The organism is Aequorivita marina (genome assembly GCF_031631895.2).
GTDB lineage: Bacteria > Bacteroidota > Bacteroidia > Flavobacteriales > Flavobacteriaceae > Aequorivita > Aequorivita marina.
This window is the reverse complement of the sequence record NZ_JAVMBW020000014.1, coordinates 1-185,754: the sequence shown is the minus strand read 5'-3', so window position 1 is coordinate 185,754 and position 185,754 is coordinate 1. Positions and strand designations below refer to the sequence as shown.

Here is a 185,754-nt window from a genome sequence, read left to right as displayed (position 1 = left end):
CGATAAATCTTTAATTACAAAACAATGCCGTCTCGTAATACTATGGGGCATTAATCCAAGTTTCCCTGGGCTATTCCCCTGTACAAGGCAGATTCCATACGCGTTACTCACCCGTGCGCCGGTCTCAATAAAGGCAAGCCTCTATCTACCCCTCGACTTGCATGTGTTAAGCCTGCCGCTAGCGTTCATCCTGAGCCAGGATCAAACTCTTCATCGTATAATCTTAAATAATATTGCGACCATACATCGATAAAGAGCCTAACTCTCAAAAAAATCCTCAGGAAATCTTACTTAGTTTAGTTTCTTTGTTGATTAACTCTCTTTCGAAAAATTAATCTACGCTGTCAATTTCAATATCTCAATGAACTTTTCCCTATTATATAAGGAATCAATTTGTCGGTGTAACGGAGTCGAACCGCTGTACTGTGCCTCTCACCTGTTGTTTTTAAGAGCGTGCTTATCGCTAAGCGGGTGCAAATATAACACTCTTTTTTAAACCTGCAATACTTTTTTGAAAATAATTTAAAAAAGTTTTTTGGAGAACGTTCGCTGCTATATTTAAGTGAAAAATTTACTTCCTAGTAGCGGGGTGCAAACATAAGACCCTTTTCTGAATCTCGCAATGCTTTTTTAATATTTTTTCTAAAGTTTTTAAAGAGCGTTTCGCTTTGTAATTCAGCGCTGGGCTGTTGTCCTAAGCGGGTGCAAATATAGAACGCTTTTCAATACCCACAAACTATTTTAAACGTTTTTTTAAAGTATTTTTTCCAAGACAACGCAAGTGACTGAAAACTCAGCGCTTATGAGTAAAGAAAAAAAACAAAAACTCCCGGTCATCTGCTCCACGCCAAAAAAAACAACCGTATTTCAACTAAAAGTGATAGTATAGCATAAGAAGCAATCCATAAAAGAAAAAAGAACGCCCAATAAAGATACAATGTTCACAGGTTTTACGCAACCGCCTGATACATTAGTTGTTAACAGTCTTTTTCTTCCAACTTGCCTTTAAGTCTAAAAAATCAATTGAAAAGGCAGGGCGTTGCCTATCTAGCCTTCCCGCTTGAAAAGACCGCTCTAAAATATCTTCTATAAGGTAATCTTCTTTTACTTCAAAAGGCCTATACTCCTCTTTTAAGGATATTTCAAAAAAACTCGCAGTAGTGTTATACCAAAATGCCCGCCAGCCCGTACGCAATTCTTTTACCAGATTAAAAGCAGTGCGGCCAGTTTGTCTGTGAATTAGCTTTACTAAAATTTGACCTTCGGTATGCGTTAGTTTTTTTAAACGTTCAGAGAATTCGCCTTCAATATACTTTTGCACCCGTTTGGTATATTTTCTCTTATCGCTACGCTTCTCTACCGTTTTTAATCGTTCCGTCATTGTAGTAAGACGTTCAGAAGCAAGTTTGGCATACGGATATACTTTACGGGTCTTTCTTCTAAGTATAAGATAACGCCTACGGTCCTTTGCTGAACTAAACTTTAACCGATCTAACAGAATCACTTCCTCCAGGTCAATAGTTTCACGAGCAACAGTGTCTCCCGCAATAATATAGTACATTACTTCAGAAGAGTCTTTCTTCTTCTTTAAGAACTCCGAATCAGTTTGTCCATATCCGGATTGCAAACCTAAAAATAACAAGCCTATATATATAGGTATAAAAAATTTCATTTAAACGGTTTAATAATTATGCTTCACTTCATCTAAAAACGTACCAAAATTAAGCAAATTGCCTTGCTATCCTTAATAAGAAATTGCTAATTTTACCATTCACAATTATTTCAGCATAAAAAGAAACTATGAGCACTTCAATATTAAATGACAAATCACTTAAATTTTTAGAGCAATACCTAAACAATGCCGCACCTACTGGTTATGAATGGGACGGGCAGAAACTGTGGATGGAATATTTAAAGCCGTATGTAGATGAGTTTATTACCGATACCTATGGTTCTGCTGTAGGAGTAATAAACCCCGAAGCAAAATTTAAGGTGGTTATTGAAGGCCATGCCGACGAAATTTCGTGGTATGTAAATTATATAAGTGATGATGGGTTGCTTTATGTAGTTAGAAATGGAGGAAGCGATCATCAAATTGCACCTTCAAAAATTGTTAACATCCACACCAAGAACGGTATTATAAAAGGAGTTTTTGGGTGGCCTGCAATTCATACGCGCAATAAGTCTAAGGAAGAAGCGCCAAAACCAGACAATATATTTATAGACGTAGGCGCCAAAGACAAGGAAGAGGTAGCGGAAATGGGAATCCATATTGGATGCGTAATAACGTACCCCGACCAGTTTCATATTCTTAATGAAAACAAGCTTGTATGCCGAGCGTTAGACAATAGAATGGGTGGGTTTATGATTGCCGAAGTGGCTAGGTTACTTCATGAAAATAAAAAATCGCTTCCTTTTGGAATTTATATTACCAATTCGGTACAGGAGGAAATTGGGCTGCGCGGCGCACAGATGATTGCCGAACGTATTAAACCAAACGTTGCAATAGTAACAGATGTTACGCACGACACCACTACCCCAATGATTAATAAAAAGAAAGAGGGGCAAGCTGAAATTGGCGCTGGCCCTGTGATTGCCTATGCTCCTGCTGTGCAGCAAAAACTAAGAGATTTAATAGTTGACACGGCCGAAAAGAAAGAAATTCCGTTTCAGCGTGCAGCACTTTCTCGTGCCACAGGAACCGATACGGACGCTTTTGCCTATAGTAATGAAGGAGTAGCAAGCGCATTGATCTCTCTTCCGCTTCGTTATATGCACACTACAGTTGAAATGGTGCATCGTGATGATGTTGAAAACGTAATTAAACTTATTTACGAAACCTTGTTAAATATAAAAGATGGCGAAACCTTCAGTTATTTTGATTAAGAAATAACGCAACCTATTGCCCTTTATTTAAGTTTTCAAAATAAAGCTTTGCGCGCTTAATTACCTTCGGGGCCAAAATAATTGTTGCGGTCATGGTTGGTATTGCCATCATTGCAAAAAATGTATCTATTAAATTAATCATCATACTCAGAGAGGTTGTGGCCCCTACTAAAATGCTAATTATATAAAAGTAGTTATAGATACCTTTATTTTTTGCACCAAAGAGGAAAGACATACACTTGCTACCATAATATGAGTAGGAGAAAAGCGACGAAATACTAAACACAGAAATACATGCCAACAAGGCGTATTTTCCGACGTAGGGGATGCTTTCTTCAAAAGCCGAAGCCGTTAAACTTACACCGTTAGCTTCACTGCTTTGCCAAACCCCAGTCACCAAAATGGCCAAGGCGGTTAGCGTACAGATTACGAGTGTGTCTATAGCTGGCCCCAACATGGCTACCAATCCTTCGCGAATAGGCTCATTGGTTTTTGCTGCACCATGGGCCATTGGAGCCGTACCTATCCCCGCTTCATTTGAAAAGGCTCCACGACGGATTCCTAATAAAATAATCCCGCCAATAACGCCCCCTAGAAAAGCATCGCCTTTATAAAAGTTTGCTGAAAAAGCATCGGTAAAGATTAGCCCCAAGTATTTTGGCACTACATCTATATGTATTCCTAAAATAGTCAACACTAAAACAAAATAAAGCACCACCATTCCCGGCACCAATTTAGAAGCGGTTTTACTAATTCGCGATAAGCCACCTAAAATCACAATGGCAGTTATTGCCGCTAATACCAAGCCGATAATTAAATCGGTAGTAAACCCATTGTAAAGACCGGCCGGTTTTAAAAGAATGTCATTAATGGCTTGCGTTAATTGGTTTACATTAAATACAGGTAAGGCCCCTACCAAGCCGGCAACACTAAAAACCACAGCTAATGGAATCCAACGTTTTCCTAGGCCTTCAACAATAAAATACATGGGACCGCCTTGAATATTCCCTTCGCTATCTTTCCCTCTATACAGTATCGCTAAGGTTGCAGTAAAAAACTTAGTAGACATACCAATTACAGCGCTTACCCACATCCAGAACACAGCTCCGGGCCCACCAATAGCAATTGCAACTGCAACTCCAGCTATGTTTCCCATACCTACAGTTGCAGACAGGGCCGTGGTCAAGGCCTGGAAATGAGTAATCTCGCCGGCATCATCTTCGCTGTCATATTTTCCGCGTAACACGGCAACAGCATGCCCTAGATATCGAAATGGCAAAAACCGAATTCGTATTAAAAGGTATAGCCCCCCGCCAACCAAGAGTATTAGTAACGGTAAACCCCATGCCATGGAAGCTATTTCAGCTATAAATTGATCTATATTTTTCAGCATACATGTCAAATTTTCGTCTAATGTATGATAAAAATTTTTATAATTAATGGGGAAATTGTTACTTGCAGTACAGCATGAAGAAAAACCTAAGCCTTTTCCTACTAATTTTACCAGTACTTGTATTTGGGCAGTCAAGAACTGATTGGAAAAAACGCGCTTTTGTCTTTACGCCTGAAGTTCTCCTCGGAAAAACAATGGAGGCCAATGACGGGTTCCCAAATACTGAGCTTCAAAAACAGCTCATTCTAAACTTTGGCAGAAACCATTCTGAAAATCCGCAACAATGGGCCCAACAGTTAAAAGGACCAAAAACAGGCTTATCATTTGGCGTTACTGATTTCGGAAATTTAGACAGCTTGGGAGTTGCGTTTACTGTAGCTCCTTTTATTGAATTTAGAGCATTTGGAATAGACCGTTTTAAAATACTCGCAAGCATGGGTGCGTCGTATTTTTCGAAAAAATTCCACCCAGATACAAATCCACAAAACAGAGCCGTAACCACTGATGTAACTTGGGCTTTTAGAATGTACTTCTATTATCAGCTTTTTTCCACAAAACAAATAGATTGGCGGGCAGGACTTGGATATTCGCATCATTCTAACGGACATACACGTTTGTTAAACCAAGGATATAATTCGTTTTTGGTTAGCCTTTCAGCAGATATTAAACACATTTTAAAACAACCGGAAAACAAAAAACTAGCTATTCCAATAAAGCACCAGAGCACAGTTTACAATTATCTGGCTGTACGTACTGGGCTCGGTCAAAACGTATTTGCCTTAGCCTTTAACGACAAACGAAATGTTTACACTCTTGCTGCGGAATACGGGCGTGTTTATAATAACACCTTTAAAGTTGGCGTTGGATTTTACTACCGCTTTTACCAGCATTATTACGATTATATTGACGGCAACGAATCTTTGGTACAACCGGGAAGAGAGTTTGACTATTTTAGAAGCAACCCTGTGTATTACGCCAGCAACCTAGGAATAAGCCTACACGGCGAAATATTTTTAAACCACGTGGGCATTGACCTTCAATTGGGGTATAATTTTCACAAGCCTGCCTATAAAATGGATTATCGCATTAATGAAGGTTGGAAAGACCCTCCACGCGAAATCTCAAAAGCGTGGAAGCTAGGAGTTCTCGATTCAAAGTTTAAAAAGAAATATCGGATCTCTTCCCGTTTAGGCCTAAAATACTACCTTATTGGAATGGAAAAAGCTCCAAAAAACAATCTATATGTTGGAGCTCATTTAAATGCAAATTTAGGCCAAGCAGACTTTACAGAGTTAAGCCTTGGTTATGTGCATAACTTTAACTTTCGCGAAAGAAAAGCAGTGCCTTAGTTCTTCGGCAATTTAGACAACCGAACTGGCAAACTGCAAGTACTCGGCGCTCATAATAGACGCATTAATTATTTTCCTGAAGATATTCTAACACGTTATTTTCAATACGTTCTTGAATATTCTGAACGTCTGCTTTTACAAACTTTTCGCCTGTAATATTTTCATAAAGTTCAATATATCTTTTGGAAACACTTTCAATATAATCAGCACTCATTTCAGGCACCGCTTGCCCTTCTAAACCTTGAAATCCGTTTTCAATAAGCCATTGCCGAACAAACTCCTTAGATAGTTGTTTTTGTGGTTCGTTTTTAGATTGTCTTTCAGTATAGCCTTCAGCATAAAAGTATCGCGATGAATCTGGGGTGTGAATTTCATCAATCAGAACAATCTTTCCATCCTTGGTCTTTCCGAACTCATACTTGGTATCAACCAATATCAAGCCTCTTTTTGCTGCAATTTCACTCCCAAACTGAAAGAGCTTTCGTGTATAATCTTCAAGCTGTAGGTAGTCTGCTTCAGCAACGATTCCTTTTTTTAAAATTTCTTCTCTAGATATATCCTCATCATGATCCCCCATTTCCGCCTTGGTAGCTGGAGTAATTATAGGCTCTGGAAATTTGTCGTTTTCCTTCATTCCCTCAGGCATAGCGACGCCACATAAGGTTCTTATACCAGCTTTATATTCTCTGGCCGCATGACCGCTCATATAACCTCGAATTACCATTTCAACTTTAAAAGGAGTACAAGCTTCGCCTATGGCAACATTTGGGTCTGGCGCGGCAGTCAACCAATTGGGAACTAAATGCTCCGTATCTCGCATCATTTTGGTTGCAATCTGGTTTAATATCTGACCTTTATATGGAATTCCTTTCGGCATGACCACATCAAAAGCACTTAACCTATCTGTGGCAATCATTAAAAGCTGGTCATTCTCCAAGGTGTAAACCTCACGGACTTTTCCGTGATAGACACTTTTTTGGCCTGGAAAATGAAAATTCGTTGAAGTTAAAGTGTTACTCATGATGCTATATGTTTTTTAATACGGGGTTTAATCTACATTTTCAATTTTTCTATATGCAGCAATTACTTTTTTAACCAATCGATGACGGATTACATCTTTGTCGTCTAAATAAATCATTCCAACGCCTTTTACATCTTTCAACACCAACAAAGCTTCTTTTAATCCAGACGTTACACGGCGTGGTAAGTCAATTTGCCCAGGGTCGCCAGTAATCATAAACTTGGCATTTTTCCCCATTCTGGTTAAAAACATCTTCATTTGTGCGTGGGTCGTGTTTTGAGACTCATCTAAAATAACAAAAGCATTGTCTAGTGTACGACCGCGCATAAAAGCCAAGGGCGCAATTTGAATTACACCAGACTCTATATGTGAAGCCAGTTTTTCTGCAGGAATCATATCGCGCAAGGCATCGTACAAGGGCTGCATATACGGGTCTAACTTTTCCTTAAGATCGCCTGGAAGAAAACCTAAGTTCTCTCCTGCCTCAACCGCGGGGCGCGTTAAAATAATTCGTTTTACCTCTTTATCCTTTAAGGCTTTAACCGCCAAGGCAACGCCGGTATATGTTTTTCCCGTTCCCGCTGGGCCAACGGCAAAAACCATATCATTGTCTGCCATTAGTGCCACCAGTTTGCGCTGATTTGCGGTTTGTGCTTTAATAGGTTTTCCACTTACCCCGTGGATAATTGTACCGCCACTCCCCGCCGGAGCCTCATAATCCTCTTTGGTACGACTCATTAAAACACGTTCAATAACATTCTCGTCAAGTTTGTTAAATTTCATAAACTGCTCTAGGAGCATATTGATACGCCGGTCAAACTCTTCTAAAATTTCCTCATCGCCATAGGCTTTTATTTTATTGCCACGTGCCACAATTTTAAGTTTAGGAAAATAGGTTTTAAGCAAATCAATATTGGCATTTTCGAGGCCAAAAAAATCTCTTGGGCTTATGTCTGTGAGTTCGATTATAAGTTCGTTCAAAAGCAGTGTGTTTTTATCAGAATTAAACTTTGCGAAATTCAATATTGGGTTACTAGTTTCGTTAAACATCCAAAGTAGGCATGTTATTCACTCCCTATTAAATAACCGCAAAAACATTTAAAGTCTATTATTTATTTTATTCAACAAAAATAGTTTTGCTACTCACAAAAGTAACTTATTTTTGTGGTACTTGATTTAAGAAAACATCAACAATTATTTATGGCTATAATCACGTTTACGACTGACTTTGGAGAAAAGGATCACTTTGTTGGTGCAGTAAAAGGAGCTATTTACACCGAAATGATTGATGCAAAGGTTGTTGACATCTCTCATAACGTCTCACCATTCCATCTTCATGAAGCGGCATACATCATCCAAAACGCGTATAGTAGTTTCCCTAAAGGAAGCATCCATGTAATTGGTGTTGATTCTGAATTGAATATAGAAAACAGACATATTGCAGTTTTTATGGATGGTCATTATTTTATTTGTGCAGACAACGGAATTATTTCGATGCTCACTTCGGAAATACGACCAGAAAAAATTGTAGAAATCAACATTCACGATAGGTTTGTGAGCAATTTTCCGGTTTTGGATGTTTTTGTAAAAGTTGCCAGCCATATAGCACGAGGCGGAACGCTAGACGTGATTGGTAAAAATATAACAGAAATAAAACAGTTGACTGGAATACGGCCAGTAATTAGCAATAAAGGATATAAAATAGGTGGAAATGTTATTTATATTGACAATTATGGCAATGTAATCAGTAATATTACCAAAAAATTGTTTGAGGAAGTTGGTAAAGGCAGAAAATTTGAAATCAATGCCAGAACGGCAAAATTTGATAAGATATACGCCCATTATAGCGAGGCCATTAATTTTGATCTTCCTCCAGAACGCAGGGAAGAAGATGGCAAGAAACTAGCCCTATGGAACTCCTCCAACTATTTGGAGTTGGCTGTTTACAAAAGTAGTTCAAAAACCATTGGTAGCGCTTCCTCCTTGCATGGCTTAGATTACAGAGATGCAATAGTAGTGAGCTTTATGGATTAAGCTAGCTATATGTATAACAGACTGAATGAAGTTGTTATAATCCAAACACACCAAATAAAGCAATTGTATTTTGACAAGCTCAACAACCTAAAATAGTAAATATGTTTACACGAATCGTAAAAATGGAGTTTCAAGAAGAAAACATCCCTACATTTTTAGACAACTTTGAGGCTGTAAAGAATAAGATACGCAACTTTCCAGGTTGTACTTTTTTGGAGCTTTATCAAGATAAAAACAATAAAGCAATCTTTTTTACCTACAGCCGTTGGAATGAGGAAACAGATCTTGAAAACTACCGACATAGCGATTTGTTTAAAAAAGTATGGAGTCAAACCAAACCGCTTTTTAAAGAGAAAGCCGCGGCGTGGAGTGTAGATACGCTCGTGAGTTTGTAGTTTATAGAAAATAAGAACCAAGGCGTCTAGGCGCCTTTGCCAGAGATGAAAAATAAATGCTAGCAATAATAAAACGCGAAATCAACTCCTTTTTTTCAAGTACCATTGGGTATTTGGTAATCGCGGTGTTTTTAGTAATCAACGGTTTATTTCTTTGGGTCTTTAATGGAAATTACAACATTTTAGATTCCGGATTTGCCGATCTTGCCCCATTCTTTGAGCTGGCACCTTGGGTATTACTGTTCTTGATTCCCGCAGTATGTATGCGCGCCTTTAGTGACGAAATGAAAATGGGCACCTTAGAGCTCTTGCTTACCAAACCAATTACCTTGTTAAAGATAGTGCTTGGAAAGTATTTTGGCGCAGTTACTTTAATTGTTATTGCCTTGATCCCAACACTGCTTTACGTTTATAGTATTTCTGAATTAGGTAACCCACCAAACAATTATGACTTGGGCAGCACCATTGGATCGTATATTGGGTTGCTGTTTTTGGTATTTGCCTATACTTCCATCGGGATATTTTCGTCTACCCTTTCAGAAAATCAGATCGTGGCATTTATAATTGCGGTTTTTTTATGTTTTGCGCTGTACTATGGTTTTGATGGCTTTTCGTCATCGGCATTTAATATTTCAGAATTAGGGATGAAAGCACACTTTGATAGTGTAGCACGTGGGGTTTTGGACACGCGCGATTTAATCTATTTTTTCAGTATTACGGTATTCTTTATCGCTTTAACGGTTTTAAAATTGAAGCAAAAATGAAAAAGACTTCAACTAAAAACAATATTGGGTTCGCAGTACTGCTTATCATTGGCTTAGTGCTGCTGAACTTTTTAGGCAGTTACTTTTACGAGCGTTTTGATCTAACCCAAGACAAACGTTTTACCCTTTCAGAAGAAACCAAGGAAATTATCGCTCCTATAAACTCTCCCTTACTTGTAGATGTATTTTTAGAAGGTGAATTTCCGGCTGAATTCAGAAGACTTCAAAGTGAGACTGAACAACTGTTAGACGAGTTTTCAGCCTATAACGGCAACATCAAGTTTAAGTTTATCAATCCCACTGAAAAAGGTTCGGAACAGTTTCAGCCACAATTTGAAAAATTTGGATTAACCCCAGCCCAGGTATCGGTTACCGAAAGCGGCAAACAGAGTACCGAACTTGTTTATCCTTGGGCGCTTGCCCATCACAATGGTAAATCTGTAAAAATACCTTTGCTTAAAAATCAACTGGGCGCCACTTCAGAAGAAAGAGTAAACAGCTCCTTACAAAACTTACAATATGCATTTGCCGATGGATTTAAAAAGCTAGCAACGGAAAAATCTAAAAAAGTAGCCGTTCTAAAGGGAAATGGCGAATATGACGACCGGTATATAGCCGATTTTTTTGCAACCCTAAGAGATTATTATTTTATTGCACCTTTTACGCTAGATTCAGTTGCCTCTACACCTGAAAAAACCCTACGCGCTTTAAACACCTTTGATTTAATAGTGGTAGCACAGCCCACAGTGGCTTTTAGCGATGCCGAAAAATATATACTAGACCAATACCTTATGAATGGCGGGAAAGCCTTATGGCTACTGGACGCCACCCAAATGCAAGCCGATCCTACAACAGGCGAGACCTTTGCTTTTGGCAGGGATTTAAACCTAAATGACTTTTTCTTTAGGTACGGTATTCGAATAAACCCGAATTTGGTAAAAGATGTATATGCTGCCCCGATTGTTTTGGCAAGTGGTGAAGAAAATGAATCGCAATACAACAAATACCCCTGGTTTTTCAGTCCGCTTAGCAGTAGCGCCAACAATCACCCTATTGTAACCAATATTGAGGCCGTTAAGTTTGATTATGCCAGTGCCATAGACACGCTTCCAAACAAAATAAATAAGACGATTTTACTTTCCACCTCTCCTATTTCAAAAATTGTTGGCCTTCCAATTCCTATTGATTATAATGAAGAAATCCCCAAGAATCTTCAGGTAGTTAACGAAGGGCCAAACCCGAAGGAGTTCAACGCTGGTGAGATTCCGCTGGCCGTACTGCTGGAAGGTCAATTTACCTCAGTTTTTAAAAACCGCGTAAAACCGGTGAAACTGCAAGGAGCACTAAAAAATATTGACGAAGGAAAAGCCTCAAAAATGGTTGTAATTAGCGATGGCGATGTGATTAAAAACCAAATGCAGGGCAACCGACCCTTAGAGCTCGGGTTTGATAAAACAACCAATTCCTTTTATGGAAACAAGGAATTTCTGCTGAATACCGTCAATTACCTCCTTGACGACAGCGGACTTATAAACATTAGAACACGACAAATTGCGGTACCATTTTTAGATCAACAGAAAACCGCCGATCAACGCACAAAGTGGCAAGCACTTAACCTACTGTTACCCTTGGGCTTACTTTTAGTTTTTGGAATTGGCTTTAACTACTATCGAAGACGTAAATACACCCGCTAAATGTTAATAAGTTTGTTTTATCAAACACATCAATTGAAATATATTTGTACTTAGACTACACTATATAACCTTAGCTGGTTATTTTATTTAGATGTGGTTCGGCAGGCTCACCAAGCTTCGTTTTTTATAATTAATTGTAAAGCCAGGCTGATTGAAAAAAGCTATATAGAAATGCTCTTTATCTTAAATAAATTGGTTGTAAAAAGAATGAATAATATAAGCTCATTAAACTTCATTTTTGTTGCCTAAATTTACTGAAGAGTAATATTAAGAATTATTTCATAAAAAATATACATAATGAAATTCATCGTATCTAGTTCGTATTTATTAAAACAACTACAAGTATTGGGTGGTATTATCAACAATAATAATACCCTACCAATTTTGGATAACTTCCTTTTTGATTTAGACAATAACACGCTTAGGGTTTCGGCTTCCGACCTGGAAACTACCGTTTCGTCAAAATTAGAGGTAGAAAGCAGTGAAAAAGGAATGATCTGTGTACCCGCCAAGCTTTTGCTTGAAACATTAAAAACCTTTCCAGAACAGCCCTTAACCTTTACCATTGAAGACAACAACACCATAGAGATTAGCTCCAACCACGGTAAGTATGCCTTGGCCTATGCTAGTGGCGAAGAATTTCCGAATGCCGTTGAGTTAAAAGACCCCTCCTCTACCATTGTACAGGGCGATGTGCTCGCGACTGCCATCAGTAAAACAATTTTTGCTTCCGGAAATGACGATTTAAGGCCGGTAATGAGTGGTGTTTTCTTTCAGTTTTCAACAGACAATTTGGTTTTTGTTGCAACGGATGCCCATAAGTTGGTGAAATACACTCGTGATGATATTAGCGCTTCACAAACGGCTGAATTCATTATGCCGAAAAAACCGCTGAACCTTCTAAAGAGTATCCTTATTGGTAGCGAAGAAGATGTAATTATTGAGTATAACGAAAGTAATGCTAAGTTCATTTTTGAAAATACCGAGATGGTATGCCGCCTGATTGACGGGAAGTACCCAAATTACGAAGCGGTTATTCCCAAGGAAAATCCAAACAGATTGACGATAGACCGCAACCAGTTTTTGAATTCGGTGCGTAGGGTTTCTATTTTCTCTAGCAAGACTACCCACCAAATTCGATTAAAAATTGCTGGTGCCGAATTAAATATCTCTGCTGAAGATGTAGATTACAGCAACAAGGCCGAAGAGCGTTTAACTTGTGATTACCAAGGCGATGATATGCAAATTGGGTTTAACAGCCGTTTCCTTACCGAAATGCTTAACAACCTTACCAGCGATCACGTTTCCTTAGAAATGAGCCTCCCCAATAGGGCTGGAATTCTTACTCCAGTTGATGGGCTTGATGAGGGCGAAGCAGTTACTATGCTTGTTATGCCTGTGATGCTTAACAACTAACTTTGGTGCATTTTAATTCACTTTTAGTGTATAAAATCACTCGGTTACCGTATTTTAAGATGATTGTTTTAGAGCTAAGTGAGTGACACATTTTTATACCCTTTGGTGTTTAAAAATACTCGGGTATCCTGTTATAGCGTTTTTATTTATAATTGAAAATCATTAGTGTCCGATTAAAAGAGTGAGAAAATTTGTTGAGTCACAGATACTAGGCAATTAGAATATTTTTTATTTAATGACAGCATGCTATTATACTTAGCATCAAAATTTATCAATTAAAAAGTATGTTTAATCAATTTTATCTAGTTTTCAATCTATTAAAAAGCAAGTCTTACGTCTTATGTATTTAAGTGCAGGGGTCTTATATCTTAGTCGGACACGACTAATTGAGAATAAAAATTTTGGATGGCTTAGTTAGAATGTCGATTTAAAAGAGTTTGTCTATAATTTTCAATAAGCATTAGAGGCTGCCTTAAAGATAATCGGTTTGTTATTATAAACACGCTTAAAGCCTCAATACAGTTTTAAATAAAACTACAGGCAAGTAATTTGTTTTATATTAATGGCATACCCAATTTGTACCATTATAAAAAACAGGGCATATTGTAGTACCCTGACCAATAACAGGTTCTAAATATTGTGGACTTACTGCGTCGGTTACATACGCCATAGCACCTGTGACTCCGGCCGGTAAGTCGGCCACTTTATAGCCCCGAGTTTTCATCATTCCGTTTACTTCAAGGTCGACTTTTGGGTTATCTGTGCCTATTCCTACGAACCCATTATTTTTTATAACCATACGTTGAGCAAGCGAGGTTGTTCCATCCTGAGATGTGCGAAAAGAAATTCTACCCGGCATATCATCTGGCCCAGTAGAATTTGGTACTCCATCAATCCCCATTGATATAGAAGCTGCACTAATATAGTTGGTGCCATCATAGCCTTTTGCCTGAATACTAAAAAGGTTAGACGTTTGTCTATTTGAAACCGCTAAAGGATTCGCCATGGTACCGGCAGCAGAATGAATGTGAAATATTGAAACCCCATTAACTCCATATATGTAGGTATCTATATCAGCATCAAGTCCGTGTATTTCGAGATTTTGGGTAGGATGTTCTGTTCCTATACCTACTTTTCCATTATCTGTAACAACCATTTCTGTCCCAACCGGACGTAATGTAGTGCCATCACTAAGTGTGCCGAGCTCTATTCGGTTTTCTGCGCTATTATTTATCCAAGCATCGTCTGTTTGGTCTCCAGCAATTGCATTACCCACTTTTATCCATTTAGCTCCAGTATTATAGTAAAAACCTTCGCTTACTGCTGTAACTCCAGATCCGTTTGTAGCTGTATTATATACTGTCATACCCATTACGTGAGCAGAAAGCGGTGCAAAAGAAGTAGTTGAAGTTAATGCTACGCGAGGCATTAGTAAGCCTTTGTTGTTAGAGAATAACTCTAGCAATGCATCTCCATCGGGATCTGTGGTGCCAATACCTACTTGGGCATAGCACGCTGCAGTAGAAAAGAAGGTAAATATAAATACCACTGTTTTTAAAATAAGCTTAGACTTTTTCATCATTACTAAATTGTAAAAATTTCTATTAAAGCTAATTGAGTGGAGAGCAATTATAAATTTACAAAAATCTGAAAATATATCCAAAAAATTCATCTTAAAACCCTATACATAAGTGATCTAACCATGCTATATCTAACAGCTATAGATTACTAAACACCCATCATTTTGATGGACTTTTATATCTTCAGAATATTGATGACAATTTGTTTTTTATGCGATGTATCAGTAGTCAATAATCCTTAAAACTAAAAGTCATGAAAAAAATTTATCTTCTATTCCTTATTTTTCTATTAAGCTACTTTTCGATACAAGCTCAAACTATAGATGTAGTAACCGGTATTAGCACTCCTTCCAGATTGTTAATTAATGGCAATGATTTATATTTCTCAACAACTTCTGAAGTTTTTAAAATTGACATTACCCAAACTTCGCCTACCCCTACTTCTGTGGTCTCTGGTTTAAATGCCGCAACGGGAATGGCCATGGCAGGTAATACACTTTATATTGCAGAGTTTAATGCGGGAAGAATTTCAAAAATTGATATAAGCGATCCAACTCCAAGTCTAGAAACGGTTATTTCTGGTCTTAATACCCCAAACGGATTGTACCTTTCAGGAAATACAATGTATTATTCTGACAATAACAGCAACATTGTTGAAAAGTTTGATGTAACAGATCTAAATCCAACCACGACATTAGTTGCTACTTCTGCGGTTAACTTTAGTCCTTCGGGTTTAGCATTACATGAGAGTATTTTATATATGGCGCAAAGTCAATCAAACAGAGTCTCCAAAGTTGATGTTGATAGTGGTGTAACCCAGCCAACAGACGTAGTTGTGGGCGTGAATAGGCCGCTCGGAATTCGCCTTAATGGTAACAATCTTATTATTGCTGAATATATTGGTAATAAAATTTCAATGAAGGACCTTACCAACAGCGCCAATACCGCCATAGATCTTGTAACTGGGGTTAATCAACCCACCGATATTGAAATTTCGGGAAGTACCCTGTTTATTTTGGAAAAGGGAGCCAACAAAATATCTAAAGTTGAGAATATTTTAGGTTTAGATACTAGGTACCAGAGAAACCATTTTAAGCTATATCCAAATCCTGCCCATAATTTTATTCAAATTGCCAACCTACAAACTCCTACTTTTTACGAAATATATACCATTGTAGGCGCCAAGGTTACAACGGGCACAATCGATCCTAATGAAAGGGTAAATATTGAGCGTCTGGCAGCAGGGGTTTATATTTTAAAAATGAAAAACGGTCATGTAGTAAAATTTGTAAAAGAATAACTCTAGTGAGGCACATTCTGCATAGTTGAAAGTACTAACTCTGATTCCATTTACCGTAATTGTAAATTTCAGAAAAGTCATGTTTAAGTACTTAATGTCAAGGTCGTTTTAAAGAAATTATATAACAACTGTGATTGTTTTTACAGTTGGCTCTAGTTTATTCTAGCGTTGATTTTTATGTTCTATTTAAAAACACAAGGGTTTCAAGTTGATCTGAATGGAGAAAATCTGGTTATTCCCTTTAGGGATAGGGTAAAAATAATCGGATTTTCGGTGTTTTGTCTTTACCCCGCCCCTAAAGGGTGAAAAAATACCGAAAATTTCAAATATCCAACATAATAGCTGTTTTAAACTAGAGCCTTACAGTTTTAAAACAGAGCACATCCATGCATGAGATTAATAGCTTTTAAGCTCCCTAAACCTTTAAAAACAACAAAACCCCTTTAAAAAAGGGGGTTGTTGTTTTTAAACTCTTGAATACGAATATCCTGAAATTAGCATCATAGTTCTGAAGCTATACCTACTAATTTTCGGACTATTTGTTGTTGCCCTATATTCTATCAGGAATTAACTCTTCCTCTTCAGGCTCATAAAGGTAGCGCTCTTTACTGTCATCCAGTTCATCCATCCATTCGGTATGGTGTTCGGAAGCCATAGTGCCTGTAACAACACTTTGGTATGTTTTATCGCGATAGGTTAATATATTCTCATCTTTATCATCTAACCAAGATTTAAACATCTCTCCTACTTTATCTACATCAAAGTTTGGGTAATCAGAAAGCTCTAACAAGTCTTTGATATATGCTGATTGAAAATCTACATTATCAAATCCTGTTTCTAATTTGTCATTTTTCTCTAGCCATTTATTCATATCAATTCTTCTCTCCGCTTTTTCTGGAAGTTTATAACGCCCAATCATATAATCGCGTGCAACCCAAGCCTGGGCATCAAACATATTAAAAGTATAATATTGATCCTGCATTCCTAAATAGATCAATTGTGGAAGGTCATTAAAGAATATTCCTTTATACAGATCGTCTGGATAGAGGTTGTTTTTAGTTTTCAGTCGCAATTCGTCTGGTAAGAACGGAAATTTGTGTTGATATCCGGTACACATAATAACGGCGTCATACGCCTCGGTTGTGCCATCTTTAAAGAAAGCTGTGTCGCCTTCAAAGTGAGTAACCAATGGCATTTCTTTTATTCCTTCTGGCCAAGGTACCCCAATCGGGTTCGTTCTATAGCTTAATGTAACAGATTTTGCGCCGTGTTTATGGCATTGAACCCCAATATCTTCTGCGGAATAACTGCTTCCTATAAGCAATAAATTTTGATCTTTAAATTGATCTGCACCTCTAAAGTCATGGGCGTGCATCACGTTGCCCGGAAAGTTCTCAATTCCTTTAAAGTAAGGCATATTCGGCGTAGAGAAATGTCCTGAAGCTACAATCAAGTAATCAAATTCTTCCGAATAGGTTTTATCAATTTTTAAATCGTCAAGTACAAGTGTAAACTTTTTAGTTTCTTCGTTATAACTTACCCACCGTGCAGTAGTGTCAAAACGAATGTAATCACGAGCTTTACTTTTTTTGATCCTTCCTTGTATATAATCAAATAATACTGGTCTTGGCGGATACGAAGAAATGGGCTTTTTAAAGTGTTCATCAAACGAGTAATCCGAAAATTCTAAACACTCTTTCGGACCGTTAGACCACAAATATTTATACATACTTCCGTGAATAGGTTCACCATATTTTCCTACTCCTGTTCTCCAGGAATAGTTCCACATACCGCCCCAATTGCTTTGCTTTTCAAAACAAATAATTTCTGGAATATCCTCACCTTGGTTTTGAAGCGCTTCAAATGCTCTAAGTTGCGCTAGCCCACTTGGGCCGGCTCCAATAATTCCTATCCGTTTTTTGTTCATACGTTTATCATTCATATATTAAATAAAGTTGTAGCGAGCACATCCTTAAAAAGCAGGTGCTCAATGTTAATATTCTATTGTGAAGACACTGCGAATGGCAGTAAGATAAGCCTAAAAGAAAGGCTTTAGGTTAGAATCAATACGCTGCGAAAAAGCTACTGAGAAACCAACACGATTTTTTTTAAAACACAATGACGCGAAGATATCATTTTTTAATAGCTTTCGCAAGTATCAAAAACGCAAAGTACTGATTAAAAGTACGCTGCATTATTGTATTAAATTTGATTAATTGTTCAATTCAATTTTTATGGCCTTATCGGCTGTTAATTCAAACTGGCAATCCTCAAAAGTAGGTTTGGAGAATTTTGGCTTAAAGTTATTTGAAAACGCATATGGCTCTTTAGGAATTCCCAAGAAATTTCGATCACATTCTCCATTTCCATTTTTATCATGGTATAACGAAACAGCATAATTTCCCGAGGGCAAATCTTTAATAACGATGGTTTCGGAACTTCCACTTACTTCGCGGGAAACACCAACATGAGCCTGCCCTTCTTCCATAAAGCGTTCGCCGTTATTGAAAAGCCCAACCTCAAGGGTGCCCTGATGGCTTTCTATGTTATGGATTGTAATGGTTAACGTATGTTTTTCGGTCTGTACGGTGGCAAAAAACAGTGTGAGGTATATTAATAAAGTGGTCATTTTAGTTTAAATAAAAGTTAGTTAATTTTTATACTAAATTAGCATTAAGTCATTAAAACATAATTACATAGCCTTGCATTTGATACGTAGGGATATCAATTAACGCAGATAAGGTAAGTTTGGTGTATTGATTCATATCTACATTTGGATCTATATTTTTTTTCGCGGCAGCTTGCCCACATAAATGGATTGATGCTCCATAAGCTGTCAATTTTTTCAGCAATTCTAAATTGGGGTTGCTCACCCCCATTTTCTCCCGATGTGCTTCTTCAGTTAAAGTTACAGGTGTAGCCGCACCACTAATAACACCTACCAGCTGAATATTCTTCTTGGGCACACCTCCACTTTCCAACAAATTGATAGTACGTGCCATTTTCCATAGTGCAACATTTACGCCTTCTCTTTCCTTTGCAGTGGTAATATGAAACAAGAGCTTGTACTCCATTGTTGGATCTGGTTTTACAGCCACGTCTTCATATTCTACAATTCTTCCATAACCTTCAATTGTTGGAGTCTTCCAATTTTGCGCGTTCATACTTAGAGCTAAAAAAAGTAAAAATATTGATGTTACTATCGTATTCTTCATACTACAAATTTATTGTTATTCTCCAAAAAACTGCTTTTTCATTTCTGCGTCGTTCTCTTTGTGCGCATTAAGCGGTTCAGATTGTTTTAAAAGATAATATTTTATAGGTTTTTTAAAAAGAGAGGCACCAAACTTCTCCAAACCAGAAACTTTTTCACGCTCCATTCTAAAGTAATCTTCCAAGCTATGTTTTCTAAAATGAACAATACGTTCCAATTCATCTCCATCTTTATAGAAACCACAGTGAAAGTTCTTTTCGGCAAAAGCTTTTTCTGGAAAACTCAAGTTGCCAAGACCATAGATTCCAAATGAGCGTTCTAAAAACTTTTCATAACTAATTCTACAATCCGCTCCTCCCCCCAGATTAAATATTCGTTTAGACAATTGCTCTCGTTTTTTCAAGGCATTTACGAAAGCTCTTGCCGTATCTTGGGGCGTTGCTATTTCTAAGGAGGTATCTAAAGGTTGATGGAACATTAATTTAGACATTTTGTGCCCCCCCATAATAGCAGCTAGCCTAAAAATTGACCAATCCAATTTACTTTTTTGAAGAATGTTCTCCGCTGCAATTTTAGTAACTGCATACTCATCTCCAGGGCTAGGCTCCAACGGATCGCTAACTGTAATATAGGGATCCTCAAGCCTGTCGCCATAAACAGAAATGGAAGAACTATAAACAAAAAAACAATTAGGCGAGTGTTTCTCTAGCAAACGCACTAAGGCTTTGGTTCCTTCAACATTTACTTGCTTAGCAAGCTTTGGATTGTCATCGGCAGTTGGCGGAATAATAGCCGCCAAATGAATAACATAGTCTTGGGGATGAGCTATCTTTTTAAGGTCGTTGGGCAGTGTTATATCACCATAAATTAGATTGACTTTATCCTTGTAAGCGTTCAGTTTCTTAGACGAAACCTTTGTTTCCTTATCAAAAACCGTAACATCTAAATTTGGAGTCGCTATCAATTGTTTTAAAACTTGAAAACCCACGGTTCCCGAAGCCCCTGTTAATAATACCGATTTTGATTTAGGTTTCATTTTTTATAATTAAGCTGGAAATATGGGAGAAAACTTTATCTCGCTATTCTAAATTAAACATGGTTTAAAACCCTGATTTTGCCAAATAACGAAAATGATGATTTTACATTATTCCCTATAAAACTAATGAAAGTTTACAAAAGCGCATTCTATTTATTTCAGTCAAAATACACTGCTTCAAAAACTGCCAAGGGTGCGTCCTTACCAACGCTCAAAGACAATTCGTCTTCATTAACGGTGTAGTTGTCCACGAGTTCAAAAACTTTTAGAAAATCACGATCGTTAATATCAACATCAGGGCAGGCCATCATAGTGGAGGCCATATTTGAAAAAAGAATTCTATTTCCAGTTTCTAAAGTGTAGGAACCCATTAATGCATTGCAACCAGCAAACCCAGCTACTCGATTCTCTTCAGGCTTTAATGTAAAATAAATTTCCTTTTCCTGATTTTCAAGCATTTTTACTTCCTTACCTTCTAAGGTTTTCAATTTCCAGTATTTGTTTACAATTGGTTCGCTATTTACTACGCGTTTAAAAACGGCCAATGGCGCTCTTTTTCCAATGTTTAGTTCCAGCTTATCGCCTGTTATCCGGTAATTGTCAGCAAGATTAAACACTTTTAAAAACTTAGATTCATTAAAAGTGCCATCTGGACAGGCCATTTTTGTAGCCCCTAAGGCAGAGAAGTCAATTTGGTTACCAGCCTTAAGCGTGTAGGTGCCAAAAAAATTGTTACAGCCGGCATATCCGGAAATTCGGTTTTCACTTTCATTTAGGGTAAAGCCAATTTCCCGCTCATTATCCTGAGACGATAAAATATCTTTGCCTTCCAGCGTTTCTAATTTCCAATAAGATTCAGTTATTCCCAAATCGGAAGTTGTGTCATCCATAGTAGTTGTATTTTGAGTGGGCCCACAACTGTAGAGTGATAAAGCTGCAATGGCAATTGTAAAAAGTTGAATTTTCATGATAAATTAATTTTTAGGTTTGGTTTATTTTTAAACATTCTTCAATCTAAAGCTTTAAAATCATAAATAAGCCTATAAAAAAGCTAAATAAAAGTGAAGACTTTAGACAGACTTTCTTTTTTAGGGTTGAATAATCATAAAGCGAGCCAAAACACAATAAGACTTACCAAAAATAAAATTTTAAGACAGTTTTATGCTTTTCTAAAGAACAAATGGGTGAAAAGAATACATGCCGACAGCGTAAGCCCCAAGACTGAAACCCCTGTCCATTGATATGTTTCCCAAGCGAGGGCTCCTAAGGTGGTTCCAAGCGCACCACCTATAAAAAAGGAAACCATATAGACGGTATTAATTCTGTTTCTTCCCTCAGGATTTTTTGAAAAAATAATATTCTGATTGGTTATGTGAAGGGCTTGTAACCCAAGGTCAACCAAAATTACTCCTACAATCAAGCCAAAAATTGAATTGCTTGATACCAGAAAAATAATCCAAGAAACAATCAATAACAATGCAGAAAACAACAATAATTGATTTTTATTGATTTTGTCGTTCAACTTTCCTACTACAGTTGCCCCTAGGGCACCCGCAATTCCTAATAAGCCAAATAGGCCGGTAATTGTGCTTCCGTAGCCAAAGTTATCTTCCATTAGAAAAACCAAAGTGGTCCAGAATGCGCTTAAGCCCGCAAAAGCCAGTGCTCCACGTAACGAAGCCACCCGAAGCTCTGGTTCGGTCTTAAAGTAATGCAAAATAGACTTTAACAAACTACCATAACTACCCGGAAAGTGCGGATTTAAAGGTGGCAGTTTTGCACGAAGAATCAAAAACAGAAATACCATTAATCCCGCGGCGCTATAATACATTACACGCCACCCAAACTGTTCTCCTACAAAACCACTAATTACCCGGCTACCCAAAATACCAATTAATAAACCGCTCATTACGATACCAATTGCACGACCACGACCTTTATTATCGCTCAATTGTGCTGCCATGGGTACAAATAGTTGCGGCACTGCAGATGTAAAACCAATAAAAAAACTACTTACAATAAGTAGCAAAAGTGAATTTGACAAAGCAGCAGCCACTAAGGAAAATATCATCAACAGAAAATCTACCTGTAAGATTTTATGATTTGAAACCTTATCGCCCAGCGGAATAATAAAAAGCAAACCAAAAGCATAGCCTAACTGGGTACTGAGCGCCACATTGCTTACGGCAGCTTCAGAAACTCCAAAGTTTACTGCTATTTGATGGAGCAATGGCTGATTGTAATATAAATTAGCAACTATCAGGCCTGCTGATATGCTCATTAAATATAAAGTAGAGTTGGTAAGTTTTTGGGTCATTAAAATCTATTGTAGTACCTGTGTTAAAAAAACCTATGTTCTATCAGGTTCATTATCCTTAACCTGATGATCCTTAATTCGTTTGTTTTCTCTTTCTACATATTCCTCATGCTCCATATTGGCAACATAATTATTTTTACGGGCATACAGACTTTTAATTCCTTCTGCTTTTCCATAAATGGTGACCACATCTCCTGGCAATAGTTTAAAGTCGCCATTGGGCGAACCAAAATAATCTTCATCTTTTCTATCTATTCCAAGAACGGTAATGCCTTCTTTTCTTAAACCAAGTTCTTTAAGTGATTTATTAGAAACCCAATCATCGGCATCTATCTTTCGTTCGCTTATTCGGTAGTCGTCCTTTAAATGAAGTACTGCCGCAAAATCCTGGATATTCAAATCGGTATATTTTTCCAACATTTTGCTTATAATATTAGAGAGTCCTCTATCAACCCATTTGCTTTTTATGGCCCAGTAAACAACTGCCATTCCTATCAAAACTATTCCCAGACCATACAGTTTAGACTTCAACGTGTCTGGAAGCACAAAAGTTAAGATAAGCGAAGACATAACGGTTACAATCCCGGCATTACCCACAAGCATGAGAATATAGATGATCTTACGACGCAGTGGATGGCTCATTATTTTTTCCGATTCGGATGTAGTAAACCCGGCACCAGTATAGGCAGAACGTGCCTGAAACCTTGCGCTTTGCGTAGAAAGCCCCGTATGGACCAATGCAATAGTTGCAATTTTAGTAATCAAGGCGGAAAGTGAAACCACTAAAAATAAAGTTACTGCTGCGATCATAACGTATCAAATTTTAGATGAACTAGCCTTAAAACGCTAAGCTGTATAACTGAGGTTTTATACTCCAGATTTTATTACAGAAAAACACTCAAAACATTCCGAAAACAGGTGTCTTTTTGTGCTTTACTCCCAATTTCTTTTATCGTAAACCAATTTTACAATTTTCTTAAAGCTATCCTTATGAATCTTGTAATCGGCCTTACTTAGCAGATCTTTCATATCGGCGTTTAAGGATTTTACCAAGCCATCAAATTTTTGCTTTCTTTGAGCATCGGTATATCCATATTTTTTTAGACCCAATCGTGACATTTTATAAGTGTAGTAGTTTAGAAGCGAAAGGTAATTGTCTCTGCCTTCTTGATTTAAGCTCATTTGCAACAATTGCTCGTAATGCCAAAGTTGAAGATAATCCTTGTCTTGTGAAGAGAAAATAATTTCAGTTTCATAGGCGTATTCGTCATCTGCCTTTTCCTGTGCTATGCTGCTTAAACTGAAGCAAAAAACAATACTCAATAGTAATACGTATTTCATAATTTCGTTTATTTTTAATGAATTATTGATGGTTTTTAATTTGGCATCGACGGTAAAAGCTATTCAGTTGGTACCTATCACGCTAAAAAGCGAAGATAAAAATACTGTTTTGATATGAAAGCCTGCGTAAAGTTTTATTAATTCTATCTCAAAGTTTTAATCAATACGTTTTCTGAATAAAGAAAGGCTACCAAAACCGGTAGCCCTTCTTTCAATTAAAAATTATTGAAGTTTTAGTTTTGTACGCATCCTCTACGTCATCAATCAAAGCTTCTATTTAAAATTAGGAAAATTAGTTTCTCCTATGATTCAGTTTTTATTTTAATGGCTTCCCGTCTTGATCTAGGGAACCAGCCTGAATTATAACTAGTTTATCCATATTAATGTATTTTTTAATGGCCGCATTAACTTCTTCTAAAGTTACAGCTTCCAACATTGCAGGATATTCGTAAATATAATTGGGCTGCTCCCCACGTTGCACAACTGCCAAAATGTTGCTCGCCATACCTCGGGTGGTGGATAGACCTATTTTAAAGCTTCCAATCAAACTCGATTTTTTGTCCTTCAATTCAGCAGCTGTAATACCTTTATTCAACCATTTTTTAAGTTCTACCAATGTCGCCTCTTTCCCAGTTTCAAACAACTCAGGGTTAAAAGATGCATTTATGTACCAATAGCCATCAGCAAACGTATAACCATTCTGACGGGTATAAATTCCGTAGGTCAATCCAGCCTCGTCACGCACGGTAAGCATTAATCTTCCGGAGAATCCACCGCCTAAAACGCTATTGCCTATATAAAAAGGAAGGTAATCTGCATTGCTGCGTCGCATTCCAGTGTATTGGCCAATAAATAATTCGGCACTTGGTTTTTCAGGGATGGTCACAACTTTTGTAAGCGCAGTACTCTTTTTTACATCATAGGTTTTTGGAGTTCTTTTTACACCGCCTTTCCAGTTATTAAAGTTTTTTTCCAAAGATTTATAAACAGTTTTTGCATCTACATCGCCAACGGCAACAAGAGTCATATCTGCAGGTCCGAAATATTTTTTATGAAAAGCTTTTAAATCTTCCAACTTCGCATCTTCAATATTTTTAATAGATTCCTCAATTGAAGGGGAATAATTTGGATGTCCTTTTGGGTAGAGTTGTTGTGTTAAAGCAATATTCCCTTGGGTTCCAGGATCTGAAAGTCCGGGTTGCATATTCCCAATAAACTGTTGCTTTAACAAATCAAATTCCTTTTCATCAAAAAGAGGATGGCGCAGTTCTTCTGCCAACAGCGCTAATACTGTATCTACATCTTTTGAAAGCGACTTAAAGCTCAGTTTTACATTATCGTTATCTGAACTTACATAAATATTTACACCCAAGTTTTCCAATTTTTGGGAAAACTGGAACTTATCATTTTTGGTAGTTCCCTTGCTCAACATAGCCGTGGTAAGGGTTGGGACCATATCGTTGTTATTTCCATCAAAATAAGCGCCAATCGGGAAGCTCCCGGCTACTGTTACAAAACCTTTAGCACCAGTTTTCTTTATGATAACATCAATACCTGCCACGGTTTTTCTGATAAAATCTTCATTGCTTGAAGTTTCTGTTGTTGTTTTAAGCGTTTTTTCTGAAGAAGTTTTCGCTTCTTTAAGACTATCTGGAAACATTTCTGGATTTCTGTAGAAGTATTTTCCTTCTGTTTCCATTGTCCGTTTCGCTTCACCTGCTTCTGCTTCCGTATTAGCTCCGGCTTTCTTCGGAATAAAATATCCCGTTGTACTTTGGTCTGCAACTAAATATTTGTTTGCCACTCGGGCTACGTCAGCTGCAGTAACCTTTGCTAGTTTTTTACTTTCGTTGATATACTCGGTCCAATCACCACCAGCAATATATTCGGTCAACTCTGAAGCGATACTTCCAGACCCATCTCTTCCCAAAATAGTTTGGGCGTTTAGGTTTGCAATAATTCTATCAATATCGCGCTGTGGAATACCTTCCTTTTTAACCCTTTCAATAGTTTTTAAAAGCTTGGCATTCATTTCGTCCGAATCATTCTTGGGGTCAAAGCCCAAGCTTACTGAAAACAAACCGTGTTCAGCAAATTGCGAAGCAGAAGCAAACGCATAAAAAGCTAGACCGCCATCTACAAACTCCTTGCTAAGTACTGAAGATGGTCCGCTGCCCAAAGCATCTGCCAATATCACCAAGGCAGGTAGGTCTTCGTGCAACGTACCCGGTATTTTATAAGCCACAGTATTTACGCTAGTTTCTCCAGCTTTACGTACTATAATTTTTCTTGCGCCATATTGAGGCGGTTCTTCGGTGTAAGGTTCTGGAATGGTATGTGTTGCTTTAGATACTTTTCCGAAGTACGTATCTACCAATTTAAAAAGCTTATCCTTTTGAAAGTCGCCAACTACGGTTAACCAAGCATTATTTGGCCAGTAATACGTGTCATAAAAATCTCGTAATACTTGCATGGGCATGTTTTCAATATCAGAACGCCACCCAATAGTAGAGTGATGGTAGCCGTGAGCCATATAAGCAGTTGCCCAAATTTCTTTTGAAAGCACAGAATTTGGGTTGTTCTCTCCCCGTTCAAACTCGTTTCGCACCACGGTCATTTCCGCCTCTTTATCTTCTTTCAACAGAAGAAGATTGCGCATTCTGTCCGCTTCAATTTCTATAGCAAGCTCAATTTTATCGCTAGGGATAGTCTCGTAATAGTTGGTACGGTCGTTCCAGGTAGTTGCGTTCATTTGCGCCCCATAACGCGTTAATTCGGTATCGATGGAAGTTCCTTTCTTTTTATTAAACTTATCGGTTCCCTTAAACATTAAGTGCTCTAAAAGGTGTGTAGAGCCAGTGTTTCCGGATACTTCGTGTTTTGAGCCTACGTTGTAAACCATTTGGACGTTTACCACTGGGGCAGCGTTGTCCTGTACCAAAAGTATTTTAAGTCCGTTGGGGGTATATTGATACTCTTCAACGCCTTCCAGCACTTTTACTTTTTCAAATTTAGAATTTGTGGTTTGGGCGATTGCCGATTGCTGAACAACTAACAATAAAGCCAGAAGGAACAGGGATTTTAAGGAAAATATGTGTTTCATAGTTTTTATTTTTCTGATTTAGGGGTTTAGATGGGTAAGTGTTTGATTTAAACAAGTAAGGATTTTCACCTTCAAAAAAAAGAAGGTACATGTCAAATACATCGGGTTACGCTGGGTTAGTAAGCTTGTTTTAAAATTGGTTAAGAAAAAGGGTCAAATCAAAATAATCATTGACCCTAATTTCCGCAATTCCGGATGAAAACAAATCAAAGCATACTCCCGGAAAAACTACTAACCAACTAAAAAAACAAAAATCTAAATATCCAGTGAATTAAACAGTTCCTTTAATCTTGGCTCTGACGGGCGTGGTGCGTCATAGCTCACAATGTTTCCCTCAGGATCAAGAAGGATAAACCGTGGAATACCTTGTATGTAATAATCTTGAATAAATTGCGAGTTAATTTCGTTGTGGGCCAATAACTGGGTACCCATCAATTCTTTATCAACAATCATTTTTCGCCATTTGTCCTCGTCCTTTTTACGATCTATAGAAAGGCCGATAAAGTGAATGTTTTTGTCTGCGTATTCTTTTTCTATTTCAATCATATACGGCATTTCGTAAATGCACGGAACACACCATGTGGCCCAAACATCTATATACACATATTTACCCTTGTAATCTGAAAGTGAATTTGTTCCGCCTTCATAGTTTAGGTAATCGGTAAATTGCGGTGACGCCATTCCCGGACTCAAAGCAGCATTGATTTCCAATTGTTGTTGATGTTGCTGTTGAATGCTCTTTTCAAAATTGGCAATGTTTTCTTTTTCTGAAGCTATAAAAGCAACGTTATATCCTGAATTTTCAGCTTCAAGCTTTTCAAGCAAATCTTTTGAATAAGCCGAAGTTTTTTCGTTAAATGCTGCGTCCTCAAGACCGAGGTATTCTTTGTAATTGGCCCCCATTAATTCGGTTCTTTTTTTGCTTTTGTACCTCAAGAATTTATTTTCTTCTGAACCATTTCCCTCAAAGGCAATGGTTTTAGCAATTTTATTGCTATCAAAGTTTACCTCTAGATCCATATTATTGGCTACGTAAAGGTTGAAAACATTGTTGTAGACCGCATTGTAATAGGCAGGCTCCTTCAGTTTTAAGGTATCGCGGAACGATCCATTTTCAGCAACATCTATCATGACGGTTTCTGAACTAACTGGATCAAAAAGACGAAGATCTGTATTTTCCGTAGGGTTCGTAATTTTTCCGTGTATTACTGCATAGTCCTTTGGCGGTTGTTCCTGCTTACAGGCTGCAAAAAGGCAAATTATTGAAATTAAAAGTATATTTTTCATTCGAATGTATTTTATGTGTTTTAACTCCTAACAGGCAAGATTGCAATATGCCCGGCATTGATGCCTGCTAGATGTAAAAAAATTTTAATATCCTGGGTTTTGAACCAGTTCGTTGTTACCAATCAATACTTGAGAAGGCATTGGCAGTACAAATTTGCTTTCGTTGTTTAAGGTTGGTTTTATGGATGATGCATCTAAATTTCCAAGCACATCATAGCGTACAAGGTCAAAAAGTGGTTCGCCGTTTTCAAAGGAAAGTTCCAATAATTTTTCTTGGCGAACGTCTTCCAATAAAGTAGCCACATCTGTAAATTCCTTTAACTCCACCCCTGCTCTTTCTCGAATAGTATTTAGGCTTTGCAAAGCAACGTTTGTATCGCCACCTGCTCGAGCTACTGCTTCTGCATGTACCAGAAACATTTCGGAAAGACGCAAATGATACATGGTATTGCCCTGTGAACTTGCATTGTCAGCAAACGGGTACTTACCATTTGCGTTTACGCCTTGTGTTATTTCGGAATACGCAAAACTAAAACGAGGATCGTAATCTGAGCCCTCACCAATTAGGCTACCATCATTATCCGCACCAACTTGGGCATCGGCCAACGCGCGAAAATACTCGCTGTACGTAGTCCGGCTAACCAAATTCATATTACTTCCACCTTCGGCGCCTGGACCAGCGAAGGGCGCAAAAATAACTTCAGCAGAGTTAAATCTATTTGCAAATACATCGGCATAAACCATTTCCAGCGCATAACCTTCGCCGTTATTTATTACTTCTTGGGCAAGGGTAGCCGCTTCAGCATACTTGCCTTCGTACAGTTTAACCTTTGCCAATAAAGCTTTGGCAGCTAGGCTTCCACTGTAAAAATGCTCGATAAAAACTGGTCCGTTTTCGGCGGCATATTCTAGATCGGCTTCAATTAGATTGTACGTTTCTTGAACCGAACTACGGGGAGTTGACTCCAAATCGGTTGCGAATGAAGTGCGTAGTACAACCCCGTAGCTGGAGCTTGCATCATAATATTGTCCAAAATAGCGCAATAGATTAAAGTAAGCAAAAGCTCTTTGAAATTTGGCCTCAGAAATCATTCCAGCTTTACGCTCTTCTGAAATTCCCAAAGCTTTTCCTGCTTCCAACTCCTCAATTAAAAAATTAGCAGAGTTGATGATTTTGTAATGCCCATTATAAAGATTGGTCAAAAATCTATTTTCTACAGGTACCTCATTGGTGTTAAAACCACTATCTCCACTAAGAAAAGTACTTACACCTTCATCGCCATAAGCGGCCAAATGAAGTGGAAAGAAACTAACATCAAAAGCGCGTCCTAAATCGTAAATACCGTTAAGCACCAATTGAGCTGAGGCTTCATCACGAACCGTATTTTCAACAGTTAGTTGATTTATAGGTTCTATATCGTCAATACTGCAACTTGAAATAGTAACTGCAATAGCTAAGATTAAAAGTTTTTTAAGTGTGTTTATATATTTTTTCATCTTTTCGTTTTTTTAGAATTGAACTTGGATACCAAGTGAGAATGATTTTGACAATGGATAAGGATCTTCCGCAGAGGTTTGATCTGTAATAGCACCTCTATCTGAAAGACTTTCAGGATCAACTCCCGGCCATTTAGTCCAAGTAACCAAGTTACTAGCAGTAAGCATTAGTCTTGCGCTGTCAAAACCTATCCGTTCCATTAATTGGGAATCAAAATTATAGGCTAACTGTAAGCTCTTCAGTCTTAGGTAAGAAGTGTCAAACAGATATTTATCTGAAACACGACTGCTACCCGAAGGGTCTGTGTAAAGTGCACGTGCATATTTTGCATCTGTGTTTTCGGGAGTCCAAGTGTTTAGTGCGTATTCGCTATACTTGTTTTCTCCAAGGCTGTTAAAAGTTCCAAAAGCAACGCCATCCCAAATGGTCTCTGCACCAACTGAATACTGTAGCAATGCCGAAAGACTAAAGGCTTTGTATCTAAATGTGTTTGAAATACCACCGAAATAATCAGGTTGTATGTTTCCGATAATTGTTCTATCGTCTGAAGTTATTTCACCGTCGCCATTAATGTCTTCATACATATAATCGCCTGCTCCTGTTGACATTCTGTCGTAAATTCCGTCGGGCGCATTTTGGTTTAGCACATCTATTTCGGATTGATCCTGGAAAATTTTAACCACTTTATAACCTTTAATGGTTCCTACTGGTTCGCCTTCTACAAAATAATCTAATAAGAAAGGATCTATAGACGCTCCTTTTAGTTTATCTAGTTTGTTTCTGTTGAAAGCCCAATTTACATTAGCACTCCAGGTAAAGTCATCAGTTCTAACAATATCACCTCCTATGCTAACCTCAACTCCTTTGTTTGAAACATCTAAGAAGTTAGAAAAGTAATTGCTGGGGCCCAATTCCAAAGGAAACGGTGTACGCACTAATGCATCTTTTGTCTTTCTGCTGTAAGCATCTACACTTCCACGCAGTCTTGAATTAAAGAAAGCAAAGTCCAGACCAAGGTTAATTTCTTCAGTGGTTTCCCAACCAATATTTACATTTGGAAAGTTATCAGATGGGATAACCGCTGAACCTCCATTATAAATATCGCTGGTATTAGTTTGAAAAAACTGTAGGTAAGCAAAGTCTGAAACGTTTGTAGAACCTACACGGCCCAAACTAACACGTAGCTTAAGGTTGTTGATCTTTTCTGAAGCAACAAAATCTTCATTGGCAATATTCCATCCTGCTGAAACTGAAGGGAAATAGGCGCGCTTATTGCCTGGTCCAAATTTAGACGAAGTATCCGTTCTAAAGTTGATGGTGGCACTATATCTGTTTTTAAAGTTATAGGTCAACCTTGAAAAGATCGAGTTTAAGCCCGTTTCTAAACGTCTGCTACTGTACCCAAGTACCGATTCGGCAGAAGATGCATTTATTAAAACTTCATCATCTGGAAAACCAACGTACAAATGGCTTTTATTATTAAAGTTTGTTCTATCCCAAGCTAAACCAGCAAGAATATTGAAATGATGGCTAGAAATATCAAAATCATAATTTGCAGTAAGGTTTGTAGTAATATTAGAAACCAAACCATCAGATTCACTTAAATATGAATCATTCGGGAATATTACAAAATCGGTCTGTGTAATTTTTGGGGTAAAAATACTTGTAGTGTTATAGAAAACAGCTGCATTAACGTCTGCCTTAACTTTTAAGTTTTTAATCGGTTCAATCTCCACATAAGAGTTACCAATAAGGTTATACGACTTCTTATTGTTTTTGTTTTGAAGTCGCATCAATGGGTTAGGCTCAAAGGTTTCAAAAGGGTAGCTGTAGTCCGACTGTCCTAGAAGTCTTCCCAGTTCATCATAAACAGGTAGGTCTGGACGGGCACGGGCAATAGAGGTATTCACATTATACTGGCTTAAGCCTGAATCTTCTCCAGAATTAGCTTCAGTGTGGCTCACATTAACCGACCCTCCTACTTTAATATAATCGTTTACGTCATTATCTAAAGACATGCTTAAGTTATACTGCTTCAATTTATCTTTTACCACAAGTCCTTCTTGGTCTATTGCCGACAGGCTTAAGGAGTAATTCGATTTATTTCCACCACCGTTAATACTGAAGTTGGCTTGCTTTGTAACGGCAGGGTCTCTAAAGACAACATCGTTCCAATCTGTATCTGCATTTCCGAAGTAATCATCGCGAAGGCCATCATAGCTTACTAAAAATGTATCAAAATCTAAGTCTACGTTTGCTATATTGGCAAGGTCAAAGGAGAAAAAAGGATCTAACTGCCCTGCATTCATCGCGTTTACGGAGTTTTTCATTAATTGGTCATAAAAACCTTTGTACTGTTTGGCATTTAATACATTTAAAGTGTTTATAGGCTCCGCAATAGAGGTTGAAGTAGAAAATGAGATGGTTGGTTTTTGACCACGCTCACCACGTTTTGTAGTAATAAGGATAACGCCATTAGCTCCTCTTGACCCATAAATAGAAGTTGCTGCTGCATCTTTTAGAATATCGAAGCTTTCAATATCATTTGGGTTAAGCGTTAATAGTGGATTGGCACCGCCAATTGCATCCAGATTAAAAGGAACGCCATCAATAACGTATAAAGGTTGGTTAAGGCCATACGAGGAAAGAGGCGAAGTAATACCACGGATGTTTAAACGCACAGGAGATCCAGGACGGCCGCTGCCTTGAGATACTTGAACCCCTTGAACCAAGCCACCCAAAGCGCGATCAAAACCAATATTTCCAATAGAAGATTGTACAACACTCTCTGTATCTACAGATGAAACAGCCCCTGAAACGTCTTCCCGTTTTTGTTCGCCATAACCAATTAGAACCACCTCGTCCAGTTGACTAAAATCTTCTTCCATCACAAGGTTGATGATTGCATTGTTGTTTACTTCCAGACGTTCGGTTTTATAACCTAGTGAAGAAAACACCAAGACATTTTCACTTTCTGCCAAGGTTATTTCATACTCCCCATCAAAATTAGTTACGGTTCCTTTCTGGGTTCCTTCAATAAGAACGGTAACACCCGCCAACGGCATTCCTGTTCTATCGGTGATTGTTCCAGTTACAGGTTGCTGTGGTGCTTGGTTCCGAAACGGCAACAGATTTTTTCCTACAGGTTTCACCACTCTTTTTAAAACAATCTGATTTCCTAAAATTTGATACGAAATATCACTGTTGGTAAAAAGGTTTTGGAGAACCTCAATTACAGGTATATCTTTTGCGGAAAAAACCATTCGTTTACTAACGTCAATTTCTTTGCTGTTGTAGAAAAAGTGAAAGTCCGTTTGATCTTCAATAATCTGAAAAACTTGCGTAAGTGGCGCTCCTTCTGCAAGAACAGACACATTATTGTTCTGTCCGTAGCTTGTAGAGGCCGTCATTTGAAAAAGACTAATGAGCAATAACGCAAATGTTAGTTTCATCTTTAAATGATTGGTGTTGAAAATGTACAATAGTACACTCTTGATTGGTTCATTTTTCATAATTTTACATCGATTTTACTTTGTTGGTAATAAGGTTGAATCATTCTATTTTAAAAGGGAAGGTGTTGGCGCATCTTCCTTTTTTCGTTTAATATGTATTACTTTTTAGGTCTGTTGATTATTACAGTTCCATCTTTTATTTCATAATCAAAATTCTTATAGGATTGAAAAGTGCTTAAAACTTCTTCTATGGTTTCGTTGGTAAAAGTTGCGGTAACATTTATAGTTGCTAATTCGGTATAATTATTTTTAATTTCAAGATTAAATTTGCGCTCCAGCTTATTTACTATTACAGCAAACGCATCGTCAACAAAAACTAACTCCCCTTGGGTCCAAGCTATATATTTAGCAACCTTAACAGGCTCAACCTGCAGGCCACCATCTTTAATAAATACTTTTTCGTTTGGGCTTACTATTTTACGATCACCAGCTGAAGCATTATCATGAGCAGCTATCTTTCCTTCAACCAAAACGGCATAGGTTTTTTGATCTTCGGTATAAGAGGTCACGTTAAATTGGGTTCCGAGCACCTCAATGTCCATATCTTTAGCGCTTACGGTAAACGGATGTGCAGGATCTTTGGCTACTTCAAAGTATGCTTCCCCATTTAAAAAGACTTTTCGGTCAGTCTCAGATATGAAGTTAACAGGGAACTTCAATTTTGAACCCGCATTTAAAACCACTTTTGTGCCATCAGAAAGCAGCAACTTAAAGGTTTTACCATAAGGAACCGATAAGGTGTTGTACTTTAAAGTATGCGAAGCCGAATTATCGGTATAGATTAGTTCATCGTGTTTTTGCTGCGAGATACTGCTGCCATCTGCATTAACAATAACGGTTTCCGTAGTTTCATCAACCGTACGGATGCTTCCATCATCTAATTGCAATGTAATTTGGGGAGCGGCCGTTACAGTATTCTTTTGAGGGGAGTTAAAATAAATACCGTATCCAATAATTGCCACTCCCGCAAATACAGCTGCATATTTTAGCCAATTGGGGATAAGTTTTCTTACAGGGGTTTCTGTCTTTTCTTTAGTTTCAATATTTTCTGTCATCACCTTATTATAAGCCGCATCTGAATCTACAGTTGCTGAAAGTTTGTTGAGGCGATGGTTAATTTTTACATACTCCTTAAATGTCTTTTGGTTTTCAGGAGTTTGCAACCATTCTATAAGCTGGAGCTCTTCCGCTTCTGAAATGGTTTCGTTCAAATATTTAATAATTAGGGTTTTCAAATCTGTTTTTTCTCTTTTATACCCCTATGATGCAGGAAAAATGATTTACCCTTAAGTTTTTTTTAAGTAATTTTAATATTCCTAACTTCGAACCCCAAAATTCAGGGACAAAACAATGGACGACGACCATTTAATAGCCGAAATAAAACAAGGAAGTGAACCCGCGTTCAAAGCTTTGTTTGAAAAATACTACAGGCCGCTTTGCACCTATCTCAGAAGCTATACCCCAGATTTTGATTCGGCTGAAGAGATTGCACAACAAACCTTTGTTAAGTTTTGGAATAAACGCGAGGAGATAGAGGTGCATACTTCGGTGAAAAGTTATCTTTATAAAATGGGCTATCACTCCTTTTTAAAGACCATTCGAAAAAAAAACAAACGCAGTAGTCTGCTTGAAGAGTTAAAATACAAAGCACTTGAACAGGAGGAACAACAGCCCGAAAACCAACTGCATGAAGCTACCGAACGCCTAAAGAAAATTATTAAAACCTTACCGCCACGTTGTCGTGAAGTCCTTCAACTTAAAATGCAAGGCTATAAATACCAAGAAATCGCAGACCATTTAAACATTTCAATAAAAACGGTAGAGGCTCAAATGCGAATTGCCTTTAACAAGATTCGCGACGATTTTAAGGACGGTTTAATTCTATGGTTAATCCTTAACAAGTAATAGTTAAATTTAAGCTTCACTCTAGATCTTTTTTCACCCTTGAAGGTTAATTCGGTTATCCAGCATACTTTTACAGCCCCATTAAAACGTTAAAAGAAGATTACAGAAAAGTGACATTTATCATGTTATAGTTTTTATGACAAAACTAATTTTGGACAGAATTGATAAAGTCCATGCACACAGATCTCGTTTCAAAATACAACGTTCCCGGCCCACGTTATACAAGCTACCCTACAGTTCCCTATTGGAATGATGCCGATTTTACACTCAAACAATGGAAAACAAACCTTGCAACAAGTTTTTCTGAAAGCAATTCTTCTGAAGGGATAAGCCTTTACATTCATCTTCCCTTTTGCGAAAGTCTCTGTACTTTTTGCGGCTGCAACAAGCGGATTACAAAAAACCATAAGGTTGAAACTCCCTATCTAGATTCTATTTTAAAAGAATGGCAGCTATACTTTCAGATGTTTAATGAGCGTCCTATTATTAAAGAGCTCCATTTGGGCGGAGGTACGCCAACATTTTTTTCTGCAGAAAACTTAAAAATTTTAATTAAAGGGATTTTTCGCGAGGCAACAATGGCAGAAAACCCTTCATTTAGCTTTGAAGGCCACCCTAATAATACAACTGAAGATCACTTGCAGGTGCTTTATCAATGCGGCTTTACACGTGTAAGCTACGGTGTTCAGGATTATAACCCTAAAGTTCAAATGGCAATTCATAGAATCCAGCCTTTTGAAAACGTGAAACGCGCTACAGAAGGCGCTCGAAACATTGGATATACCTCGGTAGGACATGATATTATTTTCGGACTTCCTTTTCAAACGAAAGCACACGTGCTCCATTCAATTGAAAAAACCAAAGAGCTAATGCCAGACCGAATAGCCTTTTACAGCTATGCTCACGTTCCATGGATTAAAGGAAACGGCCAACGCGGTTTTAAAGATGAAGACTTACCGAGTGCTTCGGAAAAAAGAGAAATGTACGAGGCAGGAAAACACAAATTGAAAGAAGCCGGGTATATAGAAATTGGGATGGACCACTTTGCTCTTAAAACCGATAGCCTATACCAAGCTGTTATAGAAAATAAGCTCCATAGAAATTTTATGGGTTATACCGAAAGCAAAACTCAATTAATGATTGGCCTGGGGGTTTCGGCCATTGGTGATAGCTGGTACAGTTTTGGACAAAATGTAAAAAACGTTGAAGAATACCAAAGTATGGTAGAACAAGGCTTGTTGCCCATTCATAAAGGACATCTTTTAAACAAAAAAGAGTTGCTTATACGCAAGCACATCCTCAACATAATGTGCCATCTAGAAACCTCTTGGAACGATCGGGCTATGCAGTTTGAAGAATTACCCTCAACATTAAAAAAGTTACGTGAAATGCAGGAAGACGGCTTGGTAACTATTAAAGCCAACGGCCTTCAAATTACAACAAAAGGTCGCCCCTATGTTCGCAATGTATGTATGGCATTCGACCTCCTCCTACAACGTAAGCAACCAGACACGCAACTGTTTTCAATGACAGTGTAACTTTCTGAAAAAAATCTATCTAAATCGCTATTTAATGACATTCGTCATTTTTAGCAGCGAATTATATTCTGACCTTTGTGTCATAAATAAAAGTATAGGACCAATGAGCAGCTTCCGAAGTATTTTAATAATCATTGCCTTTTTAGGTATAAACAAAGTGTATTCACAGTTTACTGTAGATGCCCAATTAAGACCGCGTTTTGAATATCGGCACGGGTATAAAACGCTTTTTCCAAATAATACCGAACCAGCAGCCTTTGTCTCGCAGCGAACACGTTTAAATTTTAGGTATAAAACTGAAAATCTTGAAGTGTATTTGAGTCCGCAGGACGTTCGGGTATGGGGAGATGTTCCACAGTTAAATGCATCTGATAAAAATGGCATTTCACTTCACCAAGCTTGGGCTGAAATTGTATTGGTCCCGGAACTTTCCTTAAAGGTAGGTCGCCAAGAAATAATTTATGACGATCAACGTTTTTTAGGAAACGTAGGCTGGGCACAGCAAGGGAGAAGTCACGATGCCGCTGTTATAAAGTATGAACCCAAGACCATAAAACTACACCTTGGTGGTGCTTTTAATCAAGATGGCGAGTCTTTAGCAGGGAATATTCTCACCACTAACACTTATAAAAGCTTACAGTATTTATGGTTGCATAAGGACTGGAACCAATTTAGCGCAAGCTTTCTCTTTCTGAATAATGGCTTACAATATATTGATGAAGATGCATTAAAGAATGAAACCCGCTACAGCCAAACGGCAGGTATGCATTTAAACGCTGAAGCAGACAGGTTTAACTTTAATGCCAATCTTTACTATCAGTTTGGAAAAGATATTTCAAACAATTCACTTAATGCTTATCTTTTCTCATTGGAAGCCTTATATTCGGCGTCAGAAAATCTAAGCCTTGGTTTAGGTGGTGAACTGCAGAGTGGTAATAAATACGGAGCCCCTTCTAACGGAGAAAACAAGGCTTTTAATCCGCTTTATGGAACAAACCATAAGTTTAACGGATACATGGATTACTTTTATGTAGGCAATCATTTTAACAATGTAGGCCTGATGGATTTACACGGAAACATAAAATATTCCTTAACCCAAAAGGCAAATATAAACCTTGGTGTACATCAATTTTTTGCTGCAGAGACTATACGTGAAGTGGATTCGAAGGATTTGGGCTTTGAATTGGATTTTGTAACTTCGTTGCAAATAAACGATTTTGTTGATGTTAAAGCAGGTTATTCCCAGTTTTTCGCTTCAGAAGCCACTGAAATTTTAAAAAATAACTTTGATGGCAATTCCAACAACTGGGCTTGGGTGATGCTCAATATAGATCCCGTAATTTTTACTTGGCAAAAACCAAAACCTAAAATAGATAAAGAAATCATTTAAAACCAAACCAATGTAGGCTTTTCAAAAACGCATTAGCAAACAAATAAGGCTTACATCATTTTTTAAAAACCAAATACCTTATCAACATGAAATTAACTATCAAAAAGAATTTAATTACAAAAACGCTACTTGGCCTAGGTACCGTAGCGTTACTATCGGGTTGTGTTAACGACCAGTCAGACAAAACCTATGAAAAAGCAGAGGAAATTCCGGTAACCCAGGAAATGGTAGCCGAACTTACATCGCCTCCATTTGTTCCTACTCCGGTTGGAAAACGAAAGGCTAAAAAACTAATTGTCGATCTTGAAATCCAGGAACGCGAAGGTGAAATGGTAAGCGGGGTAGAATATGTGTACTGGACCTTTGGAGGAACCGTTCCCGGGAGCTTTATTAGAACTCGAGTTGGTGATGAATTAGAGTTTCATCTCAAAAACCACCCAGACAATAAGCTTCCGCACAACATTGACTTACATGCTGTAAATGGCCCAGGTGGTGGAGCAGAATCTTCATTTGTTGCGCCAGGTCATGAAAAAGTGTTTTCATTTAAAACACTTAGCCCAGGACTATACGTGTACCACTGTGCAACGGCACCTGTAGGAATGCACATTGCCAACGGCATGTATGGCCTTATTTTGGTAGAGCCAGAAGGAGGTCTAGAGCCTGTTGACAAAGAATACTACATCATGCAAGGTGATTTTTACACCGAAGGAGACTACGGAGATCGCGGGATGCAAGCATTTGACATGCAGAAAGCCATAGACGAAAACCCAGACTATGTTGTGTTTAACGGCCACGTTGGCGCTATGACGGGTGACAATGCTATTACAGCTAAAGTAGGCGAAACCGTACGTTTGTTTGTAGGAAACGGAGGACCGAATTTGGTGTCATCCTTCCACGTAATTGGAGAAATCTTTGACAGAGTTCATGTTGAAGGTGGAGACCTCATAAACGACAACGTACAAACAACACTCATCCCAGCTGGAGGTGCTGCCATTGTTGAATTCAAGGTTGATGTTCCCGGAACTTTTATTCTCGTAGACCACTCTATATTTAGAGCCTTTAATAAAGGGGCGCTGGCTATGCTTAATGTGGAAGGTGAAGAAAATGAAACTGTTTTTGCTGGAGAAATACACGAAGGTATTTACCTTCCTGAAGGTAGTGTAATCCAGTCTATGCCAAGCTTAAATAGAAAAAAGCCAAAAGAAGAAGTTAAAGCCTTAAGCTTTGAAGAAAAAATGAAGTTTGGTAAAGACAAATATATGGCCACTTGTGTTGCTTGTCACCAAGGAAACGGACAGGGAATTCCAGGTGCCTTCCCTCCACTTGCAGAATCAGATTATTTAAATGCCGATGTTGATCGTGCTATTGACGTTGTATTACACGGTTTAACTGGTGAAATTACAGTAAATGGCGAAAAATACAACAGCGTAATGACCGCACAGGCACTTAGTGACGAAGAAGTATCAAACGTACTTACTTACGTTTATAACAGCTGGGGCAACTCCAAAAAAGAAGTTACTCCACAAATGGTGGAAGCCGTTAGAAACAGATAAAGAAATTGTTTAGATTGAAATTATATAGCACCGTTTTTTTCCTGAGCCTTACATTATTCTGTAAAGTAACCGCACAGCATGATACTATGGCATTGGTGAAAGGCGGTGTTTATTTACCCTTATACGGTACCGAAGATCAAGAAGTAGAAGTCAACTCTTTTATGATGGATGTACTTCCTGTAACCAATGCAGATTATTTAAAATTTGTTCAGGAATACCCAAAATGGAAAAAGAGCAATGTAAAAAGTTTGTTTGCAGATAAGAGTTATCTGGCAAAATGGACCAATGACACTACATTTACGGGTCTGCCAAATGCTCCAGTGAATAATATTTCTTGGTTTGCCGCAAAAAAATATTGCGAATGCCAAGGTAAGCGCTTGCCAACCATGGACGAATGGGAGTTTGCTGCAATGGCAAATGAAGACGTACCAGATGCACGTAAAATTGAATCGTATAACCAATATATTTTAAATTGGTATGAAACCCCACGAACCTATAACAAACCCGTGGGTGAAACCTTTAAAAACTATTGGGGCATTTACGACCTTCACGGATTGGTTTGGGAATGGACCCAAGACTTTAACACAGTACTTATATCTGGAGAGTCTAGAAAAGATGTTGATAAAGATGCCAACCTTTTCTGTGGAAGCGCAGCAATAGGCGCCTCAGATTTAATGAATTATGCAGCTTTTATGCGTTTCGCCTTTCGCGGTAGTATGGAAGCTAGATTTAGCTCACAAAACTTAGGTTTCAGATGTGCTAAAGATGCAGAAAAATAAGAATTGATATGAAAAATAAACTCAAATATGTTTTTGCAGTAATGGCAATGCTTGCTATTTCGTGTAATGATGCTTCAAAAAAAGATTCAGATAGTGAAACCGCAGCTGCCAGTAAAACAGAAAAAACCGAAACTGCAGCCATCTCGGATATGTCAATATACAATCTCCCCTCCCATTGGACAACCCAAGACGGTGATGAGATTGAACTCAAGGATCTACAGGGAAAGGTTTTGGCAATGGTTATGATTTACACCTCGTGCCAAGCTGCCTGCCCTCGATTAGTTGCCGATATGCGGAACATTGAAAAACAGATTCCAAAAGACAAAATGGACGATGTTCAATTTGTTTTTGTAAGTATAGACCCTAAAACAGATACCCCAAAACGCTTAACCGAGTTTGCAAAAGAAAACGACATGGAAGATGACCAATGGCTTTTTCTACGCGGAACAGAAGAAGATACACGTGAATTTGCCGCAGTATTGGCGGTTAACTACAAGAAAATTTCGCCCATGGACTTCTCTCACTCAAATATTATAAGTGTTTTTGACCAAGGTGGCGAATTAGCCCATCAACAAGAAGGCCTTGGTGTAAACAATAAGGAAACCGTTCAGGCTATTATAGATCTGGCTCAGTAAAAGGAAAAGACTAACTAAAAAAGAAGTATAGTAAGGAAACTCCTTGCTATACTTCTTTTTTCATTAAAACCTATCCTCTTTTCTACGCGTTATCCATTTTCTTGCTGTGTTCCTTCTTCTTTCGATTTTAACCATTCTTCATATAAAGAATATTTGCTACAATAATAGAAAAGCATACCAGGACAGAAATTAATGTGCTAACAACGCAACTGGTAAAATTGATCTATGAAATAGGTTTAAAATGTTCGCAGCCTAGAAACTTTATACATTATCAGAATCGGCAGAGGTAATGTCTTCATCTTTCTTTTTCTTGGTTCCGCCCAGTACAAAGGCAAGCACAATAGCAGTTAGCGCTACACACAGTACTGCAAAGAAAATAATAATTGCAGTCCCCATACCCCAATTTGCAAGTGGTAAAATTAAATTTGTCATGTTCTAATAATTTTAATGGTTATTGATTGATTCATTTTCTAAAACCATTGGAGCGCAATTTGCATTTGCGTCCACGGTTTCTGTTACAGGTTTTGGTGATATATATGGAATGCCTAGCCCCAAACCTCTAACAATAAACAGGCAACCTATAATAACTACAAATACCGGAATAGCACGACGAATACGCTGACGTACTTGTGCATTTAAGAAATTCCCCAGATATATGGCCGATGTCATCAAAGGGATGGTACCAATGCCAAACAAAGCCATATACAAGCTACCCTGTATTGCATTGCCGGAAGCAACAGCCCCAAAAACCGCCATATAAACCAAACCACATGGAAGAAAACCATTTAAAAAACCAATGGTCAAAAACGTATCGGGGGTTTTCTTTTTAAGCTCCTTCCCTAGTGCCGACTTCACTCTTGAAATAATTTTGAAAAGTGGTTTTGAAAAATTATACTTGTTGAATGTTTTCTGCGGAATAAATATTACCAACAACATTAAAACGCCAATGGCAATGGAAAGCTGTTGTTGGTAACCAAATAGGTTTAAGCTTTTACCAACCAATCCAAATGCCAAGCCGATAATACTATACGCCATAATACGACCAAAGTGATAGAGAAATATCTGTCCAATCTTTTTTAGGTTGTTACTTCTATCTACCGGCAACATAAATGCAATAGGTCCGCACATTCCCACACAGTGAAAACTACCTAATAATCCAAATATGAGAGCGGTTAAAAGCATTTCAGGTTTACGTATTAAAATTCAAGTTCCGTGTTCGTTTACTATCTAGCAACATTCCAGCATTTAGGAATTCCTAACACATTTCTACTCTATCTTTAAATAAAGGAAGTTAATAAACAATTTTATCTTTAAACAAGTAGTCCTCACCTTTATAGCTCCATTGCACGATTGTATTCCAACGGCCGGCTAGCATCTGTTCGTCTGGTATTAATAAATTTGCGCTGGAGAGTTTAAGTGGAAGTTTAAAATCTAGCTTTTTATTTGATGGCCTGTAAAGAAACACAGTACCTTCAACTTTGGAGTAGTCAATATTATCTGGAAATGTCAACATCCATCCCGATTCCATCTTTTTACCAGAAATATTACTTGTTAATGTATTGGCATTTGTTTCAGCATCGATTTCTTTCTGAAACACCATTTCCTTTTTATAATAATCCTCCGTAACCAAGTCGAAATCATATTTCTTATCAGTGCTTATACGTATAACAAAATACAATATGAAGGCTATAAAAAGTGCCAACCAAATTGCCAGTCCTGTACCCCAATTAAATTTCATTGTATTGTCTATTAACTATTTTTATAATTCTGTTTCGCTATTACTTCTACTTAAAAGCTTGTCGTTGGCGAAATACATCGACAAGCTATAAATTTCATTTTTTAAGGATTATTTTTTGTTTCACTTTAGGCTAATCGAAACCTAATTATAGCTACGCGGCCCTAAAAAGGTAACGCTCGTTGTTTCAATTAAATTTTTACCACTATACACTTCAATTACGGCGCGATTTTTATCGCCACTTAAAGCAGAGTTATTTATTTCGATAAAAAAGGTACCTTCAAACATATCCTGTGCAGGAACAGTTATTTCGCCTTGCTTAACGGTATGGATAGTCCCCTTAGGCGATTTAAGCTTAAAGCGTATATCCTCAATATCTCGGGTGGTTTTATTAAGAAGTTTAAAGGTAAACACGTTACTAATTATATTACCTTCCTTATGTTCGTAAAGCTGCCCAGGAAGCCTTAAAACATTTGCCTCTACATCGCTTCTTAAAAACAATAGACCGCTCAACACCCCAATTAAAATTACCAATACCGCGGTATAGCCTTTCAGCCTCGGTGTAAATTTAAAAGGAGCTTTCTTTTCAATGTTTTCTTCACTGGCATACCGGATCAATCCTTTCGGAAGGTTTACCGCCTCCATCATAGCATCACAAGCATCTATACAGGCTGTACAGTTAATGCATTCCAACTGGGTTCCGTTGCGAATATCAATTCCCGTGGGGCAAACGTGAACACACTGAAAACAGTCAATACAGTCACCTTTTCCTGAAGCCTCACGGTCTTCATTCTTTTTAAATTTTGCTCTTCCTACTTCTTTTTCTCCACGTTTGTGGTCATAGGCAACTACAATAGATTTATTGTCTAACAACACTCCTTGCAACCGTCCATAAGGGCAGGCAATGATACATACCTGTTCCCGAAACCAAGCAAAAACAAAGTAGAAGACGCCTGTAAAAATAAGTAAAGAAATAAGCGTACTAATATGCTCCAAGGGGCCTTCAAAAACATATTGTATCAACCGATCACTTCCTATAAAATAGGCGAGAAAAATATTGGCTATTAAAAACGAAATAATAAAAAAGATAGACCATTTTAAGGCTCGTTTCTTAATTTTTGCCGCATTCCATGGTGCTTTGTCCAAACGTATTTGCGCGCCCCTATCGCCATCAATCCAATATTCAATTCTTCGGAAAACCATTTCCATAAAAATTGTTTGCGGACATATCCATCCACAAAAAATTCTACCAAAAGCAGCGGTAAAGAAAAGTATAAAAACAACCCCAATCACCATCATTATCACGAACAGGTAAAAATCCTGCGGCCAAAAAGGGAAACCAAAGATGTTAAACCGGCGCTCCAGTACGTTAAACAGCAAAAACTGATTTCCGTTTATTTTTACAAAAGGAGCAATAAAGAGAAACGCAAGCAGTATATAGCTTACGTATTTTCTGTATTTATACAATTTACCTGAGGGCTTCTTAGGATAGACCCAAGCTCTTTTACCTTCTTCGTTTATGGTACCAATACTATCTCTAAACCTTTCGTTTTCTGGAGTATCCACTTTTTTTACTTTTAAGGATTAGGTTGGAAACTCAAACTTAAGTTTGAGTTTCCAATCATAATTAAAGTTATAGTTCTGCCGTTGCGTCTTCTTCGGTCCACAGGTCGCCCTCTGGCTCTTTACCATCAGCTGTTTCATTTCCGTGCAAGCTCATAACATAACTGGCCACTTGTGCCATTTCATTAGGTTTAAGTTCAGACTTCCAGGCAACCATACCTTTCCCGGCACGACCTCCTTCGCTAATGGTGTGGTATATATTTTTAATACCACCGCCCAAAATCCAATAATCATCTGTTAGGTTTGGCCCAATTCCACCACCTCCGTCAGCTTTGTGACAAGCCACACAATTGGCAGTGTATATAGCTTCACCAGCTGCAAGGTCTGCTGCATCGGTCATTAGCTCAACACTTTCTGCATCAATTAAATCTTTATTGTTCTTCTTAAATTCTGCAATATCTACCTTAGCTTGTGCCACTTCGGTTTCGTATTCATTTATTTGATTAGGTCCATCAAATACTTCATAATACACCAAATAGCCTGCTGCAAATACTATTGTAACATAGAATAGATACTTCCACCACGGCGGAAGGTTATTGTCTAATTCGCGAATACCATCATAATTATGATCCAATACAATCTCCTGCTCTTTTGCTACAGGTTTGGAATCAAGCATTTGATAGTACTTCTTCTTAAACCATCCAAAACGACTTTCATTACGTTGCTCCTCCGCAGCTACATAACGCGATTGTGCTTCTGGATCTAAACTGGCAAACAAAATTCGTTGTAGGGTTGCTGCTATTACTTCAAAAGCAATTGCAAGAAAAAAGACCATTCCTAAGACTGCCCATATAATTGGGTATTTGATTATTGCCAAGGTTTCTCCGGAATCTACAATGTATTCCATTAGAAAAAAGGCAAGAATCATAAAGCCGATGACTCTTAAATATGAGGCTGTGGTTTTCATAGTATTTCGTCGTTTTGATGGTTAGTATCGTCTTCCAATGGAATGTTGCTCACTTCGGCAATATGACTCTTCTTTGCCGTGATTACCCAGTAAAAAAGGGCCACAAAAAAGATGAAAAATATTAAAAGTGAAATCATTGGATATATTTGAACATTATCGATGTTCTCAAGGTTTCCTTTTATAAACTTCAGCATAATTAATTGTTTTGGGCCGAAGCATTATCGGCATTCTCTATTTTAATATCAGTTCCCAGTCGTTGTAGGTAAGCGATTACCGCTACAATTTCACGGTTTCTCATTTCTACAAAATCCTCTCCGTTGTCTTCGGCATATTTTTTATCGGCCTCATAGGTAGTTACAAAGTCGGGATCGCTGTATAGGTTCTTTTCTATTTCGGTTCCTTGTTCGTCCATCCATTGTTGTGCTCTTTCAATTTCAGCATCGGTATAAGGAACACCAATATTTGAAAGTGCGCGCATTTTACTTTCGGTATCAGACTTGTCCAATTCTGAAGTAATCAGCCATTTATAAGAAGGCATTATAGATCCGGAAGATGTACTTTGTGGGTCGTACATGTGGTTAAAGTGCCAGTTGTCTGAGTACTTTCCACCCACGCGGTGTAAGTCTGGACCGGTACGTTTACTTCCCCAAAGGAATGGGTGGTCGTAAACGAATTCACCAGATTTAGAATACTCTCCATAACGCTCTACTTCACTTCTAAACGGCCGTACCATTTGGGTATGGCAGTTTACACATCCTTCACGAATGTATATATCGCGTCCCTCCAACTCCAAAGGCGTATAGGGTTTTACTGTAGAGATTTTAGGCACATAATCGTCAACCATAAGCGAAGGAATAATCTGAACCATCCCTCCAATTAGGATTGCAATTGTAGCATAAATCGTTAATTTAACAGGACGACGCTCCAACCAAGTGTGCCAGCCTTCGCCTGAAGTCTGTCTTTTTGTAACTGGGGTAAGTGGTGCAGCTTCGGCTAATTCATCTGTAACTTTGCTACCCTTTCTTGCCGTCATAACCATATTATAAAGCAAGATAAAGGCTCCTGCAATATAAAGGCTTCCACCAATTGCACGCATCCAATACATTGGCATAATCTGAGTTACCGTCTCTAAGAAGTTTCCATAGGTAAGCGTTCCATCTGGGTTAAACTGGTTCCACATAGAAGCCTGCATAAATCCGGCAACATACATAGGCAAGGCATACATTATAATACCCAGCGTACCTATCCAGAAGTGTGCGTTGGCTAAAGGTATGGAGTACAGCTTGGTTTTAAATAAGCGTGGTACCAACCAATAGATCATACCAAAGGCCAAGAAACCGTTCCAAGCTAGGGCACCAACGTGAACGTGGGCAATAATCCAATCGCTAAAGTGGGCAATTGCATTTACGTTTTTAAGTGAAAGCATGGGGCCTTCAAAAGTTGCCATCCCGTAACCCGTAATGGCTACAACCATAAATTTTAAAACCGGATCTACTCGTACTTTATCCCAGGCGCCTCGCAAGGTCAACAGCCCGTTAATCATACCACCCCAAGATGGAGCCAAAAGCATTACAGAAAAGGCAACCCCAAGGTTTTGGGCCCATTCTGGAAGTGCGGTATATAGCAAGTGGTGCGGACCAGCCCAGATATAAATAAATATCAAGGACCAGAAGTGAACAATTGAAAGTCGGTAAGAATACACCGGTCTATTTGCTGCTTTTGGTACAAAATAATACATTAACCCAAGGAAAGGCGTAGTAAGGAAAAACGCAACCGCATTATGCCCATACCACCATTGTACAAGCGCATCTTGCACGCCAGCGTACATTGAATAACTCTTTAGGGCGGTTACAGGAATTGCCATACTATTTACAATATGCAAAACTGCAACAGTTACCCATGTTCCTAAATAGAACCATAGTGCAACGTACAGGTGACGTTGACGGCGTTTAACCATAGTCATAATCAAGTTGATACCAAAAGCCACCCAAATAACTGCAATGGCAATATCTATGGGCCATTCCAATTCGGCATATTCTTTTGAAGTGGTATAACCTAACGGTAACGTAATGGCTGCTGCACCAATAATTGCTTGCCATCCCCAAAAGTTAAGGTTACTTAAAAAATCGCTCCACATTCTCGCTTTCAACAAACGTTGACTAGAATAGTAAACTCCTGCAAAAATAGCGTTCCCAACAAAGGCAAAAATCACGGCATTGGTATGTAAAGGTCGCAAACGACCAAAACTAAGCCATGAAATGCCATCCGTCATATTAGGGAACATAAACATATAGGCCAGCAGTAAGCCCACACTCATACCTATAAGCCCCCAAAAAATGGTGGCATAGACAAATTTTTTGACAATCTGATTGTCGTAATAAAACTGTTCTGTTTGCATAATGGTAATTGGATTATTTATCTGGATTGGTTATTAGTTTTTATGGTCTGAAGTTTCAGGTTTTGAAGTTTCATTTTTTGTCTGCGAATCGTCTTTTACCAGTTCATCTTCAAATAACATTCGCACCGATGGCGTATAGGTATCGTCATACTGTCCCTTTTTTACTGAAAAAACAAATAGCGTAAAAAAGATGATCGCTACGAATAGACTGAGTGCCAGAAGCATGTAAATTATAGTCATACCTGAATTTTATTTCTCAAAAATATTATTGCAAAGATCATAAAAGTATGATATTTATCAATATTCCTTATTTATATTCATTCTTAATTTCTTCCCTATATATTGGGTTGCAAGGGTTGTAAAAACAACAATACTAATAGAGCTTAAGGGCATTAATATAGCAGCTACAACAGGACGTAAATGCCCAGTAACCGCAAACGATATTCCTATTAAATTATAAAACAACGATAATAAAAATGCCCACTTTATTATGCGTACACCACGCTGTGAAAAATTTAAGTAATCTGAAATTTTCTCAAACTTAGATGCGTCAAGAATACCATCACAGGCTGGGGAAAATACATTGGTATTTTCTGAAATTACAAAGCCAACGTCGCTCTGTTTTAATGCTCCCGCATCATTAAGCCCATCGCCAATCATCAATACGCGCTTTCCTTGCTGTTGAAGGTTTTTTATAAAATTTAACTTGTCATCAGGCTTTTGATTAAAGTGTAATTTTACATCTTTTGGAAGCATCCCCTCTAGCCTTTCACGCTCCCCCTCATTATCTCCAGAAAGCACAATTACTTCCTTATCGCGTTCTAATTCTTTAAAAATATCGGCCACACCCGCTCTGTATTCACTGTTAAAAACATAGCAGCCTTTATAAACTTTATTGGTACTAATATGAACAGTAGTTTTGTTCTTAACTTCAGCTACAGCAGCTTCAGAACCAACGAATTCGTATGATCCAACTTTAATGGAATTATCGTTATACGTTGCCGAAATCCCTCTACCTACTTCTTCTTCAAACTCATCTAAAGTCTGAATTTCATTTTTCTCGAGAATACTGTATAGCGAACGGCTCAACGGGTGGCTAGAAGCTCTAAGCGTATTGGTAAGCAATTGTTTTTCTTCTGAAGAAAGCGCTACGCCTTCGTATGTAATCAGATTTTTCGTATTGGTGGTTAGGGTTCCTGTTTTATCGAAAACGACGGTATCCAATTTCGCCATTTGTTCAATTACCGAAGCTTCTTTTAGGTATAAATTCTCCCTTCCGAAGATACGCAACACATTACCCAAGGTAAACGGTGCTGCCAGGGCAATGGCGCAAGGACAAGCAACAATGAGTACCGCCGTAAACACATTAAAAGCTTTTGAAGGATCTACCACCAACCAAAAAACAGTAGCTATAAATGCGATGGAAAGCAGGGTTACGGTAAACCGCTTACTAATACTATCGGTCAAGGATTCAAAAACACCCGATTGATCCTTGCTAAAAACATCATTACTCCACAGCTGAGTTAAATAACTCTGCGACACGGGTTTTAGCACCTCTACTTCAATAATTCCTGCTTGTTGTTTTCCTCCGGCAAAAAGTTTATCGCCGCTTTGTTTTGAAATAGGCTCCGCTTCACCCGTAACAAAACTATAATCTACCAATGCATTTCCTTTAATCAGAATTGCATCAACTGGGAGGATTTCGTTGTTCCGAATAATTAACCGGTCTCCTTTTTCAACTTGATAAACCTCAGCTTGTTCCTCAAGGGTTTTTCCTTCAGAATTTTTAAAAAGTCGCGTAACAGCAATTGGAAAGTACGATTTATAATCTCTCTCAAACGAAAGGTAGCTATAGGTTTTCTGCTGAAAGAACTTGCCTAGAAGCAAAAAGAAAACGAGCCCCGTTAGGCTATCAAAAAACCCAGTGCCCAGATCCATAACAATATCTATGGTACTGCGTATAAAAAGAACGGCGACCCCCAATGCTATTGGCACGTCTATATTTAAGATTTTAGAACGAAGTCCTTTATAGGCCGAAGTAAAATATCCGCTTGCCGAATAAAAAACAACGGGTAGTGAAAATGCAAACATCAGCCAGCGGAAAAAAGGCTTAAACTGATCCAGCCAAAATTCGGAATGTTCAAAGTATTCGGGAAACGATAGAAACATCACATTCCCAAAAGCAAAACCGGCAATTCCTAATTTATAGACCAAGCTACGGTCAATATTTTTATCTTTTTTATCTGAATCTTCAAGTGAAATATAGGGTTCGTAACCAATTCGGCTTAAAAGAACAACCAAATTTTTTAAGGAGATTTCTTCAGAAGAAAAAGAAATTCTGATGGTTTTTTCAGGGAAGTTAACCTGCGATGATTTTACCGCGGGGTTTAGCTTGTTTAAATTCTCGAGTATCCAAATACAGCTACTGCAATGGATTGAAGGAATTACGAACGAAACAATCTGCATATTGCCGTCGTCAAATTCCAACAGTTTTTCAACTATAGCTTCATTCTCCAGAAAATCGTACTTCCCTGCTATTTCTTGTGGTGAAATACCTGGCGATTTTTCAAGATCGTAATAATAGCTTAAATCGCTATCGTGCAGAATGTCGTAAACCGTTTTGCAGCCGTGGCAACAAAATGATTTTTCATCATGCTTAATTTCTACATCTAAACACGCATCGCCACAATGGAAACAATTTACCATCAATTAAAAAAATTTGCTCATTATTTCTGGTGCAAATATTGCAAAACCTGCTTCATTTATCAATGACAATTATCAGCAGTTAATTTCAATTTAAACACTAAGCATCATATAAATTTAAAAAGCTTAGGCAGAAAGATATATACTTTTTACGTGTTTAAAAAATAAAATTCCTATTGCAATGGGGAAAAAGCAGCTTAAACAAGCAAGATAGAGGTAGTAGTCTTTAAAAAAAGGAAGCCCTAACCAAAGCGCCATAGGCTTATAGAAAATAAGAAGCTCGGTAGTAACAAATGCAAACAGGAAAATCCAGAGAAAGCTATTTGGAATCTTAATGAGTTTAAAATAATGTAAGACTGCCAGCATGGTTGTTACAACCACACCAAGGAATACTAGGTGCAAATAACCTATTACGAAATCTTTTAGTTGAAAAGCCAAGCTGGCCATATAAGGAAATGCGGAGTGAAGTTGCATAAAGAGTTTTACAATTAGTAAAACGCCTGCTATTTTTAAAAGGAAAAACGCTCGCGGTGCAAAACTCTGCCTTAGTTGGTAAAAATTTCCCTTCAAAATACAGTAAAGTTCATAAAAAGCAAGAATTTGGGCTATGGCTCCAATTAAACCAAGGACATAGAAAATTTTCGGCGGAACAAACCACAGTGCCGAAAGAAAGAACGTAAAGATGAGCCCAAAATTAAAAAGCAGGAAAAAGGATTTAAATTTTTCGCGATTAAAGCGTATACCTTTTTCTTCAAGAATATAAAAGAGGATTCCCAGGAATGCCAAGATAAACCAGGCGTTGTACTGAAAATGCAGGTAAAAATATATGGAAGTCTTGTACCAAATAGACTCTGGCCCCAAGGTTGCCATTACCCCGCCTATTGCCCACGGACCAATACTGGAAAGCAAAAGATACCACAAAGATGTTTTTACAAGCTTCCATGAAAGGCGTTCTTTAAAGTGCGCAGGAATATATTTCATGGCGAACCAAGCAAACCAATACGAAGCAAATAAAAATAGGGTTGAGAATATAATGGAGTAAAGCGCGTATCCCTGGAAAGGAAACGTAAAGATCATCCCAAGAATAGAGATATTGGTGACCAGAAAAATACGTTTATAGAGTCTTGGTTTTTGTGCTTCGGCAAGAAAAACTTTATAGATCAGACTTGTCAAACCTAAATAAATCCATCCTAAAAGGGCGGTATGCGAATGTGCATGAAGTAAAAACTTATAATTGATAGGCAAATCGGTTACCAAGTAAAACCGAAGTAAAATACCCATCAATGCCACAACCAAAAAGTAGGCTAAGGCAATACCAATATGTTTTTTTAAATTAACCAAGCTGCAAAATTACAAAAAAACAGTTCGGAGATTGACTGCAAACATTCAAAGTTGTCAATCTTCCAAACTGTTCTAAAAACCAATCAAATTAAAATCTAGATTTGGGGCTAGTAAACTCGTACTGGGTTTACTTATGCCAATTAGACATTAACATCTAATCAGTAACTTTCTTTAATTCCTTTTCCAGTTTTAATGCTTTAGGGAAAAGAATATTATTTTCTAAGTGGATATGGTGGTGAAGATCTTGTTCAAACTCATCTAACTTGGCATAAAAAGCGCGGTAGGTGTTGCAAGCCCCTTGTGGCGGAGTGTAATTGCTACTTAGTTCGGCAATTTTTCGCATAATTTCACCGGCTTCTTCATGCTCGTCCTCCATCATGGTAATAGGGTTTTCAACACTTCCAAAATGAATTGGTGGTACTTCGGTGCCTTCACGTTCGGCCTTTACCAATTTTTTAATAAATGGGAAGAGAATCAATTCCTCTTTCTTTTGGTGTGCTGCCATTGCTTGAACTACTTGTGTTACCAAAGCTTCAATTTCGGCAAGTTCGGTGTAATGATGTCCGTGTACGTGATTTACACGTTTTGAATACTGCAAAAGCAAGGGGCTGTTTTCCTCTACATATTGATGATGTACATTTATAATATGGTCAGTTAGAAAATCTAGCTTCCAGCTATTGTAATTGGAAGCACGATCTGGCACGGTATCCAGGTTTACCAATTCCTGTTCTAAGGCTGTAGGATCTACTTTTGCTTTTTCACAAGCCTTTGCAATACTAATCCCTCCACCACAGCAAAAGTCTATGCCGTGTTTCTTGAATATATGTGCGGCCTTTATGTTTTCGGTAACCACATCGGCTACGGTACGTTCTTGAAGTGTTGTCATGATATCTATAGTTTTATAGTTTATTAATTATTTTGTCTTGCAAATTACAGCAGAATAACCGACTTATTTTATGACTTAAATCATAATAATGACATTTTTGTCAGAAATTAAATTTTAAAACTCTAATAATCTATGACTATGTGTTTTAAAGTATCATGCTGTTACAAATAAAGCTTATTATTTATAGCTTCTATTCCCAAAAAGGATCCTCATAATCCGGAGTTTTTTCTAGATCACTATGGATCTCTTCAATTTTCTCTAATTGGGCTTGTGTAGCTACTTTTTGTATTTCGTTAAAAAGCACCCGTTCCTCAAAACGGATATGGGCGTCGAGCTCCTCCTCCAACCGATGCAAGGATTTTTCGGGGTCTTTTGTATTGTGAAACAAGCGTTTTATACGGCGATGCTCCTTTAATGCGCGTTCAACCAGTTCATCGCCCTCTTTCATTATAGGGAAAACATATTTTTCCTCATCCCTGAAATGAGGTTTTATTTCGTTTTCATAAAACCATTTTGCGTACTCCTGCATACGTCCTATTTCAATTTCTTTCTGAAAACCTTTGCGGAGTTTCCAACTAAACAATAATCCAAAATGATGTTGCCTGCTTAGGGGTTTTAAGGCTTCATGCCGTTTTATTGGTTTTTTCTTTTCCATAAATTTAAGAGGTTTCTTTATATTTTATGCGTTTGCCACCACATTTTGGGCAGCGTTCTACGATTCGCTTTTTGTTTTTAAATCCGTCAACATGCTCTACCATAAACTTACCAACTTTTACATATTTATCTTTATGGTTTTTAACGTCTATTTCCTTGTCCTTGCGCATCAATCGGGTTTTATCGTCGTATTCCTGATATCCCCAGCAAAACGGACAGTTTTTTTCTCCAGACTCCTCACTAATTTCTGCTAAGGGTTCTTCTTTCGGCTTCTTCCGAAAAAATGCGAGAAAACGTTGAATATAGCCCATTTATATAGATTTAAAAAATGATTCTTTTTTTAAAAGACCTGAGGTTTTAGATAATAGATTTTGAGACTTCTATTGCCTACCCTCTCAAGTCGCAAATTATTCAGGAGCTTTTGGATTGAGCGGTCTAAGGGTCATTTCGCTTATCAACATATTGTCTGGCGTTTTAAGAACATGTATTATGGTTGAAGCAATATCTTCTGCCTGCAACATATTTCCGTGTGCTTGTATTCCAGAACTTTTAAAAAAACCGGTATCAATAGAACCTGGATTTAAACAAGTAACTTTAATATTATCGCCTCTTAACTCTTTAAAAAGCGATTCACTAAAACCACTTATTCCGAATTTTGTGGCCGAATAGGCTGCACCTTCAGCGCGCGTTGTAATCCCTAGAATAGAACCAATATTTAGAATATGCGTGCTCGCTTCTTTCAACTTCATAAGCTTTACAACTTCTGAAGTAATACAATACATGCCATTTAAATTAACATTGATCATTTTATACCATGCTTCGGAAGGCATTTCGTCAATTTTCCCGAAGGAACCTGCACCCGCACTATTCACCAATATATCAGGAATCGCTTGCTCTGAAAAAGTTTCCTTTAACCATTCTTTTACGACCTTAGCTTCTGTAATATCCAACTTAACCGGAATAAAATCACGTCCGATACGCTTTTGAATTTCCTGAAGCTTATTTTCGTTCCGGGCAAGTCCGTAAACTTTAACACCAGCTTCTGCCAAGGCATTAGAAATTGCAGCTCCCAGACCACTGCTGGCTCCAGTTACTATCGCTATTTTTTTATGTAATTCCATATTAATGCGCTTCTTCTAAAAATTCATTATAAAACAACTATTTCATTTATTCCAAATTCATAATTACCCAGGTTTATAGCTCCCCGGTTCTTTCCGAAAACCAATAGCCAAACGATTCCAACCATTTATAGCAACAATTGCCATAGTGAGTGCTAAGTGCTCTTTTTCACTAAAATGTTTCTGAACCTCGTTATAAAGTGAATCGTCCATATCATTTTCAGAAATTAAGGTCATTGCTTCCGTCCATGCTAAGGCAGCACGTTCTCGTTCTGAATAAAAGGAGGTTTCCCGCCAAGCCGATAATGTGTACAAGCGTTGTTCGGTTTCTCCAGCCTTGCGTGCATCTTTGGCATGCATGTCTATACAATACGCACAGCCGTTAATTTGTGAGGCGCGGAGTTTTACCAGTTCATATAGACTTATTTCAAGCCCTGATTCTACTACATATTTTTCCAGCTCCAACATTCCTTTTATGGCGTTGGGGTCAGTTTTGTTATAATCCAATCTTCTTTTAGACATAATGTGTTTTTTTAGACCATGAACATCAAGGTTTTTTAAAACTCCTCTTTTACAATTCTATCAGTAGGCACATTCAAATTTGCCAATTGCTTTTCAACGGCATCCATCATCGGTGGTGGGCCGCATAAGTAAAAATAGCTTCCTGAATGGTCGGTGTGCGATTTTATAAAATCTTCTGAAATTTGTCCGTAGTCGTATTCTTCTGTTTTTTCGTCTGAAAGAATATTGATAAAGTTATCTCCCAGCATTTCAGTAAATTCACCTTTAAGAATAATATCGGCCTTAGTTTTATTGGCAAAAACCAATTTGTTTATTCCTAGATTGCCTTTTTCGTTTAAATCGCGAAGTATAGATATAAAAGGCGTTACTCCTGCTCCACCGGCTATAAAAACACCATCGCCCTTATATTCAATAGCTCCAAAAATATCATTAACAATTAACCCATCGCCTGCTTTTAAACTAAGCAGTTCGTTGGTTACTCCTTTTCGATCAGGGTAAGCTTTAATTGTAAATTCAAGATGGTCGTCTTTTGGCAGGCACGTAAATGTAAACGGTCTTCCTTGGTTTTGCCATCCTTTTTTATCGATGAAAATTTCAGTGGCCTGACCAGGCGTAAAATCGGCATCAAAGGGTTTTTCGGTAACAATCTGCAATACGTCGTGGGTAATATGCTGGATTGATTTAATTTTAACGGGTTCATTTTTCATAATACTATAGTTTAATTTATTAAGCTCTAGTTTATTCTAGCATTGATTTCAATGTTCCATTTAAAAATACAACGCCCTGAAGTCCATCCGACTGGAGAAAATCCGATTATTCGCTTTAGGGATTAGGTAAAAATAATCGGATTTTCGGTATATTGGTTTTACCCCTCTCTAAAGGGTGAAAAAATACCGGAAATTTCAAATATCCAACATAATAGTTGTTTTAAACTAGAGCTATTTATTACTAAATATCATTCATTGCGCCGCCGTTAATTAAAAACAGAGAAGTTTCTACTTACTGTGCTTTTCCATTTCTTCCATAGCAAGGGTGGCGTGGGCATAAGCAGCTCCGGCACGCATTTCTGAAGCTACCCAAATAGCTTCCATTATTTCTTCCTTGCTGGCACCTTTACGCATAGCTTGTGGGGTGTGAGCCTTAATGCAGTATGGGCATTGGGTTACATGAGCTACGGCAACTGCAATGAGTTGTTTTGTTTTTTCGTCTAACGCGCCGGCTTGAAATACCGTCTTGCTAAAATTTCGCCACGCTTCAATATTTTGTGGCGCCAATGCGGCCTTTTTCTCAGCTAATTCGCGGGTTGTCTTTGGAAACATACTTGTATCTGCCATAATTTATTTATTAAAGTTATTTATATCTACACAGAATTCGCGTTAAAGCCGTCATAACTTTATAATACAACTTCAACTTCAATTGCTATTAAATTTGAAACTGCATTTATACGTAATCCTGTTTTTATTTATATTCTTTCAAATTATATTTTCGGTTGCTCAAAACTCACTTTAGAAAAATGATTTATACAGGTCAGGACTCCAATACATTATTAGGTAGAACAGTCCAAAACCGAAAAACATAATTACCAATGCCCACACCCACGCCGGAATTGCTTTTGGCGTTTCAGAACCTTTTATAACGAAAAAATCGCTAGTTTCACTTCCATAGGCATTGATAATCAAAGGCACTTGGGTATCAACCGTTTCGTTTTCTTTTAGCCCTACTACCGAAATAGCTGGGCCGTTGCGCACCACAAAAGGAACTTCACGAACACCCTCAATTCCGCTGGACGATTTGGCTACAATTTTTAAGGTGTGTTTCCCATCGGGAATTTTAGTAGTATCTAATGTAATCTTAACCGGTGGTGCAAAAGATGCAAACGGCTTTGGATCTTCATCTAAAAATACTTTTATGACTCTATTATCTTCCATAATTTAAAATCCTTCATTTTTAACGATATTCTTAATGTGGTCTGGATTACTCTCTTTTGGTTTTATCAAGTACTTAAGGCTTAAAAACAAGGTTGCAACCACAATTATAATTCCCAACCAAATAATTATATAGTCTAACATTCCTGAAGGGCCCGCTCCGTGAGTTATATTTTCAAAGCCACTGGGTTGGTTCTTTTTACACACATCGCAAGCCCAGCTCAGTTGATTTCCTAATAAAAACAAGACCGCAAAAACAGATATTATCTTTTTCATTTTTATTGATTTAGTTCGTTTAAAACGAATTCTCTAATTTTCTTAACATCTTCTTCCTTTACCGGAGGAGCGTCATTGCCCCAACTGCTACGTTCGTGGGTGGTTATTGCTGCAATTTCGGCATCAGTTAACAGGTCGCCAAAGGCTTGCATTACACCATAATCTGGCCGAGCATCGTAGCCCTGAAGCACAATTTTTATTAGCATTTCAGGATCTTCATCATTTACAATTTTACTACCTGCCAAAGGAGGAAATGCACCCGCTATACCTTTACCGTTATCTTGGTGACAAGCGGCACAGGTTTGTTTATACAGATTGGCACCATCTAGACCGCCACCACCAGATTTATCACCACTCATTCCCTCTTCTTGAACTTTACGTAAAGCAGGAATAAAATCGCTTACGTTTCCGCCAGGTAATTCGGTTTGTTTTAAAGATTTTAAATAATCTACTAACAACAAAGCTTCCTTTGAAGCAACTACTTTGGTTCCTGGTTTGTCAAAAAATTCCTTGGGAACGGTAATGGTTTTATCGTCTTTTCCTACGTTTACACTATCTACTTCCCTAAATAACCACGGGTAAGAAGGCATCACAGACTCTGACACTACTGCCCTTGGATTGTACAAATGCAACAGGTGCCAGTCTTCACTTGGCTGACGTTTACCAATATTGGTTAAATCTGGCCCGGTACGCTCACTTCCTAACAACGAAGGCGATTGTCGCCAAACATCTAAGCGTTGTTTACTAAAATAATAATCTGATGGAATGGAGGGTCTATCGCCCCACATATTATCCATTTCTATATTTCTAACCTGTTGGGTATGGCAAGCCATACAGTTTTCAGATACATAGATTTGCAGGCCTTCTTTTTCATTTGCCGATAAGGCTTTTTGATCTGGAATGGGTTCAGTTTCCTGCATTTGAAATGCGGGAAGTATTGCTATAATTATACTCAGTGCTATAAACACAACTCCTGCGGTGAGCACTAAATTTTTATGTTCTTTATGAAAATTGAGCATTTTTAATAATATTAAACTGTTATTTCCTCTACTTCTTTTGACTTAACTTCGGTTTCCACTTTGCGATAGTTTTTAATCATATAATAAAAATTATATACAAAAACCAGGTGCGAAAGGAACATCAGCGAACCTCCAATGGCACGCCATACCCAGTAGGGTTTCATTAGGATTACCGATTCAATAAAAGCATTGCCGTCAATCCAGCTAAGCCCTTTATATGTTCCTCCTGCCATAAGCGAAACCATGTAGGCAAATAGCCCAATGAATGCGAGCCAAAAATGTGCGCCCACCAAAACCTGCGGTGGTTCCTTTCCGGTAAGCTTTGGCAATATGGCATAAATAGATGCCCATAAAAAGAAGGCGATAATTCCATACATTGTCATATGGCTATGCGCCACGTTAAAATCGGTAAAGTGCCAAACAAAATTGGTAAATCGAAATGCCTGTACACTTCCTTGCATAGACCCAACAAAGTAAAATATGGTTCCTACCAAAAAGAAAGGCAAGACATAACTTTTTGTAATATGGCTCCAGCTTCCGCGCATGGTCATTAAAAAGTTTGTAGTTCCCGCAATTACTGGAATGGCCATACCGGCACTAAATACAATCGCCACTGTTTGTAGCCACCATGGTAGTGGACTAAAAACAAAGTGATGGGTACCTATCATGGTATAAAACAACATCTGCGTCCAGAAAGCAAGTACCCCCAAAGAATACGAATAAATGGGTTTGTTTAAAGATGAAGGCAAGTAGTAATAAACCAGCCCTAGGGTAAAGGTCATAAACCACATTCCCACACCTTGGTGCATATAGTATCCTTGGATTACGGTTTCTCCGAGTCCATTTTGATAAAATGGCAAATAACCAATAACGGCCAAGACAATAGTCCAGATTAGCGCTGCAAGAATAAACCAGTTTGAAATATAGATTTCTGAAATTTTCCGTTTTGCCACGGTTTTATAGAAGTTGATAAGCGTGATAATTAAGGCAGCAGCGAAAAGCATCATAATTGGCCAGATATATTCACGGTACTCCCCTCCTCCATTATTGATACCTGCCATTAGCGACAAACTCCCAAAAAGGACGGTAGCATTAATAAGGAACCAGCCATACCATCCCATTTTATAACTGTGTATGGTGGTGTTTGAGGTTCGGGCAATAACAAAATATGCCAGCCCGATCATTGCGAGCGAGGACCAGCCCCAGAACACCATATTGGTATGAACCGGTCTTAACCTCCCAAAAGAAAGCCAAGATTGGTGATCCATTTCTGGCCATACAAACTTCATCCCTAAGTATTGCCCAATAAAGGTTCCCAATACCAACCAAAAAGCTGCGGCTCCAATATAGTAGATAACCAATTTTTTTAAGGCTTCAGGTGTTTCTAAGCTGAGTGATGTTTTCTTCTTCTCATCAAAAAAGGCGTTGCTTGGCTTATTGTCTATATGATGGATCAGGCCTTTTTCATCTACCGCTTCATTTTCACCTCCCAATTCATCGCCAGACAACTTGTATTTAAGTGCAGCTTTCCTTTTTTCGAGGATTGCGTCGATATCACCTTCATCCATTCCGATAATCTCATCATCGAAAGCCATTTTATTTTTGTCGTGTTGTTTCTTTTTCAGCGTATCTATATAGGCGTTTAATTTCACCAGAAGAATAATTACCGCAACAACCATTACAATGGCAATTAACACGAAGGTGCCAATAATTCCAGGGCTTGACAACCAGTTTTCTGTTGAAATACTCCCCTTATTCTGTGCTGACGCAAGCTGTGGCAGTATTCCCAGGATCAATAAAATGAACCAATTCACTTTTCTCATTTGTATTAAATATTTGATTTTTATCAGTTTAAATTTTAATTTTTCTATTTCTGACAAAAGTGTCAGAATTAATTTAAAAAAATTTTATCGCTTTAAAAACGACATTCCAACATCTAATCCATTAGCCAATTCATAGAGGCTAGTGTTTTCCAACATCACTCTAAGGTTGTTTCTAATATCTACAAATTTAGAATGCATAGGGCAAGGTTTTGATGCATCGCAAGAATCAAAGCCCATTGCACAGCCTGTGTAAATAGAATCTCCATCAATAGCGGAAACAATATTGCTCAATCTAATTTTTTCCGCAGCACCTTGTGGAATTTCAAAGCCACCATTGGGGCCCTTAAGCGATGTCAAAATATTTTCCTTCGCCAGTTTGTGCAAGATCTTAGCAGTAAATGCTTCAGGCGAATTTACATTGGAAGCAATCTCCTTTAAACTAACGCGAATACCCAACGCAGATTGCGATGCGATATACACCGAAGCCTTAATTCCATATTGGCACGCTTTTGAAAACATGGGGTCGTTAATTTTTTACAAAGGTATATAAAAAACCTATTTCTGATACAGCTGTCAGAAATAAATTTCAACACTTTGGTTATAGATTGAATGGCAATATTTTACAGCTTCAAAAATGTCTCGCCATTTCGAAGTTTATCGGCTAATTGTAGTACTGTAGTGTTTTCACACATATTTTTAAGCCCTTCACGTACGTCTTGAAATTGATCGTGAACCGGACAAGGATGATCTGAAGAACATTCGGGCAAGCCCAAACTACAACCTTTAAAGATTGCATCTCCATCAATACACGCAACAATATCAGCTAGTGTCAGCGAGGAATTTTTTTCTATATAAAAGCCTCCGTTAGGCCCTTTTTTAGATAAAATTATTCCTGCCCTTGCTAATTGTTGACATATTTTAGCCGTAAAAGGTTCAGGGGAATCAACGGCCTTGGCAATTGCTGTAATATTTGGTCGTTTATCCGCTTCGGATTGTTCCGCAATAAATAACACCGACCGGATTCCGTATTCGCAAGCTTTTGAGAACATAGTATTGGTTTTTTGTAAATTTAAATAATTCCCATTACTTAAAGGATAAAAAAACCTTAAAGTCTATCCGTAGGCACACTACATCATTATTCCAAATTTATATGTTTTACAATCATTAGTGTCCGATTAAAAGAGTGAGAAAATTTGTTGGGTCAAAGATAATAGGCAATTAGAATATTTTTATTTAATGACAGCATGCTATTATACTTAACATCAAAATTTATCGATTAAAAAGTATGTTTAATCAATTTTATCTAGTTTTCAATCTATTAAAAAGCAAGTCTTACGTCTTATGTCTTTTAGCGCAGCGGTCTTATGTCTTAGTCGGACAAGACTATTTTACAATCAATCCTGTCCTAAATATTTAACCTGTTCATTTTTTCCATTGATGAAAAAACGAACCAAAAAAATCTAGACTTACGAAATTTTCTCTAAATTTTTTGTTCGTCCCCTAAATTTTAGGAACTCGCCTTTAAGTCCAGTACTCTGATGACTATCTTTGTTGGCTCAAACAGCCTAAAATTTTACGGGAACTTCACTTCAAATTTTACGATAAATTTTCGATAGGCCAAAAAACAGGAATTCTCAATTACAGCCCCCTAAGCTTCATATTATCTCTAAAGCCCCATTAAACAAGGGCTTTCAATGGTTACCTTATGAACGTTTAGGACGCTATTGTTTTACAATTATAATTAATGAAACCGCTTTTTTGCTTCCCGTTCCAATGCTTCGCGATGATCTGGATGTGCAATTGAAATAAGGGCTTTTGCGCGTTGTTCCAATCCTTTTCCAAATAGGTTCACAACGCCATATTCCGTAACCACATAATGAACATGGGCTCTCGTGGTAGTAACGCTTGCGCCCTCTTTTAAAAATGGTGTAATTTTAGAAATGCCTTTATTGGTAACAGACGGCATAGCGATAATTGGCTTCCCTCCTTCTGATAGTGAGGCCCCACGAATAAAATCCATCTGCCCTCCTACCCCAGAATATTGATACATACCAATACTATCTGCACATATCTGACCCGTTAAATCTATTTCAATAGCGCTGTTGATAGCTGTAACTTTAGGGTTTCTTCTAATAATAGCAGTATCGTTGGTGTAAGCCGCTTCCTTGAAATGAATATTGGGATTATCGTCTATAAAGTCGTATAGTTTTTTTGTTCCCATAGCAAAGCAGGTAACAATCTTACCGGTTTTCATTTCTTTTTCCTCACCGGTTATAATTCCTTTTTCTACCAGAGGAAGAATTCCATCACTAAACATTTCAGTATGAATGCCTAGTCTTTTATGGTGTTGTAGGTTGTGAAGCACCGCATTTGGAATATTGCCAATACCCATTTGCAAGGTTGCGCCATCTTCTACCAAACTGGCAACGTTTTTACCAATTACCGCTTCAATTTCTGAAGGTTCGCCAATAGTAGATGCAAAGATTGGCGTGTTTATTTCCACTCCAAAATCGATGCTATTGATATGAATGATTCCGTCGCCATGAGTTCTTGGAACATTTGGGTTAATTAAGGCTATTACATGTTTTGCCGTTTGAATGGCGGGTAAAGTAACATCTACCGAAAGCCCCAAAGAGCAATACCCGTGCTTATCTGGCGGTGAAACCTGAATAAAGGCAACGTCTAATGGCAGAATATTCCTTCTGAAGAGCCAATGAATTTCGCTTAAGAATACTGGAATATAATCGCCGTGAATGGAATCTACCCCTTTGCGTACGTTTTGCCCCACAAAACAACTGGCCAAATGAAATGCCTGGTTATAGGGCGCTTCCAAAAACTTTGCATCCCCATGGGTGTGAATTTGGACAATTTCAACATTCTTAAGATCTTGATACCGCTGGCACAATGTATCTATCAATAAATTTGGAGTCATCGCTGCGCCTTGAAAAAATACGCGGTTATTAGATTTTACTATGGATACAGCCTCTTGGGCAGATACTATTTTCATAAGCTTCCCTTTTTCCGGCTAAGCGGAACACCCTGGGTGGATATTTAGTTAATTTATGCAAAGTTTAAGAATCCAGCTATCTTGAAAAATGATATTGGTCAGATTTTTTAAATAAATTGACAGTTTTTAAAAAGATAATCTAACCAACGACCACAGAGTTACAAGCCCAATAAACGTATTGTGCCTGAAATTAGGTGTTAAGCCTAAAATCCTCGCGATTCCCTTTAAACAGAATTCCTTTTAGTAAATTCTCGTGGTTCATTTTTATGCCTTAACCGCTATGGCTTCCAAAAGATCATTTACAATAGAAACGCCTTTATCAGTATTATACCACATTTGAAGAGATTGTTTAAAAGCATCGTCAATAACTCCGTGTTCTTCCTTATAATCCGTCACTAATTTTGTAGCGGCTTTGGAGCGCGGCCCAAAAGTGTGAAGTACATTCATAGCCTCATCCAGCACAACTACGATTGGAATAGACTGCGAGCCATTGGTTAAAAATTGATCCATAAGCTCTGGATTTTCATCGCGAAGCACAATCTTTAAATCTACTTTATCAGAAAGTTGGGCAATCTTATTTAAAAATGGAAGTGTCTGTGCCGCATCGCCACACCAAGGTTCGCTAATTACAAGCCAAGTTTGTTTATCTGAAATATTTTTAAAAGCCGTTACAGCTTCTTCAGCTATTTTAGCCGTTTTATCTAATCTTTTGGTGCGACTCAGGTTCAATTTTGTATAATCTACCTTCATCTCGGTTTGCTCTCCAGTAGTTCTTCCTTCTTCCACCAATTGTTTAAAAAGCAGGTTGTACTGTTCGTAATCCATTGCTTTTTTAACTGAATTTTCAATCAAAGTTTTCATAGTTTTTCTTTTATATTTTTAGAATGGTAATCTTCGTTATAATATCCGCCGTAATTTTCTTTCCTCTTCAGCGATTGTTCTATTATTAAATGCGAAACATTAATCATATTCCGAAGCTGGCATAAAGCGGTGTTCAACTTGTGCTTTTTATATAACATCTCGGTTTCCGAATATAGCTTTTCAAGTTGAAGCGCGGCTTTCTTTACATCTCTATTATTGCGAACAATACCCGCAAAATTTCGCATTAAGTGTTGCAATTCTTCTGTTTTCTGCGGAAGAACTTTAGCGCAACTTAACACAAGTGTACCGGCATCATCCCATTTCGCAATTGGAATAGTCGGATGCAAAGATAGATTCTTACTGATGTATTTAAAAATTCGATCTGCAAAAACCAAAGCTTCCAGCAACGAGTTTGATGCCAACCGGTTAGCCCCATGCAAACCTGTACAAGAACATTCACCACAAGCAAAAAGATTCTGAATTGTTGTTTTTCCGTTAACATCTACAACTATACCACCACACAAATAATGCGCTGCCGGTACAACCGGAATCCATTCTTTTTCTAAGTTTATCTTATTCAACAAACAAGTAGCATATATATTGGGAAAATGACTCTTGAACTCATCAATGTCAATATGGGTACAATCCAAATAAACACAGTCTTCTCCAGAATTTTTAATCTCAGAATCAATTGCGCGAGAAACGATATCTCGTGATGCCAATTCGCCACGCTGGTCAAAATTAAATACAAATCTTTCGCCTTTTTTATTCCGAAGAAAGGCTCCAAAACCACGAACGGCCTCAGAGATTAAAAAAGAAGATCCTTTTTTTCCATCGTAAAGCACTGTTGGGTGGAACTGAATAAACTCCATATTCTCAATTCGCGCTTTTGCTCGATACGCCATTGCAATGCCGTCGCCCGTGGCCACTGCCGGGTTGGTGGTATGCCCATACACTTGCCCCACGCCACCGGAAGCCAAGGTTGTAGAATTGGCTTTAACTGTATAAACACTACCTGAAATCTGATCTAAAACGTAGGCACCGTAGCATGTAGCATTTTCCGATTTTAGATTTGGAGCGTGATGTTCTGTTATCAAATCTATCGCAAAATGATGGACGAGGAGCGTAATATTTGGCAGTTGTTCGGTGCGTTTTAATAATGCACGCTCAATTTCGTTGCCAGTGGCATCTTTATGGTGAATTACCCTGCATTTAGAATGTCCTCCTTCCCTACCCAAGGTAAGTTTTCCATCTGCATTGGTATCAAAATTGGCACCCCATTCCATTAATTCTCGTAAACAAAACGGCCCTTCTTTAACAACCATTTTTACGACTGCTCTATTGCAGAGTCCATCCCCAGCAACAATTGTATCTTCTATATGTTTTTGAAATGAATCTTCTTCTCTATCAAAAACCGCGGCCACGCCACCTTGGGCATATTTAGTATTAGATTCAGACTGGTTCGCCTTAGTAACCACGGTAATTTTTTTCTTTGGAAATTTTTCTGCCAGTTTTACTGCCAATGTTAATCCTGCCGCTCCAGAACCAATAATCAAAAAATTGGTTTTTATCATTTTTTTGATAGTTCGAGCATTCGTTCAATAGGAAGAATTGCATTTTTACGTACTGCTTCAGAAACTTCTATTTGTGGGGTTTCATTTAACAAACAATCATATAACTTTTGTAGGGTATTCATTTTCATAAAGGCACATTCACTACAGGCACAGGTATTATCCTCTTCCGCTGGTGCCGCAATCAATACAGTCTCTGGCACTTCTTGTTGCATTTTATGCAGAATTCCAGCTTCAGTGGCAACTATAAATTTTTCGGAAGGATTTTTCTTCACATAATCAATCATTCCTGCTGTTGAACCTACGTAGCTTGCAGTATCCAAAACATGGCTTTCACTCTCTGGATGTGCAATAATTTTAGATTTTGGATGTTCCTTGTAAAGTTTCAATAGCTTATCTATTGAAAAGGCTTCGTGAACAATACACGCACCGTCCCAAAGCAGCATTTTTCTTCCAGTTGTTTTTTCAATATACCTTCCTAAATTCTTATCAGGTGCAAAAATAATTGGGACATCTTTCGGAATAGAATTTACAATTTTTTCAGCATTTGAAGAAGTGCAAATAATATCACTTAGCGCTTTTACTTCCGCAGAACAGTTTACATAAGTAATTACCACATGGTCTGGGTGTGCTTCAACTAATTTCCTAAAAGCATCTGGCGGACAAGAATCTGCCAAGGAACAGCCTGCCAGCATATCTGGCAACAGCACTTTTTTATTTGGGTTCAATATTTTGGCTGTTTCTGCCATAAAATGCACCCCGGCGAATACTATTACTTCGGCATCTGTCTCTGCAGCTTTTTGTGAAAGCCCTAAACTGTCTCCAACATAATCCGCTACTTCCTGTATTTCGGGCACCTGATAATAATGCGCGAGGATAACTGCGTTTTTTTGATTTTTTAGTTCAATTATTTTTTGATGTAAATCCATCGTATTTATGATTTAATTTTTTGAAGAAATAATTTAAAAATGGGGAAGGCAACAACCAAAAGCGAAGCAAAAACCCCAATACCGAAAATGAAGAATGAAACATAGTATGGAACGAGTGAGTGCTGCATTTCAGAAAACGAAATATCTTTAGCCGCATACATCCAATAACTCTTTTTCCCACCTGCGATAAACAGCGAAAGACAAAAAGCAAATAGCGAAATATTAAAGAAAATAAGTCCGCGTTTAATCCATTTTCTATCCGTTTCAAAATCTGGATAAAGACGATGCGCAATAAAAAACAAAGCCGAAAACAGAATGGTAGTGTTAATGCCTATAGTGGTTCCCATGGAATGCGCTACGGTAATATGAGTGCCGTGGGTATAGTAGTTTATCGCTGGAATTGAAAACAGCAAAGCGATAATTATATTGATGAAAATCCACAAGTCAGTTGAAAGTAAAAAGCGATATGCCATAGGATGGTTTTCCTTTTCAACGTTTAAAACGGAGCGTTTCCAATTGTAAATAATGGAAGCTAGCACAATCCATTCGGTCATACTTATACCATAAGCTACGTACCGAATCCAAGGTTGCGTAGGCACCAAATAAGTGTGGTGTGCCCATCCAAACATCAAATTTGTTAACCCGAGGAAATAAAAGAAAAACGCCATTTTATTTGTAGCTACATGAGTGTCTTTCTTTATTTTGGACATCAGGTAAATTGAGATACCATAGACCAACATATTCCAGGACCCCGTAAAGGAACCTGTTGATTTCCATTGTACTGAAAAGTCTTTAATAAAGTCTAATCTAAAAAAATCAAACAGCCAAAAATGGGCTTCCATTAAATGATAGCTCATAAAGACTATTCCTGTGCCCCACATCCAGTAATATACCGGCCAAGCTTTTATGTTTTTGTAGAGGGTTTTAAAGTAGTTTATACCAAAGAGCAACCACCCCAACAAAATAGGAATCATTAAAACAGGATAGAACGCAAAATACTCTCTGCCCTTGGTATAATCAAAAGCGAAGGAAAAATAAATAGCAATCCCCGTAAGGAGGAAGGTTATAAAATGTAATTTCACCATCAGCGGTGAAAACACCTTAAATTTTTCAATGTATGTTAAGAAAAAATAGATGCTTCCCGTTGCAGAAAGTACAATCCATGAAACCACTGAAGTAACATGGAAAGGACGCAGTTTTGAAAATGGTATTATTTCTTTTAGAAACTCGGGCATTAGGTATTGAAACGAGGCAGTCATTCCGAAGAACATTCCTAAAAACAAGGCCGTTAATGCTAAAAGGAGAAAATAGATAGGGGCTTTACTTTTCATTTTTATATTTTATTTTCACCCAACCTGTTGCTTGAATTTCAGCATCAAAATTTGGGTATATTCCTGTTTCGTCCACCTGTTTTAGATATTGGACTAAAGCAACTTTTTCAGCTTCGGTAAAATTAAACTGAGGCATACTTTTTACGCCGCTGTTTAGAAAAGCCTTTATATATAATGGTCCTTTTCCCTTTTCGGAATAGATATTGGTAAGGTCTGGCCCCAAATAACCGCCCAAACCGTATAATTGATGACAGGACCAACAACGATTGCTTTGAAACAACTGCTGCCCTTTCACTGCTACCGGCGATAGCTTTTCTACAGCAATGTAGCTCTCGGTGTTGTAAACGATATAATTGTAAATACCAAAAAGGAATACTAAAATGGTGATTGTTAAAATGTAGGGTCTTGGTTTTATAGACATTTTGAGGGACTAAATTCGTGTAAAATAATTAACCAAATTTGCTTGTAATTTGACAGTTACTAAATAAAAGGATAAAAATACCTTATTATACAATATGAGCCAAATTTCTATCCTCATCATTTCTCAGAATATGATTTTTATCATATTGCCTCTCCGAAACAAGCTTTACTTTTATAGCCAATTTTCTTCTATTATGGTCAACAAACAACTGCTTCAACCTAAAAACATCGTCGTAATTGGTGCTTCTAACGACATTAAAAAACCCGGCGGCAATATGCTCAAAAACATTCTTACCGGTGGTTTTAAGGGTGAACTATACGTTGTCAATCCAAAAGAGGAGAAAGTACAGGGTATTACAAGTTATGCTTCGGTTGAAGAAATACCGGAAACCGAGCTTGCCATTCTTGCCATTGCCGCTAAACATTGTCCGGCGGTCATTAAAACATTGGCAACAGAGAAAAACACAAAAGCTTTTATTATCATTTCCGCTGGTTTCGGCGAAGGTGACGAACAGGGAAAACAATGGGAAGCTGAAATTACAGAAACGGTCAACAGTGTAAATGCTTGCCTAATTGGGCCAAATTGTATAGGTGTTATCACGGAACATTACAAGGGCGTTTTTACAGCACCGGTACCGCCTTTCAACCCAAATGGATGCGATTTAATTTCAGGTTCGGGCGCAACGGCTGTTTTTATTATGGAAGCTGGAATGCCCTTGGGCGTTTCTTTTGCTAATATTTTTTCCACGGGAAATGCAGCACAAACCAGTGTTGAGGATATTTTGGAATATATGGACAAACATTTTGATCCAAAGACCGATCCTTTAGTAAAACTGCTTTATTTGGAAACCGTTTCCAATCCTAAAAAACTACTAAAGCACGCATCATCCCTGATCAAAAAAGGAGCCAAGATCGCCGCCATTAAAGCCGGAAGCACTGCAGCAGGTAGTCGCGCCGCCACCTCGCACACGGGTGCCATAGCAAGTAGCGATATGACGGTGCGCGCATTGTTCCATAAAGCTGGCATCGTGTATTGCAGCAGCCGCGAACAGTTATTAAGTGTAGCTTCCATTTTTAACTATCGAAAATTAAGAGGGAAAAATATCGCTATCATAACCCATGCTGGAGGATCAGCCGTGATGCTTGCTGATCAGCTTTCCAAGGGCGGACTAAAAGTGCCGGAAATTTCTGGGCCAGATGCAGAAAAATTAAAGTCCTTTCTCTATCCAGGATCTTCTGTTGCCAACCCAATAGATTTTTTAGCTACCGGAACTGCAGAGCAATTGGGCATCATCATTGATTATTGCGAACATAAGTTTGAAAATATCGATGCCATGGTGGTGGTTTTTGGAAGCGCAGGCCTGTTTAATGTTGAAAATGTTTACAACGTATTAAGTGTAAAGTTGGAAATATGCGACAAACCCATTTTTCCCGTGCTACCGTCGGTGGTCAATGCGCATAATGAAATCATGTCCTTCTTACAAAAAGGGCATATCCATTTTCCAGATGAAGTAGTTTTGGGAAAAGCTTTGGCACAAGTTTACAATACCCCCGAGCCCCAATCAGATAAAATTTCCTTGCCAAAAATTGATGTCGAAGAAGTTAGAAATGTAATTGATTCCGTTTCCGAAGGATATCTATCACCAGAACAAACTACCCAATTATTGGATGCAGCAGGAATTCCGCGGATTTATGAAATTGTAGAAAATTCTAGAGAGAAACTGCTAAATGCTATGGGAAACATGGATTATCCCGTAGTAATGAAGGTTGTGGGGCCGCTTCACAAATCGGATGCGCAGGGCGTAGTTTTAAATATCGCCAATAAAGATGAAGCTGCCGAAACTTTTGACCAACTAATGGAAATTGATTCTGCCACCGCTGTAATGGTGCAGCCTCAAATAACAGGATTGGAATTATTTGTAGGTGTTTTAAAAGAGCCCGGTTTTAACCATACCATTCTCTGTGGCTTGGGAGGTATTTTTATAGAAGTGCTTAACGACGTATCTGCCAGACTAAGTCCGATCTCTAAAACTGAAGCCGAAAAAATGCTGCGCTCGCTTCGTGGGTATAAACTTATTCAAGGCACCAGAGGAAAAAAAGGAGCAAATGAAGCCATCTTTGTAGAAATAATTCAACGTCTTTCTGCTTTAGTGGAAGTTGCTCCCGAAATTATAGAAATGGATATCAATCCGTTGATTGGCACTCAACGCGCAATTACCGCAGTAGATGCGCGAATTAAGGTAGCGAAGCACATTTAAAGCTTTTAAAATCCCTATAAAGTTAATGACTGTTTAACGAAAATTCTGTCATTTTTAGATTTTGCAACTAACTTATCTTTAAACGACTTAATATATTTAGCCCATAAATGTCCCTTTGAGTCCTTTAGCAGAAAATAAAAACCACTGTCTCAAATTTTCACCTGATGATTTTAAAATTAATTCACCATGTTTTCCAACATTAGGAGTTAAAATAACGGTTGCATGTCCGTTTGGTAATGGAAACTTTGCTTTAATGCAAGTTGTTCCATTTGGAATTGTACTAGTTTCATAAACACCTGAATAAACATCTTGTTTCGTTTCTTTAAATGTTCTTAACCAAATTGTTCGTTTTACTTTTTTCGTTTTAGGATCTAGTAATTGGACAATTTCACTTTTTAATGCTTTAACGTCTTTTACATTTTCGACCATTACAATATCAGCTAAGGAAACACTTTGATTTTTGGAATGCTCACTCGTTTTTCCTAAATATTTTTGAGTGGCTTCATTAAACAGATAGCCCCCATCGATATCATCAGGAAGAAAAGTGGGTTCGTCTAAAGTCACCCATTTGGTATGCGCTACTTTAGAAACTTCAGCTAAAATCTGTGCGCCGGAATTTCCTCCGCCAACAATAAGCACATTTTTATCTTTCAACGTATCGGAATTGCTACAATTAACGGAATGAATTTGTGTTCCTGAAAAGAGCCTAGCGTTGGGGTACTAGGGAATAAATGGTTTTTTTGCGGTGCCTGTTGCACTTACTAAGGTTTTGGAATAAAAATTACCTTTATTCGTTTTTGTTTTAAAAAGTCCATTTTCTTTCTCTGCTTCAAAAACCTCAACTGGTCTTTGAATAGGAAAGTCATAACGATTTTCATAAGCCGATAAATATTGGATGAATTCCGTTTTTGTAGGATATTCTTCCTTACTTTTAGGCATCGCCCAACCCGACAAGGAACTATATTGGCTAGGTGAAAATAGTTTTAGACTATCCCAGGTTTCCAACCAAGCGCCTCCAGCTTCTTTATGATTATCTAAAATCAGATATTCTAACGAACTTCTTCTTAAAAAATAGGCAACGGACAAACCTGCTTGTCCGCCACCGATTATTATAACGTGCTATACTTTCATTCGGCTTTAATTTTTACATTAAAACATTAAATAGGTAGCCGGTCAGGATCATTCTGACATTTTACTGAGAAACCACTTTCAATCCAATTATTGAGCAAATTAAAGTGGTTAGAAAAAGTAATCGAAGAAAAGTAGCGGGTTCTTTGAATATAAAAATCCCGATTAAAACAGAACCTACGGCTCCAATTCCCGTCCACACAGTATAAGCCGTAGCGATGGGTAAACTTTGCGTGGCCTTTATTAGAAGCCCCATACTAATTAACAAGGTAGCCAAAAAACCGCCATACCATAAGTACATTTCATTTCCTGTCGCTTCTTTGGCTTTACCTAAACAAAAAGCAAAAGCCACTTCAAATAGACCTGCAATAACTAAAATAATCCAATTCATATCAATTTGTTTTTTGCAAAGGTCAAGAACAACTCCGCAAATAAATTTAACAAATGATAAAAAGCGAAATTTTATTTTACAGCTGCTCTTATTCTACTTAAACTGACTTGCGTTATCCCTAAATAAGAAGCAATATGGCCAAGTTGCACCCGTTGAATTAACTCAGGATTTTCATTTAAAAGTTGATTATATCGCTCTTTGGCAGTTCTAAATTGCCGAGAGATAAAGCGCTCTTCTGTTTTAATCAATTCCTGCTCTGCAAATTTTCGAGCCCAGTTGGCAATATGAATATCTTCTATAAACAAATTTTGAAGTTTTTCTGCTTTTAACTCATATAGTTGCGAGTCTTCCAGCAGCTCTACGTTTTCATAACCGCTTTTATTTTCAACATAACTTCTCATTGATACAAGTGCGCTGCCTTCTTTACAAAATAGAAAGGTTATTTCATTTTCTGTTGTATGGGTATAAATTCGGGCAATCCCTTTTTTTATAAAGTAAATATTCCGTTCCAATTTATCGGCTTTCAATAATAAATGTCCTTTGGAAAACGCTACTTCTGTAATATGCTGTTTGAGTAATTCTCTTGAAGTTTCGGGAAGCGGATATATATTGTCGAGGATTTGATCTATTTTCATTGACTATTGTATTTGTCTATCACGACCCATAATGGATTTGTAGATAAGTTATGTTATAAAAATAGGCTGATTTTTTGAATAATACTGAATGATGATTTGTTTTCCTTACAATTCTCAATACTACCCTCAATAAATAATAGTTAGCAAGCTTTAAATAAAAACCCTATTTTACTGTTGTCTGCTCGAAAACACCAACCAGTTTACACAAGCAAGAATACAGGTGTTGGCAATGCCTAAATACACAATAGGCCAGCTAAAACCAAACCAATAAATTACAGGAATCCAGTAGGTGAAAATGCTCCAAATGGAAGACATACATATGGGACATTGGATTATCGATTTTCTTAAGTATTTATTGACTTTGTAACGCGTGTATTCTTTGTGAAACTGCACGCCTGAACTGCTAAGAGTTATTATAATTTTTGGATCAACACGTTTTATACGTTCGTTTAACAAATTTATAAAAGCTACAAAATGACTATCGTTTCTTGTAATTAAAATTTCTTTATCCGAAGTCTTAAATTCGAACTCGGGAAGTTGTACGCTTAATTTTTCAATAAGCGCTTTAAAATACTCCCCTTTAAAAACCACAACTTCTTGGCGCGATTTCATTATCATCTTTTTAAATGGAAACAAAATCATTTCACTGTCATAATCCTTTCCGTTGGGCATTTTTTCTGTTTCGCCTTTTGCCGAAATCCAAACCCCAATCATAAATAAAGACTCTAGAAAAATGTATCCTAAAGCTGCTAAAACTGAATAAAAATAAAAACTTGCTTCCATAATTCTAATAATTTATACGGCAAATTTCAGTATAACATCAGTGTTAGGAAATGGACAAATACGAAAAGGAATGGTATTTTTAGGAAACGGACTTTCTAAATTCTGAAGGGGATTGCTTTGTATGTTTTTTGAAATACTTTACAAAGTAAGAGGGATCGTCAAAACCTAAACGATAGCCAATTTGATTCACGTTTAAATCGGAATACAATAATAAACGCTGTGCCTCTAAAACAATGCGTTCTTTTATCATTTGCGAAGGCGTTTTATTTAATTGTTGATTGGTAAGGTCAGATAGCGTTCTGGATGAGATAGAAAGCAATTTAGCATATTCGGAAACGGTAAAGCCTTTGATGTAATTCTCATCAATTAGGTTGATAAACTTAACCAGCTGTATTTTTTTCTCGTCAAACACAACCGCTGTGTTTTCTTCTGTCTGTTCACAGGCTTGTTTTACGCGTTGTATTTGGATGAGAAAAGCTTTAAGATAGGACTTTAATAATTCTTCTTTTCCAAATTCATCTGGATTGCTAAACTCTCTTTTTATCTGGGTAATATATTCATCAAATATATTGGCTGTTGGTTTTTTTAGGGCGCAAAGTGGTTGTAGATATGGGTTGTTGAACAGATTAGATTTCAAGAAAAAATCAATTTCGTTATCATTTTGAACAATGAAATTTTCATTGAAATGTAACAAAACTCCTTGATAATCTGTGTTGTGATCAAAATAATGGACTTGGTTTTTAGCTACGAATAAAATGGTATTGTCAATAACATCGTGCGCTTCAAAATCTATAAAATGTTTTCCGTTACCTTGTTTAAACCAAATGATTTGAAAGTAGCTATGAATATGTGGTTTGGTGGTGTGCCCTTCGTGTTTACTAATGAATTCGTTTAAATCGTGTATGGCTAATTGAGGCATATCGGGTTGATGCCTATTTAGGTGGTATTCAACTATTTTTATGATCTGATTTTTTATTATTCATTCAATATGGTTTGCTCTGCTAATACTACCAACGTGAATTTTGATACTTAGCCGAAAGATATGAGCATTAAAGTTAGCAAATAACACCAAGATGAAATTCCTCGGGGACTTTACTAAGAGAACTAGCAGTAACCATAAATGATTCACGTTATAGGTGCTGGATTTGATTCAGAAACTGTTTTGAATGATGTCAATTATTTTTTTAAGCCAGCGCAGCATCTGGCTCCTTGTTCAAAGGCCAAATCGTTGGCCTTTTCTCGCGGCCCTGTCGTTAAAATTTTTGACCATAGCTACGGCTATGCTAAAAAATTTTGCCTAAAACTGTATCAAAAATAGCTCATAAAAATTCTAATCACACATTTCAAAACGGTCTCTTATTTAGAAGTGAATTTATTCAAAAATAAAAATGATTTTTTTGATTATCGTTCTGTATTTGTGCTATGTGTTTTAATCTCTTCAGCGGTCGCCCGAGCGGTTTTTCCCACGCCATAAATTGTGGCAGAAGCAAAGCCCGTCCAATTACCATAACCGACCAGCCAAAGATTTGGTTCTTTAATAGAACGTGTATTTTGGGTTTGAATTCGATTGTTCTCAATAATATGCAAGGATTCCAAATGTTGGATATTGGCCTTAAAACCCGTGCACCAGATTACGGCATCGAAAGTTTCTTTTTCTCCATTTGGCCAAATCACACCATTTTCATAAAACGAATCAAAGGGTCGTACTGCATTGTAAATATCCCTTTTCAAACCATCTTTCACACTATTGACCTGCACGATATCGCTCAATGAAATTTCTCTGTTGTAGGCTTCAGTTTCACCTTTAAAATAACTTGCATTGGCTTGTTGAAATAAATAACGCCCATCTATTTCTTTGGGTAAGAACTGCGGTGGGTTTTTTGTAACCCATTTTGTTTCGGCTACTTTAGAAACTTCCGATAGTATTTGAGCACCCGAATTGCCACCGCCCACTACAAGGACTTTTTTCCCTTCAAAATCCTTTGAATTACGATAGTCCACCGAGTGTAATTGTCCTCCCTGATAATCCTTACGATTTGGATAATTGGGTATAAAGGGGCTCTTGGCGGTCCCTGTAGCACTCACCAAAGTTTTGGTGTAAAAATCGCCTTGATTGGTTTTAATTTTAAAGCGGTCTTTTTCTTTTTCTACTCGGTGTACTTTGGTCTTCCTTTGGATAGGAAAATCATAACGTTCTTGGTAGGCTTTGAGGTAATCAATAAATTCATTTTTAGTAGGATATTCTTCCTTGCTTTTTGGCATCTGCCAACCCGACAAGGAACTATATTGGCTAGGTGAAAATAGTTTTAGACTATCCCAGGTTTCCAACCAAGCGCCTCCAGCTTCTTTATGATTATCTAAAATCAGATATTCTAACGAACTTCTTCTTAAAAAATAGGCAACGGACAAACCTGCTTGTCCGCCACCGATTATTATAACGTCATATACTTTCATTCGATTTTTTTACATTATTAAATTAAATAGGTAACCTGACATTATCATTCCTGTTCCAATGGTCACAAAGAATGCAATAATCAGTTTTTTCTTCATTACCTTTTTTAGCAAAAGAGCTTCTGGTAGTGACAACCCGATCGATGCCATCATAAACGCAATAGCGGTTCCAAGAGGAACACCTTTGTCAACAAGTGTTTCAATAACCGGCAATACGCCAACGGCATCAATATATAAAGGAATACCTAACAGAACGGATATTGGGACTGCCAATGGATTGTTTGCTGAAATATATTGTTCAAAAAACGATTGAGGAACATAACCGTGAATAAAGGAGCCTATTCCAATTCCGATAAAAATATATGGAATCAACTTTTTTAAGGTTTGAATAGCTTCTGTATGGATTGCCGGAAATCTCAAGGCCAAAGAACGCTTATCCTTAATTTGCTCCGAATTGTTTTTGTCTAGTTTTTTCAGCCAATCTGCCACATACTTTTCCATTTTTAATTTTTCCAGAACAATCCCTCCGATTACACCGAGCAAAATTCCTGAAATAATGTAGATTACAGTAACTTTCCATCCATAGGCTACCCAAAAAAGCACAATCGCAATTTCATTAACCAAAGGGGAGGTTATTAAAAAAGATAGAGCTATTCCCAATGGAATTCTTGCCTGCATCATTCCCACAAATAAAGGAATAGAAGAACACGAACAAAACGGGGTCACTGCTCCCAACGCGGAAGCTAAAAAATTACCAAAGCCCGATTTTTTATTCCGGTCCAAATAATCCCGGATTTTTTCCATGGGCAGGTAGCTTTGCAGAATTCCCATTATATAGGTCACCAACATGACTAAAACAGAAATCAAAATAAAGGTGGTAATGAAATAATGCAGGGCTGAAGCAAACAGCCCTGATTTGTCTAAATCTAAAAGTTGATAGATAATTAAATCTGCAAACTTTGAGAGCCAAGTTTCTAAAGTTTCCATCTTTAGGCCGTTTTAATGATTGCTAAGATATCATCGTCAGACTTTAGTTTTTTAAAGTCATAAATCTTGTCATTGACCACTAGGGAAGGGAAACTCATTGTACCGTAAGCCATCGTATCTTGCATATCAGATAGTTCTTCAATATGCAATTCAAGGTCATTGTCTTTTGCAATGTTTTCTAATTGCTTTTTGATTGGTGAGCCGTCTGAACAGCAAGAAGATTGTAAAATTTTAATTTCAGTACTCATAATAAGTGTTTTTTTAATTAAACGTTTACTATGAAGTCTGAAAAAGGCCTGAGAAGACACAAGTTTTACGAACTATTTTTTAATTAATTATGTATAAAACCATAACTCACTATGATTCAGTACTTTCGTTAAGTTCTTTTTCAACAGATTTTAGAGGGCTACAGTTATCTTTAATCGTACAGCCAATAAAATCCCCCTTCTTATCGTATTCGATTTGGCAACATTCCACAAATAGTTTTTGAAGTTTTTCGCGACCGCGTTGAATACGCATTTTTGTGGCAGAAAGTCCGAGGTTAAGTATGTCGGCTATTTCTTTTTGGGCTACATTTTCAATATTACTTAGCATCAAGGGGCGTGAATACTTTTGAGGAAGTAATTCTATCATCGGAATTACAAAATCAGTCGCTAATATTTTTGGAAGACTTTGACTTTTTATAGCGTCCTCTTTCCATTCCTCATCAAAGTTATACTCCAAATTATGTGTTTTGTAGTAATCGGCTATCGTGTGCCGGGTCACCTGAAACAGCCAAGCTTTGACATTATTAATTTCCCTTTCTTTTTTGTGAGATTCGACCAATTTAACCATTACTTCTTGCACGATATCCTCGGCAACAGTTATATCACCTGTCTTTTTAACAATATAGCCTTTAAGATAATCGTAAAACTCTTGTACGACCTCGTTAATGTTACAGCATTCTTTTTTCATTGAGTTGTGTTGTTTTAGCTCTACTACGTGTTTATGATTTCGTTGCGTGTTTAAGTATTAAAGTTTGCAAATAAATCACAGGTATAAAGTCTGCTTCCCTATATCTATCTGGATTGGTAAGCAGGCTTGAACTAGGCATTAATCATAGAACAGGATGTTGCCATTTTATATTTTATTTTGCCTCTTATAATGATGCTGTGTTATTTGGTTTAAATAGGTTTTTGTTTCAATGAGTTCAAAAGTCAATTCATTTGGTAATTCAGTAAATAAAGAAGCTCCACCACCCAATACAACCGGAATTGTGGTGAGTATCATTTCATCAATTAAGTCCTCTTTTAAGAAATTTCTTATCGTGGTTCCACCGTCAATGTAAAGTCTTTTAAATCCTTTTTCGTGAATTTGATCTAAAATCTCAGTCAAAGTTCCTTTAACCAAAAATGCTTTTCCTTGATGACTTTCAGGAATTTCTTGCAGTGTATTACTCAACACAAAAACTGGTTTGACATATGGCCAATCCACATCAAACCCAAGTACAGTTTCAAATGTTGTTCGGCCCATAACCAAAGCGTCTATTCTGCTGGTGAAATCCACATATCCCATATCGTCATTATCGGGATTTGGAATGGAATGCAACCAATCAATTCCGCCCTTTTTGTCCGCAATATAGCCGTCTATACTTGTTGCGATAAATACGCTATTTTTTATATTCATTGTTTTTTTGTTTTTAGAGTTTCAGCTTTGTCATAATATTTTTTCTTTAACCAAAAGGAAACGCGGACTAAAAAGATGAGCACCGGGACTTCAACTAATGGCCCCACTACTCCTGCAAACGCCTGCCCTGAATTCAGTCCGAAAACGGCAATCGCTACGGCAATCGCCAATTCAAAGTTATTTCCTGCTGCGGTAAATGAAACGGCTGCATTTTCCTTATACGATGCGCCCATTGCTTTGGTAAAGAAGAAACTGATAATGAACATTGCACTGAAATAAATAATCAATGGAACAGCGATGATTAGAACATCCATCGGAATTTCAACAATTAATTCGCCTTTAAGCGAAAACATAATGACAATGGTAAATAATAGCGCAATTAGCGTTAAGGGTGAAATGGCCGGAATAAATTTATTGGTGTACCAATCTTCTCCTTTTAGCCTTACCAAAATTACCCGACTTAAAATTCCCATTAAAAACGGAAGACCTAAATAAATAGCTACACTCTCTGCCACCGTTCCAATTGAGATATCTATCCCGATAGCTATCGGGACTCCTTCAAACCCAAAATACGGAGGAAGAACGGTGATAAAAATCCAGGCGTAGAAGCTATAGGCAAATACCTGAAAAATACTGTTTAATGCCACCAAACCTGCTCCGTATTCGCTATCGCCTTCGGCCAGATCGTTCCAAACCAACACCATCGCGATACAACGCGCTAATCCGATTAAAATAACGCCTACCATATATTCCGGATAATCCTGCAAAAAAGTAATTGCCAAAATAAACATTAAAACGGGAGCTATTATCCAGTTTAAAATGAGCGAAATAGAAAGGATTTTTGTGTTTTTGAAAACTTTAGGCAAGAGTGCGTAATTCACTTTTGCCAGTGGTGGATACATCATTAAAATCAAACCAATTGCAATCGGAATGTTGGTTGTTCCGCTACTAAACGAATTGATTATATTGGGAAAAGATGGGAAAAAATATCCTATACCTACGCCTAAAAGCATAGCGATGAATATCCATAACGTGAGATAAGAGTTGAGAAAACTTAGCTTTTTAGAAGCCATATTATGATGATTTTATTTGAGAGAAAATGTAAAGTAGTTCGGTGGCAATTTGCAGACTTCTTTCCTGATATTTTGTAGCCTGTTGTGGCGTATTATCGAATACTTTTGGATCTTCATAAGTGATTGGAATCCGCTTTTCGGCACCGGGAACAAAGGGACAAGCTTCATTTGCGGCATCGCAAGTCATCACGGCTGCAAATTCTGATTTTGGATTGAAGTCAGCGTCCAAGGTCTTTGAAAATCCAATAATTGGATGCGCATTTTCAGCATATTTAATACTATACACAGGATTTTCGTTATTGGAAATCCTGTGTATCTGAAAACCTGAATTTTTCAAAGTGTCCACAACCATCGGAAAAAGGGCTGTACTTTCTGTGCCACCGGAATAGCAAAACACGTTTCTAATCTGAAAATAACTGGCCATTGTTTGCGCCCAAACTTGCGACAAATGACTTCTTCGCGAATTGTGGGTGCAGATAAAGTTGATATTAACTGCTTGATTCTTTGAAACTTTTTGCTGAATAAAATCCGTTAAGGGCTTTAAAACAGCTTTACGTTCCTCCGAAATCATTGCTGGCTTTAAGTTTTGAATACTTTTTTCAATTTCTGAGAAGATCTTTACTTGTTTTGATTTCATTTCTCTGAGGTTCTTATTTAGCAGCAACCGCCACCTGGGGTACAAGCAGATCCATCTTGTGTTTCAATTGCAGTTAATTGTGGTTTTAGTTTTTCTTCTGGAGCCTGATTGCTATCGAGGCCACATTGCTCTTTTGCCAAACAATCGGTCTCTTTATTGGTTAGAAGAAAGTGCTGCCCGTCAAAGTCCAATCCGAATTTTCCAATAGTATTTCCTTGGTATTCCACTTCAATTTCTAAATCGCCAATGCCCAAGGTTTTTTCTGAAAGTTCAATGATATGTAGTAATTTCTCTGGATGTAAGCGGTGATCGTAATCATCGGCATTCCAAAGCTGAAAATTCACGACTTCTTCCTGGCGAACTGTGCCTCCGCAGTCTATAAAGTGCTTGGTGATTTTGCCAACTTCTGTGACGTGAAAGTGGTTAGGAACCAATTCGCCATTGGGTAATTGAAAAGCGATATTGTCCAGTTGATTTAATTTGTTTTTAACTTCTGATAGTTTCATATCTATATTTATTTATTGCGATTATACGATTGATTAGTTAAAATTTTTTTAGCAGCAGTCTGCTTTAGGAATGTCTTGGTCTAAGAATTGGTGCATCATTTTTTTCATTTTAGCCCAGTTTTCGGGGTCTATGCAGTAGCAAACTTTAACACCTTCCACGGCTCCTTGAATAAGTCCTACTGATTTCAATTCTTTTAAATGCTGGGAAATGGTAGGTTGAGCGAGTCCAATTTCCTCAGATAAATCGCCGCAATAGCAAGCGTCTATTTCAAATAACCTTTGAAGAATAGCCACTCTCGCCGGATGTCCGAAGACTTTAGCGAATAAAGCGATGTCGTTTTGTTGTTCTGTGTACATAATTGTAATCTATTAATTACTTCATTGCAATATTACGATGAACGATTGAGATAGGAAAATATTTCTTGAATATTTCCTAATTTCACCTTCTTTTACATAAGTATCAATGCATTCCAAATCGAGCTCAATGTAAATTCCATTTCTTCCAATTACCCATTCCAAACCAGATGGTCAGTATTATTTAGATTAATACTTGTTGAGGTGTAGAAGTTTGCTCTGTGTTGAGTAGCTTTCAAAGCGCTTTATGTTTTATCGTTATAGGTTTCTCCTTTGTTTAGTTTTAACACCTTTAAGCCTACTGCCATTAGTACGATAGATATCGGAAGAATGAGTAAATTCCAGTCTAAGTGATCGATGTTCACGAAAACCACTTCTAGAAATTTTACAAATAGTATAATAACAATCACTTCGCCCAATACATTTTTTAAATGACCTATGTTTGGTGTCTGAATCCAATTGAGCACCCCATTATTTTTAGTGCTTGTTTTATTGGAAATAAACAGTGTAAAGATGCCATGTGCAAAAATAAAAAGTATTAATGCAATCAAGAATGTGTCTAAAGATTTAATAAGGTAGGTTATACCAATATCTACTGTATGCAGGTGTTCTTTTCCTTTTGGAATATAACCTAAAAAGAAAACTCTAAATGCATTAAGTGTTTTTAAAGCGCCTACAATAAACAGTAATAATGAACCTAAAAGAGAAAATAAAATGGCAATCCAACTGATATACCTAAAGGCGTAAAATGGTTTTTTCATAGAAAATAAGGATTAATTTGAATTCACTAGTTTGTATTTTAAAGACGAAAACCCCGAAAAATTCGGGGTTTTCATTATACACTTAATTAATAAGGTTTACCTTAAAAGAATCCCATCGGCTTTTTGTCGTAAGAGATCAACATGTTTTTTACAACACGGTAATGATCTAAAGCCATTTTATGGTTTTCACGACCAAATCCAGATTCTTTAACACCACCAAATGGAGCGTGAGCAGGGTAGGTGTTGTATTGGTTCACCCAAACTCTACCGGCTTGAATAGCACGAGGCACTTGGAATAATTCGTGAGCGTCACGAGACCAAACTCCTGCACCTAAACCGTAAGGTGTATCGTTAGCGATTGCAATAGCTTCTTCAGTAGAACTGAATGTTGTTAAAGCTACCACCGGGCCAAAAATTTCTTCCTGGAAGACACGCATATTATTCTTTCCTTTTAATACGGTAGGTTGTACGTAGTATCCTTCAGAAAGTTCACCTTCGTAGTTTCCAGCGTCACCACCAGCTAATACTTCAGCACCTTCTTCTTTACCAATATTAATATAGTTAAGGATTTTTTCGAATTGTGGTTTAGAGACTTGAGATCCAATCATCGTTTCAGGATCTAATGGGTTTCCTGTTTTGACTTCTTTTAGACGCTCTTTCATCTTTTCAATAAAACCATCAGCGATATCTTCGTGAACTAGGATACGTGTTGGCGCTGTACAAATTTCACCTTGATTAAGCGCAAACATTAACGCGCCTTCGATAGCTTTGCTATAGAATTCATCGTCTTGATCGGCTACTGATGGGAAGAAAATGTTTGGTGATTTTCCACCTAATTCCATTGTTACAGGAATAATGTTTTCTGCTGCGTTATGTAAAACTTTACGTCCAGTTTCCGTAGAACCTGTAAATGAAAGTTTTGCAATTCGCTTAGATGTTGCTAAAGCTGCACCTGCTTCTGCACCAAAACCAGTTACGATGTTTAAAACACCAGCTGGCAATACATCACCAATAAGTTCCATTAACGCCATAACGCTAGTCGGCGTTTGTTCAGCTGGTTTTACAACCGCTGTACATCCTGCTGCTAAAGCTGGAGCAATTTTCCAAGCTAACATTAACATTGGGAAGTTCCAAGGAATAATTTCACCAACAACGCCAACAGGTTCGTTTAATACGATGCTAACGGTGTCTTTATCGTGTTCTGAAATACTGCCTTCATCTGCGCGAATAACACCTGCGAAATAACGGAAGTGATCAATACAGTAAGGAATGTCTGCTGCACGAGCTTCACGAATAGGTTTTCCATTATCAATGGTTTCTAAAGTTGCCAAGTACTCGAAATTATCTTCCATTACTTGAGCAATCTTTAGTAACGCATTACTTCGTTCTGTTGCAGACGACGTGCTCCAAGATGGAAAGGCTTCGTGTGCTGCGTCTAAAGCAAGATCAATATCTTCTTGAGATGAACGTGCTGCTTTAGTAAATACTTTACCGTCTACTGGAGATACGTTGTCGAAATACTCACCTTTAACCGGTGCTAAGAATTTACCGCCAATAAAATTCCCGTATCTTTCTTTAAATACAGGTTTTGTTACATTTGCCATAATTATATTTTTTATTTTTTTAATTATTTAGATGTAATCTCTAAGAATTGCTTCTTATTAATTACACTGCAAATTTACGGCGGCTGTTCGCTTTTTAAGTTATTGATTTAGTTCAATGACTTATGAAAAACGTTCAATGTGTGTTTTGTGAAATAAAATTGACTCTTATAAACACTTAAATTACTGATTTTTAAGTGTTTATAAAATTAATAATTTCCTCTAAATATCTGTTGGACTAATTCCGAACTTATTTTTAAAGGCTATACTAAAGTTGGAAAGGTTGTTATAGCCAATATCTAAATAAATATCAGAGGCTTTTAATTCGCCACCTTGTAGTAACTCTTTCGCTTTTTTTAGGCGTTTGTCTTGTAGCCATTTTCCAGGAGGTTCATTATATTCATTTGTGAAATGACGTTTAAAAGTTGACAAACTCATATTGCAGAGAAAGGCAATTTCTTCTAACCTTAAGTTTGAATACACGTTGCTTTCTACTACATTTTTAAAAGGAGACACTTCTTTAACTATTAAGGAATGTAAGTAATATTCAAATTTATCACCATATTTTTTTAGTAGATACAGCATTATTTCTTCAAACTTTAAAAGCAATAAAGCGTCACTGTAATTATGATTAGTGTAAGTATCAGCAGACAAAGAGTTTAAAAATGCGGCGATATAAGCGTCGTTTTCTATGATGAAATAGGGCACTTCCTCTTGGTTAGGTTTTACGCTGTTTGTGTATTTGCTTAAAAATTCGGTGAGTTTTTTTTCTGAAAAAAAGAAAAGTTTACAGTAATAAATCGCTTCGGTATCTAATAATTCTGTCCATAACCAGTTTCCTTTTTTTAGCAATAAAGATTGATCTTTATGAACCGCTACAGATGTTCCAGCAAAATGTACCTGCTTCTTGCCAATTTGTAAGAAGCTAAACATATTCATACCTAAATTGACTTTACTTTTAACAACATCATTTGTCATTTTAAAATCATAAATGAACAAATCGGGATTGCTTTGCGCGTCATTAATGTAAATTTCAGGTATGTTTTCTATTGGCATCTCGATTGGTTTTTATTTCTGATATGCTTAAGCCAAATATACCGAAGTTTTGGTTTTTTCTGCTAAGAAAAGAATAAATAAATCTCAGCTCCTCCTTGTGCTGAATAGGAATTTTATTAGCGCAGTATTTTAATATACAGCCGATTTAGAAAAGAAATTCATAACTAAAACTCCGGCAATGATTAGAGAAATTCCGATTATTGCAGGGATATCCAAAGATTGTTTAAATATCACAACGGAAATTACTGCGGTTAGAACAATTCCTAAACCTCCCCAAATGGCATAGGCCACACCCAGGTTAATCGTTTTTAAGGCTTGTGAAAAGAAGTAAAAAGAAGCAATATAAGCCACGATTGTAATTGTGGTAGGTATTAATTTTGAAAACCCGTTCGATGCTTTTAAAAAACTAGAACCTACCACTTCAAATACAATTGCAAACGCCAAAAATAAATACTTCATTGTTCTTTTTTTGATGCAAAGAAATAACAAAAAAGTGACGGTTTTAATTATAATTGAAACTGTCACTTTTTCACGTTAGTCCTTTATCGTCCCGCGTAATTTAAACACCCATTAAGCATCTTGCATGGTGTCTGAAATAACTATTTCTCGCAATAAAACAGCCTGAGGGAGTTGCAACATTTGGGCCTCCTTTCAGAATAGGAACTAAAAGTGAGATTATATCGCTTACTTTATCTCCGAATTAAGAGTGATACAACTAGCTTTTATCAATTGGATTATTTCACAAACTCTATCGCACCAATCCGCTTTTACCATCCTTCCAGGAATAAATTATTTTATTTACCCAATTCTGAAACCTATTTGGCGATTGAAGATGAGTTCAATTGCATGTTTTTGCTACTGTCCTTTATATATGCTGAAGGATGATTGTGGCGGTAACTTCAAATATACTAATGGATTTAAAGATTGTAGTGACTGTAAATTACCACATTTAATATTAGGAATTAACCAAAATGTATACATTATCTACCAAAATGTTTAACTAACATGCACATTTTCTGTTGTTTATTTGTATCGTGATAATTTGTTAAAAGAAAAGCAATAATAATTAACAAAAAATAGAATTATTAGTACTAAAAATCAATTTGGAAAAAAAGGTTGGACTCCGGAAAGGTTAGGAGACTTAAGCGGAAAAACATATGTTATAACCGGAACCACCAGCGGTACAGGATTTGAAGCAGCACGTATATTGCTGTCGAAAGGCGCAAAAGTGGTGATGCTAAATCGTAACCTGAAAAAATCAGAAGGCACCACCGCAGTTTTGAAACAAGAGCTTGGTAATGACATAGATGTAACTGCTATTAAAATGGATTTAGCAGAGCAAGATTCTGTGAAAAAAGCCGCAAAAGAGGTCCTTAACTCTGTTACACAAATAGACGCACTACTTTGTAATGCAGCAATTGGTCAAACACCAAAACGTGGCTTAACAAAAGAAGGATGGGAAATGCAAATGGGGGTAAATTACTTCGGGCATTTTACCCTACAAGGTTTATTGTTTCCTCTGATTGAAAAATCAAAAGGTCGTATTGTATCGGTTGGAAGTATGGGGTATGACATGGGAATTAAAGCCATTAAGTTTGATGACTTAAATTGGGAAAAAGACTATACCCCAAATGATGCATACAGTCAAAGTAAATTGGCTCAAATCATGTCTATGTACGAATTAAATGAAAGGTTGAAAGCAGCCGAAAAAACAGATGTAAAAGCATACGCCTGCCATCCAGGTTCCTCAAGAACCTCATTAATGTCAACCAATGCAAGCTTTATAACGAAATTGATGTTTGGCATTATGAAATTAACGCCATTAACACAACCTGCCGAGAATGGTGCTTATCCTGAATTGATGTGTGCAACAGAGCCAAACCTTGATCAAAGTGGATTTTACGGTCCTACAGGAAGAAATAACTGGGTTGGTCCGGTTGGCCCTCAAGAAATTAAGCCACATGCCAAAGACAAAGCTGCGATGAAAAAATTGTGGGAGTTATCAGAGCAAGAAACCGGCGTTAAGTGGAATTTCTAATTATAAGATCAAGACAAAAAGAGATTATTAATACTTAAAAGTTGCAGTGTGATAGTATTATCAACTGATTCCATCACACTGCGACATAATATTAATTTTAATTTAGAAAATTATGAAAGATTTTAAAAATAAAGTAGTAGTTATTACCGGTGGAGCAACCGGAATTGGTAAAGCAATGGCCGATAAATTCGGAGCTGAAGGGGCAACAGTAATTCTTACTGCCAGAAGAGAAAACAGACTTCAAGAAGCGGTGCAGGATTTGAAGGAAAAAGGAGTAAAAGCCCGTTATAAGGTTTGTGATGTATCGAAACTTGAGGATGTTAAGGCATTAGCGGATTATGCATGGAAAGAATTTGGTCATGTAGATGTTTTGGTAAGCAATGCGGGGATTCCTGGTAGTCCAGGATCCATTGTAGATTTATCTGAAAATGATTTTAAACAAGTTTATGACGTCAATGTATTTGGCTTACTTAACTGTGTTTGGGCTTTTGGAAAACGAATGGTGGAGCAAAAAACACCTGCAATGATATTAGTTGTCAATTCTGAAACTGGTCTTTATACCGTAGGTCCATATATGAGTACTTATATGTCTTCAAAATTTGCTTCCAAAGCAATTGCCTTAAGCTTAAGACAAGAAATGCCAGAGCAGATTCAGGTCGGATGTATTTTCCCTGGCCTCGTTCAGTCGGAACTTGGAGGAAGTAAGGCTATGACACAGGCAGGTATGACAGGTGATGAATTTATTGATATCATTTGGCCACAAATTGAAAATGGCGACTTTTATATCGTTTCTCATCCTTGGGGAAAAGATTATTGTAAAGAAGAAGCAGAAGAAATCACAAAAGCCTTTGAAAAATATGCCCCACATTTTGAAGGTGATCAAAAATATGATTCAAGATGGCTTGCTAGCCAGATGTAATAGTATTAGTAATTCGGATGGAATAAAAAGGCAATAAACTATTTAAAAATATTTAATAAAATTAAGATGAAGGTAAAAAAAAATATGCTTCACAAAGATTTACAATCTTATTACCGCAGTATAAATGCATTACGTTTAATTTTTGAAAATAAATGGTTGTTAAAACCTTTCAATGCCATTACCGCATTGATAACCAATGGAAAAAATGTAAAAGACCTTGATTGCTCTGAAGTATATGTACTTAGTAGTGATGGTAAAACAAAAATTAGAGCTAGAATCTACAAACCTAAAAGTCAGCAAGAAAAATTACCAATCATGTTATACATTCATGGAGGAGGCTACATCTCTGGCACCCCTGAAATGGCTGCAGGTGAAATAAAAAAATTTATTCAGAAAAGACCTTGTGTAGTTATTTCTCCTGATTATCGATTAGCGCTCAAAGCACCATACCCAGCAGCATTCAACGATTGTTATGATACCATGTTGTGGGCAAAAAATAATGCAGACCAACTAGGTATTAACAACGATAAATTCATCATTGCTGGGCACAGTGCAGGTGGTGGACTCACTGCTGCGGTAACCCTAAAAGCAAGAGACACAAAAGACGTAAATATTGCGTTTCAAATGCCTATTTATCCAATGATAGATGATACTCAGCCAACTGATAAGTCTCGTGAAATCTATAATCTTACTTGGGATAATACTACAAATACATTTGGTTGGAAACAATATTTGAGAGGCATCAAAGCCCAAGGCAAGGAAGTACCCGCTTATGCTGCTCCTGCCAGAAATAAGGATTATTTAAACTTTCCGCCTACCATATCATTTGTCGGAACTCTTGAACCATTCTATAAAGAAACAGAACAATACATCAACGCATTGAAAAATGCTGATATTGACGTAAAATTTAAAATCTTCGAAGATTGCTTCCATGGGTTTGAAGCTGTAGCCAGTAAAACATCAATTGGTCAAGAAGGGCAGAAGTTTACATATGATAGTTATGCGGAGTTCTATGACAAGTATGTTTCCTTGTAAGGATTTAAACCCAATAATATGATATATCTTAATTCTATAAAAAAAATAAGCACACTGGCAATTTTATTTTTAACATTGTCCGCTTATTCTCAATCAAGAAACTGGACTACCGAAACCTCTAAAGACGGAAAATCAACGGTAAAGTATGAGTTGGTTAAGGAAAAGAAACGAACCCACTTCTTTTATATTGCAGAAACCACGGCTAAAATAACTTTAGATGAATTGGATGTCTATCTTTCAAATACAGCCAATCATAAAAACTATATTGAGGGCACAAGAGTAACAGAAGAATTTGAAAGAATATCAGATAACGAATGGCTGTCCTATTATTATTTTGATGCTCCTTGGCCTTTGTCCAATAGCGATTTGGTTATAAAATTTAACCGCACCAAACAAGGCAACAAACTTATATTTACCGCTACCGCTTTTTCTAGTGATTATAAGAAAACAAAAACCAAAAGAATGACCAATTATAAAGTGATTTATGAATTTGAAAAAATAGATGATACCACCACTAAAATCACTTACAATGCAGACTATATTCCCGCTGGTAGGATTCCTAAATTTTTGATAAAATATTGGTTTCCAGAAGGACCAGCAGGTATTGTAACCAACATAGGATTAAGAAAATAATTATTATTAATTGACAAGACATACTACATAAAGTGCTGTAAACCTACATAAGAATGAATGCATCTCTATTCATTCTTACCAAAGAAAAATAATAATTTAAATACACACAAAAAATGACAAATAGTAAAAAAATAGATTACAAACTCGAACACTTCTACCCGGACTTTGACCGACAAAAATTCTTTGATTTATTAACCGATTATAAGGCTTGGACTAATTCTGAGCTCTTACCTGATATACAAATAATAAAGCCCGGAAAAGATTATCCTCTGGGACTAGGGGCTGTACGGTTGGTATTAAGCGAAGAAATGAGAATCGAAGAAGAGATTGTTGGTTTTAGATCGCCAGAGTATTTCAGTTATGCGTCTCGTAATGGTGTTATGCCTGTGAATGATTTTCTTGGGAAAATATTTATTGAAGAAAAAGATGGTGGAGTGCTTATAAAATATGAAGGTAGCTTTAAACCTAAGAACACTGATACTGGTTCTTCTTTTACAGAAATATTTAAATCAGCTCAAAAATCCGCATTTGAAAATTTAGGTAAAACTTATAAGACTTATTATAAAATTTAAATAAAAAAGAAATTATGAATTATAGAACATTAGGAAAATCAGGGTTAAAAGTAAGTCCACTTTGTCTGGGAACCATGACATTTGGAGAAGATTGGGGCATCGGTTCCAGTCCACAAGAAGCTGAAAAAATATTGAATCATTATATGGAAGCCGGAGGCAATTTTTTGGATTCTGCCAATGTATATAATAATGGTCATTCAGAAAAAATAATAGGCGATTTGGTGGGAAAACATTCCTCGAAGCGCAGCGAAATGGTCATTGGAACTAAATTTTCTTCCAACGGACACGCAGGAAACCCAAATGGTGGCGGAACTGGTACAAAATCAATGTTGGAAAACTTGCATCAGTCTTTACGTAGGTTACAAACAGATTATCTTGATATTTATTGGGTGCACGCCTGGGATTGGCACACTCCCTATGAAGAAGTAATGCGTTCGTTGGAAAATGTGGTGGCAAGTGGAAAAGTTCGTTACTTGGGTATCAGTAATACACCAGCATGGAAGATTGCACAATCGCAAATGTATGCACATCTAAAAGGTTGGTCTCCTTTTGTGGGACTTCAAATCGAATATTCTTTGTTAGAACGTTCTGTGGAAGATGAGTTAGTACCGATGGCTTTAGAAATGGGCTTGGGGATTACTGCTTATTCGCCTTTATCTGGTGGCTTATTAAGCGGAAAATACAATCGTGAAAATCAAGGTAAAGATCAAAAAGGAAGAATTGCTGCAATGGGCGATGTAAACCTAAGCGAAAAACAGCTTCAAATTCTTGATCAGCTAAAGGAAATTTCTGAAAATCATAACACAACTATTGCAGCAACTGCCATAGCTTGGCTAATAAGTAAACCTGGCATAAGTGCCCCCATTATCGGAGCTAGAAAATTGGAACACCTCAAAGGTAATCTGGAGGCACTGAAAATAAAACTTAGTGCGGATGAAATAACTTCGCTCGATGCACTAACTGTACCACAACCCACATTTATCACCAAACATAGTGGTGCTACACAATCTTTTGTTCACGGAGGTATTGAAATCAATGGTGTAAAACCCGATGCTTTACCTGCTCATATGCAAATGCAGTATAATAATTATTAATATTTTTGGTAAATAAAATCTTTAAAAGCATCAGATATGGACATATTAAAAACAGCAACAGATTGGGCAAAAGCAGAACTTGTTTCAACCCCATTTTTCATCCTATTCGGAGTCATATTTATGGCAGCGAGTTTAGGATTTTGGCAATTAGGTAAAACGGAAATAGCCAAAGCTTACATCATCCCTACATTAGTAGCAGGTTCATTACTTATTATCATTGGGCTTGGGTTATTTTTCACCAATAAAGCTAGAGTTACACAATTTGAAACAGCTTACAATACAGATGCTTCAGCTTTTGTAGCATCGGAACTTGAACGTACCGAAGCGACTCTAAAAGAATACAAAAACGTTGTTTTCACAGCTGTTCCCTTAATCATAATAGCTTGTGCACTAGGTATTATGTTTCTAAACACACCTATATGGAGGGCTAGTTTTATTACAGCTATTGCCATGTTGGTGGTCATATTGTTAATAGACGGCACAGCATCAGCCAGAGTAGATGCATATAACAAGCAATTGTTGTCTGTAGAAAAAAAATAAGGGGAAAGATGAAATTCGAAAATCAATTTGGTGCTAAACCAACAAAAGAAGATCAACTTCGATATGCGCAATCGGAAAATTGGAAAAATGGTAAGTTTCAAAATTTTAAACCTACCAAGGTACTTGAAAATTTTTGGGACATTGGTCCAATTCTCTACCAACAACTAACCAATAGAGAAAAACGAGAGCCAAAAGCTCCACTCCCAATCATTCCATTCAATAAAGAATCATTTTTAGCACCTAGCGAAGAAACAAAGATTATTTGGTATGGCCATTCTGTAGTACTAATGAATATGATGGGGAAAACTATTTTAATAGACCCAATGCTAGGGTCTAATGCTGCCCCTATTTCACCCAAACCTGTTAAACGGTTTTCGGATAATAGCCTAGAGTTGATTGATGATTTTCCTGATCTAGATATTGTTCTCATGAGCCATGACCATTATGACCATTTAGATTATGATAGTATTCAAAAATTAATACCTAAAACAAAACAGTTTTTTGTTGCATTAGGTGTAAAAAGGCATTTAGTAAAGTGGGGAGTATCAGAAGATAAAATACAAGAATTTGATTGGTGGGATAGTCAAAATATTGAAGGTATTGATATCACATTCACTCCCACCCAGCATATGTCTGGTAGAGGACTAACTGATCGTTGCAAATCACTTTGGGGTGGATGGGTATTCAAATCAAGAAAAGATAATATTTGGTTTAGTGGCGATGGAGGATATGGCACACATTTCAAAGAGATTGGAGAAAAATTAGGGCCTTTCGATTTCGCTTTCATGGAATGCGGGCAATACAATGAAAAATGGCCAGCTATTCATTCCCTTCCTTTTCAAAGTATTCAGGCCTTGAAAGATGCGAAAGCAAATAAGGGAATGCCAGTTCATTGGGCAGGGTTCTCATTAGCCATGCATTCCTGGACAGAACCTGCAAAGGAATTCACTAAATTTGCGAAAGAAGAAAATTTAGAAATTTCTTTACCAAAACTCGGTCAACTTTTTACGATTGAAGAAGACTTATCCGATAATAAGTGGTGGATATAAACCTTCTTAATTTAAAACCCTTAACAAATATTTGAAATACAAAAACTAGAAAAATCGAACATGCAACATTTTAAAACATTATCATCTTATCTAGATTATTTAGAACTACCTAGACCAGAGCATCCTATGTTGAGTGTTTTCAACTCAAAAGGCGAAGGTTATCTACCTTGTCCGAGAGAAAGTTCGCCACCTATTACCAACGATTGCTATTCCATTAGCTTAAAGAAGTTTGTAAAAGGTGACTTAAACTACGGACGAACAAAATATGATTTTACTAATGGAGCTCTAATTTTCATAGCACCAAAACAATTATTACAATGGGATAACAGCGTAGTTTTTGAACAAAAAGGCTTTTCAATAAATTTCCACGAAGATTTTTTGAAAGGTACAGAATTAGCCCAACAAATAAAGAAATATGGTTTCTTTTCCTATTCAGTAAATGAAGCATTGCACCTTTCACCAAAGGAAGAAAAGCAAATAGAATCGATAGTTGAAAATATTGAAATAGAATATCATAACAACCAAGATGAGTTTAGCAAAGAAATTATCATTTCTCAATTAAGTACGCTTTTTAAGTATGCCAATAGATTTTATGAAAGACAGTTTTTGAATAGAAAAGAATTATCAAATAACTTGTTGGAGCGATTTAATCTACAATTGTCTGAATATTTTGAATTAGGACTACTACAAGAAAAGGGTATTCCAAACATAGAACAAATAGCCAATAAAATGTCAGTTTCTCAACGCTATTTAAGTGATACACTTAAAAAAGAAACAGGAAAAACGACTACCGAACATTTGCAATTGTATTTAATTGACGAAGCAAAAAGCATTCTTTTGGAGCCTCATAAAAGCGTTTCGGAAGTAGCTTATGAATTAGGTTTTGAATATCCACAATATTTCTCGCGCTTGTTTAAAAAGAAGGTTGGAATAAGTCCAAAAGAGTATATTGAGAATGCAGCATTGAATTAAGCTTTTTCAGTTAATTACAAATCTAAAAAGAATGAAATTTTTACCCTACATAATTTTAGCTTTCAAAAAACTGGAACCTACCACTTCAAATACAATTGCCAGCGCCAAAAATAAATACTTCATTATTCTTTTTTTTGATGTAAAGAAAAGAAATAATATAACATATGATATCCAACATTAATTGCTAAGACAGCAAAAAGTCTTTCAATAAGTTCACTTTCTCGAGTAAAAACAAATAGGGATACTTAAAATCAAGTTCAAGTATCCGGTTAATTTGTGATGTTTTTTCAATTCAGATTTGACGAGTTTGCAAAGATGTACTAAGCTCTCGGAAAGCCTATATTAGCAATGTTTTATATACATTGTACTTGGTTTTTTTCTATAATTGCTCCACTAGTTTCCTGGCAGTAACAGTGTCATATATAATTTTTAGTTTACTAATCTTGCTTTGATTATCGAATTCAATAATGTCTACGACATCAAATTCCACTTTTTTATTGTTCTTTAAAGTCCAATTAAAGGTAAAATAAAGGGCTAAAGTGTTTGAGTCATTTTCTTCAAAAATTCCTTTTAAAGTCAGTTCAGAATTTGAAGTGTCGCTATTCAATTCCGGATAAAATTCATCTGCTTTTTTTATTCCGTATAGCGGTGAATCAACTATTCCATTTTGATTGAATAATGCAACTATTTGTTCAACATTTCCGTTTCCAAGGTGCGTTATATATTGCCTTGCTACTTCTTTTTTATTCATCATTTTATCCATTTTTTAATTTTCAGAGTTCGTTTCTTAGCTTAGGTATGCTTCAACAGTAACTCCATATTTTTCGACTTTAATTTTGTCGTTTTTTTTGTATTTCCAATGATTCTTTTGCCCATCTAATAAACGCATCAGCATCTTCTACTATGTGAGCTGGAACGTTATAAAATGAAAGTACTGTTGCATTATTTTTAAAAGGCTTTAATGGAACCGAACCAGATTCAATAAACTTAGCCTTATTGGTTTCATCTACTTTTAGATAAACAACATCATTGGCGATCATAGAAAAAGCTAGATCATCCTGATAAAGTGCAGCACCGCCAAACATCCTCTTTACTTGTACATTGCCCCAACCCGATAGTTGGTCGAGAACAAACTGTGTAAAATCATTTGAAACAGCCATTTCTATTTGTTTTTTGCATAAAGTTTTGACGCTATCCAAGCTCCAATAATCATCTCAGCCCAAGCGATAGGAAATATAATAGCAGCTGTACTCCACGCTCCCAAACCTGTATTTACATTGGCAATCCAAAAAACACCAATTGTGGCTAAAGCTGTCGTTGTACCTGAAATAATTATTGACTTTAAGTTATTCCCAAATGCAACTGAACAAAGCCAAAATATAAATACTAAAACTGCAGACAGCAAAGTATCCCATAACCCCCATATCAAGGCATTACTCAATTCCATAGCGCCAATTGGGATTCTGCCCGCAAAGAATTCTTCCATCAACGGGAAGGCAACAAAAATGGCTCTTGCTATTTCAGCAATATGTATCCAAATGCTTGTTATTAAAGTGATAATAACAAATTGTTTCAAATTAAAAACGTTATTTCCCATTGTAATTCTATCTTTAAATTTAATGCAAAGATGGATCAAATGGAAAAAAATAATCGTTGATATTTGCTAAGAAATAGATTTAATTGCACTTAATAATGAGCTTGGTGTGGTTTTGTGAACTTTCACCTCTGAACAATCATTAAAGCATTTAAATGCTTCTAGCTCTTTTGTAAAAGCAGCTTTAAAAGCCTCATTAAAAGAAAAATTTTCTTCAAAAAATAAATGATTGATATGAAGTGTTGCCGTCTTTTTATCGACCTTGCAATCCATTCTGGCCACTAATTTACCATCCCAGAGAATGGGTAATGAAAAGTAGCCGTATTTACGTTTTGCTGCGGGAGTATAACATTCAATTTTGTATTCAAAATTAAACAAGTGCTGCATACGTTTACGCTGAATCAATAAATTATCAAAAGGAGATAGAATTTTTAATTGACGATTAATAGGCTTGCTCAACAAGTCCAAAGTATCAGGAAAGGCATAATAGATTTGTCCGTTAACATTTACTTCAAGTAATTCATTGTTTGCATACATTTTCTTTAATTCTGAAGTAACACGTTTTTTGGTGTTTTTAAGTAAATAGGCGATTTCACTTGCTTGACCAATACCATTAGCGCTTAGATAGCTTCTGATTAAAAACCGGATATATTCTTGCTGAGTAGGGCATTTAGTATCAATGTTTTCTGGTAAAACGCGTTCCGTAAGGTCATATACTTTATGAAAATTCTTACGACTCGAAATCATCAAATCTCCTTGCATAAACAAATTTTCTAATGCTTGTTTTGCAGGTTTACTTTCCCATTCTCTAACTTTAGCCGTATGTGCAAAATCCTTTGCCATTAAAGGACCTTCGTTTTCTATGCGTTTTAGTATGGTATCCATTAGTTTAACATCTTTCTGATACCAATGGCTTTGTTCGTTTTTTAGAATAGCTACTTTACGGGGAAGCGAATACCTATAATCGCGCATGGGTAGATATGCAGCAGCATGCGACCAATATTCAAAAATCTGTTTAGATTTAATTAATGCATCAATATGAGACAGTTCGTATTCAGGATTTCTATTCCATAACGTATGATGATGGGCACGTTGAATAACAGCAATGGTATCTATTTGCACATAGCCAAGATGCTCAATACTAACCAACGTCTTATTTATCGCAGTTCCGTTGACTATATTAGGCAAAACACGTTGAGAAAGCAGTATTAGCTTTTGTGCTTCAATTGGGGAAAGTATTTCTTTCATATTGCATCACGTATTTCTTTTCGAATACGACTTAAATGTTCCGCTGAAACACCAATAAAAGATACAATTTGATGTTGCGGAACTCTCGAAATAATTTGTTTGTTATTTTTTAGAAGGTCTAAATATCTTTCCTTTGGCGTTTTTATGATCAAAGATTGCCGTTGTTCTTCTACTTTTATAAAATTTGTTTTAAACAATTGAAAAGTCATTCTGTGAAAACCAATAATTTCTGAATTCAAAAACTCTAGAGCCTCCATTGTCATCTCTATTGTTTTAATAGGACTTAGCGCTTTTATAGTTATTTGAGAAGGTTTATTTTGTAAATAATTCGCGTAATCGTAACTATGATCATTTTCAAAATAAAAATTGGTAGTAAATTCTTTTCCATCTTTAATATAAAACCCCCTTGCACAACCTTTTAGAATTATCTTAACAACATTAGATGTATCTCCTTTTTCTAACAAGAAATCGTTTTTTGCATAGTCAACCCTCTCAAAACCAGAAACAAATAGTTCTGCATCTTCTACAAGCATTCCCAATGATTTAACAAGATGCTTTACGTAATTATGCATTGTAATATGTGGTTTTTTTGATGAAAGATTCGGGTCTCGTATATGAGCATAGCGGATTTGATCTGCTAACAATACAGAAAGCAAGATACTTAATTAAAAACAAAAAGGGTTTAGGTTAGTGCCTAAAACCTTTTTGTATATACGGTGTCAGCAACTGCTATTTCCTATTCAATTTGTAAATCTATTTCAAATAAACAAGCGGGTGCATTTTGGTAATGTTCGGGTAAGGTATCTGTGTTTTTTAAATCGAACATTCCTAAAAAATTAAATCCTGCGTTTTTGTAATGTTCAATTAATTTTACATTATTCCCCAAGGTATCTAATCGAACAAATTGCTTGCCGATTGATTTTGCGTAAGCTTTACTCCAGTCAACTATTTTCGAAACAAAATCACGCCCTCTAAAATTAGGGTTAGTGGCAATTCTATGAATGTAAATGGCGCTATCTTTATTTTTCTCTTCCCATATTTGTTCGTCCTGAAAAGCGATGGCCCAAATACACGTAATTTCGCCATCGATAATCAGTTTCCATTGTCTGTTTTCGTTAATTTCGGTTTCTACCAGCGATCTTTTAAAATCGGGCCAAACGACGACTTTCTTTTTTTTTTTTGATAATCTGATGCTATTTTATAAAGTCTGAATATCTCATCGATGTCGTTTATGGTGCAGTTTCTAATGTCCAATTTGTTTTTTATTTGAAGTGTTTATTTTTGATGCTTCCCAACCAATAATGGCCGTTTTTCGAGTCGTTCCCCACATATAACCACCAAATAGTCCTGTAGATTGAATAACGCGATGGCAAGGAATTAAAAAGGCGATAGGGTTTTTTCCGATTGCAGATCCCACTGCTCTTGAAGCATTTGGTTTTTGGATGGTTTTAGCAATAGTTCCGTAAGTGGCTAAATTTCCGGTCGGAATTTTTAAAAGGGCTTCCCAAACTTTTAGTTGAAAATCTGTGCCTTTTAAGTGCAGTTTAACGTCCTCAATTGCCGTTGCTTTTTTATTAAAAATTTTCAAGGCGTTTTCTTGAAAATCATCTTTATCTTCTTTTAGTTGAGCGTTTGGATATGCAGACTGTAAGTCGTTTAAAGCATCATTTTTTGTTTGGTCAAAAAAGGATAAATAGCAAACCCCTTTCGTGGTCGAAGCTATTATTAGGTTTCCAAAGTCGCTTGTGGCATAACTATAGTTTATCTTTAAATTTTTGCCACCATTTTTGTATTCTGCTGGCGACATTCCTTCAATTTTTACAAATAAGTCGTGCAGTCTGCTCGTGCTAGAAAAACCAGTTTCAAAAGCGGTATCAAATAGTGAGTTTTCCTTTTGAAGTTTGTTTTTAGCATATTGAAGACTGGTAAATTGAAGAAATTTTTTAGGCGTTGTTCCTGCCCAATCTGCAAAAAGCCTTTGAAAATGATATTTACTTAAATTTACCTTTTCAGCCAATTCATCAAGGTTTGGTTGCGTTTTAAAATTGTCTTTTATGAACTCTATTGCTTTGGCAATTCGGTAATAATTCTGCTGATTTTGTTCGTTCATTTTCTTTTAATAGTGGGAACAAATATCGGCACTATTTACAGTTTAAAAAATCTGTTTCTTGCTATATTATAAAATTAGAAGTTATTTTATTTACTTGTGATTAGCGCATTTGTATGTGGTTATTTGCGTGGTAAAGCATCTAATTTAGTAAACAAAAATTTATTAGAGAACAATCCAAAGGATCTTTCCAAATAAGCACTTGCCAAACCAATTATTGATGTAGGTTTTAACTATGAAAACGCCAATTCCACTAACGGAATTTGGCGCAAAACCCTTCTTTTGGTGATTTTACAGGAATTCAGTTAGGCGTTTTTCTGTAAATATGCCCATCCTATTTCGGAAACTAAACCATAAAGAAATAAATAGCTCAAAAAGTCAAATGACTTAGAATTCATTTGCGAATCGGTTAAGTAATAGTTGAAATACACCGCTTTTGCAAGATTTTCATAAGATTTACAAATGTTGCGAGCGTCTATCTCTTCTTTATAAACACCTTCACATTTTCCCTTTTCAATGTTTTGAATGACAAATGGCTTTAAAATTTCATCTACATAAGATAAAGCCTTGAAAAGGTTTGAATTGTGGTTTGATTTTAATTCTCTGCCAAACCGTGGGGAAATACGACGCGCCAATCCGTTGATGAGCTCAAAAAAGTTCTGCAATTCCTGTATGGCGGGATCATTTTTTATCTGAATTTTATCAATACTTTTTTTAATTTGAAATGCTTTCATTTTAATCACTTCAAACAAGAGGTTGTCCTTACTTTGAAAATGTTTATAAATCGTTTTTTTTGACACACCACATTTATTGGCGATATCATCCATACTGATATTCTTAATTCCAAAGCTGAAAAACAATTCTCTGGCTACCTCTAAAATGTGATTTTTGCTATGCAAAATAGAACAGACTTATTTAATTTGACCTATAGCTTTTTTATAATTCGCCTGACTTATTTGTTGCGTTGCCTTGGCATCAATAACTTCTGAATAAGCTTTCTGCCATAATACTTGTGCTTCCAAAACATCCTTCCCAATCACGGTACCAGCATCAAAACGGTCTTGATTCAACTTTAAGTTTTCATCTGCTTGTGCTAATGATTTTTCAGAAATTTCAACCCTTTTTATGGCTTGTTGCAATTCTAAATACGCGTTTTCAACTTGAATAAGAATTAACTCTTGGGTGTCTTCCAATTCCAATTGTTTTGCTTCGGTTTTAAACTCTTGTTCTTTTACTTTCTGTTTTCTTCCTCCCCAATCAAAGACAGGAATGTTAACGCTTAACACGCCGTAATACGACGTAAAGTCATTGCTGGCATCTGTAAAATTGATCTCTTTTCCAGTGGCATACAATCCGCTAACATTAAAAGCAACCGTAGGTTTTCTATCAGCTTCTAAAACTTTTGCCTGCAATTTTTCTATCTCTACGGCGTCTTTAAGCATTTTAATTTCTGGACGTTGTGTTAAAGCTTCATTTATTGCAGCTTTTTCTGAAAGTATTTCACTATTTTCTATGGTATCATTTATCTCAAAACTGGTATCCGAAAAACCTATTAATTGTGCCATTTTCAGCTTTAAAATCGCTAATCCATCTTTGGCTTTCAGTAAATCCAATTCAGCCTGATTGAGTTGCACTTGTACTTGAAGCACGTCATTTTTGTAGATAAGTCCAGCATCAAATGAATTAGTTAAATCTTTCAATAGCTCTGTTAACAGGTCTTTGTATTTATTGGCTAAATCTACTTTAGCAGTGACATTAATGATTTGCCAATAGGTGGTTTCAACGTCTAACAATACTTCGGCTTCGGTTAATTCCTTTTGAGTGGTATGTAAATCTACAGCTGTAGTGCTTATTTTTTTTGCAGCATTTATTTTTCCACCAGCATAAATAACTTGTGTAACACCTAAAGAGGCGACGCCTTGATTTTCTGGCAGCAAGGCATTTATTGGATCGCCTAAGTGAATCCCCATAGCGCTCGCATCGACAAAAGGTTTATCTGATGCATACACGGAAGCTTTGGCCGCTTTTGCTGCTTCTATATTTTGCGAGGCGCGTTGTGTTTTTTTGTTGTTCGTTTTAGCTAAGTTTTTGGCTTGTTCCAAGCTTAATATTTGGTCTTGAGCTTGTAATCCTTGAAATGAAATAATCAATAGAAAAGCAAAAGACAGTATATATTTATATGTTTTCATTATTTAGTTTTTAAAATATACTATAGGGACTACCACTTCACCTTTAGTGGGGAAATTTGCTATCAATCAGGGAAGCAGTAGCCTATAGTTTTTATTATTTAAATCGTTTTTTTAATTTGTGATTTAGGATGGTCAGTTTTCTACTGGTTCTACTCCGTTTACGTTTATAAAGAATAGGCTCACCTGAATGCGTATGTTCAATTTCGGTTCCCGGTTTTACATATCTGGCATACAAGACTGGAACCATAAACAAGGTGAAAACCATAGACACAATCAACCCAACAAACAAGACGCTTCCTAAAGGTGCCCAAAGTGGCGATTTTCCTATAATCATTGGAACAACTCCAACAGCAGCGGCAATTGAGGTTAAGAATACTGGACGCATACGTCGTTTTCCAGACGCACGAGCTGCTTCCTTTATGGTGTATCCATGAACCGACACCAATTCGTCAGCATAATCCACAATGATAATCCCATTTCTAACCACAATACCTATTAGGCTTATAATGCCCATAAACGCCGTAAAACCAAGCGGATTACCCGTTAACTTAAGCCCTAAAAAAGCGCCTAAAAGACTCAAAGGGAAGGTGGCTAATACCACCAATACTTTGGTGAAATTTTTAAACTGAAACATTAGCACCAAGAAGATTAATATTAAGCTCACACTTAATGACATCATCATACCTGGCGCGGTTTCGTTTGTGCTTTCATATTCTCCGCCGTAATTGATGCTGATGCCATCTGGCAATTCCAGTTCGGCAATTTTGGGCATAATGGCATTCTGAACCGCTGCAGCTTTCAAGCCCATTTGCGTTTCGGAAAGTACCGTCAAGGTTCTGAGCCCGTTTCGGTGTGTAATGGTTCCTGTGTGCCATTCTGGAGTGATGGATGCCACTTCCCTTAAAGGTACTTTTGTTCCAAAAATGGTAGAAATATTAAGCGCTCCTAAATCGTCAATATTCTTTCGATTATTGGCATCATAACGTAATACGATATCTACCGCTGTATCTCCTTCATATAAAGTAGAAACAGGAAAGCCTTTTAATCCAGCTCCCAGGGTTTGCGACACCATAGCATTGGTAACGCCAAGTCTGTTTGCCTTATCATCTTTTAAATTGATATTGACACCATAATAATCATCTTGATACGAGGTTCTCACCCAGTTGGTTCCTTCCGTATCATTTAGAATAGCTTGTACCTGTTCTGCAACTTGCTTTTGCTTGCTTAAGTCTTCACCTACAATACGAACTTCAATTGGTGCAGGCGTTTCCTTCATCGACAATTGCCGAATACGTATGTATCCGTCTGGAATAAAACCTTCAAACTTTTCGAGATAGGCATCAGCTAATTCTTGAGTTGCTTCTTTTCCGGTAGTGGTTATAAATATCTGCGCAAAGTTCTTACGCGGAAACTCGGGCGCATAGGTCGAATGAAATCGAGGCGAACTGGTGCCAACAAAACTGGCTACTTCTATGACCTGTTCATCTTCTTTAATTTCAGATTCGATACGACTCACAACGTCAGCCGTTTGCTCTAAACTGCCGCCATTTGGCAACCAAACTTCAATATTAAATTGGTTTCGTTCGGCTGTAGGGAATAGTTCTTGTTCTAAACCTGAAGCTATTACGAACGCCAATCCTACTGAAGCCAATCCAACTAACAATGTTGTTTTTGGGTATTTAAAACAACGATCCAGCAAATCATTAAATACCGACTGAATTCTGTCTAACAAGGATTTCTTTTTTTGCTGCTTGCTTTCCTTTTCTTTATTCTTTAATCCCTTTTTAATAAACACATAACACATATAAGGGGTTACTAATACCGCCACAAATAATGATGTAAATAGAGCGACCGCTACTGCTATAGGTAAGGCTTGGATAAATTCTTTAGCGATACCATTTAAGAAAAATGCCAATGGTAAAAAGGCAAAAACAATAGCCATAGTCGCTGTGAAAATAGGGATCATTAATTGCGTTGCACTTTGCCAAGCCGCTGTCCAGGGATCTATGTCTTCATCTAGTTTTTCGATATAATTATCTACCACAACAATGGCATTGTCCACCACCATTCCGAGTACAATAATCAAGGCGGCAAGGGTTACTTGGTGGATTTCGATGCCGAGGATATTTAATATTCCAAAAGTGATGACAATAGATATAGGGCAAGCCACAGCCGATACAATCGCGACTCTAAAGGGTAGAAGTATAAGAACCACAACAATCACTACTGAAATTGCAATGATAAACTCTAACATAAAGTGGCTAATACTTTCTTTTACCACAGTAGGTTGATCCACAATAGTGTTAATAGAAACGTCTTGCGGTAACTGTTTTTCTATAAGCGCAATTTTTTCGGTAAGTTGTTCGCCAAACTGAACAATATTATTGCCAGGTTGCATTTCTACGGTAAGCATCATCACTTGGTTGTCGTCTACTTTAATGAAGCTTGAGGTTTCTTCATAACGACGCTCAATGGTAGCGACATCTTTTAAACGCACCACTTTCCCGTCTGGGCTGCTATAAATAATTTGATTTCCTAAATCGGTTTCATTTTTATATTGATTTTTTGCAAAAACAGATACCTCGGTATTTTCTAATGTAATTCCGCCGGAATATCCTGTGGAATTCTGCATCTGGATAACTTGAGCAATGGTGGAAAAATCAAAACCATATTGTTTTATTTTTTCATCTAATACCGTAACATAAATTTGTTGTTTTTGTCCACCGTAACGTTTTATTTTAGAGGTTTCATTAATTGTTTTTAAGCCGTTTTCCAATACATCTAGATACGATTCTAATTCTGCATAACTACGACCGGGCGCCGATACGGTAATCATTTGTGCCACTACATCACCAAAATCACTATTTACTACAGGTCCGATAATTCCCTGCGGTAGGGTGAATTCTTGTCTGAAAGAAGTATTTAAACCGTGCTGAAGGCTTGCCCAAAAACGATCGGTGTCCTTAACATTTTCATTTAATTCGGCGGTTATCACGACCTGCCCTTCTTTGGTTTCTGAAATGGTCTTTTCTTTTCTAATTTCTTCAAAACCAAATAAATACTGTTCTAATTTATTAGTTAACTACTGTTCTACTTGTAACTCATCTGCTCCAGGAAATGCGGCGATAATCAAACCTTTGCGCACTGTAACCTGTGGATCTTCACTACGTGGCATCGTTGTTAATGCATAGACACCGAGTAGCATTAATAGCGAAGTCAACACAATGGTTACCTGGCGGTATTTCATTGCGGCTTCTATAAAATTTATTTTCACTTTCTTCATTTTAAAATGCTGTTTTAGTTAGATCTTGTCGTGATCGTTTGACCATCTTTTAGGGTTCTTTGACCTGCAATTACAATCGTATCTTTTTCAGATAAACCATCAAGCACAACCACTTCATTGGCATTAAACCCGCCGATGGATACTCTCTTTTTAATCGCTTTATCACCATCTATCACAAACACATAAACAATATTATTGGCATCCCTCACAATAGCTTCAGCCGGTATTGAGATGATATTTAGATCGTTATTAGTTTCAATTTTGATGTCGCTAATCATTCCTGGAAGTAGTTTGTTTTCAGCATTATCCAATCTTACTTTTACGTTGAAGGTTCTTGTCAAAGCATCAGCACTTGGATTTACAATCGCTACTTCGCCTTCAAAAACTTCCCCCATAGAGGCGATTTCAACTTTTGCAGGTGTGCCAATTTTTAGCTTAGAAATTTCTGACTCTGTAATCGCGGCATGGGCATATACTTGATCGGTTTTCATTATCGTAAAGGCAGGAACACCTGGGGCTGCAGTGGCTCCAACTTCGGTCTGTTTTGCCGTGATAATTCCTGAGAAGGGTGCCGAGAGCTTGGTGTCTGAAAGATTTTTAACGGCTAAATCTTTATTGGCATTAGCTTGAGCTACTGCCACTTTAACAGCAATAAAATCTCGTTCTGGTAAACTACCTTTTTGGTATAAACCATTTAACCTATTAAAATTATCGTTGGCTTGCTCTAAACCTGCATTGGCAATATCGAATGCACTTTTGTATGTGGTGGCTTCAATTCTTGCTAATAATTGTCCTTTTTGAACTTTTTGACCTTCTTGGACCAAAACACTTGAAACTCTCCCCGGAATAGAAAAACCTAAAGACACTGTATTATCAGCTTCTATGGTTCCGCTATAGTTTAAGACTTCTTTTGTAGCTGTTTTTTTGATTTCTTTTACCGTAACTTCTGGTATAACTTCAATTTTTGTATTCGTTTTTTTCTCTGAACAACTTGCTAATAAAAAGACAAGCACCATTGCAGCAATTAAATGTTTCATAGACTTTCTTGTTTGTGTAATTTTTGATGTAGTTATTTTTACACTGCAAAATTGCTTCTAATGCAAGGATTAGAAAAGGTCTATAAAACGAAGAAATTGGTCTAAAACCGTTATTTTATATTTAAAAATAACTGAAGAAGAGTATAAGCGCTTAAGGAGTAACACATTAGATAATGAGCTGCTCTTTAAAAATAGTCAATACTGGTTTTGTGTAATATGCTGATTTAGCGTGCTTTTCTGAAAGCTTTAGGAGAGAATCCTGTATGTTTTTTGAAGAATTTACCGAAAAAGGACTGATCACTGAATTTTAATTGTTCAGCTATTTCAGCAATACTTAAAGCTGGTGTGTTTAGTAATATTTTAGCTTCTAAAATAATTGCTTCGTCAATTAATTGATTGGCTGTTTTACCAGAAACTTCCTTTAATACTTTAGATAAATACCCTGGAGTTATGCTTAGTACGTCTGCATAAAACTGAACGGTTCGTTCATTGATAAGGTTTTCTTCTAAAAGATCTAAAAAACGAACCATTATAGCTTCTTGACGTGTTAAACTGGCTTCTAAATCAGGAAATGCTTTTTTGTAGATGGATGCATAATGATATAACAATAACTTAAAGGAAGACTGGACCAATTCTTCTCTATATGGTAGTTTTTCTAACGAAAATTTTATGCTGCGTTCTAATATTTTTGCCAAAGAAACGGCAGACTCTCTTTCTTCTTCAGATAATTTTATTTTAGGAATGTTATTACCCGAAAAAAATTCGAAAGCATCGTAATCTTCTTTTTTAAATCCATTTTGAAGAATAAAATCGATCGTAAAACTAATAGAAATGATGCTTAATTTAGGGCTCATATCAAGAATTTGAGCTAAAGCTTGCGGTTTTACAATGATCACTTCATTTTTTGAAACTGTATGTGGAATTAAATTAAGCTGAAAGGTTAAACTGCCTGATAATATGAGTATTAAGGAGTAACTATTATTTCTAAAAGGGTATTTTACGGGTATGGTATCAAATTTATTATGCGAAATATGAACGTGCAATCCATCACCTTGGTCGGAGTCTCCAAGAATTTCAATAATTTCACTAATGGTGTGGTTCTTTATGAAGGAGTTTTTCAAAAGGAAATTATTTATTTAAATTCAAAGATAATATTTAAATTCTTGAATTCGTTCGTTGCATTGTTCATTTGATAGTGTTTTTTTTGATGTAAAGAAATATCAAAAAAGTGACGGTTTTAATTATAATTAAAATCGTCACTTTTTCACGTTAGTCCTTTATCGTCCCGCGTAATTAAAACACCCATTAAGCATCTTGCATTGTATCTGAAATAACTATTTCTCGCAATAAAACAGCCTGAGGAAGTTGATAGGTGAACTTTATGGTATTAGCCACATCTGCAGCCGTAATATTTATAGCCCCAACAGTTTCTTTCCATTCATTATACCCATCAATAATAGACTTGTCAGTTGTGTGATCTAACAACTCAGTTTTAACCGCTCCAGGTTCTATAGAAATAACTCTTACGTTATAAGGCGATAACTCCAAGCGTGCTGTTTGTGTTAATCCTCTAACGCCATATTTACTAGCAGCATAGGCGGCGTGATTTCCGAATGGTTGTATGCCAGCCATAGAGGAAACGTTAATAATGGTTCCTCTTTTTCGGTCTTTCATTTTCTGCATTACAGCAGCCATTCCGTTCATAACGCCAAGAATATTAACGTCTAGCATCTTTTTCCATTCCGCTGGATCTTGGGTTGTAATATCTCCCAATAGCATTACTCCGGCGTTGTTCACTAGCAAATCGGTATCGCCATAGATTGCCTCCGCTTCAGCAATAACTTTTTCAAAATCGGCTTTATTAGTAACGTCCAATTTGCGGCATAAAGTATTAGGCAAGTTTAAGGCTTCCATTTTTTCAACCCTTCTGGCTAAAAGCAAAAGCGGATAGCCATCTTTAGAAAATGCTTTAGCCATTTCCAGTCCAAATCCAGAACTTGCACCTGTAATGACAATCAGTTTTTTAGTTTCCATATCTTATTTTTGCTATAACAAATATTAATGATAATTTTGATTTTTGAATCTAAATTCACTTACTGTAAATTCATTGCAAAGGTATGATGCAAGATTGCGTCATCAAAATACTATGTTTTTATGTTTGTCATAATTTACACTTATAATGGAAGAACGTCTTTTAAAATTTTTTGTAGCTGTTTATGAAGAGAAAAATCTAACCAGAGCTGCCGAAAAATGCTTTGTGTCGCAACCTAACATTTCTAACGGAATAAAGCAGTTAGAAGAAAAAATGGGTAGAAATCTATTTGATAGGCATAAAAGAGGTGTGGAAATGACGAACGAAGCACACTATTTATATCCTATTGCAAAACGATTATTGGGCGAATTGAAAGACTTACCCGAACTATTTTTGAAGAGAGAAATAGCAAACGAAATTACCATTGGTGTTGCAGATAGTTTGCCTCAAGAATATAAGTTACAGTTTTTTAAAACCGCAACAGAACTAAATTCTTCTGTTTTATGGAACGTCAACGCTATAGGGCGAGAAAATGAGGTGAATTTATTGGTAAGAGAATGGAAAGATGAGGAAGATTTGTTTTTACCTATTTGGAAGGAAAATTATGTATTGTGCATCCCAAATGGGCATCCATTATTGCAAAAAGATGAAATTGATTTAGTTGAAGATTTAAAGAGTGTCAATTTTATACATTGTCCGCCTTGTGAAGCCCATAAGCAATGTATTTCCATTTTAAATTTTGCCAATCAAACCTTAAACACTGTGGGAAATTGCTCAACTAAAACAGAAACATTAAGCCTCTTAATGGCCGGACTTGGTTTAACTTTTTTACCTGAATACTTTATTGATGGTTGGTATGGCTTTGAAACTAGACCTTATAAAGGGCCTTTGTATTATCGAGAAGTTGGACTTGCTTATTCACGAAACAGTTTACAAAATCCTGCAATTTCAAAAATGGTGAATCACTTTTCAAAAAATGAACTGAAGGGAAATAAGTTTAGTGACCTTGGGTCTTATTCTAAACCTCATTTATACTAACGCACTTCTTACAATTTTTCTTGATAATTCTTCTAGTTTATGTGAAGTTCCCTTCTCTTACTGCATTTGATTTTCTTTTTTAAAATCTTCTGCTGTAAGGTCTGTATTAAATTTAATATCAGTCCAATTCACATACACCCAAGGTTGATCTGTTACCTCAGCATCCCAAGTAGATTTTTTATACTGTCGTTTTGCAGGAATTAAAATACCATCAACATTCTTGTACTCTAATTGCATTAAAAAGGGCGTTTCCATAACACCAAAATCTGCTACTGTAAATAAAAACTGATCTACTATAGCTGTTTTCTTATTGATATAAAGCTGGTAAATATCTGTGGGTTTATCGTCTTTAGATTCAAATGAGATTTTCACAATATCATATTCCTGATCCGCTATGGTTTTTTCACCAAGATGCTCATAGTTTACACCGGGATCCATTAATTTTTGCATCATTGTAAACCAGTAAAAGTTTGTGGGACGATTAAAAGCGACTGCTTTTAAAAGTGCAGGATCGGTTAAAATTTTTCCATTTTGTTTTAGCCAGAATTCATTTCCGTCATAACCTTGTTCTATCACACCATCTAACTGTGGTAAAGTTTTTTCGTGTGTGTTATACTTTCCATAAGATAGCTCGCCATCAAAAATATACCTTTCGTTAGAAATGTCTTTTTTATCATCTGGTGTTTGATACGTGTAGGTATAGCTCACGTTTCTCTTATTGGCAAGCGTTTCGTAATCTCCCACTTTCTGCACCATATTATACACCAACTCGTGACCTTTGTTTTGAAATTTTTGCGCAAGTGAATCTTTTGCTTTTTCTGTTTCTTTTGATTCTGTTTTGTTCGTGTTGTTACAAGACAGAAACAAGCAACTTAAAAAGAGAATAGCGGTATATTTAAATAGCGTAGTTGAGTTCATATTTTTTATTTTGTATAATTTTGATTCTAAGGTTGTGGGTTGCTTGCGAATGTTGTTTTTAGTACATGATTGTATTCAAAACACCGCTATCTCAGTATAAATGCAATAGCGTACGTTTTAGCATCGGTGCGTGAATTAAAGGTTTCCTAACATTAGTGTCCGATTAAAAGAGTGAGAAAATTTGTTGAGTCACAGATAATAGGCAATTAGAATATTTTTTATTTAATGACAGCATGCTATTATACTTAGCATCAAAATTTATGTTTAATCAATTTTATCTAGTTTTCAATCTATTAAAAAGCAAATCTTACGTCTTACGTCTTTCAGCGCAGCGGTCTTATATCTTAGTCGGACACGACTAGTTTCCTAACTAAAAATAAGGTGGAAAAGTAAGTTTTTCTCATTAAATAATAGTACGCTTTAAGAGTATTTTAAAAGAATAAGATTTACCTAACTTCAAGCTATTACAATCCTAGTCGTAATTGGTAGATCGTAAGTATTAAAGTGAAGCGGTGGTTACTGAGCTTGCCAAAGTACCTTAGGTCTTTGTTAGACACCAACGATTAAAATCACCTCTTGAACTATGAACCTTACGAAAATAAACCAAGCCGCCCCTCTCTGTGACAAAAGGCATAAAGAACGAGCAATGTTTTTTTAAGCATCTGCCGCTCCTATCAAAACCCCAAGCATTTCAATGGCAGCATCACTAATTCTTGTTCCTGGACCATAGACGGCAACCGCACCGGCATCAAAAAGATACTGGTAATCCTGATGCGGTATTACACCGCCCACAATAACCATTATATCTTCGCGCCCATACTTTTTTAAGGCTTCTATTACTTGTGGCACCAAGGTTTTATGCCCTGCGGCAAGGGAGGAAACCCCAAGTATATGCACGTCGTTTTCAACGGCTTGTTTGGCTGCCTCTTCTGGGGTTTGGAATAGTGGCCCTATATCTACATCAAAACCTACATCGGCATATCCCGTAGCTACTACTTTTGCGCCTCGATCATGACCATCCTGCCCCATTTTTGCAATCATAATACGCGGACGGCGACCTTCCAATTCTGCAAACTGGTCTGCCATCGCTCTTGCCTTCTCAAAACTATCGTCTTTCTTTATTTCTTTACTATACACGCCGCTAAATGATCTAATTTCTGCTTTATACCTTCCAAATTCTTTTTCCATTGCTGAAGAAATCTCGCCAAGACTAGCCCTTTGACGAGCAGCTTCAACGGCTAAAGCTAATAAATTTCCCTGACCTGTCTTTGCGGATTCTGTAATTGCTGCTAATGCTTTATTTACCTTTTCTGTGTTTCGCTCAGCCTTTATTCGGTTTAATCGTTCAATTTGTGAAGTACGTACCTTTTTATTATCCACATCTAAAATCTGCAAGGGATCTTCTTTTTCGCGACGGTATTTATTCACGCCCACAATCACATCCTGATCGCTGTCTATACGTGCCTGCTTTCGTGCAGATGCTTCCTCAATACGGAGTTTCGGAATACCAGCTTCTATGGCTTTCGTCATTCCGCCAAGTTCTTCCACTTCTTCTATCAAAGCCCAAGCCTTGTTTGCAATTTCATTGGTTAGGCTTTCTACATAATAACTGCCTGCCCAAGGGTCAACGGTTTTTGTTATTTGGGTTTCGGTCTGTAGAAAAATTTGGGTGTTTCTTGCTATTCGTGCAGAGAAATCTGTAGGCAGTGCAATGGCCTCATCCAACGCATTGGTATGCAAAGATTGGGTGCCGCCAAAAGCAGCTGCTGCCGCCTCAACAGTCGTTCTAGCAACGTTGTTAAACGGATCTTGCTCCGTAAGACTCCAACCACTGGTCTGGCAGTGCGTACGCAATGAAAGCGATTTTTTGTTTTTTGGGTTGAATTGCTTTACAATTTTAGCCCAAAGCATTCGAGCGGCACGCAATTTTGCGATTTCCATAAAGTGGTTCAATCCAATTGCCCAGAAAAAAGACAATCGCGGGGCAAAGGTGTCAATATCCATACCTGCATCAATTCCGGTACGGATGTATTCCAGTCCATCTGCCAAGGTATAAGCAAGCTCAATATCTGCAGTGGCACCAGCCTCTTGCATGTGATAGCCCGAAATAGAAATGCTGTTAAACTTAGGCATATTTTTAGAAGTGTATTCAAAAATATCACTGATAATCTTCATGGAAGGTGTGGGCGGATAGATATACGTATTCCGAACCATAAACTCCTTTAGAATATCGTTTTGGATAGTTCCGGCCAAGTCTTTTGGCAGTACGCCCTGTTCTTCTGCAGCAACAATGTAAAACGCCATAATAGGAAGTACGGCACCATTCATTGTCATAGAAACACTCATCTTGTCCAACGGAATTTGATCAAAGAGAATCTTCATATCCTCAACGCTATCAATAGCTACACCAGCCTTACCCACATCTCCTTCTACACGTTCATGGTCACTGTCATATCCACGATGTGTAGCAAGATCAAAGGCAACCGAAAGTCCTTTTTGACCCGCAGCCAGATTCCTTCGGTAAAAAGCATTGCTATCTTCTGCCGTTGAAAACCCAGCGTATTGCCTAATGGTCCACGGTCTTCTAACATACATAGTTGAGTAAGGCCCGCGAAGGTTTGGCGCAATTCCGGCAACGAAGTTTAGATGTTTAAGCTCAGCAATGTCTTCTTTGCTGTAACGCTCTTTAATATCAATCTTTTCGGCTGTTGAATATGTTTCTGGTTTCTGGCTTCTGGCTTCTGATTGTGAATGTTTAGATACATCCGTCTTCGGTCTTCCGCCATCTGTCCTTTTCAAACTAATATGTTGTAAATCTTTTCTACTCATTGCTCAATCTTTCTTGTTCAACTTTTTCGGCAATTCTTCTTTCAACAATTGGCGGAAGGATGGTTTTAATAGGATTGTTTTTAACGAAAGGAAAAAGCTCCAAATCGTCTTTCATCCGGTCATTTTTATTGGGGTGGTAATTGGTTCCCAATAACTTCAGTTCGCCTTCATCAAAAAGCTCTTGTTCTTTTTCGGCACTTTCCTTTATTTTTTTCTGAATAACTCCTGCTTTTAACTGCTGAAGAAATCCGCCATTCTTCTCAATATCCTTAAAAATTGTCAAAGCTTTTTCTGCCAATTGATCGGTCAAGCTTTCAATATAATACGTGCCATCAGCAGGGTTACTAACGGTATTAAAGTAACTCTCGTGCTTTAAAATAAGTAATTGATTTCGTGAAATACGTTCCCCAAATTCATTGCTTTTATGATAAATGGCATCATACGGCTGATTAAAAACGGCATCTGCTCCACCTAAAACAGCGCTCATACACTCGGTTGTACTACGAAGTAAGTTAATATTATAGTCATAAAGCGTTTTATTCCGCTTGGAGGGCGTAGCAACAACATGGCAGGTTTCCTGTACTCCATATTCGTTCGCTAAGACTGCGTAAAGATTTCTAAGGGCACGGATTTTGGCAATTTCAAAAAAGTAGTTTGGCCCTGTAGTGATATTAAACGTTAGCTTAAATAAATGCTTTCCTCCTTTAGTAAAATAATGCAAATATTCATTGGTATGCGCCATGGCATAAGCCAATTGCTGAACAATATTAGCTCCCGCATTTTGATAAAGCCCAACATCAACACCTACTATGTTTTCCTGTGTGTTTTTATGAAATATTGAATCTAGAATTTCATGATCTTTTTCTAAATTGTAAAACCAGTTTCCGGTACGGGCAAGGTTTCCTAGTATATCAATATTGTAATAGACTACTGCTTTTTCGGTGGAAAGAAACTGAATGAGTTCTGTGTAAAATTTTTCAGAAAGAAACTCTAGGTTGAAGTAAATTACAGCAGAATCAAAAGGAAAATTTTTAAAGACAGTTTGTATATCAAACTCCTTTTTTGCAGCGAAAACAATTGATTCTGCGCCTCTTTTTAAGGCATCTATTGCAAGGTTATTCGCTATTTTTTCATCATCAATAAATATTCTTTGCGCAATTTTCCAAGATTCTGGTTGCCCGGGAATGGGTTGGAAATCTTCGTTAAAATTGTCTTGGTGGTAAAAAGGCTTTACGTGTACGCCTTCTGGACTCTGCCAAACCAAAGTTTCGTTGTAGTCTGCTCCCTTTAGGTCATACTGTATTTTCTGTTTCCACTCTTTTGCGGAAACTTCATCAAAATCTTCAAACCCACCAAAAGGCTGGGCAGGTGTAAATTTACTCATCGTTTTTCTTCTTTTTTGATGCTGTCATTGGTTTCAATAATATAAATTTCTTCATTTTCCTTCTTCAAGTAATATTTTTCACGGGCAAATTTCTCCATTTCGGCCGGATCGTCCATTTTTTTTATAAAAGCCTTGTCTTGTTCAATCTCGTTTTGATAAAATTCTGCATTTTTTTCCAAGGCATCTATTTCCGTGTCCAATTCGTTATGAATTAGATAGGAGTTGGCGTCAAAAAAAACCATCCAAACCACAAATAAAATAGCAATAAGCATGTATTTATTGCCTATGATCTTGATCCATCGGTTCTCTTTTAATTTCGAAAATTTCACAATTCTGTATAGCTAATTTTTTGGTGAATAATGGTTCTAATAACATCAACGGCTACGGTATTGTATTTATTGGTAGGAATAATAATGTCTGCAAACTCCTTGGTAGGCTCAATAAATTGTTGGTGCATTGGTTTTAAGGTGGTCTGGTATCTACTTAAAACTTCATCCAGATCGCGGCCTCTACTTGCAATATCGCGTTTCAATCTTCGTATTAATCGTTCGTCACTATCTGCGTGTACAAATATCTTGATATCAAACAACTTACGAAGGTCCGGATTTGTTAAAATCAAAATTCCTTCAACAATAATTACTTTCCGCGGAAATGTGGGCAGGGTTTCGCCCGTTCTATTGTGTTCAACAAATGAATATACCGGCTGCATAAAAGAGTTTCCGTTTCGCAGTTCCTGCAAATGGCTTACCAACAAATCGAAGTCGATTGCCTTTGGGTGGTCAAAGTTTATCTTTTTACGGTCTTCAATAGACAAATGGCTTGTATCGTGGTAATAAGAATCCTGCGAAATAATACAGACTTCATCTGCAGGTAACTCCTTTACAATTTGATCTACCACAGTAGTTTTGCCGCTTCCTGTACCGCCGGCAATGCCAATTATAAGCATAGTTTTAATATTTCTACAAAGGTAGGGAAAAGGATTTAAGGTTCAAGAAACAAAATTTAAGATTTATTGAGTGGATTGTTTATGCACCTTGCCTCTAGAGGGAATGGGTTTATTATTTGTGGTTTGTTGTTTATGAATACTGAATCACTGACCACTGACTTACTGACCACTGACTTACTGCCCACTGCCTTACTGACCACTGCCTTACTGACTACTGCCTTACTGACCACTGACCACTGACCACTGACCACTGCCAACAATCGGGATTCTTTAACCTAGCAATCGTGATTCCAATTGCAATTTCTTTACTATTTTTGATTTCCGTAATATTTTCAAATGAACGAAACAATTCTACTCCATCCCTCCTATTTTCCATCTATTGAGCAAATGGCGGCTATTGCACAAGCCAAAAAAGTAGTTTTTGAAATAGCGGATAATTACCAAAAACAAACCTATAGAAATCGTGCATATATAGCCCATAGCAATGGAAAGCTACTTTTAAACATCCCTGTAAAGCACGACAAAAAAGGCAAGCGTCAAAAAACTAAGGAGGTACTTGTAGAAAATGCCTTTCCGTGGCAAGACCTCCATTGGAAAAGCCTGCAAAGCGCCTATCGAACATCACCTTTTTTTGAATACTACGAAGACGATTTAAAACCTTTATTTACAGAAAGCGTCGCCGAATTGATGGATCATAACTTAAAAATAAACGAGGTTTTATGTGAATTAATAGGAATTGAGGTTGAAATCTTTAAAACCAGCACTTATGAATTTACACCGAAAATAAAAGATTTCCGTTTTTTGATAGATGCAAAACGAAAATCTTTATTTAAACCAGCGCAATACACCCAAGTTCATCAAGCGAATCATCCTTTTTTGCCAAACCTTAGTGTTTTGGACTTGCTGTTTAATGAAGGACCGAATGCTTTAACTTATCTAGAAGAATCTCCTCTTCCCTTCGAGCATCTCCGCAGAGGAGAGAAACAGTAAGAACTCTGGCTCACAAGAATTGCCCCACTGGAGGTTAGGCGACTACCACCCCACCCTTGCCAGTATAGCCCTATGGTCAGAAAAAGTCTTATTTATAGTTTCAAAATTGAGGAAATCTAAGCCTTTAGAAGCAAGAATATAATCAATTCGCATGGGGAAACCGTCAAAGTCAAACGTAGTTCCCAAGCCATTTCCACGTTCCCGAAAAGCATCCTGCATATCATTTTTTAACATGCGGTAACTATATGAAAATGGGGTGTTATTAAAATCGCCGCAAACGATAATTGGATGATTTGTATTGCTCTGATGTTTTAAAATAGTGTTTATCTGATTTTGCTGCTTTTCAAAAACAGAAGAAATTTGATTCTTTAATTTTTCATTGTCAACTTCTTGTAAGTAAGTAACTCTTGGCGAAATCCCCATAGACTGTAAGTGTACATTATACACCCGAATAGTATCCTCTCCTTTAACGACGTCTGCATAAAGTGTATTATTGCTAGATTCTGTAAAATCAAATCCACCAGTATTTATCAAAGGATATTTTGAAAAGTAAGCGTACCCCACTTCTGCTCGTGGCCTTCCATAGTGGATATATTTATACGGATAAGCCGATAAATCAATTTTATTAAACCTGTAGTATTCCTGAATACAAAGTACATCTGGATCATGTTTCTTAAGTATTTCAGACATTATCTCGATTCCCTTAATTTTAAGGTCTGAATTCTTCTCATAGCCATTAAAGATGCGAACATTATACGAAAGAACACTAAGTGTATTTTTATACTGTGATGCATCTCCTTCCTCAGACACTTCATAAAAAACATTAAAATAGAAATAGGAAACAAAAAGTACGATAAACGATAGAAAAAACCTCGCTCGTAGTTGGATAGCCCAATAAAGTGCAAAAATAATATTGAGGATGATAATTAGCGGCACAAAAAGACTCAACAAAGAAAGTGTGGGAAAGCTTTTCGGTGGTAAATACGGTAGAATAAAGGAAACCAATAAAAGAAAGGCGACAAGTAAATTACCCCAATAGATTAACGTATTGAAAAATCTTTTCATCGGTGTTAGTCGTCTTTCCCAGCTTTAAACAAATAGTCTTTTTCGGCTTTGGTAAGGCTTTCATAGCCGCTCTTGCTAATTTTGTCTAGAATACCATCCACCTTTTTCTGATGATCAGATTTTGATGTCTGGGTCTTAGTTTTTTGTTTGGTCTTTGGCTGTTTTGTACGATGCACGGTTTTGAAGGGTTTCTTGGCTCGGGGTTTAAAAAGGTTGGCGATCCAATCCATAAAATTCTCAAACCACTTTCCAATATCATTTCCTTTTGCCAATTGTACGGCATAAACATATCCAAAAGCAGCCCCACCCACATGAGCCAATAAGCCACCGGCATTACCCGATGAAGGAATGCGAATAAGATCCATAAGAAAAAGGAAAACCGCAATATGCCATAGTTTAATGGTAAAAGTAAAAATACGCACTTCGGTATTGGGTGTGTAGGTAGCCACAAAAATCATAATTGCTGTCACTGCCCCAGAAGCTCCTATTAAATACCCTCTACTTTGAGCAAATACAGGAAAGAGGTTATAGGCTAAAACAAATAGCAAGCCCCCAAACAATGCTCCCAAAAGATAGATGGTAAGCAATCGTTTTCCAGTAAATAGGTTTAAAGCAAACTGCCCAAACCAGTATAACCAGATCATGTTAAACAAAATATGAAAGAAGCCAAAATGAAGAAAGCCATAGGAGATTAAGGTCCACGGTCTAAATACCAGCGTGCTAATATCGTCTTGCAACACAAACCATCGGGTAAAGTATTGCGGACTTATACTCATAAAAAAAGACCCTAAACTAACAATCAAAAACACAGCTGCATTGATAACAATGAGCTTTATCAGTATATTGGCTGTTTTATATTTATATAAAAGGTTACTTGCTGTCATAACTAATTCCACCGATGACTATCAAAACTATTTTTTTTCCAGTACCAGGCCATAATAAAGCCAAACAATGCCCCACCAATATGCGCCCAATGTGCAATTCCGGTTGGAGTTCCAGTAATTCCAAAGATTAAATCTAAGACTATAATTCCTGGAATAAAGTACTTCGCCTTAATTGGTATTGGCAGGAAGATAAGCATAAGCTCTATATTTGGGAACATAATACCAAAAGCCACCAATATTCCATATACCGCCCCAGAGGCTCCAAGTGCCACCCCGTTATACGATTGAGCCATAGAGGTTATCTGCTCCATAGGCACCGTATCTAGAACGGCTTGGGTTCCACCATTCCCTCCAGATAGATAGCTCATTAACTGGGCTTCGCTCCATCCGCCTGCCAACAAGGAGTCCATAACACTATGAATATGGAAGTAATTTACCGCAGTATGCACAACCGCTGCACCAAGTCCTGCCGAGAAGTAAAAGAAGAGAAACTTATTCCTGCCCCAACGCATTTCTAACGGCGAGCCAAAGGCCCAAAGTGCGTACATATTAAAAAGGATATGAAATATTGAGGAAGGATCATGCATAAACATATGCGTGATAGGCTGCCAAAATTGAAAACTAGGATTCTCAAAGTAATAGAGTGCAAACAGTTTGATTGATATATCTCCAATTAAAAATGACCCTATATAAAAGATCACGTTAATAATTAAAAGAAATTTTACTGTATCGGTTATTTTTCCCATAATATTCCCTGCCCCTTGATTATCGCTCAGGATAATCCTTAACAGTTATTTTTTCACCCTAAAGGCTTGGTTCTACATAAATTTTTTATCAAAATCGGTGGCATCAACCGTGGTAAAAATAGGCTTGTTGTTTGCACTTACATTTGGCTCCTTACATGCAAACAATTGATTGATTAGGTGCTCGCGTTCTTCCTTATTTAAGGAAGCTCCTGTTTTTATAGCCATACTAGCCGCCATTGATTTTGCCAACATATCGTTTTGACTGAACCCGCTATCGGGCACTTCTTCTTTAATATCGCGCACCAATTGCTCCAACAAATTTACAACATGGCGTTCCATAATCAAGGTAGGGATACCACTAATCTCAATTGTTTCATCTTTCATTTCTGAAAAAACAAAACCTGTATGCTCCAATTGCTCCCTGATTTTCTGCAGTACCGCTACATCAGGCCTAGAAAAATTCAATTCTAATGGAAACAACAACTGTTGGCTAACCGCTTCTTTTACGGTAATATTTTTTAAAAACTCTTCATAAAGAATGCGTTGGTGCGCCAAATTTTGATGCACAATCATCATCCCGTTCTTCAACGGACATACAATGTATTTATTTTGAAGCTGAAACGTTACCTGTTCAGGTTCAAGATCGCTATTTTCAAATAGACTTCCCGTTACCTGCTCGCTTTCAAACTCAATAGCTTCTATTCCTGACACCGCAACGTCTTCATTTTTAGCACCCACATAAAGCGACTCCCAAGATGAAGCTTGCTCTCTTTTAAAAGGAAAATTAACCTTAGCTTGTTTCGGCTTTTCCTGAAAAGGGTTAAAGTCTTTATCTACATCAATAGAAGGCGCGGTAGGCGTTTTTTTACTGTAATCATAAGGTGTATCAAAACCTTTATCATGGTCAAAGTCTAGTACTGGCGCAATATTGAATTGCCCTAAGCTGTGTTTTACCGTTGCGCGAAGCATGGCATAAATGGAGTGCTCGTCATCAAATTTCACCTCCGTTTTTGTAGGATGAATGTTTATATCTATTGAATGCGGATCTACGTCTAAAAACAAAAAATAGCCCGGATGAACGCCATTCTTCATCAGACCTTCAAATGCCGATGATACGGCATGGTGCAAATAAGAGCTTTTTACAAAACGGTTATTTACAAAAAAGAACTGCTCGCCCCTACTCTTTTTTCCAAATTTAGGTTTTAGCACAAAGCCTTCAATCTTTAAAATTTCGGTTTCTTCTTGAACGGGAACCAGTTTTTCATTGGTCTTGCTACCAAAGATGTTTACTATGCGTTGCCGCGAATTTGAGGTTGGTAAGTTAAATACATCATTTCCGTTGTGAAGCATCTGAAAGGCAACACTTGGATGCGCCAAAGCTACGCGATGAAACTCATCAATAATATGCCGAGTTTCCACGGAATTGCTCTTTAAGAAATTTCGCCGCGCCGGAATATTATAAAAAAGGTTTTTAACCGAAATAGTTGTCCCCTTTGGAACAACGGCCGGATCTTGCGAAATAACCTTGCTGCCTTCAATTGTGAGGTGGGTTCCTATTTCAGAGTCTTCTGTTCGTGTTTTCAACTCCACATGGGCAATTGCGGCGATAGAAGCCAAGGCCTCGCCACGAAAACCTTTGGTATGAAGGTTAAAAAGATCTTCGGCAGCCTTAATTTTTGAAGTTGCATGACGTTCAAAACTTAGCCGTGCATCGGTAATGCTCATACCACCGCCGTTATCGGTTACTTGAACCAAGGTTTTACCCGCATCTTTTATAACCAAGGTTATGGTAGTTGCTTTTGCATCAATAGCGTTTTCTAGCAGTTCCTTCACTACAGAAGCAGGGCGTTGTACAACCTCCCCTGCTGCAATCTGGTTTGCAACGTGATCCGGTAATAACTGAATAATATCTGACATTAAAGTTTATGCGTAGAAAATAGATAAATCGAATTCGATAATAAATAGGAAAAGTAGCACCAAGATAGCAACTATAATAATAATTCTTCGGTTGGCGTTTTTATCTGAAGAATGCCGCAAGTCTGCCCATGCGGTTTTAAATTTTCCCTTTAAACCTTTGTTTTCACCAACTGTAGTACGGAAACGGTCAAATTTATGCTCCATAGAATATGGACTGCCTTCTCCGTCAAACTCATAGTGACGTGGTTTATAGTTAAATTTCTTGTTTTTTCTTTTGCCTATTAATCCCATAATTGTTGTGCCTCAAAGTTACTGAAAATACTGTGTTTTCTAAAGTATTTCAGAAGCTTGTTTTGAACAATTACCATACCACTGTCTTACTCAATCTCCTCTAAAGGAAATTGACTGACTCATTAAAGTAACTAAAAAAATCATTAGTGTCCGACAAAGATGTACGACCGCTTCGCTAAATGACTAACGACATACGACTAGAATTGTAAAGCCTTGATAATTATGTTAATTCCGTTATACATATTTTTAAAATGTTTATCCTTTATTGGAATCTCAATAGCAAGGTGTTATATTTTAATGATATTCTAAAAGCTTACTATTGTTGAAACAAGTGGTTTTTTAATTATTTTAATCGGACACTACTATAAAAAAATGAAATTATTTCTAAAGCACTTCCTTTTCGGAGGAACTTAAAGCCCCATTAAAACTTAGAATCTTTCCTAAGCTGAGCCATTTTTATGGCAGCTATGGCCGCTTCGGTACCTTTGTTACCGTGCTTACCACCGCTACGCTCTATAGATTGCTGCATGTTATTATCTGTAAGCACACAGAAAATAACAGGAATATCACCTTGAACATTAAGGTCTTTTATACCCTGTGCTACAGCTTCACAAACATAATCAAAGTGCTTTGTTTCCCCTTGAATAACATTTCCTATGGCTATAACAGCATCCAGCATATCGTAGCTTTTTGCCATATGTTTACAGCCGTAAATAAGCTCATAGCTCCCCGGAACGTTCCAACGAACAATGTTTTCATTAATAGCGCCACAATCCTTTAAAGCATCAAAAGCGCCTTGAAACATGCCTTCAGTAATCTCGTGATTCCACTCTGAAACAACAATCCCAAACCGAAAATCTTTCGCGTTTGGGATTGTGTTTTTATCGTAAGCCGATAAATCTGTATTTTTTGTAGCCATTTATTTTTTCATTGCTTCCGCGCGACCGGTATAGATTTCGGCTTTGGCGGCTTCGGCTGATTTTGGATAATCATCCGCTATTTTTTTGAAATGTGATAATGCCTTGTCGGTATTTTTTAAAGACATGGCAGCTATTCCAGCTTTTAAAAGGAAGCGTGGCGTAGTAAAGTCGTTCGTACGCATTTTTGCAGCTTCTTCATAATACTTTAAAGCATCTTCATTTTGGCCCAATTGCATAAATGCATCGCCAATTGCTCCTTTTGCCAAAGGCGCTAGCATATCGTCATCGCTCTTAAACTTATCGAGCTGCGCAACGGCCTCTTTGTATTTATTAGTATTTAAATAAGCCATACCCGCATAGTAATGTGCAAGATTTGCCGCATTGGTTCCGCTGTAGTTATTCATGATGTCAAGGAAACCGTATTTCCCCTCACCACCTTGTAAGGACAAGTTGTAGAGTGAGTCTTTTGCAGGAGCTGTCAGTGCTTGCTCCCAATAGTTCTGAGCTTGAAACATCTCGTTCATCGCTTCAGCCTCTTTTGGTTGCTGAACAAATTTCTGATATAGGAAATACCCTAGAACACATACAGCTACAACCCCGATAACCCCAAGAATTAACTTTTGGTTTTTCTCTATCCATGCTTCAGTTTTAGACGCGCCTTCATCTAGCGTGTTAAATACTTCTGCCGTTGTACTGTCATCTTCAAACTGCTGATCCTTTTCAGCCTTAGTTTTGGGTTTGCCTCCGCGTTTTTTATACGTTGCCATAGTTATTGGTTATAGTGGCGCAAAATTAAAATTTTTAATGGAATTTAAAAGGATTCTAATTTCTTATTTTTTATTAATTTCAAAAGCATGCATTTTTCACCTTAAGTCCTTTAGGTTATATAGGTTGTGAAAATTTGAAATCCTTAAAAAACTAGAAAATAGACAAAATGACGTAAGACTTAGGACGAAATCACTACAAACCTCTTATTTTTACAACTTTTTACAACACTTTTTGAATTGAAATTTTAGTCTTCCGTGAAAAGTCTAAAAGTCACACGTCTAATTATAATATGATTTTACAAAAATTATCGGTACTCAACTACAAAAACTTTGAAGCATCAACCTTTGAGTTTGATCCTAAAATAAATTGCTTTGTAGGAAACAATGGCGTAGGAAAAACCAATGTGCTTGATGCCATTTACCACCTTTCTTTCGGGAAAAGTTATTTTAACCCTATTACGGTTCAGAATATTAAACACGAAGAAGATTTTTTTGTGGTGGAAGGTATTTATGAGAAGGCAGATTCTTCAGAAAAAATTGTAGTTAGCGCCAAAAGAGGTCAGAAAAAAATTATAAAACGAAACGGAAAGGCATACGATAAATTTAGCGACCATATTGGCTTTCTACCTTTGGTAATAATTTCGCCAGCAGACCGCGACTTGATAATTGAAGGCAGCAGTACGCGAAGAAAATTTGTTGACGGAGTTATTTCGCAGCGCGATTCGGAATACCTCCACACCTTACTTAAGTACAATAAAGTGCTGGCACAACGAAACTCATTGTTAAAGTATTTTGCGGCCAACAACACCTTTAACCAAGATACCATTGATATTTATAACGAACAGCTACATGCCTTCGGAACGCTTATCTTTGGGAAAAGAATGGCTTTTCTGGAGGAATTTCTTCCTATTTTTATAAACCGATACAAATCCATTAGTAGCGGGGAAGAAGACATCAACCTAGTGTACCAAAGCCAGTTGAAGGAAAACGACTTATTGACATTACTTCAGCAAAACATCAATAAAGATAAAATTACCCAGTACACCAATTTCGGAATCCATAAAGACGATTTGGTTTTTGAAATTGACGGCCACCCCATCAAGAAGTTCGGCTCGCAGGGGCAACAGAAATCGTATCTTATTGCTTTAAAGCTGGCGCAGTTCGACTTTATAAAAAACCATTCAAAGACGAACCCAATCTTGTTATTGGATGATATTTTTGATAAATTGGATGAAAAGCGAGTTGAGCATTTAATCAGCTTAGTAGATAACGAAAATTTCGGACAGCTTTTTATTAGCGATACCCATGCAGAACGAACAGAGGAAGTTATAAAGAAAGTACATCAAACCTATAAAATGTTTCCATTAACTCCGTAAAACCAGGTTAGGCAGATTACTGTAAAGCACCAAATAATGCAGACAACACAAAACCCAATAAACAAATGAAATACAAAATCATAATTTTACTGCTCAGCATTTTTTTCGTTTCCTGTGAAAAACCAGATCCAAAAGCGCAAAAAGAAAACCTCAACGGCTATTGGGAAATAAAAACCGTAACCATGCCCAATGGCGACAAGAAAAATTTTGATGTTAACACCCTAATAGATTATATAGAAGTTAAAGGCGACAGTGGCACACGCACCAAAGTTGCTCCAAAATTTGACGGCACGTTCAGAACCAATGGCACTTCAGAAAACTTCACCTTAAAAATTGAAGATGACAGCCTTCGAGTGTATTACAAAACCCCCTTAGACCAATGGAAAGAAACGGTAATTAAGGCCAAAGACAGCACTTTGGTTGTAAAAAACAGGGATGACAAAATATACACCTACACCAAATTCAAAAAGTTTGATTTTGGAGAATAAAATGATTGTAGGTTACAAAGAAAAAAACCAACTAAAGCTTTTAAAAAAATGGCAAAACGACACGCAGAAAACATTTCACTTGGCGATGCTTTAAAAGAGTTTATCGGCAAAAATAAGCTTGAAAAAGGCCTAGACAAGGTAAACGCGAAAGAAGCTTGGGTAGCCGTTATGGGGCATGCTATAGTAAAATATACCTCCGATGTAAAACTAGACCGCGAAACATTGTACGTTCAGCTGTCGTCTTCGGTTTTACGGGAAGAACTCAGTTACGGGAAAGAGAAAATAGTAAAATTGCTCAACGAAGAAATCGGGAAGGAATTGATCAAGAAGTTGATTTTTAGGTAATGAGCCTAGCTTATCATCTCTACAAATTTAACAAAACATCGAAAATTGATTAAAAAACTGATAACAATATTTCTAATTATAATCACATTCAATGGATTTTCTCAAAATAGAATTGAACTAATCTCATCAGATTGCAGCCAAGAAAATGGTTTTACGATGTTTAAATTAGGTAGAGCAAATCCGAAAATTCTGACAACACAAGTGTTTGAAAACAAAAATGACTATTGGGGTGGACACAAAAAAATAATCTATAATCAATCAGACAGCTTAAAGATTGAGTATTCGAATATTTTCGGACAACGAATTGATACAATTTTCACCAATGCCAAGCACCTAGAAAAAATCTCAGTTTGTGTAAATAAATTTTCAGATTATCCAAAAAACTCATTGATAAAAAAAGCGATTGACAAAAATAAAAAATGGACCCTCATCTCTTCTTGGGGACATTCCGTTTTTGAAAGTGATAAGTTGGTGTTTAATCCCGGAAACGGTTATTTACGATACAAGTATTATAAAAACAACAAAAGAATAAGTAAAGGTAAAATTCAAATAAATAAACAAAATCTAGAAAGAATACATTTATTTGAAAAGAAAATGAGACTGGTTAACAATCCAAATGGTGATTGTAACTCATCCCATAGTTTTGAAATAAGAATCGGGGACGAGAAAATTAAAATCTTGGATTATGGTTGTGTCGGATTTTCTAGCAATCAATTATTAGAAGATTTAAAGATAGCGGAATAAAAAACTCGTAACCCCTAAAACTGGCTGGTATAAAACCAAAAACGCCCTCCAAACTGGAAGGCGTTTTTAAGTTTAATGTTAACTAGCGAACGACACCGCTCTGGGTGGTCGTTAATCTAGAACGTATCGCGACCGGCAAAATGAAAAGCACCTTCAATAGCTGCGTTTTCATCGCTATCACTTCCATGAACAGCATTTTCACCAATTGAAGCTGCATATAATTTACGAATAGTACCATCTGCAGCATCTGCTGGGTTGGTAGCACCAATTAAGGTACGGAAGTCCTCAACGGCATTGTCTTTTTCAAGAATTGCTGCAACGATTGGACCGCGCGTCATATACTCCACCAATTCGCCGTAAAATGGGCGTTCACTGTGCACTGCATAAAATTCTTTTGCGTCTGCAGTTGTCATTTGGGTAAGTTTCATCGCTACGATTCTAAATCCGGAAGCGTTAATTTTTTCAAGAATGGCGCCGATGTGTCCTTTTTCAACCGCATCTGGCTTTAACATAGTAAATGTTCTGTCTGTTCTCATTGTGTGTATTAAAATTTCGGCAAAAATAGGTATTATAATTTCAAAAGTCAAAAGTTATCTTTTCAATTATAGTAGTGTCCAATTAAAATATAGTCGTGTCCGACTATTTCATTTATAAAAAAGCTGAATGACGCTACACGGAAAGATCTAGAGTTTATTTGGGACTGTGAAAACGTAAATACCAATACACGAAAAGATTATTTGTGGATTGGTGGTCAGAACTGACAAAATTAATCGAACCTTTTTTACAATCTGAGTCTCGCCCCTTTGGGGGTTAGGGCGCTTTTGTTGTATATTCGCGCCCTATGAACAAAGAAACTACTGAAATTGTCCGCAACCTACTCGCATCACCCCAAAAAGTGGTAATTGTAGGTCATAAAAACCCAGATGGCGATGCCGTAGGTTCGTGCTTAGGGCTCTCTTTTTTTCTAAAAAGTTTAGGTCATGATGCAAGCGTATTAATGCCAAATGATTTTCCAGATTTTTTAAAATGGATGCCCGGCGTTGATGATATTGTTATCTATGAAAAAGAGACCGAGAAAAGCAAAGCAATCATTGACAAGGCCGCACTTATTTTTACGCTAGATTTTAATAGTTTGGATCGTGTTGGTGCGCTTGGAGAGATATTAGAAGCTTCAAAAGCAAAGTTTGTGATGATAGATCATCATCAACAGCCAGCAGATTATGCCGAAGCAACTTATAGCGATGTAAAAATGAGCTCCACCTGCGAAATGGTCTATCATTTTATGGATGCCTTGGGCGAAGCAGAAAAACTAACTAAAGAAATAGCCATAAACCTTTACACAGGGATAATGACAGATACCGGCTCGTTCCGTTTTTCATCTTCCTCCCCTACCACGCATAGAGTTGCTGCAAAACTGATAGAGGCTGGAGCAGACAACGCCACTATTAATCAAAATGTGCACGACAACAATAGCCCCGAGCGCATGAAATTGCTGGGTGTAGCGCTCAACAACCTTACCATTCTCCCTGAATTTCATACGGCTTACATAACCTTAACCCAAAAAGAGTTGGATGAGAACAACTTTAAAAAAGGCGACACCGAAGGTTTTGTAAACTATGCGCTTTCAGTAAAAGGAGTGGCTTTCGCTTTAATTTTTATTGAAAACAAACAGGAAAGCATCGTGAAAATTTCATTGAGAAGTAAAGGCGATTTTTCTGTCAATCATTTTGCACGTACCCATTACAGCGGCGGAGGCCATAATAATGCTGCCGGCGGAAAAAGTTCACAGTCCCTTAACAAAACAATAAACGAATTTATTAGTATCTTGCCACAGTATAAAGATGAACTCGCACATGCTTAGTAAGCTGTTTTATATTTTACTCTTTTCAGTCCTAATCGCTTCCTGCAAAAGCCCGGAGGCCAGACAACCAGTGCAAAGTAACTCTGGAACTTTTTTTAAAGAATCTGCAGATAGAAACAAGAAAATCTATGACCAAGAAAAAAGTTATATCGAAAAGATAATCGCAAAAGATTCCGCACATCAATATATTACCTCAGAAAATGGGTTTTGGTATTTTTACAACAAAAAAGATACCGCTACCATCGAGACGCCAGATTTGGGGGATATGGTAAAATTTACCTACAACATAAAAACCCTTAACGGCAATGTAATTCTTTCAGAGAAAGAGAATGGATTACAGCAGTATAAAGTAGACCAGAGCAATCAGGATCTTATCTCCGGAATTCGTGAAGGCATTAAACTTATGAAGGAAGGCGAAACAGTGACCTTCCTCTTTCCTTCCTATAAAGCCTATGGTTATTATGGGATTGAAGAAAAACTCGGCACCAATATTCCGGTGCAGAGCACAATCACGTTACATTCAATAGAATCAAACTAAATTAATTAAACTAAAGATGAAAAAACTAACAGTTTTATTTTTATTTCTCACCCTTGCATTCGCATCTTGTCAGGAAAAATATCCAGACTTAAAAGAAGATGGTGTTTATGCCGAATTTATTACCAATAAAGGAACTTTTGTAGCCAAATTAAAAAATGAAAGTGCCCCACTTACAGTTTCAAATTTTGTGGCATTGGCAGAAGGAACCAACGGAATGGTAGATTCCATATACAAAGGGAAACGTTTTTATGACGGCCTCAGCTTTCACCGCGTAATCAAGGATTTTATGATTCAAGGTGGCGATCCAAAAGGTGATGGTACCGGAAGCCCAGGGTATGCGTTTCCAGATGAAATATCAGACAGCATCCGCTTTGACCAGAAAGGACTTTTAGCTATGGCAAATTCGGGACCTGGTACTAACGGAAGCCAGTTTTTTGTAACTTTAAAAGAGACACCATGGTTAAATGGCCGCCACACTATTTTTGGCGAGATTGTTAAAGGACAAGAAGTGGTTGACAGCATTGGCGTTATTGAAACTAACAAACCAGGAGACAAGCCAATCGAGCCTGTTATTATGGAGCGCGTTAATATCATTAATAAAGGCGATGTTAAGGTTCCTTACTTTACGGAAGAGATGAAGAAGCTTGAAAAGGAAAAGAAAGAAAAAGAAGAGCGAATTAAGAAAGTAGCAGCCGCTCAAGCTCAAGAGCTTAAAGCCCTAAAAGCTAAAGCCGATTCACTTTCGTCTGGAGTGAAGATTTATTTTAATGAAAAAGGAGATGGCGCTCAACCCAAGGAAGGCGATAAAATTTTAATGAACTATGCAGGCTACCTTACTGATGGTAAGTTATTTGATTCAAACATTCTAGAGAATGCTGAAAAGTTTGAAATGGTTGATGATATGCGTAAAGCGGCAGGACAATATGTTCCTGTGCCAACAGATTATAGCAAAGACGCCCAATTAATCCCAGGGTTTCGCGAAGGCCTACTTAATATGAAGGTTGGCGACAAAGCTACTGTCTTTATCCCAGCTCATTTGGCATACGGAAAAAGAGGAATTCCTGGAGTTATCCCGGCAGATTCCGATTTGATTTTCCAACTTGAATTGGTGGAGATCGTTGAATAATTTCATTATTTATTAAATACAAAAAGAGGAACCAGTTTTAAAATTGGTTCCTCTTTTTTATTTAGATTCAGGACTGAAGGGAGTCAAAAAACAAGACTAAAGAGAGTAAGAACAGTTTCTTCTTTAAGTAGAACAGTATCAGTAAAACGAATCTGTCCTGTTTCTTGCAACGCAGCGGTCTTGATTCCTGGTTCTAATTTACTTCTTCGGAATACTCTTCAATATCTCCATAACGAAATCCCAGTATTTTTTAGCTGAAGAAATGCTTGCGCGTTCATCGGGAGAATGCGCTCCTCTAATGGTTGGACCAAATGAAATCATATCCATTTCTGGGTAATTCTGACCTAAAATACCACATTCCAAGCCTGCGTGACAAGCGGCAACCTCAGCCTTTTCGCCATTCATTTCTTGATATAAACTATCTAAGACTTTTAAAATATCACTATCCATATTTGGTGCCCAACCGGGATAATCGCCGTCAAGGTTTACGTCATAGCCTGCAAGTTCAAAAACAGAAGTAAGTGCATTTGCAAGTACATTTTTAGAAGATTCAACCGAGCTACGGGTTAAGCATTCAACCTTAATCTTGCCATCAGCAACAGCAACCTTCGCGATATTATTAGAGGTTTCAACTAAATCTTCAATATCTGGGCTCATTCGGTAAACCCCGTTATGTGCAGCATTCATTGCTTTTAAAAATAAATTCTGATCACTTTCAGACATAACTTTCGAAAATGCTTCATCAGCTTTTTCTGCAGTAATTGAAAGGTTTGGCTCTAAGGATTTATATTCCGAAGCAATTGCGTTTTTAATTTTATCCAATTCCTCTTGAAATTTTTCTTCCGAAGAAACCATAACTTGAGCTACACTTTCCCTAGGAATAGCATTACGAAGACTTCCACCTTCAAGCCGTGCCAATTGCATAGCATCTTTTGTAGCGAAAAGAACGCGGTTCATCAATTTATTGGCATTCCCCAAGCCTTTAATGATGTCCATCCCGCTGTGGCCGCCCTTAAGGCCTTTAACTTTTAAGGTGTAAGCCGTAGCATTTTGTGGAGCATCCACTCCGCTGTAAGTTCCCGTAGCGGTAACATCTACACCTCCTGCACAGCCAATGCCTATTTCGTCATCTTCTTCGGTATCTAGATTTAGAAGAATATCGCCTTTTAACAAACCACCTTTTAGCCCTTTAGCACCCGTCATTCCCGTTTCTTCATCAATGGTAAAAAGTGCTTCAATTGCCGGATGTACAATTTTATCGCTTTCAAGAATCGCCATGATTGTGGCAACTCCAAGTCCGTTATCTGCTCCTAGCGTAGTTCCTTTTGCGCGAACCCAATCGCCATCAACATACATATCAATTCCTTGTTTGTCAAAATCGAAATCGGTATCGTTGTTTTTTTGATGCACCATATCTAAATGGCTTTGGAGCACGATCATTTTTCGATCTTCCATTCCCTTCGATGCAGGTTTGCGAATAATCACATTACCAACCTCATCTTCCATTGTTTCTAGGTCTAGGCTTTTTCCAAAGTCTTTCATAAAAGCAATTACACGCTCCTCCTTTTTTGAAGGACGTGGCACTGCGTTTAAATCTGCAAATTTGTTCCAAAGGGCCTTGGGCTCCAGGTTTCTTATTTCTTCGTTCATAGTTTATTTGTAATTTATAGTGAAAAAAAAGGGTCACCACGAATGCACGAATAATTTTGTTTACGCTTTAGTATTTCTGCGAAATACTATTGGACACAATTAATAGAGAAACATTTGTATATTCGTAATAATCTTTCTGAACTTTACTTTCAAATAAACCCAAAAGAAATACATTCGTGTATTCGTGGTTATACTACTACAGATCATACTCAGAAAAATACATTCGTGTATTCGTGGCTACACTTTCCACAAAATTAACTTTTTTCATCCGCTATAAAAATTATGTAGAGAAAGAATTACTTTGTAAGTTTGATTTATGCAAAGACGAACCGCGCTTATTCTTGCGCTACTGCTTCCCGTACAAGTAATTTTATTGCAAGTTCTGAAAAACTTTCCAGAATTTGTGGAGAAGTATTACAGTTTGGGAATTTACCCCATGCTTTCAAAAGTATCCCGTTACCTGTTTGGGTGGGTACCATTTTCGGTAGGCGATCTATTTTATTTATTGATTGCCCTAGTCGCTATCCGGTGGGTTTACAAGAATTTTTACCGACTTCGTTTTGAGCCCTTTCGCGTAGCTGTAGATATTTTCGCTGCAGTTTCAGTAGTTTATTTTATGTTCCACCTACTTTGGGCTTTTAATTATTACCGAGTTCCACTGCATCAATCGCTCAAGCTGAAAAGTGATTATTCGTATGACGAATTACTTTCTACAACCAACCGGTTTATAGAAAAAAGTAATGCTATGCACCGCAAATTAGGCTATGCAGACTCCATAAAAATTGATTTGCCTTATAGCCAGAAGGAAGTCTTTAAACGGAGCCTAAATGGTTATAAAAACCTTGAAAAAGAATATCCACAACTGGCTTATTCCCCCAGAAGCATTAAAAAAAGCGGTTGGAGTTTAGGGCTTACTTATATGGGGTATAGCGGTTATCTCAATCCATTTTCAGGGGAAGCACAGGTTAACAACCTTATCAAAACCTATAAGTTTCCAGTTGTTGCCTGTCATGAAGAAGCGCATCAAATAGGGTTTGCTGCAGAAAATGAAGCTAATTTTATTGCAACAATGGCAACGCTTCACAATGATGATTTATACATTCAATACGCTGGATACATTTTCACCCTTCGTTATTTAATAAATGAAGTTGCCCGAAACAATGAAGCCGAATACTACAGCCTCTTAAAGAAAATAAATCCCGGAATCTTAGCCAGTTATAAAGAAATGCGTGATTTCTGGAAAAGTTATGAAAACCCATTCGAGACTTTTTCAAAGGTCTTTTGGGATAATTTCTTAAAAGCGAACAACCAACGTGACGGAATAATGAGCTATAATTATATGGTGGCACTGGTGGTTAATTATTTTGAGGATAAACCGCTTTGAAAATGAAATTGATTCCGATAGCTATCGGAACGAAATTGAAATCAAATGCGAAATCGAAATCGAAAGCCATCGGAACGAAAACGAAATCGAAAAACTCGAACAACAACTACCCGCCAGCCGCTAAATAACCAGTTACTTTTTTATCAGTTTCTTTACAACTGTATTTCCTTCCGAAGAAATTTTCACTATTCTGAAAAAGAAAACTTTAGCATTCCCTATATATCATTTAATTTTTTTCAGTATTCTTGTACTGCAAAAACTGCCTACTTTATGAAAAGGAAACATATAACTCAGATAATCCTTGTTATGGGGATTCTGCTGCTTTTTCAGTCGTGTGAACTAAAGGTTATGGACGATCGCCGCGTATTGATAAAAGGTAGCGTAGTAGATAGTTCTAATAATCCAATCGCTAATATCTCAGTTAGGTCTATGGCATCTGGTGAAATACTGGGCGAAACATATAGCCATACCAACGGATCGTTTCAATTTACTTCACTAGAGGCCGAAAATAACTACGGAGTATCTATTTTAGTGAATATGAACCCTAATAATAATTATAACGAAGGCAATATTTACGACCGTACAGAAGACTCTATTTATTCAGCAAAAAAATTTTACAGCAATAGCAGCAAGCGTAATGCCACCACCTACAATTTGGGAAAAATACAACTCAATAAGACAGCACGATTAGATGTGTTTTTTAATAATGTCGCAGGAGACAATAACAGCGTGGCTTATAAATTTGAATACGTAAAAGCAATTTGCGACATAAACTTGGATAATAATAACACCGAAGATTGTTATTATAACGCAAACTATTATCAGCAACTCGATATAAACACTTTAAACTTTCAAACAAATTTATATAGTCAATTGGGCACAACAGTAATCCTTAAATACATTTTAAACAATGAGCCCGAGCAAGTAATTGAAATACCGCTTACAAACACAGAAAATAACTATGTTTTTGAATTTTAGACTCCTCATTACGGCGCTCTTAATCTCAACTATTGTGAGTGCTCAAGAAACCCAAGACACAGAAGAACAGAAAACCAAAACCCAAGAAGAATCTCAGGCGCCCGGAAAAAATGTTGGTAGTATCGCTCTTGGTCCATATTTTCCAATAGCATTTGGTGATAATTTTGCGAATAACGGAATGGATTTAAAAATGGGAGCAAGATTTTCATTTAAAGTAAATGCATATCAAGGCTTCTATATTGGTCCGTATTTCAGTTTTTTTAATGGTAGCGTAAACACCCCCCAACTTTTGGGTAATTACACTGAAACCACAAATACTGTAATTGGAGGAATGATTGGCTATGAAAAGCACATAAACAAGTTTGATATAAACCTCGGCATTGGTGTTGGCGCTTCCACCTATATTAATGACGGACGGTTTATTAACTTTAGAGATACAGCAACGACCGTTTGGATTAATCCAGAAGTCAGTTATCGACTAACAACCTATTTAGGCCTTTACTTTGCACCAGAACTACGACATGATTTTATGAATATTGACACCCCTCCAGAAATACAAGATATGTTTAAGGGCGTAAACTACTTTAATATTAGCTTCGGGCTTCGTATTAATTTGGGGACGGCTTATAAGTATTTCTAAAGTATCTTTGTAGCATGCACAAAATCATCACCAGCCTTCAAAACCAGCTGATAAAACAAATTGTTCAGCTTCAGGAAAAATCTCGCGAACGTAGAAAATCCGGACTTTTTATTATCGAAGGCCAACGAGAAATTTCACTAGCACTACAAGGTGGATATGCATTGAAAACGCTTCTTTTTTGTTCCGAAATTATTTCCGAAGAAGAGTTTATTACGCTAAAAGAGTCAACTAACAGCGAAGTAGAATTCATTGAAATCTCTACTGAAATCTATCAAAAACTGGCTTATAGAAGTACTACGGAAGGCGTAATTGCAATTGCAATTTCAAAGAAGTTAGACATTTCAACCTTCCAACTACCCACAACCAACACCCCACTAATCTTAATCGCTGAAGCCCCCGAAAAACCTGGGAATATTGGTGCGCTTCTACGTACGGCAGACGCGGCAAACGTAGATGCTGTAATAATTGCCAATGCGAAGACAGATTTATACAACCCAAATATCATCCGCAGTAGCGTGGGATGTTTGTTTACCAATAATGTAGCCACGGGAAGCACATCAGAAATAATTTCGTTTCTAAAAGAAAATAAAATCAATATTTACTGCGCAGCCTTGCAAGCTTCGGTTCCCTACCATACATGCAATTTCAAAAAAAGCACCGCCATAGTTGTAGGCACAGAAGCCACAGGACTTTCCGAAGAATGGCTTAAAAATAGCACTCAAAACATTATCATTCCCATGCAGGGCGAAATAGACAGCATGAACGTTTCGGTAGCTGCGGGAATCCTTATTTTTGAAGCTAAAAGACAGCGAAATTTTCTAAAGTAAATTTCCTAAATCACAAATATTTAAATCCCGAATTTCAAACAAAATCAAAGTCTAAATTCATGACTTTTATTGAAATTTGATGCTTAAAATTTAGAACTTAAATTATGAGTCCAGAAACTCTTTTCTATATAATAATAGCAATATTAATTATCAGTTTTATTATTGACCAATCGTTGGATTATTTAAATGCAAAACACTTTGGAGATACGCTTCCTAAGGAGTTAGAAGATATTTTTGACGAAAAAGAATATCTAAAATCCCAAAAATATAAAAAGGAACGTTACAAATTTGGTGTTCTAACCTCAGTGGTTTCACTAATTGCCACCCTCCTATTTTTCTTTTTTGATGGCTTTGCATACATAGATGGGCTTGCACGATCTGTTTCAGGCAATGAAATACTAATCGCCCTTGTTTTCTTCGGAATAATTATGATTGCCAGTGATATTCTAACTACTCCGTTTAGCTATTACAGCACTTTCGTAATAGAAGAAAAATACGGCTTCAACAAAACAACTCGGACAACCTTCTTCCTGGACAAACTGAAAGGCTGGCTAATGGGCGCGGTACTCGGCGGAGTTATTTTGGGTGCCATCATCTGGTTTTATCAAACTACAGGCAAAAATTTCTGGCTCTACGCTTGGGGAATCGTTACCGTATTCACCGTTTTAATGAATCTGTTTTATGCACGCTTTATTGTGCCTTTATTCAACAAACAAACCCCGTTGGACAAAGGTTCGCTTCGATCCCAAATTGAAACCTACGCTTTAAAAGTAGGTTTTACCCTGGATAAGATTTTTGTAATTGATGGCAGTAAGCGAAGTACAAAAGCAAATGCCTATTTCTCAGGCTTTGGCAGCGAAAAACGCGTTACACTTTACGATACTTTAATAAAAGATTTAAACGAAGAAGAAATAGTTGCCGTCCTCGCCCATGAAGTTGGCCATTACAAACGAAACCACATTATCATCAATCTTTTTGTCGCCATTATTACCACTGGGTTTACGCTGTGGCTACTATCGTTATTTATAGGAAACCCCTTACTCTCTGAAGCATTAAACGTCTCGCAACCTTCATTTCATATTGGGTTAATCGCTTTTGGCGTGCTTTATAGTCCGATTTCGGGAATAACAGGACTTTTGATGAATTACCTAAGCCGAAAATTCGAGTATCAAGCAGATGATTACGCAAAAAACACCTACGCCGCGCCTCCGCTTATTTCGGGTTTAAAAAAACTTTCAAAAAATAGTTTAAGTAATCTAACCCCGCATCCGCTTTATGTCTTTGCGCATTATTCACATCCTACGCTTTTGCAGCGGTTTCGGAATTTGAATGCGTGATTTGATTGTTTTCTAGGTTGTTGAGAAATTTGTGTGGCAAAGTTGGATTTAGCTAAACCTCGTCACATTTCCATTTTTATACTCAAACAGAGACTGAAAATGTGGCTAAAGCCTAAAAATAACCACACCATTTACCCCGAGCTAAAGCACGGGGCAATTGAAACTGTGAAAGTAAAAGACGAAAAACAACTGGCCGAAAACCAATAAGATAATTAAAATAAGGCTGACCCCAGCGTTCTATATTAGTTAACCCAACTTCACAATCTACTTTGTGCCCTCTGTGCCTTTGTGGTGGATCCTCTCTTACCTGTGCAAAGGTCGCAACGCCGTCGTTTCCTTAAAAAACAATAGTGCGTCATAGCGCATTGGAACGATAGTAGGCACAAATTGTCGGCGGTCAAATTGCGGATTATACACCACGCCTATCGCTCTATGGCCTATTGCCTCTAAGTTTTCAGGCTTGCGGTCTTCCGCATCAAAAAGAAGAAATAAGGAATCCATACCGGTTTTTTTTAGTTGGGTCTCTATACTTTTACTGATAGCTCCCGGCACCTTCATTTTCTCCATTTTGGCACCCCAACTAGAGCCAGCGATCACTTTGCCTTTATAACTGGAGAATCCGATAAGAAAAACATTTTCCTTACCTAAACTTTCCCGCTTTAGCTGCCCAATATTTTTTTCCCCTGTATTCCGCATGCTGGTAAATGATGCATCGCCAATATGAGTATTATGCGCCCAAACTATTCCTTTGGAATTTTCACCATAGAGCCTTAGTAAATCGCCCACTGTTTCCCGCATATGAAAAACTCTGGAATTCCAAGAAGCCACATCTTTGGAAGCCACACTTTCTCGAAAAAACTCCTCAGCATTTTGGACCACTATAGCATTCTGAAGCAAGTAAAAATACGCATCATCAGATAATTCATTTAAAACCTCCCTATTGCTTCTTATATATTCAACCACGCGTTCGGTAGCGGCTGCGCAATCTGGCTTTCCATCTTTTACAGCATGAGCATAATCCCAACTTTTTCCCTTATGTGGGGTAAAACAATTGTATTGCTGTTTGGCGTAATAATAACTTTTTAAATCGGTTTTCTTTAGCACATCCATCACCATTTCTTTGGAATGCCATTCGTCATAAACATCCATGCCATAAAAACCTATTTTCTTGTGCTGCGGCAATAGGTCGTTGTAATTCCGCAACCATTCGGCAAGGGCAACAACTTCTTCGTTCGCCCACATCCATATAGGCCAACGGTTTAGCTTGCTTAAAACCTCTCTGGCAGAATTTCCGGCGCCTTCCATGTTCTTTACATATTGGTTTAGTTTATAAAGACTGGCAAAGTCGCCTTCTACTGCAATAAAATTAAAATCGTGTTCCGTAATAAGTCTTCGGCTTATAATGTCTCGCCATTTATAATATTCATGGGTACCGTGGCTAGCCTCCCCAAGCAAGACCAGTTTTTTACTACCAGCCGCGGTAATAACTGGATCTAGACTGGAAGCATCCTCCAATGGCTTTGCTTTATCCGTAAAGTTTTGGGCCAATGCCGTCATCATTGTAAAAATCATTAAAAGCGTTGCGAGCAACTTCATAAACACACGAATTAAATACTGTATTCAATATAAGAAGAATTGGCGACCTTTGCTAATAAAACAACTACGTTACCTGTATCTATATTTCGCAATAAAATAAAGAGAAACTTTTATAAAAATTGCTTATTCTAACCCACTCCAAATAACATAGGCCCACATTTTTGATCCTATATCCAACTTTCAAAATCAATTAAAACATTAGCCAATAATATTTAAACAATAAACAATAGAATATTATCTTTGCCTCTTGTTAAGATTCACATACCTATGACAATTTCATACAACTGGCTAAAGCAATTTATTGATCTACCTTGGGATGCCGAAAAAACTGGCGAACTTCTAACAGACTTAGGTCTTGAAGTAGAAGGAATTGAAGACTTTTCTTCTGTAAAAGGCGGCTTGGAAGGCGTTGTGGTCGGTCACGTTTTAGAATGCGTGCAACACACCAATGCAGACCGACTTAAAGTAACCAAAGTTGATGTTGGTACGGGCGAACCCATACAGATTGTTTGTGGCGCACCCAATGTTGATGTAGGTCAAAACGTTCCTGTTGCTACCGTTGGCACCACGCTTTATGATGCCGAGGACAAGCCTTGGAAAATAAAAAAGGGTAAGATTCGGGGCGAAGTAAGCGAAGGAATGATCTGCGCCGAAGATGAGCTTGGAATAGGCGAATCGCACGAGGGTATTATGGTTTTGGAGGCTAAACTCAAGCCCGGAACTTCCATGGCAGAAATTCTAGAGGTTGAAAGCGATAAAATTTTTACAATTGGATTAACCCCCAACCGTTCAGATGCAATGAGCCACTGGGGCGTGGCACGCGACCTAAAAGCTGGCTTATTTCAACAAGGCATTTCCGTAAAGCTCCACACGCCATCTACCAGTAGTTTTAGAGTAGATAACCGAACGCTAAAAATTGCAATCAAAGTAGATGATTTCACCCTGGCTCCGCGCTATTGTGGTATTACAATCAGCGATATTAAAGTTGAACCTTCGCCTACCTGGCTTCAAAATAGATTAAAATCCATAGGCATCAACCCAACAAACAATATTGTAGATGTAACTAATTATGTACTCCACGATCTTGGGCAACCACTTCACGCCTTTGATGCCAGTAAAATTTCAGGCAATACAGTAGAAGTAAAAACTTTGCCTAGTGGCACAAAATTCACCACCCTAGACGGTATAGAACGTGAATTGCACGAAGAAGACCTCATGATATGTGATGCCGAGAAACCTATGTGTATCGCGGGAGTTTTTGGAGGTGAAACTAGTAGCGTAACGGAAAGCACTACGAGCATATTTCTGGAAAGTGCGTATTTTAATCCCGTAAGCGTTCGTAAAACAGCCAAAAGGCACGCCTTGAGCACTGATGCCTCGTTTCGTTTTGAACGCGGAATAGATCCTAACATTACAGACTATGCGCTACGCAGAGCCGCTATAATGATTTTAGAAATCACCGGTGGTCACATAACCAGCGATTTAATTGATTCATACCCCAAGAAAATTGAAGATCACCAAGTATTTTTAAATTTTGAAAAAGCCAATAAGCTTATCGGTCAAAAAATTGCGGAAGAAGAAATAAAAGATATTCTCATGGCGCTTGAAATGAGAATAAACAACGTTACCGAAACCGGTATTGGTATGACGATTCCCGCCTACCGAAATGACGTAACCCGCGATGTGGATGTAATTGAGGAAATACTCCGCGTTTACGGCTACAATAATATAGAATTCACCCAAAAATTGAGTGCTTCCATTTCTGCCGTGCTTCCTGGCGAAGACTATGCGGTACAAAATAAAATTGCACTTCAACTAACGGGACTCGGGTTTAATGAAATGCTCAACAACTCACTCACTACTCCAAATTACAATACATTGAGTGAAAACATTAAAGAGAATTTCTTTGTAAAAATGCTTAACCCCTTAAGCCACGACCTTTCCGTATTGCGCCAGTCTATGCTATTTTCAGGTTTAGAGACCATAGCATTTAACAGCAATAGAAAAAACAGCGATTTAAAGCTCTTTGAATTCGGTAAAACCTACCACAACTTCCCCGGAGGCCGAACTGAGGTAAAACACCTTACCCTATTTATTACAGGCCTAAAAAACCGAGGAAATTGGGCATCACCAGATGCAAAAAGTGATTTCTTCTTCGGAAAAGGTACTGTAAATGGACTTATGGAAAGGCTGGGACTTAGCGGTTACACCGAAGAACCTCTTGAAAACGATATTTTTTCTGAAGGAATTGCCTTTAAAAGAAACAAAGAAATTATTGTTGAATTTGGAATTGTAAAGCCTAAAATTGCAAAAGAATTGGACGTAGATGCCGAAGTTTTCTATGCAGATTTTAACTGGGATGCCGTACTGAAACAAATTCCGCTTAAAAACTTTAAGCTGAACCCTATTGCTAAATTTCAAGCAGTAGAACGTGATTTCGCCCTGTTGTTAGACGATTCGGTAACTTTTGGTGCGCTACGGGATGCGGCAATGAAAACCGATAAAAAGTTTCTGAAATCGGTTACATTATTTGATGTTTACAAAGGAAAAAACCTTCCGGAAGGGAAGAAAAGCTACGCCCTGCACTTTACAATCCAAGACAATACAAAAACTCTTACCGATAAACAAGTGGATAAAATAATGAAGAAGCTACAGCAAAAGTTTGAAACCGAATTTGGAGCTGAACTTCGTTAAAAGTTTTATTACACATAAAAAAACAGTGGCTTTTTAAGTCACTGTTTTTTTTTAGAAGGAATTTTTATTTCAGTTCATTATTCTTCCGAATGCGGAAAAACAAGGCCTTCAACAATATGAAAGAAACCATTTTTATGGTAAAAATCGGAAGCAATAATCCTGGCGGTACGTTTTTCAGAATCTATAAGCTGTAACACTCCATTCACTTCCTTCACTTCAAGTTTCTCGCCCGCCAATGTGGCTAAAAATACCGAACCGTTATTTTTCTTTAAAGCAGCTTTTAAACTATAACTATCCAATCTTCCAGGAACCGATAGATATTTTATCATAGCCTCTGTAAGCTTCGAATTTCCTAAAATAGAATCCCGACTCTTTTTCGGAAGCTCCATAAAAGCAGCATCAGTCATTGCAAAAACCGTTATCATTTCTTCCTTATCAAGAGTCTGTTGTAAGGCTTTATTCTTCAAAATCCCTGATAAGATAGTAAATTGAGGTGCTTCTTCAATATTTTCTAAAATAGTTTTGGACGAAGTAAAATCATTGTCTTTCCACGCTGCTGTTACCTCTTTATGATCTTTTGAAAGGTATTTCTGGGCAGTAACCTGAACGCTAAGAAATGTAATAAAAACTAGTAAAAGTGCATTTTTAAATTTCATATAAAAAGTATTTGAAGTTGTAAATATAACAAATGCGAAGCCAAAAAATTAGTTATAGCACCAATGCTATCATTAATTGGCAAAACATTAAAACCTCTAAAATCTTGTTTTATTTCTTGTTACTGTGTAAATTTATATCTCCAAAAAATTTACGGCTATGTTTTCTAGAACAAATATTGAAGATAAACTTGAAGAATATCGTGAAAACCGTATTGATTCACAGGATATTATGAATGAAGTGGAAAAAGTCTTCTTAGAAAACGAAAATGCCCGTACGGCAATATCCGCTAAGCTAATCAAAAAACCTTCAGAAGTTGAAAACAACTTTAATTTCAATTTACTCCAATCTGAACACATTTTTCATATAGATGACATACAAGGCCTCTGTATAAATTATCGCCTTCGTTTTTTAGATTCTCATTACTTTAAAGGCGATTTTCCCGAAGAAGCTATTTCTGAAATTAGAAATCTTGAAAAAACCCATGATACGGTTTTAGATAATTTTAAAATTATTGCCCCAGCAAAACTCCTAAAGCTCGAAAACGCTGATGATCCGTTGCTTTTTGCTCCAATGGGAAATGGGTATTATTACCTTATTCACAAATGGGGAAAAGACCTGCATCCTTTTAGAAAATTATTGATGTGGCCCTATAAAAGCCTAGATAATTTGGTTTTTATGGTAGCGTTGTTGAGCATATTTCTCACAGCCATCACCCCTATTTACTTGCTTACCCCAAATCCTGGCATTGGCGAATATTTATTTTTAGCCTTTTTCATTTTTATCGGAATGGGTGGTATGGTTATTCTCTATGGCTTTTCAAAAGGTAAAAACTTCAATGGGGCCATTTGGAAAAGCAAATATTACAATGCTTAAATCCTGTTTTAGATTAAAAAGACTAAGCAAAACAAATTTCCAGCAAAGTTCTTTAAAGCAGAATTAGTTTCTCCGCTTAAAAAGACAAACTTTAACATAATTACCTTAGATAAATTTATTTTTCTCACAGAATTTCCTGCTATCATTTCTGTAGCAAAAAACAGCGTTAACAGCCTTTATGCTTTCATTAATAATTAAAAGATTTAAACATCTTTATGTTTTTAACGTTTTATTAACCTGTCCTTTATTTAGAGCGAAAAAAGTAATTTTAAACAAAACCTTCGTAAACCCTTGTTTTTATTGGCTTCACAGCGATTAAAAGAAGTATTTGATTATTGTTTGTTTATACAACTGATGTTTAATACATTGCGCGGAATACTAATTTTAACAAATTTATAACAATGAAAAGAGTTACCCTAATTCTATCCTTGTTCATTATCTGCTGTAGTTGGCACGGAAATGCACAAGTATTAAACGAAAGTTTTGACAATCCAACTTTCCCCTCAGGTTGGACCAACGAGTACGTTAACAAAACCGAAGACTGGAATATCGTTACAGGAAACCCGTTTGGCGCCACGCCTCACTCAGATCCCTACATGGCCGAATTTAGACATTCAAATTTCGGCGCTGTTACCAAAATGGTAACACCCTCATTAGACTTAAGCGCGGTAAACAATCCTCAACTTAATTTTTTCCTACTCAACTTACAAGTGGGTGTGGTGGACGACTTGCGCGTTTACTACAAAACCAGTGCTTCTGGTGCTTGGACCCAAATTGGCGCAAATTATAACTATGCCCATAATGAATGGACAGAAATAACTCTAAACCTTCCAAACAAATCTGCCGATTACTACATTGCCTTTGAAGGTACCTTCAATTTTGGTGGCGGTGTTGGGATAGACGATGTAACGGTTGCTGCCGGACCAACTTGTTTGGCACCCACCAATTTAAACGCTACAAACCGTACCACTACTTCGGCTTACCTAGAATGGGTTGAGCCAGGTACTGCTACAACTTGGAATATTGAATACGGACCTACAGGTTTTACGCCAGGAACAGGAACAATGGTTACTGATACCGATGGAACCCTAGGAGAAAACATTACAGGCTTATCTGCCAGCACTAGCTATGATTTTTATGTAAATGCCGACTGTGGCAGTGGCGATATTAGTGCCTGGGCAGGCCCCAAGCAGTTTACTACAACCTGCACCCCAGTTGCTTCCTTTCCCTGGACGGAAGATTTTGAAGGTGTTACCTCTCCAGATGTTCCTGAATGCTGGGCTGTGGTAGATAATAATGACGACGCCCGCACTTTTGAATCAGACGAAGGTTTTGGTGTAAATGAATCTTTCGCCGTTGGAATGTACACAGACTTTAACAACGGGAACAATGATGACTATTTAATACTACCTCCATTGAACTTAGATGGAAATCAAATGCTGACCTTTTACACTTTGTTGTTGAATGAAGAACAGCCAGACGAATTTGAAGTATTGTTATCTACCACCGAAAATGATATTGAGGATTTTACAACTGTAATTCTTGACCCTACTACGGTAAACACCGCTGGACCCAATGAAGTAAATATTGATTTATCATCCTATAGCGGAGTTGTACATATTGCAGTACACATCCCGAATAGCAGTACCGATGGTTACTACATTTATTTTGATGATTTTTCAGTAACAGATGTAGTCCTGTCATGTCTTCCGGTAACCGATTTAACAGCAACTCCCCTTGGAGATGGTTCTGTTGAAGTAGCTTGGACGCCCGGAGACAGTGAAACAGAATGGGAACTTGAATATGGTGCCCCAGGATTTACACCAGGCACTGGAACAACAGTTAACGTAACTGGTGCACCAGAGCAAACATTAACCGGCTTAGACCCTAACAGAAACTTCGAGCTTTATGTAACCGCTATTTGTGGCACTGGAGACGAAAGTACACCTACAGGACCTGTTGCATTTAGAACTATCGATGCAAGCGGATGTGGACAATCACAGGCTAGCAATAACTTTGAAGGCGCATACGTAATCAATCCAGACTCTGGATATAAAATTGCAGACGACTTTATTATATCTGCCAGTACCACAAACTTTTCACTAGAAACCGTTGTAGCAAACTTGGTTGCCGCTGGTGGCATAACCACCGCAGACATCATTTTTTACGAGGATAACAATGGGATACCCGGAACTCAAATTGGCACGACAATCTCAAATATAACCCCTACATCGCAAGGTTTAATTGGCATGTATGATGGTATAGAAGCTTGGGAGGTAGTATTAGACCTACCTACCGCTGTTGATTTTACAAATGGCCCGAACAACGAACCCGCTACATATTGGATACAAATAAGTGCAATATCAAATGGTGGTTCTCCAGTAGGTATTGAAATGACCAGTGCAAACCATATTGGCAACTATGCACTAATTAGATATGAAAACGAACCATGGATGGTAAACCCGGGTGGATTTGACGCAGTTTTCAGCGTAGAAGGTACTTGTACGCTTGTAGATTGTCCTGAGCCAACTAACCTAACCGCTAGCGACATTACCGAAAATTCAGCTAAAATCACTTGGAATCCAGGTGGAACCGAAACGGAATGGGAAATTGAATACGGCCCAGCTGGTTTCGACCTTGGTACCGGTACTGTTATTACGGACGACGACGGTACTGCAGGAGAAACCATTTCTGGTTTAAATGCTGCTACATATTATGAGTACTATGTTACTCCATTATGTGCCTCCGGAGACCCTTTTCCTGCTGGACCAAAAGGGTTTAGCACACTTTGTGGCAACACTATAAACAGCTTCCCTTTTGAGGAATCTTTTGAAAATACTTCAGGTACTAGAGATTGCTGGACGAATGAGTATGTAGCTGGTGAGCCAACAGACTGGAAGTACATTACCACAAACGGAAACAACTCTATTACACCAAGAACAGGAGAGCTCATGGCACAATTTAAAATTGAGTCAACAACTGAAATCACCAAATTGGTGTCTCCTGCAATGGATTTAACTTCTTTGACCACTCCTCAACTTACTTTCTATTTCGCAAATACAGAGTGGATTGGTGACGTTGACGAACTTAGAGTTTATTATAAAACAAGCGCAGGAGGTTCTTGGTCTCAAATTGGAGATAGCTACACCTCTGAACATACCGTATGGACACAGGTTATTTTAGACCTTCCAAACCCAAGTGATGACTATTATATTGCTTTTGAAGGAAAGTCAAATTTTGCAAGAGGAGTAGATGTTGACGATGTTATGGTTGCCGAAGCACCAACTTGTATGCAACCCATGAACCTTACGGCACATCACATGACGCAAGATTCCGTAGAACTTTCTTGGGATGAAGTTGCAGGTGCAAACAATGGTTATGAGTGGTTTATTTTTGATTACGAAGCCGATCCAACAACCTCCAGCCCAGTGACTACTGGAACAACAACGCAAGGCACAACTTCTGTTGATGTTACAGGTTTAGACGCATACACTATTTACGATTTCTACGTAAAAGCCGATTGTGGTAGCGACGGAATGAGTTTCTTGGCAGGACCTACCACCTTTAAAACGGCGGTTATCCCTCCTAATTGTGGTGATTTCTTTTTCGATACAGGCGGAGATACTGGCAATTATGGAAACGAAGAACACGTTACCACAATAATTTTACCAGACAACCCGAACGAAGCTGTAACGGTTACCTTTTTCATGTTTGACGTTGATTTTGGATGGGATGTACTTTATGTGCACAACGGACCAGACGCTACCTACCCATTGATAGATAGCGGAAACGACCCTACCCCTAACTTCCCAGGAGGTGGATATTATGGCCAGACTAACCCTGGACCATTTACCTCTACGCATTCCTCAGGAGCCTTGACTTTTGTATTTAGAAGTGATTTCCAAGTAACTCGTGCCGGTTGGGAGGCAGACATCGTTTGCAACCCGTTAAGTGTAGAAGATCAAGCTTTTGAAAGCTTTACGTATTATCCAAACCCTGTTGAAAACAATTTGACCTTAAGTGCAGCAAATGAAATTCAATCTGTAGGTGTTTTCAACCTTTTAGGCCAAGAAGTTATGACCCTAACGCCAAATGCCACTACCCCAAACCTTGATTTGGGTAATTTGCAGACGGGTACGTATTTAATGAAAGTAACAATTGATAACAATGAAAAAACGTTTAGAATCTTAAAAAAGTAATCTAAACTTTAATTTTTCAGTGTTACTAGTAATAGAACCATCCTTAATCTTGAGGATGGTTCTTTTTTTATAGCAATATTTAAAAACGCATACCCAATTAATAGCATCTTGTTTTGGTGACAATTAGATATTTCAAAACAAATCAAAAAGTAGTGTTCTCAATTTTTATGAAACTTTTCACAGCCAACCAAGCCCTAAAGTTAAAAATAAGTTAGTACTTTAGTATTCGAACCAATACAAACAAATCATGTCTGACAATAAAGAAGAAACAGTCCGCATTTATACCGGCTCCGATATCTTGGCAGAAGCCCTAGTGGGAAGATTAAAGGAAGCAGGTATCACCCCAATACTCAGGGACGACCAGCAGAGTGGCGTTATGTTTGGCTCCGGAAATAAATTTGATGACCAAGTGCGAATATTTGTACGTCAAGATGAACTGGCAATTGCAAAACCCATTGCAGAAGCATTTAAAAAAGAAACAAGGAAATAATTATGTCTAAAACAACACGAATTTACACCGGACCAACCTTAGTTGCAAAAGGATTGGTTGCTAGGTTAAATGAAATAGGTATAAGCCCCATTGAAAGAAACGACCACGACAGCAGTTTGAGAGCCGGTTTTACAATGAGTATTGCCAATCAGACCATGGTTTTTGTCAGAAATGACGAAGTGGAAAAAGCCCAAGCCACCATCGATGAATTTTTAGCCGAAATTGGAGAGTGAATCGTGTTTAATATTGATTGCCCAACAATTGAATTGGCCGTAACCGTTAATCATCCAGAAATAGGTTGTCAGTTCATAAGCCGATGAACTGAAACCCTAAAATTTAAACTTTATTAAGCTTCTACGGCATACATTTTATCGCGTAGCTCCTTAACCTTCTTATCGCCCATATATTCATCAAAATTCATATATCGATCTATCGCTCCTTTAGGAGTAAGCTCGATGATACGCGTACCAACTGTTCTGGCAAACTCGTGATCGTGAGTAGTGAGTAAAACAGTACCCTTAAAGTTTTTAAGCGAATTGTTAAATGCCGTAATCGATTCTAAATCTAAATGGTTTGTAGGCTCATCTAGCATCAGAACGTTCGCGCGCTGCATCATCATGCGGCTTAACATACAACGTACTTTTTCACCCCCAGAGAGCACATTGCTTTTCTTTAGTGCTTCTTCGCCACTGAATAACATTTTCCCCAGGAAACCACGAAGAAAGACCTCTTCCCGCTCCTCTTCCGTTTTTGCGTATTGACGTAACCAATCTACAAGGGAAAGATCATTCTTAAAAAACGCCTCATTATCTAAGGGAAGGTAACTTTGATTGGTTGTTATTCCCCATTGAAAAGAACCGCTATCCGGTTTAATCTGGTCATTCAATATTTCATAAAAAGCAGTAGCTGCTCTTGAATCTTTTGAGTAGATAACCACTTTATCACCTTTTGCCAAGTTGACATCAACATTTTTAAACAGAATTTCACCTTCAATTGAAGCAGAAAGATTTTCTACATTTAAAATTTGATCACCTGCTTCGCGCTCCCGTTCAAAAATAATTGCTGGATAACGACGGCTGGAAGGTCTAATTTCTTCAATATTGAGTTTATCAATCATTTTCTTACGCGAGGTGGCTTGTTTACTCTTGGCAACGTTAGCACTAAAACGCATGATAAATTCCTGCAACTCCTTCTTTTTCTCTTCTGCTTTTTTGTTTTGCTGTGCACGTTGACGGGCAGCCAATTGACTACTTTCGTACCAAAACGTATAATTTCCGCTATAATGGTTTATTTTTCCAAAGTCAATATCACTAATATGCGTACAAACAGAATCTAAAAAGTGACGGTCGTGCGAAACTACAATCACACAGTTTTCATAATTCGCAAGGAAATTTTCAAGCCAATTGATGGTTTCGTAATCCAAATCGTTGGTAGGCTCATCCATAATAAGCACGTCTGGACTTCCAAAAAGCGCCTGAGCCAAAAGCACTCTAACTTTTTGTTTTCCATCCAAGTCTTTCATTAAGGTATAATGCAGACTTTCATCAATACCAAGGTTTGATAGCATGGCGGCGGCATCACTCTCGGCGTTCCAACCGTTCATTTCTTCAAAAGTAACTTGAAGTTCACCAATTTTCTCGGCATTCTCATCGCTATAATCTTCGTAAAGTTTATCGATCTGGGTTTTAATGGCGAACAACTCTTTATTACCACGCATAACGGTTTCCAACACCATGAAATCATCATAAGCGTTGTGGTTTTGTTCAAGCACAGACATTCGCTTGCCTTTTTCCAGATGAACATGACCCGAAGTAGGTTCTTGTTTTCCAGAAATGATTTTCAGAAAAGTAGATTTTCCGGCGCCATTGGCCCCGATAACCCCGTAAATATTTCCTGTAGTGAACTGCGTGCTCACTTCATCAAAAAGTATTCTTTTACCGAATTGTACCGAAAGATTAGAAACTGAAAGCATGATTTTTTATATTTTGCGCAAAAGTAGGCAAATAAGAGACACGCTGAAAAGATTAACGTTTTAAATACCCTTTTAACCATCATTTAACAGTAACTACTCGTGAGGTAAGATACATTTGTCTATCCATTTTAACGCAGGTGTAATTGTTTAAAAAACTACTTCTACTAGTACTGTTTACCACTATACTCTCTTGTAAGAGCGAGGGAGACGTGGATGCAAAAACCACCTATATAAGTGGTCAGATAGTAAACCCTACCTGCGACTATATTGTTTTTTTAAATGGTAATAAATTACAAGATACCGTTTCATTAGACGCTAAAAATTTCTTCCATTATAAAACAGATAAAATCACTCCCGGCCTTTATGCCTTAAAACATAATGAGACCCAAGTTTTTTATATTCAACCAGGAGACAGTTTACTACTTCATCTCAATACAATAGATTTTGACGAATCGCTTGCTTACTCGGGGAAAGGAGCCGCAAAGAACAACCTGTTAATGCACCTGTTTTTGGAAAACACAACAGAGAATCAAAACCTAGCCCGTTGGTACGATTTATCGCCCACAGACTTTGAGACCAAGATAGATTCGTTAAAAGCATTAAAGGTTTCGGAATACGAAACATTTATTGAAAACAATGATGCCACTGAAGACTTTAAAAAGGTAGCCCTTGCCAGCATTAATTACGACTACTATTCAAAAAAAGAAATGTATGCAGCCGGTAATCTATACAAGTTAATTGAAATACCCCCAGCATTTTTTAAGTATAGAGACAACATCAACTTTAACTTAGATAATCTAAGATTCTATTACCCGTATTACCGTTTTTTAAACCGATACTTTAATGGTATTGTTTGTTCTGAATATGATGATAAGTCAGATATTGACAGGCAATCCTTTAAATATAATCATAGAAAGGTTGAATTAATAGACAGTGCGATAAGCTCGGTTGCTATCAAAAATAGCTTGTTATTTAGCAATGGGTTATGGTATATGCGAAATGCGAAAAATGCAGATGAAGAAAAACGCTTTTATGAGACTTTTTCAAAGCTGAGTACCGATAAAGAACAGATTGAGAAGCTTAGAAAGCTATTAGATATTTCGATTAAGCTCACGCCTGGAAACACAATTCCGAATGTAGCCGTTATAAATACTGATAACGTTGTAAAAAACCTGGAGCAGATTATTGAGGCTCCCACAGTTGTTTACTTCTGGACCAATCGATTTACCGCCCAGTCCAAAAACTTACACAATCGAGCAGCTGAATTGAAATCGAAATATCCAGAATATCGATTTATCGGGATTAATGTGGATTCCCATTTTAAAGATTGGCGAAAAATAGTAGAAAAAAGAAACTACGACACCGATGAGGAATTTCAGCTTGAAAATATAACCAATGCACAACAGCATCTTATCTTGAAACCAATGAACAAGGCGCTTATTTTAGATAAAAATGCGGTTATTCTTGAAGGCAAGACAAACATGTTCAACATGAACTTTGAGGAGTTGCTTTTGGGTTACTTAAATCAATAAGCTTCCTACCTAAGCAGGTTGACCTACCATATATACATAAAAGCGTTCGCAATGCTTACGCATTCCGAACGCTAGAACAGATTTCCTTTTAATTTCCTTTTTTATAATCTTCCAAAAACTTCATTAAGCCAATATCTGTCAATGGATGTTTTAACAGACCTTCAATAGAAGACAGTGGCCCCGTCATTACATCGGCTCCAATTTTCGCACAGTTTATAACATGCATGGTGTGGCGGACAGAAGCGGCGAGAATTTCAGTTTCAAAACCATAGTTGTCGTAGATATGACGGATATCAGCAATTAACTCTAGGCCATCGGTTGAAATATCATCTAACCTCCCAATAAATGGAGACACGTAAGTAGCTCCAGCCTTTGCAGCCAATAAAGCTTGCCCTGCTGAAAAAACCAAGGTGCAGTTGGTGCGGATATCATGGTCTGTAAAATACTTGAGTGCTTTTACACCTTCTTTTATCATTGGTATTTTAACTACAATTTGATCATGTAACTCGGCTAGCGCCTCGCCTTCCTTGACCATTCCTTCAAAATCTGTTGCAATAACCTCAGCCGATACGTCGCCATCTACAATGTTGCAGATATCTACATAATGCTTTAAGATATTGTTTTTACCCGTGATCCCTTCTTTTGCCATCAGGGATGGATTGGTAGTTACACCATCCAAAACACCTAGAGCTTGGGCTTCCTTAATTTGATCTAGGTTTGCGGTATCTATAAAAAATTTCATCTATCTATTTTGTTTTTATTAATTAAGTGTACTTGTTTATAAAAATAAGCTTTTTTACTTGGTTTTTTTAGACGCTATAGCCAAGTAAATTCACTTCTAAAGATTCATCCTAAAATTCTTACTAAAATAATAAAGATTAGGTTGATTACAGCTAAAACAGGTAGCAATCAATATAAAATTAGCGGAGATAATCCCACTTAGGAGGCCAAATTTAAAAGTTCAAGGTTATCACTTTAATCCGTAATGCTTCAAAAGCATGCGCTCATAAACCCTGTCTGGTAAAATTCGTTTTAAAACTATTGAAAATTTTTGTAACGACGACCCTACTTTATAATGAATTCGCGGATTTTCAGTTTCAATTATTTTATGAACTACCTTAGCCATTTCCATCGGGTCATTACCATTATCAACGTGTTCATTCATGGTTTGCAAAGTATTGCCGTAGTCTTTTTTATAAGGTGAATTTTCCAAGACTGGTGCGTGATAACGCCCTGCAGCAATATTGGTTGCAAAGTCGCCTGGGGCAACATTCGTCATTTTAATGCCAAATTGCAGCGTTTCCATCCGTAGTGCCTCTATGGCAATTTCAAGCGAAGCCTTTGTGGCCGAATAAATGCCTCGGTACGGAAGCCCCATATATCCGGCAATAGAGGTAATATTCAAAATATGGCCAAAGCCTTGTTTCCGCATCTGCGGAAGCACTGCTTTTATCACATTTATTGGCCCGTGAAAATTAGTTTGAAAGGCTTCTTTAATTGCCTTTTCTGGAGTTTCTTCAATAGGCCCTGTAATCCCAACACCCGCATTGTTAATTACCACATCAATTTTTTGAGATTTCTCTAAAATTTCCGCAACAACATCGGCAATGGCACCAGTGTCATTCACATCCATTTTTAAAATAGGAAATGCTGAATTAGTGACGTTCTGTGGATTTCTGCTGGTTCCATAGACCTGGTAGTCTCGTTCGGTAAGATATTCGCCAATGGCTTTACCTATTCCCGAAGAACCACCCGTAATGAGTACTACTTTTGGCATAAAAGAATAATGAAAAGCAAAGGTGCATTTATGCCGTCAGTTTTCCAAGTAGTTTTTTAAAAAAGAAATTGACAGCCTATTAAAGACCTCTAAACTTCAAACACCTATTTATTTGATTATAGGCTATTTAAAATACTCTAAACCGTTGCATTTTACAGCAACCTAATAAAGAAATTCATCAAATTTACAACATTATGCCCAAGGGTTGGAAAAATGAGGTTTCCAGAAAATTTTCGTAAAAACCCTAAACTCAAAGAAGTAATTAAGGTTATATAAGCTATCGTTATATAATCAACCTTTATTTCCATTGTTTCGGTTAAGACGACCCCATGAACCATTGCAAATGTGAACGTAACTATTACAAACCCCCAACCAAATAGTATTCCTTTTATCTTTTTAGAAGGAACAAATGCCTTGCTTAAAATCCATAACAAGATGCCCCGATAGACTATTTCCTCCGAAAATCCGGGCATTGTAGCTTGAAACATAAATTGTTCTAAATTGAATTCGCCGCCCTTTGGAAATACAATCATTTTAAAAATAAAATCGAACAGTAAAAACCCGAGGAAGACTAAAATTCCAAGTTTTAAAGTTTGTTTATTGAATCTTGTTGTAAAACCAATATCCTTTCGAATTTGCTTTTTATGATATAAAACAAAAACTAGAGCCAAGATTAAAGCTAAAAAGGCACCGCTCCAATTCCAATCTAAACCCAGAAAATCTAATTCAATATACTTACTACCAACTATACGCAAATAGGAATCCGCTAAAAAATATGCGCCAAAAATTAAAAGGTATTTCGGATTCGTTGTTTTTGAGAAAATCTGCGCTATAATTAATAAGGGTAGAATAATTGCGAGATGTAGTAACGGCGTCCATAATAGCATAGCATTTAGCTTTTCTGTTCTATTATTAAAACGATTTAGTTTGATTTTTGTTACAATGGAAGCTTATTGTAAAACTATGCAGAAGATGTAGTGAAAGTGCCGTGTATCAAACCGTAAAAAGGAAACTTTATTGCACAAAAAATGGCAAGCTACCTACATCACACCGCTACGACCATTTACCTTTGCTGCGTTCCCGCCCTGGAGGATTCAACAGGAGCTGGTTGTGTAGGACTTGCCACTGCAAAGATAAGGCTTTTTACAATTTTTACAAGTATTTTTACGTTTCAATTTTAATAAATATCTTGCAGCAATCAAATAACAAATCATGAAAACGTATAAGGCTTTAGCTACTACCCTATTAGTACTTTTAATGGGTAGCTGCGGAAACAATTCCACCAAGAAAAATGATGACTTTTCACTCGAAATTTCAAATAAACAAAAGTCTTATACCACAAAAGACGTTCTTTCAATCAGCTTGATCAATAAAAAAAGTATGACAGTTGATTCTGTCGTTTACTTTCTTAACAATAAAAGAGTAGCCGCCAAAGACAATAAACTAGAGCTTTCTGGTCAAAAACTTGGGGAGAAAAAACTAAAAGCAAAAGTGTATAGCGATGGCGATGAATACGAAGCCGATAAATCTATAATAATACTGTCGTCCATTAAGCCGAAGCTTTACACCTATAAGATTATTGAAACTTATCCGCACGATATTAACGCCTATACCCAAGGGCTGGAGTTTGAAAATGACACCTTATACGAAAGCACCGGGCAGTATAGAAGTTCCACCCTTCGAAAAACCGATTATAAAACGGGTAAAGTTTTAAAGAAGGTAAAACTAAGTGATCAATATTTTGGTGAAGGCCTAACAATTCTAAACAACAAGATCTACCAACTTACTTGGCGCGAAAACACAGGGTTTATTTATAATTTGGAAACCATGGAACAAACTGGAACCTTTGTATATGGTGAAAGTAAGGAAGGTTGGGGCCTGTGCCACGATACCGAAAACAATATTTACAAAAGTGATGGTACCGACAGAATTTACACCTTAAATCCAAACACCCTTGCCGAAAAAGACTATATAGAAATCTTTACAAATACCAGTAAGATAAGTAGCGTAAATGAACTGGAGTGGGTTGAAGGAAAAATCTATGCCAATGTGTATCAACAAGGCTCCATAGCCATAATTGATCCTAAAAACGGTGCCGTAGAAGGCGTAATAGACCTAACCGATTTAAAAGATAAGGTTACCCAACACCCAAAGCTAGACGTCCTTAATGGTATAGCCTACAATGGTGAGCCAAACGTTCTTTATATAACAGGGAAAAACTGGGATAAGCTTTTTAAAATTGAAATAATCCAGAAATAGAGAACACATTTAAAGGAAATTTAGGCAGTGATTTTTTTTAAACTATATTTTAGCCCACATAGCATCACCAAACAACTAAAACTATTCTATTCGGCTCCTAGCTAGTGAAGAAATCTGCTGATACAGCTTCTGCTAAAAACTTCTTTCCTCTTTACAATAATAAGCTTCATAAAAAGTTATATTTTTACCAAAATTATTCTTGAATGAGGTATTTATACGCATTGGCGGTTTTGTGCTGCTTAGTATTATGGAGCTCTTGCCGCAACGATTTTGAAACAGTCGCCAGCACTGGAGACCTTCAGTTTTCAAAAGACACGGTTTATCTAGACACGGTATTTACTAATATTGGTTCCAGCACCTACAATCTTAAGGTCTATAACCGAAGCGATGAAGACATTAATATTCCGTCCGTTCGCTTAGGTCAAGGTGAAAGTTCCAACTATCGGCTTAATGTAGATGGAGTTCCTGGCAAAGTTCTTGAAAACGTACAAATTCTAGCCAAAGACAGTATTTTTGTTTTTATTGAAACCACGCTAGACATCAATAACATGCCTACCAATGCCAAGGATTTTCTATATACCGACAAGCTCCTTTTTGATACTGGCGGCAACGAACAAAGCGTAGAGTTGGTTACTTTGGTAAAAGATGCCGTATTTCTATACCCCGAAAAATATGCTGACGGCACCATTGAAACACTTACTTTAGGCGAAGGTGATGATGCCACAGAAATTGAAGGCTTTTTCTTGGAAGATGACGAACTTACTTTTACCAACGAAAAACCCTACGTAATCTATGGTTTTGCTGCTGTTCCGAGTAATAAAACACTTACCGTAGAGGCTGGAGCAAGAGTACATTTCCACAATTCAAGCGGAATTATTGTTGCACAAAACGGAACTATAAAAACTAACGGCGATTATAGCACAGACCCTGAAGCTATGGAGAACGAAGTTATCTTTCAAGGCGATCGTTTAGAACCCAGCTTTGCCAACATTCCAGGGCAATGGGGTTTTATATGGCTAACCCAAGGCAGCGTAAACAATGAGTTTAACCACACTACAATAAAAAATGGCACACTTGGTGTTTTAGTTGATAACAGCCCGTTAAAGCTTAAAAACACACAAATTTACAACAGTACAAATGTTGGCTTACTCTCCAGAACTGGGTTTATTGAAGCCGAAAACACGGTTATTAACAACAGCGGACAAACCGCTCTGGCCATCCAACTTGGGGGCAGCTATGAGTTTAAACACTGTACATTTGCCAACTATTGGACGGGTGGGTTTAGATCGTTCCCTACGGTTTCTATTGAGAACACTTTTGAAACTGAGAATGAGCTCCTTGTAGCCGATCTTATTAAAGCAGATTTTACAAACTGTATTATCTACGGAAACGAGCGCCGTGAACTTTCATTGTTTAGAAATGAAGGAGCCGCCTTCAATTTTAAGATTGAAAACACCTTAGTTCGCTTTGAAGACCCTACGGGCGAATTTGCCGATAACCCGTTGTATGATTTCTCAAATCCAGCATTATACCCACAGACCCAGTTTAATTTAGATCCTGTTTTTCAAAACACCGAAAAAAATAATTTCAATATTGAATTTGGAGAATCAGGAGCCGATGGCCTAGGAAAACCTGGCGTTGGACCGTCACGAGATTTAAATGGGACGCAAAGAAGCAACCAACCCGATGCCGGCGCGTATGAAGCAACGGTCTTTCCGGAAGATTAAAAAATAATCATTAAGTGTCTGACAAAGACTTAAGATACTAGGACAAGTTTAGCAACCACCGCTTCGTATTCGTAAGACTTACGACTAGAATTGTAATAGCTTGAAATTAAGTTAATTTCATTTTATATGCTTTCAAAATGTTTCTAGTTAATTAGAAGCTCAATAGCAAGATGTCATTTTTTAAGACACTCTAAAAGTGTACTATTATTGAAACAAGTAGGTTTTAAATTACTTTATTAAGACACCAACAAAAAACCCGTCACATATGGACGGGTTTTTTATTCGGTTTAGTCTATCGGGGAAGGTTTTAATTAGGTTGCAGCCATTTCAGTTTTAATCTAGAATTTTTTTGCTCCACCGGTTGCATAACCAAGGTATCGCCGTTAAAATAAAACCTTCTTTCAGCAGTCAAGCCAAATTCAGAGGGATTGGAATGCGACACTTTAAAATGCGAAACAATACTATCTTTTTCAGAAACCTTATAGCTCCCCATATAGTAATACGACTTGGTGATGTGCTTTAAAGCCTCCAAGGGAATAGAATCGTTAAAATTCGGGAATTCAACTCCAGCTTTTTCATATCCCTTTTCATACAGATGAAGCGTTACGTAGCCTTTTTGGCTGTATAGCAAATACCCATCCATACCACCCTTATAATCACTCCAAGTGTTTAAAGTGGTATCCCGCACCTTCATGCTTTCCAACTTCCAAAGCCCTGTGATTTGCTTATCGGTTGAATCTTTTTCCTGACAAGCAGAAAGCAAAACGAAAATTGCTAAACCAGCTATAGTTTTAAATCTATTCATTTTTATAAAAATTGTTTGTGGGTAGCAGCCTGTACGCAATACAGATTTTGATAGGTAAGCACTTGTCTCATGGCGCGCAGGGAAACGATATTTTTGAATGTTATTAAAAAACCTATGCAAGCTTTTGATTATACCTACAAGGAGATTACTTCGCTATACTTGCGACGACTCCTTGTAGGAAAACCATATTTACATTTAATAATCTACTCTACCTTCCTTAGTTTCCCATTTTTTAAAAACCTTTCGGCCTTCTTCCCTATCTAGATTGATGAACTTTACGTTTCGGTCTTCAATATTTTTATCGATTTCGTCGTAAATAAAGTGATCGTCAAAACCAATTTCGGCAGCATCTTCTTTTGTGCAAGCGTAGTAAACTGCTTTTGGACGCGCCCAGTAAATAGCTCCTAAACACATTGGGCAAGGTTCGCAGGAAGTGTAAATAATACAGTCGTCCAACTGAAAAGAACCCAGCTTCTCACAGGCTTTTCTAATGGCTACAACTTCGGCATGAGCCGTGGGATCGTTACTGGAGGTAACTGCATTATAGCCTTCAGCAATAATCTCACCATTTTTCACTACAACCGCACCAAATGGACCACCTGATTGGGCATCCATTCCCTGTTCTGAAAGTTGTATAGCACGTTTTATAAATTGTTTGTCTTTTTCGGTACTCATTTTTTTATAATTTTAATTTGAAAATAATACTAATTCTTCCCCATCTTCATAGGTGTAAATTCCACTTTCTGAAAGGCCCAGCTTTTTTAAGAGCTTTATGGAGCCCTTGTTGTTTGGCAACGTAAAACCAAGAACCTTTTGAATTCCTAGTTCTTCCGAAGCATATTTCATAACAGCATTGGCAGCCTCAAAGGCATATCCTTTGCTAAAAAACGCTGGCAAAAAAGCAAAACCAACATCGGGATGGTTTAAGTCTGTTCTTTTGTAAAACCCAGCAGACCCGATTGGAGTTCCATCTTTTAACGACACCAAATAAGGGCCAAAACCGTGTTGACTGTAGCTTGGTAGATAATTCTTTAGCAAATAGGCTTCAGCTTCTTGAACAGTTTTAATATTTCTATCACCAATATTCTTAAGCCAGCCTTCGCTATTCATCAATTTGTAAATAAAAGCTGCATCGTTACGGGTGTATTTTGTTATAGTCAGTCGTTCTGTTTCTAAATTCATCTTGTAATAGAATGAAGTAATATTTAGGAAGGTCAAAGGTAAATAATAGAACCTTGCCTAAAATGGCAAAAATCAAAACCTTTAAGCTGATAACATAAAAAAACCTCCAGCCGCTTAACTGAAGGTTTTTTTAAGACTTGATTAGCGAAGTGATCTACATTTTAAAAAGCGGTAGGCCAGACATCATTTCATTTACTTGTTTCGCTATGTTTTGGAGTTTAGCGTCGTCATCGTGGTTTTCAAGAACTGCATCAACCAGGTCAACTATCTTTTCCATATCTTTTTCCTTCAAGCCACGGGTTGTAACAGCGGCTGTACCTACACGAATTCCGCTGGTTACAAACGGCGAGCGATCATCAAAAGGCACCATGTTTTTATTTACGGTAATATCTGCCTTCCCCAATGCTTCCTCAGCTTCCTTTCCGGAAAGATTTTTATTGCGAAGATCAATAAGCATTACATGAGTGTCTGTTCCGCCAGAAACCACATCGTATCCTTTCTCCATAAAATGCTTCGCCATTAGTTCGGTATTCTTTTTCACCTGAACCATATAATGTAAAAACTCATCTGTAAGCGCTTCACCAAAGGCAACAGCTTTAGCGGCAATTACATGCTCTAAAGGTCCGCCTTGGTTTCCTGGAAACACAGCGCTATTTAATAAAGAGCTCATCTTTTTAAGCTTCCCACTTTTTAATTTTTGACCAAATGGATTTTCAAAATCTTTCCCCATCATAATCATCCCGCCACGAGGCCCGCGCAAGGTTTTGTGGGTAGTGGTTGTAACAATATGGCAATGCGGCAGCGGATCTCCTATAATTCCTTTGGCAATCATCCCAGCCGGATGGGCAATATCTGCCAATAACAATGCGCCCACCTTATCGGCAATTTCACGGAACCTTTTATAATCCATCTCGCGACCGTAAGCCGAAGCACCAGCAATGATCATTTTCGGCTTTTCTTTTATTGCCATGGCTTCAACCATATCATAATCAATCAGGCCAGTTTCCTTCACAACGCCATAAAAAACGGGTTGGTAAAGTTTTCCTGAAAAGTTTACTGGCGATCCGTGGGTTAGGTGCCCTCCGTGGGAAAGATCAAAACCCAAAAATTTATCACCAGGCTTTAAGCAAGCTGAAAAAACAGCCGTATTTGCCTGCGAACCACTGTGTGGCTGTACATTCACATATTCGGCGCCAAATAGTGTTTTTGCACGATCAATAGCCAATTGCTCTACTTCGTCCACTACTTCGCAACCGCCATAGTAGCGTTTTCCGGGGTAGCCTTCTGCATATTTGTTGGTTAAAACCGAGCCTGCGGCTTCCATAACCTGTTCGCTTACAAAGTTCTCTGAAGCAATAAGTTCTAAGCCATTTAATTGGCGTTGTTTTTCTGCTTCTATCAATTCAAAAATCTGTTCGTCTCGTTCCATATAAAAAACTTATGGTTTGGGGTTTAAAGTTTAAAAATTACGAGGAATAAAGCTTCAGAACCATAAACCCGAAACTACAAACCCCGCATTAAGTTAATTAAATCCAAAAATACTAATTACATTCGGTAACTATAATGAAATCTATATATTTGACAAAGATTTTTACTAACAAAACCCAAGTTGGAAGTAAAATAAAGTACTATTTAATTATCTGATTTCAAATTATTTGAAATAAATTGCAGTTCTTTTTACTTTCAACCTCAAAAGAATATTTAAAATGTCAATAACCGCAAACGATCCCAACAGAAAAACCTGGTTAGAAACAACACCAGAGACAGACTTTCCCATTCAGAATATTCCTTTCGGCGTTTTCTTAACGCGCGATGATATTATTACCATCGGAACCCGAATTGGCGATTACGCCATAGACCTTGGTGCCCTACATCAATTGGGCTATTTTAAGGGAATTGAATTGACTGATGATATATTTCTGCAGGACACATTAAATGATTTTATAAGTGATGGTAGAAAAACCTGGCGACTAGTAAGAAACCGCATCGCCGAAATATTTGATAAGGAAAACGCACAACTTCGCGATAATAAAGATCACAGACAGCACATTCTATTTACCCTTGATGAAGTGGAAATGCAACTACCTGTTCAGGTTGGCGACTACACCGATTTTTATTCTAGTAAAGAACACGCTACCAATGTGGGCACCATGTTCCGCGGAAAAGAAAATGCCCTGATGCCAAACTGGCTTCATATACCGGTAGGGTACCACGGAAGAAGTTCCTCTATAATCCCGAGCGAAATCAACGTTCGCAGACCATGGGGACAGACCATAGCAAAAGACGCTACCGAACCTTCGTTTGGTCCTGCTAAAATGGTTGATTTTGAATTGGAAATGGCTTTTATTACCACAGATGCAAATGTTTTAGGAGAACCCATTCCTGTTAATGAAGCAGAAGATCATATTTTCGGTCTCGTGCTTTTCAATGACTGGAGCGCCCGCGATATACAAAAATGGGAGTATGTTCCCCTAGGGCCATTCTTAGCCAAAAGTTTTGCTTCGTCAATTTCACCTTGGATTGTAACTTTAGATGCCTTGCAGCCATTTAAAGTGGAAGGACCAAAACCAGAAATTGAGCAACTCCCCTATCTTCAATACGAAGGGAAGAAAAGCTACGACATTAATCTAGAGGTTTCCATCACCCCAGAAAATGGAGCAGAAAATAAAATTGCGGCTTCAAACTTTAAATATATGTATTGGAATATGTCGCAACAGCTGGCGCACCACACCGTTAACGGTTGTAACGTAAACAGTGGCGACATGATGGGTAGCGGTACTATTTCAGGGCCAACACCAGATTCCTACGGATCTATGCTGGAACTGACTTGGCGCGGTGAAAAACCACTAAAACTCTCAGACGGTTCTGAACGAAAATTTATAAATGACAACGATACTGTAACTCTAAAAGGATTCTGTAAAAACGACAATGTACGGATTGGTTTTGGAGAATGTAGATCTAAGCTAATTCCTGCTATAAAGCAGTAGTTTAAGCTTCACAACAAACCTCAAATGCACGAATGTTTTTATATAACGTTCGTGCATTTTTAGTTAAATTTCTCAGCAACTTACTTCCAAAAGAAGTATTTTCAATTAGTCGTGTCCGACTAAGATATAAGACCGCTGCACTGAAAGACATAAGACGTAAGACTTGCCTTTTAATAGATTGAAAACTAGATAAAATTGATTAAACATACTTTTTAATTGATAAATTTTGATGCTAAGTATAATAGCATGCTGTCATTAAATAAAAAATATTCTAATTGCCTATTATCTGTGACTCAACAAATTTTCTCACTCTTTTAATCGGACACTAATGATTTTCAATAATAATTGGCACTACTATTGTATTTTAGCCTTTATACCCAAAAAAATTTTTTATGAAGATTTTTTACCTGCTTCTTTTTACTACACTCTTCAGCGTTTCCTGTAATAGTGTAAAACGCACCCAAAAGTTTGTAGCGCGTGGCAATTATGACCAAGCCATTGACCTGGCCGTTAAAAAACTTCAAAAAGATAAAGGTGCAAAAGAATACGACGCTCATATCCGTCTTCTAGAAGAAGCTTTTTTAAAGGCCAAAGAAGATGACGCCCGCCACATTCGCTTCCTTGAAAAAGAAAATAGGCCTGACAATTCGAAAGAAATCTACTACACCTACTTGAACCTACAAGAGCGTCAAGATATAATTCGCCCCCTACTTCCGCTGTACAGTGTTGAAATGGGAAGAAAAGCGAACTTTGTATTTACAGATTATTCTAACGATATTTTAGAAGCAAAAGCCATTTATGCTCAGGCTTTATATCAAGAAGCTATCGTTTATATGCAGCGAAACAACAAGCAGGATTATCGCAGTGCCTATAAGGTTTTAGATGAATTGAGCACGATAAACCCCGGCTATAGAGATGTGCGCCAACTTAAGGAAGAAGCCTACTTTCAAGGCACCGACTTTGTATTTGTTAGGCTAAACAACCACACCCGTCAATTTATCCCCTTTAGATTAGAGCAGGATCTATTGGACTTTAACACCTATGGGCTAGACGATTTCTGGACAGCCTATCACGGCAAACAGGAGCAAGGAATTAACTATGACTTTGGAATAGATTTAAATTTCCAGACCATTCAAATTTCGCCCGAACGTATTTCAGACAGACAATACCGACGCACTTCCCAGCTTAAGGATGGTTATGAATACAGACGCGATCGCGGAGGAAATATTGTTAGGGACAGCCTTGGTAATCCCATTAAAATAGGCAAGTTTATAAAGGTTTCGGCAGATGTTACCATCACCACACAACAAAAAAGTGTGTTTGTTGGCGGCACCGTTGTTTACACAGACCTAAAGAACCGACGACAAGGCAATAGTTTTCCATTGTCTTCAGAATTTGTTTTTGAAAACAGATTTGTAAAATACCGTGGAGATGAACGTGCCTTAACGGCCGAAGACAGAAAGCTTGCAGCAAACAGCTTTATACCCTTCCCCAATAACGAACAAATGGTTTTTGATGCTGGAAATGATCTAAAAGAAAGACTGAAAGAGATTTTAAAAAACAATCCTTTCAACTAAAGCCGTATAACCCGAAGAATTTCATTCAGACTTTTGTTGGATAGCCGAAATTTTTAAACAAACTTTTCTAAATCTGAAGCTTGAATAGCATGATGAGAGTCGTGATAAACCACTTCTCCATTTTTTATCACTAGCAATTGCGGACTTTCGTGCTGAATACCAAAACGACCAGCAATTTCATTCGAAATATCTCTATTTTGCAACAGATCTAAGTAATATAGTTTTAACTGATCATCGGTTAAATTGTAGTTTTTCTCAAACAATTTTAAAACGCCTCGGCTAATTCCACATCGGGTGGAATGCTTAAAGATAGCTACTGGAGTGGTTTTTGACGCTTCCAATATTGCTTCTAACTGGTCCATTTTACCAAGTACATGCCATGGAATTTCTACCATTTCTTCCTTTACAATATCTCTTGGCCCCTTAAATATGTCTAATAATCCCATTGAAACGTTCTTTTTTACAAAGCTACAAGTTATAGCTGTGGAATAATCCAAAAGAAATTATAAAAAAGAGTTCTACCATTATTTCTGTGAAGAAAAACAATTTGACACCAAGGTCAAGGTATAAGACCAACAAACCTAAAAACAGGGTTTTATTCAGATATAGCTGAGACAAACAGGTGTTTGTTTCAACACTATTTCTCAGATCCATTGTTTTTGGTCTTATGATCTACGTCAGAATAATTTGAGACTCAATTCCACAACGTTCGTTGTAGCACCAAGAAAAAAGACTGCCTTTGATAGTTAAAAGCAGTCTTTTGGTCTGTGGAAATGTATAGCTCCTCACCACTACCCAATCCATATGGCACATTCTTAATTACAATTCTCGGTATAAACCGTCGTTGAATCTTTTTTCCATCGCTCTGGGTCTTTTCCATCCGCAGCCGCTACATCGTCAACACATATTGACGTTAAATTAGGACAATTGTAAACCTGAACATCAGAAATTTGCGCTATGTTGCCGGTTTTAACATTTAATTTGGTAAGTGCAGGGGTGTCATTTCCGAATACCTGTTGCAACTCCGTATTTGATGAAAGGTCCAAGGAGGTCAATTTTGCGCCCCGGAAGGTAATATATTTCAAATGTTCATAATTTTGGGTATTTAAATTAGTCATAGCAACTCCGCTGATATTTAAGCTTTCTATCTTGTTCTTTCCGGGTTCGGTGGAAACTTGAACTTGTTCCAGGTTTAAGCATTTAAAGCAGTCAAAAAGGGTAAGTTTTAAATTTTTGGTCAAGTCAATACTTGAAAGTGCTGTGAAATTGGCAATCAGTTTCTTTAGTTTCACGAGTTTTGAAACATCAACTTCATCCAGATAAGTATTGCCGTCTATATGCAGCTCGTCCAGATTAATAAAATATTCAATACCCGTTAGATCATTGATATTTTTGTTGGTAACCCATAATTCAGCCACCGCCTTGGCCTCACTCACTTGGATCTCACCATCGTTATTGGTATCTATTACCGTATTATAATCCAAAAGTGCGGCTTTGAAGTTTGCATCTGGAATACTAACGATTGCGTTGGGGTCTGGCGAATTTCCTTCTTCTCCTTCTGACTGTATATCATCGTCTTTACTGCAGCCAAAAAATAAAATTGCTGCTACGAATACTAATGTTTTTAATTTTAATAATTTCATAATGTATAGTTTTAAAGTTAACTGGTACAAATCTATTCCATGCCCAAGCAACCGACATTCTCAAATTGGACAATAACCGTCGTATTTTCGCCATGACGGTCCAATAGACGGTTATTTCAAAACAAAACCTCGAAATGCAATCTTAATACGATATGAAAAAACACAACAACCGTCATAATGTCTGTTAAACCAAAGAACTTAGCGGACATTTTGTCTTAATTTTACTTTGGCTTAGGTTTTGAAAACCACAAACCACAAATTAGAACCGAAAAACATTTTACATATATGAACTTCAATAATTTTACAATAAAAAGCCAAGAGGCCATCCAGCAAGCACAGCAGATTGCGCAGGGTTTTGGTCATCAACAGATTGAGAACGAACATATCCTTAAAGCAATTTTTGAGGTAGATGAAAACGTAACGCCTTTTATCCTAAAAAAACTAAACGTAAACTTAATAACCCTAAAGCAGATTCTCGAGAAGCAACTTGAAAGCTTTCCTAAAGTTTCAGGTGGCGATATTATGCTTTCGCGCGAAGCGAACAAAACCGTTATTGAGGCCAGCAATATTGCCAAAAAAATGAACGATGAATACGTTTCCATAGAGCATCTTCTCTTGGCTATTCTTAACTCTAAAAGTGCCATAGCTCAAAGTTTAAAAGATCAGGGCGTAACGGCAAAAGGCATGAAAGCTGCTATGGAGGAGCTACGAGGTGGCGAAAATGTAAGCTCACAAAGCGTTGAGGAAACTTATAACTCTTTGAATAAATATGCTAAAAACCTAAACCAATTGGCCCGAGACGGCAAGTTAGACCCCGTTATTGGCCGTGATGAAGAGATAAGAAGAATACTTCAAATTCTTTCACGCCGCACCAAAAACAACCCAATGTTGGTGGGAGAGCCGGGAACGGGGAAAACCGCAATTGCAGAAGGACTCGCTCACAGGATCGTTGACGGCGATATTCCTGAAAACTTAAAGAACAAAGAAATTTATTCCTTAGATATGGGAGCCTTGATTGCGGGCGCTAAATATAAAGGTGAATTTGAGGAACGGCTAAAAGCAGTTATCAAGGAAGTGACTTCCAGTGATGGAGATCTCGTACTTTTTATAGATGAAATCCACACGCTCGTTGGTGCCGGAGGTGGCCAAGGCGCCATGGATGCAGCCAATATTCTTAAACCCGCCCTTGCCCGTGGCGAACTGCGAGCAATAGGTGCAACGACCTTAGATGAATATCAAAAGTATTTTGAAAAAGATAAAGCTCTGGAACGTCGCTTTCAAAAAGTGGTAGTAGATGAGCCTGATACTGAGAGTGCTATTTCAATACTTCGCGGGATTAAGGAAAAATATGAAACCCACCATAAAGTTCGTATCAAAGACGGTGCTATTATTGCGGCCGTTGAGCTTTCGGAAAGATATATCACCAACCGGTTTCTTCCTGACAAAGCAATTGATTTAATGGATGAAGCCGCATCAAAACTCAGAATGGAGATTAACTCCAAGCCTGAAGAGCTCGATGTGCTAGACAGAAGAATCATGCAGTTAGAAATTGAAATTGAAGCTATAAAACGTGAAAAGGATGAAACCAAGTTAAAAGCGCTGCATTCAGAACTTGCAAACCTTAAGGAAGACCGCAATGAACTCAATGCAAAATGGCAAAGCGAGAAAGAAGTTGTTGATAATGTGCAAAACTTAAAAACCCAAATCGAGGAGTTTAAGCTAGAAGCCGAACGTGCGGAACGCGATGGAAACTTTGGAAAAGTAGCCGAACTCCGTTACGGTAAAATCAAGGATGCACAGGCCGCACTAAACAAGCTGGAATCACAATTGGCTGAAAACGAAGCGGGAACTTCCATGATAAAAGAAGAAGTTACTCGTGAAGACATTGCCGAAGTAGTTGCCAAATGGACCGGAATTCCTGTTACTAAAATGCTACAAAGCGACCGTGAAAAACTTTTGACCCTAGAAGATCAATTACACAAGCGCGTAGTTGGACAGCATGAGGCTATTACTGCGGTTAGTGATGCAATCCGTAGAAGTCGCGCCGGGCTACAGGATGAAAAAAAACCTATTGGAAGCTTTCTTTTTCTAGGGACAACTGGTGTTGGTAAAACCGAACTCGCAAAAGCCTTGGCAGAATACCTGTTTGATGATGAAGGCGCCATGACCCGTATTGATATGAGCGAATACCAGGAACGTCATAGCGTAAGTCGCTTGGTAGGTGCACCTCCTGGATATGTAGGGTATGACGAAGGTGGGCAGCTAACCGAGGCAGTTAGGCGCAAGCCATACAGCGTTGTACTACTTGACGAAATTGAAAAAGCACACCCAGACACCTTCAACATCCTCTTGCAGGTTTTAGACGAAGGTAGATTGACTGACAATAAAGGCCGGGTAGCGGATTTTAAAAACACAATTATCATCATGACCAGTAACATGGGCAGCCAGATAATTCAAGAGCGTTTTGAAGGCGTTAAAGATCCTGAAACTGCTATGGAAGGTGCAAAAGTGGAAGTACTGGCTTTACTAAAGCAATCGGTACGCCCTGAATTTTTAAATCGTATTGACGATATTATAATGTTTACGCCACTATCTAAGCAAGACATTCATAAAATTGTGGAACTCCAATTGAAAGGGGTTTCTAAGATGCTATTAAAGCAAAACATTGTACTGGATGCAACAGCTGAGGCCATTAATTATCTTTCAGAAAAAGGATACGACCCACAATTTGGAGCAAGACCGGTTAAAAGAGTTATTCAACGCGAGGTGTTAAACGAACTGAGTAAAGAAATACTCGCTGGCAAAATTACAACAGAGAGTATTATTCTGTTAGACAGTTTTGACGATAGCCTTGTCTTTAGAAACCAAGAAGATTTGGTTGAATAGTACGGAGCATCAGCAATAAGACTAAATAAAATTTTAAACCCCTTAAGCAATTTGCTTAGGGGGTTTTTTAGTTTTTCTAAAAAGTTACACCTTGCTATTGAATAACAATCCTTTTGGTTGCCAAGTTGCCTTCAGCAATAATATTAACCATATAAACGCCTGGAGCCAGCTGTAGGTTTAAATGAATGCTTTTTTCGGAATATAAATTCTGAAAAACCTGCTGACCTAGCGTGTTGAAGATCTTCACAGAAGACTCAATTTCACGAGGTAGTTCAATATTTACTTTTCCTTCTGAAATAGTTGGATAGATATTAAAACTGAATGCAGTAGCATCTACAATCCCCAAAGAGCATTCCATTAAAGGAGGTTCAAACCCTGCAGGAAAAGTATTTTCAAAAGTTTGGATACCGTTTAAAGGCCATATATCTTTATATAACAATACGTTTCCAGGACCAATTAAGCAAAAAGTAGGATATGCATTCACTCCAAAATCAGTATCAACCGCTGGACCACCGCCTTCGTTACTAACCGCAGGAGCATGATTAAATGGGCCGCCATGTTGTTGCTCATATTGCCTTACACGCGCATCATCATCATTACCATTGTTTATGGAAATGCAAAATACATCGCCTTCGTTACAGCCATAGGTATCATAAAATTCATTAAATGTTGGTGCAGAATTCTGACAAGGAACACAATCTGCAAAAAAGAAATCGAGCCAAACATGTTTTCCTTCGGCCGTTAGGGAGTATAGGTTATACGTATTACCCTCAGTATCGGTTACTGTAAAGTCATCTACAACGTCGCCAACATTGTAATTGTTCACTTGGGCGTTAACGACGCAAGTAAACACAAGTAAAATTAATGTAATTTTTTCATAATAAGTGAGGTTTATAATTAACAGTGTTACGAAATTATGAAATTTATCTATTTTTAATCAACATAAAGTACAAAAACACTAATTTTTAATTAGTCGTGTCCGACTAAGATATAAGACCGCTGCGCTGAAAGACATAAGACGTAAGACTTGCTTTTTAATAGATTGAAAACTAGATAAAATTGATTAAACATACTTTTTAATTGATAAATTTTGATGCTAAGTATAATAGCATGCTGTCATTAAATAAAAAATATTCTAATTGCCTATTATCTGTGACTCAACAAATTTTCTCACTCTTTTAATCGGACACTAATGATATTTTTTATTGAATTATTATAGTTTAGAAACGGGTTCGTTTTCTAAATCGTAAACCATTGTTGAAATATCTACTTGAAACCACTGCTTAAACATTTTGTAGGTTCGTCTTTTAGGCCAATCTTTTTTATTGGTATGCCAACCTTCCAATTCGATCATAAACAATTTATCGAATTTCTTTTTAAGCCAAGCTTCCACATCGTCAATATCTTCACTTACTAAATAAGCATTCGTTTCATTTGCTTCATCAAGTTCTCCTGGATATAAATTAGAAAACCAATCTAAGAACGGTTGCAACGGTTTTAAAGTAATCGCACTTCGATTTATATAGTTTTCTTTAAATTCAATCGCCGTGTTTTCAGCTTCCGTGTCTTCCATCATAGAGTTGAGATATTGATCTCGTTTTTGGGTAATTATGGATAAAATAGGATTATCACCTGTTCTATCTACTTCGTAATCTGTAATAAAGTTGGTGTATTCTTTAAAATTGGTCATTTTAAACTCTACCATTCTTTTTAATAGATCAACATTTACATCCTTTCCTTTTACAGAATTGACCACCGAATCCATCCCTTCCTCGGAAATTAACATTTTTATATTCCCAAAATTCCAAGCGTTGATAGCGAATTCAATTATATCTTCATAATATTCTTTTTCTGAAAAATCGCTGGTAAAAGGTTCTATAAATTGCTCCAACAATTCAGAATACTTTACACCTTGGTTATGCACAACGTTTTTGTCTCCGAATAAATTAATGACTTTGCTTTTCATTTTTTAATTTTAACTGTTACAGGGTGAAAATCTAAAGTAATAAAAAAAATCTTGGTATTGATGCAATTTTAAAGATTCCAAATAAGGTTTCTGCCTGAAACGCAATATTATATGTCAATGCTCATAATCACTAAAATTTAAACCAACCGTATGATAAAAGCTGGTATGCTCAAAACTGATTTCCTTTCTCACCTTGATAGCTTCCAATTCTCCCAAGATTTTATCAAGATCGATTTCCTCCATTTACAATCTTGGAAATAATCCCTTTCTGGTCTGTGAGTTCCGCGATAATGATACCTGATACATGGATTACTATATATGCCACCAAGTAATAAATACCCAATACGTGCACCTCTTCCAATGGTTTTTTCCAATCTTTTGGACCTAATTCTATTAAAAGACCGGTGATTAACGATATGACAACACATACATAAAAAATGATATACGTCCATTTTTGGAACCTCATCTTAAGCGATAGGTTTTTAGCAAATGGATTTGGAAACTTCATTTCACCAAACAAAGGAAGTATAAAGCGAATGCTAAATAATCCGGTCAACACATATCCCAAATAAATATGCCAGTCCCACATGGGTTTTCTAATTTGTTTTGCCAAAACTATAAGTTGATCTTGCGATAAGCTTTGGTCTGTACCCTTCAGATATTCTTGGATGATACCTGCTACGTGATATTTATTCATCCATGTCGTCCGCAAAAAGATTGTTACCAATAAAAGCAGAAAAGTAATGGCAATTGCCCAATGGATGATTCGGTAAATTCTGGAATAATTTGTTGTTTTCATTTTTTGTTGTGGGTTATCGGGTGTCAGTTGTGGGGTTTAAAATTTGAACTCTTCTCACAACTATCGTATTTCCTTTACTTAGAGAAAAATCGAACTTTCTTACATCAAACTCAGGTCGGGAGTAAGACCTACAAGGAGGTCTGTTCCGATAAGCATCGAAAAAGACAACACCTTGCAGGTCAAACACCAACCGTCCTGTTCCCCTTAAGTCCTGGTTCAAAACGTCCTATTTTAAATTCAACTTCAATTTAACAGCTGCCTGAGTGTTCCGATGCAATCAGAAAGTACCGAAGGCTCATCTTCATCTTCGTTCCATTAGCTATCGGAATCGTTTTCGATTTCGATTTCAATTTCGATTTCCCTAATGACTATGCCCCCCGCCTTCTCCTTTTAATAACACAAACGCGCCTTTGGTTAAAAACTTGCTGCCTGCATCAAATTCAGCGGCGTTTTCAATGGCCGTAAATCCGTTATAGGTTGCGCCGACTTTCACTTCCATAGGGTGAATTTCAAATTCGTCGTCGGTTTCATTTTCTATCTGCAAAATGTAGTTCTTGCCTTCGTGTTCCACCACCGCATTTTCGGGAATAGCGAGCTGCTTTGAAGTACCCGTAACAATCTGCGCCTCCACAAACATTCCAGCGGTAAAATTGCTTTCATCCTTCTCTTCAATATGCCCGTGGATCATTGCAATTCTCGAGTTTGGATCTATTGAAGTGCCCACCAAATGAACATCTCCTTGAAACGTTTCTTTTGAAGCCTCAGGAACCGTAAACAATATTTCCTGATGTTTTTTAAGTTGCATCAAATCCTTTTCAAACACTTTAAGCTCTAAATGAATATGATCGGGATTCATAATCTCCATAATCTTATCGGCAGGCGAAACATAGGTGCCGGTATTTACAAACACTTGCGTAACACTACCGGCAATGGGACTATATATATTCACTTGCGAAACAATATTGCCAGCAGCGACCGAAGCAGGGTTTATATTCAGCATTTCCAAATTTTTCTTAAGGCTGTTTCTACGCGCCAAAACTGTTTTATATTCACTTTCACTCTTTAAAAAACTCTTTTGCGAAGTGATTTTTTCATCCATCATAATTTTCTGCCGTTCATATTCGGTTTTGAGATACGAGAGTTGTGCCACGGTTTCCAAATAGTTTTGCTGCATCGCAATAAACTCAGGATTTTCAAGTGTTACCAATCGTTGTCCTTTGGCAACCTTATCCCCTATCAACAAGGGAGTATTCTTAATATACCCTCCTGAAAAGGCGCTGATCACCGCTCGGCTTTGCGGTGGCACATCTATAACGCCATTGGTTTCTACTGTTTCGGCAAGCGGTTTCTCCGATAATTGCCCTACCTCCATCTTGGCGTTTTCAAATTGTGCTTTGGAAAGGTGAACAATTTCACTCCTCTCTTCTGGGGAGGCTGGGAGGGGACTTTCCGTTTCGGAATTATTGCAAGCCGAAACCGTCAAGGCCATGGCAAAAAGCAGTAAAAATGATTTTATATAGTTCATAACTAATATTTTAAAGCGTTAAATAGTTGATAGCGATAACCGCTTGATTGTAATTGTTTAGATTTTCGAGGTGTTGCAATTCAATTTCATAGGAGTTTTCAAGACTTTGGATATACTGGAAAAAGTCTATCTCGCCATTTTTGAAACTGATATCTGCAGTTTTTAAAATCTCTTCGGAAAGTGATTTCCCTTCCTCTTCATAGTACTGCAAGGCTTCTTCATATTTGGAAAGCTCCCGCATCAATTGCACCTGTTTGGAATCTAATTGAACTTTAAAGTCCGCTGCTTGCTGCTCACTGATTTCCACAGCAATTCTGGAGGCTTTTATTTTTGAAACATTCCCTCCAAAAAACAAAGGAATCTTTAATCCCACTTGATATTGATACAGGTTTTCATTTAATGAAGAATTACTACCCAAGGCGTAAGAAAAACTGATATCCGGCAATAATTGTTGCTTCTCCAGACTTCGTTTTGCGTGAAAGAAATCCTTTCTATTTTCGAAGTATTCCGTTGTAGGATGCGAGGCTAAATTTTCCATTTTTAGCGATACCTTCTCCATAGGAAGTCTCTCTATTTGCAAACTATCCTCGGTCTGTAAAATGGTGTTTAACTTTTCCAAAGCAATCTGAACATCTTCTGCAGTTTGAAGATAGTTGGTCTCCAATTGACGCTGTTTGGCTCTGGCTGTAATTTTCTCCAGATAATTGGTTTCTCCTAGTTCAAAACGGCGTTGGGCGGCATGGGCAAAATTTTGGTACAGACTGTCCAGCTTTCTATAAATCTCCAACCGATTGCTTTCATATTGAAATTGATAATAAGCCGTCGCTACCATTCCCTTCGTCTTCCTAATTTGAAGATCGTGCTGGCTGCTTTGCATTTCGAACTGTTGACGGTTTACCTTTTTCTCAGCAAAGTAAACTGTTGGGAAAAGGATGTCTTGCTGAACTCCAAAAACCTCCATGGGCAAGTTGTTGGGTGCCATATTATTTTCGTCGTAGGCATAATAGAGGTGCGTTTTATCGAGACTGAAAGCACTACCGATCAAAGCTTCCGATTCATCTTTTTGCAATTCCGAAGCTTTTATGCCAAGGTTGTTTTCCAAAGCAAGCTGCTGCAATTCCTCCAACGTCTTTGGGTTTTCTTGGGTGAATCCTGAAAATCCGATAAGCAACAAAATCACCGTAATCGGCACTTTTTTCCCGAGTTTTTTTGGCTCCTTCTTCGGTTTATCAGAGTCAAATATTGAATATAGCACCGGCAAGACGACCAAAGTCAATATAAACGCCGTCGCCATTCCACCGATTACCACCGTTGCCAATGGGCGTTGTACTTCGGCCCCGGCACCCGTAGAAATCGCCATCGGCAAAAAGCCCAAAGCCGTGGAAGAAGCCGTAAGCAATACCGCTCGCAATCGGTCTTTAGATCCTTGAACAATCAATTTATGCTTGTCTTTCATCCCTTCATTTTTAAGTTCCTTGAAATGTTCTATCAAGATAATCCCGTTTAAAACTGCGACGCCAAAAAGGGCGATAAACCCAACGCCAGCCGAAATACTAAAAGGCATATCCCGAACCCACAGCAACAAGACGCCACCCACGGCAGCCAAAGGAATAGCCGAATAGATCATCAAGGCTTCCCGCACCGATTTAAAAGCGAAATACAGCATCACAAAAATTAGCAACAACGCCACAGGCACGGCAACGAACAATCGTTTCTTGGCACTTTGCAAGTTTTCAAACTGTCCGCCATAATCAATGGTATAGCCTACCGGAAGGTTTATATTGTCGTTTATGCGTTTCTGAATATCATCCACCACACTTTGCAGATCGCGGTTTCGTACGTTTACCCCTATCACAATTCTACGTTTGGTATCGTCCCTGGAAATCTGTGCCGCTCCTTTGGTATAGGTAATATCCGCCACTTCCCGAAGCGGTATTTTTCCTCCGGAAGGAATATCGACATACAGGTTTTCAAGACTGGAAATATCATTTCTTTGATCTTCTTCCAATCGCATCACCAAGTCGAAACGTTTTTCACCTTCAAAAACACTTCCAGCTGCTCGTCCTGCAAACCCCATGGCAATCATTTCGTTGAGCTCTTCTATGTTCAGACCATAACGACCAATTTTTGCACGATCGAACTTGACGTTCATTTCGGGCAAACCAGCCACTTTTTCAACCACAATATCGTCTGCTCCTGCTACATCTTCAATGAGGTTTTTAATCTCGTGTCCTTTTCTGTCGAGTATATCCAGATCGTCTCCAAAAACCTTAATGGCGATATCGGCTCTCACCCCGGTAATCAATTCATTAAAGCGCATTTCGATAGGCTGACTAAATTCCACTTCCATCCCGGGGATTACCGACAAAGTCTCTTCAAACTTAGCTGCCAATTCATTCTTACTGGATGCAGAAACCCATTCCTCTTTAGGCTTAAGTGCAATGATAACATCGGTTTGTTCCATGGCCATGGGATCTGTTGGAACCTCAGCGGCACCAATCCTGGTAACTACCTGCTCCACCTCGGGAAAATTATCGAGCAACAGCTGTTCCAACTGGGTTGATATTTCAATAACATTGCTCAGGGAAGTTCCGGTTTTTAATACAGGCTGAATTACAAAGTCACCTTCGTCCAAGGTGGGGATAAACTCGCTTCCCATGGTGGAAAAAACATAGCCGGTTGCCAGCAACATTAAAACAGCAATTGCTATCACCAATCTCTTCGCTCCCAACGCCCATCTAATTATTGGGTCGTAAAGTCCATTGAGGAAATTCATGATTCGCACTGAAATGTTTTTAGGCGAAACTTCCGTAGGTTTTAAGAACATCGCGGCTGCTACGGGCACATAGGTAAAACACAATAACATGGTTCCCAGCATCGCAAAACTAAAGGTAAGCGCCATAGGGCGGAACATTTTTCCTTCCACGCCGCTTAGAGAAAGTATTGGGATAAATACAATCAAGATAATCAACTGCCCAAAAACGGCGGCATTCATCATTTTTGTCGCACCTTTTTCGGTAATATTATCTTGGGCCAACTGTTTCTCTCCTGCTGAAAGCTTATTAAGTTTTAGCACGTTTTTATTGATCTGAAAAGCGACAAACTCGACAATAATCACCGCTCCATCCACGATAATTCCAAAGTCAATAGCTCCCAAGCTCATCAAATTTGCATCTATTTTAAAGAGATACATCATAGAAAGCGTGAATAATAACGAAAGCGGAATCACCGATGCCACCACCAAGCCGGAACGCCAATTTCCCAGCAGCAAGACCACAACAAAGATCACGATCAGAATCCCTATTATTAGGTTTTCTGCAATGGTATGAGTGGTTTTTTCTATGAGCGTAGTACGTTCCAAAAAAGGATTGATATACACCCCTTCTGGCAGTGATGACGAAATTTCGGCCACCCGCTCTTTAACGGCTGCAATGACCTTATCGGAATGCCCGCCCTTAATCATCATAATCTGCCCCAGCACCTTTTCACCTTCGCCATTTCCGGTAATGGCACCAAAACGCATGGCGTTTCCAAATTGTACTTTCGCAACGTCCTTAATATAGATTGGAAAACCATCTTGGTTTTTAACCGAAATATTCCCAATATCCTCAAGCGAAGTCACCAAACCTTCTCCACGAATAAAATAGGCTTGGTTGCTTTTTTCAATATAGCCACCACCAGAAATGCTGTTGTTTTTTTCCAGTGCGGTATAGATTTCACCGGCGGTAATGCCCATGGCATTTAACTTATTGGTGTTTATGGCAACTTCATATTGCTTTAAGTTCCCGCCCCAAGTATTCACCTCAACCACGCCGGGAATTCCCGAAAGCTGTCTTTTTACAATCCAATCCTGAATGGTTCTAAGGTCTGTTAGCGAGTATTTATCCTTAAACTCCGGCTCCACGTCTAGCGTATATTGATAGATTTCACCTAGGCCCGTGGTTATGGGGCCCATTTCGGGCGTACCGAAGCCTTCGGGAATTTTCTCGGCGGCAGACTGTATTTTTTCGGCAATTAATTGACGGGGTAGGTACATGCCCATATCCTCTTCAAAAACAATGGTTACCACCGAAAGCCCAAACCTGGAAATGGAACGTATTTCCAAAACTCCCGGCAGGTTTGCCATTTCGAGCTCTACGGGATACGTAATAAACTGTTCCATATCTTCCGTGGAAAGATTGCGGGAAGTTGTGATTACCTGTACTTGATTATTGGTGATATCCGGAACTGCACCCACCGATAATCGGGTAAGTGAAAATATTCCGAAAACAATGAGCGTCAGTGTAAACAGCCCAATAATCAGCTTATTTTTTATACTGAAATGAATTATTCTTGATAGCATAACTAAATTTATTGTTGTTTTTCAACAGAAAAATTGTTGAAGTATGAAACAAAAAAAACGAATAAACCTGCTCCAAAGCTTGGAACAGAAAGTGAAGACCAAAAACATCTTGAAACTAAGGCGCTTCAAAATACGGTCTATTTAGTTATGCAGATTTAGGAGGTTGGAAAATGGAGACTTTTTCCAAAGAGGCGTATAAGTTTTGATAGTGGAAGTTGTGGCTTCCACTTTGACTTATTTCGGGTTTTAGTAGTGAAAATTCAACAGGCATCCAAACAACATCGGCAGTAGCGTGATGGCAGGAAATATGCTGAAACGGCAACTGATCGTGGTCGTGATTTTCTTCCTTTTCATTCGCTAAGTGTTCTGCTTTTAACGATCCATAGTGTTTTTGAATAAAAGTAAAGAAATCGTCCCCGTGACTTTCAGAGTGATGTTCGGCGTGCTGCACCAACTTTCCAAGCAAAAACATATCTTGAATGCCAAAGCCTACGCTCTGGAAAGCGATAAGAAATGCGAGCGATATGGCGAATACAGTTTTCATTTATAAAACAAAAATATACATATTAATCGGGAATTTCACTGATTTTAATCAGCTTAAAAATAATCTTATCCAAGACAATCGAGTTGTTCATTTTTTTCTTGACATTTTTATTCAAATTGATATTCGTTCAGCTTCCGATTCAGAAACACAAACACTTTATGTACAAACAACTACAAACCTTAAAAATAATTCTAACACCAGATAGAAACCGTAACTTTTGTTACATTACAAAAAATATTGACCAATTTGTACCATCCATCATTTAGAAATTATAACTTCGTACCAATTCCTTCTAATTATGATTATACACGATTTTAGTAAAGCAAACTCCATTATAAACCAATATATAAGCGAAGTCCGCGATGTAACTATACAGCAAGACCGGATGCGCTTCAGAAGAAATATTGAGCGCATTGGGGAGATTTTAAGTTACGAAATGAGCAAAACATTATCGTACAGCTCTAATTTAGTTGAAACGCCATTAGGCAAAAAAACGCTTGGGGTTCCCGATACTGATATTGTTTTATGCTCTATTCTTAGAGCTGGGATTCCACTTCATCAAGGAATTTTAAATTATTTTGATGGCGTTGAAAATGCATTTATTTCGGCTTATAGATACCATCCAGATGACGGAGATGAATTTGAAGTACGAGTAAAATACCTAGCTTCCCCTTCCATTGAAGGAAAAACTTTAATTTTGGCAGACCCAATGTTGGCTACTGGAAGAACTCTTGAAAATGTACTCCGGGCACTAGAGCCGCTTGGAAAACCGAAACAGATTCATATTATTTCCATAATTGGTGCAAAACCTGGGATTGACCTCGCTGATATCATCTTTCCTAAAGATACGCATCTTTGGATTGCAGCCGTGGACGATGCCCTTAACGAGCGCGGTTATATTGTACCCGGACTTGGCGATGCTGGCGACCTGTGTTATGGGCCGAGGTTGGATTAATAGTTTGTAGATGGTGTTTGGTAGTGGGTAGGTTGTGCTTCTCTAAATAGGGTTTGCTGTTTAAAAATTAAATTCCCGGAAAAAACCTTCCCGACTGCTCTTTATATTCAGCATATTTTGGAAATTTTTCAAGTAAGCGTTTTTCCTCATAACGGGTTTTAATATAAAACAAGACAAATAATAGAGCTGCGATTAGTAGTCTGTAAACCGAATCGCTGATAATTGCATATCCGAAGAACGCCAAGATAAGACCGGTATAGATGGGGTGACGAACAAATTTATATACTCCGTTTTTAATCAGTTTGGCGCCAGGCAGCGGACTGGGAAATGGCGAAAGGTTTACATTTAACTGAAAAACAGCGATTAGCGTGACCAAGGCACCCATGCCAAAAAAGACAACCCCAACCCAGAATAAAGCCGCTGGAAAAATAAATTTCATCGCTTCTACATCAAAAGTAAATGCTATAAACAACAAAAACTGAAGCACTACAAATAGTATGTCTTTTGGTGGGATTTTCAATTTATAATAGGATTATTTTTCTCTCGCAAAGGCGCAAAGTCGCTAAGATGTTCTTCATTCTATCCTTAAAAAGTAAAATTAATTTATGTTTTCATTTTTGTCATAGGCATCCCTTCGGGCAATTTCAATTTAGCTCTCTTTTGCTCATTCTAATAAAAAGCTCATTCCCAGCTCTAGGTGGAATGGAGTTATAAGCAGTTTCCATTTTCTCTATTTTAAATTTTTCTTTAAAAAGTGAACGGTATTCCATTTCATTTCCCCCGAAAGGCGGTTTATCGTTATTTAAGGGAATATTAAAAAGCAAGCCCACCAATTTTCCATCTGGCTTGAGCAGCTGCTGTAATTTAGAAATGTATTTTTTCCGAAATTTAGGTTCTTGGGCACAGAAAAAAGTCTGTTCTAAAATAAGATCATAGCTCCCATTTAAATCGTAAAAATCACTATGCAAGAGGTTTTTCTTTGGAAACGACGGAACGCGCTTTGCTAGATTTTCTAGAGGAATAGTTGATATATCTACAACCGAAACATCAGTAAACCCGTTGTTAAACAGATATTCTGCCTCATAGGAATTTCCACCACCAGGAATCAATATCTTTATGTTTTTGTCTGAAAGCCGATCGATGTATTCCTTCAAAGGCGTAGAAACATAGCCAATATCCCATCCCGTATCGCCAGCGGTGTATTTATTGCTCCAAAAGGTTTCGTCTAAATTAGTTCTATCCATGTTCATTTATCTTCTACCGTTACTGACTAAACTGAATGCTCCACATTCCGCGTACCTCATTGACGGAATAGCCAGTGGCGGCATCGTGCGGATAAAGTTCGTTGATTTTATTTAACGTGAGCGATTCCAACTCCTTTTCTGGAGTACCATGACACTTTAAGCACATGGCATTGGTTATTATGGGGGCGTAAAATTCGGTGACCTCTTCTTTTTCAATTACAATTGGCTGCACCTCACCCCCTGCAGCAACTTGCTTTTTAAAGTCTTCAATGTATTGCAACTGGGTAGTATTAGCCTGGTTTTCTGGATTCCGAGCTTTGTCGGTAACGCGTTTAATTTGTGCTTTATGAGCGGTAGCCATACTATCGGTAATTGGCATTGCTTCTATATTACAAAATTCGAGGGCAGCAATAACGCCATTCTTTTTCACCTGCCCCATCAGGTTTTTTCCAAGTGCTGCTTGGGTGGCCTTAGCGATTTCCATACCTCGGGTTTGCGCAGGTTTAGTATCAGCCGCCCCATTAGCTTCACTCTTTTCGGCCTTTCTATTTTTCATATTACCCTTGTTTTCAGCATGTTTTCCGTGCATTTTGCTATAATGCGCTTCAAACCAAGTGGGTTCTTCAATGTTATACTCATACATATAATCGGCAATCTGACGAATAGTATTTTCTGGATAGAACTGGTAGGGCATCAATCCGAATTTTTTAACGGCACCCGGCATTTTTGAAAGGGATTTCGAAGGCGATTTAGACCATGCCACCATAGCGTTGACAAAACCTTCCTTTGTTGTTTCCTCCTGAATATAGTGCTTTTTTACAGCAATCATGGGCGGTGCTATAAGGTCTTCTTGAGCAGTTTTTGGGTTATGGCACATATAGCAGTTGTTTACCATCAGGTTTTTGCCCGGATGCTCCTGATGCGCTTCCATTTTAATATTTGCAGTACTTTCCGCCATTGCGGTATATGTTTTTCGGGTATTGGTATTGCAAGACATTATTAGCAATCCTGAAACTAAAGTGAAAAATATTCTCATAGCGTGTGGTTTAAGATTGGCATTATTTCAAAAATAAGATAAACCCTCCTTTTAGGCAGTAACAAAAGTTACAGTTGGCATAATTTCACCTAAAACACAGTCAGCCTAAAGTGAAATTATTTTTATACTATTTCTATAAAGCTCAATTTTACCAAGGGATTCCAGCTTTTTAAGGAGCCGGGAAATAACTACACGCGAGGTGTTAAGCTCGTACGCAATTTCTTGATGGGTAGAATTGATTACCGCATCATTGGTTATTTTTTTCTTATTCTGAAGATATTTCACTAACCGCTTATCCATATTCAAAAAGGCAATGCTGTCTATGGTTTCAAGCATCTCTGTTAAGCGTTCATGATAACTCTGAAGCACAAAATTACGCCAGCTTTTATAATTACCCATCCACTCTTCCATTTTCTGGATCGGTACCATGATCAAGGTTGTGTCTAGCTCGGCAATAGCTCTGATTTCACTTTTTTTCTGACCCAAGCAACAAGTTAAAGTCATGGCACAGGTATCGCCGCGTTCCAAGAAATAGAGTAACAATTCATCGCCATTATCATCTTCCCTTAAAATTTTAACCGCTCCCGAAACAAGGAGTGGCATAGACCGAACATAATCGCCAATCTCTATTAATTTATTCCCTTCCTTTACTTCTTTCAGTATTCCAACTTCATCAATTTCTTCTATGAGCGCGTCCTCAAAAATATAAGTAAAGTTCTCTTTTAAGTTATCGAGCATGTAAGCGTTTTTTCAGGTTGGATTTTAAGGAACGAATTTACCAAAATTATCAATCCTGTCCTAAATATTTAACCTGTTCATTTTTTCCATTGATAATTCCGATAGCTATCGGAACGAACCAAACCCCGATAGCCATCGGGGCTAGGCTTACGAAATTTTCTCTAAATTTTTTATTCGTCCCCTAAATTTTAGGAACTCGCCTTTAAATCCAGTGCTTTGATGACTATCCCTGCTGGCTCAAACAGCCTAAAATTTTACGGGAACTTCACTTCAAATTTTACGATAAATTTTCGATAGGCCAAAAAGCAGGAATTTTCAATTACAGACCCTTAAGCTTCATAATATTTCTAAAACCCTATTAAACAAAGGCTTTGAATGGTTGCCTTATGAACGTTTAGGACGCTATTGCAAAATTTTATCACTTTTCCTTTGACTCCCTGCGCTTCTGTCTTTCCAACTTTCTAAAATATCCCCTAAATAAGAAGTTACTTTTTAAGGCTTCCATATTTTCATTCAATTTTTCGGCGGCTTCCTTAATGTTAAACATTGTAGTATCAATGGTTTTAACCATTTCCTCATCTTGGGTAAGGTGGTTTAAAGCTCCTTCTCCAGACTTTATTTTATTTATGTATTCATCCAATTTTTGGGTAACATCATTAATATCGTCGCTTGAATTTTTAAGGTTGCTAAAAACCGTTCTCATTTGATTAGCAGAAACGGTATCGCTTAAAAGTACAGCAGCTGCGCTTTCATCGTAATTAATTTTTGAAATAATTCGGTTAATTTTATTCATCGCCACGCCAGTGCCTTCTGAAGTATTTTTAAGCTCAATTAAGGTTTGCTGGATGTTTTGAGCCAAAATAGTGTCGTTTATCAAGGTTCCCAAGGTGCCTTTACCCATTAAAATTTGCTGTGAAATTTTTGACAGATCTTCATTGGTTTTACTAAGAGTCTCAAGCATATCGTCCATACTAACTTTCATGGATGTGTGAATGGTATCTCCCGAAACAACATTTGTTGCTAGCTGTTCGTTTCCGGGAAAAATATTAACCACCATACTCCCCACCAAGCCATCGGAACTGACTGAAGCTTGGGCATCCTTTTTAATAAAATATGCCGCTTTTTCCTCCACTGTCATTTCAATAGAAATTTTGCCTACTTGTATCATTTCAATGTTGGTTACCGTACCCACATTTATTCCAGAGTAGCGAACATTATTACCCAACTGAAGTCCGTTTACATTGTCAAAAACCGCATATAATTGAATGTTTTTGCTGAAGATATGCTGTCTTGAGCCTATAAAATATAGGGCACCTACGAGAATTATCGTGCCCACGACAACAAATATTCCAACTCTTATTTTTTGTGAAGTTGATTTTGACATAACTTTAATTTTTAAAAAATGCTCGGGTTTGTGGATCGCTAGAATTTGAAAGCTCTTCATAGGTACCTTCGGCATAATTGATTCCATCTACCAACAATATCATTCGGTTTGAAATTACCCGTGCACAGTCAACATCGTGCGTAATGATAAGGGAAGATGTGTTATATTGTTTTTGAATGTTTCGCATAAGTTGAATAATTTCATTTGCCGTGATAGGATCTAAACCTGTGGTTGGCTCGTCATACATAATAATTTTCGGCTTTAAGATAAGGGCACGAGCCAAGGCTACTCGCCGTTGCATTCCTCCTGAAAGTTCTGCCGGCATCAAATCTATAGCGTGCAAAAGTCCTACACTTTCAAGTGCTTCTTTTACTGAGGCTTCCGTTCCCTGAAAATTTTCCACTTTATCCTTATGCCTTCGCAGTGGAAATTCCAAATTTTCACGTACAGTCATTGAATCATATAAAGCACTACCTTGAAATAAAAACCCAATTTCGGTACGCAAAAAATCTAATTCCTCCTGTCCCATAGCAATAATATCTTGATCTTTAATGGTTATACTTCCACTATCGGGTTGAATTAGGCCCACAATACACTTTACCATTACCGACTTTCCAGAACCGGATTTTCCCATTATAACGAGATTTTCCCCTTCGTAAAGTTCCAAGTTGAATCCCTTAAGCACATGGTTATTACCAAAGCTTTTTTTAATGTCTTTTAGCTGTAAAACAGGTTTTTTATTTTTTTGAGAATTCATCTAAAGTGTAAAAAATATATCGGTTACAAAAACGGCAATAAAGTCAACCACGAATACTAACATAGAGGCATAAACCACAGCTGCGTTTGAGGCTTCTCCAACTCCAACGGTTCCTTTGGCACAGTGATATCCCTTGTAAGTTCCCACCAGGCCAATTGCAAAGCCAAAGAAAAATGTTTTAACCGTGGCTGGAAAAACATCACTAAACTTTAACGCATCAAATGTTTGATTAAAATAAAGTGTAAAGGAAACACCGCCCTTCAGGTTTTCCACGATTGCGGAACCAAGAAGAGCGACGGCATCGCCTAATATTACTAATAAAGGTAACATAAGAGTGACGGCAAGGATTCGAGTAACAACTAGGTATTTAAACGGATTGGTACCCGAAACTTCCATAGCATCTATCTGTTCGGTCACTTTCATGGAGCCAAGCTCTGCTCCCATTCCAGACCCTATTCTTCCTGCACAGATCAGGGCAATAATCACAGGCCCAATTTCGCGTACTATGGAAAGACTGACCATAGATGCCATCCACGATTCGGCACCAAATTGCATCAATGTGGGGCGCGATTGCAATGTAAAAACGAGTCCTAAAATAAATCCAGTTACCATCACCAACAATAAGGAGCGATTACCCACATTGTAACATTGGCGCATCAATTCGCGAAACTCAAATGGCCTAGTGAACACTTCTCGAAAAAAGCGTCCTGCAAAAAAGGTCATATCTCCAATTTCAGCAAAAAATGATTTGGAGCGATCCAAGATGGAAGTGGATTTATTCATTTAAATAGCTGTAAATCCAAATATAGACATGATTTTAAGCAACAGAAATGATATAAATCAGGTTAGTAGTTTTAAATCATTAGTGTCAGACAAAGATGTACGACCGCTTCGCTATAATGACTAACGACATACGACTAGAATTGTAAAGGCTTGATAATAAGGTTAATTTCGTTATACATATTTTTAAAATGTTTATCCTTTATTGGAATCTCAATAGCAAGGTGTTATATTTTAATTAGTCGTGTCCGACTAAGATATAAGACCGCTGCGCTGAAAGACATAAGACGTAAGACTTGCTTTTTAATAGATTGAAAACTAGATAAAATTGATTTAACATACTTATTAATTGATAAATTTTGATGCTAAGTATAATAGCATGCTGCCATTAAATAAAAAATATTCTAATTGCCTATTATCTGTGACTCAACAAATTTTCTCACTCTTTTAATCAGACACTACTAGTTTTAAATATGTTTAAACGAGCATTAGTGATAAACCCACAATAGATTTGTGGGCAGGCTTTTAAACTTTAATCCTCCTGCTTTAATGTTATTAAAGTAATTTCCGGTCGCATTCCCAGTCTTCCAGGGAATCCCAACCAGCCTAGTCCCCTATTCACATATAAGTATTGATCTTCTTCGCGGTACAATCCGGCCCAGCGTTTATATTTATATTTAATTGGGCTCCATTGCTTTCCCATAATCCGGATTCCTGCCTGCATTCCGTGAGTGTGTCCAGAAAGTGTAAGGGCAATATTGGTTTGTTTCAGTACTTCTTCGTCCCAATGAGAAGGGTCATGAGATAACAGAATTTTAAAAGGAACATCTTTTATAGGGTGCAGTGCTTTTTTTAAATTGCCATCTTGTCTAAAAGGTGGCAAACCCCAATTTTCAACGCCTGTTATTGCAATGGCATCGTCATTTTTTGAAATTAATACGCTTTCATTAAGAAGCAATTCGAAATTTATTTCTTCAAAAAAACGCTTTATAGATTCAAAGTTTTTGTCTTTTAACCGCTGGGAGTCCCATTTACTATAATCTCCATAATCGTGATTTCCTAAGATTGCATATTTGCCATTTTTGGCCGAAAATTTCTTTAAAACCTTATTCCAGCCCTTTAATTCCCATGCAAAATTATTGACCAGATCTCCAGTGAACACAATAAGGTCGGCGTCCAATCTATTTACAAGGCTTACCGCTCTTTCTAAAACGCGGTATCGGTAGGCGAAACTTCCTAGGTGAAGATCAGATATCTGTACCACTTTTAATCCATTAAATGATTCTGGCAGCTCGTTATGCGAAACTGTAACACGATAGACTTTGAATCTATAAACCGCTTTAAAAATTGCATATACAATAGCGAAAAAAGGAAGAAACCCAGCAATCAATCCCATTGCGGGTACGATAATCAAAGATTGGGTTTCAGAAAAAACAAAGTTCGAATAATGCAAAACACTGATTACAACAATAAATACTATTTTAGGAATAAAAGAAGATACCGTTAGCCCATAGAGCGATGAAATTAGCGCCTGCCTTCTTGTTATTGGCACAGTTTCCATTTTTATCTTTAAGATTAAAATAGCAGACACCAAGCCTATGGTAAATATCCAAAAAAAGATGTTTATGATAGTTTTTAGAATAGCGGAAGGAATAAACTGGATGATGGATTGTAGCCAGTAAAAAGTGAGTATATCAACCCCAACGATGGCGATACAAAGTAAAAAAACTACAAAAAGTGAATGGGTTCGCATTCTTATTTTAGACTATTTAATGAGCGAATAAAATTAGCTGAAATGTATTTTTACAATAACCTGAATTGTTGTTTTTTAGCAATAAAAAGACTTAGATTCAGCATACTACCTTCAAAACTCTAGGTTCTAGCCATGCATTAAAAGAACCAATTCATTACATTGAAATATCCATTACATATTATTTTCAACTAAGTTCAATATGCATATTTCGTTCTTATGTACCTTTTAATGCTTTACGAAGAAAATTCTTATAAGCAAAAGGTAGTTAATAGCGGTGGTTATTGGTTTCAACACAAATTAATTTAATGCGGGTATGTAAATGTACTGGCTTGGCGTTTACCGTTTTCTGATCACTAAAATGGTGTCGTCTGAAAACTCCATCCAAGCTAGGTCGTAAATGTAATGATACATTTTATTTTTTGAATTGACTTGGAAGTGGGTATGGTATTTAAATCGGAATCCTTTTTTTACCAACAGGTTTCTATATATTTTAACTTGAGATTTATTTTTCCCCAATACTTCTAAGAGAATCGTGTAGTTTCGTTTAAGATACCCGTTTATTTCTATTGCGGCAACTTTGGTAGCATGTCGGATTTTTTTATGGTATTGGTTTTTACATTGGGTAGAGCAGAAAATTTTATCTGATCGTCCTTTTAGGGGTTTTGCACATATTTTACATTCGCTATTCATATAAAAAACTGTTTTACAAGCAAATATACTTATTCGTTCTTAACGGTTAAGAAACATTTGTATTCGTTTATAAGTACTTATAATCGCCTTTTTATGTTTTTTTTTAGCTAGGTTTGAGAAACACCTTAATAATCGCTATCATGAAAAACAGGCCAAACACCCACGTTATTATGTATCTTCCCTTAGCCAAGGCAAGCAGGGTTAAGGTTTTTATTCCGTATAAAATGCTATCGGAACGGCAAGCTTTTAAAAGGCTGGACGGTACCTATTACCACTATCACCAAAAACTGTGGAGCATTCCAAACACTTCAGAAAACATAAAAAAGATTGAAACACTTTTTGGCAAAAAACTAACGAAGCAAAATACACAAGCCCCTACCGCCATACCACAAGCAGCCATTGCTCCGCATGTACAGCGTGAGCTAGACCGGAACCATCAAAAAATGATTCTAAAAGGTTTTAGTTGGGCTACTATACGCAACTATCAAAGCAACTTAACGCAGTTTTTCCAGTATTTTGAAGCTGTTGAATATCAAAAAATAACCAAGGAGCAGATTGAAGGGTTTATCTATCACCTTATAAGTAAATACAAAATAAGTGACCAAAAGCAAAATCAGCTAATAAATGCCATAAAGTGTTATTATGAGCATACATTGGGTATGCCAAGGGAATATTATGATATTACCCGGCCCAAGAAAAGCAATAATCTGCCGAACGTGCTTAGCAAGAGAGAGGTGGCTACAATTTTAAGCTACCCCACCAATATAAAGCACAAGGCCATATTGCATGTTATATATGCTGCAGGTCTTAGAGTGGGCGAAGTGGTTCGGTTGCGCTTAACGGACATAAGGAGCGATGATGGTTATCTTTTTATAAAAGACGGAAAGGGCAAAAAGGATAGGCACTGCACCTTAAGCCCCGTACTTTTAGCGCTTTTACGAGAATACTACAAGCAATTTAAACCCAGTTATTGGTTATTTGAAGGGCAGGATGGCGGTCAATACACCGTACAAAGCATACAGCGCATATACCGAAAAGCGGTAAAGAACACCAACAGCAACCCTTGGAGCACGCCGCACACCTTGCGGCATAGTTACGCTACCCACCTTATGGAGCACGGCGTAAACATTAGGAAAATACAAAGCTCTATGGGTCATGCTACCACAAAAACAACAGAGGTTTACACACGTATTTTAGGAATAAACAATAAAACTTTAGAAAGTCCCTTGGATACTTTGTATGAATCGGGTACATTTGGTACGGATAATACAAAAAAGAAAAAATAACATTAGGCTGGAGGGTGCACAAGTAGAATATATACGTAACTCCCCCGTTGTATATCCACATGTTAGGCGTAATGTTAATGAAACGCCTTATACATTTTCGCAGTTAATTCTCTAGCTCTTTTTAAAGTAATGAAGTCTAATGAATAGCCGTGTGCATCTAATAGTAAATCGTGTAATGCCTCAATAGTTGCAATATCACTATCTACTATATCAACAGAAACACTACGCCTAACATCGGCTATAAAATCATTGCCGTTTTGTTGCTTGTCCAAAGTTTTGTTCTCTTTACTCATTTTGTTTTTAATTTAAAAGTTAAAGCGTTTTTTAATCGGCAACGATTCATAGCCGTAATCCGTTGTACTACATTTAAAAAAAACTTTGAGAATAATTTTGAACATTTTATTTCTGACATTTTCTGGAATTATTTTCGGACAAGATTATAATGCAAATAATTCAAATACAGCTGATTTAATTAGAGATGCAGATTGCCTTA

Annotated in this window: 172 protein-coding genes, 1 rRNA gene, 1 other RNA gene and 2 pseudogenes; 52 read left to right on the top strand and 124 right to left on the bottom strand. The window is 37.5% G+C overall.

From position 1 onward, the window contains the following. Positions 1-217, bottom strand: a 16S ribosomal RNA gene (locus tag QPK98_RS13805); the annotation flags it as partial. Positions 218-970: 753 nt separating this feature from the next. Next, complete coding sequence (locus QPK98_RS13800) at positions 971-1,672, bottom strand: DUF4294 domain-containing protein (RefSeq protein WP_310994049.1); 702 nt, start codon at positions 1,670-1,672, stop codon at positions 971-973. Positions 1,673-1,800: 128 nt separating this feature from the next. On the opposite strand from QPK98_RS13800, the gene QPK98_RS13795 reads away from it, so the two are divergent. Further along, positions 1,801-2,886 (top strand): M42 family metallopeptidase, encoded by a 1,086-nt coding sequence (locus QPK98_RS13795; RefSeq protein WP_310994048.1) that lies wholly within the window; start codon positions 1,801-1,803, stop codon positions 2,884-2,886. A 13-nt stretch (positions 2,887-2,899) separates the two neighbouring features. Here the strand turns inward: QPK98_RS13795 and QPK98_RS13790 are convergent, their stop codons facing one another. Then, positions 2,900-4,279 (bottom strand): alanine/glycine:cation symporter family protein, encoded by a 1,380-nt coding sequence (locus QPK98_RS13790; protein ID WP_435373103.1) that lies wholly within the window; start codon positions 4,277-4,279, stop codon positions 2,900-2,902. A gap of 74 nt (positions 4,280-4,353) precedes the next feature. Between QPK98_RS13790 and QPK98_RS13785 the strand changes: the two genes are divergently transcribed. After that, complete coding sequence (locus QPK98_RS13785; RefSeq protein ID WP_310994047.1) at positions 4,354-5,628, top strand: acyloxyacyl hydrolase; 1,275 nt, start codon at positions 4,354-4,356, stop codon at positions 5,626-5,628. 64 nt (positions 5,629-5,692) lie between these two features. On the opposite strand, the gene QPK98_RS13780 is transcribed toward QPK98_RS13785, so the two are convergent. Then, complete coding sequence (locus QPK98_RS13780) at positions 5,693-6,649, bottom strand: phosphoribosylaminoimidazolesuccinocarboxamide synthase (protein WP_310994046.1); 957 nt, start codon at positions 6,647-6,649, stop codon at positions 5,693-5,695. 27 nt (positions 6,650-6,676) lie between these two features. Then, a complete protein-coding gene (locus QPK98_RS13775) occupies positions 6,677-7,630 on the bottom strand; it encodes a PhoH family protein (RefSeq protein WP_310994045.1) in 954 nt (317 codons plus the stop codon). Between the two features lie 219 nt (positions 7,631-7,849). Between QPK98_RS13775 and QPK98_RS13770 the strand changes: the two genes are divergently transcribed. From QPK98_RS13770 to dnaN, 5 genes are all read left to right on the top strand, one after another. Further along, positions 7,850-8,683: an SAM hydrolase/SAM-dependent halogenase family protein gene (locus QPK98_RS13770; protein WP_310994044.1), complete on the top strand. Its 834-nt coding sequence runs from the start codon at positions 7,850-7,852 to the stop codon at positions 8,681-8,683. A 101-nt stretch (positions 8,684-8,784) separates the two neighbouring features. After that, positions 8,785-9,078 carry a putative quinol monooxygenase gene (locus QPK98_RS13765; protein ID WP_310994043.1) on the top strand — a complete coding sequence of 98 codons (294 nt, stop codon included), beginning with the start codon at positions 8,785-8,787 and terminating at the stop codon, positions 9,076-9,078. Positions 9,079-9,134: 56 nt separating this feature from the next. Next, positions 9,135-9,842, top strand: a complete 708-nt coding sequence (gene gldF, locus QPK98_RS13760) for a gliding motility-associated ABC transporter permease subunit GldF (RefSeq protein WP_310994042.1) — start codon at positions 9,135-9,137, stop codon at positions 9,840-9,842. Next, positions 9,839-11,536 (top strand): gliding motility-associated ABC transporter substrate-binding protein GldG, encoded by a 1,698-nt coding sequence (gldG, locus tag QPK98_RS13755; protein ID WP_310994041.1) that lies wholly within the window; start codon positions 9,839-9,841, stop codon positions 11,534-11,536. Before gldF ends, gldG begins: the two co-directional genes overlap by 4 nt. Before the next feature lie 297 nt (positions 11,537-11,833). Further along, positions 11,834-12,952 (top strand): DNA polymerase III subunit beta, encoded by a 1,119-nt coding sequence (gene dnaN / locus QPK98_RS13750; RefSeq protein ID WP_310994040.1) that lies wholly within the window; start codon positions 11,834-11,836, stop codon positions 12,950-12,952. A 559-nt stretch (positions 12,953-13,511) separates the two neighbouring features. Here the strand turns inward: dnaN and QPK98_RS13745 are convergent. Then, entirely contained in the window at positions 13,512-14,534 is a 1,023-nt protein-coding gene (locus QPK98_RS13745; protein WP_310994039.1) for a phage tail-like protein, read from the bottom strand. 251 nt (positions 14,535-14,785) lie between these two features. Between QPK98_RS13745 and QPK98_RS13740 the strand changes: the two genes are divergently transcribed. Then, positions 14,786-15,832, top strand: a complete 1,047-nt coding sequence (locus QPK98_RS13740) for a T9SS type A sorting domain-containing protein (protein WP_310994038.1) — start codon at positions 14,786-14,788, stop codon at positions 15,830-15,832. A gap of 550 nt (positions 15,833-16,382) precedes the next feature. Here the strand turns inward: QPK98_RS13740 and QPK98_RS13735 are convergent. The 13 genes from QPK98_RS13735 to QPK98_RS13675 all read right to left on the bottom strand — a co-directional run bounded on the left by QPK98_RS13735 (position 16,383) and on the right by QPK98_RS13675 (position 34,375). Then, positions 16,383-17,759 carry a trimethylamine monooxygenase gene (locus QPK98_RS13735; protein WP_310994037.1) on the bottom strand — a complete coding sequence of 459 codons (1,377 nt, stop codon included), beginning with the start codon at positions 17,757-17,759 and terminating at the stop codon, positions 16,383-16,385. Between the two features lie 285 nt (positions 17,760-18,044). Next, the gene (locus QPK98_RS13730; RefSeq protein ID WP_310994036.1) at positions 18,045-18,461 is read right to left on the bottom strand and encodes a DUF2141 domain-containing protein; all 417 of its coding nucleotides are present in this window, start codon (positions 18,459-18,461) and stop codon (positions 18,045-18,047) included. A gap of 52 nt (positions 18,462-18,513) precedes the next feature. After that, positions 18,514-19,047, bottom strand: a complete 534-nt coding sequence (locus QPK98_RS13725) for a DsrE family protein (protein WP_310994035.1) — start codon at positions 19,045-19,047, stop codon at positions 18,514-18,516. Positions 19,048-19,062: 15 nt separating this feature from the next. Continuing rightward, positions 19,063-20,082: an NAD-dependent epimerase/dehydratase family protein gene (locus QPK98_RS13720; protein ID WP_310994034.1), complete on the bottom strand. Its 1,020-nt coding sequence runs from the start codon at positions 20,080-20,082 to the stop codon at positions 19,063-19,065. 158 nt (positions 20,083-20,240) lie between these two features. Continuing rightward, positions 20,241-21,050, bottom strand: coding sequence for an META domain-containing protein (locus tag QPK98_RS13715; RefSeq protein ID WP_310994033.1), 810 nt, complete (start codon positions 21,048-21,050; stop codon positions 20,241-20,243). 191 nt (positions 21,051-21,241) lie between these two features. Further along, complete coding sequence (locus QPK98_RS13710) at positions 21,242-22,399, bottom strand: MFS transporter (RefSeq protein WP_310994032.1); 1,158 nt, start codon at positions 22,397-22,399, stop codon at positions 21,242-21,244. Between the two features lie 33 nt (positions 22,400-22,432). Next, entirely contained in the window at positions 22,433-23,209 is a 777-nt protein-coding gene (locus QPK98_RS13705) for a TrkA C-terminal domain-containing protein (protein WP_310994031.1), read from the bottom strand. Between the two features lie 123 nt (positions 23,210-23,332). Beyond that, positions 23,333-23,740, bottom strand: coding sequence for a hypothetical protein (locus tag QPK98_RS13700; protein WP_310994030.1), 408 nt, complete (start codon positions 23,738-23,740; stop codon positions 23,333-23,335). 316 nt (positions 23,741-24,056) lie between these two features. Next, positions 24,057-26,843, bottom strand: coding sequence for a M16 family metallopeptidase (locus tag QPK98_RS13695; protein ID WP_310994029.1), 2,787 nt, complete (start codon positions 26,841-26,843; stop codon positions 24,057-24,059). A 255-nt stretch (positions 26,844-27,098) separates the two neighbouring features. Then, positions 27,099-28,130 carry a redoxin family protein gene (locus QPK98_RS13690; RefSeq protein WP_310994028.1) on the bottom strand — a complete coding sequence of 344 codons (1,032 nt, stop codon included), beginning with the start codon at positions 28,128-28,130 and terminating at the stop codon, positions 27,099-27,101. Positions 28,131-28,214: 84 nt separating this feature from the next. After that, positions 28,215-29,627 (bottom strand): RagB/SusD family nutrient uptake outer membrane protein, encoded by a 1,413-nt coding sequence (locus QPK98_RS13685; RefSeq protein ID WP_310994027.1) that lies wholly within the window; start codon positions 29,625-29,627, stop codon positions 28,215-28,217. 12 nt (positions 29,628-29,639) lie between these two features. After that, complete coding sequence (locus QPK98_RS13680; RefSeq protein WP_310994026.1) at positions 29,640-33,140, bottom strand: TonB-dependent receptor; 3,501 nt, start codon at positions 33,138-33,140, stop codon at positions 29,640-29,642. A 98-nt stretch (positions 33,141-33,238) separates the two neighbouring features. Then, positions 33,239-34,375 (bottom strand): FecR family protein, encoded by a 1,137-nt coding sequence (locus QPK98_RS13675; protein WP_310994025.1) that lies wholly within the window; start codon positions 34,373-34,375, stop codon positions 33,239-33,241. A 115-nt stretch (positions 34,376-34,490) separates the two neighbouring features. Here QPK98_RS13675 and QPK98_RS13670 point away from each other — a divergent pair, with 115 nt between their 5' ends. The 6 genes from QPK98_RS13670 to QPK98_RS13645 all read left to right on the top strand — a co-directional run bounded on the left by QPK98_RS13670 (position 34,491) and on the right by QPK98_RS13645 (position 40,940). After that, positions 34,491-35,045 carry an RNA polymerase sigma factor gene (locus QPK98_RS13670; protein WP_310994024.1) on the top strand — a complete coding sequence of 185 codons (555 nt, stop codon included), beginning with the start codon at positions 34,491-34,493 and terminating at the stop codon, positions 35,043-35,045. 173 nt (positions 35,046-35,218) lie between these two features. Beyond that, entirely contained in the window at positions 35,219-36,583 is a 1,365-nt protein-coding gene (gene hemN / locus QPK98_RS13665) for an oxygen-independent coproporphyrinogen III oxidase (RefSeq protein ID WP_310994023.1), read from the top strand. A gap of 103 nt (positions 36,584-36,686) precedes the next feature. After that, complete coding sequence (locus QPK98_RS13660) at positions 36,687-37,973, top strand: alginate export family protein (protein WP_310994022.1); 1,287 nt, start codon at positions 36,687-36,689, stop codon at positions 37,971-37,973. A gap of 86 nt (positions 37,974-38,059) precedes the next feature. Continuing rightward, positions 38,060-39,526 carry a copper-containing nitrite reductase gene (nirK, locus tag QPK98_RS13655; protein WP_310994021.1) on the top strand — a complete coding sequence of 489 codons (1,467 nt, stop codon included), beginning with the start codon at positions 38,060-38,062 and terminating at the stop codon, positions 39,524-39,526. A 5-nt stretch (positions 39,527-39,531) separates the two neighbouring features. Continuing rightward, positions 39,532-40,305 carry a formylglycine-generating enzyme family protein gene (locus tag QPK98_RS13650; protein ID WP_310994020.1) on the top strand — a complete coding sequence of 258 codons (774 nt, stop codon included), beginning with the start codon at positions 39,532-39,534 and terminating at the stop codon, positions 40,303-40,305. Positions 40,306-40,313: 8 nt separating this feature from the next. Continuing rightward, entirely contained in the window at positions 40,314-40,940 is a 627-nt protein-coding gene (locus QPK98_RS13645; RefSeq protein ID WP_310994019.1) for an SCO family protein, read from the top strand. A 261-nt stretch (positions 40,941-41,201) separates the two neighbouring features. On the opposite strand, the gene QPK98_RS13640 is transcribed toward QPK98_RS13645, so the two are convergent. The 29 genes from QPK98_RS13640 to QPK98_RS13500 form a co-directional block, all read right to left on the bottom strand. Continuing rightward, positions 41,202-41,372: a hypothetical protein gene (locus QPK98_RS13640; protein ID WP_310994018.1), complete on the bottom strand. Its 171-nt coding sequence runs from the start codon at positions 41,370-41,372 to the stop codon at positions 41,202-41,204. A gap of 12 nt (positions 41,373-41,384) precedes the next feature. Then, positions 41,385-42,122, bottom strand: a complete 738-nt coding sequence (locus QPK98_RS13635; protein ID WP_310994017.1) for a sulfite exporter TauE/SafE family protein — start codon at positions 42,120-42,122, stop codon at positions 41,385-41,387. A 109-nt stretch (positions 42,123-42,231) separates the two neighbouring features. After that, on the bottom strand, positions 42,232-42,678 hold the full coding sequence (locus QPK98_RS13630; RefSeq protein WP_310994016.1) for a FixH family protein: 447 nt from the start codon (positions 42,676-42,678) through the stop codon (positions 42,232-42,234). Between the two features lie 141 nt (positions 42,679-42,819). Further along, positions 42,820-44,241: a cytochrome c oxidase accessory protein CcoG gene (gene ccoG / locus QPK98_RS13625; protein ID WP_310994015.1), complete on the bottom strand. Its 1,422-nt coding sequence runs from the start codon at positions 44,239-44,241 to the stop codon at positions 42,820-42,822. A gap of 67 nt (positions 44,242-44,308) precedes the next feature. Beyond that, a complete protein-coding gene (locus QPK98_RS13620; RefSeq protein WP_310994014.1) occupies positions 44,309-45,205 on the bottom strand; it encodes a cbb3-type cytochrome c oxidase N-terminal domain-containing protein in 897 nt (298 codons plus the stop codon). Further along, positions 45,202-45,399 (bottom strand): CcoQ/FixQ family Cbb3-type cytochrome c oxidase assembly chaperone, encoded by a 198-nt coding sequence (locus QPK98_RS13615; RefSeq protein ID WP_310994013.1) that lies wholly within the window; start codon positions 45,397-45,399, stop codon positions 45,202-45,204. The genes QPK98_RS13620 and QPK98_RS13615 overlap by 4 nt, the downstream gene beginning before the upstream one ends. Positions 45,400-45,401: 2 nt before the next feature. After that, the gene (ccoN, locus tag QPK98_RS13610) at positions 45,402-47,603 is read right to left on the bottom strand and encodes a cytochrome-c oxidase, cbb3-type subunit I (protein WP_310994012.1); all 2,202 of its coding nucleotides are present in this window, start codon (positions 47,601-47,603) and stop codon (positions 45,402-45,404) included. A gap of 33 nt (positions 47,604-47,636) precedes the next feature. Then, positions 47,637-47,843, bottom strand: coding sequence for a cbb3-type cytochrome oxidase assembly protein CcoS (ccoS, locus tag QPK98_RS13605; protein WP_310994011.1), 207 nt, complete (start codon positions 47,841-47,843; stop codon positions 47,637-47,639). Positions 47,844-47,900: 57 nt separating this feature from the next. Beyond that, on the bottom strand, positions 47,901-50,309 hold the full coding sequence (locus QPK98_RS13600; protein WP_310994010.1) for a heavy metal translocating P-type ATPase: 2,409 nt from the start codon (positions 50,307-50,309) through the stop codon (positions 47,901-47,903). A gap of 123 nt (positions 50,310-50,432) precedes the next feature. After that, on the bottom strand, positions 50,433-51,647 hold the full coding sequence (locus QPK98_RS13595; protein WP_310994009.1) for a hypothetical protein: 1,215 nt from the start codon (positions 51,645-51,647) through the stop codon (positions 50,433-50,435). A 154-nt stretch (positions 51,648-51,801) separates the two neighbouring features. Further along, the gene (gene ric / locus QPK98_RS13590) at positions 51,802-52,533 is read right to left on the bottom strand and encodes an iron-sulfur cluster repair di-iron protein (protein ID WP_310994008.1); all 732 of its coding nucleotides are present in this window, start codon (positions 52,531-52,533) and stop codon (positions 51,802-51,804) included. Positions 52,534-52,723: 190 nt separating this feature from the next. After that, positions 52,724-53,188: a hemerythrin domain-containing protein gene (locus QPK98_RS13585; protein WP_310994007.1), complete on the bottom strand. Its 465-nt coding sequence runs from the start codon at positions 53,186-53,188 to the stop codon at positions 52,724-52,726. Between the two features lie 4 nt (positions 53,189-53,192). After that, positions 53,193-53,498 carry a hypothetical protein gene (locus tag QPK98_RS13580; protein WP_310994006.1) on the bottom strand — a complete coding sequence of 102 codons (306 nt, stop codon included), beginning with the start codon at positions 53,496-53,498 and terminating at the stop codon, positions 53,193-53,195. 96 nt (positions 53,499-53,594) lie between these two features. Next, positions 53,595-54,308, bottom strand: a complete 714-nt coding sequence (locus QPK98_RS13575) for an SDR family oxidoreductase (protein ID WP_310994005.1) — start codon at positions 54,306-54,308, stop codon at positions 53,595-53,597. A 63-nt stretch (positions 54,309-54,371) separates the two neighbouring features. Next, positions 54,372-54,827, bottom strand: a complete 456-nt coding sequence (locus tag QPK98_RS13570) for a carboxymuconolactone decarboxylase family protein (protein ID WP_310994004.1) — start codon at positions 54,825-54,827, stop codon at positions 54,372-54,374. A 35-nt stretch (positions 54,828-54,862) separates the two neighbouring features. Then, positions 54,863-55,534: a ferredoxin reductase domain-containing protein gene (locus QPK98_RS13565; protein WP_310994003.1), complete on the bottom strand. Its 672-nt coding sequence runs from the start codon at positions 55,532-55,534 to the stop codon at positions 54,863-54,865. Positions 55,535-55,822: 288 nt separating this feature from the next. Continuing rightward, positions 55,823-56,161 carry a carboxymuconolactone decarboxylase family protein gene (locus tag QPK98_RS13560; protein ID WP_310994002.1) on the bottom strand — a complete coding sequence of 113 codons (339 nt, stop codon included), beginning with the start codon at positions 56,159-56,161 and terminating at the stop codon, positions 55,823-55,825. Positions 56,162-56,332: 171 nt separating this feature from the next. Then, a complete protein-coding gene (locus QPK98_RS13555) occupies positions 56,333-56,755 on the bottom strand; it encodes a cytochrome C (RefSeq protein ID WP_310994001.1) in 423 nt (140 codons plus the stop codon). A 3-nt stretch (positions 56,756-56,758) separates the two neighbouring features. Then, entirely contained in the window at positions 56,759-57,028 is a 270-nt protein-coding gene (locus QPK98_RS13550) for a hypothetical protein (protein ID WP_310994000.1), read from the bottom strand. Between the two features lie 2 nt (positions 57,029-57,030). Continuing rightward, the gene (locus QPK98_RS13545; RefSeq protein ID WP_310993999.1) at positions 57,031-58,047 is read right to left on the bottom strand and encodes a cytochrome c; all 1,017 of its coding nucleotides are present in this window, start codon (positions 58,045-58,047) and stop codon (positions 57,031-57,033) included. Positions 58,048-58,058: 11 nt separating this feature from the next. Beyond that, the gene (locus tag QPK98_RS13540; protein ID WP_310993998.1) at positions 58,059-59,870 is read right to left on the bottom strand and encodes a cbb3-type cytochrome c oxidase subunit I; all 1,812 of its coding nucleotides are present in this window, start codon (positions 59,868-59,870) and stop codon (positions 58,059-58,061) included. Between the two features lie 84 nt (positions 59,871-59,954). Beyond that, positions 59,955-60,389 carry an RrF2 family transcriptional regulator gene (locus tag QPK98_RS13535; protein WP_310993997.1) on the bottom strand — a complete coding sequence of 145 codons (435 nt, stop codon included), beginning with the start codon at positions 60,387-60,389 and terminating at the stop codon, positions 59,955-59,957. A 101-nt stretch (positions 60,390-60,490) separates the two neighbouring features. Then, the gene (locus QPK98_RS13530) at positions 60,491-60,919 is read right to left on the bottom strand and encodes an RrF2 family transcriptional regulator (protein WP_310993996.1); all 429 of its coding nucleotides are present in this window, start codon (positions 60,917-60,919) and stop codon (positions 60,491-60,493) included. A 692-nt stretch (positions 60,920-61,611) separates the two neighbouring features. Next, positions 61,612-62,877, bottom strand: a complete 1,266-nt coding sequence (locus QPK98_RS13525) for an acetyl-CoA hydrolase/transferase family protein (RefSeq protein ID WP_310993995.1) — start codon at positions 62,875-62,877, stop codon at positions 61,612-61,614. Between the two features lie 264 nt (positions 62,878-63,141). Continuing rightward, on the bottom strand, positions 63,142-63,738 hold the full coding sequence (locus QPK98_RS13520; RefSeq protein ID WP_310993994.1) for a thioredoxin family protein: 597 nt from the start codon (positions 63,736-63,738) through the stop codon (positions 63,142-63,144). Then, positions 63,735-65,312, bottom strand: coding sequence for an L-aspartate oxidase (gene nadB, locus QPK98_RS13515; RefSeq protein WP_310993993.1), 1,578 nt, complete (start codon positions 65,310-65,312; stop codon positions 63,735-63,737). Before nadB ends, QPK98_RS13520 begins: the two co-directional genes overlap by 4 nt. Beyond that, complete coding sequence (gene nadA, locus QPK98_RS13510) at positions 65,309-66,238, bottom strand: quinolinate synthase NadA (protein ID WP_310993992.1); 930 nt, start codon at positions 66,236-66,238, stop codon at positions 65,309-65,311. The genes nadB and nadA overlap by 4 nt, the downstream gene beginning before the upstream one ends. Before the next feature lie 5 nt (positions 66,239-66,243). Further along, positions 66,244-67,569: a cbb3-type cytochrome c oxidase subunit I gene (locus tag QPK98_RS13505; protein ID WP_310993991.1), complete on the bottom strand. Its 1,326-nt coding sequence runs from the start codon at positions 67,567-67,569 to the stop codon at positions 66,244-66,246. After that, positions 67,559-67,990, bottom strand: a complete 432-nt coding sequence (locus QPK98_RS13500; protein ID WP_310993990.1) for a c-type cytochrome — start codon at positions 67,988-67,990, stop codon at positions 67,559-67,561. The genes QPK98_RS13505 and QPK98_RS13500 overlap by 11 nt, the downstream gene beginning before the upstream one ends. 193 nt (positions 67,991-68,183) lie before the next feature. Here QPK98_RS13500 and QPK98_RS13495 point away from each other — a divergent pair, with 193 nt between their 5' ends. Beyond that, on the top strand, positions 68,184-70,247 hold the full coding sequence (locus QPK98_RS13495; protein WP_310993989.1) for an acetate--CoA ligase family protein: 2,064 nt from the start codon (positions 68,184-68,186) through the stop codon (positions 70,245-70,247). A 96-nt stretch (positions 70,248-70,343) separates the two neighbouring features. On the opposite strand, the pseudogene QPK98_RS13490 reads toward QPK98_RS13495, so the two are convergent. The 19 genes and pseudogenes from QPK98_RS13490 to QPK98_RS13400 all read right to left on the bottom strand — a co-directional run. Continuing rightward, positions 70,344-70,952 (bottom strand): annotated as a pseudogene (locus QPK98_RS13490) (hypothetical protein); the annotation flags it as partial. A gap of 15 nt (positions 70,953-70,967) precedes the next feature. Next, positions 70,968-71,354, bottom strand: coding sequence for an NAD(P)-binding domain-containing protein (locus QPK98_RS13485; protein WP_310994052.1), 387 nt, complete (start codon positions 71,352-71,354; stop codon positions 70,968-70,970). Between the two features lie 85 nt (positions 71,355-71,439). Beyond that, positions 71,440-71,766 (bottom strand): DMT family transporter, encoded by a 327-nt coding sequence (locus tag QPK98_RS13480; RefSeq protein WP_310993988.1) that lies wholly within the window; start codon positions 71,764-71,766, stop codon positions 71,440-71,442. A gap of 71 nt (positions 71,767-71,837) precedes the next feature. After that, on the bottom strand, positions 71,838-72,401 hold the full coding sequence (locus tag QPK98_RS13475) for a Crp/Fnr family transcriptional regulator (protein ID WP_310993987.1): 564 nt from the start codon (positions 72,399-72,401) through the stop codon (positions 71,838-71,840). A 168-nt stretch (positions 72,402-72,569) separates the two neighbouring features. Then, entirely contained in the window at positions 72,570-73,184 is a 615-nt protein-coding gene (locus QPK98_RS13470; RefSeq protein WP_310993986.1) for a hypothetical protein, read from the bottom strand. A gap of 79 nt (positions 73,185-73,263) precedes the next feature. Next, positions 73,264-74,103 carry a helix-turn-helix domain-containing protein gene (locus tag QPK98_RS13465; RefSeq protein ID WP_310993985.1) on the bottom strand — a complete coding sequence of 280 codons (840 nt, stop codon included), beginning with the start codon at positions 74,101-74,103 and terminating at the stop codon, positions 73,264-73,266. 482 nt (positions 74,104-74,585) lie between these two features. After that, positions 74,586-75,638 (bottom strand): ArsO family NAD(P)H-dependent flavin-containing monooxygenase, encoded by a 1,053-nt coding sequence (locus QPK98_RS13460; RefSeq protein WP_310993984.1) that lies wholly within the window; start codon positions 75,636-75,638, stop codon positions 74,586-74,588. Positions 75,639-75,647: 9 nt separating this feature from the next. Continuing rightward, a complete protein-coding gene (locus QPK98_RS13455) occupies positions 75,648-76,622 on the bottom strand; it encodes a permease (RefSeq protein ID WP_310993983.1) in 975 nt (324 codons plus the stop codon). A 2-nt stretch (positions 76,623-76,624) separates the two neighbouring features. Further along, the gene (locus QPK98_RS13450; RefSeq protein WP_310993982.1) at positions 76,625-76,870 is read right to left on the bottom strand and encodes a thioredoxin family protein; all 246 of its coding nucleotides are present in this window, start codon (positions 76,868-76,870) and stop codon (positions 76,625-76,627) included. A gap of 109 nt (positions 76,871-76,979) precedes the next feature. Further along, positions 76,980-77,576: a sigma-70 family RNA polymerase sigma factor gene (locus QPK98_RS13445; protein ID WP_310993981.1), complete on the bottom strand. Its 597-nt coding sequence runs from the start codon at positions 77,574-77,576 to the stop codon at positions 76,980-76,982. A gap of 165 nt (positions 77,577-77,741) precedes the next feature. Further along, positions 77,742-78,287: a dihydrofolate reductase family protein gene (locus QPK98_RS13440; RefSeq protein WP_310993980.1), complete on the bottom strand. Its 546-nt coding sequence runs from the start codon at positions 78,285-78,287 to the stop codon at positions 77,742-77,744. Next, positions 78,284-79,360 carry an ACR3 family arsenite efflux transporter gene (gene arsB / locus QPK98_RS13435; protein ID WP_310993979.1) on the bottom strand — a complete coding sequence of 359 codons (1,077 nt, stop codon included), beginning with the start codon at positions 79,358-79,360 and terminating at the stop codon, positions 78,284-78,286. The genes QPK98_RS13440 and arsB overlap by 4 nt, the downstream gene beginning before the upstream one ends. Before the next feature lies 1 nt (position 79,361). Next, positions 79,362-79,997: an arsenate-mycothiol transferase ArsC gene (locus QPK98_RS13430; RefSeq protein ID WP_310993978.1), complete on the bottom strand. Its 636-nt coding sequence runs from the start codon at positions 79,995-79,997 to the stop codon at positions 79,362-79,364. 17 nt (positions 79,998-80,014) lie between these two features. Continuing rightward, entirely contained in the window at positions 80,015-80,503 is a 489-nt protein-coding gene (locus QPK98_RS13425) for a DUF6428 family protein (protein ID WP_310993977.1), read from the bottom strand. Between the two features lie 48 nt (positions 80,504-80,551). Further along, entirely contained in the window at positions 80,552-80,860 is a 309-nt protein-coding gene (locus QPK98_RS13420; protein WP_310993976.1) for an ArsR/SmtB family transcription factor, read from the bottom strand. A 242-nt stretch (positions 80,861-81,102) separates the two neighbouring features. Next, positions 81,103-81,618, bottom strand: coding sequence for a YqhA family protein (locus tag QPK98_RS13415; protein WP_310993975.1), 516 nt, complete (start codon positions 81,616-81,618; stop codon positions 81,103-81,105). A gap of 101 nt (positions 81,619-81,719) precedes the next feature. Beyond that, the gene (locus tag QPK98_RS13410; protein WP_310993974.1) at positions 81,720-83,222 is read right to left on the bottom strand and encodes an aldehyde dehydrogenase family protein; all 1,503 of its coding nucleotides are present in this window, start codon (positions 83,220-83,222) and stop codon (positions 81,720-81,722) included. 219 nt (positions 83,223-83,441) lie between these two features. Then, positions 83,442-84,275 (bottom strand): helix-turn-helix domain-containing protein, encoded by an 834-nt coding sequence (locus QPK98_RS13405; protein ID WP_310993973.1) that lies wholly within the window; start codon positions 84,273-84,275, stop codon positions 83,442-83,444. A 129-nt stretch (positions 84,276-84,404) separates the two neighbouring features. After that, on the bottom strand, positions 84,405-84,734 hold the full coding sequence (locus QPK98_RS13400) for a DMT family transporter (RefSeq protein WP_310993972.1): 330 nt from the start codon (positions 84,732-84,734) through the stop codon (positions 84,405-84,407). A 373-nt stretch (positions 84,735-85,107) separates the two neighbouring features. On the opposite strand from QPK98_RS13400, the gene QPK98_RS15690 reads away from it, so the two are divergent. The 10 genes from QPK98_RS15690 to QPK98_RS13355 all read left to right on the top strand — a co-directional run bounded on the left by QPK98_RS15690 (position 85,108) and on the right by QPK98_RS13355 (position 93,127). After that, on the top strand, positions 85,108-85,275 hold the full coding sequence (locus QPK98_RS15690; protein WP_353963176.1) for a cysteine-rich small domain-containing protein: 168 nt from the start codon (positions 85,108-85,110) through the stop codon (positions 85,273-85,275). 81 nt (positions 85,276-85,356) lie between these two features. After that, complete coding sequence (locus QPK98_RS13395; RefSeq protein WP_310994051.1) at positions 85,357-86,313, top strand: SDR family oxidoreductase; 957 nt, start codon at positions 85,357-85,359, stop codon at positions 86,311-86,313. Positions 86,314-86,425: 112 nt separating this feature from the next. Beyond that, a complete protein-coding gene (locus QPK98_RS13390) occupies positions 86,426-87,232 on the top strand; it encodes an SDR family NAD(P)-dependent oxidoreductase (RefSeq protein WP_310993971.1) in 807 nt (268 codons plus the stop codon). A gap of 66 nt (positions 87,233-87,298) precedes the next feature. Then, on the top strand, positions 87,299-88,267 hold the full coding sequence (locus tag QPK98_RS13385; RefSeq protein WP_310993970.1) for an alpha/beta hydrolase: 969 nt from the start codon (positions 87,299-87,301) through the stop codon (positions 88,265-88,267). Positions 88,268-88,285: 18 nt separating this feature from the next. Then, entirely contained in the window at positions 88,286-88,900 is a 615-nt protein-coding gene (locus QPK98_RS13380; RefSeq protein ID WP_310993969.1) for an SRPBCC family protein, read from the top strand. Positions 88,901-89,013: 113 nt separating this feature from the next. Beyond that, positions 89,014-89,472: an SRPBCC family protein gene (locus tag QPK98_RS13375; RefSeq protein ID WP_310993968.1), complete on the top strand. Its 459-nt coding sequence runs from the start codon at positions 89,014-89,016 to the stop codon at positions 89,470-89,472. Between the two features lie 14 nt (positions 89,473-89,486). After that, positions 89,487-90,566, top strand: coding sequence for an aldo/keto reductase (locus QPK98_RS13370; protein ID WP_310993967.1), 1,080 nt, complete (start codon positions 89,487-89,489; stop codon positions 90,564-90,566). Between the two features lie 36 nt (positions 90,567-90,602). Next, positions 90,603-91,106, top strand: coding sequence for a hypothetical protein (locus tag QPK98_RS13365; RefSeq protein WP_310993966.1), 504 nt, complete (start codon positions 90,603-90,605; stop codon positions 91,104-91,106). 8 nt (positions 91,107-91,114) lie between these two features. Then, positions 91,115-92,155 (top strand): MBL fold metallo-hydrolase, encoded by a 1,041-nt coding sequence (locus tag QPK98_RS13360; RefSeq protein ID WP_310993965.1) that lies wholly within the window; start codon positions 91,115-91,117, stop codon positions 92,153-92,155. A 60-nt stretch (positions 92,156-92,215) separates the two neighbouring features. Next, positions 92,216-93,127 carry a helix-turn-helix domain-containing protein gene (locus tag QPK98_RS13355; RefSeq protein WP_310993964.1) on the top strand — a complete coding sequence of 304 codons (912 nt, stop codon included), beginning with the start codon at positions 92,216-92,218 and terminating at the stop codon, positions 93,125-93,127. Between the two features lie 379 nt (positions 93,128-93,506). Here the strand turns inward: QPK98_RS13355 and QPK98_RS13350 are convergent, their stop codons facing one another. From QPK98_RS13350 to QPK98_RS13285, 14 genes and pseudogenes are all read right to left on the bottom strand, one after another. Then, positions 93,507-93,881, bottom strand: a complete 375-nt coding sequence (locus QPK98_RS13350; RefSeq protein WP_310993963.1) for a nuclear transport factor 2 family protein — start codon at positions 93,879-93,881, stop codon at positions 93,507-93,509. Between the two features lie 76 nt (positions 93,882-93,957). Continuing rightward, the gene (locus QPK98_RS13345; protein WP_310993962.1) at positions 93,958-94,287 is read right to left on the bottom strand and encodes a TfoX/Sxy family protein; all 330 of its coding nucleotides are present in this window, start codon (positions 94,285-94,287) and stop codon (positions 93,958-93,960) included. Between the two features lie 2 nt (positions 94,288-94,289). Beyond that, a complete protein-coding gene (locus QPK98_RS13340) occupies positions 94,290-94,703 on the bottom strand; it encodes a hypothetical protein (protein WP_310993961.1) in 414 nt (137 codons plus the stop codon). Positions 94,704-94,790: 87 nt separating this feature from the next. Beyond that, positions 94,791-95,969: a winged helix-turn-helix domain-containing protein gene (locus QPK98_RS13335; RefSeq protein WP_310993960.1), complete on the bottom strand. Its 1,179-nt coding sequence runs from the start codon at positions 95,967-95,969 to the stop codon at positions 94,791-94,793. After that, positions 95,966-96,502, bottom strand: coding sequence for a Crp/Fnr family transcriptional regulator (locus QPK98_RS13330; protein ID WP_310993959.1), 537 nt, complete (start codon positions 96,500-96,502; stop codon positions 95,966-95,968). The genes QPK98_RS13335 and QPK98_RS13330 overlap by 4 nt, the downstream gene beginning before the upstream one ends. Positions 96,503-96,705: 203 nt before the next feature. Beyond that, positions 96,706-96,963 carry a GNAT family N-acetyltransferase gene (locus QPK98_RS13325; protein ID WP_310994050.1) on the bottom strand — a complete coding sequence of 86 codons (258 nt, stop codon included), beginning with the start codon at positions 96,961-96,963 and terminating at the stop codon, positions 96,706-96,708. Between the two features lie 249 nt (positions 96,964-97,212). Next, positions 97,213-98,079 (bottom strand): bifunctional helix-turn-helix domain-containing protein/methylated-DNA--[protein]-cysteine S-methyltransferase, encoded by an 867-nt coding sequence (locus QPK98_RS13320; protein WP_310993958.1) that lies wholly within the window; start codon positions 98,077-98,079, stop codon positions 97,213-97,215. A 302-nt stretch (positions 98,080-98,381) separates the two neighbouring features. Continuing rightward, positions 98,382-98,975, bottom strand: coding sequence for a TetR/AcrR family transcriptional regulator (locus QPK98_RS13315; RefSeq protein ID WP_310993957.1), 594 nt, complete (start codon positions 98,973-98,975; stop codon positions 98,382-98,384). 12 nt (positions 98,976-98,987) lie between these two features. Continuing rightward, positions 98,988-100,265 (bottom strand): TolC family protein, encoded by a 1,278-nt coding sequence (locus QPK98_RS13310; protein WP_310993956.1) that lies wholly within the window; start codon positions 100,263-100,265, stop codon positions 98,988-98,990. Positions 100,266-100,359: 94 nt separating this feature from the next. Beyond that, a pseudogene (locus QPK98_RS13305) lies at positions 100,360-103,332 on the bottom strand (efflux RND transporter permease subunit); the annotation flags it as partial. 15 nt (positions 103,333-103,347) lie between these two features. Next, positions 103,348-103,548: a hypothetical protein gene (locus QPK98_RS13300; RefSeq protein ID WP_310993955.1), complete on the bottom strand. Its 201-nt coding sequence runs from the start codon at positions 103,546-103,548 to the stop codon at positions 103,348-103,350. Between the two features lie 14 nt (positions 103,549-103,562). Next, positions 103,563-104,585: an efflux RND transporter periplasmic adaptor subunit gene (locus tag QPK98_RS13295; protein ID WP_310993954.1), complete on the bottom strand. Its 1,023-nt coding sequence runs from the start codon at positions 104,583-104,585 to the stop codon at positions 103,563-103,565. Positions 104,586-104,809: 224 nt separating this feature from the next. After that, positions 104,810-105,706, bottom strand: a complete 897-nt coding sequence (locus QPK98_RS13290) for a helix-turn-helix domain-containing protein (protein WP_310993953.1) — start codon at positions 105,704-105,706, stop codon at positions 104,810-104,812. Positions 105,707-105,890: 184 nt separating this feature from the next. Continuing rightward, positions 105,891-106,619: an SDR family oxidoreductase gene (locus QPK98_RS13285; RefSeq protein WP_310993952.1), complete on the bottom strand. Its 729-nt coding sequence runs from the start codon at positions 106,617-106,619 to the stop codon at positions 105,891-105,893. A gap of 145 nt (positions 106,620-106,764) precedes the next feature. Between QPK98_RS13285 and QPK98_RS13280 the strand changes: the two genes are divergently transcribed. Next, a complete protein-coding gene (locus QPK98_RS13280) occupies positions 106,765-107,655 on the top strand; it encodes a LysR family transcriptional regulator (protein ID WP_310993951.1) in 891 nt (296 codons plus the stop codon). A 57-nt stretch (positions 107,656-107,712) separates the two neighbouring features. Here the strand turns inward: QPK98_RS13280 and QPK98_RS13275 are convergent, their stop codons facing one another. The 5 genes from QPK98_RS13275 to udk form a co-directional block, all read right to left on the bottom strand. After that, complete coding sequence (locus tag QPK98_RS13275) at positions 107,713-108,573, bottom strand: DUF6503 family protein (RefSeq protein WP_310993950.1); 861 nt, start codon at positions 108,571-108,573, stop codon at positions 107,713-107,715. Between the two features lie 654 nt (positions 108,574-109,227). Beyond that, a complete protein-coding gene (scpA, locus tag QPK98_RS13270) occupies positions 109,228-111,402 on the bottom strand; it encodes a methylmalonyl-CoA mutase (RefSeq protein WP_310993949.1) in 2,175 nt (724 codons plus the stop codon). Beyond that, positions 111,395-112,786 (bottom strand): methylmalonyl-CoA mutase subunit beta, encoded by a 1,392-nt coding sequence (locus QPK98_RS13265; protein ID WP_310993948.1) that lies wholly within the window; start codon positions 112,784-112,786, stop codon positions 111,395-111,397. Before QPK98_RS13265 ends, scpA begins: the two co-directional genes overlap by 8 nt. After that, the gene (locus QPK98_RS13260) at positions 112,783-113,115 is read right to left on the bottom strand and encodes an FtsB family cell division protein (RefSeq protein WP_310993947.1); all 333 of its coding nucleotides are present in this window, start codon (positions 113,113-113,115) and stop codon (positions 112,783-112,785) included. The genes QPK98_RS13265 and QPK98_RS13260 overlap by 4 nt, the downstream gene beginning before the upstream one ends. Then, entirely contained in the window at positions 113,112-113,732 is a 621-nt protein-coding gene (udk, locus tag QPK98_RS13255; protein ID WP_310993946.1) for a uridine kinase, read from the bottom strand. Before udk ends, QPK98_RS13260 begins: the two co-directional genes overlap by 4 nt. A gap of 336 nt (positions 113,733-114,068) precedes the next feature. On the opposite strand from udk, the gene QPK98_RS13250 reads away from it, so the two are divergent. Then, the gene (locus tag QPK98_RS13250) at positions 114,069-114,722 is read left to right on the top strand and encodes a WbqC family protein (RefSeq protein ID WP_310993945.1); all 654 of its coding nucleotides are present in this window, start codon (positions 114,069-114,071) and stop codon (positions 114,720-114,722) included. Between the two features lie 42 nt (positions 114,723-114,764). Here the strand turns inward: QPK98_RS13250 and QPK98_RS13245 are convergent, their stop codons facing one another. From QPK98_RS13245 to QPK98_RS13215, 7 genes are all read right to left on the bottom strand, one after another. Then, on the bottom strand, positions 114,765-115,787 hold the full coding sequence (locus tag QPK98_RS13245) for an endonuclease/exonuclease/phosphatase family protein (RefSeq protein ID WP_310993944.1): 1,023 nt from the start codon (positions 115,785-115,787) through the stop codon (positions 114,765-114,767). Between the two features lie 5 nt (positions 115,788-115,792). After that, positions 115,793-116,671 carry a rhomboid family intramembrane serine protease gene (locus QPK98_RS13240; protein WP_310993943.1) on the bottom strand — a complete coding sequence of 293 codons (879 nt, stop codon included), beginning with the start codon at positions 116,669-116,671 and terminating at the stop codon, positions 115,793-115,795. Positions 116,672-116,673: 2 nt separating this feature from the next. Next, positions 116,674-117,417 carry a rhomboid family intramembrane serine protease gene (locus tag QPK98_RS13235; RefSeq protein ID WP_310993942.1) on the bottom strand — a complete coding sequence of 248 codons (744 nt, stop codon included), beginning with the start codon at positions 117,415-117,417 and terminating at the stop codon, positions 116,674-116,676. A gap of 72 nt (positions 117,418-117,489) precedes the next feature. Beyond that, the gene (gene mutL, locus QPK98_RS13230; protein ID WP_310993941.1) at positions 117,490-119,334 is read right to left on the bottom strand and encodes a DNA mismatch repair endonuclease MutL; all 1,845 of its coding nucleotides are present in this window, start codon (positions 119,332-119,334) and stop codon (positions 117,490-117,492) included. Between the two features lie 6 nt (positions 119,335-119,340). After that, the gene (locus tag QPK98_RS13225) at positions 119,341-119,625 is read right to left on the bottom strand and encodes a riboflavin synthase subunit beta (protein WP_310993940.1); all 285 of its coding nucleotides are present in this window, start codon (positions 119,623-119,625) and stop codon (positions 119,341-119,343) included. Positions 119,626-120,046: 421 nt separating this feature from the next. Further along, positions 120,047-120,544: a 6,7-dimethyl-8-ribityllumazine synthase gene (ribH, locus tag QPK98_RS13220; RefSeq protein ID WP_310993939.1), complete on the bottom strand. Its 498-nt coding sequence runs from the start codon at positions 120,542-120,544 to the stop codon at positions 120,047-120,049. Then, complete coding sequence (locus QPK98_RS13215) at positions 120,545-121,312, bottom strand: tetratricopeptide repeat protein (RefSeq protein WP_310993938.1); 768 nt, start codon at positions 121,310-121,312, stop codon at positions 120,545-120,547. It lies immediately after the preceding gene. Between the two features lie 290 nt (positions 121,313-121,602). On the opposite strand from QPK98_RS13215, the gene recF reads away from it, so the two are divergent. The 4 genes from recF (at position 121,603) to QPK98_RS13195 (ending at position 124,265) form a co-directional block, all read left to right on the top strand. Further along, positions 121,603-122,688, top strand: coding sequence for a DNA replication/repair protein RecF (gene recF / locus QPK98_RS13210; protein WP_310993937.1), 1,086 nt, complete (start codon positions 121,603-121,605; stop codon positions 122,686-122,688). Positions 122,689-122,753: 65 nt separating this feature from the next. Then, positions 122,754-123,176, top strand: a complete 423-nt coding sequence (locus QPK98_RS13205; RefSeq protein ID WP_310993936.1) for a lipocalin-like domain-containing protein — start codon at positions 122,754-122,756, stop codon at positions 123,174-123,176. Positions 123,177-123,224: 48 nt separating this feature from the next. Further along, positions 123,225-123,521 (top strand): DciA family protein, encoded by a 297-nt coding sequence (locus QPK98_RS13200; protein WP_310993935.1) that lies wholly within the window; start codon positions 123,225-123,227, stop codon positions 123,519-123,521. A 45-nt stretch (positions 123,522-123,566) separates the two neighbouring features. Next, positions 123,567-124,265: a hypothetical protein gene (locus QPK98_RS13195; protein ID WP_310993934.1), complete on the top strand. Its 699-nt coding sequence runs from the start codon at positions 123,567-123,569 to the stop codon at positions 124,263-124,265. Between the two features lie 116 nt (positions 124,266-124,381). On the opposite strand, the gene QPK98_RS13190 is transcribed toward QPK98_RS13195, so the two are convergent. Further along, positions 124,382-124,801 carry a nucleoside-diphosphate kinase gene (locus tag QPK98_RS13190; protein ID WP_310993933.1) on the bottom strand — a complete coding sequence of 140 codons (420 nt, stop codon included), beginning with the start codon at positions 124,799-124,801 and terminating at the stop codon, positions 124,382-124,384. 305 nt (positions 124,802-125,106) lie between these two features. Between QPK98_RS13190 and QPK98_RS13185 the strand changes: the two genes are divergently transcribed. The 3 genes from QPK98_RS13185 to QPK98_RS13175 are packed head-to-tail and all read left to right on the top strand — an operon-like array spanning position 125,107 to position 127,790. Continuing rightward, a complete protein-coding gene (locus QPK98_RS13185) occupies positions 125,107-126,126 on the top strand; it encodes a DHH family phosphoesterase (protein ID WP_310993932.1) in 1,020 nt (339 codons plus the stop codon). Continuing rightward, on the top strand, positions 126,119-126,664 hold the full coding sequence (gldI, locus tag QPK98_RS13180; RefSeq protein ID WP_310993931.1) for a gliding motility-associated peptidyl-prolyl isomerase GldI: 546 nt from the start codon (positions 126,119-126,121) through the stop codon (positions 126,662-126,664). Before QPK98_RS13185 ends, gldI begins: the two co-directional genes overlap by 8 nt. A 16-nt stretch (positions 126,665-126,680) precedes the next feature. Then, positions 126,681-127,790 (top strand): peptidylprolyl isomerase, encoded by a 1,110-nt coding sequence (locus tag QPK98_RS13175; RefSeq protein ID WP_310993930.1) that lies wholly within the window; start codon positions 126,681-126,683, stop codon positions 127,788-127,790. 198 nt (positions 127,791-127,988) lie between these two features. Here the strand turns inward: QPK98_RS13175 and QPK98_RS13170 are convergent, their stop codons facing one another. Beyond that, complete coding sequence (locus QPK98_RS13170) at positions 127,989-129,440, bottom strand: aminoacyl-histidine dipeptidase (RefSeq protein WP_310993929.1); 1,452 nt, start codon at positions 129,438-129,440, stop codon at positions 127,989-127,991. 316 nt (positions 129,441-129,756) lie between these two features. Between QPK98_RS13170 and QPK98_RS13165 the strand changes: the two genes are divergently transcribed. The 5 genes from QPK98_RS13165 to QPK98_RS13145 all read left to right on the top strand — a co-directional run bounded on the left by QPK98_RS13165 (position 129,757) and on the right by QPK98_RS13145 (position 134,606). After that, the gene (locus QPK98_RS13165) at positions 129,757-130,824 is read left to right on the top strand and encodes a DUF3810 domain-containing protein (protein ID WP_310993928.1); all 1,068 of its coding nucleotides are present in this window, start codon (positions 129,757-129,759) and stop codon (positions 130,822-130,824) included. 270 nt (positions 130,825-131,094) lie between these two features. Then, entirely contained in the window at positions 131,095-131,802 is a 708-nt protein-coding gene (locus QPK98_RS13160) for a carboxypeptidase-like regulatory domain-containing protein (RefSeq protein WP_310993927.1), read from the top strand. After that, on the top strand, positions 131,792-132,442 hold the full coding sequence (locus QPK98_RS13155) for a hypothetical protein (protein WP_310993926.1): 651 nt from the start codon (positions 131,792-131,794) through the stop codon (positions 132,440-132,442). The genes QPK98_RS13160 and QPK98_RS13155 overlap by 11 nt, the downstream gene beginning before the upstream one ends. Positions 132,443-132,456: 14 nt before the next feature. After that, positions 132,457-133,269 (top strand): TrmH family RNA methyltransferase, encoded by an 813-nt coding sequence (locus QPK98_RS13150; RefSeq protein WP_310993925.1) that lies wholly within the window; start codon positions 132,457-132,459, stop codon positions 133,267-133,269. 104 nt (positions 133,270-133,373) lie between these two features. Further along, on the top strand, positions 133,374-134,606 hold the full coding sequence (locus QPK98_RS13145; protein ID WP_310993924.1) for a M48 family metallopeptidase: 1,233 nt from the start codon (positions 133,374-133,376) through the stop codon (positions 134,604-134,606). 303 nt (positions 134,607-134,909) lie between these two features. Here the strand turns inward: QPK98_RS13145 and QPK98_RS13140 are convergent, their stop codons facing one another. Then, positions 134,910-136,202 (bottom strand): erythromycin esterase family protein, encoded by a 1,293-nt coding sequence (locus QPK98_RS13140; RefSeq protein ID WP_310993923.1) that lies wholly within the window; start codon positions 136,200-136,202, stop codon positions 134,910-134,912. Between the two features lie 267 nt (positions 136,203-136,469). On the opposite strand from QPK98_RS13140, the gene pheT reads away from it, so the two are divergent. Continuing rightward, positions 136,470-138,896 (top strand): phenylalanine--tRNA ligase subunit beta, encoded by a 2,427-nt coding sequence (gene pheT / locus QPK98_RS13135; RefSeq protein ID WP_310993922.1) that lies wholly within the window; start codon positions 136,470-136,472, stop codon positions 138,894-138,896. Positions 138,897-138,973: 77 nt separating this feature from the next. Here pheT and QPK98_RS13130 read toward each other — a convergent pair whose 3' ends face one another. After that, positions 138,974-139,552 carry a fasciclin domain-containing protein gene (locus QPK98_RS13130; protein WP_310993921.1) on the bottom strand — a complete coding sequence of 193 codons (579 nt, stop codon included), beginning with the start codon at positions 139,550-139,552 and terminating at the stop codon, positions 138,974-138,976. A gap of 157 nt (positions 139,553-139,709) precedes the next feature. On the opposite strand from QPK98_RS13130, the gene QPK98_RS13125 reads away from it, so the two are divergent. The 4 genes from QPK98_RS13125 (at position 139,710) to QPK98_RS13110 (ending at position 145,348) form a co-directional block, all read left to right on the top strand. After that, a complete protein-coding gene (locus QPK98_RS13125; protein WP_310993920.1) occupies positions 139,710-140,426 on the top strand; it encodes a hypothetical protein in 717 nt (238 codons plus the stop codon). 401 nt (positions 140,427-140,827) lie between these two features. Beyond that, positions 140,828-144,625, top strand: coding sequence for a T9SS-dependent choice-of-anchor J family protein (locus QPK98_RS13120; protein ID WP_310993919.1), 3,798 nt, complete (start codon positions 140,828-140,830; stop codon positions 144,623-144,625). A gap of 247 nt (positions 144,626-144,872) precedes the next feature. Next, positions 144,873-145,115, top strand: a complete 243-nt coding sequence (locus QPK98_RS13115) for a putative signal transducing protein (protein WP_310993918.1) — start codon at positions 144,873-144,875, stop codon at positions 145,113-145,115. A 2-nt stretch (positions 145,116-145,117) separates the two neighbouring features. After that, positions 145,118-145,348: a DUF2007 domain-containing protein gene (locus QPK98_RS13110; RefSeq protein WP_310993917.1), complete on the top strand. Its 231-nt coding sequence runs from the start codon at positions 145,118-145,120 to the stop codon at positions 145,346-145,348. A 113-nt stretch (positions 145,349-145,461) separates the two neighbouring features. On the opposite strand, the gene QPK98_RS13105 is transcribed toward QPK98_RS13110, so the two are convergent. Further along, entirely contained in the window at positions 145,462-147,087 is a 1,626-nt protein-coding gene (locus tag QPK98_RS13105) for an ABC-F family ATP-binding cassette domain-containing protein (protein ID WP_310993916.1), read from the bottom strand. 143 nt (positions 147,088-147,230) lie between these two features. On the opposite strand from QPK98_RS13105, the gene QPK98_RS13100 reads away from it, so the two are divergent. Continuing rightward, entirely contained in the window at positions 147,231-148,619 is a 1,389-nt protein-coding gene (locus QPK98_RS13100) for a TlpA family protein disulfide reductase (RefSeq protein ID WP_310993915.1), read from the top strand. 88 nt (positions 148,620-148,707) lie between these two features. On the opposite strand, the gene fsa is transcribed toward QPK98_RS13100, so the two are convergent. The 4 genes from fsa to ffs all read right to left on the bottom strand — a co-directional run bounded on the left by fsa (position 148,708) and on the right by ffs (position 151,521). After that, positions 148,708-149,361 (bottom strand): fructose-6-phosphate aldolase, encoded by a 654-nt coding sequence (gene fsa, locus QPK98_RS13095; protein WP_310993914.1) that lies wholly within the window; start codon positions 149,359-149,361, stop codon positions 148,708-148,710. A 228-nt stretch (positions 149,362-149,589) separates the two neighbouring features. Continuing rightward, complete coding sequence (locus QPK98_RS13090) at positions 149,590-150,396, bottom strand: SDR family oxidoreductase (RefSeq protein WP_310993913.1); 807 nt, start codon at positions 150,394-150,396, stop codon at positions 149,590-149,592. A 152-nt stretch (positions 150,397-150,548) separates the two neighbouring features. Next, a complete protein-coding gene (locus QPK98_RS13085; RefSeq protein WP_310993912.1) occupies positions 150,549-151,283 on the bottom strand; it encodes a CPBP family glutamic-type intramembrane protease in 735 nt (244 codons plus the stop codon). Between the two features lie 139 nt (positions 151,284-151,422). Further along, an RNA gene (ffs, locus tag QPK98_RS13080) (signal recognition particle sRNA small type) lies at positions 151,423-151,521 on the bottom strand. A gap of 87 nt (positions 151,522-151,608) precedes the next feature. Here ffs and QPK98_RS13075 point away from each other — a divergent pair. Both QPK98_RS13075 and QPK98_RS13070 read left to right on the top strand, forming a co-directional pair. Then, complete coding sequence (locus QPK98_RS13075; protein ID WP_310993911.1) at positions 151,609-152,655, top strand: glutaminyl-peptide cyclotransferase; 1,047 nt, start codon at positions 151,609-151,611, stop codon at positions 152,653-152,655. Between the two features lie 203 nt (positions 152,656-152,858). After that, entirely contained in the window at positions 152,859-154,382 is a 1,524-nt protein-coding gene (locus QPK98_RS13070) for a hypothetical protein (RefSeq protein WP_310993910.1), read from the top strand. A 307-nt stretch (positions 154,383-154,689) separates the two neighbouring features. Here the strand turns inward: QPK98_RS13070 and QPK98_RS13065 are convergent, their stop codons facing one another. The 4 genes from QPK98_RS13065 to glyA all read right to left on the bottom strand — a co-directional run bounded on the left by QPK98_RS13065 (position 154,690) and on the right by glyA (position 157,798). Beyond that, positions 154,690-155,187 carry a lipocalin-like domain-containing protein gene (locus tag QPK98_RS13065; RefSeq protein WP_310993909.1) on the bottom strand — a complete coding sequence of 166 codons (498 nt, stop codon included), beginning with the start codon at positions 155,185-155,187 and terminating at the stop codon, positions 154,690-154,692. Positions 155,188-155,382: 195 nt separating this feature from the next. Then, positions 155,383-155,862 carry a nucleoside deaminase gene (locus tag QPK98_RS13060; protein ID WP_310993908.1) on the bottom strand — a complete coding sequence of 160 codons (480 nt, stop codon included), beginning with the start codon at positions 155,860-155,862 and terminating at the stop codon, positions 155,383-155,385. A 12-nt stretch (positions 155,863-155,874) separates the two neighbouring features. Then, positions 155,875-156,369 (bottom strand): GNAT family N-acetyltransferase, encoded by a 495-nt coding sequence (locus tag QPK98_RS13055; RefSeq protein WP_310993907.1) that lies wholly within the window; start codon positions 156,367-156,369, stop codon positions 155,875-155,877. 154 nt (positions 156,370-156,523) lie between these two features. Next, positions 156,524-157,798 carry a serine hydroxymethyltransferase gene (gene glyA, locus QPK98_RS13050; protein ID WP_310993906.1) on the bottom strand — a complete coding sequence of 425 codons (1,275 nt, stop codon included), beginning with the start codon at positions 157,796-157,798 and terminating at the stop codon, positions 156,524-156,526. Positions 157,799-158,075: 277 nt separating this feature from the next. On the opposite strand from glyA, the gene fahA reads away from it, so the two are divergent. Together fahA and QPK98_RS13040 are read left to right on the top strand one after the other, a co-directional pair. After that, the gene (gene fahA, locus QPK98_RS13045) at positions 158,076-159,356 is read left to right on the top strand and encodes a fumarylacetoacetase (protein WP_310993905.1); all 1,281 of its coding nucleotides are present in this window, start codon (positions 158,076-158,078) and stop codon (positions 159,354-159,356) included. 392 nt (positions 159,357-159,748) lie between these two features. Continuing rightward, entirely contained in the window at positions 159,749-160,933 is a 1,185-nt protein-coding gene (locus tag QPK98_RS13040) for a tetratricopeptide repeat protein (protein WP_310993904.1), read from the top strand. Positions 160,934-160,986: 53 nt separating this feature from the next. Here the strand turns inward: QPK98_RS13040 and ytxJ are convergent, their stop codons facing one another. Beyond that, positions 160,987-161,379 (bottom strand): bacillithiol system redox-active protein YtxJ, encoded by a 393-nt coding sequence (gene ytxJ, locus QPK98_RS13035; RefSeq protein WP_310993903.1) that lies wholly within the window; start codon positions 161,377-161,379, stop codon positions 160,987-160,989. 369 nt (positions 161,380-161,748) lie between these two features. Further along, the gene (locus QPK98_RS13030; protein ID WP_310993902.1) at positions 161,749-162,576 is read right to left on the bottom strand and encodes a leucine-rich repeat domain-containing protein; all 828 of its coding nucleotides are present in this window, start codon (positions 162,574-162,576) and stop codon (positions 161,749-161,751) included. Between the two features lie 285 nt (positions 162,577-162,861). Here QPK98_RS13030 and clpB point away from each other — a divergent pair, with 285 nt between their 5' ends. Then, positions 162,862-165,462, top strand: coding sequence for an ATP-dependent chaperone ClpB (gene clpB, locus QPK98_RS13025; RefSeq protein WP_310993901.1), 2,601 nt, complete (start codon positions 162,862-162,864; stop codon positions 165,460-165,462). Positions 165,463-165,556: 94 nt separating this feature from the next. Here clpB and QPK98_RS13020 read toward each other — a convergent pair whose 3' ends face one another. From QPK98_RS13020 to QPK98_RS12995, 6 genes are all read right to left on the bottom strand, one after another. Further along, on the bottom strand, positions 165,557-166,288 hold the full coding sequence (locus QPK98_RS13020) for a T9SS type A sorting domain-containing protein (RefSeq protein WP_310993900.1): 732 nt from the start codon (positions 166,286-166,288) through the stop codon (positions 165,557-165,559). Positions 166,289-166,675: 387 nt separating this feature from the next. Then, positions 166,676-167,428: a hypothetical protein gene (locus QPK98_RS13015; protein WP_310993899.1), complete on the bottom strand. Its 753-nt coding sequence runs from the start codon at positions 167,426-167,428 to the stop codon at positions 166,676-166,678. A 223-nt stretch (positions 167,429-167,651) separates the two neighbouring features. Next, positions 167,652-168,227 (bottom strand): cytochrome b/b6 domain-containing protein, encoded by a 576-nt coding sequence (locus tag QPK98_RS13010; protein WP_310993898.1) that lies wholly within the window; start codon positions 168,225-168,227, stop codon positions 167,652-167,654. 361 nt (positions 168,228-168,588) lie between these two features. Further along, on the bottom strand, positions 168,589-169,752 hold the full coding sequence (locus QPK98_RS13005) for an efflux RND transporter periplasmic adaptor subunit (protein ID WP_310993897.1): 1,164 nt from the start codon (positions 169,750-169,752) through the stop codon (positions 168,589-168,591). Between the two features lie 10 nt (positions 169,753-169,762). Next, positions 169,763-174,094, bottom strand: a complete 4,332-nt coding sequence (locus QPK98_RS13000) for a CusA/CzcA family heavy metal efflux RND transporter (protein ID WP_310993896.1) — start codon at positions 174,092-174,094, stop codon at positions 169,763-169,765. Positions 174,095-174,239: 145 nt separating this feature from the next. Next, entirely contained in the window at positions 174,240-174,638 is a 399-nt protein-coding gene (locus QPK98_RS12995; protein WP_310993895.1) for a hypothetical protein, read from the bottom strand. Positions 174,639-174,936: 298 nt separating this feature from the next. Between QPK98_RS12995 and upp the strand changes: the two genes are divergently transcribed. Then, the gene (upp, locus tag QPK98_RS12990) at positions 174,937-175,593 is read left to right on the top strand and encodes a uracil phosphoribosyltransferase (protein WP_310993894.1); all 657 of its coding nucleotides are present in this window, start codon (positions 174,937-174,939) and stop codon (positions 175,591-175,593) included. 67 nt (positions 175,594-175,660) lie between these two features. On the opposite strand, the gene QPK98_RS12985 is transcribed toward upp, so the two are convergent. The 9 genes from QPK98_RS12985 to QPK98_RS12945 all read right to left on the bottom strand — a co-directional run bounded on the left by QPK98_RS12985 (position 175,661) and on the right by QPK98_RS12945 (position 183,975). Further along, entirely contained in the window at positions 175,661-176,113 is a 453-nt protein-coding gene (locus QPK98_RS12985) for a methyltransferase family protein (protein WP_310993893.1), read from the bottom strand. A 124-nt stretch (positions 176,114-176,237) separates the two neighbouring features. Further along, positions 176,238-176,837: a methyltransferase domain-containing protein gene (locus tag QPK98_RS12980; RefSeq protein WP_310993892.1), complete on the bottom strand. Its 600-nt coding sequence runs from the start codon at positions 176,835-176,837 to the stop codon at positions 176,238-176,240. A gap of 19 nt (positions 176,838-176,856) precedes the next feature. Next, positions 176,857-177,873: a Tll0287-like domain-containing protein gene (locus QPK98_RS12975; RefSeq protein ID WP_310993891.1), complete on the bottom strand. Its 1,017-nt coding sequence runs from the start codon at positions 177,871-177,873 to the stop codon at positions 176,857-176,859. A gap of 105 nt (positions 177,874-177,978) precedes the next feature. Beyond that, positions 177,979-178,611 carry a Crp/Fnr family transcriptional regulator gene (locus tag QPK98_RS12970; protein WP_310993890.1) on the bottom strand — a complete coding sequence of 211 codons (633 nt, stop codon included), beginning with the start codon at positions 178,609-178,611 and terminating at the stop codon, positions 177,979-177,981. Positions 178,612-179,029: 418 nt separating this feature from the next. Further along, complete coding sequence (locus tag QPK98_RS12965) at positions 179,030-179,995, bottom strand: MlaD family protein (RefSeq protein ID WP_310993889.1); 966 nt, start codon at positions 179,993-179,995, stop codon at positions 179,030-179,032. A 4-nt stretch (positions 179,996-179,999) separates the two neighbouring features. Beyond that, positions 180,000-180,752 carry an ABC transporter ATP-binding protein gene (locus QPK98_RS12960; protein ID WP_310993888.1) on the bottom strand — a complete coding sequence of 251 codons (753 nt, stop codon included), beginning with the start codon at positions 180,750-180,752 and terminating at the stop codon, positions 180,000-180,002. Further along, complete coding sequence (locus QPK98_RS12955; protein WP_310993887.1) at positions 180,753-181,535, bottom strand: MlaE family ABC transporter permease; 783 nt, start codon at positions 181,533-181,535, stop codon at positions 180,753-180,755. It abuts the gene before it with no gap. Positions 181,536-182,064: 529 nt separating this feature from the next. After that, complete coding sequence (locus QPK98_RS12950) at positions 182,065-183,285, bottom strand: metallophosphoesterase (RefSeq protein WP_310993886.1); 1,221 nt, start codon at positions 183,283-183,285, stop codon at positions 182,065-182,067. A gap of 336 nt (positions 183,286-183,621) precedes the next feature. Beyond that, positions 183,622-183,975: a hypothetical protein gene (locus QPK98_RS12945; RefSeq protein WP_310993885.1), complete on the bottom strand. Its 354-nt coding sequence runs from the start codon at positions 183,973-183,975 to the stop codon at positions 183,622-183,624. A 140-nt stretch (positions 183,976-184,115) separates the two neighbouring features. Here QPK98_RS12945 and QPK98_RS12940 point away from each other — a divergent pair, with 140 nt between their 5' ends. Further along, positions 184,116-185,261, top strand: a complete 1,146-nt coding sequence (locus tag QPK98_RS12940) for a tyrosine-type recombinase/integrase (RefSeq protein ID WP_310993884.1) — start codon at positions 184,116-184,118, stop codon at positions 185,259-185,261. Between the two features lie 74 nt (positions 185,262-185,335). Here the strand turns inward: QPK98_RS12940 and QPK98_RS12935 are convergent, their stop codons facing one another. Further along, complete coding sequence (locus QPK98_RS12935) at positions 185,336-185,554, bottom strand: hypothetical protein (protein ID WP_310993883.1); 219 nt, start codon at positions 185,552-185,554, stop codon at positions 185,336-185,338. Positions 185,555-185,754: the final 200 nt, after the last annotated feature.

Bases quoted from the DNA above. Each gene is read 5' to 3' on its own strand.
- QPK98_RS13695 (WP_310994029.1), bottom strand. From the start codon at position 26,843: ATGAAACACATATTTTCCTTAAAATCCCTGTTCCTTCTGGCTTTATTG.
- QPK98_RS13420 (WP_310993976.1), bottom strand. From the start codon at position 80,860: ATGTACACAGAACAACAAAACGACATCGCTTTATTCGCTAAAGTCTTC.
- QPK98_RS13550 (WP_310994000.1), bottom strand. From the start codon at position 57,028: ATGAAAAAGATAATATCTGTTTTTGCGGTCTTGTTTTTATTAGGAAAT.
- QPK98_RS13545 (WP_310993999.1), bottom strand. From the start codon at position 58,047: ATGCTCAATTTTCATAAAGAACATAAAAATTTAGTGCTCACCGCAGGA.
- QPK98_RS13145 (WP_310993924.1), top strand. From the start codon at position 133,374: ATGAGTCCAGAAACTCTTTTCTATATAATAATAGCAATATTAATTATC.
- QPK98_RS13140 (WP_310993923.1), bottom strand. From the start codon at position 136,202: ATGAAGTTGCTCGCAACGCTTTTAATGATTTTTACAATGATGACGGCA.
- QPK98_RS13410 (WP_310993974.1), bottom strand. From the start codon at position 83,222: ATGGCAAATGTAACAAAACCTGTATTTAAAGAAAGATACGGGAATTTT.
- QPK98_RS13765 (WP_310994043.1), top strand. From the start codon at position 8,785: ATGTTTACACGAATCGTAAAAATGGAGTTTCAAGAAGAAAACATCCCT.
- QPK98_RS12950 (WP_310993886.1), bottom strand. From the start codon at position 183,285: ATGCGAACCCATTCACTTTTTGTAGTTTTTTTACTTTGTATCGCCATC.
- QPK98_RS13350 (WP_310993963.1), bottom strand. From the start codon at position 93,881: ATGATGAATAAAAAAGAAGTAGCAAGGCAATATATAACGCACCTTGGA.
- ccoS (WP_310994011.1), bottom strand. From the start codon at position 47,843: ATGACTATAATTTACATGCTTCTGGCACTCAGTCTATTCGTAGCGATC.
- QPK98_RS13425 (WP_310993977.1), bottom strand. From the start codon at position 80,503: ATGAAACTATCAGAAGTTAAAAACAAATTAAATCAACTGGACAATATC.
- QPK98_RS13400 (WP_310993972.1), bottom strand. From the start codon at position 84,734: ATGAAGTATTTATTTTTGGCGTTTGCAATTGTATTTGAAGTGGTAGGT.
- QPK98_RS13405 (WP_310993973.1), bottom strand. From the start codon at position 84,275: ATGCCAATAGAAAACATACCTGAAATTTACATTAATGACGCGCAAAGC.
- QPK98_RS13380 (WP_310993969.1), top strand. From the start codon at position 88,286: ATGATATATCTTAATTCTATAAAAAAAATAAGCACACTGGCAATTTTA.
- QPK98_RS13540 (WP_310993998.1), bottom strand. From the start codon at position 59,870: ATGAGAAAAGTGAATTGGTTCATTTTATTGATCCTGGGAATACTGCCA.
- QPK98_RS13110 (WP_310993917.1), top strand. From the start codon at position 145,118: ATGTCTAAAACAACACGAATTTACACCGGACCAACCTTAGTTGCAAAA.
- QPK98_RS13215 (WP_310993938.1), bottom strand. From the start codon at position 121,312: ATGGCAACGTATAAAAAACGCGGAGGCAAACCCAAAACTAAGGCTGAA.
- QPK98_RS13465 (WP_310993985.1), bottom strand. From the start codon at position 74,103: ATGCCTCAATTAGCCATACACGATTTAAACGAATTCATTAGTAAACAC.
- QPK98_RS13615 (WP_310994013.1), bottom strand. From the start codon at position 45,399: ATGCTGAAGTTTATAAAAGGAAACCTTGAGAACATCGATAATGTTCAA.
- QPK98_RS13640 (WP_310994018.1), bottom strand. From the start codon at position 41,372: ATGACAAATTTAATTTTACCACTTGCAAATTGGGGTATGGGGACTGCA.
- QPK98_RS12970 (WP_310993890.1), bottom strand. From the start codon at position 178,611: ATGCTCGATAACTTAAAAGAGAACTTTACTTATATTTTTGAGGACGCG.
- nadB (WP_310993993.1), bottom strand. From the start codon at position 65,312: ATGATAAAAACCAATTTTTTGATTATTGGTTCTGGAGCGGCAGGATTA.
- QPK98_RS13240 (WP_310993943.1), bottom strand. From the start codon at position 116,671: ATGACAGCAAGTAACCTTTTATATAAATATAAAACAGCCAATATACTG.
- QPK98_RS13745 (WP_310994039.1), bottom strand. From the start codon at position 14,534: ATGATGAAAAAGTCTAAGCTTATTTTAAAAACAGTGGTATTTATATTT.
- QPK98_RS13795 (WP_310994048.1), top strand. From the start codon at position 1,801: ATGAGCACTTCAATATTAAATGACAAATCACTTAAATTTTTAGAGCAA.
- QPK98_RS13525 (WP_310993995.1), bottom strand. From the start codon at position 62,877: ATGAAAATAGTATCTGCCCAAGAGGCTGTATCCATAGTAAAATCTAAT.
- QPK98_RS13335 (WP_310993960.1), bottom strand. From the start codon at position 95,969: ATGAAAGAAATACTTTCCCCAATTGAAGCACAAAAGCTAATACTGCTT.
- QPK98_RS13175 (WP_310993930.1), top strand. From the start codon at position 126,681: ATGAAAAAACTAACAGTTTTATTTTTATTTCTCACCCTTGCATTCGCA.
- QPK98_RS13010 (WP_310993898.1), bottom strand. From the start codon at position 168,227: ATGAAAACAACAAATTATTCCAGAATTTACCGAATCATCCATTGGGCA.
- QPK98_RS13055 (WP_310993907.1), bottom strand. From the start codon at position 156,369: ATGAATTTAGAAACAGAACGACTGACTATAACAAAATACACCCGTAAC.
- scpA (WP_310993949.1), bottom strand. From the start codon at position 111,402: ATGAGTAGAAAAGATTTACAACATATTAGTTTGAAAAGGACAGATGGC.
- QPK98_RS13560 (WP_310994002.1), bottom strand. From the start codon at position 56,161: ATGGCAGATACAAGTATGTTTCCAAAGACAACCCGCGAATTAGCTGAG.
- QPK98_RS13735 (WP_310994037.1), bottom strand. From the start codon at position 17,759: ATGAACAAAAAACGGATAGGAATTATTGGAGCCGGCCCAAGTGGGCTA.
- QPK98_RS13730 (WP_310994036.1), bottom strand. From the start codon at position 18,461: ATGACCACTTTATTAATATACCTCACACTGTTTTTTGCCACCGTACAG.
- QPK98_RS13085 (WP_310993912.1), bottom strand. From the start codon at position 151,283: ATGCTATTATGGACGCCGTTACTACATCTCGCAATTATTCTACCCTTA.
- ytxJ (WP_310993903.1), bottom strand. From the start codon at position 161,379: ATGGGATTATTAGACATATTTAAGGGGCCAAGAGATATTGTAAAGGAA.
- QPK98_RS13530 (WP_310993996.1), bottom strand. From the start codon at position 60,919: ATGTTCTCAAAAGCTTGCGAATACGGAATCCGGTCGGTGTTATTTATT.
- QPK98_RS13250 (WP_310993945.1), top strand. From the start codon at position 114,069: ATGAACGAAACAATTCTACTCCATCCCTCCTATTTTCCATCTATTGAG.
- QPK98_RS13495 (WP_310993989.1), top strand. From the start codon at position 68,184: ATGGTCAACAAACAACTGCTTCAACCTAAAAACATCGTCGTAATTGGT.
- QPK98_RS13285 (WP_310993952.1), bottom strand. From the start codon at position 106,619: ATGGAAACTAAAAAACTGATTGTCATTACAGGTGCAAGTTCTGGATTT.
- QPK98_RS13680 (WP_310994026.1), bottom strand. From the start codon at position 33,140: ATGAAAAATGAACCAATCAAGAGTGTACTATTGTACATTTTCAACACC.
- QPK98_RS13740 (WP_310994038.1), top strand. From the start codon at position 14,786: ATGAAAAAAATTTATCTTCTATTCCTTATTTTTCTATTAAGCTACTTT.
- fahA (WP_310993905.1), top strand. From the start codon at position 158,076: ATGTCAATAACCGCAAACGATCCCAACAGAAAAACCTGGTTAGAAACA.
- QPK98_RS13385 (WP_310993970.1), top strand. From the start codon at position 87,299: ATGAAGGTAAAAAAAAATATGCTTCACAAAGATTTACAATCTTATTAC.
- QPK98_RS12935 (WP_310993883.1), bottom strand. From the start codon at position 185,554: ATGAGTAAAGAGAACAAAACTTTGGACAAGCAACAAAACGGCAATGAT.
- QPK98_RS13725 (WP_310994035.1), bottom strand. From the start codon at position 19,047: ATGAAGAATACGATAGTAACATCAATATTTTTACTTTTTTTAGCTCTA.
- QPK98_RS13115 (WP_310993918.1), top strand. From the start codon at position 144,873: ATGTCTGACAATAAAGAAGAAACAGTCCGCATTTATACCGGCTCCGAT.
- QPK98_RS13415 (WP_310993975.1), bottom strand. From the start codon at position 81,618: ATGAAAAAACCATTTTACGCCTTTAGGTATATCAGTTGGATTGCCATT.
- QPK98_RS13040 (WP_310993904.1), top strand. From the start codon at position 159,749: ATGAAGATTTTTTACCTGCTTCTTTTTACTACACTCTTCAGCGTTTCC.
- QPK98_RS13445 (WP_310993981.1), bottom strand. From the start codon at position 77,576: ATGAAAAAAGAATGCTGTAACATTAACGAGGTCGTACAAGAGTTTTAC.
- QPK98_RS13455 (WP_310993983.1), bottom strand. From the start codon at position 76,622: ATGGAAACTTTAGAAACTTGGCTCTCAAAGTTTGCAGATTTAATTATC.
- QPK98_RS13720 (WP_310994034.1), bottom strand. From the start codon at position 20,082: ATGAAACCTAAATCAAAATCGGTATTATTAACAGGGGCTTCGGGAACC.
- gldF (WP_310994042.1), top strand. From the start codon at position 9,135: ATGCTAGCAATAATAAAACGCGAAATCAACTCCTTTTTTTCAAGTACC.
- QPK98_RS13060 (WP_310993908.1), bottom strand. From the start codon at position 155,862: ATGAGTACCGAAAAAGACAAACAATTTATAAAACGTGCTATACAACTT.
- udk (WP_310993946.1), bottom strand. From the start codon at position 113,732: ATGCTTATAATTGGCATTGCCGGCGGTACAGGAAGCGGCAAAACTACT.
- clpB (WP_310993901.1), top strand. From the start codon at position 162,862: ATGAACTTCAATAATTTTACAATAAAAAGCCAAGAGGCCATCCAGCAA.
- QPK98_RS13670 (WP_310994024.1), top strand. From the start codon at position 34,491: ATGGACGACGACCATTTAATAGCCGAAATAAAACAAGGAAGTGAACCC.
- QPK98_RS13225 (WP_310993940.1), bottom strand. From the start codon at position 119,625: ATGGGATTAATAGGCAAAAGAAAAAACAAGAAATTTAACTATAAACCA.
- QPK98_RS13635 (WP_310994017.1), bottom strand. From the start codon at position 42,122: ATGCTTTTAACCGCTCTCATATTTGGATTATTAGGTAGTTTTCACTGT.
- QPK98_RS13555 (WP_310994001.1), bottom strand. From the start codon at position 56,755: ATGGAAGATAATAGAGTCATAAAAGTATTTTTAGATGAAGATCCAAAG.
- recF (WP_310993937.1), top strand. From the start codon at position 121,603: ATGATTTTACAAAAATTATCGGTACTCAACTACAAAAACTTTGAAGCA.
- QPK98_RS13440 (WP_310993980.1), bottom strand. From the start codon at position 78,287: ATGAATATAAAAAATAGCGTATTTATCGCAACAAGTATAGACGGCTAT.
- QPK98_RS13300 (WP_310993955.1), bottom strand. From the start codon at position 103,548: ATGAAGAAAGTGAAAATAAATTTTATAGAAGCCGCAATGAAATACCGC.
- QPK98_RS13580 (WP_310994006.1), bottom strand. From the start codon at position 53,498: ATGGGCTATATTCAACGTTTTCTCGCATTTTTTCGGAAGAAGCCGAAA.
- QPK98_RS13320 (WP_310993958.1), bottom strand. From the start codon at position 98,079: ATGAACGAACAAAATCAGCAGAATTATTACCGAATTGCCAAAGCAATA.
- QPK98_RS13685 (WP_310994027.1), bottom strand. From the start codon at position 29,627: ATGAAAAAATATATAAACACACTTAAAAAACTTTTAATCTTAGCTATT.
- QPK98_RS12945 (WP_310993885.1), bottom strand. From the start codon at position 183,975: ATGAATAGCGAATGTAAAATATGTGCAAAACCCCTAAAAGGACGATCA.
- QPK98_RS13460 (WP_310993984.1), bottom strand. From the start codon at position 75,638: ATGAAAGTATATGACGTTATAATAATCGGTGGCGGACAAGCAGGTTTG.
- QPK98_RS13150 (WP_310993925.1), top strand. From the start codon at position 132,457: ATGCACAAAATCATCACCAGCCTTCAAAACCAGCTGATAAAACAAATT.
- QPK98_RS13770 (WP_310994044.1), top strand. From the start codon at position 7,850: ATGGCTATAATCACGTTTACGACTGACTTTGGAGAAAAGGATCACTTT.
- QPK98_RS13185 (WP_310993932.1), top strand. From the start codon at position 125,107: ATGAACAAAGAAACTACTGAAATTGTCCGCAACCTACTCGCATCACCC.
- fsa (WP_310993914.1), bottom strand. From the start codon at position 149,361: ATGAAATTTTTTATAGATACCGCAAACCTAGATCAAATTAAGGAAGCC.
- QPK98_RS13570 (WP_310994004.1), bottom strand. From the start codon at position 54,827: ATGTCTAAAAGAAGATTGGATTATAACAAAACTGACCCCAACGCCATA.
- QPK98_RS13535 (WP_310993997.1), bottom strand. From the start codon at position 60,389: ATGTTTTCAAAAGCGTGCCAATATGGAATTAAGGCTTCGGTGTATATC.
- QPK98_RS13630 (WP_310994016.1), bottom strand. From the start codon at position 42,678: ATGAAATTTAATTGGGGTACAGGACTGGCAATTTGGTTGGCACTTTTT.
- QPK98_RS13200 (WP_310993935.1), top strand. From the start codon at position 123,225: ATGGCAAAACGACACGCAGAAAACATTTCACTTGGCGATGCTTTAAAA.
- QPK98_RS12965 (WP_310993889.1), bottom strand. From the start codon at position 179,995: ATGTCAAAATCAACTTCACAAAAAATAAGAGTTGGAATATTTGTTGTC.
- QPK98_RS13585 (WP_310994007.1), bottom strand. From the start codon at position 53,188: ATGGAAAAGAAAAAACCAATAAAACGGCATGAAGCCTTAAAACCCCTA.
- QPK98_RS12980 (WP_310993892.1), bottom strand. From the start codon at position 176,837: ATGGATAGAACTAATTTAGACGAAACCTTTTGGAGCAATAAATACACC.
- QPK98_RS13000 (WP_310993896.1), bottom strand. From the start codon at position 174,094: ATGCTATCAAGAATAATTCATTTCAGTATAAAAAATAAGCTGATTATT.
- QPK98_RS13480 (WP_310993988.1), bottom strand. From the start codon at position 71,766: ATGAATTGGATTATTTTAGTTATTGCAGGTCTATTTGAAGTGGCTTTT.
- QPK98_RS13450 (WP_310993982.1), bottom strand. From the start codon at position 76,870: ATGAGTACTGAAATTAAAATTTTACAATCTTCTTGCTGTTCAGACGGC.
- QPK98_RS13660 (WP_310994022.1), top strand. From the start codon at position 36,687: ATGAGCAGCTTCCGAAGTATTTTAATAATCATTGCCTTTTTAGGTATA.
- QPK98_RS13330 (WP_310993959.1), bottom strand. From the start codon at position 96,502: ATGCTTGTAGAAGATGCAGAACTATTTGTTTCTGGTTTTGAGAGGGTT.
- nirK (WP_310994021.1), top strand. From the start codon at position 38,060: ATGAAATTAACTATCAAAAAGAATTTAATTACAAAAACGCTACTTGGC.
- QPK98_RS13075 (WP_310993911.1), top strand. From the start codon at position 151,609: ATGAAAACGTATAAGGCTTTAGCTACTACCCTATTAGTACTTTTAATG.
- pheT (WP_310993922.1), top strand. From the start codon at position 136,470: ATGACAATTTCATACAACTGGCTAAAGCAATTTATTGATCTACCTTGG.
- ccoN (WP_310994012.1), bottom strand. From the start codon at position 47,603: ATGCAAACAGAACAGTTTTATTACGACAATCAGATTGTCAAAAAATTT.
- QPK98_RS13355 (WP_310993964.1), top strand. From the start codon at position 92,216: ATGCAACATTTTAAAACATTATCATCTTATCTAGATTATTTAGAACTA.
- QPK98_RS13800 (WP_310994049.1), bottom strand. From the start codon at position 1,672: ATGAAATTTTTTATACCTATATATATAGGCTTGTTATTTTTAGGTTTG.
- QPK98_RS13030 (WP_310993902.1), bottom strand. From the start codon at position 162,576: ATGAAATTATTAAAATTAAAAACATTAGTATTCGTAGCAGCAATTTTA.
- hemN (WP_310994023.1), top strand. From the start codon at position 35,219: ATGCACACAGATCTCGTTTCAAAATACAACGTTCCCGGCCCACGTTAT.
- QPK98_RS12960 (WP_310993888.1), bottom strand. From the start codon at position 180,752: ATGAATTCTCAAAAAAATAAAAAACCTGTTTTACAGCTAAAAGACATT.
- QPK98_RS13710 (WP_310994032.1), bottom strand. From the start codon at position 22,399: ATGACCCAAAAACTTACCAACTCTACTTTATATTTAATGAGCATATCA.
- nadA (WP_310993992.1), bottom strand. From the start codon at position 66,238: ATGGATTTACATCAAAAAATAATTGAACTAAAAAATCAAAAAAACGCA.
- QPK98_RS13505 (WP_310993991.1), bottom strand. From the start codon at position 67,569: ATGAAAAGTAAAGCCCCTATCTATTTTCTCCTTTTAGCATTAACGGCC.
- QPK98_RS13065 (WP_310993909.1), bottom strand. From the start codon at position 155,187: ATGAATAGATTTAAAACTATAGCTGGTTTAGCAATTTTCGTTTTGCTT.
- QPK98_RS13715 (WP_310994033.1), bottom strand. From the start codon at position 21,050: ATGAAAATTCAACTTTTTACAATTGCCATTGCAGCTTTATCACTCTAC.
- QPK98_RS13365 (WP_310993966.1), top strand. From the start codon at position 90,603: ATGGACATATTAAAAACAGCAACAGATTGGGCAAAAGCAGAACTTGTT.
- QPK98_RS13790 (WP_435373103.1), bottom strand. From the start codon at position 4,279: ATGCTGAAAAATATAGATCAATTTATAGCTGAAATAGCTTCCATGGCA.
- QPK98_RS13205 (WP_310993936.1), top strand. From the start codon at position 122,754: ATGAAATACAAAATCATAATTTTACTGCTCAGCATTTTTTTCGTTTCC.
- QPK98_RS13785 (WP_310994047.1), top strand. From the start codon at position 4,354: ATGAAGAAAAACCTAAGCCTTTTCCTACTAATTTTACCAGTACTTGTA.
- QPK98_RS13565 (WP_310994003.1), bottom strand. From the start codon at position 55,534: ATGAAAAATGAACCCGTTAAAATTAAATCAATCCAGCATATTACCCAC.
- QPK98_RS13345 (WP_310993962.1), bottom strand. From the start codon at position 94,287: ATGGCTGTTTCAAATGATTTTACACAGTTTGTTCTCGACCAACTATCG.
- QPK98_RS13090 (WP_310993913.1), bottom strand. From the start codon at position 150,396: ATGCCAAAAGTAGTACTCATTACGGGTGGTTCTTCGGGAATAGGTAAA.
- QPK98_RS13170 (WP_310993929.1), bottom strand. From the start codon at position 129,440: ATGAACGAAGAAATAAGAAACCTGGAGCCCAAGGCCCTTTGGAACAAA.
- QPK98_RS13575 (WP_310994005.1), bottom strand. From the start codon at position 54,308: ATGGAATTACATAAAAAAATAGCGATAGTAACTGGAGCCAGCAGTGGT.
- QPK98_RS13275 (WP_310993950.1), bottom strand. From the start codon at position 108,573: ATGAACTCAACTACGCTATTTAAATATACCGCTATTCTCTTTTTAAGT.
- QPK98_RS13190 (WP_310993933.1), bottom strand. From the start codon at position 124,801: ATGAGAACAGACAGAACATTTACTATGTTAAAGCCAGATGCGGTTGAA.
- QPK98_RS13390 (WP_310993971.1), top strand. From the start codon at position 86,426: ATGAAAGATTTTAAAAATAAAGTAGTAGTTATTACCGGTGGAGCAACC.
- dnaN (WP_310994040.1), top strand. From the start codon at position 11,834: ATGAAATTCATCGTATCTAGTTCGTATTTATTAAAACAACTACAAGTA.
- QPK98_RS13235 (WP_310993942.1), bottom strand. From the start codon at position 117,417: ATGGGAAAAATAACCGATACAGTAAAATTTCTTTTAATTATTAACGTG.
- QPK98_RS15690 (WP_353963176.1), top strand. From the start codon at position 85,108: ATGAGTTCAATTGCATGTTTTTGCTACTGTCCTTTATATATGCTGAAG.
- QPK98_RS12955 (WP_310993887.1), bottom strand. From the start codon at position 181,535: ATGAATAAATCCACTTCCATCTTGGATCGCTCCAAATCATTTTTTGCT.
- arsB (WP_310993979.1), bottom strand. From the start codon at position 79,360: ATGGCTTCTAAAAAGCTAAGTTTTCTCAACTCTTATCTCACGTTATGG.
- QPK98_RS13370 (WP_310993967.1), top strand. From the start codon at position 89,487: ATGAATTATAGAACATTAGGAAAATCAGGGTTAAAAGTAAGTCCACTT.
- QPK98_RS13120 (WP_310993919.1), top strand. From the start codon at position 140,828: ATGAAAAGAGTTACCCTAATTCTATCCTTGTTCATTATCTGCTGTAGT.
- upp (WP_310993894.1), top strand. From the start codon at position 174,937: ATGATTATACACGATTTTAGTAAAGCAAACTCCATTATAAACCAATAT.
- QPK98_RS13470 (WP_310993986.1), bottom strand. From the start codon at position 73,184: ATGGAAGCAAGTTTTTATTTTTATTCAGTTTTAGCAGCTTTAGGATAC.
- QPK98_RS13705 (WP_310994031.1), bottom strand. From the start codon at position 23,209: ATGATCGCAGCAGTAACTTTATTTTTAGTGGTTTCACTTTCCGCCTTG.
- QPK98_RS13475 (WP_310993987.1), bottom strand. From the start codon at position 72,401: ATGAAAATAGATCAAATCCTCGACAATATATATCCGCTTCCCGAAACT.
- QPK98_RS13295 (WP_310993954.1), bottom strand. From the start codon at position 104,585: ATGAAACATTTAATTGCTGCAATGGTGCTTGTCTTTTTATTAGCAAGT.
- gldG (WP_310994041.1), top strand. From the start codon at position 9,839: ATGAAAAAGACTTCAACTAAAAACAATATTGGGTTCGCAGTACTGCTT.
- QPK98_RS13645 (WP_310994019.1), top strand. From the start codon at position 40,314: ATGAAAAATAAACTCAAATATGTTTTTGCAGTAATGGCAATGCTTGCT.
- QPK98_RS13280 (WP_310993951.1), top strand. From the start codon at position 106,765: ATGGAAGAACGTCTTTTAAAATTTTTTGTAGCTGTTTATGAAGAGAAA.
- QPK98_RS13125 (WP_310993920.1), top strand. From the start codon at position 139,710: ATGTTTTCTAGAACAAATATTGAAGATAAACTTGAAGAATATCGTGAA.
- ribH (WP_310993939.1), bottom strand. From the start codon at position 120,544: ATGGCTACAAAAAATACAGATTTATCGGCTTACGATAAAAACACAATC.
- QPK98_RS13015 (WP_310993899.1), bottom strand. From the start codon at position 167,428: ATGAAAAGCAAAGTCATTAATTTATTCGGAGACAAAAACGTTGTGCAT.
- QPK98_RS13520 (WP_310993994.1), bottom strand. From the start codon at position 63,738: ATGAAAACTTTGATTGAAAATTCAGTTAAAAAAGCAATGGATTACGAA.
- QPK98_RS13245 (WP_310993944.1), bottom strand. From the start codon at position 115,787: ATGAAAAGATTTTTCAATACGTTAATCTATTGGGGTAATTTACTTGTC.
- QPK98_RS13130 (WP_310993921.1), bottom strand. From the start codon at position 139,552: ATGAAATTTAAAAATGCACTTTTACTAGTTTTTATTACATTTCTTAGC.
- QPK98_RS12940 (WP_310993884.1), top strand. From the start codon at position 184,116: ATGAAAAACAGGCCAAACACCCACGTTATTATGTATCTTCCCTTAGCC.
- QPK98_RS13005 (WP_310993897.1), bottom strand. From the start codon at position 169,752: ATGAACTATATAAAATCATTTTTACTGCTTTTTGCCATGGCCTTGACG.
- QPK98_RS13160 (WP_310993927.1), top strand. From the start codon at position 131,095: ATGAAAAGGAAACATATAACTCAGATAATCCTTGTTATGGGGATTCTG.
- QPK98_RS13165 (WP_310993928.1), top strand. From the start codon at position 129,757: ATGCAAAGACGAACCGCGCTTATTCTTGCGCTACTGCTTCCCGTACAA.
- QPK98_RS13105 (WP_310993916.1), bottom strand. From the start codon at position 147,087: ATGCTTTCAGTTTCTAATCTTTCGGTACAATTCGGTAAAAGAATACTT.
- glyA (WP_310993906.1), bottom strand. From the start codon at position 157,798: ATGGAACGAGACGAACAGATTTTTGAATTGATAGAAGCAGAAAAACAA.
- mutL (WP_310993941.1), bottom strand. From the start codon at position 119,334: ATGTCAGATATTATTCAGTTATTACCGGATCACGTTGCAAACCAGATT.
- QPK98_RS13780 (WP_310994046.1), bottom strand. From the start codon at position 6,649: ATGAGTAACACTTTAACTTCAACGAATTTTCATTTTCCAGGCCAAAAA.
- QPK98_RS13690 (WP_310994028.1), bottom strand. From the start codon at position 28,130: ATGAAAAATATACTTTTAATTTCAATAATTTGCCTTTTTGCAGCCTGT.
- QPK98_RS13600 (WP_310994010.1), bottom strand. From the start codon at position 50,309: ATGGTAAATTGTTTCCATTGTGGCGATGCGTGTTTAGATGTAGAAATT.
- QPK98_RS12975 (WP_310993891.1), bottom strand. From the start codon at position 177,873: ATGAGAATATTTTTCACTTTAGTTTCAGGATTGCTAATAATGTCTTGC.
- QPK98_RS12995 (WP_310993895.1), bottom strand. From the start codon at position 174,638: ATGAAAACTGTATTCGCCATATCGCTCGCATTTCTTATCGCTTTCCAG.
- QPK98_RS13375 (WP_310993968.1), top strand. From the start codon at position 89,014: ATGACAAATAGTAAAAAAATAGATTACAAACTCGAACACTTCTACCCG.
- QPK98_RS13700 (WP_310994030.1), bottom strand. From the start codon at position 23,740: ATGAAATACGTATTACTATTGAGTATTGTTTTTTGCTTCAGTTTAAGC.
- ric (WP_310994008.1), bottom strand. From the start codon at position 52,533: ATGACAACACTTCAAGAACGTACCGTAGCCGATGTGGTTACCGAAAAC.
- QPK98_RS13265 (WP_310993948.1), bottom strand. From the start codon at position 112,786: ATGAGTAAATTTACACCTGCCCAGCCTTTTGGTGGGTTTGAAGATTTT.
- QPK98_RS13620 (WP_310994014.1), bottom strand. From the start codon at position 45,205: ATGAAAACCACAGCCTCATATTTAAGAGTCATCGGCTTTATGATTCTT.
- QPK98_RS13500 (WP_310993990.1), bottom strand. From the start codon at position 67,990: ATGTCTATAAAACCAAGACCCTACATTTTAACAATCACCATTTTAGTA.
- gldI (WP_310993931.1), top strand. From the start codon at position 126,119: ATGCTTAGTAAGCTGTTTTATATTTTACTCTTTTCAGTCCTAATCGCT.
- QPK98_RS13310 (WP_310993956.1), bottom strand. From the start codon at position 100,265: ATGAAAACATATAAATATATACTGTCTTTTGCTTTTCTATTGATTATT.
- QPK98_RS13430 (WP_310993978.1), bottom strand. From the start codon at position 79,997: ATGAAATCAAAACAAGTAAAGATCTTCTCAGAAATTGAAAAAAGTATT.
- QPK98_RS13070 (WP_310993910.1), top strand. From the start codon at position 152,859: ATGAGGTATTTATACGCATTGGCGGTTTTGTGCTGCTTAGTATTATGG.
- QPK98_RS13360 (WP_310993965.1), top strand. From the start codon at position 91,115: ATGAAATTCGAAAATCAATTTGGTGCTAAACCAACAAAAGAAGATCAA.